The organism is Shewanella sp. MR-4, from assembly GCF_000014685.1.
Taxonomy (GTDB): Bacteria; Pseudomonadota; Gammaproteobacteria; order Enterobacterales; family Shewanellaceae; genus Shewanella.
Map to the genome: position 1 here is coordinate 114,943 of NC_008321.1, position 230,686 is coordinate 345,628.

General features: G+C 48.5%; 213 protein-coding genes, 8 tRNA genes, 6 rRNA genes, 4 pseudogenes and 2 riboswitches (1 of these 233 cut by a window edge). Of the genes and pseudogenes, 151 read left to right on the forward strand and 80 right to left on the reverse strand.

Translation table 11 applies throughout. The features are described from left to right. From fdnG to selB, 6 genes and pseudogenes are all read left to right on the forward strand, one after another. Positions 1-1,181: the final stretch of a formate dehydrogenase-N subunit alpha gene (gene fdnG / locus SHEWMR4_RS00545; RefSeq protein WP_157037019.1), read on the forward strand. 1,834 nt of this gene lie to the left of the window's left edge; only the last 1,181 of its 3,015 coding nucleotides appear in the window; the start codon falls outside the window, past its left edge; it ends in the stop codon at positions 1,179-1,181. Between the two features lie 2 nt (positions 1,182-1,183). Further along, positions 1,184-2,098, forward strand: a complete 915-nt coding sequence (fdxH, locus tag SHEWMR4_RS00550) for a formate dehydrogenase subunit beta (protein WP_011620937.1) — start codon at positions 1,184-1,186, stop codon at positions 2,096-2,098. Further along, positions 2,095-2,736: a formate dehydrogenase subunit gamma gene (locus tag SHEWMR4_RS00555; protein WP_011620938.1), complete on the forward strand. Its 642-nt coding sequence runs from the start codon at positions 2,095-2,097 to the stop codon at positions 2,734-2,736. Before fdxH ends, SHEWMR4_RS00555 begins: the two co-directional genes overlap by 4 nt. Continuing rightward, a complete protein-coding gene (gene fdhE, locus SHEWMR4_RS00560) occupies positions 2,736-3,644 on the forward strand; it encodes a formate dehydrogenase accessory protein FdhE (RefSeq protein WP_011620939.1) in 909 nt (302 codons plus the stop codon). Before SHEWMR4_RS00555 ends, fdhE begins: the two co-directional genes overlap by 1 nt. A 57-nt stretch (positions 3,645-3,701) precedes the next feature. Continuing rightward, positions 3,702-5,123 carry an L-seryl-tRNA(Sec) selenium transferase gene (selA, locus tag SHEWMR4_RS00565; RefSeq protein WP_041408658.1) on the forward strand — a complete coding sequence of 474 codons (1,422 nt, stop codon included), beginning with the start codon at positions 3,702-3,704 and terminating at the stop codon, positions 5,121-5,123. 2 nt (positions 5,124-5,125) lie between these two features. Then, positions 5,126-6,919, forward strand: a pseudogene (gene selB / locus SHEWMR4_RS21220) (selenocysteine-specific translation elongation factor); the annotation flags it as partial. A gap of 93 nt (positions 6,920-7,012) precedes the next feature. Here the strand turns inward: selB and SHEWMR4_RS20875 are convergent. Then, a tRNA-Sec gene (locus SHEWMR4_RS20875) sits at positions 7,013-7,107 on the reverse strand. Positions 7,108-7,248: 141 nt separating this feature from the next. Here SHEWMR4_RS20875 and fdhD point away from each other — a divergent pair. The 3 genes from fdhD to yedF all read left to right on the forward strand — a co-directional run bounded on the left by fdhD (position 7,249) and on the right by yedF (position 9,658). Next, complete coding sequence (gene fdhD, locus SHEWMR4_RS00575; RefSeq protein WP_011620942.1) at positions 7,249-8,085, forward strand: formate dehydrogenase accessory sulfurtransferase FdhD; 837 nt, start codon at positions 7,249-7,251, stop codon at positions 8,083-8,085. Positions 8,086-8,210: 125 nt separating this feature from the next. After that, positions 8,211-9,425, forward strand: coding sequence for a selenium metabolism membrane protein YedE/FdhT (gene yedE / locus SHEWMR4_RS00580; protein ID WP_011620943.1), 1,215 nt, complete (start codon positions 8,211-8,213; stop codon positions 9,423-9,425). Continuing rightward, positions 9,425-9,658 carry a sulfurtransferase-like selenium metabolism protein YedF gene (yedF, locus tag SHEWMR4_RS00585; protein WP_011070517.1) on the forward strand — a complete coding sequence of 78 codons (234 nt, stop codon included), beginning with the start codon at positions 9,425-9,427 and terminating at the stop codon, positions 9,656-9,658. Before yedE ends, yedF begins: the two co-directional genes overlap by 1 nt. 61 nt (positions 9,659-9,719) lie before the next feature. Here the strand turns inward: yedF and SHEWMR4_RS00590 are convergent, their stop codons facing one another. Beyond that, positions 9,720-11,063, reverse strand: a complete 1,344-nt coding sequence (locus SHEWMR4_RS00590) for a M48 family metallopeptidase (RefSeq protein WP_011620944.1) — start codon at positions 11,061-11,063, stop codon at positions 9,720-9,722. 116 nt (positions 11,064-11,179) lie between these two features. Beyond that, positions 11,180-11,794, reverse strand: a complete 615-nt coding sequence (locus SHEWMR4_RS00595; RefSeq protein WP_011620945.1) for a hypothetical protein — start codon at positions 11,792-11,794, stop codon at positions 11,180-11,182. A gap of 355 nt (positions 11,795-12,149) precedes the next feature. Between SHEWMR4_RS00595 and SHEWMR4_RS00600 the strand changes: the two are divergent. After that, positions 12,150-12,497: pseudogene (locus SHEWMR4_RS00600) on the forward strand (lysozyme inhibitor LprI family protein); the annotation flags it as partial. 523 nt (positions 12,498-13,020) lie between these two features. Here SHEWMR4_RS00600 and SHEWMR4_RS00610 read toward each other — a convergent pair. Next, on the reverse strand, positions 13,021-13,641 hold the full coding sequence (locus tag SHEWMR4_RS00610) for a DUF3157 family protein (protein WP_011620948.1): 621 nt from the start codon (positions 13,639-13,641) through the stop codon (positions 13,021-13,023). 192 nt (positions 13,642-13,833) lie between these two features. On the opposite strand from SHEWMR4_RS00610, the gene SHEWMR4_RS00615 reads away from it, so the two are divergent. Both SHEWMR4_RS00615 and SHEWMR4_RS00620 read left to right on the forward strand, forming a co-directional pair. Continuing rightward, a complete protein-coding gene (locus SHEWMR4_RS00615) occupies positions 13,834-14,217 on the forward strand; it encodes a DUF1090 domain-containing protein (RefSeq protein ID WP_011620949.1) in 384 nt (127 codons plus the stop codon). A 232-nt stretch (positions 14,218-14,449) separates the two neighbouring features. Next, positions 14,450-15,718 carry a mechanosensitive ion channel family protein gene (locus SHEWMR4_RS00620; RefSeq protein WP_011620950.1) on the forward strand — a complete coding sequence of 423 codons (1,269 nt, stop codon included), beginning with the start codon at positions 14,450-14,452 and terminating at the stop codon, positions 15,716-15,718. Here SHEWMR4_RS00620 and SHEWMR4_RS00625 read toward each other — a convergent pair. Both SHEWMR4_RS00625 and SHEWMR4_RS00630 read right to left on the reverse strand, forming a co-directional pair. Then, positions 15,715-16,338, reverse strand: a complete 624-nt coding sequence (locus tag SHEWMR4_RS00625) for a LysE family translocator (protein ID WP_011620951.1) — start codon at positions 16,336-16,338, stop codon at positions 15,715-15,717. The genes SHEWMR4_RS00620 and SHEWMR4_RS00625 overlap by 4 nt on opposite strands. Before the next feature lie 25 nt (positions 16,339-16,363). Beyond that, on the reverse strand, positions 16,364-16,924 hold the full coding sequence (locus tag SHEWMR4_RS00630; protein ID WP_011620952.1) for a lysophospholipid acyltransferase family protein: 561 nt from the start codon (positions 16,922-16,924) through the stop codon (positions 16,364-16,366). A gap of 129 nt (positions 16,925-17,053) precedes the next feature. Here SHEWMR4_RS00630 and SHEWMR4_RS00635 point away from each other — a divergent pair, with 129 nt between their 5' ends. Then, positions 17,054-17,503, forward strand: a complete 450-nt coding sequence (locus SHEWMR4_RS00635; RefSeq protein ID WP_011620953.1) for a YybH family protein — start codon at positions 17,054-17,056, stop codon at positions 17,501-17,503. A gap of 23 nt (positions 17,504-17,526) precedes the next feature. Here SHEWMR4_RS00635 and SHEWMR4_RS00640 read toward each other — a convergent pair whose 3' ends face one another. The 3 genes from SHEWMR4_RS00640 to SHEWMR4_RS00650 form a co-directional block, all read right to left on the reverse strand. Continuing rightward, positions 17,527-18,327 (reverse strand): NRDE family protein, encoded by an 801-nt coding sequence (locus SHEWMR4_RS00640; protein WP_011620954.1) that lies wholly within the window; start codon positions 18,325-18,327, stop codon positions 17,527-17,529. A 62-nt stretch (positions 18,328-18,389) separates the two neighbouring features. Then, the gene (locus tag SHEWMR4_RS00645; RefSeq protein ID WP_011620955.1) at positions 18,390-20,048 is read right to left on the reverse strand and encodes a hypothetical protein; all 1,659 of its coding nucleotides are present in this window, start codon (positions 20,046-20,048) and stop codon (positions 18,390-18,392) included. 178 nt (positions 20,049-20,226) lie between these two features. Further along, on the reverse strand, positions 20,227-20,826 hold the full coding sequence (locus SHEWMR4_RS00650) for a YhgN family NAAT transporter (RefSeq protein WP_011620956.1): 600 nt from the start codon (positions 20,824-20,826) through the stop codon (positions 20,227-20,229). A gap of 331 nt (positions 20,827-21,157) precedes the next feature. Here SHEWMR4_RS00650 and SHEWMR4_RS00655 point away from each other — a divergent pair, with 331 nt between their 5' ends. Together SHEWMR4_RS00655 and SHEWMR4_RS00660 are read left to right on the forward strand one after the other, a co-directional pair. Beyond that, entirely contained in the window at positions 21,158-24,013 is a 2,856-nt protein-coding gene (locus SHEWMR4_RS00655; protein ID WP_011620957.1) for a TonB-dependent receptor domain-containing protein, read from the forward strand. Positions 24,014-24,413: 400 nt separating this feature from the next. Further along, the gene (locus SHEWMR4_RS00660; protein WP_011620958.1) at positions 24,414-27,224 is read left to right on the forward strand and encodes an immune inhibitor A domain-containing protein; all 2,811 of its coding nucleotides are present in this window, start codon (positions 24,414-24,416) and stop codon (positions 27,222-27,224) included. Between the two features lie 60 nt (positions 27,225-27,284). On the opposite strand, the gene SHEWMR4_RS00665 is transcribed toward SHEWMR4_RS00660, so the two are convergent. After that, positions 27,285-27,857: a chorismate--pyruvate lyase family protein gene (locus SHEWMR4_RS00665; RefSeq protein ID WP_011620959.1), complete on the reverse strand. Its 573-nt coding sequence runs from the start codon at positions 27,855-27,857 to the stop codon at positions 27,285-27,287. A 101-nt stretch (positions 27,858-27,958) separates the two neighbouring features. Here SHEWMR4_RS00665 and SHEWMR4_RS00670 point away from each other — a divergent pair, with 101 nt between their 5' ends. Continuing rightward, on the forward strand, positions 27,959-28,369 hold the full coding sequence (locus SHEWMR4_RS00670; RefSeq protein WP_011620960.1) for a flagellar basal body-associated protein FliL: 411 nt from the start codon (positions 27,959-27,961) through the stop codon (positions 28,367-28,369). A 59-nt stretch (positions 28,370-28,428) separates the two neighbouring features. Next, positions 28,429-29,523: a 23S rRNA (adenine(1618)-N(6))-methyltransferase RlmF gene (rlmF, locus tag SHEWMR4_RS00675; protein ID WP_011620961.1), complete on the forward strand. Its 1,095-nt coding sequence runs from the start codon at positions 28,429-28,431 to the stop codon at positions 29,521-29,523. A 42-nt stretch (positions 29,524-29,565) separates the two neighbouring features. Here the strand turns inward: rlmF and SHEWMR4_RS00680 are convergent, their stop codons facing one another. Genes SHEWMR4_RS00680 through moeA form a run of 4 tightly spaced genes read right to left on the reverse strand, consistent with a single transcriptional unit; the run spans position 29,566 to position 32,614 of the window. Further along, complete coding sequence (locus SHEWMR4_RS00680; RefSeq protein WP_011620962.1) at positions 29,566-29,862, reverse strand: DUF333 domain-containing protein; 297 nt, start codon at positions 29,860-29,862, stop codon at positions 29,566-29,568. A gap of 25 nt (positions 29,863-29,887) precedes the next feature. After that, complete coding sequence (locus tag SHEWMR4_RS00685) at positions 29,888-30,550, reverse strand: Bax inhibitor-1 family protein (RefSeq protein WP_011620963.1); 663 nt, start codon at positions 30,548-30,550, stop codon at positions 29,888-29,890. Positions 30,551-30,587: 37 nt separating this feature from the next. After that, complete coding sequence (gene moeB, locus SHEWMR4_RS00690; protein ID WP_011620964.1) at positions 30,588-31,349, reverse strand: molybdopterin-synthase adenylyltransferase MoeB; 762 nt, start codon at positions 31,347-31,349, stop codon at positions 30,588-30,590. 11 nt (positions 31,350-31,360) lie between these two features. Next, positions 31,361-32,614: a molybdopterin molybdotransferase MoeA gene (moeA, locus tag SHEWMR4_RS00695; protein WP_041408659.1), complete on the reverse strand. Its 1,254-nt coding sequence runs from the start codon at positions 32,612-32,614 to the stop codon at positions 31,361-31,363. Between the two features lie 328 nt (positions 32,615-32,942). On the opposite strand from moeA, the gene ftnA reads away from it, so the two are divergent. Further along, the gene (gene ftnA / locus SHEWMR4_RS00700; protein ID WP_011620966.1) at positions 32,943-33,479 is read left to right on the forward strand and encodes a non-heme ferritin; all 537 of its coding nucleotides are present in this window, start codon (positions 32,943-32,945) and stop codon (positions 33,477-33,479) included. 77 nt (positions 33,480-33,556) lie between these two features. Here the strand turns inward: ftnA and SHEWMR4_RS00705 are convergent, their stop codons facing one another. Beyond that, positions 33,557-36,790: an EAL domain-containing protein gene (locus SHEWMR4_RS00705; RefSeq protein ID WP_011620967.1), complete on the reverse strand. Its 3,234-nt coding sequence runs from the start codon at positions 36,788-36,790 to the stop codon at positions 33,557-33,559. Between the two features lie 361 nt (positions 36,791-37,151). Further along, complete coding sequence (gene ribB, locus SHEWMR4_RS00710) at positions 37,152-37,805, reverse strand: 3,4-dihydroxy-2-butanone-4-phosphate synthase (RefSeq protein ID WP_011620968.1); 654 nt, start codon at positions 37,803-37,805, stop codon at positions 37,152-37,154. A gap of 212 nt (positions 37,806-38,017) precedes the next feature. Next, positions 38,018-38,252, reverse strand: a riboswitch (FMN riboswitch). 240 nt (positions 38,253-38,492) lie between these two features. Here ribB and SHEWMR4_RS00715 point away from each other — a divergent pair. Both SHEWMR4_RS00715 and SHEWMR4_RS00720 read left to right on the forward strand, forming a co-directional pair. Continuing rightward, complete coding sequence (locus SHEWMR4_RS00715) at positions 38,493-40,628, forward strand: S9 family peptidase (protein WP_011620969.1); 2,136 nt, start codon at positions 38,493-38,495, stop codon at positions 40,626-40,628. Between the two features lie 10 nt (positions 40,629-40,638). Continuing rightward, entirely contained in the window at positions 40,639-41,070 is a 432-nt protein-coding gene (locus SHEWMR4_RS00720; protein ID WP_041408660.1) for a GIY-YIG nuclease family protein, read from the forward strand. A 379-nt stretch (positions 41,071-41,449) separates the two neighbouring features. On the opposite strand, the gene SHEWMR4_RS20980 is transcribed toward SHEWMR4_RS00720, so the two are convergent. Together SHEWMR4_RS20980 and SHEWMR4_RS00730 are read right to left on the reverse strand one after the other, a co-directional pair. Next, entirely contained in the window at positions 41,450-42,031 is a 582-nt protein-coding gene (locus SHEWMR4_RS20980) for a hypothetical protein (protein WP_011620971.1), read from the reverse strand. 558 nt (positions 42,032-42,589) lie between these two features. Further along, the gene (locus tag SHEWMR4_RS00730) at positions 42,590-43,441 is read right to left on the reverse strand and encodes a LysR family transcriptional regulator (RefSeq protein WP_041408661.1); all 852 of its coding nucleotides are present in this window, start codon (positions 43,439-43,441) and stop codon (positions 42,590-42,592) included. A 134-nt stretch (positions 43,442-43,575) separates the two neighbouring features. Between SHEWMR4_RS00730 and SHEWMR4_RS00735 the strand changes: the two genes are divergently transcribed. Together SHEWMR4_RS00735 and SHEWMR4_RS00740 are read left to right on the forward strand one after the other, a co-directional pair. Next, positions 43,576-44,265, forward strand: a complete 690-nt coding sequence (locus tag SHEWMR4_RS00735; protein ID WP_011620973.1) for an FMN-dependent NADH-azoreductase — start codon at positions 43,576-43,578, stop codon at positions 44,263-44,265. Continuing rightward, a complete protein-coding gene (locus SHEWMR4_RS00740; RefSeq protein WP_011620974.1) occupies positions 44,258-44,731 on the forward strand; it encodes a nucleoside deaminase in 474 nt (157 codons plus the stop codon). The genes SHEWMR4_RS00735 and SHEWMR4_RS00740 overlap by 8 nt, the downstream gene beginning before the upstream one ends. Here SHEWMR4_RS00740 and SHEWMR4_RS00745 read toward each other — a convergent pair. Continuing rightward, positions 44,717-45,220, reverse strand: coding sequence for a hypothetical protein (locus tag SHEWMR4_RS00745; protein ID WP_011620975.1), 504 nt, complete (start codon positions 45,218-45,220; stop codon positions 44,717-44,719). The genes SHEWMR4_RS00740 and SHEWMR4_RS00745 overlap by 15 nt on opposite strands. A 289-nt stretch (positions 45,221-45,509) precedes the next feature. Then, positions 45,510-46,286, reverse strand: coding sequence for a hypothetical protein (locus SHEWMR4_RS00750; protein WP_011620976.1), 777 nt, complete (start codon positions 46,284-46,286; stop codon positions 45,510-45,512). Positions 46,287-46,556: 270 nt separating this feature from the next. Here SHEWMR4_RS00750 and SHEWMR4_RS00755 point away from each other — a divergent pair, with 270 nt between their 5' ends. Next, the gene (locus tag SHEWMR4_RS00755; protein ID WP_011620977.1) at positions 46,557-47,324 is read left to right on the forward strand and encodes a class I SAM-dependent methyltransferase; all 768 of its coding nucleotides are present in this window, start codon (positions 46,557-46,559) and stop codon (positions 47,322-47,324) included. A gap of 24 nt (positions 47,325-47,348) precedes the next feature. Here SHEWMR4_RS00755 and SHEWMR4_RS00760 read toward each other — a convergent pair whose 3' ends face one another. From SHEWMR4_RS00760 to SHEWMR4_RS00770, 3 genes are all read right to left on the reverse strand, one after another. Next, the gene (locus tag SHEWMR4_RS00760; RefSeq protein ID WP_011620978.1) at positions 47,349-49,325 is read right to left on the reverse strand and encodes a M14 family metallopeptidase; all 1,977 of its coding nucleotides are present in this window, start codon (positions 49,323-49,325) and stop codon (positions 47,349-47,351) included. 131 nt (positions 49,326-49,456) lie between these two features. Continuing rightward, positions 49,457-50,575, reverse strand: coding sequence for an FUSC family protein (locus tag SHEWMR4_RS00765; RefSeq protein WP_011620979.1), 1,119 nt, complete (start codon positions 50,573-50,575; stop codon positions 49,457-49,459). Between the two features lie 263 nt (positions 50,576-50,838). Further along, positions 50,839-52,068: a dicarboxylate/amino acid:cation symporter gene (locus SHEWMR4_RS00770; protein WP_011620980.1), complete on the reverse strand. Its 1,230-nt coding sequence runs from the start codon at positions 52,066-52,068 to the stop codon at positions 50,839-50,841. A gap of 460 nt (positions 52,069-52,528) precedes the next feature. Here SHEWMR4_RS00770 and SHEWMR4_RS00775 point away from each other — a divergent pair, with 460 nt between their 5' ends. Then, positions 52,529-52,882: a hypothetical protein gene (locus SHEWMR4_RS00775; protein ID WP_041408943.1), complete on the forward strand. Its 354-nt coding sequence runs from the start codon at positions 52,529-52,531 to the stop codon at positions 52,880-52,882. Positions 52,883-52,971: 89 nt separating this feature from the next. Here SHEWMR4_RS00775 and SHEWMR4_RS00780 read toward each other — a convergent pair whose 3' ends face one another. Beyond that, positions 52,972-54,711 carry a hypothetical protein gene (locus tag SHEWMR4_RS00780; protein WP_011620982.1) on the reverse strand — a complete coding sequence of 580 codons (1,740 nt, stop codon included), beginning with the start codon at positions 54,709-54,711 and terminating at the stop codon, positions 52,972-52,974. 406 nt (positions 54,712-55,117) lie between these two features. Between SHEWMR4_RS00780 and SHEWMR4_RS00785 the strand changes: the two genes are divergently transcribed. Continuing rightward, the gene (locus SHEWMR4_RS00785; protein WP_011620983.1) at positions 55,118-56,581 is read left to right on the forward strand and encodes an OmpA family protein; all 1,464 of its coding nucleotides are present in this window, start codon (positions 55,118-55,120) and stop codon (positions 56,579-56,581) included. 119 nt (positions 56,582-56,700) lie between these two features. Here the strand turns inward: SHEWMR4_RS00785 and SHEWMR4_RS00790 are convergent, their stop codons facing one another. The 4 genes from SHEWMR4_RS00790 to hslR all read right to left on the reverse strand — a co-directional run bounded on the left by SHEWMR4_RS00790 (position 56,701) and on the right by hslR (position 61,546). Beyond that, positions 56,701-58,260, reverse strand: a complete 1,560-nt coding sequence (locus SHEWMR4_RS00790; RefSeq protein WP_011620984.1) for an AbgT family transporter — start codon at positions 58,258-58,260, stop codon at positions 56,701-56,703. Between the two features lie 247 nt (positions 58,261-58,507). After that, complete coding sequence (locus SHEWMR4_RS00795; RefSeq protein WP_011620985.1) at positions 58,508-60,049, reverse strand: phosphoenolpyruvate carboxykinase; 1,542 nt, start codon at positions 60,047-60,049, stop codon at positions 58,508-58,510. A 201-nt stretch (positions 60,050-60,250) separates the two neighbouring features. Continuing rightward, positions 60,251-61,111 (reverse strand): Hsp33 family molecular chaperone HslO, encoded by an 861-nt coding sequence (gene hslO, locus SHEWMR4_RS00800; protein WP_011620986.1) that lies wholly within the window; start codon positions 61,109-61,111, stop codon positions 60,251-60,253. A 36-nt stretch (positions 61,112-61,147) separates the two neighbouring features. Then, positions 61,148-61,546, reverse strand: a complete 399-nt coding sequence (gene hslR / locus SHEWMR4_RS00805) for a ribosome-associated heat shock protein Hsp15 (RefSeq protein ID WP_011620987.1) — start codon at positions 61,544-61,546, stop codon at positions 61,148-61,150. 251 nt (positions 61,547-61,797) lie between these two features. On the opposite strand from hslR, the gene gspC reads away from it, so the two are divergent. From gspC to SHEWMR4_RS00865, 12 genes are all read left to right on the forward strand, one after another. Then, positions 61,798-62,724 (forward strand): type II secretion system protein GspC, encoded by a 927-nt coding sequence (gene gspC, locus SHEWMR4_RS00810; protein WP_011620988.1) that lies wholly within the window; start codon positions 61,798-61,800, stop codon positions 62,722-62,724. A gap of 24 nt (positions 62,725-62,748) precedes the next feature. Continuing rightward, positions 62,749-64,851 (forward strand): type II secretion system secretin GspD, encoded by a 2,103-nt coding sequence (gspD, locus tag SHEWMR4_RS00815; protein ID WP_011620989.1) that lies wholly within the window; start codon positions 62,749-62,751, stop codon positions 64,849-64,851. Then, complete coding sequence (gene gspE / locus SHEWMR4_RS00820) at positions 64,848-66,413, forward strand: type II secretion system ATPase GspE (RefSeq protein ID WP_011620990.1); 1,566 nt, start codon at positions 64,848-64,850, stop codon at positions 66,411-66,413. Before gspD ends, gspE begins: the two co-directional genes overlap by 4 nt. A 3-nt stretch (positions 66,414-66,416) precedes the next feature. Then, a complete protein-coding gene (gene gspF / locus SHEWMR4_RS00825) occupies positions 66,417-67,640 on the forward strand; it encodes a type II secretion system inner membrane protein GspF (RefSeq protein WP_011620991.1) in 1,224 nt (407 codons plus the stop codon). A gap of 75 nt (positions 67,641-67,715) precedes the next feature. After that, positions 67,716-68,150, forward strand: coding sequence for a type II secretion system major pseudopilin GspG (gspG, locus tag SHEWMR4_RS00830; RefSeq protein WP_011620992.1), 435 nt, complete (start codon positions 67,716-67,718; stop codon positions 68,148-68,150). 1 nt (position 68,151) lies between these two features. Further along, entirely contained in the window at positions 68,152-68,724 is a 573-nt protein-coding gene (gene gspH / locus SHEWMR4_RS00835; protein ID WP_049764449.1) for a type II secretion system minor pseudopilin GspH, read from the forward strand. Next, positions 68,711-69,079, forward strand: coding sequence for a type II secretion system minor pseudopilin GspI (gspI, locus tag SHEWMR4_RS00840; RefSeq protein WP_011620994.1), 369 nt, complete (start codon positions 68,711-68,713; stop codon positions 69,077-69,079). The genes gspH and gspI overlap by 14 nt, the downstream gene beginning before the upstream one ends. Continuing rightward, positions 69,060-69,821 carry a type II secretion system minor pseudopilin GspJ gene (gene gspJ / locus SHEWMR4_RS00845; RefSeq protein WP_011620995.1) on the forward strand — a complete coding sequence of 254 codons (762 nt, stop codon included), beginning with the start codon at positions 69,060-69,062 and terminating at the stop codon, positions 69,819-69,821. The genes gspI and gspJ overlap by 20 nt, the downstream gene beginning before the upstream one ends. Then, complete coding sequence (gene gspK / locus SHEWMR4_RS00850) at positions 69,818-70,816, forward strand: type II secretion system minor pseudopilin GspK (RefSeq protein ID WP_011620996.1); 999 nt, start codon at positions 69,818-69,820, stop codon at positions 70,814-70,816. Before gspJ ends, gspK begins: the two co-directional genes overlap by 4 nt. Positions 70,817-70,864: 48 nt before the next feature. Continuing rightward, on the forward strand, positions 70,865-72,052 hold the full coding sequence (gspL, locus tag SHEWMR4_RS00855; RefSeq protein WP_011620997.1) for a type II secretion system protein GspL: 1,188 nt from the start codon (positions 70,865-70,867) through the stop codon (positions 72,050-72,052). 1 nt (position 72,053) lies between these two features. After that, complete coding sequence (locus tag SHEWMR4_RS00860; protein ID WP_011620998.1) at positions 72,054-72,530, forward strand: type II secretion system protein M; 477 nt, start codon at positions 72,054-72,056, stop codon at positions 72,528-72,530. A gap of 14 nt (positions 72,531-72,544) precedes the next feature. Continuing rightward, positions 72,545-73,306, forward strand: coding sequence for a type II secretion system protein N (locus tag SHEWMR4_RS00865; protein ID WP_011620999.1), 762 nt, complete (start codon positions 72,545-72,547; stop codon positions 73,304-73,306). Positions 73,307-73,370: 64 nt separating this feature from the next. Here SHEWMR4_RS00865 and yrfG read toward each other — a convergent pair whose 3' ends face one another. Beyond that, positions 73,371-74,033, reverse strand: coding sequence for a GMP/IMP nucleotidase (gene yrfG / locus SHEWMR4_RS00870; RefSeq protein ID WP_011621000.1), 663 nt, complete (start codon positions 74,031-74,033; stop codon positions 73,371-73,373). Positions 74,034-74,479: 446 nt separating this feature from the next. On the opposite strand from yrfG, the pseudogene SHEWMR4_RS21015 reads away from it, so the two are divergent. From SHEWMR4_RS21015 to SHEWMR4_RS00900, 6 genes and pseudogenes are all read left to right on the forward strand, one after another. Beyond that, positions 74,480-74,722 (forward strand): annotated as a pseudogene (locus SHEWMR4_RS21015) (hypothetical protein); the annotation flags it as partial. 237 nt (positions 74,723-74,959) lie between these two features. After that, the gene (nudE, locus tag SHEWMR4_RS00880; protein ID WP_011621002.1) at positions 74,960-75,511 is read left to right on the forward strand and encodes an ADP compounds hydrolase NudE; all 552 of its coding nucleotides are present in this window, start codon (positions 74,960-74,962) and stop codon (positions 75,509-75,511) included. A 70-nt stretch (positions 75,512-75,581) separates the two neighbouring features. Beyond that, positions 75,582-76,394: a 3'(2'),5'-bisphosphate nucleotidase CysQ gene (cysQ, locus tag SHEWMR4_RS00885; protein WP_011621003.1), complete on the forward strand. Its 813-nt coding sequence runs from the start codon at positions 75,582-75,584 to the stop codon at positions 76,392-76,394. A 6-nt stretch (positions 76,395-76,400) separates the two neighbouring features. Continuing rightward, entirely contained in the window at positions 76,401-76,844 is a 444-nt protein-coding gene (locus tag SHEWMR4_RS00890; protein WP_011621004.1) for a GNAT family N-acetyltransferase, read from the forward strand. A 230-nt stretch (positions 76,845-77,074) separates the two neighbouring features. Then, on the forward strand, positions 77,075-77,686 hold the full coding sequence (locus tag SHEWMR4_RS00895) for a TetR/AcrR family transcriptional regulator (RefSeq protein WP_011621005.1): 612 nt from the start codon (positions 77,075-77,077) through the stop codon (positions 77,684-77,686). Beyond that, a complete protein-coding gene (locus SHEWMR4_RS00900) occupies positions 77,677-79,539 on the forward strand; it encodes an MFS transporter (RefSeq protein ID WP_011621006.1) in 1,863 nt (620 codons plus the stop codon). Before SHEWMR4_RS00895 ends, SHEWMR4_RS00900 begins: the two co-directional genes overlap by 10 nt. A gap of 54 nt (positions 79,540-79,593) precedes the next feature. Here the strand turns inward: SHEWMR4_RS00900 and mnmH are convergent, their stop codons facing one another. The 3 genes from mnmH to SHEWMR4_RS00915 all read right to left on the reverse strand — a co-directional run bounded on the left by mnmH (position 79,594) and on the right by SHEWMR4_RS00915 (position 83,009). Then, the gene (gene mnmH, locus SHEWMR4_RS00905; protein ID WP_011621007.1) at positions 79,594-80,748 is read right to left on the reverse strand and encodes a tRNA 2-selenouridine(34) synthase MnmH; all 1,155 of its coding nucleotides are present in this window, start codon (positions 80,746-80,748) and stop codon (positions 79,594-79,596) included. Continuing rightward, entirely contained in the window at positions 80,748-81,806 is a 1,059-nt protein-coding gene (gene selD / locus SHEWMR4_RS00910) for a selenide, water dikinase SelD (RefSeq protein ID WP_011621008.1), read from the reverse strand. Before selD ends, mnmH begins: the two co-directional genes overlap by 1 nt. Before the next feature lie 96 nt (positions 81,807-81,902). Next, a complete protein-coding gene (locus SHEWMR4_RS00915) occupies positions 81,903-83,009 on the reverse strand; it encodes an acyl-CoA desaturase (RefSeq protein WP_041408663.1) in 1,107 nt (368 codons plus the stop codon). A gap of 143 nt (positions 83,010-83,152) precedes the next feature. On the opposite strand from SHEWMR4_RS00915, the gene fabR reads away from it, so the two are divergent. Then, positions 83,153-83,767 carry an HTH-type transcriptional repressor FabR gene (fabR, locus tag SHEWMR4_RS00920; RefSeq protein WP_011070594.1) on the forward strand — a complete coding sequence of 205 codons (615 nt, stop codon included), beginning with the start codon at positions 83,153-83,155 and terminating at the stop codon, positions 83,765-83,767. A gap of 69 nt (positions 83,768-83,836) precedes the next feature. Here the strand turns inward: fabR and trmA are convergent, their stop codons facing one another. Next, positions 83,837-84,934: a tRNA (uridine(54)-C5)-methyltransferase TrmA gene (gene trmA / locus SHEWMR4_RS00925; RefSeq protein ID WP_011621010.1), complete on the reverse strand. Its 1,098-nt coding sequence runs from the start codon at positions 84,932-84,934 to the stop codon at positions 83,837-83,839. 141 nt (positions 84,935-85,075) lie between these two features. Here trmA and murI point away from each other — a divergent pair, with 141 nt between their 5' ends. Continuing rightward, entirely contained in the window at positions 85,076-85,894 is an 819-nt protein-coding gene (gene murI, locus SHEWMR4_RS00930) for a glutamate racemase (RefSeq protein ID WP_011621011.1), read from the forward strand. 11 nt (positions 85,895-85,905) lie between these two features. Here the strand turns inward: murI and SHEWMR4_RS00935 are convergent, their stop codons facing one another. Next, positions 85,906-86,370 carry an RNA-binding protein gene (locus SHEWMR4_RS00935; protein ID WP_011621012.1) on the reverse strand — a complete coding sequence of 155 codons (465 nt, stop codon included), beginning with the start codon at positions 86,368-86,370 and terminating at the stop codon, positions 85,906-85,908. Positions 86,371-87,036: 666 nt separating this feature from the next. Between SHEWMR4_RS00935 and SHEWMR4_RS00940 the strand changes: the two genes are divergently transcribed. From SHEWMR4_RS00940 to birA, 7 genes are all read left to right on the forward strand, one after another. After that, positions 87,037-88,579: ribosomal RNA gene (locus SHEWMR4_RS00940) — 16S ribosomal RNA — on the forward strand. A gap of 119 nt (positions 88,580-88,698) precedes the next feature. Then, positions 88,699-88,775: transfer RNA gene (locus SHEWMR4_RS00945), tRNA-Ile, on the forward strand. 45 nt (positions 88,776-88,820) lie between these two features. Continuing rightward, positions 88,821-88,896 (forward strand) — tRNA-Ala (locus SHEWMR4_RS00950). 273 nt (positions 88,897-89,169) lie between these two features. Then, positions 89,170-92,062 (forward strand): 23S ribosomal RNA (locus tag SHEWMR4_RS00955). 131 nt (positions 92,063-92,193) lie between these two features. Further along, positions 92,194-92,309: ribosomal RNA gene (rrf, locus tag SHEWMR4_RS00960) — 5S ribosomal RNA — on the forward strand. Together the 16S, 23S and 5S rRNA genes with 2 tRNA genes alongside form the textbook arrangement of a ribosomal RNA operon. Before the next feature lie 199 nt (positions 92,310-92,508). Beyond that, a complete protein-coding gene (gene murB / locus SHEWMR4_RS00965) occupies positions 92,509-93,534 on the forward strand; it encodes a UDP-N-acetylmuramate dehydrogenase (RefSeq protein ID WP_041408944.1) in 1,026 nt (341 codons plus the stop codon). After that, positions 93,527-94,486, forward strand: coding sequence for a bifunctional biotin--[acetyl-CoA-carboxylase] ligase/biotin operon repressor BirA (birA, locus tag SHEWMR4_RS00970; protein WP_011621014.1), 960 nt, complete (start codon positions 93,527-93,529; stop codon positions 94,484-94,486). Before murB ends, birA begins: the two co-directional genes overlap by 8 nt. Before the next feature lies 1 nt (position 94,487). Here the strand turns inward: birA and coaA are convergent, their stop codons facing one another. Then, positions 94,488-95,438, reverse strand: a complete 951-nt coding sequence (gene coaA / locus SHEWMR4_RS00975; protein WP_011621015.1) for a type I pantothenate kinase — start codon at positions 95,436-95,438, stop codon at positions 94,488-94,490. A gap of 234 nt (positions 95,439-95,672) precedes the next feature. Between coaA and SHEWMR4_RS00980 the strand changes: the two genes are divergently transcribed. The 45 genes from SHEWMR4_RS00980 to rplQ all read left to right on the forward strand — a co-directional run bounded on the left by SHEWMR4_RS00980 (position 95,673) and on the right by rplQ (position 128,072). Continuing rightward, positions 95,673-95,748: transfer RNA gene (locus SHEWMR4_RS00980), tRNA-Thr, on the forward strand. Between the two features lie 7 nt (positions 95,749-95,755). Next, a tRNA-Tyr gene (locus SHEWMR4_RS00985) sits at positions 95,756-95,840 on the forward strand. A gap of 35 nt (positions 95,841-95,875) precedes the next feature. Then, a tRNA-Gly gene (locus SHEWMR4_RS00990) sits at positions 95,876-95,949 on the forward strand. A gap of 9 nt (positions 95,950-95,958) precedes the next feature. Beyond that, a tRNA-Thr gene (locus SHEWMR4_RS00995) sits at positions 95,959-96,034 on the forward strand. A 115-nt stretch (positions 96,035-96,149) separates the two neighbouring features. Further along, positions 96,150-97,334, forward strand: coding sequence for an elongation factor Tu (gene tuf / locus SHEWMR4_RS01000; RefSeq protein ID WP_011621017.1), 1,185 nt, complete (start codon positions 96,150-96,152; stop codon positions 97,332-97,334). A gap of 277 nt (positions 97,335-97,611) precedes the next feature. After that, a complete protein-coding gene (secE, locus tag SHEWMR4_RS01005) occupies positions 97,612-97,983 on the forward strand; it encodes a preprotein translocase subunit SecE (protein ID WP_011621018.1) in 372 nt (123 codons plus the stop codon). Between the two features lie 9 nt (positions 97,984-97,992). Beyond that, the gene (nusG, locus tag SHEWMR4_RS01010; RefSeq protein WP_011070606.1) at positions 97,993-98,544 is read left to right on the forward strand and encodes a transcription termination/antitermination protein NusG; all 552 of its coding nucleotides are present in this window, start codon (positions 97,993-97,995) and stop codon (positions 98,542-98,544) included. A gap of 128 nt (positions 98,545-98,672) precedes the next feature. Beyond that, a complete protein-coding gene (gene rplK / locus SHEWMR4_RS01015) occupies positions 98,673-99,101 on the forward strand; it encodes a 50S ribosomal protein L11 (RefSeq protein ID WP_011621019.1) in 429 nt (142 codons plus the stop codon). Positions 99,102-99,105: 4 nt separating this feature from the next. Continuing rightward, positions 99,106-99,807 (forward strand): 50S ribosomal protein L1, encoded by a 702-nt coding sequence (rplA, locus tag SHEWMR4_RS01020; protein ID WP_011621020.1) that lies wholly within the window; start codon positions 99,106-99,108, stop codon positions 99,805-99,807. Positions 99,808-100,072: 265 nt separating this feature from the next. Continuing rightward, positions 100,073-100,573, forward strand: a complete 501-nt coding sequence (gene rplJ, locus SHEWMR4_RS01025; protein ID WP_011070609.1) for a 50S ribosomal protein L10 — start codon at positions 100,073-100,075, stop codon at positions 100,571-100,573. A 54-nt stretch (positions 100,574-100,627) separates the two neighbouring features. Next, positions 100,628-100,999: a 50S ribosomal protein L7/L12 gene (rplL, locus tag SHEWMR4_RS01030; protein ID WP_011621021.1), complete on the forward strand. Its 372-nt coding sequence runs from the start codon at positions 100,628-100,630 to the stop codon at positions 100,997-100,999. Positions 101,000-101,241: 242 nt separating this feature from the next. Continuing rightward, a complete protein-coding gene (rpoB, locus tag SHEWMR4_RS01035; protein WP_011624801.1) occupies positions 101,242-105,279 on the forward strand; it encodes a DNA-directed RNA polymerase subunit beta in 4,038 nt (1,345 codons plus the stop codon). 83 nt (positions 105,280-105,362) lie between these two features. Beyond that, on the forward strand, positions 105,363-109,580 hold the full coding sequence (rpoC, locus tag SHEWMR4_RS01040; RefSeq protein ID WP_011621023.1) for a DNA-directed RNA polymerase subunit beta': 4,218 nt from the start codon (positions 105,363-105,365) through the stop codon (positions 109,578-109,580). A 179-nt stretch (positions 109,581-109,759) separates the two neighbouring features. Further along, the gene (gene rpsL, locus SHEWMR4_RS01045) at positions 109,760-110,134 is read left to right on the forward strand and encodes a 30S ribosomal protein S12 (RefSeq protein WP_011070612.1); all 375 of its coding nucleotides are present in this window, start codon (positions 109,760-109,762) and stop codon (positions 110,132-110,134) included. A gap of 80 nt (positions 110,135-110,214) precedes the next feature. Then, on the forward strand, positions 110,215-110,685 hold the full coding sequence (rpsG, locus tag SHEWMR4_RS01050; protein ID WP_011070613.1) for a 30S ribosomal protein S7: 471 nt from the start codon (positions 110,215-110,217) through the stop codon (positions 110,683-110,685). A gap of 78 nt (positions 110,686-110,763) precedes the next feature. Continuing rightward, complete coding sequence (gene fusA / locus SHEWMR4_RS01055; protein ID WP_011621024.1) at positions 110,764-112,860, forward strand: elongation factor G; 2,097 nt, start codon at positions 110,764-110,766, stop codon at positions 112,858-112,860. A 71-nt stretch (positions 112,861-112,931) separates the two neighbouring features. Next, complete coding sequence (tuf, locus tag SHEWMR4_RS01060; protein WP_011621025.1) at positions 112,932-114,116, forward strand: elongation factor Tu; 1,185 nt, start codon at positions 112,932-112,934, stop codon at positions 114,114-114,116. 338 nt (positions 114,117-114,454) lie between these two features. Continuing rightward, positions 114,455-114,766: a 30S ribosomal protein S10 gene (gene rpsJ, locus SHEWMR4_RS01065; RefSeq protein ID WP_011070616.1), complete on the forward strand. Its 312-nt coding sequence runs from the start codon at positions 114,455-114,457 to the stop codon at positions 114,764-114,766. A 27-nt stretch (positions 114,767-114,793) separates the two neighbouring features. Beyond that, a complete protein-coding gene (gene rplC, locus SHEWMR4_RS01070) occupies positions 114,794-115,432 on the forward strand; it encodes a 50S ribosomal protein L3 (protein WP_011070617.1) in 639 nt (212 codons plus the stop codon). 17 nt (positions 115,433-115,449) lie between these two features. Then, a complete protein-coding gene (rplD, locus tag SHEWMR4_RS01075; protein WP_011621026.1) occupies positions 115,450-116,055 on the forward strand; it encodes a 50S ribosomal protein L4 in 606 nt (201 codons plus the stop codon). Further along, positions 116,055-116,357, forward strand: a complete 303-nt coding sequence (rplW, locus tag SHEWMR4_RS01080; RefSeq protein WP_041408946.1) for a 50S ribosomal protein L23 — start codon at positions 116,055-116,057, stop codon at positions 116,355-116,357. Before rplD ends, rplW begins: the two co-directional genes overlap by 1 nt. Before the next feature lie 16 nt (positions 116,358-116,373). Beyond that, entirely contained in the window at positions 116,374-117,198 is an 825-nt protein-coding gene (gene rplB, locus SHEWMR4_RS01085; protein ID WP_011621028.1) for a 50S ribosomal protein L2, read from the forward strand. Positions 117,199-117,212: 14 nt separating this feature from the next. Next, positions 117,213-117,491, forward strand: a complete 279-nt coding sequence (gene rpsS, locus SHEWMR4_RS01090; RefSeq protein ID WP_006083596.1) for a 30S ribosomal protein S19 — start codon at positions 117,213-117,215, stop codon at positions 117,489-117,491. 15 nt (positions 117,492-117,506) lie between these two features. Further along, a complete protein-coding gene (rplV, locus tag SHEWMR4_RS01095) occupies positions 117,507-117,839 on the forward strand; it encodes a 50S ribosomal protein L22 (RefSeq protein WP_006083595.1) in 333 nt (110 codons plus the stop codon). Positions 117,840-117,848: 9 nt separating this feature from the next. Further along, positions 117,849-118,541, forward strand: a complete 693-nt coding sequence (gene rpsC / locus SHEWMR4_RS01100) for a 30S ribosomal protein S3 (RefSeq protein ID WP_011070621.1) — start codon at positions 117,849-117,851, stop codon at positions 118,539-118,541. Between the two features lie 11 nt (positions 118,542-118,552). Beyond that, positions 118,553-118,963 (forward strand): 50S ribosomal protein L16, encoded by a 411-nt coding sequence (gene rplP, locus SHEWMR4_RS01105; protein ID WP_006083593.1) that lies wholly within the window; start codon positions 118,553-118,555, stop codon positions 118,961-118,963. After that, positions 118,963-119,154: a 50S ribosomal protein L29 gene (gene rpmC, locus SHEWMR4_RS01110; protein WP_007644429.1), complete on the forward strand. Its 192-nt coding sequence runs from the start codon at positions 118,963-118,965 to the stop codon at positions 119,152-119,154. The genes rplP and rpmC overlap by 1 nt, the downstream gene beginning before the upstream one ends. Next, positions 119,154-119,402, forward strand: coding sequence for a 30S ribosomal protein S17 (gene rpsQ, locus SHEWMR4_RS01115; RefSeq protein WP_011070622.1), 249 nt, complete (start codon positions 119,154-119,156; stop codon positions 119,400-119,402). Before rpmC ends, rpsQ begins: the two co-directional genes overlap by 1 nt. Positions 119,403-119,580: 178 nt before the next feature. Further along, positions 119,581-119,949 (forward strand): 50S ribosomal protein L14, encoded by a 369-nt coding sequence (gene rplN / locus SHEWMR4_RS01120; protein WP_006083590.1) that lies wholly within the window; start codon positions 119,581-119,583, stop codon positions 119,947-119,949. Between the two features lie 11 nt (positions 119,950-119,960). Continuing rightward, entirely contained in the window at positions 119,961-120,275 is a 315-nt protein-coding gene (rplX, locus tag SHEWMR4_RS01125; RefSeq protein ID WP_011070623.1) for a 50S ribosomal protein L24, read from the forward strand. A 12-nt stretch (positions 120,276-120,287) separates the two neighbouring features. Further along, entirely contained in the window at positions 120,288-120,827 is a 540-nt protein-coding gene (gene rplE, locus SHEWMR4_RS01130) for a 50S ribosomal protein L5 (RefSeq protein WP_011621029.1), read from the forward strand. A 10-nt stretch (positions 120,828-120,837) separates the two neighbouring features. After that, entirely contained in the window at positions 120,838-121,143 is a 306-nt protein-coding gene (gene rpsN / locus SHEWMR4_RS01135) for a 30S ribosomal protein S14 (RefSeq protein WP_011621030.1), read from the forward strand. 24 nt (positions 121,144-121,167) lie between these two features. Next, positions 121,168-121,560: a 30S ribosomal protein S8 gene (gene rpsH / locus SHEWMR4_RS01140; RefSeq protein ID WP_007644434.1), complete on the forward strand. Its 393-nt coding sequence runs from the start codon at positions 121,168-121,170 to the stop codon at positions 121,558-121,560. 10 nt (positions 121,561-121,570) lie between these two features. Continuing rightward, positions 121,571-122,104, forward strand: a complete 534-nt coding sequence (gene rplF / locus SHEWMR4_RS01145) for a 50S ribosomal protein L6 (protein WP_011621031.1) — start codon at positions 121,571-121,573, stop codon at positions 122,102-122,104. A gap of 10 nt (positions 122,105-122,114) precedes the next feature. Next, on the forward strand, positions 122,115-122,465 hold the full coding sequence (gene rplR, locus SHEWMR4_RS01150) for a 50S ribosomal protein L18 (RefSeq protein WP_007644436.1): 351 nt from the start codon (positions 122,115-122,117) through the stop codon (positions 122,463-122,465). A 12-nt stretch (positions 122,466-122,477) separates the two neighbouring features. Beyond that, on the forward strand, positions 122,478-122,981 hold the full coding sequence (gene rpsE / locus SHEWMR4_RS01155; RefSeq protein WP_007644438.1) for a 30S ribosomal protein S5: 504 nt from the start codon (positions 122,478-122,480) through the stop codon (positions 122,979-122,981). Positions 122,982-122,987: 6 nt separating this feature from the next. After that, a complete protein-coding gene (gene rpmD, locus SHEWMR4_RS01160) occupies positions 122,988-123,170 on the forward strand; it encodes a 50S ribosomal protein L30 (protein WP_007644440.1) in 183 nt (60 codons plus the stop codon). Positions 123,171-123,173: 3 nt separating this feature from the next. After that, positions 123,174-123,608, forward strand: a complete 435-nt coding sequence (rplO, locus tag SHEWMR4_RS01165) for a 50S ribosomal protein L15 (protein WP_011070628.1) — start codon at positions 123,174-123,176, stop codon at positions 123,606-123,608. Between the two features lie 7 nt (positions 123,609-123,615). Further along, entirely contained in the window at positions 123,616-124,956 is a 1,341-nt protein-coding gene (gene secY, locus SHEWMR4_RS01170) for a preprotein translocase subunit SecY (protein ID WP_011621032.1), read from the forward strand. Positions 124,957-124,977: 21 nt separating this feature from the next. Continuing rightward, positions 124,978-125,091: a 50S ribosomal protein L36 gene (gene rpmJ, locus SHEWMR4_RS01175; protein WP_006083579.1), complete on the forward strand. Its 114-nt coding sequence runs from the start codon at positions 124,978-124,980 to the stop codon at positions 125,089-125,091. A gap of 115 nt (positions 125,092-125,206) precedes the next feature. Continuing rightward, positions 125,207-125,563 carry a 30S ribosomal protein S13 gene (gene rpsM / locus SHEWMR4_RS01180; protein ID WP_011070630.1) on the forward strand — a complete coding sequence of 119 codons (357 nt, stop codon included), beginning with the start codon at positions 125,207-125,209 and terminating at the stop codon, positions 125,561-125,563. A 14-nt stretch (positions 125,564-125,577) separates the two neighbouring features. After that, the gene (gene rpsK, locus SHEWMR4_RS01185) at positions 125,578-125,970 is read left to right on the forward strand and encodes a 30S ribosomal protein S11 (RefSeq protein ID WP_006083577.1); all 393 of its coding nucleotides are present in this window, start codon (positions 125,578-125,580) and stop codon (positions 125,968-125,970) included. Positions 125,971-126,001: 31 nt separating this feature from the next. Next, on the forward strand, positions 126,002-126,622 hold the full coding sequence (gene rpsD, locus SHEWMR4_RS01190; protein ID WP_011070631.1) for a 30S ribosomal protein S4: 621 nt from the start codon (positions 126,002-126,004) through the stop codon (positions 126,620-126,622). Between the two features lie 24 nt (positions 126,623-126,646). Continuing rightward, positions 126,647-127,636 (forward strand): DNA-directed RNA polymerase subunit alpha, encoded by a 990-nt coding sequence (locus SHEWMR4_RS01195; protein WP_011070632.1) that lies wholly within the window; start codon positions 126,647-126,649, stop codon positions 127,634-127,636. A 40-nt stretch (positions 127,637-127,676) separates the two neighbouring features. Continuing rightward, positions 127,677-128,072, forward strand: coding sequence for a 50S ribosomal protein L17 (gene rplQ, locus SHEWMR4_RS01200; protein ID WP_011621033.1), 396 nt, complete (start codon positions 127,677-127,679; stop codon positions 128,070-128,072). A gap of 64 nt (positions 128,073-128,136) precedes the next feature. On the opposite strand, the gene SHEWMR4_RS01205 is transcribed toward rplQ, so the two are convergent. From SHEWMR4_RS01205 to ccmA, 6 genes are all read right to left on the reverse strand, one after another. Next, positions 128,137-129,141 carry an ABC transporter substrate-binding protein gene (locus SHEWMR4_RS01205; protein ID WP_011621034.1) on the reverse strand — a complete coding sequence of 335 codons (1,005 nt, stop codon included), beginning with the start codon at positions 129,139-129,141 and terminating at the stop codon, positions 128,137-128,139. Between the two features lie 112 nt (positions 129,142-129,253). Further along, positions 129,254-129,739, reverse strand: coding sequence for a cytochrome c maturation protein CcmE (ccmE, locus tag SHEWMR4_RS01210; protein ID WP_011621035.1), 486 nt, complete (start codon positions 129,737-129,739; stop codon positions 129,254-129,256). After that, on the reverse strand, positions 129,736-129,936 hold the full coding sequence (gene ccmD, locus SHEWMR4_RS01215; protein ID WP_011621036.1) for a heme exporter protein CcmD: 201 nt from the start codon (positions 129,934-129,936) through the stop codon (positions 129,736-129,738). The genes ccmE and ccmD overlap by 4 nt, the downstream gene beginning before the upstream one ends. Beyond that, a complete protein-coding gene (locus tag SHEWMR4_RS01220) occupies positions 129,936-130,682 on the reverse strand; it encodes a heme ABC transporter permease (protein ID WP_011621037.1) in 747 nt (248 codons plus the stop codon). The genes ccmD and SHEWMR4_RS01220 overlap by 1 nt, the downstream gene beginning before the upstream one ends. 1 nt (position 130,683) lies before the next feature. Next, positions 130,684-131,370, reverse strand: a complete 687-nt coding sequence (ccmB, locus tag SHEWMR4_RS01225) for a heme exporter protein CcmB (protein ID WP_011621038.1) — start codon at positions 131,368-131,370, stop codon at positions 130,684-130,686. A gap of 11 nt (positions 131,371-131,381) precedes the next feature. Further along, complete coding sequence (gene ccmA, locus SHEWMR4_RS01230) at positions 131,382-132,032, reverse strand: cytochrome c biogenesis heme-transporting ATPase CcmA (protein WP_011621039.1); 651 nt, start codon at positions 132,030-132,032, stop codon at positions 131,382-131,384. 325 nt (positions 132,033-132,357) lie between these two features. Between ccmA and SHEWMR4_RS01235 the strand changes: the two genes are divergently transcribed. Further along, positions 132,358-132,657, forward strand: coding sequence for a c-type cytochrome (locus SHEWMR4_RS01235; RefSeq protein ID WP_011621040.1), 300 nt, complete (start codon positions 132,358-132,360; stop codon positions 132,655-132,657). Positions 132,658-132,746: 89 nt separating this feature from the next. Here the strand turns inward: SHEWMR4_RS01235 and ccmI are convergent, their stop codons facing one another. Beyond that, on the reverse strand, positions 132,747-133,994 hold the full coding sequence (gene ccmI, locus SHEWMR4_RS01240; protein ID WP_011621041.1) for a c-type cytochrome biogenesis protein CcmI: 1,248 nt from the start codon (positions 133,992-133,994) through the stop codon (positions 132,747-132,749). Between the two features lie 399 nt (positions 133,995-134,393). Between ccmI and SHEWMR4_RS01245 the strand changes: the two genes are divergently transcribed. The 9 genes from SHEWMR4_RS01245 to SHEWMR4_RS01285 all read left to right on the forward strand — a co-directional run bounded on the left by SHEWMR4_RS01245 (position 134,394) and on the right by SHEWMR4_RS01285 (position 144,425). Further along, positions 134,394-136,373: a heme lyase CcmF/NrfE family subunit gene (locus SHEWMR4_RS01245; protein ID WP_011621042.1), complete on the forward strand. Its 1,980-nt coding sequence runs from the start codon at positions 134,394-134,396 to the stop codon at positions 136,371-136,373. A gap of 11 nt (positions 136,374-136,384) precedes the next feature. Beyond that, on the forward strand, positions 136,385-136,939 hold the full coding sequence (locus SHEWMR4_RS01250) for a DsbE family thiol:disulfide interchange protein (protein ID WP_011621043.1): 555 nt from the start codon (positions 136,385-136,387) through the stop codon (positions 136,937-136,939). Beyond that, positions 136,936-137,415 carry a heme lyase NrfEFG subunit NrfF gene (gene nrfF, locus SHEWMR4_RS01255; RefSeq protein ID WP_011621044.1) on the forward strand — a complete coding sequence of 160 codons (480 nt, stop codon included), beginning with the start codon at positions 136,936-136,938 and terminating at the stop codon, positions 137,413-137,415. The genes SHEWMR4_RS01250 and nrfF overlap by 4 nt, the downstream gene beginning before the upstream one ends. Next, positions 137,412-137,993, forward strand: coding sequence for a TlpA disulfide reductase family protein (locus tag SHEWMR4_RS01260; protein WP_011621045.1), 582 nt, complete (start codon positions 137,412-137,414; stop codon positions 137,991-137,993). Before nrfF ends, SHEWMR4_RS01260 begins: the two co-directional genes overlap by 4 nt. 516 nt (positions 137,994-138,509) lie before the next feature. Next, positions 138,510-140,052, forward strand: a 16S ribosomal RNA gene (locus SHEWMR4_RS01265). A gap of 310 nt (positions 140,053-140,362) precedes the next feature. Further along, positions 140,363-143,255, forward strand: a 23S ribosomal RNA gene (locus tag SHEWMR4_RS01270). 221 nt (positions 143,256-143,476) lie between these two features. Continuing rightward, positions 143,477-143,592: ribosomal RNA gene (rrf, locus tag SHEWMR4_RS01275) — 5S ribosomal RNA — on the forward strand. A gap of 36 nt (positions 143,593-143,628) precedes the next feature. Continuing rightward, positions 143,629-143,705: transfer RNA gene (locus SHEWMR4_RS01280), tRNA-Asp, on the forward strand. Positions 143,706-143,912: 207 nt separating this feature from the next. Continuing rightward, complete coding sequence (locus SHEWMR4_RS01285) at positions 143,913-144,425, forward strand: DUF1993 family protein (RefSeq protein ID WP_011621046.1); 513 nt, start codon at positions 143,913-143,915, stop codon at positions 144,423-144,425. 38 nt (positions 144,426-144,463) lie between these two features. Here the strand turns inward: SHEWMR4_RS01285 and SHEWMR4_RS01290 are convergent, their stop codons facing one another. Genes SHEWMR4_RS01290 through SHEWMR4_RS01315 form a run of 6 tightly spaced genes read right to left on the reverse strand, consistent with a single transcriptional unit; the run spans position 144,464 to position 148,385 of the window. Continuing rightward, positions 144,464-145,780: a sensor histidine kinase gene (locus tag SHEWMR4_RS01290; protein WP_011621047.1), complete on the reverse strand. Its 1,317-nt coding sequence runs from the start codon at positions 145,778-145,780 to the stop codon at positions 144,464-144,466. 2 nt (positions 145,781-145,782) lie between these two features. Continuing rightward, positions 145,783-146,445, reverse strand: a complete 663-nt coding sequence (locus tag SHEWMR4_RS01295; protein ID WP_011621048.1) for a response regulator transcription factor — start codon at positions 146,443-146,445, stop codon at positions 145,783-145,785. Next, a complete protein-coding gene (locus SHEWMR4_RS01300) occupies positions 146,445-146,711 on the reverse strand; it encodes a PepSY domain-containing protein (protein WP_011621049.1) in 267 nt (88 codons plus the stop codon). The genes SHEWMR4_RS01295 and SHEWMR4_RS01300 overlap by 1 nt, the downstream gene beginning before the upstream one ends. Then, on the reverse strand, positions 146,704-147,267 hold the full coding sequence (locus tag SHEWMR4_RS01305; protein ID WP_011621050.1) for a diheme cytochrome c: 564 nt from the start codon (positions 147,265-147,267) through the stop codon (positions 146,704-146,706). The genes SHEWMR4_RS01300 and SHEWMR4_RS01305 overlap by 8 nt, the downstream gene beginning before the upstream one ends. A 47-nt stretch (positions 147,268-147,314) precedes the next feature. After that, positions 147,315-147,755, reverse strand: coding sequence for a DUF1924 domain-containing protein (locus SHEWMR4_RS01310; protein ID WP_011621051.1), 441 nt, complete (start codon positions 147,753-147,755; stop codon positions 147,315-147,317). A gap of 33 nt (positions 147,756-147,788) precedes the next feature. After that, positions 147,789-148,385 (reverse strand): cytochrome b/b6 domain-containing protein, encoded by a 597-nt coding sequence (locus SHEWMR4_RS01315; protein ID WP_011621052.1) that lies wholly within the window; start codon positions 148,383-148,385, stop codon positions 147,789-147,791. 207 nt (positions 148,386-148,592) lie between these two features. Here SHEWMR4_RS01315 and SHEWMR4_RS01320 point away from each other — a divergent pair, with 207 nt between their 5' ends. After that, entirely contained in the window at positions 148,593-149,015 is a 423-nt protein-coding gene (locus SHEWMR4_RS01320; RefSeq protein ID WP_011621053.1) for a DUF2809 domain-containing protein, read from the forward strand. Positions 149,016-149,043: 28 nt separating this feature from the next. After that, positions 149,044-149,532: a hypothetical protein gene (locus SHEWMR4_RS01325; RefSeq protein WP_011621054.1), complete on the forward strand. Its 489-nt coding sequence runs from the start codon at positions 149,044-149,046 to the stop codon at positions 149,530-149,532. On the opposite strand, the gene SHEWMR4_RS01330 is transcribed toward SHEWMR4_RS01325, so the two are convergent. Further along, positions 149,529-150,446, reverse strand: a complete 918-nt coding sequence (locus SHEWMR4_RS01330; RefSeq protein ID WP_011621055.1) for a LysR family transcriptional regulator — start codon at positions 150,444-150,446, stop codon at positions 149,529-149,531. The two genes, SHEWMR4_RS01325 and SHEWMR4_RS01330, sit on opposite strands and share 4 nt — an antisense overlap. 137 nt (positions 150,447-150,583) lie before the next feature. On the opposite strand from SHEWMR4_RS01330, the gene SHEWMR4_RS01335 reads away from it, so the two are divergent. Next, positions 150,584-151,345 (forward strand): SDR family NAD(P)-dependent oxidoreductase, encoded by a 762-nt coding sequence (locus SHEWMR4_RS01335; protein ID WP_011621056.1) that lies wholly within the window; start codon positions 150,584-150,586, stop codon positions 151,343-151,345. A 68-nt stretch (positions 151,346-151,413) separates the two neighbouring features. On the opposite strand, the gene SHEWMR4_RS01340 is transcribed toward SHEWMR4_RS01335, so the two are convergent. Continuing rightward, positions 151,414-152,934 (reverse strand): aldehyde dehydrogenase family protein, encoded by a 1,521-nt coding sequence (locus SHEWMR4_RS01340; RefSeq protein WP_011621057.1) that lies wholly within the window; start codon positions 152,932-152,934, stop codon positions 151,414-151,416. A gap of 369 nt (positions 152,935-153,303) precedes the next feature. Here SHEWMR4_RS01340 and SHEWMR4_RS01345 point away from each other — a divergent pair, with 369 nt between their 5' ends. Beyond that, on the forward strand, positions 153,304-155,163 hold the full coding sequence (locus tag SHEWMR4_RS01345) for a sigma-54-dependent Fis family transcriptional regulator (RefSeq protein WP_011621058.1): 1,860 nt from the start codon (positions 153,304-153,306) through the stop codon (positions 155,161-155,163). 58 nt (positions 155,164-155,221) lie between these two features. Here SHEWMR4_RS01345 and SHEWMR4_RS01350 read toward each other — a convergent pair whose 3' ends face one another. Together SHEWMR4_RS01350 and SHEWMR4_RS01355 are read right to left on the reverse strand one after the other, a co-directional pair. Beyond that, positions 155,222-156,571: an ATP-binding protein gene (locus tag SHEWMR4_RS01350; protein ID WP_011621059.1), complete on the reverse strand. Its 1,350-nt coding sequence runs from the start codon at positions 156,569-156,571 to the stop codon at positions 155,222-155,224. A 14-nt stretch (positions 156,572-156,585) separates the two neighbouring features. Beyond that, positions 156,586-157,272: a response regulator gene (locus SHEWMR4_RS01355; protein ID WP_011621060.1), complete on the reverse strand. Its 687-nt coding sequence runs from the start codon at positions 157,270-157,272 to the stop codon at positions 156,586-156,588. Positions 157,273-157,621: 349 nt separating this feature from the next. Between SHEWMR4_RS01355 and SHEWMR4_RS01360 the strand changes: the two genes are divergently transcribed. The 4 genes from SHEWMR4_RS01360 (at position 157,622) to SHEWMR4_RS01375 (ending at position 160,255) form a co-directional block, all read left to right on the forward strand. Further along, positions 157,622-158,110, forward strand: a complete 489-nt coding sequence (locus SHEWMR4_RS01360; protein WP_198134661.1) for a Spy/CpxP family protein refolding chaperone — start codon at positions 157,622-157,624, stop codon at positions 158,108-158,110. Positions 158,111-158,160: 50 nt separating this feature from the next. Further along, entirely contained in the window at positions 158,161-159,054 is an 894-nt protein-coding gene (locus tag SHEWMR4_RS01365) for a cation diffusion facilitator family transporter (RefSeq protein ID WP_011621062.1), read from the forward strand. A 45-nt stretch (positions 159,055-159,099) separates the two neighbouring features. Continuing rightward, positions 159,100-159,510: a hypothetical protein gene (locus SHEWMR4_RS01370; protein ID WP_011621063.1), complete on the forward strand. Its 411-nt coding sequence runs from the start codon at positions 159,100-159,102 to the stop codon at positions 159,508-159,510. Positions 159,511-159,697: 187 nt separating this feature from the next. Then, positions 159,698-160,255, forward strand: a complete 558-nt coding sequence (locus SHEWMR4_RS01375) for a porin family protein (protein WP_011621064.1) — start codon at positions 159,698-159,700, stop codon at positions 160,253-160,255. A 68-nt stretch (positions 160,256-160,323) separates the two neighbouring features. Here the strand turns inward: SHEWMR4_RS01375 and glnG are convergent, their stop codons facing one another. The 6 genes from glnG to SHEWMR4_RS01405 form a co-directional block, all read right to left on the reverse strand. Beyond that, positions 160,324-161,739 (reverse strand): nitrogen regulation protein NR(I), encoded by a 1,416-nt coding sequence (glnG, locus tag SHEWMR4_RS01380; protein WP_011621065.1) that lies wholly within the window; start codon positions 161,737-161,739, stop codon positions 160,324-160,326. Positions 161,740-161,776: 37 nt separating this feature from the next. Next, positions 161,777-162,823 carry a nitrogen regulation protein NR(II) gene (gene glnL / locus SHEWMR4_RS01385; RefSeq protein WP_011621066.1) on the reverse strand — a complete coding sequence of 349 codons (1,047 nt, stop codon included), beginning with the start codon at positions 162,821-162,823 and terminating at the stop codon, positions 161,777-161,779. Between the two features lie 121 nt (positions 162,824-162,944). Then, complete coding sequence (locus SHEWMR4_RS01390; protein WP_011621067.1) at positions 162,945-163,478, reverse strand: DUF4124 domain-containing protein; 534 nt, start codon at positions 163,476-163,478, stop codon at positions 162,945-162,947. Between the two features lie 273 nt (positions 163,479-163,751). Beyond that, on the reverse strand, positions 163,752-164,909 hold the full coding sequence (locus tag SHEWMR4_RS01395) for an iron-containing alcohol dehydrogenase (protein WP_011621068.1): 1,158 nt from the start codon (positions 164,907-164,909) through the stop codon (positions 163,752-163,754). 144 nt (positions 164,910-165,053) lie between these two features. Then, positions 165,054-165,650 carry a TetR/AcrR family transcriptional regulator gene (locus tag SHEWMR4_RS01400; RefSeq protein WP_011621069.1) on the reverse strand — a complete coding sequence of 199 codons (597 nt, stop codon included), beginning with the start codon at positions 165,648-165,650 and terminating at the stop codon, positions 165,054-165,056. Positions 165,651-165,765: 115 nt separating this feature from the next. Then, the gene (locus tag SHEWMR4_RS01405) at positions 165,766-166,077 is read right to left on the reverse strand and encodes a pyrimidine/purine nucleoside phosphorylase (RefSeq protein ID WP_011621070.1); all 312 of its coding nucleotides are present in this window, start codon (positions 166,075-166,077) and stop codon (positions 165,766-165,768) included. Positions 166,078-166,376: 299 nt separating this feature from the next. Here SHEWMR4_RS01405 and SHEWMR4_RS01410 point away from each other — a divergent pair. Beyond that, positions 166,377-168,331, forward strand: a pseudogene (locus SHEWMR4_RS01410) (methyl-accepting chemotaxis protein). A gap of 148 nt (positions 168,332-168,479) precedes the next feature. On the opposite strand, the gene ovoA reads toward SHEWMR4_RS01410, so the two are convergent. After that, positions 168,480-170,579, reverse strand: a complete 2,100-nt coding sequence (gene ovoA / locus SHEWMR4_RS01415) for a 5-histidylcysteine sulfoxide synthase (RefSeq protein WP_011621071.1) — start codon at positions 170,577-170,579, stop codon at positions 168,480-168,482. A gap of 340 nt (positions 170,580-170,919) precedes the next feature. On the opposite strand from ovoA, the gene SHEWMR4_RS01420 reads away from it, so the two are divergent. Then, the gene (locus SHEWMR4_RS01420; RefSeq protein ID WP_041408665.1) at positions 170,920-171,315 is read left to right on the forward strand and encodes a hypothetical protein; all 396 of its coding nucleotides are present in this window, start codon (positions 170,920-170,922) and stop codon (positions 171,313-171,315) included. An 8-nt stretch (positions 171,316-171,323) separates the two neighbouring features. On the opposite strand, the gene SHEWMR4_RS01425 is transcribed toward SHEWMR4_RS01420, so the two are convergent. After that, positions 171,324-171,515 (reverse strand): hypothetical protein, encoded by a 192-nt coding sequence (locus SHEWMR4_RS01425; protein WP_227499221.1) that lies wholly within the window; start codon positions 171,513-171,515, stop codon positions 171,324-171,326. Between the two features lie 373 nt (positions 171,516-171,888). On the opposite strand from SHEWMR4_RS01425, the gene SHEWMR4_RS01430 reads away from it, so the two are divergent. The 4 genes from SHEWMR4_RS01430 (at position 171,889) to SHEWMR4_RS01445 (ending at position 175,686) form a co-directional block, all read left to right on the forward strand. After that, complete coding sequence (locus tag SHEWMR4_RS01430) at positions 171,889-172,728, forward strand: PfkB family carbohydrate kinase (protein ID WP_011621074.1); 840 nt, start codon at positions 171,889-171,891, stop codon at positions 172,726-172,728. Between the two features lie 308 nt (positions 172,729-173,036). After that, a complete protein-coding gene (locus tag SHEWMR4_RS01435) occupies positions 173,037-174,494 on the forward strand; it encodes a sensor domain-containing diguanylate cyclase (RefSeq protein WP_011621075.1) in 1,458 nt (485 codons plus the stop codon). Between the two features lie 103 nt (positions 174,495-174,597). Continuing rightward, on the forward strand, positions 174,598-175,293 hold the full coding sequence (locus SHEWMR4_RS01440; protein WP_011621076.1) for an MOSC domain-containing protein: 696 nt from the start codon (positions 174,598-174,600) through the stop codon (positions 175,291-175,293). Between the two features lie 36 nt (positions 175,294-175,329). Then, positions 175,330-175,686 (forward strand): DUF4870 domain-containing protein, encoded by a 357-nt coding sequence (locus SHEWMR4_RS01445; protein ID WP_011621077.1) that lies wholly within the window; start codon positions 175,330-175,332, stop codon positions 175,684-175,686. An 82-nt stretch (positions 175,687-175,768) separates the two neighbouring features. Here SHEWMR4_RS01445 and SHEWMR4_RS01450 read toward each other — a convergent pair whose 3' ends face one another. After that, complete coding sequence (locus SHEWMR4_RS01450; protein WP_011621078.1) at positions 175,769-177,685, reverse strand: methyl-accepting chemotaxis protein; 1,917 nt, start codon at positions 177,683-177,685, stop codon at positions 175,769-175,771. 302 nt (positions 177,686-177,987) lie between these two features. Next, positions 177,988-179,637, reverse strand: coding sequence for an electron transfer flavoprotein-ubiquinone oxidoreductase (locus SHEWMR4_RS01455; RefSeq protein WP_011621079.1), 1,650 nt, complete (start codon positions 179,635-179,637; stop codon positions 177,988-177,990). A 252-nt stretch (positions 179,638-179,889) separates the two neighbouring features. Then, a riboswitch (molybdenum cofactor riboswitch) is annotated at positions 179,890-180,023 on the forward strand. Between SHEWMR4_RS01455 and moaA the strand changes: the two genes are divergently transcribed. From moaA to SHEWMR4_RS01490, 7 genes are all read left to right on the forward strand, one after another. Continuing rightward, positions 180,011-180,991 carry a GTP 3',8-cyclase MoaA gene (moaA, locus tag SHEWMR4_RS01460; RefSeq protein ID WP_041408666.1) on the forward strand — a complete coding sequence of 327 codons (981 nt, stop codon included), beginning with the start codon at positions 180,011-180,013 and terminating at the stop codon, positions 180,989-180,991. Its footprint overlaps the riboswitch before it by 13 nt. 112 nt (positions 180,992-181,103) lie before the next feature. Beyond that, positions 181,104-181,583 carry a cyclic pyranopterin monophosphate synthase MoaC gene (moaC, locus tag SHEWMR4_RS01465; RefSeq protein ID WP_011074083.1) on the forward strand — a complete coding sequence of 160 codons (480 nt, stop codon included), beginning with the start codon at positions 181,104-181,106 and terminating at the stop codon, positions 181,581-181,583. Between the two features lie 19 nt (positions 181,584-181,602). After that, complete coding sequence (gene moaD, locus SHEWMR4_RS01470; RefSeq protein ID WP_011621081.1) at positions 181,603-181,854, forward strand: molybdopterin synthase sulfur carrier subunit; 252 nt, start codon at positions 181,603-181,605, stop codon at positions 181,852-181,854. Between the two features lies 1 nt (position 181,855). Continuing rightward, the gene (moaE, locus tag SHEWMR4_RS01475; RefSeq protein WP_011621082.1) at positions 181,856-182,323 is read left to right on the forward strand and encodes a molybdopterin synthase catalytic subunit MoaE; all 468 of its coding nucleotides are present in this window, start codon (positions 181,856-181,858) and stop codon (positions 182,321-182,323) included. A gap of 42 nt (positions 182,324-182,365) precedes the next feature. Next, positions 182,366-183,169, forward strand: a complete 804-nt coding sequence (gene modA / locus SHEWMR4_RS01480) for a molybdate ABC transporter substrate-binding protein (RefSeq protein WP_011621083.1) — start codon at positions 182,366-182,368, stop codon at positions 183,167-183,169. Between the two features lie 8 nt (positions 183,170-183,177). Beyond that, positions 183,178-183,858 (forward strand): molybdate ABC transporter permease subunit, encoded by a 681-nt coding sequence (modB, locus tag SHEWMR4_RS01485; protein WP_011621084.1) that lies wholly within the window; start codon positions 183,178-183,180, stop codon positions 183,856-183,858. Next, positions 183,839-184,942 (forward strand): ABC transporter ATP-binding protein, encoded by a 1,104-nt coding sequence (locus SHEWMR4_RS01490; RefSeq protein WP_011621085.1) that lies wholly within the window; start codon positions 183,839-183,841, stop codon positions 184,940-184,942. Before modB ends, SHEWMR4_RS01490 begins: the two co-directional genes overlap by 20 nt. On the opposite strand, the gene SHEWMR4_RS01495 is transcribed toward SHEWMR4_RS01490, so the two are convergent. Further along, the gene (locus tag SHEWMR4_RS01495) at positions 184,927-185,106 is read right to left on the reverse strand and encodes a hypothetical protein (RefSeq protein WP_041408667.1); all 180 of its coding nucleotides are present in this window, start codon (positions 185,104-185,106) and stop codon (positions 184,927-184,929) included. The two genes, SHEWMR4_RS01490 and SHEWMR4_RS01495, sit on opposite strands and share 16 nt — an antisense overlap. A 409-nt stretch (positions 185,107-185,515) precedes the next feature. On the opposite strand from SHEWMR4_RS01495, the gene SHEWMR4_RS01500 reads away from it, so the two are divergent. Genes SHEWMR4_RS01500 through SHEWMR4_RS01515 form a run of 4 tightly spaced genes read left to right on the forward strand, consistent with a single transcriptional unit; the run spans position 185,516 to position 188,788 of the window. Continuing rightward, the gene (locus SHEWMR4_RS01500; RefSeq protein WP_011621086.1) at positions 185,516-186,037 is read left to right on the forward strand and encodes a hypothetical protein; all 522 of its coding nucleotides are present in this window, start codon (positions 185,516-185,518) and stop codon (positions 186,035-186,037) included. Positions 186,038-186,085: 48 nt separating this feature from the next. Further along, positions 186,086-186,763, forward strand: coding sequence for a response regulator transcription factor (locus tag SHEWMR4_RS01505; protein ID WP_011621087.1), 678 nt, complete (start codon positions 186,086-186,088; stop codon positions 186,761-186,763). 49 nt (positions 186,764-186,812) lie between these two features. After that, positions 186,813-188,069: a sensor histidine kinase gene (locus SHEWMR4_RS01510; RefSeq protein ID WP_041408668.1), complete on the forward strand. Its 1,257-nt coding sequence runs from the start codon at positions 186,813-186,815 to the stop codon at positions 188,067-188,069. A gap of 32 nt (positions 188,070-188,101) precedes the next feature. After that, positions 188,102-188,788 (forward strand): TIGR01621 family pseudouridine synthase, encoded by a 687-nt coding sequence (locus SHEWMR4_RS01515; RefSeq protein WP_011621089.1) that lies wholly within the window; start codon positions 188,102-188,104, stop codon positions 188,786-188,788. On the opposite strand, the gene SHEWMR4_RS01520 is transcribed toward SHEWMR4_RS01515, so the two are convergent. Beyond that, a complete protein-coding gene (locus SHEWMR4_RS01520; protein WP_227499222.1) occupies positions 188,785-189,726 on the reverse strand; it encodes a GGDEF domain-containing protein in 942 nt (313 codons plus the stop codon). The genes SHEWMR4_RS01515 and SHEWMR4_RS01520 overlap by 4 nt on opposite strands. Before the next feature lie 423 nt (positions 189,727-190,149). On the opposite strand from SHEWMR4_RS01520, the gene SHEWMR4_RS20650 reads away from it, so the two are divergent. Next, a complete protein-coding gene (locus tag SHEWMR4_RS20650; RefSeq protein WP_011621091.1) occupies positions 190,150-190,317 on the forward strand; it encodes a YqaE/Pmp3 family membrane protein in 168 nt (55 codons plus the stop codon). Between the two features lie 65 nt (positions 190,318-190,382). Here SHEWMR4_RS20650 and SHEWMR4_RS01530 read toward each other — a convergent pair whose 3' ends face one another. Next, entirely contained in the window at positions 190,383-192,554 is a 2,172-nt protein-coding gene (locus SHEWMR4_RS01530) for a TonB-dependent receptor (protein WP_011621092.1), read from the reverse strand. Between the two features lie 306 nt (positions 192,555-192,860). On the opposite strand from SHEWMR4_RS01530, the gene SHEWMR4_RS01535 reads away from it, so the two are divergent. Continuing rightward, the gene (locus SHEWMR4_RS01535) at positions 192,861-193,052 is read left to right on the forward strand and encodes a DUF2986 domain-containing protein (protein WP_011621093.1); all 192 of its coding nucleotides are present in this window, start codon (positions 192,861-192,863) and stop codon (positions 193,050-193,052) included. A 12-nt stretch (positions 193,053-193,064) separates the two neighbouring features. On the opposite strand, the gene SHEWMR4_RS01540 is transcribed toward SHEWMR4_RS01535, so the two are convergent. The 4 genes from SHEWMR4_RS01540 to SHEWMR4_RS01555 form a co-directional block, all read right to left on the reverse strand. Then, positions 193,065-193,577: a M23 family metallopeptidase gene (locus SHEWMR4_RS01540; RefSeq protein ID WP_011621094.1), complete on the reverse strand. Its 513-nt coding sequence runs from the start codon at positions 193,575-193,577 to the stop codon at positions 193,065-193,067. A gap of 21 nt (positions 193,578-193,598) precedes the next feature. Continuing rightward, positions 193,599-194,177, reverse strand: coding sequence for a hypothetical protein (locus SHEWMR4_RS01545; protein ID WP_011621095.1), 579 nt, complete (start codon positions 194,175-194,177; stop codon positions 193,599-193,601). Between the two features lie 74 nt (positions 194,178-194,251). Next, positions 194,252-194,884: a CHAP domain-containing protein gene (locus SHEWMR4_RS01550; protein WP_227499223.1), complete on the reverse strand. Its 633-nt coding sequence runs from the start codon at positions 194,882-194,884 to the stop codon at positions 194,252-194,254. Between the two features lie 210 nt (positions 194,885-195,094). Next, the gene (locus SHEWMR4_RS01555) at positions 195,095-196,165 is read right to left on the reverse strand and encodes an MBL fold metallo-hydrolase (RefSeq protein ID WP_011621097.1); all 1,071 of its coding nucleotides are present in this window, start codon (positions 196,163-196,165) and stop codon (positions 195,095-195,097) included. Between the two features lie 153 nt (positions 196,166-196,318). Between SHEWMR4_RS01555 and SHEWMR4_RS01560 the strand changes: the two genes are divergently transcribed. Further along, the gene (locus SHEWMR4_RS01560) at positions 196,319-196,930 is read left to right on the forward strand and encodes a TetR/AcrR family transcriptional regulator (protein WP_011621098.1); all 612 of its coding nucleotides are present in this window, start codon (positions 196,319-196,321) and stop codon (positions 196,928-196,930) included. Between the two features lie 78 nt (positions 196,931-197,008). Here the strand turns inward: SHEWMR4_RS01560 and SHEWMR4_RS01565 are convergent, their stop codons facing one another. After that, complete coding sequence (locus SHEWMR4_RS01565; RefSeq protein WP_011621099.1) at positions 197,009-198,352, reverse strand: anaerobic C4-dicarboxylate transporter; 1,344 nt, start codon at positions 198,350-198,352, stop codon at positions 197,009-197,011. A gap of 283 nt (positions 198,353-198,635) precedes the next feature. On the opposite strand from SHEWMR4_RS01565, the gene SHEWMR4_RS01570 reads away from it, so the two are divergent. Both SHEWMR4_RS01570 and SHEWMR4_RS01575 read left to right on the forward strand, forming a co-directional pair. Next, positions 198,636-199,814 carry a PrnB family protein gene (locus tag SHEWMR4_RS01570; RefSeq protein ID WP_011621100.1) on the forward strand — a complete coding sequence of 393 codons (1,179 nt, stop codon included), beginning with the start codon at positions 198,636-198,638 and terminating at the stop codon, positions 199,812-199,814. A 4-nt stretch (positions 199,815-199,818) separates the two neighbouring features. Further along, positions 199,819-200,943 (forward strand): aminotransferase class V-fold PLP-dependent enzyme, encoded by a 1,125-nt coding sequence (locus tag SHEWMR4_RS01575; RefSeq protein ID WP_011621101.1) that lies wholly within the window; start codon positions 199,819-199,821, stop codon positions 200,941-200,943. Positions 200,944-201,015: 72 nt separating this feature from the next. Here the strand turns inward: SHEWMR4_RS01575 and SHEWMR4_RS01580 are convergent, their stop codons facing one another. Next, a complete protein-coding gene (locus SHEWMR4_RS01580; RefSeq protein WP_011621102.1) occupies positions 201,016-201,339 on the reverse strand; it encodes a YceK/YidQ family lipoprotein in 324 nt (107 codons plus the stop codon). A 184-nt stretch (positions 201,340-201,523) separates the two neighbouring features. Further along, positions 201,524-202,726: a dicarboxylate/amino acid:cation symporter gene (locus SHEWMR4_RS01585; RefSeq protein ID WP_041408669.1), complete on the reverse strand. Its 1,203-nt coding sequence runs from the start codon at positions 202,724-202,726 to the stop codon at positions 201,524-201,526. A gap of 405 nt (positions 202,727-203,131) precedes the next feature. On the opposite strand from SHEWMR4_RS01585, the gene SHEWMR4_RS20885 reads away from it, so the two are divergent. Further along, on the forward strand, positions 203,132-203,311 hold the full coding sequence (locus SHEWMR4_RS20885) for a hypothetical protein (RefSeq protein WP_041408670.1): 180 nt from the start codon (positions 203,132-203,134) through the stop codon (positions 203,309-203,311). Positions 203,312-203,726: 415 nt separating this feature from the next. Here SHEWMR4_RS20885 and SHEWMR4_RS01595 read toward each other — a convergent pair whose 3' ends face one another. After that, positions 203,727-204,530, reverse strand: a complete 804-nt coding sequence (locus SHEWMR4_RS01595; protein WP_011621104.1) for a TetR/AcrR family transcriptional regulator — start codon at positions 204,528-204,530, stop codon at positions 203,727-203,729. 335 nt (positions 204,531-204,865) lie between these two features. On the opposite strand from SHEWMR4_RS01595, the gene SHEWMR4_RS01600 reads away from it, so the two are divergent. From SHEWMR4_RS01600 to SHEWMR4_RS01620, 5 genes are all read left to right on the forward strand, one after another. Next, positions 204,866-206,386, forward strand: coding sequence for a flavocytochrome c (locus tag SHEWMR4_RS01600; RefSeq protein ID WP_011621105.1), 1,521 nt, complete (start codon positions 204,866-204,868; stop codon positions 206,384-206,386). A gap of 3 nt (positions 206,387-206,389) precedes the next feature. Then, positions 206,390-206,761, forward strand: coding sequence for a cytochrome c3 family protein (locus SHEWMR4_RS01605; protein WP_011621106.1), 372 nt, complete (start codon positions 206,390-206,392; stop codon positions 206,759-206,761). Between the two features lie 38 nt (positions 206,762-206,799). Further along, a complete protein-coding gene (locus SHEWMR4_RS01610) occupies positions 206,800-207,933 on the forward strand; it encodes a hypothetical protein (protein WP_011621107.1) in 1,134 nt (377 codons plus the stop codon). A 108-nt stretch (positions 207,934-208,041) separates the two neighbouring features. Then, complete coding sequence (locus SHEWMR4_RS01615) at positions 208,042-209,124, forward strand: hypothetical protein (RefSeq protein WP_011621108.1); 1,083 nt, start codon at positions 208,042-208,044, stop codon at positions 209,122-209,124. A gap of 170 nt (positions 209,125-209,294) precedes the next feature. Next, positions 209,295-210,038, forward strand: coding sequence for a cupin (locus tag SHEWMR4_RS01620; RefSeq protein WP_011621109.1), 744 nt, complete (start codon positions 209,295-209,297; stop codon positions 210,036-210,038). Between the two features lie 230 nt (positions 210,039-210,268). Here SHEWMR4_RS01620 and SHEWMR4_RS01625 read toward each other — a convergent pair whose 3' ends face one another. After that, the gene (locus tag SHEWMR4_RS01625) at positions 210,269-212,506 is read right to left on the reverse strand and encodes a TonB-dependent receptor (RefSeq protein ID WP_011621110.1); all 2,238 of its coding nucleotides are present in this window, start codon (positions 212,504-212,506) and stop codon (positions 210,269-210,271) included. Between the two features lie 404 nt (positions 212,507-212,910). Next, the gene (gene glnA / locus SHEWMR4_RS01630; protein ID WP_011621111.1) at positions 212,911-214,320 is read right to left on the reverse strand and encodes a glutamate--ammonia ligase; all 1,410 of its coding nucleotides are present in this window, start codon (positions 214,318-214,320) and stop codon (positions 212,911-212,913) included. 999 nt (positions 214,321-215,319) lie between these two features. Here glnA and typA point away from each other — a divergent pair. Continuing rightward, positions 215,320-217,131 (forward strand): translational GTPase TypA, encoded by a 1,812-nt coding sequence (typA, locus tag SHEWMR4_RS01635; protein WP_011621112.1) that lies wholly within the window; start codon positions 215,320-215,322, stop codon positions 217,129-217,131. Positions 217,132-217,505: 374 nt separating this feature from the next. On the opposite strand, the gene SHEWMR4_RS01640 is transcribed toward typA, so the two are convergent. Then, a complete protein-coding gene (locus tag SHEWMR4_RS01640; protein WP_011621113.1) occupies positions 217,506-218,513 on the reverse strand; it encodes an AraC family transcriptional regulator in 1,008 nt (335 codons plus the stop codon). A 137-nt stretch (positions 218,514-218,650) separates the two neighbouring features. On the opposite strand from SHEWMR4_RS01640, the gene SHEWMR4_RS01645 reads away from it, so the two are divergent. From SHEWMR4_RS01645 to katG, 4 genes are all read left to right on the forward strand, one after another. Continuing rightward, entirely contained in the window at positions 218,651-219,412 is a 762-nt protein-coding gene (locus tag SHEWMR4_RS01645) for an SDR family NAD(P)-dependent oxidoreductase (protein ID WP_011621114.1), read from the forward strand. Between the two features lie 47 nt (positions 219,413-219,459). Further along, complete coding sequence (locus SHEWMR4_RS01650; protein WP_011621115.1) at positions 219,460-219,966, forward strand: 2,4'-dihydroxyacetophenone dioxygenase family protein; 507 nt, start codon at positions 219,460-219,462, stop codon at positions 219,964-219,966. A 10-nt stretch (positions 219,967-219,976) separates the two neighbouring features. After that, positions 219,977-221,053, forward strand: coding sequence for a zinc-binding dehydrogenase (locus tag SHEWMR4_RS01655; protein ID WP_011621116.1), 1,077 nt, complete (start codon positions 219,977-219,979; stop codon positions 221,051-221,053). A 353-nt stretch (positions 221,054-221,406) separates the two neighbouring features. Beyond that, entirely contained in the window at positions 221,407-223,593 is a 2,187-nt protein-coding gene (katG, locus tag SHEWMR4_RS01660; RefSeq protein WP_011621117.1) for a catalase/peroxidase HPI, read from the forward strand. Positions 223,594-223,677: 84 nt separating this feature from the next. Here the strand turns inward: katG and SHEWMR4_RS01665 are convergent, their stop codons facing one another. The 4 genes from SHEWMR4_RS01665 to SHEWMR4_RS01680 form a co-directional block, all read right to left on the reverse strand. Further along, positions 223,678-224,892: a 4Fe-4S binding protein gene (locus tag SHEWMR4_RS01665; RefSeq protein WP_041408671.1), complete on the reverse strand. Its 1,215-nt coding sequence runs from the start codon at positions 224,890-224,892 to the stop codon at positions 223,678-223,680. Between the two features lie 208 nt (positions 224,893-225,100). Continuing rightward, entirely contained in the window at positions 225,101-226,834 is a 1,734-nt protein-coding gene (locus SHEWMR4_RS01670; RefSeq protein WP_011621119.1) for a diguanylate cyclase, read from the reverse strand. Between the two features lie 243 nt (positions 226,835-227,077). Further along, a complete protein-coding gene (locus SHEWMR4_RS01675; RefSeq protein WP_011621120.1) occupies positions 227,078-227,731 on the reverse strand; it encodes a DUF2959 domain-containing protein in 654 nt (217 codons plus the stop codon). Positions 227,732-227,760: 29 nt separating this feature from the next. Next, a complete protein-coding gene (locus tag SHEWMR4_RS01680; protein ID WP_011621121.1) occupies positions 227,761-227,982 on the reverse strand; it encodes a hypothetical protein in 222 nt (73 codons plus the stop codon). An 81-nt stretch (positions 227,983-228,063) separates the two neighbouring features. Between SHEWMR4_RS01680 and SHEWMR4_RS01685 the strand changes: the two genes are divergently transcribed. From SHEWMR4_RS01685 to SHEWMR4_RS01695, 3 genes are read left to right on the forward strand one after another with little or no spacing between them, the layout of a single operon-like run. Further along, the gene (locus tag SHEWMR4_RS01685) at positions 228,064-229,077 is read left to right on the forward strand and encodes a virulence factor BrkB family protein (protein ID WP_011621122.1); all 1,014 of its coding nucleotides are present in this window, start codon (positions 228,064-228,066) and stop codon (positions 229,075-229,077) included. 45 nt (positions 229,078-229,122) lie between these two features. After that, positions 229,123-230,079 carry an alpha/beta fold hydrolase gene (locus SHEWMR4_RS01690; protein WP_011621123.1) on the forward strand — a complete coding sequence of 319 codons (957 nt, stop codon included), beginning with the start codon at positions 229,123-229,125 and terminating at the stop codon, positions 230,077-230,079. Then, entirely contained in the window at positions 230,076-230,678 is a 603-nt protein-coding gene (locus SHEWMR4_RS01695; protein ID WP_011621124.1) for a hypothetical protein, read from the forward strand. Before SHEWMR4_RS01690 ends, SHEWMR4_RS01695 begins: the two co-directional genes overlap by 4 nt. The last annotated feature ends 8 nt before the right edge of the window (positions 230,679-230,686 follow it).

The following is a 230,686-nucleotide window of genomic DNA, read 5'->3' on the forward strand; positions in this document are numbered from 1 at the left end:
TACCTGCGACCGTGTTCGCAGAGGAAGAAGGTTCGATCGTTAACTCTGGCCGCTGGATGCAATGGCACTATAAAGGCGCTAATCCTCCAGGCGAAGCAATGTCGGACTCAGAGATTGTCTCTGGTCTGCTGCAGGAGCTAAAACACCTCTATCGCGAAGAGGGTGGCAAACTGCCTGAACCCATTGAAGCGATTAACTGGAACTATATCGATCCGCACAACCCAAGCTCTATCGAACTGACGAAAGAGTTAAATGGTTACGATGTCGCGACTAAGCGTCAGATCAGCAGCTTTGCTGAACTGAAGGCCGATGGTAGTACCGCGAGTGCCTGTTGGATTTACGCGGGGTCTTGGACCGAAGCCGGTAACCAAATGGCTCGCCGCGATAACCATGACCCATCGGGTAAAGGTATTACGCCGGGCTGGGCCTTCGCATGGCCGCTCAACCGCCGCGTCCTCTACAACCGTGCCTCTTGTGATGTGAACGGTAAACCTTGGGATGAGCACCGTAAGATTGTTGAGTGGAAAGACGGCAAGTGGGAAGGGATAGACGTGCCCGACTTCAATGCCAAGTTGAATCCACAGGAAAGTGCGCATCCTTTCATTATGCAGGCTGAAGGCGTAGGTCGTTTCTTCGCGCTCAAACTGCTTAAAGAGGGACCCTTCCCAGAGCATTACGAGCCTGTCGAATCGCCCATCGGCACCAACCCACTGCATCCCAATGTGGTGCACAGCCCTGTGCTGCGTTGGTTCGAAGGGGTGAAAGACACCATAGGTACTAAAGAGGAATATCCCTACGCCTGTACCACTTACTCACTTACAGAACACTTTAACTTCTGGACGACACACTGCCGTTTAGCGGCGATTGCCATGCCAGAGACCTTTGTGGAAATGAATGAGCAATTGGCGGCAGAAAAAGGCATTAAGAATGGCGATTGGGTGAAAGTGAGCTCGAAACGTGGCCACATTCTCACCAAAGCCTTAGTGACTAAGCGTATGCGCCCATTGCAGGTCAATGGTCAAACGGTACACACACTCGGTATCCCACGTCACGGCAGCCATAACGCGCTAACACGTAAGGCCTATAGCTGTAACGTCCTTACCACTGAGATGGGGGATGCCAACACGGGTGTGCCTGAGTACAAAGCGTTCCTCGTGAATGTTGAAAAGGCGGAGGTCTGATAATGGCGACTCAAGATATCATTCAACGTTCCGGCACTTCGCAAGCGACTCCGCCTGCACAGGCGAGAGTCGGTGGCGTGAAGCAAATTGCGAAGCTGTTTGACGCGACTAAGTGTAATGGTTGTAAAGCCTGTCAGGTCGCTTGTTCTGAATGGAATGACCTGCGTGAAGAAGTGGGTTCGTTCCAAGGGACTTATCAAAACCCAGCATCTCTGTCGCCAGAGTGCTGGACCCTGATGAAGTACAACGAGATCGAAGACCAAGGCAAATTACGTTGGCAGTTTACCCACAGTGCCTGTATGCACTGTGCGGATCCCGCCTGCTTGAAAGCCTGTTCTACCTCTGGCGCGATTGTTCAACATGCCAATGGCACTGTGGATTTCGATTCGGACAAATGTATTGGCTGTGGTTATTGTGCCTGTGCCTGTCCATTCGATATCCCGAAGATCAGCGCCGTCGACAACAAAGCCTACAAGTGCACTATGTGCTCTGACCGCTTGGCTGTTGGGCTGGAGCCTTCCTGCGTGAAGTCTTGTACCACGGGTGCACTGCGTTTTGGCACGCGCGAAGACATGCTGTTCTATTCAGAAAAGCGTGTTAACGAGCTGAAAGAACGTGGTTTTGCTAAGGCGGGACTCTACAACCCTGAGGGCGTAGGTGGCACAGGCATGCTGATGATATTGCACGATGTCACTCAGCCTGAAACCTACGAAATGCCAAAGGATCCGCAAATCCCATTGTCTGTCACCCTGTGGCAGGACTGGGTGAAACCACTAGGTACTGTCGGACTTCTCGCAACGGCGGCTGTGGCCTGCCTGCATAAGATCACCGTCGGTCGCAACATAGTGGAAGAGGACCAACCCGGCTATCAGCCGCCAGAGGACAAGGCGCAAGCGGAAGAGGAGGCCAAGAAATGAGCAAGCATAACAAGCAAGAAATGGTAGTGCGTCACAAACTGTTCGACCGCATCTGTCATTGGTTCATTGTGGCTGTGGGGCTAGTCACCTTTCTGACGGGCTTTTCCTTCTTCTATCCCTCCTTCCAATGGTTGGGCGCGATAGCGGGCACACCGCAATTGGCGAAGTTTATTCACCCAATTGCTGGCCTGATGATGTGTTTACCGCTGATGTTGATGTTGGTGCGTTATTACCACCACAACAAATGGGAAAAACACGATCTGGCTTGGATGCTCGCCATCAAGGACGTGATGTTCGAGAACGAGGACAAAATCCCGCCTATCGGCCATTACAACCCAGGCCAAAAAGTGCTGTTCCGTGCCTTTGTGCTGACTTCCATCACCTTAACCGTGACGGGATTCATCATGTGGCAACCCTACTTTGCACCTTACTTCTCGGCCACTGTGGTGGGCTGGGCGATCGTGCTGCACGCCATTTGTGCCTTGATCATGCTGATGTTTGTGATGGTGCACTTTTGGATGGCGACCTGGGTGGAAGGTTCTATCACAGGCATGCTTTACGGCAAGGTCTCTAAGGCTTGGTGCCGTAAACATCATCCGCTGATGTTGGATGAACATTCGGACGTGGAGAAACATTAATGAGTCATACAGCCGAGATACCTATGGTCCCCGGCAGCGAATCGCCGCTGGAGCTTAAACCCTTAAAGGCGGTGGACCCTAAAACTGTGTATCACAGACGGGCGCAGCGTTTGTTGTCGTTGGCTAAGGACTCGCCGCTGGCCGACTACTTTGAGCTATGCCGCCGTGTGGTTGCGATTCAGGCCAGATTGGCGGCGGAGGCTGACTTCGGTCAGCTTCTCGCTTGGGGGAAAGATGAAGCGATTCCGCTTTCCCACTTGGGTTCAGAGGCAGATAGCTACTGGCAAGGACTGCTACAACAATTGTTAAGCGATCTGCTGCCGCAGGTGGATGAGGATATGGCGCGAGTGCTGCGTTTATTGATGCAGCAATCTCCTGAACAACTCACCTCCTGGGGCAGTGCATTGCGTCAGGGACATATGAGCGAAGTGCCCGCGCGCTTCAGTTTGTTTATCTGGGCGGCGATGGGGGTCTACTGGTCCCATTGGGCACCTATGGTGATTAAACGGATCGATCAACGCAAAGTCGTGCAGCAGAACCTATGCCCGATTTGCGGGTGTCATCCCGTGGCGAGCGTGATCGTCGACCAGCCGCGAGCGGGTCTGCGTTATCTGCATTGCAGTTTGTGTGAGAGCGAATGGCATTACATTCGCGCCCACTGCACTAGCTGTGGTCAGGATAAAGGGACGACGCTCTGGTCATTCGATGATGCTAAGGCGCAGGTGCGCATCGAGAGCTGCGACGAATGCCATGGTTACACCAAGATGCTGTTCGTCGAAAAGTCACCGCTGATGGATGTAGCGGCCGACGACTTAGCGACCCTGATGCTCGACAGTGAGCTAAATGCCAAGGGCTTTGGAGCGACCACGGTCAATCCATTGCTACTGGCCCACGAAACTGAGCAATAACCAAAGTCGGGAAGGGCTCACCGAGTCCTTCCCCTTATATTTATCAAGATGATACAAATGATGACCCAAGTACCCGATACACCCCAAGCCCTGTACCGAGCGCTGCCGTCGATGGACAGTCTGCTCGCCGATGCGATATTGGCGCCTCTGCTGCAAAGCTATGGTAAAGCGGCGGTAAAAGCGGCGCTGGATAGCCAGTTACGCACGGCGCGTGAGCTGATTGCCCAGGAGCGACGTTTACCCGCTTGGTGTGCTAACCCGTCATTATTGAACGGATATTTGGTTGATCAATTGTCTAAGGACTATAGCCATAGTCTAAAACCCGTGTGGAACCTCACGGGAACTATCCTGCATACCAATCTTGGTCGCGCCCAGCAGTCTGAGGCGGCCATTCGGGCGGTGACCTCTGTGATGCGTTATCCGACGCCGCTGGAATTTGAGTTGGCAGCGGGTGAGCGCGGCCATCGGGATAATGCTATTAGTGGGTTAATCCAACGCTTAACAGGGGCAGAGGCCTGCTGCGTGGTGAATAACAACGCCGCCGCTGTGTTGCTGATGTTGTCGGCGGTGGCCGCGGGTAAAGAAGTGATCGTCTCCCGCGGCGAGCTGGTGGAAATCGGCGGTGCCTTTCGCATTCCTGACATTATGCGCCAAGCGGGTTGTACCTTAGTGGAAGTCGGCAGCACTAATCGTACTCACCTCAAGGACTATGAGCAGGCGATCACCGAAAATACCGCCGCCATTATGAAGGTGCACACCAGCAACTACCATATCAGTGGCTTTACCGCTTCGGTGGATGAGGCCAGATTAGGCCAACTCTGCCGCGAGCGTGGGGTCGCGCTGATCTCGGATCTTGGCAGTGGTTCACTCACCGACTTACGCCGTTTTGGCCTTAAACAAGAGCCGACGCCCCAAGCCATGTTGGCGGATGGGGTCGATCTGGTCAGCTTCTCCGGCGATAAACTCCTCGGCGGCCCGCAATCGGGTTTGATTGTCGGCAAACAGGCGCTAATTAATAAGCTTCAAAGCCATCCGCTCAAGCGTGCATTGCGTTGCGACAAGCTGATTCTCGCGGCGCTTGAGGCGACGCTGATCCACTATCTCAACCCAGAATCCTTGGATCGGGAACTGCCGATTATGGCCAAATTTGCCCGCAGTCAAGCAGAGTTACGCCAAATTGGTGAGCGCCTGCAGCGCGCCTTAGCGCCACTGTTTGCCCCGAGTTATGGCATCGAGCTAGTGGAGTGCCAAACTCAAGTCGGTAGCGGCTCGCAGCCCGATACCTTTTTGCCCTCAATCGCCCTGTGCTTTAACGCGCAAGAGGGTGGCAGTCTAACGCTGCTCGAGCAGCATTTTAAGCAGGCGCAGCGGCCTGTGATTGGCCGTATGACCCAAGATCAACTTCGTCTCGATTTGCGCGGTATCGATGATGAGGCCGAATTGTTAGCCGAACTCAGCACCTTAGGTGTGCAGCTATGATTATGGTCACCGCGGGCCACGTCGACCACGGCAAGAGCACGCTGATCCGAGCCTTGACGGGGATGAACACCGACAGGCTCCCCGAAGAAAAACGCCGTGGCATGACTATCGATCTCGGCTACGCCTTTATGCCTCTGCGAGATGGCACTCGCTTAGCCTTTATCGATGTGCCCGGCCATGAAAAATTCATCAATAACATGCTGGTGGGCGTGAGCCATGTGCGCCACGCGCTGCTGGTGTTGGCCTGTGACGACGGCGTGATGCCGCAAACCCGCGAGCATCTGCAAATCCTTGCGCTTTTACCGCTCAATAGTTTGACCTTAGTGCTGACCAAGCGGGATTTGGTCGATGACCAAACCGCCGCCAAGTTGACCATAGAGGGAATCGCGCTGCTTGCCGAATACGGGATTGAGGCCAGTGGCGTATTTGAGGTTTGCGCGAATGATACAGGTGATGCGGGGGTAGAAACCCTTAAACAACATATTTTAGAGATCGCCGAGCAGCAATCGACCCAAGCGGAAGATGCCAGCAGCTTTAGGATGACGCTCGATCGCGCCTTTAGCGTTAAAGGTGCGGGCTGTGTGGTCACGGGCACTGTGATTAGCGGCAGTGTGTGTATCGGCGATAGCCTCTACAGTTCAGGCCAAAAGGCCAAACTAAGGGTGCGCGGCATTCACTGCCAAGGGATGGAAGTCCATCGAGCCTTAAGTGGCACTCGGGTCGCGTTGAATCTTACCGGTGTTGATAACCATAGGGCGCCCGCCCGCGGTGACTGGTTAAGCAGCCTGCCTCAGGCTGAGCTGTGCGCCAGACCCGTAGTGCAAATTCGCAGTTTTGAACCCTTAACCCATTGGCAAAATGTGCATTGTCACCACGGCGCCGACCATACCCTGGGTCGAGTGTCACTACTCGATGAAGCCGATGAGCAGGGGCGTTATCTGGCCGAAATAGTGCTCGATAAGCCGCTGCTGCTATGTCAGGACGACCCGATAGTGCTCAGGCATATTGGCGGTAAGCAAACGCTGGGTGCAGGGCGAGTGCTGGCATTAAAAGTCCCCAATCGTAAGAAGCGTACGCCGGAGCGTGTCAGTAAGCTACAACAGCTGGCCAAGCTCTCCAATCCGGTGAATGTGCTGGCGCTACTCGGCCAGAGTGAGGCGCTCAGTATTGATGAAATCCGTTGGCGCTGGCAGCTAACCGATGAAGGGCTCGCAGCCATGCTGGCGCAGGCGGGGCTGACTCGCCTCGGTGCCTATGGGCTATCGACCCAGCTACTCGAGCAAGAAAAACAGCAGTTTATCGAGCTGTTACGTGAGTATCACCAACAGCATCCCGACCAACTAGGGCTAGGGCGTAATCGTCTACAACGCATGAGCCACAGCATATTACCCAACGAGCTGGCCAATAAAGTGCTCGATAGCCTCTGCCAAGATGGACTGATGGTGCTGCGCGGCGCCTTGCTACAGTTGGCGGACCACAGGATTGTCCTCGATAGCGAGGCGCAGCAGTGCTGGCAACGCTTGGCTCCTTGGTTGGCGCTGCAAACCTCGCCCGTGTGGGTGACTGAGATGGGGGAATATCTCGAACTCGAGCCCGCCAAACTCAGATTGCTGTGTTTTCAACTGGTGCAACAGGGTTTTATTACCGCTGTGGTGAAGGATAGGTATCTGCTGAGTGAGCAGTTGTGCCACTACGCCAATCTGGTGCGTGAACATGTGGAAACCCATGGCAAGCTCGAAACCGCAGAGTTTAAGGATCTGATTGGCCTAGGCCGTAAGGTCAGTATTCAGCTGTTGGAGTTTTTTGACCGCAGTGGTTTTACCCGTAGGAAGTATCGCAGTAACAGTCGGGAGATCCGGGATGGGGAATTGTTTTATTCCCATGAGAATTGGCGGAAGAACATAGGAGTCGAACCTACCCAGGACTGCTGGCAGCCCTACCCGGATTTGAAATCCGGACGCCTCACCGGAGACGACGTTCTTCCATTCGAAGACAGACCGATAGTAGAAAATGCTTAAACCTGAATCAAGCGCATTCGTATTTCGTTAGTCGCTTTGTGACTTGAGTCGAACTTTACTGGCAAACCAATTGTTTTTATTTGAATTAATGAGTTTAGAGGGTCGCTATGGAATATCATTCACACGCCGTGGTTACTGAAAGAAAGGTGACCCTTTTAGAACAGGGACAGGCCTCAGAGTTAACCGATTATGTGGCTAACGAGGTGCGAGTGGCGCTGGTGTATAACGGCATCGCCCACACTGTGATGCTCGCCAGCCCTGAAAATCTCGAGGAGTTTGCCATTGGCTTTACCTTGTCGGAGCGGATTGTTTCCCATGTGAATGAAATCAAAGGGGTGGATCTGGAGTTCACCCCCGAAGGCGTGCTCATTCAGGTGGAAATCACCCAAAGATGCTTTATGGAACTCAAGCAGCAGCGGCGCAATATGGCGGGGCGCACGGGCTGTGGACTCTGTGGTGTGGCGCAGCTAGAAGAGGCGGTTAAACCCGTTATTCGCGTCGACTCGGACGCCAGATTTAATATCGATCATCTGCAGCTCGCCCTTGAGCAGATCAAAGAGAATCAACATCACTTTAAGCTCACGGGTGCAACCCACGCCGCCATGGGTTTAGACGAGGAAGGACAAATCATCGCCGCCTTTGAGGACATAGGGCGGCACATTGCACTGGATAAATTAATCGGTGGATTTTCAATGCGTCAGGCACAGCGACCTGTCGCCGTGTTGCTCACCAGCCGCGCCAGTTTTGAAATGGTGCAAAAGGCCGCCAGTGCCAATATCCAAATTCTGTTTGCTATGTCCGCCGTGACTTCACTGGCGTTGGAATTAGCAGAGAAAAGCAACATCACGCTTATCGGTTTTTGTCGTAATGGCAGAGCCACGCTCTACACCCATAGTTATCGACTGTTGGGGATAAATCGTGGCTGTTTAGCGAAAGCCATCTAAAGCGTGTCGCCACACAATTAAGATTCTTTAGCACCTTATTTTTAAGGGATTCTGCCTTGCTTGTGTGGCAACAGGTATAAGCCTTGTGCTTATTTTTTTATAGTCTCGTTCATTAGGGTAATGACATGACATGGCAACAATTTAAACAACAATATTTAGTCCGTTTTTGGGCTCCTATGCCTGCGGTTATCGCCGCCGGTATCCTTTCTACTTACTATTTTGGGTTAACTGGCACTTTTTGGGCTGTCACGGGGGAATTTACGCGCTGGGGCGGGCACTTACTGCAACTGGTGGGTGCTAATCCTGAGACTTGGGGTTATTTCAAGGTGATAGGTTTACAGGGCTCTCCCTTAGACCGCATCGACGGCATGATGATCATCGGCATGTTTGGTGGTTGTATTGCGGCGGCGCTGTGGGCGAATAACGTTAAGCTGCGTATGCCACAGAGCCGTATCCGCATCGCTCAGGCACTTATCGGCGGCATTATTGCGGGCTTTGGTGCGCGTTTGGCGATGGGCTGTAACTTAGCGGCCTTCTTCACCGGTATTCCGCAGTTTTCCTTACACGCATGGTTTTTTGCCCTCGCGACGGCGGCGGGCTCTTACTTTGGCGCGCGTTTTACGCTACTGCCCATGTTCCGCATTCCAGTGAAATTGAAGAAAGTCGATAAGGCGACGTCGGTTAAACAGGATGAAAACCAAGCCAGACGGCGTTTTCGCATCGGCATGTTAGTGTTCGCGGCCATTATTGGTTGGGGATTACTGACCATGTTCAACGCGCCTAAATTGGGTATCGCCATGCTCTGTGGCGTGGGTTTCGGCCTGTTGATTGAGCGGGCGCAAATCTGCTTTACCTCGGCATTTCGCGATATGTGGATCACCGGACGCACCCATATGGCCAAGGCGATTATTCTCGGTATGGCGGTGAGTGCCATCGGGATTTATAGCTATGTGCAATTAGGTGTGCCGCCCAAAATCATGTGGGCTGGCCCGAATGCGGTGATTGGTGGCCTGCTGTTTGGCTTTGGCATTGTGCTGGCAGGTGGTTGTGAGACGGGTTGGATGTATCGCGCCGTCGAAGGCCAAGTGCATTTCTGGTGGGTTGGTTTAGGCAACGTGCTGGGTTCAACCCTGCTGGCCTATTACTGGGATGATTTAGCCCAGCCATTAGCCACAAGTTGGGACAAGGTTAACCTGCTCTCTAGCTTTGGCGATAAGGGCGGTTTATTGCTGACCTATCTGCTGCTGGCGCTGTCGTTTGCGGCCATGTTGCTGTGGGAAAAACGTTTCTTTGCCCGTAAGGCGAAGCGGGATGAACAACTGATCGCGGAGGCGGCGTAATGAGTCAATATATTCCAGATTATCAACTCGATATGGTGGGCGAGCCTTGCCCTTATCCTGCCGTGGCAACCCTTGAGGCCATGCCAACGCTGAAACCGGGGGAGATATTAGAAGTGATCAGTGACTGCCCACAATCAATCAATAACATTCCACTCGATGCCAAGAATCATGGCTATAAAGTGCTAGAAATTGAGCAAAACGGACCAACGATTCGTTATCTGATCCAGCGCTAATTGAACCATTCGAGGCCATCACGGCAAATAAAAAGCGCTGCATTGGCAGCGCTTTTTGATCTTAGCCTTGGCAATCGGCTGGTAGATATTCGTCGGGAATATCGTTACTACTACATACCCAAGTGACGTTATTTTGCTCGTCGACTTGAGGTGATAAATACACATCAAAGCCTTGATAATCCCCTAAGGCTTCGCCGGCAACAAAACCAACAATCCCCTCGGAATAAAGGTTAAAGGTGGTTAGCTGTTCATCAGTAAAGCCAAGCGGCTCTATCTCGGTCGGCCAGGCTTTATGGGTTTGGTAGTATTGAGTCAGCACCTCGGTAATAGGGGCTAATGACTGGTGCAACTGATCAATATGCTCGATAGCCAGTGCAGCATCGGGCACTTTAGCGGACTCAGTGTCCATTTGCGAAGTACTGGTAGCGTAGTTGGCATCATCATAGTTAATGCTGGCTGCGCCCGCTTTCTCTTGGTATTCCTTATATGCGGGAATCGCGACCGCAGCGGCCACACCGATAATCGCCGCAAGGACGATAATCCCGCCGCCCGCCGTACCCATGCGTGGCATAAACAGGCTAAAGATGTAGGCAAATACACTGCGAGAAGGCGCTGAATACACTTTACCTTGCGCGGTCGCTTGTACTCTTGCCATACGTTTTGTCAGCCATGGATAGCTGCTATTGAGCTCATGGAAGGACATCCAAAATCCGCTCGACTCTTGGGTTTGGCGAATATATTGATCCACATTCATCCGTTTCCACTGCTCAACCCCAGCGGCTAATACGGCAACCGCATTGGTGGCCGAGCGTAAGCTATTGCAGCAACGCAGACCGTGTAGATCGCAGGTGTACTCGCAGGCGCGGGCGTAGGCGGCGCCCACTAACGGCAGCCAAGTGGCGAACACTAACAGTGGCTCTTTACCAATATGGTTACGGCGAATATGGCCAAGCTCATGGCCGATATAGAAGTTAAGGGCGTCTTTATCGGACTCGAGTGCATCCACAATCGATGAGAACAGCACTATGTAGTTACGGCGCAGGAAGCGGGTGGCGAGGGCATTTAGCATACCATCGGCCGCTAACAGGTAGGCGCGGGGCGGTTCTTTCACCTCTAAACGCTCACAGCAGGCGAGGTATTGCTTGTGTAAGTCGGGGAACTGCTCAGGGCTGATCTCAACTGCAGTGCCCTTTAAATAGCTGATAAACGCCGAGTGGGTGAATAGATAAATGATGAAAAACATCAGCACATAAATCAGGGCGAGACCTTTGGTGGCTAAGATCAGCACGGCCCAAATCAGTCCCGAAATAATCGCTAAAATTGTAAACAGTGACTTTTCTTTCGAATAGACGGTATCGGCCATTTGAATGGGGTTGTCGTTCCCTGTACTAATCGCTTGTTCCATGTTGATCCTTTTCCTAGTGAAATAACAAAGCGGCGTGAAAATAGTCAATTTCACTAGGAAATTCAATCTCTATAACTGGAATAACCGATAATTTACCTTTAAGTGCTAAAAATGGCTTAAGGTGCCAATACGGCGGTGCCATTTTTAATCGCGTTTTGCGCTAGTTCGTAAACCTGCTTCTCGGCCACATCGACTAACGCTTGGTGTTCTTCGCCGAGTTGTTCCATCTCTTTGCCCATCACATCCATCGATGCGCTTAGGCTTTCAATTTGCGCGTTAACCTCAGCATCTTTTTCCCCGGAGGCGATATTGGCGACGAGTTTGCTGGTTTCGGCGCTGATGGCATCGCCCTTAACCTGCATTTGTTCACCCAGACGCTGCATCTTCTCGCCTTGGATTTGCATTGGGCGCACAGCCTCTTTCACCTGATTAACGAGAGCCGGATCGGTAATCACATAGCGGTTTCCACCAGTCTTAACCCACAGATAGTCCGTTTGATAAGCATTGCCTTGGCGTTTGAGTTTGTTCCAATCTTGGCTCTCACCCGCGCCTATAGTGAGTTCGCCATCTTGACGCACATAAATCCACGAAAAATCGTGATAATTGCGACTATTGATCGAGATTTGGGTGTCGCTAGATGATTGGGTGCTTGCCTGCTGTGCTGCCCAAATCCCACAGGGGATAAGTGCGAGGATTAATAAACCGCCGAATATTTTGGTGTGAGTGTTCATAATGCTTCCTTGTATAGGGATAAGTGTGATGACCCACTGACTAGGCAGAATATGTGCCAACTAAATATTCAATATTTATCAATCAAATAAAAACACTGTCCGCTTGATAAGCCTAAAGTGTCCGCACTTTGGCTGTTAATGTGTCCGCGCGATTGTCCGTTGAGTGGACACTCTTGGGATAACGTCTGTGACTGCACTACACTTATTCGGGTTTATGAAATGTAGAGCTGCTATTGAGGGGTATTTTGCTTAAGTCAGCTTAGGTTAAGCCGAGATAAGGTTAGCTATGGACAAGAGATCGCTCGGGGTCCTAGATAAAGGGAATGAAACAATGAAATTTACTAAGATAATCAATATGAAAACCGCCGCAGTGGCGGGACTTTTCGCCATGACGCTAGGCACGCCTGCGATGGCTGCAGAAAAACCGTCCTTTGATTGCAGCAAAGTGCGCGCCGGCAGTATCGAGGAGCTGGTGTGTCAGGATGAGGGCTTAATTAAGCTCGATCAACAACTCGCCGAGGTGTATACCAAGGCCACGGAAAAAGCCAAAAACGAACAACCGCCCACCCTCAAAGCCATGCAGCGAGGATGGGTGAAGGGGCGTGATGAGTGTTGGAAGAGCGAAGATAAACGCGCCTGTGTTGAATCGACTTACCAGACGCGGATTGCCGAGTTACAGGCGCAGTATCGTTTGGTGGAAATTTGCTGTTATCGGTGACATCTATCGCCGCCTCGGCACTGCCGCTGTAGCGCCATTCTGACTGGTTTAAGGTCTCGGAATAGATTAATTCACTGATGGGGATTTGCCTTTGATTGATTATCACAAAGCTCTCTAAGTCAGAGGCTTGAATCGTGACCTCCTCTATCGAGCGGTTGATGCTCCAGTGCTGTGACTCACGGGTTTCAAAGCTGCGAACCGCGCTGCGTTCGATAGTGATTTTAGGGGCGTAGCTGGGCTTAATCACCAGATTCTGTTCATCTAGGGCTTTAATTTCACCTGTGATTTTATCGCCATTGGTGAGAAACACTGTATCGGCAATCGCCGGATGGCTCAGGGCACAGAGCAAGAGGGCAAGGCTGAAATTGAGGTTGCGTTTGGGCATCTTGCATCTGGCTCACATGGGAAATTAAGGCCTGGTGCAGAGTCTAGCTTATCCTGCCTACCACAGCCGAGTGAGATGGCAAGGAATGGAAACTCATGCTCAATTCCTTACCCGTATCGTTCATTAGCGTGAATTAATCTCGGTGATTTTGAGGTTGAGCAGTTGTTTTTGCCAACGGCTTTTATCGACACCTTCAACCCAAATGACCGGACTCTTACGCTGCTCACCTTTGCGTAGGTAAGTTTCTGGCATGCGGAAAATCGCTTCCCAGATGTCGAGCTTCTCGGTTTTGAGCAGGGTGCCATCGTCGGCAAAGAAACTGGTTTCCACTTCAACTAAGGTCACATGTTCACCGCTGGTGCTGGCAAGCTCGAAGGTCAGGCCGAGTTTATCGCCCTTCCATTGACTCTCTCTGAAGGTGACTTTAATGCCATCTTTAGCAGTAGAGCCTAAGAGCTCTGGGCGCGCAATGGCGTTCGCCGTTAGCGTGGTGACAGGTTTGGCGGCTTCAACGGCCACTGGAGTTGAAGCTACGGCCGCAACGCTGGGCGCGGCTGCAACTGTGGCTACCGCTGGCGCTTCGGCGACTTTAGTCTCTGTGATGATATATTCCCAAGTGAAGTCATCTTTTAATCTGACTTGAGCGCCATTCTCTAGGGTGATGGTCGCCACATCGGCCGCCATCACAGATGAAGAGAGCAACAATAATGAGCTGAGCGCGCTGAGGCGAAATGAACTGGGCATGGTTTCTGGCTCCGATATCCGTCTGAGTCAATATTTTGCCCTAACATAAACAATTTACTGCCATTAAGTCACTGTCTAAGTCGCATTTGTACCAATAAAATCGATTTTAAATCCCGACAATACAGCTTGTGCTTGTTGGCTGTGGCACTATCAATCCAAGAGCAGTATTTAAGTCCGCTAAAGGAGATTGCCATGTTTTGTCGATATGGATGCTTAATCGCATTATTGTGCAGCGGGATTGCCACCGCGCAGGAGGATGCGCCCAAGGGCTGCGGAGCAAAATTGGCGGCAATTGAGGCACAGCTTGCTGAGGCTAAAGCGGCGGGAAATCAAAATAAGGTCAATGGATTAACAACAGCACTGGAGGCGGTTGTCGCCGATTGTGAGGATGACTCCCTATACGCCGAGCGTTTAGCTAAGGTCGAGGCCAAACAGGCTAAATTAGTCGAGCGCCAAAATGAACTCAGCGAAGCCATCGCTAGTGGACAGTCGATGGAGAAGATCAGCAAAAAACGCCAAAAGGTCGCAGAGGCGCAGGCTGAGCTGCATCAAGCCGAGACCGAATTGGAACAATAACGGCAGTAAAACCGAGCCGAAAGGGAACCATTGTCGACTCATGCGGCATTTTACATAGATACGCCCTTTGAGCACTGGGTCTCGGATGCTAAAATCGTTTTAAAAATATATGGTTGTGAAATATTTGTTGCACAGATGCCGCAGTCGCACGTCATGTGCTCGCAACCTTAAGCCCTTATCTTGGCATGGCTGACCTGGGCAGATAACCCAGCCGTTTTTCTAGGAGTAGATTGTGGATCAAGAAATTCGCCTTCAAATCTCGAACTGGCTATCGAGTATCGGGATCGACAGCCAACCATCCGACGGCATATCGACCAGCATTATGCTGCTTGCCTGTGTGCTGGTGGCGGCCATTGCCTATTTTATTATGCGCCGCGGGGTGATCCGTGCGGTCAACATGGTGATCCTGCGCTCCAAGGCGACGTGGGACGACGTATTTATGCGTTACCGGGTGCTGGAAAAGTTGGCAATGTTAGTGCCTGCTATCGTGCTAAACCTTCTGGTGCCTATAACCTTAACCGAGCATCCCGTACTCAGCAGTTTAGTCGACCGTCTATTGAGTATTTGGTTGGTGATCCTGATGATCCGCGCCATTTACGCAGGGCTCGATGCGGTTAATGAGATTTCCGATGTCAATTTGGTCAGCCGCCGCTTGCCGGTAAAAAGCTTTGTGCAGCTGATTAAACTGTTTCTGTTCTTTGTCGGTCTGATCGTGTCGATTTCTGTACTGGCGGATCAATCACCCGTGTACTTCCTCAGCGGTTTAGGTGTGGCAACGGGTTTTGTGATGTTAGTGTTCCGCGACACCATTTTAGGCTTCGTGGCGGGGATCCAGCTGGCGGCTAACCGTATGGTCAGCAAGGGCGACTGGATCCAGATGGACAAATACGGCGCCGACGGTGCGGTGGAGGAAGTGTCCTTAACTACGGTCAAAGTGCGTAACTGGGACAAGACCATCACTATGATCCCCGCCTATGCCTTAGTGTCGGATGCGTTTCGTAACTGGCGAGGTATGTCGGAGTCGGGCGGTCGCCGTATCAAGCGTGCGGTCAATATCGATATCAACAGCATTAAGTTTTTAACCGAGGAAGAGCGTAGTCGACTCAGTAAAATCAATTGCTTGAAAGAATATTTCCCTGCCAAGATCAGTGAGATCCAAGAGTCGAATGCCAAAGTGTCGGATCTGGATATGAAGGTCAATGGCCGCCATCTGACCAACGTTGGTACCTTCCGCGCTTATTTGCAGGAGTACCTGCAACGCCATGATAAAGTGCACAAAGATATGACACTGATGGTGCGCCAACTGGCTCCAACGACCGAAGGTTTGCCGATTGAGATTTATATCTTTACCAATGATACACGTTGGGCCTTTTATGAGGCGATACAAGCGGATATCTTCGATCATATCTTTGCCGTGTTGCCCGAATTTGGTTTACAGGCCTTCCAAGCGCCGACGGGCAACGATATCCGCAGTCTAAAATCGGTGAAAGTCGAGGGCTAATCCCGACTGACTAAGATGGCGGCGAGGGTGAGAAACACGCCGCCGCTGGTACGGTCAAACCAATGCAGTTTGTTGCTGGCCTTTAGGCTCGGGGCCAGCACATTGGCCATAGAGGCGTACAGCATCACAAAGCTAAAATCGACCAGCGCCCAAGTGAGGGCAAGAATCGTCAGTTGCGGCATTTGTGGGGCGGTTAAATCGATAAATTGTGGAAATAACGCCGCAAAAAACAGTAAGTCTTTAGGATTGCTGATCCCCACTAAAAATGCCTGTTTATAGAGTTGTTTAGCAGTTCCTTTTCCTTCTGTTTTCGTCACTTCCAGCTTTTGCCCCTGCGACTTGGTGAGCACGAGTTTAATGCCCAAAAACACCAGATAGGCGGCGCCGCACCATTTGAGCAAGCTAAAGCCGTATTCCGAGGCGCTGATAATGGCGCCTAATCCTGCCGCCGAAGCGGCCATCAGCACCAGCACGGCGCTGACACTGCCAAGCCCTGTGGCTATGCTACGTTTTTTGCCGAAATGAATGCCGTGGGACATAGACAACATGGCGATAGGCCCTGGGGAAATCCCAATTAAAACAATCGCAAAAAGATAGAGTAACCAAGTCTCGGTCTGCATGTTTTGCTCCGTAATTCCTTAGGCATTAACGTCGGTTGTCTGGCGTATAGTCGGGGATCGTTTTGGGATGACGCCCTTTAATGCTGCGGTAAAAACGGAGGATTTCCGCCATATCTTGTTCTATTTCTTTTGGTTGCAGTGGCGGCTGGATCACCACGGCCTTACGGGCAAAGTCTAAGCCCACAGGCACTATGGGTACCTGCGCCTTGGAGGCGATATGGTAGAAGCCGCATTTCCAGCGGGTCACAGGGCTACGAGTACCTTCGGGAGCGAGCGCGAGTTTATAGTCGGGTTGAGTGGCAAACAACTGCACGGCAGCATCGACTAAATTATTGTTTTTACGCCTATCCACTGGGCTGCCTCCGATAGCGCGGAACAACCAACCCCAAGGCGGAATAAACAACTGATGCTTACCGAGGAAGTGTATACGGGTGTTTAAGGCGCCGCGGGCGAGCACGCCGATGATAAAGTCCCAGTTACTGGTGTGTGGGGCAACAATCACAATGTATTTGGCTTGATTGGGGAGTTCCCCCTGGATTTGCCAGCCTGAAATTTTAAGTAGCCAGCGGCATAAATGTGTAAACATAGTTTGGTGCTCAGAGTCGAAAAATGAATAATATCATCAGCTTTTTTTAATTATAAATCGGCTTAGACAAGATAGTCTGTGCCAAATTCGTTATAGTACATTTTTACCTGATTGTTGGGGAGGGATACTATGTTGCGACAGGGATTGATGAAAAAACACATTTTACAGTGCTTCGCGGTACTGATGTTGCTGTTTGCTGGCCAAGCGAGTGCGGTGCCGACGGATGACATTGCCCAAATGCTAAAAGGTCAGGAAGATGCGTGGAACCGCGGCGATCTTGACGCTTACATGCAGGGTTATTGGAAGAACGAGCAACTCAGATTTGTCTCTAACGGTAAGTTTCGTTATGGCTGGGAGGAAACCCTTGCCGTCTATAAGAAAAATTATCCGAATAAAGAGGCGTTGGGTGAGCTGAAGTTCACTATCAAAGAAATCAAAATGCTCAGCAACTATGCCGCTATGGTGGTTGGGCGCTGGGATTTAAAGCGGCAAAAGGATGCACCCTCGGGCGTTTTTACTCTGCTGGTGGAAAAAATTGATGACCGCTGGGTGATCACTATGGACCACAGTTCGGACTGATAAATTGATCTCGGACTAGCAAGCTAAAAGTGAGCTAGGCAGTCCGGTTCTTTAGGTAATTGTGGCGGCAGGGTGAAGTGGAAGTCCTGCTGTCCCAGCCGTCGACCCTTACCATCGTATCTCACCTCGGTAAACTGGATTTCCCCTTGGGCATCTTGCAGCAAAATGCTGGTGGAACGGGTGCCATAGTCGGGGTGACGAATATAAATCGCTGCGAGTCGGCGTTCCCACTCTAGCCCGACGCCAGTGTCGGGTAGCTCGTTATCCTGTGGCCGCGAATCATCCTGCATCAACTGGATGAGCGACTCTAACTCGAGTGGTCCCGCTTGTTGGATAAGGGCCTCGAGCGAGCGTTGGCCTTTAGCCATTTTCGGCCAGATATCATCGAGTGCGCCATTGCTAATGGCATGGAATCCTGCGGTGAGTTTTACCGTGTTCCGCTTAAGACTGTTAAAGCAGTAGAGATCCGTCCCTTGGCCAAAAACGAGATTAAATGGCTGATAATCTTCGGCGTGTTCCTCAAGCCAGTTAGGGCAGATAAGCGAACCCGAGCTTAAGGCTTTAATGATCAGCTCCCCGCGGCTGCGCATTGGCTCTTGGGATTTTTGAGCCACTCTCAAGTTAGTGATTCCTGCAATTTGCCCCTGTTTATTTACGCCAAACCAAGTGCCCCCCGCCTGCAAATCTTTGCCCGCGAGCATATTCTGTTCCGGTGGCCAAAATTGTGCTGGAGCTGTGGGCCTATGGTGAAACTCATCCCGATTGGCGCAAATGATCAGCGGATACTGAGGATGGGTATTAAGGGCGACAAAGAGTATGCACATAACAGGCTAAGTTTATCCAAGGATAAGGTTAACTTAGCCTGTCTATCGGCAAATGAACAGTGTTAGTGGTGGTGCTTATTGCCATCACCATGGGAATGATCATGGTCGTGACTATGGTTCTGACTGTGTGTATGAGACTGTGTATGGCTATGTCCGTGCCCATGTGACGCTTCTGCTGCCTGGGTATGCGCGTGAGCATGAGCGTGTCCGTGATGATGACCATGGGGTGCAGGTTTTAGCAACATTAAACGACGCAAGAACTTACGAGGTCCTAGGCGCAGTAAGCTCGCGGCAAATAAGGCAGATAGGATAAATAGTGCAGCTAAGTTAATCGCCTCGGGTAAAGTGATCATCGAGAACCACATGGGCAACTTAAGCGCTGCGACAAGTGATACGGCGATTATTGCCAGCAAAATACCGCGCTGTGGCCAGCTCATGAGTTTAAGTTGGGCGATGTTCAGTACGGGTGCTGCAATCAGGGGCAGTATGATGGCAATTGGGCTCCAGCCGCTGTAGGCGAGGGCAATCGACAGTACTGCTGCACCTAAATTACAGAAGCGCATAGGTAAAAAGACCAACAAGAGTACGGCAATCTGCAACATAGGATTGCTTAACGGTACCGAAGGATGGCCGATCAGATTGACTAGCACTAGGCTGAGGAGCACCCAAGGGGCACTGCGATCAACCAGATGGGCAAAGCCAAAGCGTAGCGCATTGTTGGGCAACTTGTTGTGGGGATCGGTTATCTCGACCCGAGCATGGGCCAGATAAGCACTCATAATAAACACCACGAGTAGTTGGAATAGTGCCAGCCAAGGGCCAAGCAGTAGCGCGGTGAGCACAAGCGCCTCTGGGCCCGCTAAGCGTTGGAACCAACGGCGAGCAAGGCTGTTATCCTGCGGAGTTAAACCAAACTGGAATCGCAGCGCGGCCGCGGCATAGCTGAGTAAAAGTACCGGCGCTATGGTCATTAACCAAGTGGTTAGCTGTTCGGTGCTGTGATCGTGGTGGGCATGTTCATGGCCGCCAGAATCCATCAGTAACAGCACCATCAACAATCCAATCCCCAGTAAACTGCCGATACCGGCCTGATATTCATACTGGCCTTGCTTATCGGTGTCGTGTTGACCATGGGGTTGATGCAGCACGACGTGCAGGATTGAACCTGTCACAAAGGCTTGTAAATAAACGGTATTATCTAGACTGAGTTGGGATAATAATTGCTCGCCCGCGAAATAACCCACGCCTGTGAGCAGCATCATGGCGACTAATACTAAACTCGCCCAACGGGTGCCGACTTGAGGTTTGAGTAACCACCAAATGGCGAGACCCACGGGTAGTCGGTGTAATATCACCCCGAGCGCTAATAGGCTGGAATTGCCATCCTGCTGCGCCAGCACCATAGCGCCGCCATCTGTGATGGTATGCAGTAAAAGACCGCCAATCCCGAGGGATAGGGTGAGATTATGGGTGATCTCTGAGTAGCGATGGAATAAGCGTTCGCTGGCGGTCGGTCCCCAGAGGCCGAGGACAACAAAAACGATGGCCAATAGGCCGCCGTGCTCGAGCAATTCAGGCAAAATATGGATCAGCACTAGCCCGCCTAAAGAGACGAAGATAAAGCCATCGAGTCCCTTCTGTAAGCCGCTGCCCGATGAGAAGTAGCGATAAAACAGTGGTCCGATTAATAGTGCGATACAGCTAGCGAGAAGATAGAGCATGGATTCCACGAATTTTGCTGAAAAAACGCCATAGTATACCAGTTGTAATCAAAATGAGCAGCGACTTACTGGCAATTTACGTTTCCATAGTGATAGCAGCGCTGTAGATTAAATAATCAATGCGTGGGGCGGTGATTATTTACAGTATGCCGGAGTAGAAATACAACCTTTGTTAGCCTTAGATCGGGCTCGCAGTCTTCAGATAATTCGACACCCCATCGAGAAACATTTGCACCGAGATCATAACCAGTACCATTCCCATCAAGCGCTCAACTGCCGTTAAGCCTTTTTCACCCAACATACGGGTAAAAAGCTTATAGAACATTAGGATAACTGCACTCGCTCCCCACGCAGACACTAGCGCTATCGTCCAGTCACCCATGCGAGTGCTGTCGGTGTGCGCGAGTAAAATAAGCGCAGCCAGAATCGATGGCCCCGCCATCAAAGGAATGGCCATAGGGACGATAAAGGGTTCCTCTCCCGCCGCAAGACCAACCACGCCGCCCGGCTGAGGGAAAATCATTCGAATGGCGATCAGGAACAGGATAATCCCGCCAGCAATACTGACTGACTCGGAACGCAGATTTAAGAAACTGAGGATGGCTTCGCCGGCATACAGGAAGGCCAACATGATCAATAATGCGAAAATCAGTTCACGGATCAAAACCCTACGACGTTTTTTCGGATCGATATGCCTTAAAATCGACGCGAAAATCGGTAAATTACCGAGGGGATCCATGATCAAAAACAACATTACCGCAGCAGAAAATATATCCATTTAACGTTATCAACACCCAAGCCAACATGAGCCGATATTGTATAACTTTTTCGCGTTACAGATGTAAAAAATTACCAATGAAAACTAATTCTCAATAATTCTTTTGTTGTACTTGATTACAAGCAATAAACACACCTTATTTTTTTACTCGATAAATAAAGTTGAAATATTTTGAAACATTTACAAACAAAATTGTAACAACAGTTTATTTCACATCCTTTGAGCCTAATAAATAACCCAATTTGTTGACTAGTTGTTTTTCAGGTGATAAAAGTTTGTCTCCAAAGTTGTTTGTTTGTTTAATATAAAAATAAATATAGGGAGAGATAGAATGGCTATTGAGTCATACTTAACCAAGGCGGTGCGAGTAGCTCTCGTTGCGAGTACTGCAAGTATTATGTTTGGGGCTTCTGCATATGCGGCAGAAGATGCTCCGGGTGCAAACAAGAAAGAAGAAGTTGAAAGAATTGCAGTTACAGGTTCGCGTATCATTCGTGAAGGGGCCATTGCTCCAACTCCAGTTACGGTTATCACAGGCGAGGAGTTACTCTCTACTGGTGTTACAAACATTGGTGAGGCGTTAAACCAATTACCCGCTTTAGGTAGTACATATTCGCTTGCTAACTCTGGTCGTTTTATTGGTACTTCAGGTCTTAACTTGCTTGACCTTCGTAACATGGGGACTGATAGAACTTTAGTGCTTGTTGATGGCCGCCGCCATGTCGCGAGCTCTTCTGGCACATCTTCCGTTGACATTAACACTATTCCTAGTACATGGGTTGAAAAAGTAGAAGTTATTACTGGTGGTGCATCTGCTATTTATGGTGCCGATGCAGTAACTGGTGTTGTTAACTTTATTTTAAAGAAACATGTAACTGGATTAGATGTCTCTACTACGTTAGGAACTGCTGAAGATAGCAATTTTACTAAAAAGCGTTTTTCAGTTTCTTACGGTACCGACTTTGACAATGGTAGAGGTAATATCGCTGGTGCTTTTGAGTATAGCGGTCAAAACCAGCTAAAGGCATTCGATCGAGATCAAACCGCGACTTCATTTGCGTCCATCACAAACTCCAATCGTCCTAATGGTGATGAAAACGACCCAGCTTATCCTGATAAAATCTTAACTCCAAATGCTGGACATTATCGAATCAGCAACGCTGGAACATTTAATCTAAATGGCTGGAAAACCTTTAATCCAGATGGCTCAATTAAAGATGTTTATATTGGACCTAATTCAGATGGTGGTTACTGTGCAGACTGTGATTACACTAACTTGAACCAGTTCGTTGAGTTGCAGCCGGAGTTTGATCGTTATAATTTCAACGTCAAAGGTAACTATGCTATCTCTGACGATATGAATTTCTACGCAGAAGGGAAATATGTGAGAAGCAAGTCTCATGATATGTTCCAACCAGCGTTTTTCTTCTTTAATCCTGTGAACACAATCAGTATTGATAACGCATTCATTCAAGATGACCTGCGTGACTTAATGACTGCCAATGGTAAAACAAGCTTAACTATCAACCGATTCACGACGGATTTAGGTTTGCGTCTTGAAGATGATACCCGTGAAACACAAAGATATGTTGTTGGGTTGGAAGGCAATCTCCTTGAAGATTGGTCATACGACGTCTTTGCTACGTACGGGCAAACCGATCTTGAGCGTGTAAACCGTAATAACCTAGTTTATGCGAATTATGAAAATGCTTTAGATTCTATTCTTGTTGATGGCGTTGCAGTTTGCCGTGATGAGGCTGCAAGAGCTGCTGGTTGCGTGCCTGTAAACATTTTTGGTGATGGTCAAGCAAGCCAGGGTGCGCGTGATTACATCAACACCACGTCTACAGGTTCTTCTGTTATTAAGCAAACTGTGTTGGGTGGTTCTGTAACTAATTCTGCATTGTTTGATTTACCAGCAGGCGCAGTTGGTTTCTCTGCTGGTGTTGAATACCGTAAAGAAGAAAGCGAAGTCTTTGAACCTGATAATGCTGAAGGTACCTTCTTCAACGTGTTAGGTGAAGATAAAGGCGACTTTGATGTTAAAGAAGTATTTGCAGAGATCAGTGTACCGCTGTTGAGTGATCTTCCATTAGTTCGCCAGTTAGACGCTGAATTGGCTGCACGTTATGCGAATTACAGTACAATTGGAAGCGCTACAACATGGAAAGCGGGTTTGAGTTGGGAGGTCTATGATGATCTTCGTATTCGATCTACTTACTCTGAGGCTATTCGTGCGCCTAACATTAGCGAGTTGTTTGGTGCGCAAAGTCAAAACTTTTTCAACGTAGATGACTCTTGTAAATCTTCTGAGCTTGATAATTTAGCTAATTCAGAGCTTCGTCGTCAGAACTGTGCGGCGTTGGGGATCCCAACAAGTTTCGATTCAGACTACGATTCTGCAAGTGTTGATGGTTTCTCAGGTGGTAACAGAGAGCTTAAAGCAGAAGAATCTACAAGTTATACTGTTGGTGGTGTTTTCCAACCAAGCTTTGTTGATGGCTTAGTGCTAACTGTTGATTATTGGAATATCAAAATTGACGATGCTATCAGCGCGGTTTCTGCCCAAGATATTATTGACAAATGTGTTGATTCTCCAAGTGGCGTTAACAACGAATATTGTGCGTTGATTACACGTGATCCAAACAGTCACGAAATTACATCAATTCGTCAATATGCGTTGAATATCTCTTCATTAGAAGCTGCTGGTATCGATTTCGATATCGGTTACAACTTTGAACTCTTTGGTGGTGATTTACGTTCAAACTTGATTGCGACCAAGTTACTCAAGAGAAGAGATTACTCATTCCAAGATGAACCAGATGTCTATGAAAACTATGTAGGTGTAGTTGGTACTCCTGAATGGCAGGCTAACTTAACCTTTAACTATTCATGGAATAGCTGGCAGGCTACTTGGAGAACTCGCTTCATTGAGGGGGTAAGCTTATACACAGATCAAGAGCTTGCAGTAAATGCTAACCCAAATAGCCTATTATCTTATGGTGACTATTACATTAGCGATATGGGTATTGGGTACAACTTCGATAATGGTATAGAGCTGAAGGTTGGTGTCGATAACCTGTTCAATAAAGACTTACCTTACGGGTCTACTGGTACAACAGCTGGTTCTGCGGCTTATGACAACATAGGACGTTTCTTCTATACAACCATTAGCTTTAGTCTGTAATGGTCTATAATTGACTTTTAGATTAATTACATAATTTTTTGAACTAAATTCAACATCAAAAAAGGGCTCAAATTAATTTGAGCCCTTTTTCTTTTATGTCAAATCTGGGTTTCGCATAAACGGATGTAAGGTTTTAATGTTGCATGAGTGGCTATTACTAATCCTTAGCTGTGCGATGTGTTTGCTGAATAACAGCTGACAAAACATAAAAAAGAATCTCCTTCCTGAATGTATCAAGTTGTTACATTAAAGTGGTCCTGATATGTTTTTGCATCCCACGAAAATCGGGGAATATATTCAACACCGCGAGCCGCTAAAAACAAACTTGCCATAGAGCAAATTGGCACTAGCCTTTAAAAATAGCTTGGTTACAGCGCACATTGTGACGGAAGGAAGAGTAATGCGAAGTTCAAAAAGTATCACAGCGTTAGGATTGATGTTGGCCTTGCTGAGTGGCGCAAGTATTGCGGCGCCCAATCATACGCCAGCGGATGCGGGTGTCATTAATAAAGAAAGGATCCTTTATTGGTTGATCAAGCGGGGTGAAGTCTCCGCCGATGCTAGCGACAGCGTTAAGCAAGCGGCCGTTGAAGCCTATATTGCCCGTGCCAGTCTAGCTCAGCCCAAAGAGCCGAGAATGGTGATTGAGGCCGAACATGACAGACTGCAGAAAGTAAAATCGACAGCGATGATGCGCGCACCCGCACAGCGGGTGTTAGGGGATGCAGACGTGACCAAAACGGTGAAAGTATTAACCGTACTGATTGATTTTCCTGATTTAAAGTATAACAACAATGGTTTGACGGCGAGTGATACCGACATGTATTACTCAAGTTACCCCGCGTCTCACTACAAGAATTTACTCTTCTCCACCACTGGCTTTACGGGCCCGCAAGGTCAGACCTTAGACTCCGCCTATCAATATTACCAAGCCGTTTCAGGCAAGACTTTCTTCTTTACTGGCGACGTGAAAGGTTGGTACACAGCAAGCCAAAATGCCGATTACTATGGCGCCAATAATGCTGGTAGGGGGAGTGATGCTAATGTGACTGAGCTGGTTAAAGAGGCCGTTAGCCAAGCGGTTGCCAATATGTCGGCGGCGGAACTCGCAACCTATGATATTGAAGATCCATACGATTTAAATAATAACGGCAATTTAGATGAACCCGATGGCATTATTGACCATGTGATGATTTTCCACTCCAGTATTGGTGAAGAAACTGGCGGCGGTAAATTAGGGGACAACGCGATTTGGTCGCACCGTTATTATGTTGACCAGAGCACGCAAGGTTATAGCCTACCTGGGTCGACCAAAAAACTCTTCGGTTACACCATTCAACCAATCGATGCGGCGACAGGGGTCTGTACCCATGAGTTTGGCCACGATCTGGGCTTGCCCGATGAATATGACACGACGGAGAACACCAATAAAGATGGTTCTCCCGTGGGTGCTTGGTCTTTAATGTCTTCGGGTAGTTGGACTGGCGCCATCCCTGGTACTAAACCTAGCGGTTTTAGCCCCTACGCGCGCTCCTATTTACAGGAAAAATATAAAGGTAAATGGCTGAATGAGCGTGAAATCAGCTTAGACAGTATTCCTAAATCTGGTATGGAAGTGACACTGAATCAGGCGTCAAATCAAGAAGTAGTGAACCAGGTATCGATTCAGCTTCCTGCGACACAAATTGCCTTTAAAACACCTTATGAAGGGAGCTATCAGTATTACTCCGGCCAAGGAAACATGCTGAGCAATAGCATGAGCTTTACGGCAAACTTACCGGCGACGAGTGAAAAACTCACGCTTGCGATGCAGGCGAGTTGGGAGGTTGAAGCCGACTACGACTATATGCAGGTCAAAGTGAACGGTGTGGCGATTGCGGGCAATTACACTAAGTCCGTCAACGCGATTAACAGCGCTCGACATATTATTACGGGTAAATCATCGAGCATTTCGGCAGCGGTCGGCAGCGACGCTTGGGTGGGGTTGGAATATGATCTGTCAGCCTACGCTGGCAAAGCTGTGACGATTGAATTTACCTATGTGACCGATGAGGGGGTGAGCGAATCAGGTATCACTATCGACAATATCAGTATCAAACAAGGTGCAGCTGAGCTGTATGCCGATAATGCTGAGGTTGCGGGTCAAGCGACTCTGGCTGGTTACAGTCGGATCACCAATACGCGCCCAGGTGCAGCATCCCGCTACTTAATCCAATTACGTAGTCACAATGGTGTCGATGCCGGATTAAAGAATGAAGGTTTTGATCCCGGCGTACTCCTGTGGTTAGAGGATTTTAGTTATTACGATAACAATGTGTCTGATCATCCCGGCCGAAGCTTAATAGGCGTGATTGATGCGGATCAGAACATGATTGGCAACAACTCGACCGATGTACAAATCCGCGATGCGGCCTTCAGCCTAGTCAGACAAACGGCTTATACTGGCGACACTAACCTCGAACCTACGAGTCTGTTTGACGATAGTTTCGATTACAGTGCACCGCTCCAACCACAGTCGGGGATGGTGCTGCAAAAGCTGGGCTTGACGATGCAAGTGGTCTCTCAAGCCAGTGACAACAGCACCGCGGTGATCCGTTTAGCCAATGCGAATGCCGATCCCGCATTAACGCCCTTAACGGCAGCGATCAATCTAAGCCAAAATGGCTTAACAGCCTCTGTTACTGCAGTGGTTGATGGTGGCGAAGGCGCATACACTTATGCTTGGGATTTTGGTGTTGCGGGAGCGACCAGCACTTCAGCGTCGGCGACTTATACCTACGCGAACGCAGGAACCTATACGCTGACCTTAACGGTAACCGATGCCAAAGGCACAATTGCTACTGCCACTAAAACGCTTGTGATGAGCTTGCCCTTAACCGCTGGTTTTAGTGCCAGTGCCAACCAGCTTACGGTGAACTTTAGCAATACCTCGGCAGGTGGTGTTGGTAGCCGCAGCTATACATGGAACTTTGGCGATGGCACCTCAAGCACCTCGGTATCGCCATCCCATACTTATACTCGCGCGGGCACTTACCTTGTCACACTGACAGTGAAAGATACCCAAAACGCTACAGCAAGCAGCAGCTCAAGCGTTACCGTGTCTGAGCCAACGACACCGGGTGAAACCCCAAGTAGTGGCGGTGGTGGCAGTCTAAGCTGGCTGAGCCTGATGTTGCTCGGTGGTTTTGCGTGGCGCCGCCAGCGTCAATAAGCGGATGTGCTAACGAAAAATGCCTCTGATATAGAGGCATTTTTGTTTTTAGCACTTGAGTTAGTCTAGTTTTAACTTAGCCATCGCTTGTACTGCGGCCGGGAGGAACATTTCGCTGACAAACATTTCCTCCTGGTCATGGTGAAAATATCGACGTCGGCCCCAGAGCTCGTGTTCGACATTTTGCGCTAAACTCTGAGCGAGCTGGGCGAGGCGACTCTCGGTGGTAAAGCGGGCGATTTCGATGCGACCAGGCACAAAACTATCTTGGCTAAACAATAATTCACCGAGTGGACGTGTACCTAGGCCTAAAAAATCAGCTTGGCGGGTCGATAATAAAGACTGAGGGATCAAGGTTCTAGCAAATACCCAAGGCACAGAGTCGAGGCAGAGTAAGACTTCGCGTACCCAAACGGCGTTTTGCTTGGGATATTCTCCTTCGAGCGGGACGCATTGGCCTTCACCGAGGATTTTGACTTCGAACTTATCGCAACAGCCCTTGAGCTTTTGAGTCAGGCTTCCCGGCGCCAGTAACCATTCTTTGAGGGGAGAAGAGGGAAGATTTTTGGCGTTATCGGCACAAAACCATTGAATAGATTCGCCATAGGGAAAGCTTAAGCTGGTCACACTCATTAAATACTCGTTACAATATAAGCAAACGTCGGCAGTCTACCAGATAGATTGGGAAGTTTCTTCCATTGACCATTATTGTTTTTAGGGAGCTGTAAACCGCGATGAAAAAATTATTATCAGCCTGCCTGATCTTATTCAGTGTTGTATTGAGTGCATATGCGGCCGACGAGAAAGAAGCTGCTCCCGCTGGAGATTACGCTTACTACGGTTTTGAACCCGAAATCGTGACTAACTATATTTCAAACCGCAAGAAGCTGGGGTTTGTGAAGATCAGTGTCGAGCTGATGGTGAAAAATCCCGATGATCTCGTCATCCTCGAGCGCCATGACCCGCTGCTGCGCGCCGCGATTATCGAAGTGCTGGGTAATCAGGCCGAAGAAAAGATTAAGTCCCTCACTGGCCGCGAAGAAATCCGCCGTGAGTGTTTCGATATGGTGAATAATCTGCTGACCAAAGAAGCGGGCAAACCTCTCGTGGTCAACCTGCTGTTTACCTCCTATCTTTACGATTAATCTCGCTACTATGCTAAGGGCTGAACTTTGGTTCAGCCCGCCCTTGCTGATAAGTCATTATGCCTAAACCCGCCATTAAAACTGCCGCTAAACCCGCGACGTCATCCGCAGGAAAACGAGGTAAGCCAATCACGCCAAAATCGGTAGCCAAACCCCAAGCTGCGAAACCGAAAACGGTCAGCAAGCCCAAAGTAAAGCCCGGCGAGAAGAAGCGCTTACATCCACGTAATTTGCATATTAATGGCTATGACTTTCCGGTACTGATGGTGAGTTATCCCAAGCTAAAAGCCTTTGTTCGGCCCACGCCCTATGGCGACTTGTCTATCGATTTTGCCGATCCCTCGGCGGTAAAAACTCTTAATGCGGCTCTCTTGCAACATCATTATGGGCTGGCATTTTGGGATATTCCCAAGGGCGCGCTGTGCCCACCAATCCCTGGACGGGTCGATTATCTGCACTACTTGGCCGATCTGTTATTTGAGGGCGGCAAAGTTAAGCGCGCTGCGGCAATCCGTGCCTTAGATATAGGCACTGGGGCGAATGGTGTTTACGCCATCTTAGGGCATCAAGTGTATGACTGGCAGTTTGTCGCCTCGGATATTAATCCTCAGTCGCTTACCAATGTGCAGCGGATTATCGACAATAACCCGAGTTTGCAGGGGCACTTATCCTTAAGGCGGCAGCAGGATGACAAGGCGGTCTTTAAGGGGATTATTCAAGCTTCTGATCGCTTCGAGCTAACCCTGTGCAATCCTCCCTTTCATGGCTCGTTAAAAGAAGCGAGTCAAGGCTCGCTGCGTAAGGTGCGTAATCTGCAACTTAATCGGGGTGAGCAGCCTAAAGCGACCAGCGCGACCTTAAACTTTGGCGGTCAGGCGGCGGAGTTATGGTGCCAAGGGGGGGAAAAGCAATTTTTAGCAACTATGATCCGCGAGAGCCAAGCGTTTGCCGAGCAGTGTTTGTGGTTTACCAGCTTAGTGTCGAAGCAGGAGAATCTAAAGCCCTGTTATCAGGCTTTGGAAAAGTTAGGTGTCGATACCGTTAAAACCATCGAGATGCAGCAGGGCAATAAGATCACTCGGTTACTCGCATGGAGTTTCCATTCGCAGGCTAAACGTTTGCAGTGGCGAAATCAGATAGTTAGCGGGACATAAAACACAGGCGCCGAGAGCGCCTGTGTTTTTAGTCAGCCTCAATTACTGGGCTTTTTCCTGTGGATGGTCACGGCGAAATAGTGCCCACTCATCAATTTTTTCACCGCTTGGCAAAGTACAGACACCTTGTTCACCTTCAGCAGTCTTTTGGATTTCCGAGGTGCCGCCCAGTGAGACGCAATATTCGGCGGCTGGATTGGCGATTTTCACTTTAGTTGCTGCTTTAGTTTCAGTTTTTACTTCGGCTGGCGCCTGGGTTGCAGGCTCGGTTTTGTCGCCGCAGCCGGCTAAGCTGCCGCACATAATCAGGCCGATTAACAGTGGTGATGTTAACTTCATGCTGTTTTCCTTGTCGTTGAGTGACTTATTTACGTCCTAAAATCCGCAAGATACGCAGAAATAGGTTGATGATATCCATATACAACGCGGCGGCGCTGTCGACGGCATTATCGACCGTCTTAGGGATCTGATTCGCGCGCCCCCAATCGTAGCCAATGTAGCCGCAGAATATGAGCACAACTATCCAGTCTAAAATACCGTGATGGGTATTAAAGATAAATATTTCAATCAGTTCTATAACTATCACCAGCAAGAGTGCCATAGTCAGCACCCCAACAATTTTTTGGAAGAAAGCCGGAAACAATGTTCCCAAACACATCATGGCGATAGTCACTAGGCCCGTTATCCGAATCGCTTCAGTTACCAGCTCAGGGTCGTATTGGCTGACGACCATGTTAATGATCAAGCCGAAGGGCACGACCACAAAGTTGTAGCCGATAAAGCTGACGAGGGGATTGCTGGAGCGTTGGAACAGATAAATACCGAAGAAACAGGAGGCGAAATAACCGATAAAGAAAATCCACGGATTAACGCTGGCAATCGCTTCGGGGTCGATATGGCTGACCATCATATAGTTCACGGCAAAACCCCAAAGCAGGGTTAAGCCAATCACTAAATTATAAAGACCCGCGCCTATGAGAGTGTCATTGGTCGTGCGGCGGTCGAATACGCTGTCTCCAGAATCCATTTGATTTTTATATCCTTAGTTGTTGAAAGTAAGCTAGTTACTGACTGCAAATCTTGCAGTGGGGTTGTTTAGGGAGTTTCATTTCGCGAAATTCCATGGTCATGGCATCGATCATCAATATTCGTCCGGCGAGTGTTTTGCCCATTCCCGCAATAACTTTAATGGCTTCGACGGCCTGTAAGCAGCCGACCATGCCCACCACGGGGGCGAGAATGCCTGACTCGACACAGCTGAGTTGTTGCTCGCCGAAAAGTGAACTAAAGCAATGATAACAAGGTGTTTGTGCTTGATAGTCGAAGACGGTAACCATGCCTTCCATACGAATCGCGGCGGCCGAGACCAGTGGGATCTTGTGCTTAAAACAGCTCTGATTTAACTGTTCACGCACACTCACATTGTCGGTGCAATCGACCACGATACTGTGGCTGGCGACTAAGGCATCGATTTCATGGTCATCCAATACCGCATTGATGGTATTGATTTTAACGTGGGGATTGAGCCGATTAAGGTTCTGCTTGGCCGATTCGACCTTAGGTTGGCCGATAGTGGCATCCTGGTGCAGCACTTGGCGCTGCAGGTTAGAGAGTTCGACCGTATCGAAATCCACTAACGTTAACTCGCCAATGCCCGCAACGGTTAGATATTGCCCCGCCGCGCAGCCTAAACCGCCGGCGCCAATCATCAAGACTTTGGCGAGTTTTAAACGTTCTTGGCCATCGATATCCATTGCTTTGATGGAGATTTGGCGGCTGTAGCGGATGAGTTCACCGTCGCTGAGGATCTCTAGTTGTTCATTCATCGAGGCGCACCTTAGCAGAGCACTGAATTAAAAGGTTCAACCGTCACTTGCGTACCCACAGCCGTGTCACCTTGGAATTGCTCCAGCAGCACGAAACAATTCGCCAGACTCATAGAGGTCAACATGCCCGAACCTTGGCTGCCCGTGATGGCCACTTCCAATTCGCCCTGTGCATTGCGGGATAAAATGCCGCGCTGATACTCGACGCGGCCGGGCTGTTTACGCACGGGTGTTGTCAGGGTGGCGGATAGCATCAGTGGCGCTTTCGGGGTTAAGCCCTGCATCTTATTTAAGATTGGCCACACCAACTTGTAGAAGGTCACCATGGATGAGACTGGATTGCCCGGTAAGCCGCAGAATACCGCCTTGCCTATGCGTCCCATGGCGAAGGGTTTACCCGGTTTAATGGCGAGTTTCCAGAAGGTGATTTTGCCTTCTTCATCGAGTATTTGTTTGGTGAAGTCAGCTTCACCGACCGAGACGCCGCCCGAGGTTAACACCATATCCGCTTGGCTTGCGGCATGGCGAAATGCGTGGCGAATAGCCTCTGGGTCGTCGGCTATCACGCCTAAATCCAGCCATTCCACATTGGCGCGGCTGAGTAAACCTTGGATGGAATAACGGTTCGAATCGTAAATTTGTCCCGGCGCTAAGTCACTGCCGACGGGGCGAAGTTCATCACCTGTGGAGAAAAACGCCACCTTAAGTTGGCGGTAAACCCGCACCTGACTCACGCCAATGGTGGCTAATACGCCCAGTTCTGCGGCTTTAATTTCGATGCCCGCTTTCAGCACTTTAGTGCCTTGCAGCAATTCCTCACCACGGCAGCGAACATTGGCGCCCTTCGCCTTAGGGTGATTGATTTGGATTTGGTTGCCCTGTGCTTGAGTCTCTTCCTGCATTTGCACTGTGTCATAACCCGCGGGCACGGGCGCGCCCGTCATAATGCGTACACAGGAATTTGGGGTGATTTCACCTTCAAAACCATGGCCCGCGAAGGAGCTGCCAATCAGTGTCAGTGTGGTTTGATGGGTTTCAGTCGCTAAATCGGCAAAGCGAAAGGCGTAGCCGTCCATCGAAGAGTTATCGAAGGGCGGCAAATCGATACAAGAGGCCAAATCCTCGGCTAAAACGCGGCCAAGCGCGTGGGGAAGGGTAACGACTTCGGTGTCTGACACTGGGCTAACCTGCTCAAGCAGAAGGGGAATGGCTTGATCTGGATGCATTAAGCTAGGTTGCGAACAAGGATCGGCTTTCACGGACATCGGGTCTTCCTTATGGGCAAAAGATTGGGCAAATATGGGGGCTATTATGCCACGCTGTGCTTGCTTGGCTATGATCTGCATAGGAGTTTATGTGATTTGTCAGACAGTTTCCCCCTTAAGTGCTGCCTAAGGTGAATCCTTCTACTCTGTGATTTTTCAGTACAGTTCAGGCGGCGCTAAACGCGAGTCTATGAACAAATGCAAATCATTTTTATCAACTAATCATTAACTTAGCTAAATAAACAAAGGTAAATTTTGTTGCTTTTGGCGACGCCCTTCATGACAATGAGTGCCAAGATTTCAGTTCGAATGCCCAAGAGGATTAACTATGCTGTCTGCAACCATGATCGAAAAGTTGAATGAACAAATTAATATGGAGTTCTTCTCCTCTAATTTATACCTGCAAATGAGTGCATGGTGTGAAGATCAAGGCTTTGAAGGCGCAGCAAAATTTATGCGCGAACATGCGGATGAAGAGATGGGCCATATGCGTCGTTTGTTCACTTATGTGAGCGAAACCGGCGGCTTACCGCTACTGGGTGCAATTGAAGCGCCGCAGTCGCAGTTTGACTCTCTGCTGGCGTTATTCGAGCTGACCTATGAGCACGAGCAGCTGATCACCAGTAAGATCAATGCCTTGGCCCATGCGGCCTTTTCAAACCAAGATTATTCGACCTTCAACTTCCTGCAATGGTATGTGGCCGAGCAGCACGAAGAAGAAAAACTGTTTAAGTCGATTGTCGATAAGATCCGTTTAGTGGGCGAAGATGGTAAAGCACTGTTCTTTATCGATAAAGATTTAGCTAAGTTGGCATCAAAGGGCGGTGAGAGCATTATGAACCCCCAAAGCCAGCCACAGGCTTAAGCCTAATCGCTAGGGTAAAAAGCAGCTTAGGCTGCTTTTTTATTGAAGATAATCAGGGGATTACTAGGTCTACATCATCAAGTATTTATGCTCTTCTCTTGTGGCGCTAAGCACAAGATTTTCGGCAAGGTTTGGTTGAGCAGTGGCGTAATCTCATCAAATGGCAGAGGCTTAGAGATCAAATAGCCTTGTGCATAGTGGCAACCTAAGTCGCGGAGGAATTTCCATTGGGCCTCGGTTTCTATCCCCTCGGCGACAAGCTCCATTTCAAGGCTCTGGCCCATCATCACAATGGCTTTGACTAGATTGGCGTTAGAACTGTTATCGAGGGCGTTTTCCACAAAACTGCGGTCGATCTTGATTACCGAAATAGGGAATTTCTTCAAATAACTCAAAGATGAATAGCCTGTACCAAAGTCATCGATATAAATCTGCGAGCCTAGGTGGCGAATAGATTCTAGGGTGCTTAGGCAGTGGCTCGCATCGCCCATCAGCATGCTCTCGGTGATCTCGATATGCACGTTTCTGGGATTGATATGGTGACGGTTAAAGCATTCCTGCAATACTTGGTCGAAGCCGAGGCCACGGGTGTTAATGCACTGACGGCTGGAGACATTGATGGCGACATTCAGGTTGAGTCCCATATGTTGCCATTGTCTTAAATCATGCATGGCTTGGTTGAGCACCCATTCGCCCATAGGCTCGATGAGTCCAGTTTCTTCGGCGATACCGATAAACTGGTCTGGCGGGATCAGTCCTAAGTCGGGATCTTGCCAGCGGATCAGCGCCTCGACACTACAGATTTGTCCCGTTTTCATATCCACAATCGGTTGATAATGTAAGGTAAATTCATTTTGTGCCACGGCACGGCGCAGCCGTTGTTCAAGCTCCATGCGGGCAAACATGGCTTGGTTCATGCCAGAGGTGAAGTACTTGAAGTTATTGCGTCCGGCGTCCTTTGCTTGATACATGGCCATTTCGGTATTGCGGGTCAGGGAGCTCACATCTAGCCCGTCTTCGGGGTAGACGCCAATGCCGAAGCTGGCAGAAATTTGGATTTCCCGCTCATTCAAGTTAAAGGGCGCGGCTAAGGTTTCAATGATCCGGCTCGCCATATGTTCAATCGCGAACTCATTGGTGACGCGGGGGAGGATAAGCACAAATTCGTCGCCACCGATGCGGGCGAGAAAGTCGTTCTTACCAGCAATATTTTCCAGTCGCTTAGCCACGTCTTGTAACAAGAGATCGCCCATGGCATGGCCTTGGACGTCATTGATATATTTGAATTGGTCTAAATCGATCAGCAGAATCGCCAGCTTGCGGGAGTCGTGTTGGGCGAGTTGGATTTCATGCTGCAGGCGCTCGTTAAACAGCTTACGATTGGGTAGCCCAGTGAGTGTGTCGAAGTTTGCTTGATACCAGAGATCCTGCTCATATTGCTTACGCTTACTGATATCCATAAATAAACCAATATGTTGGATTATTTCACCCCGTTCATTACGTACCACAGTAATAGCAAGATACTCGGGATACACTTGGCCATCTTTACGTTTATTCCAGATCTCGCCTTCCCATTTACCTTCTTTTTGTAATGCTTCCCACATAGCCGTATAGAAATGGCTGGGATGGCGATTGGAGCTTAACAGTGATGGGCTGCGGCCCTTAACCTCTTCGAGGCTGTAACCTGTGATCTGGCTAAAGGCGGGGTTAACCAACTCGATATGATTGTCGGCATCCGTGACCATAATGCCTTCGGCAGAATAGTTAAATACGGCGGCGGCGCGGCTTAAGGCGTGGTTGGCCTTTTGGCGTTCGCTGATCATTCGATTCATGGCCTGAGCCATGCGTGCCAGCTCGTCGGAGCCAGAAGCATCGATATTGATATTGAGCTGCGGATCGGCGGCCATTCGCTGCATATCATTGGCAATTCTAGTGATTTTAACCATAAAGCTGCGAATAATTTTGCGGCCGAGCCAGAGGGTAATCGCGGCGGTAAAAAGTGCGGAGAATAGATATAACCCGAGCAATGTGAGCGACTTAGTCTGTTCTACTTCACTCTGATGTGCCATGTTTGCGGTGATTTCATCACTGATAGTGTGCAGCTTATTGATCCTATCGCTGGTGAGCGACCACCAGTGCTTACTGCTGACCGGATGCGGTGGCATCAATAGTTTATTGATGGCGGCACTCAGGTCGTTGTCATTCACATGGATAAGGGCGCTGATCTCTTCGAGTGATAGCTGTTGACGCTTCAACTGCTGCAACTGGTTCATGCAGAACTGATATTGGTCTATACCGTCTTCAATGGTTTTCACCGCAGGCTTAAGATCAGGAATATTGCGGATCTCATGATTTAACTCATCGAGATTGAGCTGAATAATCGACAGTGCCTTAGTAAATTTATCCAGCGCGGCATTGTCTCCCTTAATCAAATAGTCTTGAAAACTATCGATTAAACCACCGTAGCCCAAGTGGGCATTGATATTCTGTACTAAGGTGCTGACGCGGATTTGTTGCTCTATTTGCTGGCTAATCTTGAGGATACGCAGATTTTCCGGAGAGGTTTGCATCTTGCGGATTAAGGACTGACGGTTGGAAATCGAGGCATTACTGGCATGTTCTATGGCTTGGCCGTATTCGTACATTATGGTGCTAATCGCACGGTAATCATTAATGTTCAGCACCTGCGACAACAACATATGATTAATGGCACTGCGCTCTTTTACCGCCAGCTGTTGCACCATAAGCAAATTAAGCAAATCTGTGTAGGCTCTAGATTGGCTAATATCGTTGGTTTGTAGCTGTAGTTGCTGGATGAGTTTAACCAGCTCGGTATTGAACTGATTATACAAATCGATAAAGGCCTTGGGATGCTGATCTAGAGCCTCTTGGCGCCCCGACGCTAACCTATGACTTAGCAGCGTTAGAGTATTGAGTTGCTCCTGCAACTGCACGGCGGCGAGTTGATTGCGGCCTAAAGCGGGCATCAAGTTGCTCAATGCCGAGCCATTGAGTAGCGCATCTAAGGCATCGGAGGTGATCTGTTGCTGCTGTAGGAGGCGTGTTTCTTCTTGAGGAGACGCGGGGCCAGAAAGCTGGGCACTGAGGCCGTATTCATTGTGCAGTTGGAAGAGTAATTCAGTGGTTTGTGCTGTCGCTTGGATTGCCAGATGGTTCTGATTGGCGGAGCGATATTCCTTCACAAGTACATACATCCGCGACAGTACAAAAATACTCATCATCAGCAAAGGTAGCAGTGAAAACAGAATGAGTTTCTGCTTCAGGCTGAGATGCTGTAGCATGGATGGCATGTAAAATTACTCCTACTTTTGCCTGGTTGGAGACATAAAAAATCAAGGCATAACCTTGATGAGTTGAAAACGAAATGACCAGACACTGGGTGTGGATATTTAACATAGAAGCGAGAGGGTCGCGACCCCTAGTTTATGGATATCTAATCTAGCTCACGAAATTCAGTTATTTATTATATATGAGTAACGTATTATTTTTATTAGTGTATTTACTCTCCTAGCAAACAAACAATTTCTTTGTCTGTGATATCTAATTGGATTTGATACAAAAGCTGAGTTTTTGTATCTAGGACTGCAGGCAAATAAAAAGGACGCGGGCAGAGCCGACGTCCTTTAAATCGAATTCCGCCTGTGGGGTTAATTAGCCAACATTGGCTAATAGCGACTTACGGTAAACAACGATATCTTCAATCGTCAGCACAGGCATATTGTGCGCTGCACCAAAGGCGATGATTTCTGGCAGACGCGCCATAGTGCCATCGGGATTGGTGACTTCACATAACACGCCCGCAGGCTTGAGGCCGGCCAGTTGCATTAAATCAATAGTGCCTTCGGTATGGCCACGGCGAGTTAATACACCACCGGGCTGGGCGCGCAGTGGGTACACATGGCCTGGGCGAGCTAAATCACTTGGCTTAGCATTGTCGGCGATAGCGGCTTTAATGGTGGTGACGCGGTCCGCAGCCGAAACGCCAGTGGTGACTCCCACTTTGGCTTCGATACTCACGGTAAACGCGGTGCCATATTGGCTCGAGTTGTTTTCGACCATAGGTGGCAGCTCAAGGGCTTTGACCTTTTCATCTGGTAAACACAAACACACGATACCGCTGCATTCGCGGATCAGCATGGCCATTTGCGCATTGGTCAGTGACTCGGCGGCAAAAATTAAGTCGCCTTCGTTTTCTCTATCTTCGTCATCGACGACCAACACACCTTGGCCTTGGCGCAGGGCTTCAAGACCCGCTTCAACGCGTTCGATAGCAGTACCAAAAGGAGCAAGTAAAGACTGATTCATGGTTAATATCCTTCAAAAATACGACATGGGAATTTCCAGAATCAGGGCGTGCAGAAATACAGCCTTTACCCCAATAGGGGTTGAGCTGTAGCAATAGACCCATTTAAGCTCAATGGCTTACGTCGGTTAATTGCAAAATATGAGGCTAACATTCAGATGACGATGGCTTTCGCTCATTGGCTGAAACGAAGCGCCTGCATCCTAATGTTGTCTTACATTCTCTTCCATCCGGACTCAGTACCGTTGCAATGTTTGCAAACAGTCCATTACCGTCGGCTCTGGAATAGTAGCGCTCGATAGGCGTTAACCATAACGAGACAAGCTAAGTCACCAGATCTGCTGACCCCGAAATTGCGTTCGGGCGCTCGCGGGCTTTAGTGGGGGTGAGAACGGCTCACGGCACTATTTACCGCCGGTGGGGAGTTTCACCCCGCCCTGAGAATTGTTGTCAGGCCTTGGCCTAAAAACGCGGTTATGTTGCGCCTATTTAGTTGGAATGGCAATAAAATCGCGCCATAAATTGGGCAATGTTTGCGCAAGCGCACAACTGGCCGCCAAGCTTAAACCAGCATCATCTTTAGGAAACTCGCAACAAGCGCTAGCTTGGGTATATCATATCCGGCACATTAACTTATTGGCTTGCCGTCGTGCCCCACGATGGTGTTTGAACGTCACAAGGACGTATAAATGCGCACTCTGCTGCTTACTTTAGGTCTCGCTATGCTATTACCCGGTTGCTCCACTCCAAAAGGGCAAGTCTCTGCGCCCGTTGCGGAAAAAATTCCCCATGTGATGACCTTGCACGGGGTCACGCGCACCGACGATTACTACTGGATGCGCGACGATAAACGCCAAGATCCTAAGGTCTTGGCGCATCTGAATGCCGAAAATCGTTACACCCAAGCCTACTTTAAGCCGCTTAAGTCATTACAGGATGGGTTGTTTAACGAACTGACTGGGCGCTTAGTGGCCGACGAGTCGAGCGTGCCTTACCAATGGCACCAGCACAGCTATTACCGCCGCTACCAAGAGGGCGGCGAATATCCGCTGATCGCCCGCAAAGGCAGTGACGGGATTGAGCAAATGATGCTGGACGTGAATGAGCGCGCTAAGGGCCATGAGTTTTATGGTTTAGGTGGCGTCAGCGTCAGCCCGGATGAAACCATGTTGGCCTTCGGTGAGGATGTCTTAAGCCGCCGCGTGTATAACATCTACTTTAAAGATATTGAGTCCGGCGCCATGATCACCGATGTGCTTGAAAACACAGAGGGACGCATCGTTTGGGGCAATGACAATCGCCATGTGTTTTATATCGCCAAAGATCTGCAAACCCTGCTGGGTTACCGCGTGTATCGCCACGAACTCGGCACGCCACAATCGCGCGATGTGTTGGTGTATGAGGAGCAAGACGATGCTTACTACATCTCCCTCGGCAAGAGTTTAGACGAGTCGCAAATTGTGCTGTTCCACGAGAGCACCACAACCAGCGAAGTGTCTGTGCTGGATGCTAACGATCCCCTAAGCCTGTTCAAACCTGTGCTGGCGCGGGAAGAAGGCCATGAATACAGCGTCTCGAAACTGGGCGACAGCTATTACATTCTCACCAACTGGCAGGCGACTAACTTCCGTTTGATGAAAGTGGCGATTAAGGATGCCGCCGATAAGTCCAAATGGCAGGAAGTGGTTGCCCATAATCCCAATGCGCGCATCGAAGACGAGCTGGTGCTAAAGGATTACCTGATTATTCAAACCCGTGAAAATGGTCTGACACGCATTAAAGTGATGCCATTCAATGGTCAAAAGCCCTTTGAGCTGAGTTTTGACGAGCCCGCCTATGTGCTCGGTTTAGATGTTAACGCCCAGCAAGATAGCGATAAGTTACGGATTTTCTACTCGAGCCTGACTACGCCCGAGGCGATTTATGAGTACCACTTAAGCAATCCCGATAGACGCGATCTGCTTAAGCAGGAGCAAGTGCTCGGCGGCTTCGATGCCAGCCAATACCGCGCCGAACGTTTATTTGTCACCGCCCGCGATGGCGCTAAGGTGCCAGTGTCCTTGGTGTATCGTAAGGATAAGTTCAACAAAGACGGCACCAACCCTCTGTACCAATATGGTTATGGTTCATATGGTTACACAGTAGAGCCTGACTTTTCGTCGTCGGTTATCAGTTTGCTCGACCGCGGCTTTGTATATGCCATCGCCCATGTGCGCGGCAGCGAAATGTTAGGTCGCCCTTGGTACGATGCGGGTAAGTTGCTGAATAAAAAGAATACCTTTAATGACTTTATCGATGTCACCACCGCCTTAACCGAGCAAGGTTATGGCGATAAAAATAAAGTGGTGGCCTCGGGCGGCAGTGCTGGCGGGCTGTTAATGGGCGCGATTGCCAATATGGCGCCTGAAAAGTACTTTGCCATTGCAGCACATGTGCCCTTTGTGGATGTGGTCACGACCATGCTCGATGAGTCAATTCCGCTCACCACCAACGAGTACGATGAATGGGGTAATCCAAACGAGAAAACCTATTTCGACTATATGCTCAGCTACTCGCCCTACGACAATGTTGCCGACCATGAGTACCCACACCTGTTGGTCACCACAGGTTTGCATGATTCGCAGGTGCAGTATTTCGAGCCAGCTAAATGGGTAGCAAAACTGCGTGAAGTGCAAAATAAATGGTACAAACTGGACGATAAGGTGTTGTTATTCGACGTTAATATGGATGCTGGACACGGTGGTAAGAGTGGCCGTTACCGCCAGTATCAAGACACAGCGCAGGAATATGCCTTCTTCTTAAGCCTGCTCGGCATGACTAAGTAGGCGCCAACGGGTGACCGATTTAGTGATTGAAGCCGCTAATTCAACTCCCTCGGCTAGCCCCCAAAAAGGGGCTAGCCAAGCGCCAGCTGTTAACCAAACTCAGCTTTCGAGCAAGCCTGAAGCGCAAGTAACTGAGCAAGCTGTGACTTCGGAGCAAGACGCGACATCAGAGATAGAACAAGTCTCGACGTGGTATTTGTACCTTATCCGTTGCGCCAATGGCCACTTATACACAGGCATCACCACAGATGTCGCCCGCCGCTTTAACGAACATCAATCAAGCAGCCCCAAGGCAGCAAAGTACCTGCGCGGCAAAGGGCCATTAACCCTGATGTATCAAGAGCAAGTCGGCACCCGCAGTGATGCACTCAAGCGTGAGATTGCGGTTAAAAAGTTAAGCCGCAGTCAAAAGCTGGCGTTGATTGAATCTGTACTCAGATGACACTGAACACTGACATCATTCAGATCTTATTGTTTTAGGTAAAAGCTAAATCAACGTCGTGGGGCTTCACCCCACACCCGACCAAGGAGGACTGCTCGTCCTATCCTCTTGGCCTATTGTTTTCACATCAGCCAAGACGTCCCTGGCGCCCTTGGCTCATTGCCAAATTTGCTATCGCTTCCGAAGGATGCGTATTCTGTTGCTTAGAGTTCGCCGTTAGTCGCTAGTATTGCAAGATCCATGGGAGTCACGATTAAATCACGCATTACAAACGAGAACAAAGCGTATGTACTCCAACTCATTCCATACACATCGACGTTGAAATCAGACATGAGTTTCCAAGCTCTAGACTTCCCTGTTCGGCAACCCGTACGGCAAATCAGCGCGACCACAGGTTAAGCGTTGGCATACCATATATACCAAAACGGTGTTTACTCTGTGGAATACCAAATTTCCCCATGCTATCTTGCACTGGGTTAGCTTTCAAATATGCTTTTATTTTCTCTCGATCACCAATATTCGGAACCTGCTCAATATCAAGGAACGTTATTACACTACTGTCGGCTTCATATTGAGCATCAAGTTCAGCCATTTTTATTTCAACAGCTTTGTATGCGCGCTCTAAATCTTCGGTAGAGTTTATGCTAAAAAATTTTGTGTATTTTACAAGTGTATTTTTACCAACAATTAGTTCACTTGATAAGCCGGTTGCAATGCTCCACCTGCCATTGCCTCGTGCTACAAATTTCTTCTTTTTCGGATTAAAGCGAATAGGAGTATGAGCATGAAACCAATCAATGACGGTTTCAGCATCTTCGATTAGTCTGATGAGATTGTTTAAAGGTTCCAGATCCTTAGTTTGCATAGTGTATTCTGCAAGCATAACCGTCAGCAGGTGCAGCTGAAAAGAATACAGGTCAATACGATCAATTAGTAAATTGATTTTCTTTTTTAGTTTCATACTTTTCCTTTTCCCCAAAGCGACTTAATCGGCATGATGCTACTTTTATTTTTGTAATAATACCTTCTACTTCAAAGTTTAATCGGTGCCTAAGTAAACGACTGCAAGAACTAGATTGATAAATGCACTTTAGTTATACCGCTATTATGAGCATAAGTTCTGTCGCATTAGTTTATCGAGACACCCACTGTTAAATTTTCTTACTGGAATGATAGGGCTGGAAAGCTCTTTTGGGGTTAACAGGTTACACCGAGAGAGCAGAAGTTCATCTCCCCAGCGAAGTTACTGAAGGGCGTTGAAGGCTCTTTATTAAAAAGATGTCTGCGTAGCTTTCGGGGGAAGGGATGCTCCATCGGAAGCGTTAGCAATTTACGAAGTAAGCATGAAGTTAGTAACTATGCATGTAGCTTCGCTAGGGGTCTTGGCTGCTTGTGAAAACATTAGCAAGGAAGATAGGATGAGCTTAAAGCCCGCCTCACACTATTAGAGTACGATTTAGTACTCTAAGTTAATCTCTTCCATGGAACTGCCAATAGGCAGTATCGACACCGCTGCTCCTTATGTATTTAAGGTTGCTTGTAGCCAGTCAATAAAGTGTGCGTTATGCCGATTGCTTAGTAGGGCTTTATTGGGGATGTAATAGCAAAGCGCTGATTTTACAGCGTTAGGGTTAACGGCTTGCAATATCCCAGCCTGTACATATTGTTGGGTGAGCGTGGTAGAGCTAAATACCCAAGCTTGCCCTGCGAGCGCCTGCTGAATACCAAACAACTCCTGATCATAATATTTGATATCCAATCTAGAGTCTTGCAAGCCTTGCTGTGCCAACCAGTCCGTTAGCGGCGGTGGTGGTAAGTTATTATTTTTCCACCTTGTTGTGTATATGGTCAGAGGTTTAGGACCTGCTGGCAATGATGCAGCCGCTGGTGTAGCAAACATATTAAAGAACTCTGTTTTTAATACATCATCAGGATGTTGATGGCGCAGATCCCCAAAGCGCAGCGGCAGTGTAAAGGCATCATGCTGCATATCTTCGCCTGTCGCGACTTCAACTTGGGTTTGTGGGTAAGTCGCGTAAAACTGTTGTAGTGCGGGTATCAGTACCAATGCTGCAAGTGACGATGTGGTGGCGACCTTAATATGGCGTCCAGTACTCGCGATATCGTCCAAGGTTTGATTTATGGCCTGAAATCCTTGAGTGGTCACGGTGGATAAACGCTCACCAGCCGGCGTTAAACTAATGCGTCTGGCTTGGCGTTGAAAGAGCGCGACATCCAAGCGCTGTTCTAGATTGTTGATATGGTGCGATATTGCGGTCGGTGATAGTGATAACTCTAGCGCTGCCAATTTAAAGCTGCCGAGTCTGGCTGCTGCTTCAAATGCTTTTAACGCTTGTAATGAAACCTGCATAGTCATCCGCCTTCGATAAGTATTAGGTGAAAATAGATGAGTTTGGCTCATCTGTAAATGCGTTTTAGTCGTTTGTCTGTCACTCGCTGAAAAACCACAATAGCTGGGTATTTTCAGCTAAAGAGAGATTCAAGATGACACATATTCTTCATATAGATTCAAGCGTTAGAGCTGTGTTAAACGATAATCCAGCTCATAACTCTATTTCTAAACAATTGGCAGAACGGTTTATTGCTAGTTTTAAAACTCACTGTGCTACAGCTGAGTATACTTACCGTGATGTCGGGATGAATCCACCAGATTTTATCAACCAACAGTGGATTGGTGCGGTGTTCACGCCGGAGGCTAAACGCTCTGCGGCGCAGCGGCAGCAATTGGCATTATCGGATCAATTGATTGCGGAGGTGTCAGCGGCCGATCTGATTGTGATTTCTGCACCTATGTACAACTACGGTATGCCTGCTCAGCTAAAAGCTTGGTTTGATCAGATTGTAAGGATTAACAAGACCTTCGATTTTGACTTGAACCGTGGCGATACCCCTCTAGCGCCATTACTGTCAGGCAAAACCTTAGTGATTCTGACGTCCTGCGGTGAGTTCGGCTTTGAGGAGGGTGGCGTAAACGAACGGCATGGGCATTTGGTGCCGCATCTACGTACCCTAAGTAAGTATTTGGGTGTTGAGCAGATTTTTGAAGTCGCCTCTGAATATCAAGAGTTTGCCGATAATCGACATCAGCAATCGTTACAACAGGCTCTGGCAAAGTCCGCTGCCATGGGGTTACAACTAGCACAACACTACGCAGGGAAAACGACTGATGTGTAATCACTTTTTACCTGCGGTGAACCACACCTTGGCGTTGGCGCAAAAGGAAGTCGAAGGTACAGGCCTGCCGTTTTCGGCTGTGATTGTGGATGAGTCTGGGCGGATTGTGGCTGAAGGGGTGAATCGGGTACAGGCGCTGCATGATTGTACCGCCCATGCTGAAATCCAAGCGATACGAAAGGCGACTCTGCTACTTAAACAAGTCAGCTTGGAGGGCATGACATTAATTGCTTCTGGTGAGCCCTGTGGATTTTGTTATATGGCGATACAACTGGCCAAAATCAGTCGGGTCATCGTCTTAGTCGATCGCCACGAAGCTTGCCAATATGGCTTTGATTATCGTTGGACCTATCAGCTATTGCAGGAGTCGAAATTGCAAATTGAGATCAGTAAATGGCCGCAGTTGAATCATCGGCTTCAGCCATTTCGCCAAAGTTCTATTGGGTTAGCCTCAATCGGCATGTAGGTCAGTGGTATGGTTTGCGGCAGCATGACTTGCCGCATTCACTAAGGCTTTAAAACGAAGGTCGCTTTTGCACAAAGGTGTGAGTGCTTCGGCTTTATTGAGATACTCCAGCGTGGTGCGAATAGCGTCTTGATGATGGCTACATTCCCTAAAAATACGCTTTGCAATCAACAGATTTAGCTGCTGCTGGCTCAATGCGGCATTCTCATGCTGCATTTGTATAATAGCCTCCTCTAGGGAAATGGGAGGTATTTCTCCTAGGTTAACGAGGAAGGTTTTGGCGACTGATCTGGCGTGTGAGAAATAGTCCGAGTGCGCATCTAAGGCGTAAATATGCTCGAAAATGTGTTTAGCTAGGGCTGTATTACCATTCTGATAAAAGGTTTCGCCATCAAAACAAATATCCCCTAGTCCTTCCATTATTTCTCTTGGGTTATCCGATTGAGAAAGCGATTCAATTTCTTGTTGGTATTCCGAAAACTGATCCATATTTTCGACCTTACAGGCAATACTGCGTGACTTTGTGACTATCGAGCGGGAAGGTGAATTATCTTAACAAATTCGCGGACTGAAAGTCTGGTTATCGCAAATTTAAGTTTTATGGTCGCACAAAAAAAGATGCCACTACAAGGGGTTAGTGGCATAAAGTGCATAAGAATGTCCATGGAACGGTAACGCAAAAAGGGGTGGGTAGAAGACTGACATTTGGTTGGGTACTGCAACATCAGTCTCTACGCCGGGAAGTTGGTGGAGCGGTAACGCTATTGGTCTAACGGGTTTAGTGTTTACTAACGGGGCCATCGATTTTATCGAAGCTCACATCCCCTGAACCTGCCGAGAGAATGGTTAAGCCCTTAGTGTTCACCACATTGATATCGCCTGAGCCATCGTTGATGGTGACAGTGTTTTGCACATTGGCGACGTTGATTTCACCTGAACCATCATCGATGGTGATGCTGCCTTTAATATCATTAACTTGGATGCCACCAGAGCCATCGACAATCGCCAGATTACCGTTGACTTGGCTGACTTCAATCGCGCCAGAACCATCGTCGATACTGACATTATTGCCACCATGGATAGCCAGTTCGCCTGAGCCATCCTTGACCTTAATATCCGCTGTCATCTTGTTGATCAAAATCGCACCTGAACCATCGTCAATGTCCAGCGCTAATCCGGCGGGCACTTGTAACTTAAGGTCGATATAGGGTGAGTAATTGCTAAAGCTGCTATGGGATTCAAAGTCGGCCTTAAGCTGGGCTTTGTTGGCCTTTTTCTCAAGGGTGAGAATGACTTTGCTATCGTCATTGATATAGATATCAGCGACTAACTTAATTTGGATTAGGCCTTCGACACCGATAATTTCAAGGCTGCCTGCACCGGTTTCGGCGACGAGTTCCTGTAGGTCTTGAGCATCGAGGCTGAGTTCACGTTGTTGGTGATCTAAATCAGGCATGCCAGCGGCGTTCACATTGATAATGCAGCCAGTGAGTGACACGCCAACCGTAAAGAGGGCGACAAATCCGAGGGTGAATATAAAAGGGCGTAGTGACATTTTCTTCTTCCTTGTTATCGACACTCGACGACCGACTGAGTGCTGAGCTATGAGCGATAAGCTTGATATCAGTCGAGATTGCACATCCTATGCCAATTTTAAAAAGTATTAATAATCATGCGGATAAGTTAAATGTGTCCGCTTGGGCGAGTGCGGACATGTCCGCTGAATGAGTGATTTTTCCCAAAGAGTGGTGAAATTAATCACTTATTCAGTTAGCGTGTGTCCAAAATTCCAGCTTGATAAAAAGCGTAACCAGAAAGGACTCATATGGATTACTTAACGACCAATAAAATCGCTTGGGATGCCCGCACTCGAGTGCACTTAACCTCTGATTTCTATGATGTTGAAGGCTTTTTGAGTGGCAACACATCCTTAACGGAAATCGAGCTGAGTGAGCTTGCGGTGGCGGGCAAAAGTCTACTGCATCTGCAATGTCATTTTGGTTTAGATACCTTGTCGTGGGCGCGAATGGGCGCAAAAGTGACTGGGGTCGATTTATCCGAGGTGGCGATTGCTGAGGCGCGCAAGCTGGCGCAGCAGACGGAGTTGTCCGCCGAGTTTATCTGTAGCGATGTTTACAGTGTAGCGGGCAAGGTTGAGCCGCAAGATGTTGTATTTACCTCCTATGGCGCGATTGTTTGGTTGCCGGATTTAACTCTCTGGGCGCAGACCATTGCGGCGTGTTTAAAGCCTGGCGGACAGTTTTATATGGCCGAGTTTCATCCGGCGCAGCAGCTATTTGATGGGTATAGTTATTTTAATCGGGGTGAGCCAGATATTGAGCAGGAAGGGACCTATACCGAGAATGCCGGCGATGAGCTGCAGACCTTAATGTGCTGGTCCCATAGCTTGTCTGAGGTGATCAATGCCTTATTGCAGGCGGGTTTAGTGTTGGAGTTCTTCCACGAGTTTGCGTTTAGCCCCTATAACTGTTTAGAAGGGCTAGAGGCGCAAGCCGATGGTCGTTATGTACTAAAACACCAAGGGCAACAGGTGCCCTTGGTGTATAGCATTAGCGCGCGTAAGCCTGCTTAATCCTTGCCGTTTTTAACTGCGGGATTAACGGCTACGGTAGACTGGATACTTAAGATATTGGTTATCGTAGTAAGGGCTGCGCTCATAGAACCAGCGTAAGCGTGCCTCGGGATCGGCGGCAAACTCTGGGTTTTCCAGCGCTTTGTTAAATTCCGCCTGCAGCTTGGGATCTTCCTTAAGCATCTTGGCGGCCAGCGGCTCTACCGCGTAGTCCTCAATGTATTCGGTACGGGTAAAGATAGGGTTGAAGAAGCCCCATTGCAGTAACGAGTCCGGTGATTGTGGCTCGAGCAGTAAAATCGCCAGATCGCCTAAGGGTTGATCTGTGCTGATTTTCACTGTGCCCGCGGGCAAGGTGGTGGTCAGTTTGGCTAGTGTCGAGTCGGCCTTCACTGTGAGTCGCCCCTCGAACGCCTTGGTATTAAACACCGGATTGCTCAAGCTATATTGCTGCAATTTAAGCTCGGTTGGCTTGCTTAAACGTGTCATCCGAACGCCGTGTAGATTTAAGCGGTCGATCACCTGTGTCCACTGGGCGGGAATATAGTAAGCACTCGGGCGAGTGACTTTGATATCGGGCACAGTTTCGGCAATCACAGGTAAATTGGGGTACAGCTTAGGCTCGCCTGTCCAACGCACTACCTCGGTGCCGCTAATCGGGCTCTGCTCAAGTTTGTAATCTATGCCTTTAAAATCCCAGCCTTTAGCCAGTGGCGCCGATTTCCACGTTAATGTGATCAGTGGCGAGGCGCGGTATTTATCCTCTTGAATCGCACTCTTTAACTTGGTCGCTTGGTCACCCACGGTTTTCAGGGTTTGCTCTAGCATTACATAAGTGCCAAGTACGCGCTGCTTAAAGGGTTTTAAGCTGTGGTTCTCAATCAAAATGGTGGGCAGATGGCGGGCATCACCATAACCATTAGAGAAGCGTGGGCTAGGGTTCCACAGTGACATGCCTTTAGTGATATCGGTATTGTCGACGGCGAAAATCAGCGGACCAGGGATATGGCCTTGGGCGGTTAATGCCGCTTCGACCGCTGGGCGGTAGCTATTTTCGAGCCAGCGGAAACTGGCGGGACTCAAGCCTTGGGCGAGGTTGTAGCCGAAGGTGATGTCGTACTGGTAGTCGATACCGTCGGTGACATGCACATCGATATACAGATCCGGTTGCCACACATTGATTGCCCGCAGCATATGCTGCATTTCTAAGGTGTCGGCCTTGGCGTAGTCGCGGTTTAGGTTGAGGTTATTGGCATTGGTGCGCCAACCCATATTGACTGGGCCGCGTTGATTAACGCGGTTAAATTCGCCGCTGCGCTCATGGGCATCGACGCTAAACATAGGCACAAACAGCAAGTTAGCCTTTTCGAGTAGGTCGCTCTTGTCGCCTTTGACTATATCCCGCAGCAACATCATGCCGGCGTCTTTACCGTCGATTTCGCCCGCGTGGATCCCGGCCTGCACCAGAATCGTCGGCTTAGTGTTTTGCTTTAAGCGTGCAGATTCGTTAATGCCTTCGCTGCTGGCGACATACATCCAAATGTCGCGCCCTTGAGGGCTCTTACCTAGGCTGACTTTCTGCAATTTGGTGGTTTCGGCCGCCAATCGGTCGAGCCAAGTAATGGTGTCGTCATAGCTTGGGCTTTCGATGCCGTTGCTTTGCTCGAAGGGCGTCGCCCATTCGTTATCGGCGCTGAGTAACAGGGCTTCGCTGCTTCCGTGCCAAGTGATGCTTGGTGGGAGAATGGCATCATTCACAAAGGTGTTGGCGCGAGTCGGTGTCGCTGCGGCTGCGGGAGTGGCTACTGCCGCGGGTGAAGCGCTGCTGTCGGCGCTGGCGTCAACCGCGTCGGTTTTAACGGCCTCAGTGTTGGCAGCTCCAGTCGTTGTCACTTCGGGTTGCGCGACTTCGGTATTCGCGGCAACGGCAAATTGGGCGGTGAATAGTGAACCCGCCGATAAGCAGGCAATGGCGATAACGGAAGGGGAAAACAAGCGCATGAAAACAGTCCACACATCGAATTTTTATTAGGGCGGTATCTTTTCATTAAGCCCTTGCGAGTGCAAGGGCTGCCAAGGGTTTATCTTGGTTCGAGTGAGTGATTTTCGCTGCCATGCCCCGTGGTAACAGTCTATGAAGGTTTGGCGGTTTTATGTAACACGGTTTGTCCGCTATAGGCGATTTCGATAATTTCGATATCGGCGTAGAGCGCTTCGACGGCAATGGCGAGTTGATAGATAAGCCAGCCGTATCCCGTGAGGGCAAATCCCTGCGCAACTTCATTGGCTAAAGGGGCCGAATTTGGCGTTTGGGCGGCCAAGCTGAGTTGTAATCTGTGCTGCAACTCTTGCTCTAGGGCGCTGGGCAGCGTCGGTAACGTGGCTGTTTTGCCCGCAACAAATTCACTCAGCCTGTGAAGATAAGCTGTAAGCTCGGCGGCGACACGGTTGATTTGGTGGTATGCCTCTTTGTCGGCCTCCTGCCAGCGACTCAAAGGTAATAGCTCGAGTAGGGTGATCAGCCGCACCTGTTTATTCACTAATTCCGCCAGCAGCACTTTATGTTTTTTTAGAGTTTGGCTTTCCCACTCGAGGGAGAAAAACAGTTTCTTCTGGGTTAATACCGCCTTCATGGCCGCCTCGAGTTCGGCGCGAAAATCTAAATCATGGTTGGCGGGGGCCTGTAGATGTTGGGTAAGCACTTTGGCCATACTGTCGATGGCATTGGCGAGCTGGCTGCGCCAGTCCTGCTTGGCCTTAATCGGGAAGATAAACAGCGATACCAGAATGGCGATAACACAACCGAGCAGAATATTCGCCGTGCGCCAGAGCGCCTCTGAGGTGTCGTGGTTCGCATCGCCCACCACGATAATAATGGTGAATCCCGCCACCAAATAGGCATAGCTGTAGCGTCCCGCCGAGATAAAACAGATCAGCGTGACCCCTAAGATCAGCAGCCCCATAATCAGCCAATAACTGTCGATAGTGGCCACTAACATCACGCCATAAGCCGACCCTAAACAGGTGCCTACCGCCCGTTGCAGGGACTTTTCAATCGCGCCGCCCACCTGTGGCAGACTCATCATAATGATCACTATGGTCACCATGCTCCAAATAAAATGCGGCGGCGACCAAATGGCGTTAATGGTGACTGCAATCAGCAGGGCGAGGCCGAGTTTAAGGGCGTGAATGGCGCGGAAATGACGATAGATAAAGTCGGCAAAAGGGCTTGCAGGGGCAAATACGGACATAATGCAACACTCCTTTGGACTGATGGTAGCCAAGCCATTATCGCAGAAAGGCACTGTGTCCGTGTGGCTTGGCGGATAAAGAAATACGAATTGCGATGCGGCGCCGTTTGAGCTTAGACCAAGGCGTCGCCAAGATCACATAAATCTGCATTAAGTGATACAAAATCAGTGGGATAAGATGCGGTATCTCGAGGACTCAGCTATAAAAAAGGCTTGAATAAGTAAGCCTATTCAAGCCTTAGTATATCAATGTATTTATGCTGTTAGTTCGAGTTTGGCTCTGCGGTGTACTTATCCATAATGATGGCGCAGGCGGCATCACCCGTGATGTTGAGCGCGGTGCGGATCATGTCAAACACTCGGTCGAGGGCGAATAACAGCGGTAAACCATCAATCGGAATACCAGCGGCCAGTAGCACAGCGACCACTAAAAATGACGGACCGGGGACACCCGCTTGGCCAATGGCGCCTAAGGTTGAGGTAAAGATAATCGCGGCATAGGCGGTCATCGACAGATCGACGTTGTACATTTGCGCGAAGAACATGGCGACTAAACCATAGTAAATCGCGTTGCCGCTCATATTGATGGTGGCGCCTAAAGGCAGCACAAAGGCGGTGGTTGCCTTAGAGACCTTAAGCTCTTCTTCGCAGGTTTCCATATTCACTGGTAGCGTGGCCATGGATGACGCCGTCGACAGTGCCATCACCTGGGGTTTTTTCATCGCCGAAATAAATTGGCGCGCCGATACCTTAGAAAACAGCTGTACCACTAAGGGGAAGAACACAAAACCGTAGATCAGAATCGCGGCCACAAACACGGCAAACAGCTTAAATACGACTTCTAAGGCATCGAAACCGAAGGTACCGACGGAATCGGCCATCAAGCCAAATACCCCAATGGGGGCAATCACCATCACACAGTTGATCATCCACACAAAGGCGTCGACGACGGTATTTAACGCCGCCATGATTGGCTTAGCGCCATCGCCTTTTACCTTGGTCAGTGCGATACCGAAAAATATGCTAAACACCAAAATTTGAAGTATATTCCCGCCAGTCAGTGATTCGAACACATTGGTTGGGATCATGCCAATAAAGGTGTCCATTACCCCTGGTAGTGCGCCATGTTCGGCGGTCACTTCCATCAGGCCGCTACTGCTATGGGCGGTAAAGTCGACACCTGCGCCGGGTTTAAACAGATTGCCCATGACCAAAGCTAAGGTCACGGCAATCCCCGAGGTGACAATAAAGAAACCGAAGGTGCCGACACCAATCTTACCCGCCGAGGGGCTATCGCCTAAGCTAGCGGCGCCGCTGATGATAGACACCAGTACCAGTGGGATCACTAGCATTTTGATTAAATGGATAAAGATGGTACCCAGCGGGGCGAAGATGCTCGCGCTTTCACCCATGATAAAACCGACCAGTGCGCCAATAATCATGGCAATAACCACTTGCACACCTATGTTGCCTAATAAACTCTTGCTCTTCATTCTTGCGAAACTCCCCAGTTACAGCAGTATTTTGTGTCTTAAGACTAGTTATCTATTTACAGGCCTGCCCTCGCTTTTGGCGTAAAAGCTCAGCCCTGACACGTTTTTTTGGGCGCTTAAGGTACCACAGTTGGCGTAAAGGGTTTTGTGAAACATCACCAACCTTGGTTTGAAAATAACCAAAACCTAAATAACAAACAATTTAAATGGATAATATTTAAAAATATATACCTAAAAATGATGTTTATTTAAATTTGAATGGTTTTTTGTCCATCGAATTGATGAATTGTGATTTTGGCTTTGATGGACGCAGATGTCCTCTCGTATTCTTGGGGCGGGTTGAGTCGCGAGAACTCCCATCTGTTACTTGTATGCATCTTGGGAGTGGTGAATAGCCTCTATGACCATGCAACTTAGTGGCTCACTCGGTTTTACTATGACAACGCCATTCGAGGACATTATGAATATCACCTCATTTTTCGGTCAGCCCGAGTCGTTACAGCGCTGGATAAGAAAGTGCATCGAACAACCGGGATTAAGTTATTGGCTGGTTTATCAAGATCTGGAACAAGGTGAATCCCTACAGCTGGCCACATTATTATTCCCGATAGTGGCTGATAGGGATCTCTCGGATGCCGAAATCGATGCCTTTGAGGATGGCTTAGGCCGTAGTGACTATGGTTATCTGCTAAACACGGATCAAATAGAGGATGTGATTGATAATCTTAAGCAGCAAAAAGCTCAGCCCAGTGAACAGGAACTGCTTGAAGCTATTCTCTTTTACTATGAGCGAGATGCGTTTATCTGCCTCTGATGGGCTCTTTGCGGGACGTTGCGACTTAAGTTGAGATAAGCGCCCCCTGAGGTATCACTTCAGGGGCGCACTTCAGGGGCGCTAGTTTATTAAGGTTGGGTTGTTAGGGATTTAAAATGGTTGTATAGCGTGTTGCTGAAGCTGCTGTCGTAGGTAAATCGATAAAACTGTTTATTTACTGATGTATCAAAAGCCTTGTTTAGCTCAACTTCGGTTAGCAAGTTTGAGGTCACAAGGTAGTAGCTCGGTTGCACCATCTGGCTAGCAATCGGATCCTCCACAATTTCAGTGATAGTTAGCAGCTTGCCGCCGTTCGGACTGGTGCTAATGCTCCATTCATGTTGGCTTTCAGGCTGACCGAAGCTATCGAGAATGGTGAATTTATTCGTTGAGTCCTCAACGTAACTCTCGGGGTAAGCGAAGGGCCACAATAGCTCCACGATTAAGCTAGAGGAAAGCTGGCTCGCGGTTTCAACGCCCGTTTCATAGGTGATGGGATCTTCTTCGCGGCATAACACGTCGGCCGTTTGTTTAATATCCATGCGATATATTTGCGAAGGCCAACTGAGTGACGCTAGTTTAAGGTCGCTCGGGAGATTTGCCAGCAAATCCTGCCAGTCAGCGGCCGTGTTCTGATACTTATGGAAATTCATTTCGACAGGGACTTCAGTGCCGGCATAAACGGTTTTTAATTGATTGCCTTCAATCACAGGTTCTTTAAGCACATACCCTTGGTCGTTACGCGAGGCATTGATCCATTTTTTCATCGGCTCATTCCAACATTCGGTAGGGACTTCCTCTCCAGACGTGTTGTCGAAGATCATCACTGCGTCACCTGAAAATATGCCAGTAAGAGTTTGGTCAGCAGTACCATAATCTAAGCTGACAAAGTGGCTGTTGCGAACGGTGGCGATATTGAGCACATGAGATGCGTCGGTATGATTGAGCATGCTGCTAAACACTGTATCCCAGTCAGTGCTGTTCATCGCCTTACCATCAACCGGCGCTTCCATATAACCGAAGGACACTAAGGTGCTCTCCACCTTATCAGTGACGGCTACTGGATTGGTTTGCAGATAAGCCTCAGTGCCAAAACCATACCCTAGGATTAAATTCTCGAAGGCTTCAAATGCGGCGATTAACACTTCGATAGCCGCCAAAATTTCCACTGTGCGCTCGTTGGTGAGGTTTAACAGGTAATCGTGTAACAGCAGGGTGTCGAGAAATGTGGGTTGCAGGGTGATTTCGGGCGAAAGACTAAATAAATCGGCTTCGACTTGTTTAAATCCAGTGGCGTATAAGGATTTGAGTCTGGCACGGAACTCAATCACTTGCTGTGGCGTTAAGTCGGCCTCAATCATCTTGCGATAGCGTGAAAACTCAATATTGGTCAGCGCGTTGATATGACCCGCATGATCGGGCAGGGCAACGATATTCATGCCGCCAGTGGTGGCGTTAGTGTTATCTGCGGCGGAGCTCATCGCCAATGCTGAGCGTGCAGATGACGGTGCGGTATCAATCCAATTGGCCAACAGGTAATAGTTAGGTTTTTCGGTCTCGCTTTTCCAATCGATTTGATACTTACCGTCAGTGCCCGTAGTGGTGCTCGGTTCACCCTCTGAGCAGCTTAAGTCTTGGTTGAGATCGACGCACACGTTTGCCCCGGCGATAGCGCCGATATAAGTGACCTGACCTGTGACCTTATGTGCGTATTCAGTTGGAGGCGTCGGCTCTGGCGTCGTGGTGGTGTCATCTTTATCGTCTGAGCCAGAACATGCCGTCAGCAAACTGGTGGCGATCAGCAAAGAGAGTAGTTTAGGTTTAAACATCTTGTATCCTTACATCAATTCGGCAATTTCCATTGCACTGAGTTAGCGTGGAGTCATCTGATAACGTCGAGTATTCAACGTGTTGCAGTGTTATTCGTGGCCAAGCCAAATAGCATGAGCCTAGGTGACTAAGAAGGGCGCGAGTATCGGTCTGAGTGGATAAAAATCGACGCCGCTTGTGATAAAACATGCGGCTTGATGTGAGATCCCTTTCACGACAACGTTTGGCATCCTTCCGGTCAAAATGCGGCTGTTTTTAAATCAGTCTGCATTTTCGACAGCTATTTTTGCCTGTACAACCCATCGCCTCAATCACGCTAAAGTATTAACTTGTTTCATATTTGTTATTGCGCAATCCGTTTAGTGTTACTTTTCGCAGCAGTATTTCTATGGAGAGTAAATATTGATGCGTGTTTCTAAGCGGAGTTGTTTTGCGGGGTTATTGGCTATGTCGACGAGCCTGTTGCCATTGTCGTTGATGGCGGCGGATGAGGGATTATTTACGCCTTTTCCTACGGCGAAATTAAAGGATGAATTGACGCGCCATTATGCCGAATATCCCTTTATTATCAGCGCGGGTGAACAAAGATCTGACTATCGTTTTAAGCCTATCTTCGGTCAGGTCCATCAGCAAAAATATAAATTAGCGCCTGAATATAGCCCCGCGCATATTCTCGACAATTACCGTGAGCAGATTAAAAAGCTTGGTGGCGAAGTCCTATTCGAGTGTCTGCTTGAGGCCTGTGGTGATTCTCGCTTATTGCGAGAGAAAATTGCCCTGTTAGATGGTGTTATTGGTGTTGAAAGTGGTTACTTGTTTGCTCGAGTTAAAAATGAGCAAAAAGAGTTTTATACCGCCATACAAGCAGCAGTTATGGATGATTCTGCGGGTCTTCATATTACGACGCTCGAGGTGATCCCCGAGCCGTTAGATTTAGTCACAGTTAATGCTGCATTTTTACAGCAGGCGCCTAAGCAAATCGAGTTTAAAGATAATCAAAAGAAGGATACCAACGGCGCCGAGGATCATCCGCTTATCAGCCGACTAAAGGGAAGTTATATCCAGGACTTTAAACGCCAAGGCTTTGCCAGCACTGCCTTTGTGTCGTCAATGGATGCAAGCAATAAGCCTGTGCTGGTGGAGCGTGCGGGTAAGTTGACTCAAAATGGCTATTCAATACCAAAGGAATATTCGGGTTACGAGGTGTTCACTAACTACAAGGTGGCATTGGCTAAACTCGGATTCGAGACGCAATTTGAGTGTCTGGGAAAAGCCTGTGGTAGGGAGGATAGGTTTATCAAAGCCATTGATTCTCTGGTGAACATTGGTAACGAAGACAGCCAGTTTTATGCTTGGTATACCTTAACGCGCCCCGAGGGGAATGTGCATGTGAGCACTTATACCCTTGGTTATATTGATGGCTTATGGACCGACTTGCGGGTGTTAGAGGAGACTGAGCTTAAGGATGATCGCGTGGGGATCAATCTTGAGGCGCTGACCGACCAAATCGAAGCCAAGGGGCATGTTGCCTTAGAAGGGCTGTTATTCGAGTACGATAGCGACAAGTTGTTGCCCGAGGCGCAGCCCGTTGTCGAGGTGCTTGCCAGTTATTTAAAGGCAAATCCTAAGCGTGCATTTTATGTGGTGGGTCATACCGATGACAAAGGTAATCAAGCCTATAACCAAGGTCTATCCCAGCGCCGCGCGGTGGCGATTGTGAAGTTATTGACCACGAGTCATGGTATTCCAACTCAACAATTGGAAGCCGTAGGCATAGGTGAACATGCTCCCGTTGCTAGCAACAGTGATGAGGCGGGGCAGCAGCAGAATCGCCGTGTCGAGTTAGTATTGAGATCGGATACGAAGTAAACCCAATCGTTTGATTCAATAGATATAAAAATGGCGTCAACTCTTGTCGAGTTGGCGCCATTTTTGTTTATCTGTGATAGTTCAGCCGACGTCTCTGCCAAGCGATATTCAGGCTAAGGCTAAGATAGTGCCGGGAAGGAGAGTGAACTGCCAATTCCTAATGGCAGACCTAATGCCCAATATGCCAATAAGAAACCGCTCCAAAGCAGCAGAAAACTGATTGAAAACGGCAGCATCAGCGCCACTAAGGTGCCTATGCCGGATTCCTTAACGTATTTTTGGCAAAACACCACAATTAACGGAAAGTAAGGCATCAGCGGGGTAATGATATTGGTCGACGAGTCGCCCACGCGGTAAGCGGCTTGAGTTAAATCGGGCGATACGCCCAGTTCCATTAACATGGGCACCATGATGGCTCCAATCAAGGCCCATTTGGCCGACGCCGAGCCGACTAATAGATTGACGAACGCGGTGAGAAACACAATCCCCACTAATGTTACGCCCATTGGAAGCGCCAATTCTTTCAACGCCAACGCGCCTTTAATCGCCATTAATGCGCCTAAATTGGATTGACCAAAGGCATAAATAAACTGGGCGCAGAAGAAGGCCATGACGATGTAATAACCCATGCCGCTCATGGACTTACTCATGCCTTGAATAATGGCTCTGTGGTTGTTTGCCGTGCCCGCAACATAGCCATAGACTATGCCTGGCACGAGGAAGAACACAAAAATAATCGCCACAATGGAGCGCATTAAGGGAGCCGAGGCACTGGTTAGCGCGCCATCGGTACCACGCCAGGCAGAGTTGTCACCATAGGCGGTAAACACTAGCCCTAAGGCACATAACAACATGGCGCCCATGGCGAATTTGAGACCACGGCGCTCATGGGGCGCCAGCTCATCAAGCGTTGGCAACGTGCTGGGATCGCCATTCACCGCGGTACTTTTTAGGCGCGGCTCAATCACTTTATCCGTTAAGAACCAGCCAACTAAGATAATTAACACGGCTGAAGCAGACGTAAAAAAGATATTATTCAGTGGGTTAATCGTTAATGTGGCGGCCGCGGGGTCGGCCGATAATCTTGCCGCGGCCTGAGTTAAGCCCGCTAACATAGGGTCAAGGCTCGATGGCACACCCACTGTTGCAGAAAAACCGCCGGATACGCCAGCAAAAGCGGCGGCAATACCGGCTAGGGGATGACGACCCGCGGCATAGAAGATCACCGCGCCGAGCGGGATAACCAGTACATAACCCGCATCAACCGCGACATGGCTCAGGATACCCACGGCGATCAATACCGGGGTGAGTAACATCTTGGGGGTAACAGATAAAATCGAGCGCAGGCCAGCATTAATAAAGCCAGTATGCTCAGCCACGCCAAGCCCCAGCATAGCAACTAGTACAACACCGAGCGGTGGAAAAGTCACAAAAGTGGAGACTATGTTCGAGGTAAATGCCGTCAGTGCGCCGCCTTCGAGCATATTCACGACTTGAATGGGGTTGCCAGTACGAGGGTCGATTTCATCAAAACTGACACCCGATAATCCCCAAGAGATCAGCCAGACTAGGCCCAGAAACATCGCAAATAACACCGCCGGATCGGGCAGTTTATTGCCGACGATTTCGACGCCATTGAGAAATCGCTGGAATCCAGTGACAGGTTTATGGTTTTCCATTTGGGTGCCGCTTCCTAAAAAATGATGATTGTTATCTGTGATTATAAAAACGCAGCATTAATTTAAGCTTGGTTTAACTAATCGATAAGAAATAAAACACATAAAAATCTATCGCAGTGACTTTAGTGCGGCTGGCTCTGAGTCATGAAATCAACAGGCAAATAAAAAGCGCGGGTTCATCGCTGACCCCGCGCTTTTTACTCAACAATGTGTTTGATTACATTATCTAAATGAATCCACTACCCGCTTATGCCTTTGGGCCAGCGTTACGGATGGCATCTGACACTTGGTACTTAGCGAAGTTCTTAGTGAAGGCTTCGGCCAGTTTTTGGGCGTATTCGGCGTACAGTGCCTTATCGCTCCAAGTGTTCACTGGGTTGAGTAGGTTAGTGTCTACACCGGGTACCGCGACAGGCACGGCCAGATTCAGCGTGTCTAAGTGTACGGTTTCTGCGTTTTTCAGCTCACCGCTGACAATCGCATCGACGATGGCGCGCGTCGTTGGGATGTCGAAACGTTTACCAATACCGTGTGGGCCGCCAGTCCAGCCAGTGTTAACTAGGTATACTTGGCTACCGAATGACTCGATACGCTTCATCAGCAGCTCAGCATACACGCCCGCAGGACGTGGGAAGAAAGGCGCGCCGAAGCAGGTAGAGAAGGTCGACTGAATCGCCGAGGTTGAACCGATTTCAGTCGAACCGACTTTAGCGGTGTAACCAGAGAGGAAGTGGTAAGCCGCTTGCTCTTTGCTCAGGATAGAAACTGGTGGTAATACGCCAGACACGTCGCAGGTTAAGAACACCACTGCGTGCGGCTCGGCGCCACGGTTGTCTTCTTTACGCTGAGCGATATGCTCGAGTGGGTAAGCCGCACGGGTGTTTTCCGTCAGGCTGCTGTCTTTGTAGTTAGGCACGCGGTGTTCGTCCATTACCACGTTTTCTAGCACAGTACCGAAGCGAATCGCATCCCAAATCACTGGCTCGTTCTTTTGGCTCAGGTCGATACACTTGGCGTAGCAGCCGCCTTCGATGTTGAATACACCGCCTGGTGCCCAGCCGTGCTCATCGTCACCGATCAGGAAGCGTTTTGGATCCGCAGACAGCGTAGTTTTACCCGTGCCTGACAGACCGAAGAATAGGGTAGTGTCGCCGTCTTTACCTACGTTAGCCGAGCAGTGCATTGGCAATACGCCTTGGGCTGGCAGCAGGAAGTTTTGTACAGAGAACATCGACTTCTTCATTTCGCCAGCGTATTTCAGGCCCGCTAGCAACACTTTGCGCTCGGCAAAGTTTAAGATCACCGCCGCATCTGAATTGGTACCATCACGCTCAGGAACGCAGACGAAGTCTGGTGCGTTGATGATTTGCCATACAGGCTTGTCTTGACGGTTAAATTCTTCTGGGATGATAAAAAGGTTGCGGGCGAACAGTTGGTGCCAAGCGTATTGAGTCGTCACGCGCACTGGCTGGTAATGTTCTGGGTCTGCACCGACTTCGAGGTCAGATACAAACAACTCTTTATCGGCGAGGAATGCTTCTACACGCGCCCATAATCCTTCAAAAGCACCGGGTTCAAATGCTTGGTTGACTGGGCCCCATTCGATGTCAGCCGCTGAACTGGGTTCTTTAACAATAAAACGATCGCCAGGAGAGCGACCAGTGCGGGTACCGGTTTTGGCAACCAGCGCACCATTGGCGGTTAATTCACCTTCGCCGCGTAGCAGGGCAAATTCGACCAGTTGTGCTGTTGAGGGGTTGTAATGAACGCGGTTTAATCCATCCGCCATAGTGAGGTCTCCATTGACTTGTATTTGTAAGGTTATTTTTTATCGATCGTCTGCCGATTTTGTTTTTATTTATCGCCCGAGAGGTGCTAGGGGATAAAGTGTGCCGATTGTATCCTATCCGTGACTAAAGTGTGAGCTGGATCATTGAGGGGGGGACAAAAAAGGGCACCCTGAGGTGCCCTGCTAACAGTAAATGTTTTCTTACTGCTGGGTATTTGAAGCTGTGCCATTGGCATAGATTGCTGCGATATCAATACCATCAAACACATATTTGGCATTGCAGTATTCACAGCCCATTTCGACCTTTCCATCTTCCGCCAGAATAGCTTCCACTTCGGCTTGATCGATAGTCTTAATGGCTGCCGCGCTGCGCTCACGTGAACAAGTACATTTAAAGCAGACTTCGATTGGGTCGAACAGACGCACATCTTCTTGGTGATATAAGCGGTGCAATACTTCCTGCGCCTCTAAGGTGAATAACTCTTCCGCCTTGATGGTGGCAGTCAGCTGACACAAATGTTCGAAGTCGGCATTGTGGTCTTCTTGGCTTGGTAATACTTGCAGGAACATACCCGCAGCTTGCTTACCGTCGGCAAATAACCAGAGCGCGGTAGGTAATTGTTCTGACTGGTTAAAGTAGTCTTCCACACAGGCTGCTAAGGTTGGCTTGTCGAGGGCAACCACGCCTTGGTAACGCTCGCCTTCATCCGGTGTCAGGGTGATAACCATATAACCTTGGCCAAACAGATCGGCTAGGCTGGCATCGTCGGCTAACTCGCCATCCCAGCGGGCAATGCCGCGCAATTGCTGCTGGTTGCTACCATTGATCACCGCCAGTGATACAGGGCCGTTACCTTGCAGTTGCACGCTGATATCGCCACTGAATTTTAAGGTGGCGGTTAATAAAGAGGTTGCCGCCAGTAATTCACCCAGCAGGATTTGTAACACGGGTGGGTAAGCATGTGAGCCAATCACCTGTTGATAGCTGTCTTGTAACTGTACGAGTTCACCACGCACATCGGCATTGTCGAACAGGTAGCGGTGTAAAATATCTTGTATCATCTTGTATCTCGCTGTTAGGTAACTGTTGCGTAATTTTTAGCATTCTTTAAAACGGATAAGCGCTCGTCGTTGCTTTTTATCCGGTTTATGGTCGGGCGCAGGATTATTGAGAATATTCAATCGTCTTGCTTCGGCATTTACCGCACGCTTGGCTATACTCACGGCCGTTTCTTCGTACAATTCCTGTGCAATCGCTGCGCTTTGGCGTATTTCAGATAATTTTTTTATGACGATCTCTTTATCGTCATATCCCTGTCGTATCTTAAGGACGGCACCTATCTCGGCATTCTTACTAGATTTGGTGCGAGCACCGTTGTAATGTACTTTGCCGCCGTTGATCATTTCTTTGGCAATGGCACGGGTTTTATAAAAACGTGCGGCCCATAACCACTTATCGAGTCGAACGCTGTCACTGTCGCCTGAACTTTGCGCCATAGTGTCTCCAAGATAAAAGCTCGATGAGCTCACATGCTGAGCAATAAAATGCCTAAGTCGCATTACTATGATGTTAAAGGGTGGTGCGCTTCACACCCTTTTGAGGCGGGCAAAGTTAGCATAAATAGCCAATTTTCGCCAATTGCAATACTGTTATGGGGTTGTTGCCAAATGCGGCCTAGGTTAGCATGTGGCGAACATTATAATTTTTATAATCAGAACAGAGACCTGTATTGAGGGTCCACATAAATATGGATTTATTAGATAAAGTTATCGCTAAAGCTGCAGGTATTCCGCATAAGCCATTGAGCCAGATTGTTTTCTGGTTTGGTTTTATTCTGAGTTTACTCTTAGCTGCGCAAATTACATGGAAACTCGTGCCTACCACATCCTCTCCTACTGCCTGGTCGCCAACGGCTGTGACAACGACCGGAAAAGGTGCTGGCCAAATTGATATGGCAGGATTGCAACAGCTTGCACTTTTCGGCAAGGCCGATGCCAAATCGGATAAACCTAAGGTGGAAGTGGTTGAGACAGTGACCGATGCGCCTAAGACTTCCCTCTCTATTCAATTAACCGGTGTGGTGGCCTCGACCGCCGATCAAAAAGGTCTCGCCGTTATCGAGTCTAGCGGCAGCCAAGAAACCTACAGCCTAGGCGATAAGATCAAAGGCACTTCTGCTTCGTTAAAAGAAGTCTATGCCGACCGGATTATCATCACCAACGCGGGCCGTTACGAGACACTGATGCTCGATGGTCTGGTTTACACCAGCCAAAGCCCCGCGAATCAGCAATTACAGAAGGCTAAGAGTGAAAAGGCCGAAGTGGTTAGCCGCGTTGATCAACGCAAAAATACTGAAATCTCCCAAGAGCTGGCCGAATCCCGCAGCGAACTCTTAGCCGACCCCAGCAAAATTACCGATTACATCGCGATTTCTCCTGTTAGACAGGGCGAAAACGTCGTGGGCTACCGTTTAAACCCGGGTAAAGATGTGAACCTTTTTAAGCAAGCGGGCTTTAAACCCAATGACCTTGCTAAATCGATTAATGGATACGACCTGACTGTGATGAGTCAGGCGTTAGAAATGATGAGCCAATTACCTGAATTAACTGAAGTTTCCATCATGGTTGAGCGGGAAGGTCAATTGGTTGAAATCATGTTTAGTTTGCCGCAATAACACGCGTTAGAGGAAAGTAAAATAATGAATAACAAACGGATTCGACGCAAACTGATTGCTGGAGTTGTGGCTGGCGCCACTATGCTGACCTCGCAATTTGTTTGGTCTGAACAATATGCGGCCAACTTTAAAGGCACTGATATCCAAGAGTTTATCAACATTGTTGGTAAAAACCTGAATAAAACCATCATTGTTGACCCGACCATTCGCGGCAAGATCAACGTGCGCAGTTATGATCTGCTCAACGATGAGCAGTATTACCAATTCTTCCTCAACGTGCTGCAAGTGTACGGTTATGCCATCGTCGAGATGGAAAACAACGTCATTAAAGTCATTAAAGACAAAGATGCTAAAACCGCGGCGATTCGTGTTGCTAACGACAACGACCCAGGTTTAGGTGATGAAATGGTCACCCGCATCGTGGCGCTGTACAACACCGAAGCCAAGCAATTAGCACCGTTATTACGTCAGTTAAACGATAACGCCGGTGGCGGTAACGTAGTGAACTACGACCCATCGAACGTACTGATGTTGTCAGGCCGCGCCGCTGTGGTGAACAAGTTAGTTGAAATCGTTCGCCGTGTAGATAAGCAGGGCGATACCTCGGTACAAGTGGTGCCGCTCGAATACGCCTCAGCCGGTGAAATGGTGCGAATTATCGATACTCTTTACCGCGCGACAGCTAACCAAGCGCAGCTCCCAGGACAAGCGCCCAAGGTCGTTGCCGACGAGCGCATTAACGCCGTAGTGGTCAGTGGTGACGAAAAGAGCCGCCAACGCGTGGTTGAGCTTATCCATCGCCTCGATGCCGAGCAGGCCAGCACGGGCAATACTAAGGTACGTTATTTACGTTATGCCAAGGCTGAAGATTTAGTCGAGGTGCTGACCGGATTTGCGCAAAAGCTTGAGGGTGAAAAAGATCCAAGCGCCCAGGCTGGCGGTAAACGTCGTAATGAAATCAATATTATGGCCCACACGGATACTAACGCCTTAGTGATCAGCGCCGAGCCAGATCAAATGCGCACTATCGAGAGTGTGATTAACCAACTCGATATTCGCCGCGCCCAAGTATTAGTCGAAGCCATTATCGTGGAAGTCGCCGAAGGCGATAACGTCGGTTTTGGTGTGCAATGGGCCGCTAAAGCGGGCGGTGGTACTCAGTTCAATAACTTAGGCCCAACCATTGGTGAAATTGGCGCCGGTATTTGGCAGGCACAGGGAGAAGATGGGACAACTGTTTGTACCGAGAATGGCACTTGTACTGAAAACCCAGATTCTAGAGGTGATGTGACTTTACTTGCCCAAGCCTTAGGTAAAGTGAATGGTATGGCTTGGGGCGTGGCCATGGGCGACTTTGGCGCCTTAATACAAGCAGTATCGGCCGATACCAACTCAAACGTACTGGCGACACCTTCGATTACAACTCTAGATAACCAAGAAGCCTCGTTTATCGTCGGTGACGAAGTGCCGATTCTGACCGGTTCTACCGCCAGCTCAAACAACAGTAACCCATTCCAAACCGTTGAACGTAAAGAGGTTGGGGTGAAGTTAAAAGTTGTGCCTCAGATCAACGAAGGCAACGCGGTTAAGCTCGCCATTGAGCAAGAAGTCTCGGGTGTAAACGGTAATACGGGTGTAGATATCTCCTTCGCGACTCGCCGTTTAACCACCACTGTGATGGCTGACTCAGGGCAAATCGTGGTACTCGGTGGTTTGATTAACGAAGAAGTCCAAGAAAGTGTCCAGAAAGTACCATTCCTCGGTGATATTCCGGTACTCGGACACTTATTCAAATCTTCTTCCAGTAAGAAGACCAAAAAGAACCTGATGATCTTCATCAAGCCCACCATTATCCGTGATGGTGTGACTATGGAAGGCATCGCAGGCCGTAAATACAACTATTTCAGAGCATTACAACTTGAGCAGCAAGAGCGCGGCGTGAACCTAATGCCAAATACTCAAGTGCCAATTCTGGAAGAATGGAATCAATCTGAATATTTGCCGCCCGAAGTGAACGACATTTTAGATCGTTACAAAGAAGGCAAAGGGTTAGACACCCAGATGCGTGAAACGGACTCGACCCTCAAGTCGCTGGATGAAAACAAGAACAAAGATAAAACACAATGAGTGAAATACAAGTAACCCAAGTCGAGGATTTAAGCCTAGTTTCTAACGAACTAGGGCTTGAAGCCGAAGGTGATGAGGTATTTCGCTCCAGCAGCAAAGAGCGTTTACCCTTTGCCTTTGCCCACCGCCATGAGGTGATTTTAGCCTTTGGCGAGGATGGTGCCTTGAGCCTGTTTTATACCGCCAAAACCCCGTTAACGGCCATGCTCGAAGCGCGCCGTTACTCGGGTGTGGATTTGCCGCTGGTATTGCTCGAACCGGGCAAGTTTGAGGCGAAATTAACTCAGGCCTATCAAGCCAACTCCTCCGAAGCGCAGCAGCTGATGGAAGATATTGGCAACGAGATGGATTTATTCACCCTCGCCGAAGAGCTGCCGCAGACCGAAGATCTGCTCGAAGGCGATGATGATGCGCCTATTATCAAGCTGATTAACGCCTTGTTATCTGAAGCGATTAAAGAAGAAGCCTCGGATATCCATATCGAAACCTACGAGAAGCAGTTGGTCGTGCGTTTCCGTATCGACGGTGTGCTGAAGGAAGTGCTTAAGCCGAATCGTAAGTTGTCATCCTTGTTGGTGTCGCGGATCAAGGTGATGGCGCGTCTCGATATCGCCGAGAAACGTGTGCCACAAGACGGCCGTATTTCGCTGCGGATTGCGGGTCGTGCGGTGGATGTGCGGGTATCGACCATGCCATCGAGCCATGGCGAGCGTGTGGTGCTGCGTCTGTTAGATAAAAACGCCGGTAATCTGGATTTAAAACAATTGGGTATGACCGACAGTATCCGTGCCAAGTTCGACGAGCTTATTCGTCGTCCCCACGGCATTATTCTGGTCACAGGCCCTACGGGTTCCGGTAAGAGTACTACGCTGTACGCCGGGCTTACCGAAATTAACTCCAAAGATACCAACATCTTAACCGTTGAAGATCCGATCGAATACGAGTTAGAAGGCATAGGTCAAACCCAAGTGAACACTAAGGCTGACATGACCTTCGCCCGTGGTCTGCGTGCGATTCTGCGTCAGGACCCGGATGTGGTGATGATCGGCGAAATCCGTGACCTAGAAACCGCCCAAATTGCGGTGCAGGCATCCTTGACCGGTCACTTAGTGATTTCAACCCTGCATACCAACACGGCTTCTGGTGCAATTACCCGTTTGCAAGACATGGGCGTAGAGCCATTCCTAGTCTCATCGAGTTTGCTTGGGGTATTAGCCCAGCGTTTAATTCGTACTCTCTGTCCAAAATGTAAGACAGAGCATGTGCCCGATGCCCGTGAGCGTGAGCTGCTGGGAATGGCGGCAGACGATCATCGTCATATTTATCGCGCCAATGGCTGTAAGGCCTGTGGTAGCAGTGGCTACCGTGGTCGTACGGGTATCCATGAGCTATTGCTGGTCGATGATAATGTGCGCGAGCTGATCCACGGTGGACGTGGCGAACTGGCGATTGAGAAATATATCCGCCAGTCGGTGCCAAGCATTCGCCACGATGGCATGAGCAAGGTGCTCTCAGGTATCACCACTCTGGAAGAAGTCCTGAGGGTGACCCGCGAGGAGTAAGCTATGCCAGCATTTGAATATAAGGCGCTGGACGCCAAGGGAAAACAGCTAAAAGGGGTGATTGAGGCGGATACCGCCAGACATGCTCGTAGTCAGCTGCGTGACCAACGCATGATGCCGCTGGAGATTTTGCCGGTCACCGAAAAGGAAGCCAAGGCAAAAGGCACCGGATTCTCGCCCTTTAAACGCGGGATTTCGGTGGCGGAATTAGCGTTGATCACCCGTCAAATCGCCACACTGGTCGCGGCGGGCTTACCGATTGAGGAATGTCTCAAGGCGGTGGGTCAGCAATGTGAGAAGGCGCGCCTAGCCAGTATGATCATGGCGGTGCGCTCCCGCGTGGTGGAAGGCTATAGTCTGGCCGACTCTCTTGCCGAGTTTCCGCATATTTTCGATGACTTATACCGAGCTATGGTGGCCTCGGGTGAAAAATCCGGTCACTTGGAAGTGGTGCTTAACCGCTTAGCCGATTACACCGAGCGCCGCCAGCAGCTGAAGTCCAAACTGCAACAGGCGATGATTTACCCCATTATGCTGACCATTGTTGCCATTGGTGTAGTGTCAGTGTTGCTGGCGGCTGTGGTACCAAAGGTGGTGGGGCAATTTGAACATATGGGCGCCGAGTTACCCGCAACGACCCGTTTCTTAATTGCCGCCTCTGACTTTGTGCAAAGCTATGGCCTACTCGTGGTATTGATTATTGGTATTTTGCTGGTGGTGTTTCAGCGTTTACTTAAGTCACCGATTTTCAAGATGAAATACCATACGTTTTTGCTGAAAATGCCAGTGGTTGGCCGTGTGAGTAAAGGGCTTAATACCGCGCGATTTGCGCGAACTCTGAGTATTTTATCTGCCAGTTCGGTGCCTTTGTTAGATGGGATGCGCATTGCCAGCGAAGTATTGCAAAATGTGCGGGTGCGGGCGGCGGTAGATGATGCTACGGCGCGCGTACGGGAAGGAACTAGCCTAAGCACTGCGTTGACTAACACTAAGCTGTTCCCGGCGATGATGTTATATATGATCGCCTCGGGGGAGAAGAGTGGTCAGCTCGAAGACATGCTTGAGCGCGCAGCTGATAACCAGGATAGGGAATTCGAGAGTAATGTTACACTTGCCCTCGGGGTTTTCGAGCCGGCATTGGTGGTGAGCATGGCGGGGGTTGTACTCTTTATCGTGATGGCCATTCTGCAACCTATCTTGGCACTGAACAATTTGATTAGTGGCTAGTTTTTTAATTTATGGATTATTGCCTTGCAGTGTTCAAACTGAGAATGGCACAGGTTTTTTTAGGAGAAGTAGTCGATGCAAATGAACAAAAAGCACAAGGGTTTTACCCTACTCGAAGTGATGGTGGTAATTGTTATCCTCGGTATTTTGGCGTCTATGGTGGTGCCAAATCTGATGGGCAACAAAGATAAAGCCGACCAACAAAAAGCGGTATCTGACATAGTGGCGCTTGAAAATGCCTTAGATATGTACAAGTTAGATAACGGCATCTATCCAACCACTGAACAAGGTTTAGAAGCCTTAGTTCAAAAGCCGACAATTTCACCCGAGCCACGTAACTACCGCGACGAAGGTTACGTAAAGCGTTTACCACAGGACCCATGGCGCAATAACTACTTACTGTTGAGCCCAGGCGAAAACAGCAAGTTAGATATCTTTAGTGCAGGCCCAGATGGTCAACCAGGTACCGAAGACGATATCGGTAACTGGAACTTACAGAACTTCCAATAAGATGTTAAAGCTGCGCCACGCCGGCTTCACCTTAATGGAGGTGATGCTGGTGATTTTGTTAATGGGACTCACCGCGGCGGCGGTGACCATGTCTATTGGCAATTCTGGCCCACAACAGGCGCTTGAGAAAACCGCGCAGCAATTTATCGCCGCCACTGAGTTAGTGCTGGATGAAACCGTATTGAGCGGCCAATTTATCGGTATCGTGGTGGAAAAAACCAGCTATCAGTTTGTTTATTATAAAGATGGTAAATGGAATCCATTGGAGAAGGACAGGATCCTGTCTGAAAAACAAATGGAACCCGGAGTGGTGATAAATTTAGTGCTCGACGGCTTGCCACTCGTACAAGAGGATGAGCAGGATGAATCCTGGTTCGACGAGCCTTTAATCGAGCCTTCTGCGGAAGATAAGAAAAAGCACCCAGAGCCGCAGATTTTGCTGTTTCCGAGTGGTGAAATGAGCGCCTTTGAGCTGAGCTTTATGACCAAGTCAGACAAGGGGCCACTCGATGTGTTAGTGGTGGGCGATGCCCTTGGCCGTTTAACCCTAGGGCGACCCGATGAAATACGCTAAGGGTATGACCCTACTCGAAGTGATAGTGGCCTTGGCGGTATTTGCCATCGCCGCCGTTTCTATCACCAAAAGCTTGGGTGAGCAGATGGCGAATATGCCGATTCTGGAGTCTCGCACCCTTGCCCAATGGGTGGCAGACAACCAGATGGTCGATGCCAGGCTCGATCCGCAATTTCCGGAAATCGGTAAAAAAGAAGGGCAGGTAGAACTCGCGGGCAAGGATTGGTACTGGCGTAAAGAAGTGGTGAAAACCACGGACGATAACTTTCGCATGATCCGTATTAGTGTCAGCGAAGATGAACGTTATCAGCGTATTGCAGCACAAGTGAGCAGTTATGTCCTTAAAACAAACTAATGCTCAAAAGGGTTTTACCCTGCTGGAAATGCTGATCGCGATTGCGATTTTTGCCATGTTAGGTTTAGCCGCCAATGCGGTACTCAGCACAGTGCTGACCAATGACGAAGTGACAAAAAACTTCTCGGTGCGTTTAAAGGCACTGCAACAGGGCTTTGGCGCCATTGAGCGCGACTTGGGGCAGATGGTTGCACGCACACCCAGATTACTCGAAGGCGGCCGAGGCACCACAGTCTTCCAAACGGGTAACGATATTTTAGATTCGGAATCAGAGGCTTTAGTTTTTTACCGTTTAGGCTGGCTCAACCCAGACGGTTTATTGCCCCGTGGCAGCATACAGTCAGTCGCCTATGTTGTGCGTGAAGGAAGATTAGAGCGTTGGTACTTTCCGTACCCTGAACCCGAATTTGGCGCAGAGCCAATGAAGACTGTGATTATCGATAAGGTGCTCTCGGTCGAGTATTCCTTCTTTATGGAGGACAAATGGGAGCGCAAGATTGAGGCATCTAAGTTACCCAAAGCCATCGCAATGGAAATTGAGCTCGAAGGTTTAGGTAAAATCCAACGTAAGTTTATGTTGCCCTTGGGTGCGGCGGCGCCAGAGAAGTCCAATGAAGAGGACAACAAGAACGACAACGCCGATGATAATAAAGAAAATAACGGCGACCAAGAGAATAACGGTGATGGCACAGGTAATGGTGATCCCGATAAGGGCGACCCAGGCAATGAGGATGGCGCATGATAAAGCGAAGTCCGACTAAACAACGTGGCGTCGCGCTGATTGTGGTGTTGCTGATCGTGGCCATGGTGGTGATTATCGCCACCAATATTACCAGCCGTAATCAGTTGTCGATGCGCCGCACCTTAAACTTAGCCCAGTACGATCAGGCCTATTGGTACGCGATTTCCGCCGAAGAGCTGGCTAAGAAAATCCTTAAGCAGGACTTAGACGATTCGGAAGGCCGGGTACACAAGCAACAATATTGGGCCATGAGCGACGTGGTATTTCCGGCGGAATATGGTGAGATTGCAGGCAAGATCACCGATATGCGTTCGTGTTTTAACTTAAATGCTTTGTCCGTCACCACAAAAGATGTGGAAAACGGTCAACCTAAATTGCCGTTAGCGGCAAAGCAATACAAAGCGTTATTAGTGAGTTTAGGGATGGATGATTTTACCGCGGATCATCTGACCCAAACCTTAAAGGATTATATCGACGAGGACACGGTCGCTAGCCCATATGGCGCCGAAGATGCCGAGTACGAGGCGCGAAATGTGCCTTATCGCGCCGCAAATACCCTGATGAATCACAGGAGTGAGTTGCGGGCGGTGATAGGTTACACCCAAGATATTTATCTGAAATTATTGCCTTATATTTGCGTCATTCCAGGGAATGACAGGCAACTGTTAAACGTGAACACCATAGAGGTTGAGCAAGCGGCGCTGCTGGCGGCCATGCTGGATAATCAGATTTCGGTTGGCGAGGCCGAAAGCATTATCAACCAACGTCCCGGTGATGGTTTTGCCAAGATCGATGATTTTTATGAATCCTCCTCAATGGGGTCGATTAAGTGGGAAGATGCGATGAAGTCCAGTTTTGTGGTGGACAGTCAGTACTTCCTCCTCGCCTCGGGCGCTAAGGTCGACAACGCCATTTTTAGAATGGAGAGCGTGCTCAAAAAGAGCAGCGGTAACAAAATGGATGTGCTCACCCGTCAGTTTGGTGGACAAAAATAATAGCAAACAAGCTCAATCTTTTAAGATGGAAGCTGGTGGAGAAAAACTGTGAGTGAACGGCTATTTATTCGCTTAGGCAGAACCGCAGAGCAGGCATGCTCTTGGCTGGTTTGGTCCGAACAAGAACAAGAAATTATCGCCTCTGGTGAACTTGCCAACGCCCAAGGTTTATCAACCTTAACCGAGCGCGCGGGAAATCGGCCTATCGATGTATTGGTGCCAGCCTCCGCCATGACGCTCACCAGCGTGAATCTGCCCGAAAAGGGCCAACGCCAGGCCTTAAAAGCCCTGCCTTTTATGCTGGAAGAAACCATCGCCGATGATGTGGATGCGATGCACTTTACCGTTGGCCCACGCAATGGCGATGCCCTCAGCGTGGTAGCCGTTGCCCATGAGCAAATGCAAACTTGGCTTAGCTGCTTGGCTGAAGCGGGTTTAAAAGTGAAGCGTATCGTGCCCGATTGCCTCGCCTTGCCATTGCAGGAATGCCAATGGGCGGCAATGCGTTTCGGTAACGAGTTATTACTGCGTACAGGATTAGGAACCGGCCATAGCCTGCCTTTACCTTGGCTGCCAGTTGCGATGAAGCAACTGACGGCACAGGCCGACGAAGTGTCGGTCGCCAGTTACACTGAGATGGAGCTGGACGGCGTTGAGCTTAAGCCACAGCCGCTCGATTTACCTATGTTAGTACTGGCGCGTGGCATCTTACATGCGCCCATCAACTTACTCACGGGTGTGTATACGCCGAAGCGCGAATACAGTAAGCATCTGTTGCAATGGAAAAATGCCGCAATCGTGTTAGGTGTTGCCATTGTCTTGTCCCTAGTGAATAAGGGCTTAACTATTCATCAAGTGAATGGCCAGATTGCCGATCTGAAGGCGCAGAGTGAAGCCATTTATCAACAAGTGGTGCCGGGGAATTCACGCATTGTGAATCTACGTTCGCAGATGGAAAGCCAACTGCGCGCACTCCAAGGCCAAGGCAGTGGTGCTGAGTTTTTTGCGATGCTCGATGGTTTACAGGACGCCTTTAAACAAGTGCCCGAGCTGAAACCAAACACCCTAAGATTTGAGAGCGCCCGTAATGAAATCCGTATGCAAGTCACGGCCAAGAATTACGCGCAAATTGAGAAGTTTAAAGAGATTGTCGGCCGTCGCTTCCAAATGGATGGCGGTACGATGAACAGCGGTGAAGATCAGGTCACCAGTACCTTAACCTTGAGGAGCAAATAAGATGGATAATTTGCGGACTTGGTGGCAAGGGCTTGCATCGCGCGAGCAGCAAATCGTCGGCTTCGGCGCCGTTTTCTTAGTGATCGGCGTGTTTTACTGGGGCATCTGGACACCCATTGCCAATGCCGAAGCCAATGCTCTGCGCAACCTAACGGCGCAGCAGCAGACACTGACCTATGTAAAGCAAACGGCGAATAAAATCGCTGGCTTAAAACAAAGCGGCGCTAAACCGACAATGTCAGGCAGCTTAAGCTCGGTCGTTAACCAAACAGCGGGTACTTACGGATTAGTGATCACTCGTATGCAGCCTCAGGGCGATAAAATCCAAGTGTGGATGGATGATGTGCCATTCGATGCCTTACTCAATTATTTGAGTGACTTAGTGCAGAAAAAAGGCCTATCACTTGAGAGTGTTGATTTGGCAGAGGCCGACGCGGCTGGCTATGTCAAAGTAAGACGTATCCAACTAGCGCAATAGGTTAAGGTGTAGCTGTGAGTTTGATAAAAAAAATCATTATAGGTGTACTGGTTTATTTAGTGTTTTTACTGGCGTTATTTCCCGCCAGTGTTGCTGTGCGCCTCGCACCACTGCCTGCAAATGTGGGGATTTCTGGCGTGAGTGGCAGTATTTGGTCTGGCAGCATAGAAACCTTAAATCTGCAGCAACGCCAATTGGAACAAGTACGCTGGGAGCTGAGCCCTTGGGCGTTGTTTTTAGGTAAAGTGAAGCTGGATTTTCAAGTGGGTAGCCGTGCAACTCCAGTGAGTGCCAAAGGGTTAATCACTTGGTCTATGGGCGGTATCAGCGCTCAAGGATTGCGTTTTGAAGCGCCCGATAGTTTCTTGATTGGCAATGCTAAACTGCCCTTTAGAACCGAAATTAACGGTGAAGTCAGCCTGCTGGTGGAAATCCTAGAGCAAGGTAAACCTTGGTGCGAGCAGTTATCGGGCAAGCTGTTTTTAAATCAAACCGATGTGAAGAACCAATTCGGTAATTATCCACTGGGTAATATCGAACTGGGGCTGAGTTGTGTTGAGGGTAAAGCCCAGCTTGCTACCGATGAGAGCAAAAACCAGTTGGGGATTATCGGCACGCTGCAGCTAGATGAAGGCAATATGGTCAAGGTTGCCGCTAAGATTAAAGAAACCAACGAACAGCCAGAAGATATGCGTAAATCCCTCGGTATGCTCGGCAAGCGTGGTAGCGATGGTTACTTCCCTGTGGTTTATCAAGGCCGTATTCCAGGGCTTTAATCTTAGATAAGCTTGTGCATGATTCGATAAAGGCACCTTAGGGTGCCTTTTGTATCTTAAGGGATTAACCCGCCAGATCGGCAAACAGCAGACGATAGTCGCTAATAGCAGGAAAATCATTGAAGGTTTTAGCCGGTTTTTGGCTATCGGGATTGCTGATCCCCAGCTGATGCCCCACGCCCGCTAAGCGCGCCGCATTTAAAATAGGCTCGCTATCATCGATAAACAGGCAGCGCTCTGGCACTAGGGCGAATTTTTCAAATAGCGTTTGCCAAAATTGTGGGTGTTCCTTGGGATAACCCGTTTCATGGCTTGAAATCATCGCATCTAAGCCGCTAGCCAGTTCAGTGTGCTCCAGCTTAAGCGCAAGACTCTTAGGGTGGGCATTGGTGACTAAGATACGTTTTTTCCCTGCGGCGGCGAGGGCATCGAGAAAAGGCATACTGTCTTGGCGCAGCTGAATACGGTCAACTAAGTTACGGTGAAGCCCCATAATGTCGAGCTGCAGCTCGGATTGCCAATAATCGAGGCAATACCAATCTAACGTGCCCGCGACTCTGCCGTAGGCTTGTTCTACCAGTTGTTGTGCCTGGCACTGGCTTAATCCCCGTTGCTTGCTCAGCTCCTGCGGCACCAGACTCAACCAAAAATGGTTATCAAAGTGCAGGTCGAGCAGGGTGCCATCCATATCGAGCAGTACTGTATCAATCTTCTTCCAGTCAAACATGGGATGTCCTGTGTGGTTAACATATGCTTGGAAAGCGGTGGTTAGCAATTCCGAACAAATAAATATGTTTTCAGATGTATTGGCTTTGCGTCATTTTTATTTGGTAGTTATTTTGTTTCTTGTTTAATAGGTCAGTCGAAAAGATGAAACCGTAAACTCTACTCTATCTTGGGTAACCTCCCTAGATTGTGTGAGTAAGAGCTCAATTTATTCACATAGGTTAATTTTACCCAGATTTTAGTTATGTATCTTAATAGGTCTGTTCGACATTTCTATAAATAATGATTTCAAAGTACAAGGGGCTGAATGACGACTCACTTGCATTTTATTTCGGGTTTACCTCGTTCAGGGCCAACATTACTTGTGGGAGTTTTGAGTCAAAACCCATATTTCCTTACTTCACAACTGCAATAAGTTGTCCTGATGCTAATGGAGGCGGCGGAGGCTTGCAGCATCAAGGCTGGCGTTTTGAGGTGCCCGTTGGCTTGTTCCATTGGCAAGCGGATATTAGTAGTAGCATGGGCAATACCACGATCAAGACCGACTTAGATGGCACCGATTGGTATGCGGGAGTGCGTTTCAGTTACCAATTTAGTGATGCTTGGTCTGTAGGTTTAGGATATCAATACATTGATATTGAACCGAATGACCTATTGAGCTATCAACTCAATCTGCGTTATCAGTTTTAGTTTATGTCGACATTAAAAGGGGCTTAGCCCCTTTTTTGTTGGTGAGTTTTCGCGATAAAAAGCGGAAAGTTTTAACCGCTTCTCCTTTGTCGTGGCTGAGTATGTGATTTAAATCCCATGGCTTGGATGGTGGTCTTTGGAATAGCCGCACTAAATTCAGGTTGTAGATTAAAGACAGGATAGTAAGATTGTCACTTATCCTAGTTAGTTTGTTGCTATTTTTATCCAGGGGCAGTTATGTCGCAGCGGCACCATAAGCCGGAAATCTTACATACCGAAGTTGTCGCTAAGAGCCGCTTGTTTCAAATCGAACAGGTCCATCTTAAATTCTCCAACGGTGTCGAGCGCCAGTATGAGCGGATGAAAGGTGGTAGTCGTGGCGCTGTGATGGTGGTGCCCATTCATCAAGGCAACATGCTGTTAGCCCGTGAATATGCCGCTGGCACCGACAATTACGAGCTAGGTTTTCCTAAGGGATTAATCGACCCAGGTGAGCAAGCTATCGAAGCGGCCAATCGAGAATTGCAGGAAGAAATCGGTTTTGGGGCGCGTAAGCTGACACTGTTGAAAGAACTTAGTCTTGCACCGGGTTATTTCTCTAGCAAGATGCAAATTTTCATAGCAGAAGATTTATATGAAAGCCGCCTCGAAGGCGATGAGCCAGAACCCATAGATGTGGTGCCTTGGGCATTGGCCGAGTGGGAAGCGTTACTCGATAATAGCGATTTTTCCGAATCTCGTAGTGTGAGCGCATTGTTTTTAGCGCAGAAACACTTACAACTTAAATAATCTTTTTCGTTAAAGCGTTCAGCAACTGAGTGCTTGTAAATCATTCGCGAAGTTTGCGATTGGAGTGGTTATGAAGCCAGAAGAGTTAATCGACGAGGTGATTGCGATAGCAACGGATGCGGGTCGCACTATTCGTGAGATTTACCTCAAGGGTAATTTTGAGCGAGAAACCAAGTCTGATAATACCCCCGTCACCTCGGCGGACTTAGCGGCGAATAAGCTCATCTGTGAGCGCTTAGCCGCATTGACGCCCGATATTCCTATCCTGTCTGAAGAGGCTGCCGATATTCCCCTAAGCGTGCGCGAAGGCTGGAAACGTTATTGGTTAGTCGACCCTCTCGATGGTACGGGGGAGTTTATTGCAGGTAGTGGTGACTTTTCGGTGATCATCGCGCTGGTGGAACACAATCGTCCAGTAATGGGTGTGGTGTATGTGCCGATGACGCAGGTGTGTTACTACGCTATCGCTGGATTAGGTGCCTATAAACGGACCGATAAGCAAGAAGTGCGTATTAGCAGTCGGCAAATTCAGCACCGTGAACAAGTTTCTCTTAGGTTAGCTGTGAGTCGTCGTCAGGACCCTCAATCTGTGTTGACCCTGTTCAATCAGCCTAAGCACTGTGAGCTGGTGGTCATGGGCGGTGCGGCCTTGAAGAGTTGTCTTGTTGCCGAAGGACGCGCCGATTGTTATGTGCGAGTCGGGCCTACGGGAGAGTGGGACACCGGCGCCGCGCAGATCATTATTGAGGAAGCGGGTGGCCAGCTCATGGATACCGAACTGCAACCTTTGACTTATAACGAGCGTGAGACGCTTGAAAATCCCAACTTTATTGTTGTTGGTGCGCCCAATTTAGAGTGGGATAAAATTTTAATTGGTGAATAGTTTTACATGCAGTCGATTCGTCCAGTATTAAAGTCAGAGTTAGCCGACGTTTTTCAACTCGAACAGGCTATCTTTGGCGACCATTGTTATCCCGATTTTTTCTTTCGCCAAGGATTTGATTGTTGGCCAGAGCATTTTCTGGTTGCCGTAGATGATGGCGGTAAGTTGTTAGGCTATTTGCTCTGCGCTCAAAGTGGTGACCCTGCTTGTATGTGGATTCTCTCCGTGGCGGTGAGTGAGCAATCCCGCGGGCGAGGCATTGGCAAACAATTAATCCAACAATGTTTAACTCAGCTACCGCCTCAGGTTAAGCGGGTGGATTTAACCGTCGATCCCCACAACCCAGCCCATGGTTTGTATCAGCGTTTAGGGTTTGTCGATACTGCCTTCGAAGCGGACTATTTTGGCGCAGGGGCAGATAGAGTCGTGATGAGTTATCACTGCCGCTAGGTAAAAGTTCAACCTCGAAATGGCGCCCTCGATTGAGGGCGTCATTTTTTTATGCGTTAAAAGTTAAGTTCCTTCCAAGGTTTCCATCGAGCGATTGCCTCGAAGTTAGCCCTTCTTCCCTCATTTTTATGCCTTTTATTTCATGCTGTACGCAAAATAAACTTATTTTGAACGTTGTTTTTTATTTTTGAGACTGTTAATCTCACTGCATTCAACAGGGAGTGAGACCTATGGCGAGACGCAAAGAACATAGTCATGATGAGATTCGTGCTATGGCAGTAGAGGCGGCAATGGCATTGCTGCAACAGCAAGGGACACAAGAACTGAGTTTACGCAAGATTGCTAGCCAGATTGGCTATGTGCCGAGTACCTTAATCAATATCTTTGGTAGTTATAACTACCTACTGTTAGCCGTTTCTGAGGCAACGTTGCAGGCGCTGATGCACCAGCTCTCCGAGGTAAATGCTGAGAATAGTCGCAATCAAATCATTAGCATGGCGCAAAAATACGCTGAGTTTGCCCATGCACAGCGCCAATGTTTTAAGTTGGTATTTGAACTGCAGTTACTCGACAGTGAACCTTTGCCCGAATCCCAAGGCCAACTTATCGCAGGCTTATTCAGTTTAATTGAACGTGAGTTAGCCTTGTTGTTCCCCAATAAGACGGCTGCACAGCAACTCCAAATGAGCCGAGTACTCTGGGGCGGCATCCACGGCCTCACCGCCTTATCACTGGATAATAAATTGTTTGCCGATACGGCATCTTTACCCGCTTTGTTAGAAAGTCATGTGACAGGATATTTACAGGGAATGGGTTATCAGAGGGAAGCATCATGCTGCTAACAAAACGTTTTTTACCGTATTTTGCAACCCAATGCCTTGGGGCGCTTAACGACAATATCTATAAAAATGTGTTGTTGCTGCTGGTTACCTTCAGCCAAGTCAACGATTTACCTATTAGTGTCGACATGTTTGTCAATTTGGCGGCGGGGGTCTTTATCCTGCCGTTTTTCCTATTTTCGGCCCATGCAGGCGTGGTGGCCGACAATATGGATAAGGCCAAACTTATCCGCCGATTAAAACTGCTCGAAGTCATCATTATGTTCAGTGCCGCTGCGGCCATCGTGAGCGAAAATTATATGATGATGTTATTACTGTTGTTTTTAACCGGTAGTCAGTCAGCTTATTTTGGCCCGGTCAAATATTCCCTATTACCTCAAGCCTTAAAAGAGGATGAGTTAGTGACGGGCAATGCCTGGGTTGAGATGGGGACGTTTCTGTCTATCTTGATTGGTACCTTGAGTGCCGGGATTTTAGTATCTGAAAACAATGCCACCCTATGGTCGGCCATCACGGTCGCGAGCCTTGCCTTGGCGGGGTATTTATCTAGCCGCGCGATCCCTGCTTTACCGCCGCAGGGCACAGTAGAAAAAATCCAATTTCTTCCATTATCAGGCACTTGGCGCACCATAAAGAAGGCTCGCCAAACGCCTTCGATTTGGATGGCCATCCTCGCCATTAGCTGGTTCTGGTTCTTGGGGGCCACATATCTGACCCAATTCCCTAACTTTGCCAAGCTGCATTTGCATTCTGGCGCGACTGTAGTGTCGCTGCTGCTGGGGATGTTCTCTATCGGTATTGCGGTGGGCTCCTTTGTCTGTGAGCGTTTTTCTTTTGGCCATGTGGAGTTAGGCTTGCTGCCCTTTGGGGTGCTAGGGTTAACTGTATTTGGTGTGGACTTGCTGTGGGCGATTCCTTCTGCACCTGCGGATGCGCAGTTTGTCTATGGCTTACACTCCTTTATTGCCGAGCAGAAGCATTATCGAGTGATGTTGGACTTCTTTATGATTGGTGTCAGCGGTGGTCTGTTTATCGTGCCTCTGTACGCCTTTATTCAAGCGCGCTCCGCTAAGGGAGAATGTGCGCAAGCGATTGCCGCGAATAACATTATGAACTCGCTGTTTATGGTGGCGTCGGCGTTGTTGTCTATGCTGTTACTCGGGGTGGCTGGCTTGAGTATTCCACAGTTATTCTTACTGCTGGCGGTGATGAACTTTGTGGTTGCGCTTTACGTGTATTCGCAGGTGCCTGAGTTCACACAACGATTTATCAGTTACTTACTCAGCCATGTGATGTATCGGGTGACTGTGACTGGGCGAGAAAAGATCCCAAAAGAAGGCGCTGGCATCATAGTCTGTAACCATGTGAGCTATGTGGATGCGTTGATTATTATGGGAGCCTCGACCCGGCCGATTCGTTTCGTGATGGATAAATCCATCAGTGAAATCCCAGTGCTGAAATACCTGTTCCGCCATGCCGGGGTGATCCCGATTTGTTCGCCGCGTCAGAGTGAGGCAACTTACAATCAAGCTTTTGAATCGATTCATGAGGCGTTAGCGAATGGCGAATTGGTATGTATCTTCCCCGAAGGCCGCTTAACCCCCGATGGTGAACTTGGTGAGTTCCGTCCCGGTATCGATAAAATCTTGGCCCGCGATCCCGTGCCCGTGATCCCTATGGCGCTCAATGGCCTGTGGGGCTCTTACTTTAGTCATAAGGATGGCCATGCATTGACCACAATGCCGAAACGCTTTTGGTCCAAGGTATCGGTGAGCTTAACGGATGTGGTGGATGGACAAAATGCTGATCGGCACTCGCTCAGGGATAGTGTCGCGAATCTACTCAATAAGTCCTAACTTAACTAGATAGATAAAGAAAACCGTGGCAGTTAGCACACGGTTTTCTTGTTTTTAGCCTTTTGAGTGCTGGCTATTCAACGGATCGTTATTCCGATGATAGTTATCTCGCTGATAGTTATCCAGCCACTCATGCGTGGCTTGGTGACTCCCTCTAAACAGAATATTGCCGGCTTTTTTCTGCAACTGGTATTCGTACATGGGGTCGTAATACTTGTGCAGTAGCAGGCTTATCCAAGCCAAATGTTGTGAGGTTTGGTTTTGATTAAGTTGCTGAGACAGTGCTTGCTGCATGATGTCTTGCAGCTCTTGATATTGCTTACCGCCAAGACGTTTACGAATGCTGCCAAGACTCTGTAATAGGTAGTGGCTAAAGGCTTCGAAACCTGCCTCTAAGCCGAGGCGTTCGATAAATCCTCGGTGCATTTTATGAACGTATTCATCGAGTAAGCGAGTGAGCCTGATGTCATCATCTTCTTCGAGTACCACAATATCGGCCGTCTGCATGGCGCTATAAAAGCTTTGCGGTAGCGCCGAGCGGCCAATCAAAAAGCTTTCATCCTCGAGCAACAAACAGGCGTGATTGCCTAATTGATGGTGCAACAGGGCAATGGCGAGCCGATTTTCAAAGTTAATTTGCGTCGGTTGTGGGTCGATGTTTTTTCCAAAGCTCGAGCCTCTGTGATTTGCTATGCCTTCGAGATCGATTGCTTCTTTACGTCGTTTTAAAAAATCGGTTTTACCGCTTCCCGTCATACCGCTCAGGCTTAGCAAGGGTTGCAGACTTGGCGCCGCCTCAATTACACCAATTAAATATTGGCGCATGCCTTTGTAGCCGCCTTGCACATAAGGCACAGTAACGCCTGCTTCTTGCAGCCATTGCTGAGTTAACTGTGAGCGTAGCCCGCCGCGAAAGCAGTAAAGATAAGCTTGGGGGTGGGCCGATAAAAAGTTTAACCAAGCATCAATACGCTGCTGTTTTACCACGCCATGTACGAGGGAATGGCCCAAGGCTATCGCGGCTTGCTGTCCTTGCTCTTTGTAGCAAGTGCCGACCTTTTCCCTTTCCTTATCAACCATTAACGGCAGATTTACCGAGGAAGGAAAAGCGCCGCGGTCAAACTCGATTGGTGCTCTTAAGTCGATTAATGGCTTCCCAGCGACAAAGATATCGTGGTATTGCTGGGCGGGGATGAGCTTAGTTGTCATTAACACAGCACCACATTGGCGGTGGAGGTGGGCGTTTCTAGCGAACCAATACAGATAGGCTCAATTTGATGGGCATTCAGCAGTGCTACCAGTTCTGCTTCGGCCTCACTCGACACCGCCACTAGCAAGCCGCCACTGGTTTGTGGGTCGCACAAAATGGCTTTTTGATGATCGGTAAGTGCGGGCAAGTGTTCGCCATAACTGTCGTAGTTACGATGGGTGCCACCGGGAATACAGCCTTGCGCTAGATAGTCGAGGGCGCGGGGCAAGAGTGGCACCGAATCGAGGTCAAGTTTAGCGGTGAGTTTAGCGCCTTGGCATACTTCCAGTAGGTGGCCCGCAAGGCCAAAACCTGTGACATCGGTGAGGGCATTCACGCCTTTAATCTTTGCAATTTTGGCGCCTATGCTATTAAGCTGGCACATGGCATTGACTGCAATTTGGCTATCTTCATCTTTGAGCTTCTTCTGCTTTTGTGCCGTGGTGAGAATGCCAATACCGATAGGTTTAGTGAGATACAAGCGATCGCCCGCTTTTGCGGTATCGTTTTGTTTTAAATCCGTCAGGGCGATTTGCCCAGTGACCGCAAGGCCAAAGATTGGCTCAGGCGCATCGATACTGTGACCACCGGCCAGCATTATCCCAGCTTCCATACAGGCTTGACGGCCGCCATCGACTACTTGCTGCGCGATCTCGGCGGGGAGTTTGTTCACTGGCCAGCCTAATATCGCAATCGCCATCATGGGCGTGCCACCCATGGCATAGATATCGCTAATGGCATTGGTGGCAGCGATACGGCCGAAGGTAAAGGGGTCATCTACGATAGGCATAAAAAAGTCGGTGGTGCTGATAATGCCGATTTCATCATTGAGCTTATAAACGGCTGCATCATCACGGCTTTGATTGCCGACCAACAGGTTAGGATCGGTGAATACAGGCAGCTGCGAGGCAAGAATCGTGGTCAGTACTTTAGGGGAAATTTTACAGCCGCAGCCGGCACCATGACTATATTCTGTGAGTTTAATGCTATTGGCGGAAGATACAGCGGAATTCGACATGAGCCCTACATCCTGTAAAAAGTGATTGAGGCATCATCATAATAGGATACGGCCACCATGCAAGGCGGCCGTATGATTTTTACCGAGAATTGTGGTCTAGCTATAACTTGCCGTGAGGCTCTTCCAGCTTTTTTGCTGAGTCAGGAATCGTGTCTTCAATTCTTCGACTTGCAGTAACAACTGTTGATCGACCAGTTGCTTACGCTTGGCTTCTAACAGCGCCTTTTTCGCCTGATAGTATTCGAGTAAATGTTCCTTCATTAACTCGTATTCCTGTTGGATTTTCTCAATGATTTCATCGGCATTAGGTAAATGAATCACTTTGTTTTTGGCATGAAGCAGTTGCATCTGTAAACGCGCACTCTCAATCCGTTCCTGCGGACTAGTGCGTAAGTCTGTGGCTAAACCAACCCAAGATAACGCTTTAATCAACCACTTAGTTGGATCGTAATGCCACCACTTAATGCCGTTACGGTAATCGTTTTCGAAGATATGGTGGAAATTATGATAACCCTCACCGTAGGTCAACATCGCCAGAAAACCGTTGTCACGGGCGGTGTTTTTATCGGTATAAGGTTGGCTACCCCACACGTGGGCGAGGGAGTTAATGAAGAAGGTACAGTGATGCACAACGACTAAGCGCAGTAATCCTGCCATCAGCAACATGCCTGCGATATTACCAGTGAACCAGCCGAGTAGCGCAGGCAAACCAATGTTCATCAGAATGACGAGGGCGAGATAGTGCTTGTGTTGCCACATCACGATACGGTCGTTCTGCAAATCACGCACGTTTTGGTAGTCATGGTAGCGCTGGGCTTGGTATTCGCGCAGCATCCAACCTATATGGCTGTACCAGAAACCCATGTTGGCAGAGTAGGGATCTTTATCATTGTCATCGACATGCTTATGGTGCACACGATGATCGGATGCCCAATGTAATGCACTGTTTTGTAATGCTAATGCACCGCCAAGCGCGTAGAGGAAACGTACCGCAGGGTGAGCTTTATAGGCCTTGTGCGACCAGAGTCTATGGTAACCCGCTGTGATCGACAGACCACTTGCAAAGGCTAACACGACAAAAGCAATCCATTCGCTGGCGCCATAACCGTGAGCTAGGCCATACCAAGGAACGAGGATAATCGCACTGAGAAAGGTGAGGCTAAATAGGGTGACATTAAGCCAGATGATAGGGGGTTTATTCATTATAGTTTCCAATATCCGCATTTGAGCGTACAACTGTAAGCTAATTTAGCCTAGCAATCTTGTTTGGTCAAGGTGGATGGGGCTGTGTTTCAGACGCAAAAGCGGTATTATCGCGTCATTACATTCAGTTAGCGGATTGAAGAATGGGTATTCGTGCACAGCAAAAAGAGAAAACTCGGCGGGCATTAGTCGATGCGGCGTTTAACCAGCTCAGTGCTGAACGAAGTTTCTCTAGCTTAAGCTTGCGTGAGGTGGCGAGGGAAGCCAACATTGCGCCCACATCCTTTTATCGTCATTTTAAGGATATGAATGAGCTTGGGTTGACCATGGTCGACGAAGGCGGGCTCACCCTAAGACAGATGATGCGAAAGGGGCGGCAACGTGCCGAAGCCGGGGGCAGCGTGATCCGTATTTCTGTGGATACCTTTATGGAAGTGCTTGATTCTAATCCAAACGTTTTCAGAATCTTATTACATGAGCGCTCTGGTACCTCGGCAGCCTTCCGCGCGGCGGTAGCCCGCGAGATTGAACATTTTATCTCGGAACTTGCCCATTACACCGAAGCGACGGCGGGTCGTACGCCTATGCTGGCCAGAGCACAGGCTGAAGCGTTAGTGACCTTAGTGTTTAACGCCGGAGCGTCGGCACTGGATATGAAGCGCGCCGATCGTAAAGTGCTCGCCGATCAACTGGTGATGCAATTACGTATGGTGGCTAAGGGCGCCGAAGCCTTACAACATAAGGTTGAGCATCGTTAAGTGAGATTGTGATTTAGCCCCAAAACAAAGGAGCCAATGGCTCCTTTGTTTTTAGGTACATAGAGTCGCTTAACGACGCTCAAGCAGTACACCTGTTTCCATATGATCGGTATAAGGGAACTGATCGAACAGGGCAAAACGGGTGACTTTATGGGTCTGATTTAATTGCTGCAAATTGTCTTTCAAGGTGTCGGGATTACAAGAGATATACAGGATCCGCTCATAACCTTGCACTAACTCCAACGTCGCAGGGTCGATACCTGCTCGTGGTGGGTCGACAAAAATGGTGTTGCAGACATAGCTATCCAGATCTATGCCTTCTAAGCGTCTAAAGCTGCGCTTTTTAGCCATCGCATCGCTAAATTCTTCCGCCGACATACGGATAATCTGCAGATTATCGATATTGTTGACTTCGATATTGTACTGAGCAGCATCCACTGAGGGTTTAGCCAACTCGGTTGCGAGCACGCGATTAAAGTTTTGTGCCAGCGCGATGGAGAAGTTGCCATTACCACAGTAAAGCTCCAGTAAATCGCCTTGGCTGTGTTGAGTCACGTCGATAGCCCATTCCAGCATCTTGATTGCTACCTTGGCATTTGGCTGGGTAAAGCTGTTTTCGATTTGTTTGTAATGGAAAACTTTGTCATTCACTTGCAGTGACTCAACCACAAAGTCTTTATCTAAATCGATTTTCTGTTTGCGCGCACGACCAATGATATTGACCTTAAATTGGCTGCTCAATCTGGCTTTAAGTGCGGCGGCTTCGCTGCGCCATTGATCATCAAGCTGTCTGTGATACAACAGTGACACTAAAATCTCACCACTGAGCGTTGATAAAAAATCAACCTGGAAGAGTTTATGGCGTAGGCTGTGGTTCGGTTTTAACTCGGCGATCAGAGCCGCCATCATCTGATTGATTAAGGCACTCGCGGGTAAGTATTGATCGCAACGAACTTTGTCGTTCAATACTTTATCGAACATGTAATAGTATAAATCGTCGCCCTCGTGCCATATGCGAAACTCGGCGCGCATCCGATAGTGGGCAGGTTCTGAGGCAAACACTTCAACACTCGGTGTCTCAAATTGGGCAAAGGCCTGCTCTAGCTTGATACGCTTTGCAGTTAATTGCGCATCATAGGTCGTGGGATCCATTGCTGCTAAGTTCATTGTCGATTCACCGTGGCTGTAAATTGGGGCGCAAATTTTATACTAGGTGACACGAATGTCCAGCATCTTGGTTTTGCGGTTTGAGCAAAGCTGTGGGAAAATCCGCCCGCGCATGGGGCAACGAATTAACTGGAGACGGGCTTGTCGCAACCAATATTAGTATTCGATTCTGGCATCGGCGGTCTATCCGTATTGGCCGAAATTCGCAAACTGCTCCCACATCACGATTACTGCTATTTATTCGATAATGCCAGATTGCCCTATGGCGAATTGGAAGAGCAGGAACTTGTCTCGGGTTGTGTTGCGCTCATCGACCAAGTTGTCGAGCGTACCCACGCTGCCATTGTTGTCGTAGCTTGCAATACCGCGAGTACTGTTGTGCTGCCCGCGCTGCGTGCCACTCTATCTATTCCTGTGGTGGGCGTTGTCCCCGCCATTAAACCCGCGGCGCAGTTATCTAAAAGTAAGCGTATTGGTTTGCTGGCCACTCCTGGTACGGTCAAGCGCCACTACACCTACGAACTCATCAGCCAATTTGCCGATGATTGCCACGTTGAGCTGTTCGGATCTTCCGAATTAGTGCTAATGGCCGAACAGAAGATTGCCACAGGCCAATTAGATATGGCGCGGTTAACACAGGTGCTATCACCCATCGTCACAGCGGACTTAGATGTATTGGTGCTTGGATGTACTCACTTCCCCATGCTGCGTGATGAACTGCAACAGGTATTAGGTAAAGGTGTCACCTTGCTCGATTCTGGAGAGGCTATAGCCAAGCGAGTCAAAACCTTGTTGGCTGAGACTAAGAGTGAGCAGCAAGTTCAAGAAGACGCAAATCGAGATTCGGTAATGCAGGCGTTTTATACTAAAGCGAAAATCAGTGAGGGATTGGTGAGTATGTTAGTCGATTGTGGCTTTTCGACCCTAGAGCGAATCACCACAATCAACTCGAACAGATAAACTAACGCAGATTATTCATCGGTACCTGTACGGTCGGCAGCTTCCGAATCTTGAGTCTTCGCTTCTCTAACCTTTAATGTTCTTTCTTGGAAGTTAAAGTCGTTCAACTTAACCATTGCTTTTTGAGCACCCGCCTCAGACATTTCCACAAAGCCGAAACCTTTACGACGACCGGTCTTGCGATCACGTACTAAACGTACCGAGTTGACGGGACCAAACTCACCAAACAGAACCTTTACTTCACCCTCATGGACACGATAAGGCAAGTTGCCTACATAGAGTGTCATGGTCGGGCCAACATATTGCTCATCGGAACCTTGAGCTTGGTTTGTCTCTGGGACAAATTTAAAAACGAGAGTAGTAATGATAACGCCAGCAACAAAAGCGATGTACGCAGGTAATGTAGTTGCAAATTGAGATAGCGCGATTGCGCCGAGAATGGCAATAACCAAAACAATAAGAAATGACTTTTGCATATAAATGCTCTCTGAATGAAATAGAAAATGATAAATAACTGTTAACAGCAAGTCATATGGTAATGAATTATTTACTTTTACACTAGACCGCTGCCGAAAAATTGAGCGTGATTTATCATTTCTCAGATAAAAATCCGCTTTTAAATCGAATAACAAAGCAGAAATAGATAAAAAATAAGCATGATGTTTAAAATATCGGCGTACGATTTGAAGAAGCGAAAAAAGCCCTTGCGTAAAAAGTTCTGCTGCCTATAATGCGCATCCACTGACACGGCAGACAGCGATACGCAGTTTCAAGTGCCAGTTTATCGAGTGATTTACCTCCTCGATGTGCGAAAAGAAAGTTGCAAAAACTACTTGACGCAAAAACGGGAATGCGTAAAATACGCAGCCCTGACCCGCTGAAATCACTTGCGATAAGGCGATGGTCAACGCTCTTTAACAATTTATCAAGCAAATCTGTGTGGACACTCACAGGTGTTGAGTTAATCGAAATTGCTCTGCCGTTTGGCGAGTAATCAAAATTTACATCAATGAATGAGTGTTCATAGCAATATGTACATACAGTAATGTATGAATTGAAACGCGATGCTTCTTAGTGAGCAAAGCGAATCAAAACAGTAGAATTCATTGAGTCGTTTAACGCGAGTTAAACAAAAAAACTTTTAATTGAAGAGTTTGATCATGGCTCAGATTGAACGCTGGCGGCAGGCCTAACACATGCAAGTCGAGCGGCAGCACAAGGGAGTTTACTCCTGAGGTGGCGAGCGGCGGACGGGTGAGTAATGCCTAGGGATCTGCCCAGTCGAGGGGGATAACAGTTGGAAACGACTGCTAATACCGCATACGCCCTACGGGGGAAAGGAGGGGACCTTCGGGCCTTTCGCGATTGGATGAACCTAGGTGGGATTAGCTAGTTGGTGAGGTAATGGCTCACCAAGGCGACGATCCCTAGCTGTTCTGAGAGGATGATCAGCCACACTGGGACTGAGACACGGCCCAGACTCCTACGGGAGGCAGCAGTGGGGAATATTGCACAATGGGGGAAACCCTGATGCAGCCATGCCGCGTGTGTGAAGAAGGCCTTCGGGTTGTAAAGCACTTTCAGTAGGGAGGAAAGGGTAAGTCTTAATACGGCTTATCTGTGACGTTACCTACAGAAGAAGGACCGGCTAACTCCGTGCCAGCAGCCGCGGTAATACGGAGGGTCCAAGCGTTAATCGGAATTACTGGGCGTAAAGCGTGCGCAGGCGGTTTGTTAAGCGAGATGTGAAAGCCCCGGGCTCAACCTGGGAATTGCATTTCGAACTGGCAAACTAGAGTCTTGTAGAGGGGGGTAGAATTCCAGGTGTAGCGGTGAAATGCGTAGAGATCTGGAGGAATACCGGTGGCGAAGGCGGCCCCCTGGACAAAGACTGACGCTCAGGCACGAAAGCGTGGGGAGCAAACAGGATTAGATACCCTGGTAGTCCACGCCGTAAACGATGTCTACTCGGAGTTTGGTGTCTTGAACACTGGGCTCTCAAGCTAACGCATTAAGTAGACCGCCTGGGGAGTACGGCCGCAAGGTTAAAACTCAAATGAATTGACGGGGGCCCGCACAAGCGGTGGAGCATGTGGTTTAATTCGATGCAACGCGAAGAACCTTACCTACTCTTGACATCCAGAGAATTCGCTAGAGATAGCTTAGTGCCTTCGGGAACTCTGAGACAGGTGCTGCATGGCTGTCGTCAGCTCGTGTTGTGAAATGTTGGGTTAAGTCCCGCAACGAGCGCAACCCCTATCCTTATTTGCCAGCGCGTAATGGCGGGAACTCTAGGGAGACTGCCGGTGATAAACCGGAGGAAGGTGGGGACGACGTCAAGTCATCATGGCCCTTACGAGTAGGGCTACACACGTGCTACAATGGCGAGTACAGAGGGTTGCAAAGCCGCGAGGTGGAGCTAATCTCACAAAGCTCGTCGTAGTCCGGATTGGAGTCTGCAACTCGACTCCATGAAGTCGGAATCGCTAGTAATCGTGGATCAGAATGCCACGGTGAATACGTTCCCGGGCCTTGTACACACCGCCCGTCACACCATGGGAGTGGGCTGCAAAAGAAGTGGGTAGCTTAACCTTCGGGAGGGCGCTCACCACTTTGTGGTTCATGACTGGGGTGAAGTCGTAACAAGGTAGCCCTAGGGGAACCTGGGGCTGGATCACCTCCTTACCTATACGACTAACTCGATGTTTGGTCGAAAAATGCTCCTGCATTTTCGACATTCGGTACATCAGTGTACCTTTTGAGTGTTCACACAGATTTGCTTGATAGAAGATAGAGTAAAAGATGGGTCTGTAGCTCAGCTGGTTAGAGCGCACCCCTGATAAGGGTGAGGTCGGTGGTTCAAGTCCACTCTGACCCACCAATCCTTTGAGGGTTGGGACATCTGATACTCGCACTGCATGTAAATGGGGCTATAGCTCAGCTGGGAGAGCGCCTGCCTTGCACGCAGGAGGTCTGCGGTTCGATCCCGCATAGCTCCACCATTTACTGCAATCTGGTTAGAGATGCCAAAGATAAACTGAAAAATTATCTTTGGCTTTTTTAAGCCCGCTCTTTAACAATTTGGAAAGCTGATAGTAATTAATACAATGATGTCTGTCGTTGTGTTAATACGAAAAAATTGAGTTCTTAAAACACTTTTTAAGTGTCTTGAATATTCAAGTCTAAGGCGAGTCCATCTTCTTGGTCGAAGATGAGACAAGTAAAACCAGCTGGTCGCAACGACGCAAGTGATGTGAAACTCATTTGGGTTGTATGGTTAAGCGACTAAGCGTATACGGTGGATGCCTTGGCAGTCAGAGGCGATGAAGGACGTAGTAACTTGCGAAAAGCGTTGGCGAGCTAGTAACAAGCATTTGAGCTAACGATGTCCGAATGGGGGAACCCAGCAGCATAAGCTGTTATCACTGCATGAATACATAGTGTAGTGAGGCAAACGAGGGGAACTGAAACATCTAAGTACCCTTAGGAAAAGAAATCAACCGAGATTCCCCTAGTAGCGGCGAGCGAACGGGGATTAGCCCTTAAGTCAGAGGGGTGTTAGTGGAATGGTCTGGAAAGTCCAGCGGCACAGGGTGATAGCCCCGTACACGAAAACTAACCTTTGATGAAAACGAGTAAGGCGGGACACGTGATATCCTGTTTGAATATGGGGGGACCATCCTCCAAGGCTAAATACTCCTGACTGACCGATAGTGAACCAGTACCGTGAGGGAAAGGCGAAAAGAACCCCTGTGAGGGGAGTGAAATAGAACCTGAAACCGTATACGTACAAGCAGTGGGAGCGGTACTTGAGACCGTGACTGCGTACCTTTTGTATAATGGGTCAGCGACTTACGTTTTGTAGCGAGGTTAAGCGAATAGCGGAGCCGTAGGGAAACCGAGTGTTAACTGCGCGTTTAGTTGCAAGGCGTAGACCCGAAACCCGGTGATCTAGCCATGGGCAGGTTGAAGGTTGAGTAACATCAACTGGAGGACCGAACCGACTAATGTTGAAAAATTAGCGGATGACTTGTGGCTGGGGGTGAAAGGCCAATCAAACCGGGAGATATCTGGTTCTCCTCGAAAGCTATTTAGGTAGCGCCTCGGACGAACACCTTTGGGGGTAGAGCACTGTTAAGGCTAGGGGGTCATCCCGACTTACCAACCCTTTGCAAACTCCGAATACCAAAGAGTGCTATCCGGGAGACAGACGGCGGGTGCTAACGTCCGTCGTCAAAAGGGAAACAACCCAGACCGTCAGCTAAGGTCCCAAAGTGTATGTTAAGTGGGAAACGATGTGGGAAGGCTTAGACAGCTAGGATGTTGGCTTAGAAGCAGCCATCATTTAAAGAAAGCGTAATAGCTCACTAGTCGAGTCGGCCTGCGCGGAAGATGTAACGGGGCTAAACATACCACCGAAGCTACGGGTGCAATCCATTAGGGTTGCGCGGTAGAGGAGCGTTCTGTAAGCCGTTGAAGGTGAAGGGGTAACCCACGCTGGAGGTATCAGAAGTGCGAATGCTGACATGAGTAACGATAAAGGGGGTGAAAAACCCCCTCGCCGAAAGACCAAGGGTTCCTGTCCAACGTTAATCGGGGCAGGGTGAGTCGACCCCTAAGGCGAGGCCGAAAGGCGTAGTCGATGGGAAACAGATTAATATTTCTGTACTTCCGCTAACTGCGATGGAGAGACGGAGAAGGCTAGGCTAGCGCGGCGTTGGTAGTCCGCGTTTAAGGTGGTAGGTGGGTGACTTAGGCAAATCCGGGTCACTATACACTGAGAGCTGATGACGAGTCCCCAAGGGGATGAAGTAGTTGATGCCATGCTTCCAGGAAAATCTTCTAAGCTTCAGGTTAGCGGGAATCGTACCCCAAACCGACACAGGTGGTCGGGTAGAGAATACCAAGGCGCTTGAGAGAACTCGGCTGAAGGAACTAGGCAAAATGGTACCGTAACTTCGGGAGAAGGTACGCTGCTGTTGGTGATGGGACTTGCTCCCTAAGCTGACGGCAGTCGCAGATACCAGGTGGCTGCAACTGTTTATCAAAAACACAGCACTGTGCAAAATCGCAAGATGACGTATACGGTGTGACGCCTGCCCGGTGCCGGAAGGTTAATTGATTGGGTTATCGCAAGAGAAGCTCATGATCGAAGCCCCGGTAAACGGCGGCCGTAACTATAACGGTCCTAAGGTAGCGAAATTCCTTGTCGGGTAAGTTCCGACCTGCACGAATGGCGTAATGATGGCCACGCTGTCTCCAGCCGAGACTCAGTGAAGTTGAAATTGCGGTGAAGATGCCGTATACCCGCGGCTAGACGGAAAGACCCCGTGAACCTTTACTATAGCTTGGCACTGAACATTGACCCTACATGTGTAGGATAGGTGGGAGACTTTGAAGCGGGAACGCTAGTTCTCGTGGAGTCGTCCTTGAAATACCACCCTTGTAGTGTTGATGTTCTAACTTGGGCCCCTAATCGGGGTTAAGGACAGTGCCTGGTGGGTAGTTTGACTGGGGCGGTCTCCTCCCAAAGAGTAACGGAGGAGCACGAAGGTTGGCTAAGTACGGTCGGACATCGTACGGTTAGTGCAATGGCATAAGCCAGCTTAACTGCGAGACAGACACGTCGAGCAGGTACGAAAGTAGGTCATAGTGATCCGGTGGTTCTGAATGGAAGGGCCATCGCTCAACGGATAAAAGGTACTCCGGGGATAACAGGCTGATACCGCCCAAGAGTTCATATCGACGGCGGTGTTTGGCACCTCGATGTCGGCTCATCACATCCTGGGGCTGAAGTCGGTCCCAAGGGTATGGCTGTTCGCCATTTAAAGTGGTACGCGAGCTGGGTTCAGAACGTCGTGAGACAGTTCGGTCCCTATCTGCCGTGGGCGTTGGATGATTGAGGGGAGTTGCTCCTAGTACGAGAGGACCGGAGTGAACGAACCGCTGGTGTTCGGGTTGTCATGCCAATGGCATTGCCCGGTAGCTATGTTCGGAATCGATAACCGCTGAAAGCATCTAAGCGGGAAGCGAGCCCCAAGATGAGTCATCCCTTGGACTTTAAGTCCACTAAAGAGCCGTTCGAGACTAGGACGTTGATAGGTCAGGTGTGTAAGCGTTGTGAGGCGTTGAGCTAACTGATACTAATGACTCGAGAGGCTTAACCATACAACCCAGATGGGTTTTGCTAAGTAGCACTTAGACGAATACAAACACTTAAGAAGTGGTACTCAATCCAGCTTTCCGAATTACATTTACTGCCTGCATGAGATAAGACGGGTAAGTAAATAGCAAATTTGCTTGGTGACAATAGCATTGTGGTCCCACCTGATCCCATCCCGAACTCAGAAGTGAAACGCAATCGCGCCGATGGTAGTGTGGGGTCTCCCCATGTGAGAGTAGGTCATCGCCAAGCGCCTAATTAAACGATAAAGCCAGCTGAATAAGCTGGCTTTTTTGTTTTCGCGTTCTTAACTGCCACTTCCTCTGTTGTTTTTACTCTTGTTCAAGACCTTACTGCATTAATTTACCTGCTTTTACCGATCTACCTCAGTTTGCTGCAATTCTAGGGTGAAGCGTTTACAATGTCGCTTTTGTCGCGGCAGAACATCACCATGTCTTTTCCATATTCGCTAAAGCCGTTTAATACTTTTGGCGTGGAGCAATCTTGCTTATCCATGATTGAAGTCCATTCCAAGGCAGAGCTGCAATCGACCTGCTTATCCTTATATCAGTCTAAGCGACCTATGCTTGTCCTCGGTGGCGGCAGCAATATCGTATTCACCGATGATTTTAATGGCACTGTAGTGCGTGTGTTGACTAAGGGTATTTCCTGCTCTGAAGATGGCACTCACTTTTACCTTGCCGTTGAGGCGGGTGAGAACTGGCATGAATTAGTTCACTTCAGCTTAAATCAGGACATGCCAGGTCTTGAGAACTTAGCGCTTATCCCTGGCACTGTTGGTGCTGCTCCGATCCAAAACATCGGCGCCTATGGCGTAGAGCTGTGCGATATTTGTGATTGGGTCGAATATCTGGATCTCGAGTCTGGTAACTTGCTAAGGCTTACTGCAGATGAGTGTGAGTTTGCCTATCGGGAGTCAATATTTAAGGGCTGTTTACGCGACAAAGCTGTGATTACTGCCGTTGGTTTGCGCCTCCCTAAAGCTTGGCAACCAAAATTGGCCTATGGTCCGTTACAATCATTTAACGCCGAGACGGTGACCCCAAGGGAGATTTTTGAACGAGTCTGCGAAGTGAGGAGCGAAAAGCTACCTAACCCAGAAGAACTCGGAAATGCAGGTAGTTTCTTTAAGAATCCTATCGTAAGCGCGGCGACTTATATGCAGCTTGCTGCGCATTTCCCGAGTATCGTCGGTTATGCGCAACCCAATGGAGAGGTTAAACTGGCTGCAGGTTGGCTAATCGAACATGCGGGTCTTAAGGGTTTTGCTCTTGGTAACGCGGGAGTGCATGCGAAGCAAGCCTTAGTATTAGTCAATTTAGGTCATGCGACCGGCCAAGATATTTGTCGATTAGCATTACATGTTATTGCGCGAGTGAATGAGGTTTTTGGCGTTAAGCTAGAAGCCGAGCCAAGAATTATGGGATTAACAGGGGAGACGAGTCTCGATGTCTGATAACTGGGTGAGAAAACGCGAAATACTGGGATTACTGTCGAGCGAATATTTTGTCTCGGGTGAAGAGTTGGCGACACAACTGGGTATTTCTCGTGCGGCGGTGAGTAAGCATGTGGATGCTTTGGAAGACTATGGCGTGGCAATTTACAGTGTCAAAGGCCGCGGTTACAAGTTAGCGAACCCTATCTCCCTTATCGACTCTGCTCGGTTAATTCAGTCGATTGATAATCGCTGCTTTTATTTTGATGAGATCCCAAGCACCAACGGCTTTATGTTAAGCCATACGGGTGAGCTTAAGAGTGGCGACCTGTGTGTCGCGGAATACCAGTCGGCAGGGCGAGGTCGCCGTGGCCGTACTTGGGTTTCTCCCTATGGGCATCATTTATATTTCTCGCAGTTTTGGTCATTTCCTCAAGGGATGGCGCAGGCTATGGGCTTAAGCCTAGTGGTAGCTTGTAGCTTAGTCGAGGTATTGAAATCCTTTGGCGTTGATAATATCGGCGTAAAATGGCCAAACGATATTTACCTTAATTATAAAAAGCTTGCTGGCATTTTAATTGAGATGTCAGGTCAGGCGGACAGTGAGTGCCAATTGATCATTGGTATTGGCGTCAACATGGCCATGTCGGAAGACCAAGGTAAGGGCATAGACCAGCCTTGGAGCGATTTATCCGCTCTCGCGACTATGCCGAATAAAACGGATCTCGTGATTGCGCTGCAAAAACAGCTGAAGAAAGATATTCAACTGTTTGAACGCGAAGGATTAGCTGCATTCAAATTGCGTTGGCAAGCGGCTGATTTATTCTATGGCAAAGAGATCCGTTTGCTCATGGGTGAAAATCATGTTGAGGGAATTTGCCGCGGCGTCGACGAACAGGGCGCAGTGCTACTTGAAACCGCCGATGGCACACAGGCATACATCGGCGGCGAAATTAGTTTAAGGCCGAGATAGCCTATTTGCGCAACAATACGTGGGACATCAAGTGATCCTGGCCTTTTTGCAGGATCAGATGTGCTCGCTCTCTTGTCGGCTGGATATTGAGTTGCAGATTGGGGCCGTTGATAGTGTCCCAAATCTTCGCAGCAATCACATTGGCCTCATCATCCGTTAGGCTGGCGTAGTGATGGAAATAAGACTTTTCATCACTGAAAGCGCCTTTGCGGAATTGCAGAAAGCGCTCTTGATACCATTGCTTTAATAAGTGCTCTTCGGCATCGACATAAATAGAGAAGTCGACAAAGTCGGAAACAAAGGGACGACGTATATCTACTGGTGAATCTAAGCCGGTTTGCAGTACATTGAGTCCTTCTAGGATCAAAATATCGGGCTGAGAAACTGTCTGATGCTGGCCGCGAATACGATCGTAAGTCACGTGGGAATAGATAGGCGCATTCACATGGGCTTGCCCCGATTTTACTGCCGCAATAAATTCGACCAACATCTTCATATCGTAGCTTTCGGGGAAGCCTTTACGTTGCAGTAATCCCTTGCGTTTTAAGTCGGCCAAAGGATACAAAAAACCATCGGTAGTGACTAAATCGACTTTTGGATGCTCAGGCCAGTGGCGCAGCAATGCTTGCAAAATACGCGCTGTGGTACTTTTCCCCACGGCAACGCTGCCAGCAATGCTAATGATATAAGGACTACTCGAAGGTTTTTGGCCGAGAAACTCATCCAAAACTAAGCCGCGTTGTTGTTTCGCTTTAACAATGAGATTAAGTAACCTACTGAGAGGCAGGTAAATATCGGTCACTTCAGTAAGTGAAACCTTCTCATTGATACCGCGTAAATTTTCCAAGTCTTGTTCACTCAGTGTCATCGGCACTGCGTCCCGTAAAACAGACCATTGTGCGCGCTCAAAGGCAAGGTAGAGTGCTTTTTGAATTGGATTTTTTGACGTCATTGGCTTTCCTCGGCTTAGGGATCGCACAGTACACCATGACTTAAGTATCGACAATATAAAATCTATTCTCTGTGCCTTGTTTGTATATCTAGGTTGAGTATTCGCTGGAGAATTGCTCGATGGAGCGGGTTTAAGTGTAAAAAAGCATCATTTGATTGCTTTTTTTAAACAATTCGTCGATTTTAGCTTGCACTTAGGCACACATTTACCTAATATCCCGTTCCGAAATGATTTGCCGGCATAGCTCAGTTGGTAGAGCAACTGACTTGTAATCAGTAGGTCCCGAGTTCGACTCTTGGTGCCGGCACCATTTTACTGGAGGGGTTCCCGAGTGGCCAAAGGGATCAGACTGTAAATCTGACGGCTCCGCCTTCGAAGGTTCGAATCCTTCTCCCTCCACCATTTTCTAGGTAGTTAGGTAGCCTTAGTTAGGTTGCGCGGGCATCGTATAATGGTATTACTCCAGCCTTCCAAGCTGATAACGCGGGTTCGATTCCCGCTGCCCGCTCCAAATTTAGTTGCTGATATGGCTCAGTTGGTAGAGCACACCCTTGGTAAGGGTGAGGTCGGCAGTTCGAATCTGCCTATCAGCACCAGCCTTTCTAAATTAAGCTCCTATACCTAAATAATCGGTTCGATGTCATTTATATGCATCGGATTTTTTCTATATGTATGTTTTCATCACCAAGACTCTTGGATTGAGGCAATACCATGGCAAAAGCTAAATTTGAACGTAATAAGCCCCATGTTAACGTGGGCACCATCGGTCACGTTGACCATGGTAAAACCACTCTGACTGCAGCTATCTCTCACGTACTGGCTAAGACCTACGGTGGTGAAGCTAAAGACTTCTCTCAAATCGATAACGCTCCAGAAGAGCGTGAGCGCGGTATTACCATCAATACCTCTCACATCGAATACGATACTCCAACTCGCCACTACGCACACGTAGACTGCCCAGGCCACGCTGACTATGTTAAAAACATGATCACTGGTGCTGCACAGATGGACGGCGCGATCCTGGTAGTAGCTTCTACTGACGGTCCAATGCCACAAACTCGTGAGCACATCCTGCTGTCTCGCCAAGTAGGCGTACCATTCATCATCGTATTCATGAACAAGTGTGACATGGTTGACGATGCTGAACTGTTAGAATTAGTAGAAATGGAAGTACGTGAACTGTTATCAGAATACGACTTCCCAGGTGATGACTTACCAGTTATCCAAGGTTCTGCTCTGAAAGCGCTAGAAGGCGAGCCAGAGTGGGAAGCTAAGATCATCGAATTAGCAGAAGCACTGGATTCTTACATTCCAGAACCAGAGCGTGATATCGATAAGCCATTCCTGATGCCAATCGAAGACGTATTCTCAATCTCTGGCCGTGGTACAGTAGTAACTGGTCGTGTTGAGCGTGGTATCGTACGTGTTGGTGACGAAGTAGAAATCGTTGGTATCCGTGCAACCACTAAGACAACCTGTACTGGTGTTGAAATGTTCCGTAAGCTGCTTGACGAAGGTCGTGCAGGTGAGAACTGTGGTATCCTGTTACGTGGTACTAAGCGTGATGACGTAGAACGTGGTCAAGTATTATCTAAGCCAGGCTCAATCAACCCACACACTACTTTTGAATCAGAAGTATACGTTCTGTCAAAAGAAGAAGGTGGTCGTCACACTCCATTCTTCAAAGGCTACCGTCCACAGTTCTACTTCCGTACAACTGACGTGACTGGAACTATCGAACTGCCAGAAGGCGTAGAGATGGTAATGCCAGGCGACAACATCAAGATGAAAGTCACCCTGATCTGCCCAATCGCGATGGACGAAGGTTTACGCTTCGCAATCCGTGAAGGTGGCCGTACAGTCGGTGCAGGTGTTGTAGCTAAGATTTTCGCTTAATCGCGAACTTAGATATAGTGCTGAAAAAGGAAGCTTAGGCTTCCTTTTTTGTTTAAGTCGATTATTTACTGGGTTTTGTGGGCTGCAACTGTTGTGCATCCTTGCTAACAAAGTCGAATAAGAATACAATCTATGGCCGATTTTTGACCCTGAGCTTATGCTACATGCGTTTCTAAGGGTATTCGGAATGCAGAGTATCTAAAGCGTATTGTAACTGGGTCGTATGTCCCTAATTATTGTGCTCAAGCTCAGGCCGTATTGAGTAACGGAATAACCGATGACAACAAATACTGAAAACCAGACTAACTCTCTGGATATCGTGAAGTGGGGTTTAGCGATCCTATTGCTGGCCGCTGCTGTTATTGGCAATCAAATGTATAGCGAGACAAGTGCCGTGATCCGTGCACTGGCTGTTATCGTTGCATTCGCTATTGCTGGTTTTATTGCCCTGCAAACAGAAAAGGGTAAGAAAGCCTTAGCGTTTGCTCGTGAGTCGCAAATTGAAGTGCGCAAGGTCGTATGGCCGACGCGTCAAGAAGCGCTTAACACCACTTTTATTGTCCTTGCTGCAACAGGTATTTTAGCCCTTGTTTTATGGGGTTTAGATGCTGTGTTAATGCACATTGTCAATTTCATCACTGGCGTATAGGCACCTCGAATGACTGAAGCTAAAGAAGCTAAAAAAAGATGGTATGTAGTGCAGGCATTCTCTGGCTATGAAGGCCGAGTTTGTAAGTCACTGATTGAATACATTAAAATGCATGGCATGGAGCAATACTTCGGTGAAGTATTAGTTCCGACTGAAGAAGTCATTGAAATGCGTGCAGGCCAGCGTCGTAAGAGCGAGCGTAAGTTTTTCCCTGGCTATGTGTTAGTCCAGATGGAAATGAACGATGACAGCTGGCATTTAGTCAAAAGCATCCCGCGTGTTTTAGGCTTTATTGGCGGAACTTCTGATCGTCCTGCTCCAATTTCAGATAGAGAAGCGGATGCAATTCTGCGTCGCTTACAAGAAACCACAGCTTCACCGACTCACCGTGTTATTTTCGAGCCGGGCGAAGTGGTGCGTGTTTGTGATGGTCCATTTGCTGACTTTAACGGTACCGTTGAAGAAGTGGATTATGACAAGAGCCGCGTAAAAGTGTCGGTAATGATCTTTGGTCGTTCTACACCGGTTGAGCTCGATTTTAGTCAAGTCGAAAAAGGCTGATTAAATTAAATACAAAAATCCGTTTGGCAACGGGGGCGGATTTCTATATAATCCGCACCCGTTGTTTTCGGGGGAGCACGTCGGCATGTCGCTGATGCGCGTTTGAACCCAAACTGAGGAAATGTCAGATGGCAAAAAAGATTGATGCTTATATTAAGCTACAAGTGAAATCAGGTTCTGCGAACCCTTCACCACCAGTTGGTCCAGCTCTGGGTCAGAAAGGTGTGAACATCATGGAATTCTGTAAAGCGTTTAACGCCCGTACAGAAAAAATGGAAAAAGGCATGCCTATTCCAGTCGTGATCACTGTATACAGTGACCGTTCATTCACTTTCGAAACTAAGACACCGCCAGCTTCTTACTTACTGAAGACTGCTGCAGGCCTGAAATCAGGTTCTCCACGTCCAAACACTCAGAAAGTAGGTACTATCGCTCGTGCTAAGATTCAAGAAATTGCTGAATTGAAAGCGGCCGATATGACTGGTGCTGATGTTGAAGCGATGACTCGCTCAATCGAAGGTACTGCGCGTTCAATGGGTTTGGTTGTAGAGGGTTAATATAATGGCAAAACTAACTAAACGCATGCGCGTAATCCGCGAGAAAGTTGACGGTACTAAGTTATACGAAATCAACGACGCTGTTGCTCTGTTAAAAGAATTAGCAACTGCTAAGTTCGTTGAAAGTGTTGACGTTGCTGTTAACCTGGGCATCGACCCACGTAAATCAGACCAAAACGTTCGTGGTGCTACTGTATTACCACACGGTACTGGTCGTGACGTTCGCGTTGCAGTATTTACACAAGGTGCAAATGCTGAAGCTGCAAAAGCTGCTGGTGCTGAACTCGTTGGTATGGATGATCTGGCTGAGCAAATCAAAGCCGGTGAAATGAACTTCGACGTAGTTATCGCATCTCCAGATGCAATGCGCGTTGTTGGTATGTTAGGTCAAATCTTAGGCCCACGTGGTTTAATGCCTAACCCAAAAACTGGCACAGTAACGCCAAACGTTGCTGAAGCAGTTAAGAACGCCAAAGCTGGTCAAGTTCGTTACCGCAACGACAAGAACGGTATTATCCACACTACTATCGGTAAAGTGGATTTCACACCAGTTCAATTGAAAGAAAACTTGGAAGCGTTAATCTCTGCACTGAAAAAGGCTAAGCCTGCAGTTGCTAAAGGTGTATACGTGAAGAAAGTTAGCATCTCTACCACTATGGGTGCAGGTGTAGCTATCGACCAAGCGACTCTCGAAACAGCTAACTAATTTTACAAGGTACGTGCATTAGTCTATAATGCGCGCACTTTGTGGGTTGAAGCCTGTTTTTGATGCTTAATGCATCATTAATTAGGCTTCCGTCCAAGACCGCAGGTGTTTACTTTAACGGTTTACTTAATTTCCTGCGTAGACGGTGTCAGGCCCCAGCTAAATTTTTTTACTGGATAATCTGCACCGTAAGTCACTAAATACATAAGTATTTAGTATGGTAAGTACTAGGGAATACCCTAGGTGGAATCCAGGAGTAAAGCCAATGGCATTAAGACTCGAAGACAAAAAAGCGATTGTTGCTGAAGTCAACGAAGCTGCCAAAGGTGCGCTATCTGCAGTAGCCGCTGATTCACGCGGTGTAACTGTAGGTGCTATGACCGGTCTGCGTAAAAAAGCTCGCGAAGCTGGTGTTTATGTACGTGTAGTACGTAACACTCTGGCTCGTCGTGCTGTTGAAGGTACTGCATTTGAGTGCCTAGCAGAAACGTTCACTGGCCCAACTTTGATTGCTTTCTCTAACGAGCACCCAGGTGCTGCAGCTCGTCTGTTAAAAGACTTTGCTAAAGAGCAAGCTAACTTCGAAGTTAAAGGCGCAGCCTTTGAAGGGAATTTCATCCCTGCAGCTGACATTGATCGTTTGGCGAAACTGCCAACATACGAAGAAGCACTAGCACAGTTAATGATGACTATGAAAGAAGCATCTGCTGGCAAGTTCGTTCGTACTCTGGCCGCCCTGCGCGATCAAAAACAAGAAGCCGCTTAATTTTAAGCTGGCTGCTTAATAAAATTGAATTCAGAACAATAGGAAACATTTGTTATGTCTATCACTAAAGACCAAATCTTAGAAGCCTTTGCAGCTATGTCTGTAATGGAAGTTGTTGAACTGATCGAAGCTATGGAAGAGAAGTTCGGCGTTTCTGCTGCTGCTGCAGTAGTTGCTGGCGGTGCTGCTGATGCAGGTGCTGCTGCTGAAGAACAAACAGAATTCAACGTAATTCTGACTGCTCACGGCGACAACAAAGTTGCTGTTATTAAAGCAATCCGTGGCGCAACTGGTTTAGGCCTGAAAGAAGCTAAAGCAATGTCTGAAGCTGCTCCAGTAGCAGTTAAAGAAGGCGTTTCTAAAGAAGAAGCTGAAGCTCTGAAGAAAGAACTGGTTGAAGCTGGTGCTACAGTAGAGATCAAGTAAGCTATTATGTAGCTTACTCACCCAAGCCAATTGGGTGGAGGCTGGCGGTTTTTTAACCGTCGGCCTTTTTTGCGCTATATGCGTCGGCGATTTTTTTTCACCGTTTATCGCCAAATTTTGCAGTCCCTAGCAGAGATTACTGGTTAGGTTCTTGCCATCAACGGTGATGGGCAAACGTGCTGAATTTAATGACTATTGTTATGAGTTCAGTCTTGGTCACATCTCGCAAGCAGAGGAAACCCATGGTTTACTCCTATTCTGAAAAGAAGCGTATTCGCAAAGACTTTGGTAAGCGTCCACAGGTGTTGGATATTCCTTACCTTTTGTCTATTCAGTTAGACTCTTTTAAGAAGTTCACCGATCAAGATCCTACCGGTGAGCGCGGTTTAGAAGCCGCCTTCCGTAGCGTTTTTCCCATCAAGAGCTTTTCTGGTAATTCAGAACTGCAATACGTCAGCTATAAGCTTGGCGAGCCTGTTTTTGATGTGAAAGAGTGTCAGATCCGTGGTGTTACATATTCAGCGCCACTACGCGTTAAATTACGCATGGTGTTGTATGATCGTGAAGCAGCGGCCGGCACTGTAAAAGATATTAAAGAACAAGAAGTCTACATGGGTGATATCCCATTAATGACTGACAACGGTACCTTTGTGATCAACGGTACTGAGCGTGTAATCGTATCTCAATTACACCGCAGCCCAGGCGTGTTCTTTGATCATGACCGTGGTAAAACCCACTCATCAGGTAAGGTGCTGTATAACGCACGTATCATTCCTTACCGTGGTTCATGGTTAGACTTTGAATTCGACCCTAAAGATGCACTGTTCGTACGTATTGACCGTCGCCGTAAATTACCTGCGACCATCATTCTGCGCGCATTAGAGTATTCTACTCAAGAGATCCTCGATCTGTTCTTCGAACGCGTTGAGTTCAAGATCAAGAAAGATACTCTGGTTATGACCTTAGTACCTGAGCGTCTGCGTGGCGAAACCGCCAGCTACGACATCAAGGATGCTGAAGGCTCTGTATTGGTTGAAGCTGGCCGTCGTATCACTGCACGCCACATTCGCCAATTAGAAAAAACCAATACCACTGAACTCGAAGTGCCAGTTGAGTACATCGTGGGCAAATATGCTGCCCAAGATTACATCGATCCGGACACGGGTGAAGTCTTAGTTTCTGCTAACAGTGAAATCAGCTTAGAAGACTTAGCGAAGTTATCACTGGCAGGCATCAAAGAGCTAAGCACGTTATACATCAACGAGCTAGACCACGGTGCTTACATCTCTGACACTCTGCGTATCGATCCAACCACTAACCGCTTAGAAGCGTTAGTTGAGATCTACCGCATGATGCGTCCTGGTGAGCCACCAACCAAAGATGCAGCAGAAGCGCTGTTCCAAAACTTATTCTTCAGCGAAGAACGTTATGACCTGTCTAAAGTAGGTCGTATGAAGTTCAACCGTCGTCTCAGCATTCCTGATGACGAAGGTAGCGGCGTACTGTCTAAAGAAGACATCGTTGCAGTAATGAAGAACATCATTCACATCCGTAACGGCTTCGACGAAGTGGACGATATCGACCACTTAGGTAACCGTCGAATTCGTTCTGTGGGTGAAATGGCTGAAAACCAATTCCGTGTTGGTCTGGTCCGTGTTGAGCGCGCCGTGCGTGAACGTCTGTCATTAGGCGATCTAAACGAGCTGATGCCACAAGACTTAATCAACGCTAAGCCAATTTCTGCCGCAGTGAAAGAGTTCTTCGGTTCTTCTCAGCTGTCACAATTCATGGACCAAAACAACCCGCTGTCAGAAGTAACGCATAAGCGTCGTATTTCTGCTCTTGGCCCAGGTGGTTTGACCCGTGAACGTGCAGGCTTCGAAGTCCGCGACGTACACCCAACGCACTATGGTCGTTTATGTCCAATTGAGACCCCTGAAGGTCCAAACATTGGTCTAATCAACTCATTAGCGAGCTTTGCCCGTACTAACTCTTACGGCTTCTTAGAAACCCCATACCGCAAAGTGGTAGACGGTGTGATCACTGACGATGTGGAATACTTGTCGGCGATTGAAGAAGGTCGTTATGTGATTGCACAGGCGAACATCGAAGTTGACTCACAAGGTCGCATGGTTGAAGAACAGATCGCATGTCGTCACAAAGGTGAATCTACCTTTATGCGTGCGTCTGACATTCAATACATGGACGTATCGCCACAACAGATCATCTCTGTTGCTGCGTCTCTGATCCCGTTCTTAGAACACGACGACGCGAACCGTGCATTGATGGGTGCGAACATGCAACGTCAAGCGGTACCAACACTGAAATCAGAGAAGCCTCTGGTCGGTACGGGTATTGAGCGCACGTTAGCTGTGGACTCCGGTGTAGTTGTTGCTGCCAAACGTGGCGGTGTGATCGATTACGTTGATGCGAGCCGTATCGTTGTTAAAGTTAATGAAGACGAGCTGCGCCCAGGCGAAGCAGGTATCGACATTTACAACCTGACTAAGTACACCCGTTCTAACCAAAACACTTGTATCAACCAACGTCCATGTTGTTCAGTTGGTGAGCCAGTGGTTCGTGGTGACGTGTTAGCAGACGGTCCGTCTACTGACTTAGGTGACTTAGCCCTTGGTCAGAACATGCGTATCGCATTCATGCCTTGGAACGGTTACAACTTCGAAGACTCGATCTTAATTTCTGAGCGTGTTGCACAGGAAGACCGTTTCACCACTATCCACATTCAAGAGCTGTCTTGTATCGCTCGTGATACCAAGCTGGGTAGTGAAGAAATCACTGCTGACATTCCAAACGTAGGTGAATCTGCTCTGTCGAAACTCGACGAGTCAGGTATCGTTTACATCGGTGCAGAAGTGAAGGGTGGTGACATTCTGGTTGGTAAAGTTACGCCAAAAGGCGAGACGCAACTGACTCCAGAAGAGAAGTTACTACGCGCTATCTTCGGTGAGAAAGCGTCTGATGTGAAAGACAGCTCACTGCGTGTACCTAACTCTGTTAAAGGTACCATCATCGACGTTCAGGTATTTACCCGTGACGGCGTTGAGAAAGACAAACGCGCCATTGAAATCGAAGAAATGCACATTGCCCAAGCTCGTAAAGACTTAGGCGAAGAGTTCAAGATCCTTGAAGAAGGCGTATTGAGCCGTGCGCGCAACTTATTATTAAGTGCCGGTTTCACTGAAGCACAAATCGCAGCATTGCCACGTAAAGATGTATTGGTTCAAGTTATTGACGATGAAACCAAACAAACTGAGCTTGAGCAATTAGCTGAACAGCATGAAGAGCTGAAAGCAGACTTCGATAAGAAGTTTGAAATCAAACGTCGCAAGATCACCCAAGGTGATGACTTGGCACCAGGCGTACTGAAGATCGTTAAGGTTTACTTAGCGGTTAAACGTACTATCCAACCAGGTGACAAGATGGCGGGTCGTCACGGTAACAAGGGTGTTATCTCTAAGATTAACCCAATTGAAGACATGCCGTACGACGAGCAAGGCAACCCTGTGGACATCGTATTGAACCCGCTAGGCGTTCCATCACGTATGAACATCGGTCAGGTTCTTGAAGTTCACTTAGGTGCTGCTGCTAAAGGTATTGGTAACAAGATTGCTGCCATGCTGGAAGATCAGCGCGAGAAGGGACTTGCAGAAGTTCGTAGCTACATCAAGCAAGTGTACGAATTAGGTGACGAAGTGCAGCAGCGCGTTGACATCGATTCATTCACTGACGATGAGTTACTGCGCTTAGCGAACAACCTGAAAGGCGGTATCCCAGTTGCTACGCCAGCCTTCGACGGTGCTAAAGAGAAAGAGATCAAGCAGATGCTTGAGCTTGCAGGCTTGCCAACCTCTGGTCAGCTGAAATTATTTGATGGTCGTACCGGTAACGAATTTGAGCGTCCAGTAACTGTAGGTTACATGTACATGCTCAAACTGAACCACTTAGTTGACGATAAGATGCACGCCCGTTCTACCGGTTCGTACAGCTTAGTGACTCAACAACCTCTGGGCGGTAAAGCTCAGTTCGGTGGTCAGCGTTTCGGGGAGATGGAAGTGTGGGCACTCGAAGCATACGGTGCCGCTTATACGCTTCAAGAAATGCTCACCGTGAAATCGGATGACGTTAACGGTCGTACTCAGATGTATAAGAACATCGTCGACGGTAACCATCAGATGCAGCCTGGCATGCCAGAGTCCTTCAACGTATTACTGAAGGAGATCCGTTCACTCGGTATCAACATCGAGTTGGATCAGGAATAAGCGCAGGTATTTAGCCGCGTTTGGCAACAGAATGGTGCTCCGTGAGAGCGGAGCACCCGGTTTAACTCCTTCAGGAGAGAAACGTGAAAGACTTATTAAAGTTTCTGAAACAGCAAAGCAAGACTGAAGAATTTAACGGCATCAAAATTGGTCTGGCATCGCCTGATCTGATCCGTTCTTGGTCTTTTGGTGAAGTTAAGAAGCCAGAAACCATTAACTACCGTACCTTCAAGCCTGAGCGTGAAGGTCTGTTCTGTGCGCGTATCTTTGGCCCGGTCAAAGATTACGAATGTTTGTGCGGTAAGTACAAGCGTTTGAAGCACCGTGGTGTGATCTGTGAAAAGTGTGGCGTAGAAGTTACCCAGACTAAAGTACGTCGTGAGCGTATGGGTCACATTGAACTGGCTAGCCCAGTTGCCCACATTTGGTTCTTGAAATCACTGCCGTCCCGTATCGGTTTAATGCTGGACATGACGCTGCGTGATATCGAACGCGTACTGTATTTTGAATCTTTCGTCGTGATCGAGCCTGGCATGACCAGCCTTGAACGTGGCCAAATGCTGACAGAAGAAAACTATCTGGACGCATTAGAAGAATACGGTGACGAATTCGAAGCTAAGATGGGTGCTGAAGCGGTATTAGAACTGCTGCGCGCGATCGATCTCGAAAAAGAAATCGAACAAATGCGTGAAGAGCTGCCATCAATCAACTCTGAGACTCGTCGCAAGAAAGTGACCAAGCGTCTTAAGTTGATGGAAGCGTTCCACACTTCTGGCAACAAGCCAGAGTGGATGATCTTAAAAGTACTGCCTGTGTTACCACCTGACTTACGTCCGCTGGTACCGCTCGATGGCGGCCGCTTCGCGACTTCAGATCTGAACGATTTGTACCGCCGCGTGATCAACCGTAACAACCGTTTGAAGCGTCTGTTAGATTTAGCTGCGCCGGACATCATCGTACGCAACGAAAAGCGTATGTTACAAGAGTCTGTTGATGCGCTATTAGATAACGGTCGTCGTGGTCGTGCTATTACCGGTTCTAACAAACGTCCTCTGAAATCTTTGGCCGATATGATCAAAGGTAAACAAGGTCGTTTCCGTCAGAACTTATTAGGTAAGCGTGTTGACTACTCTGGTCGTTCGGTAATTACCGTAGGTCCTACTTTACGTCTGCACCAATGTGGTCTTCCTAAGAAGATGGCACTGGAACTGTTCAAGCCATTCATCTATGGCAAGCTGGAAGGTCGTGGCTTAGCGACAACCATCAAAGCTGCTAAGAAGATGGTCGAGCGTGAAGTGGCGGAAGTTTGGGACGTTCTGGATGAAGTGATCCGCGAACATCCAGTGATGCTTAACCGTGCACCAACACTGCACAGACTGGGTATCCAAGCGTTCGAACCTGTACTGATTGAAGGTAAAGCAATCCAGTTACACCCACTCGTTTGTGCGGCATACAACGCCGACTTCGACGGTGACCAAATGGCGGTACACGTACCGTTAACACTGGAAGCGCAGCTTGAAGCTCGTGCCCTGATGATGTCAACCAACAACATCCTGTCACCTGCGAACGGCGAGCCTGTAATCACTCCGTCTCAAGACGTGGTATTAGGTCTGTACTACACCAGCCGTGAGCGTATCAACGGCCGTGGTGAAGGTATGTACTTTATGTCTGTTGCTGAAGTTGAAAAAGCTTACGCAACTGGCGCTGCTGAACTGCATGCCCGCGTGAAAGTGCGTATCACTGAAACCGTTATCGGTGACAATGGTGAGCGTACTGAACAACGTCGTATCGTAGATACAACAGTGGGTCGTGCTCTGCTGTCACAAATTCTGCCAGCAGGTTTGTCATTTGATCTGGTTAACCAGAACATGGGCAAAAAGCAAATTTCTAAGCTATTGAACACTTGTTACCGTCAATTAGGTCTGAAAGATACCGTTATCTTCGCTGACCAACTGATGTACACAGGTTTCCGTTACGCCACTATCTCTGGTGCATCTGTCGGTATCGACGACATGGTGATCCCAGCTGAGAAGTACACCTTAGTTGCTGACGCTGAAGCAGAAGTGCTCGAAATTCAAGAGCAGTTCCAATCAGGTCTGGTGACCGCGGGTGAGCGTTACAACAAAGTAATCGACATCTGGGCAAGTGCGAACGAAAAAGTTTCTAAAGCGATGATGGAAAACCTGTCAACTGAGACAGTGATTAACCGTGATGGCGTTGAAGAGAAACAAGCTTCGTTCAACAGCATTTACATGATGGCCGACTCGGGCGCTCGTGGTAGTGCCGCACAGATCCGTCAGTTAGCGGGTATGCGTGGTCTGATGGCGAAACCAGACGGTTCGATCATCGAAACCCCAATCGTGGCGAACTTCCGTGAAGGTCTGAACGTTCTTCAGTACTTCATCTCAACCCACGGTGCGCGTAAAGGTCTAGCCGATACCGCATTGAAGACAGCGAACTCGGGTTACCTGACTCGTCGTCTGGTTGACGTTGCTCAAGACTTAGTGGTCATCGAAGACGATTGTGGTACTCACGAAGGTCTGACAATGAAGCCGCTGATCGAAGGTGGTGACGTTGTTGAGCCATTACGTGAACGCGTACTGGGTCGTGTGGTTGCTGTTGATGTTATGTACCCAGGTACAGAAGATGTGCTTGCGCCACGTAACACTCTGCTCGATGAAGCATGGTGTGACAAGTTAGAAGAACACTCAATCGACGAAGTGATTGTACGTTCAGTAATTACCTGTGATACCGACTTCGGTGTGTGTGCGGCATGTTATGGCCGTGACTTAGCCCGTGGTCACCTGATTAACCACGGCGAAGCTATCGGTGTTGTCGCGGCGCAATCAATCGGTGAACCTGGTACACAGTTAACGATGCGTACGTTCCACATCGGTGGTGCGGCATCGAGAGCGTCTGCAGAAAACAACGTTCAAGTGAAGAACTCTGGTTCGTTGAAACTGCACAACGCTAAGTACGTGACTAACACTGACGGCAAGCTGGTTATCGTTTCTCGTTCTTCTGAACTGGCGATCATCGACGAATTAGGTCGTGAGAAAGAGCGTTATAAAGTGCCTTACGGTACTGTGCTCGAGAAGTTAGAAGAAGCATCAGTAGAAGCGGGCGATATCATCGCTAACTGGGATCCACATACTCACCCAATCATCACTGAAGTGGCGGGTAGTATTAAGTTCGTTGACATGATCGACGGCGTGACCATGACTCGTCAAACAGACGAACTGACAGGTCTGTCATCAATCGTGATCCTCGACGTGGGTCAACGTGGTTCAGCGGGTAAAGAAATGCGCCCAATGATCCGTCTTGTTGGTGCCGACGGTAGCGACCTGATGATCCCAGGTACTGAAGTGCCGGCACAATACTTCTTACCAGGCAGTGCGATCGTTAACCTTGACGACAATGCGCAAATCGCCGTGGGTGACGCGTTAGCACGTATTCCACAAGAATCGTCTAAAACACGCGACATCACGGGTGGTCTACCACGCGTTGCTGACCTGTTCGAAGCCCGTAAGCCAAAAGAGCCAGCTATTCTGGCGGAAATCTCTGGTACCATCTCGTTTGGTAAAGAGACCAAAGGCAAGCGTCGTCTGGTGATCACACCAGCGGATGGCGGAGAACATTACGAAGAGATGATCCCGAAATGGCGTAACTTAAACGTGTTCGAAGGTGAAAAAGTCGAACGTGGTGAAGTTATTGCTGACGGTCCAGAGGCGGCGCACGACATTCTGCGTCTACGTGGCATCCACAACGTAGCAAACTACATTGTGAATGAAGTACAAGACGTATACCGTCTACAAGGCGTGAAGATCAACGATAAACATATCGAAGTGATCATCCGTCAAATGCTGCGTAAGTGCGTGATCACCTCTGCGGGTGACAGTGAGTTCTTAGAAGGCGAACAAGTCGAAGTGTCTCGCGTCAAGATTGCTAACCGCGAACTTGTCGAACAAGGCAAAGTGCCTGCGACCTTCGAACGTGAACTGCTGGGTATTACCAAAGCGTCTCTGGCAACAGAATCGTTTATCTCTGCAGCATCATTCCAAGAAACGACTCGCGTACTGACAGAAGCTGCCGTAGGTGGTAAGTCTGATAACTTACGTGGTCTGAAAGAAAACGTAATCGTTGGCCGCCTGATCCCAGCCGGTACTGGTTATGCTTATCACAAGACTCGTAACGATGCCCGTGCTAAGAAAGACGAGCCAGTTGTAGTGAATAAGATCACTGCAAGTGAAGCAGAACAAAATCTCGCAGACCTGTTAAACTTGGCTGGCAGCCAAGATTAAGTGAACAGTTTGTAACAAAAAGGCGCCAATGGCGCCTTTTTTATTGGAAAATGCCGCAAAAGTTGGCTATTTCTTGACAGTCAGGCTTTACCTTTCTAAAATTCCGCGTCCCACCATTGTGGGATATAGATTTTTCACACCTTATCGTTGAGTTTGATTCAACTGACTCGGAGCTATACATGGCAACTGTAAACCAGTTGGTACGTAAGCCACGCGCGCCAAAAGTCGACAAGACTAATGTGCCTGCGTTGAATGCGTGCCCACAAAAGCGTGGTGTTTGTACACGTGTGTACACTACTACCCCTAAAAAACCTAACTCTGCACTACGTAAAGTAGCTCGTGTGCGTCTGACTAACGGTTTCGAAGTAACTTCGTACATCGGCGGTGAAGGCCACAACCTGCAGGAACACAGCGTGATTTTGATCCGTGGTGGTCGTGTTAAAGACTTACCTGGTGTTCGCTATCACACTGTTCGTGGCGCATTAGACTGTGCAGGCGTGACTTCACGTCGCCAAAGCCGTTCTAAGTACGGTGCTAAGCGTCCTAAGTCTTAACGTATCCGTTAAGTAAGGCCAAGCTAGTTTATTTTGAGAATTCCAGTTTTGGAAATCCCTGAAGCATACGGAGAATTGTTATGCCAAGACGTCGCGTTGTAGGACAACGTAAAATCCTACCAGATCCAAAGTTTCACAGTGAGTTGCTGGCTAAGTTCATCAACGTCATTATGCAGGACGGCAAAAAGTCGACTGCTGAAAAAATCATTTACAAGGCTCTTGATGTTATCGCTGAAAAGAAAGGCGCTAATCATTTAGACATCCTTGAAGCAGCCCTGGACAACGTTCGCCCATCAGTCGAAGTTAAATCTCGTCGCGTTGGTGGTTCTACTTACCAGGTACCATGTGAAGTTCGTCCAGTGCGTCGTAACGCACTGGCGATGCGCTGGTTAGTTGAAGCTGCTCGTAAGCGTGGTGAAAAATCTATGGCTTTACGTCTAGCAGGTGAAATGCTAGATGCGTCTGAAAACAAAGGTACTGCTGTTAAGAAGCGTGAAGACGTGCATCGCATGGCTGAAGCTAACAAAGCCTTTGCTCATTACCGTTGGTAATCTGATGGTGTGGGCTTAAGCCCACACCATTGTTGTTGATATTGCCAAGGCAACAGCCTTGGTCGAGAGGGTATAATCGTGGCTCGTACAACCCCAATTGAGCGTTATCGTAATATCGGTATTTGTGCTCATGTGGATGCAGGTAAAACCACCACAACAGAACGTGTTCTGTTCTATACCGGTTTGTCTCATAAAATCGGTGAGGTGCATGACGGCGCCGCGACCACTGACTGGATGGTACAAGAGCAAGAGCGTGGTATTACTATCACCTCGGCTGCTGTAACTACATTCTGGCGTGGTATGGATGCTCAATTCACTGAACACCGCATCAATATCATCGATACCCCTGGTCACGTTGACTTCACTATTGAAGTTGAACGTTCTTTGCGCGTTCTTGACGGCGCTGTAGTGGTTTTCTGTGGTTCTTCAGGTGTTGAGCCTCAATCAGAAACCGTATGGCGTCAAGCTGACAAATACCGCGTTCCACGCTTAGTGTTTGTCAACAAAATGGACCGCGCAGGTGCGGACTTTGAACGTGTAGTGAAGCAAATCAGAACTCGCTTGGGAGCGACTTGTGTTCCGATCCAATTAAACATCGGTGCAGAAGAAAACTTTACAGGCGTGATCGACTTAATCAAGATGAAAGCCATTAACTGGAACGAAGCGGACCAGGGTATGACTTTCACTTATGAAGAGATCCCTGCAAGTTTGGCGGCAAAAGCGGCTGAAATGCATGAGTATCTGGTTGAGGCAGCTGCCGAGGCCTCTGATGAACTGATGGACAAGTACCTTGAAGAAGGCACACTGTCAGAAGACGAGATCAAAAAGGCACTGCGTCAGCGTACTATTAATAATGAAATCGTTTTAGCGACCTGTGGTTCTGCGTTTAAGAACAAAGGCGTTCAAGCGGTTCTTGATGCGGTAGTAGAATTCTTGCCTGCCCCCGTCGATGTGCCTCCTATTAAGGGCATTGATGACGATGAGCAAGAAGTTGAACGCCCATCAGATGACAATGCCCCCTTTGCGGCGTTGGCATTTAAGATTGCTACAGACCCGTTCGTGGGCACTTTGACCTTTATTCGCGTGTACTCTGGCGTACTCGAATCAGGTTCTGGCGTTTATAACTCTGTTAAACAGAAACGTGAACGTATCGGCCGTATCGTGCAAATGCACGCTAATGACCGTACAGAACTGAAAGAAGTTCGTGCAGGTGATATCGCTGCGGCTATCGGTCTGAAAGAAGTCACCACGGGTGATACACTTTGTGATCCTGATCATAAGGTGATCTTGGAACGCATGGAGTTCCCTGAGCCAGTAATTACCATTGCCGTTGAGCCTAAGTCTAAAGCAGACCAAGATAAAATGGGTATCGCGCTGCAAAAACTCGCAGCGGAAGATCCATCCTTCCGGGTTGAGACTGACGAAGAATCATCACAAACACTGATTTCTGGAATGGGTGAGTTACACTTAGACATTATCGTTGACCGTATGCGTCGCGAATTTGGTGTTGAGTGTAACGTTGGTAAGCCACAAGTGGCCTACCGCGAAACCATTCGCGCATCAGTCGAGGCTGAAGGTAAATTTGTACGCCAATCAGGTGGCCGTGGACAATTCGGTCATGTTTGGTTAAAACTAGAGCCTAATGAAGAAGGCGCTGGTTACGAATTTATCAACGCGATCGTTGGGGGTGTAGTTCCACGTGAATTCATTCCAGCGGTTGATAAAGGTATCCAAGAGCAGATGAAGAACGGTGTTCTCGCCGGCTTCCCTGTGTTGGACGTGAAGGTCACTCTGTTCGACGGTTCATATCACGATGTGGACTCGAATGAAATGGCGTTCAAAATTGCGGGTTCTATGGGCTTCAAAAAGGGTGCGCTCGAAGCGAATCCTGTGTTGCTCGAGCCTTGCATGAAAGTAGAAGTAACTACTCCTGAGAACTACATGGGCGATGTGGTTGGTGACTTAAACCGTCGTCGTGGTTTGATTGAAGGTATGGATGATGGCTTCGGTGGCATCAAAATAGTCCATGCGGTAGTGCCTCTTTCTGAAATGTTTGGTTATGCAACTGATTTGCGTTCTGCGACTCAGGGTCGTGCTTCTTACTCCATGGAGTTTTTGAAGTACTCTGATGCACCGCAAAACATTGCGAAAGCGATTATTGAATCTCGTAGCTAATTTCAAGTTACGACATAAATGTAATATGGTCCTGTTGATACAGGATTATTCTGAAAAGAAAGGAATATATCGTGGCAAAAGCTAAATTTGAACGTAATAAGCCTCACGTAAACGTGGGCACCATCGGTCACGTTGACCATGGTAAAACCACTCTGACTGCAGCTATCTCTCACGTACTGGCTAAGACCTACGGTGGTGAAGCTAAAGACTTCTCTCAAATCGATAACGCTCCAGAAGAGCGTGAGCGCGGTATTACCATCAATACCTCTCACATCGAATACGATACACCAACTCGTCACTACGCACACGTAGACTGCCCAGGCCACGCTGACTATGTTAAAAACATGATCACTGGTGCTGCACAGATGGACGGCGCGATCCTGGTAGTAGCTTCTACTGACGGTCCAATGCCACAAACTCGTGAGCACATCCTGCTGTCTCGCCAAGTAGGCGTACCTTTCATCATCGTATTCATGAACAAGTGTGACATGGTTGACGATGCTGAACTGTTAGAATTAGTAGAAATGGAAGTACGTGAACTGTTATCAGAATACGACTTCCCAGGTGATGACTTACCAGTTATCCAAGGTTCTGCTCTGAAAGCGCTAGAAGGCGAGCCAGAGTGGGAAGCTAAGATCATCGAATTAGCAGCGGCACTGGATTCTTACATTCCAGAACCAGAGCGTGATATCGATAAGCCATTCCTGATGCCAATCGAAGACGTATTCTCAATCTCTGGCCGTGGTACAGTAGTAACTGGCCGTGTTGAGCGTGGTATCGTACGTGTTGGTGACGAAGTAGAAATCGTTGGTATCCGTACAACGACTAAGACAACCTGTACTGGTGTTGAAATGTTCCGTAAGCTGCTTGACGAAGGTCGTGCAGGTGAGAACTGTGGTATCCTGTTACGTGGTACTAAGCGTGATGACGTAGAACGTGGTCAAGTATTATCTAAGCCAGGTTCAATCAACCCACACACTACTTTTGAATCAGAAGTATACGTTCTGTCAAAAGAAGAAGGTGGTCGTCACACTCCATTCTTCAAAGGCTACCGTCCACAGTTCTACTTCCGTACAACTGACGTGACTGGTACCATCGAACTGCCAGAAGGCGTAGAGATGGTAATGCCAGGCGACAACATCAAGATGGTTGTTACGCTGATCTGCCCAATCGCGATGGACGAAGGTTTACGCTTCGCAATCCGTGAAGGTGGCCGTACAGTAGGTGCAGGTGTTGTAGCTAAGATCATCGCTTAATTGCGAACTTAGATATAGTACTGAAAAAGGAAGCTTAGGCTTCCTTTTTTATTTTGGGCTGGCGTTATTCTGAAATTTGTGTAAAATGCTCGCCACTCTGAAGTTGAATAGTCTTTTTGATGACTATTTACACAGCGGGCTTGAAATCTAATTTTAGATAAGTATAATGGCCCCCTCGTTAACCTAGGTTAGCGAATAAAATGATGAGCCAATACGCTCGTCATTATCATAGCGGCTCCGATTGGGAGTCGAACGGTTAAATCATCTCGCTCTGCTTTTCCAGTAAGGAAGAAGCTAGAGGGTGATTTTTTATGTGTCCATTTTAGGAGCTCTGGTCAATGCAGAACCAAAGAATCCGTATCCGCTTAAAAGGATTTGATCATCGCTTAATTGATCAGTCTACAGCGGAAATCGTTGAAACTGCTAAGCGTACAGGCGCCCAGGTACGTGGTCCTATCCCACTGCCAACGCGCAAAGAGCGTTATACCGTTTTGATCTCTCCGCACGTTAATAAAGATGCTCGTGACCAGTACGAATTACGTACTCACAAGCGCCTGGTTGACATCGTAGAGCCAACTGAAAAGACTGTAGACGCTCTAATGCGTTTAGATCTTGCGGCTGGTGTCGACGTACAGATTAGCTTGGGTTAATTGAGATCCTTAGAAGAGGTTTGAGAGATGGCTATCGGTCTTATTGGTCGTAAAGTTGGTATGACTCGCATCTTCACTGAAGATGGTGTTTCTATACCTGTTACAGTAATTGAAGTTGCTGGCAACCGTGTTACTCAAGTGAAAACTTTAGAAACTGACGGCTACCGCGCACTTCAAGTTACTACTGGTACCAAAAAAGCCAATCGCATCACTAAACCAGAAGCAGGTCACTTTGCCAAGAGCGGTGTTGAAGCCGGTCGTGGACTGTGGGAATTGCGTCTGGCAGACGGTGAAGGCGAAGGCATTGAAGTTGGTGCTGAGCTAAACGTAGGTATCTTCGCTGATGTAGCGAAAGTTGACGTTACTGGTCAATCTAAAGGTAAAGGCTTCCAAGGCGGCGTTAAGCGTTGGAACTTCCGTACTCAAGATATGACTCACGGTAACTCTTTGTCGCACCGTTCGAACGGTTCTATCGGTCAGAACCAAACGCCTGGTCGCGTATTTAAAGGCAAGAAAATGTCAGGCCACATGGGTGCCGAGCGTGTTACTACTCAAAATCTAGACGTTGTACGTGTAGATGTTGAACGTAACCTGCTACTGGTTAAAGGTGCTGTTCCGGGCGCAACTAACGGCGACCTGATCATCAAGCCTGCAGTTAAAGCTTAAGGTCTGAGGAGATAGTAATGGAATTGGTATTGAAAGACGCGCAAAGCGCTCTTGAAGTTTCCGAAACTACCTTCGGCCGTGACTTTAACGAGGCACTGGTTCATCAGGTAGTAGTAGCATACGCTGCAAACGCACGTCAGGGCACTCGTGCTCAAAAGACTCGTGCGGAAGTAACTGGCTCTGGCAAAAAGCCATGGCGCCAAAAAGGCACTGGCCGCGCTCGTGCGGGTGGTGTTAAGGGCCCAATCTGGCGTGGCGGTGGCGTAACATTCGCTGCTAAAACTCAGGATCACAGCCAAAAAGTTAACAAGAAGATGTACCGCGGCGCGCTGAAAAGCATTCTGTCTGAGCTGGTACGTCAAGACCGTCTGGTTGTTGTTGAATCATTCAGCGTTGAAGCTCCTAAAACTAAAGAGCTGAAAGCTAAACTGAAAGCAATGAACTTAGAAGACGTGTTAATTGTGACTGCAGAAGTTGACGAGAATTTATTCTTAGCAGCTCGCAACCTGTACAAGGTTGACGTTCGTGACGTTGCAGGTCTAGACCCAGTAAGTCTGATCGCGTTCAACACAGTGCTTGTGACTGCTGATGCAGTTAAGCAAATCGAGGAGATGCTAGCATGATGATCCGCGAAGAACGTTTGCTAAAAGTAATTCTAGCACCTCACATCTCTGAAAAGAGCACTGTGAATGCTGAGAAGCACAACACTGTTGTTTTCCGCGTAGCTATCGATGCAACTAAAGCTGAAATTAAAGCTGCTGTTGCCAAGCTATTTGAAGTTGAAGTCGAATCAGTTCGCACTTTAGTGAGCAAAGGCAAAACTAAACGCACTGGTGGCCGTGTTGGTCGTCGTAGCGATTGGAAAAAAGCCTACGTGACTTTAGCTGCTGGTGCTGACATCGATTTCGTCGGCGGCGCTGAGTAAGCAAAGGAGAATTATCATGGCAGTTATTAAGTGTAAGCCAACCTCTCCAGGTCGTCGCCACGTTGTTAAAGTGGTGAACTCTGACCTGCACAAGGGTAAACCTTTTGCTGGCCTGTTGGCGAAAAAATCTAAAAGTGGTGGCCGTAACAATACTGGCCGTATCACTGTTCGTCACGTTGGTGGCGGTCACAAGCAGCACTACCGTTTAATCGACTTCAAACGCGATAAAGACGGTATCCCTGCAAAAATTGAGCGTCTGGAATACGATCCAAACCGTACTGCGCACATCGCTCTAGTACTGTATGCGGATGGTGAGCGTCGTTACATTCTTGCTGCTAAAGGCATGCAAGCTGGCGATAAGATCCAGTCTGGTGTTGAAGCCGAAATCAAAACCGGTAACGCAATGCCACTGCGCAACATTCCAGTAGGTTCTGTTGTGCACGCTGTAGAAATGAAGCCTGGTAAAGGTGCTCAGATCGCGCGTTCAGCGGGTGCTTATGTACAAGTTGTTGCTCGTGATGGCGCATATGCCACTTTACGTCTTCGCTCTGGCGAAATGCGCAAAGTGCCAGTTGATTGCCGCGCAACATTTGGTGAAGTTGGTAATGCCGAACACATGCTACGCCAGTTAGGTAAAGCAGGTGCTAAGCGCTGGAGAGGCGTTCGCCCAACAGTTCGCGGTGTTGCAATGAACCCAGTAGACCACCCACACGGTGGTGGTGAAGGCCGTACTTCTGGTGGTCGTCACCCAGTGACTCCATGGGGTGTGCCAACTAAGGGTTATAAGACTCGTAGTAACAAGCGCACTGACAAGTACATCGTACGTCGTCGTAATAAATAGTAAGAGGATTCGCCATGCCACGTTCTCTCAAGAAAGGTCCCTTCATTGACCTGCACTTGCTGAAGAAGGTAGAGAAAGCGATGGAAGCCGGTGACAAAAAGCCTATTAAGACTTGGTCACGTCGCTCAATGATCATTCCAAACATGATTGGTTTGACCATCGCTGTCCATAATGGTCGTCAGCACGTTCCTGTGTTCGTAACTGACGAAATGATCGGCCACAAACTTGGTGAATTCTCACCAACTCGCACTTATCGCGGCCATGCTGCTGATAAGAAAGCGAAGAAGCGTTAATACGGGAGGAATAAGATGGAAGTTTTAGCTAAACATCGTTTTGCCCGTACGTCTGCGCAGAAGGCTCGTCTGGTTGCCGATCAAATTCGTGGTTTGCCTGTAGCTAAGGCCCTCGAAATTTTGACTTTCAGCCCAAAGAAAGCCGCCGTACTGGTTAAAAAAGTACTTGACTCAGCTATCGCAAACGCCGAACACAACGAAGGCGCTGACATTGATGAGCTAAAAGTAGGCGCCGTCTTCGTTGACGAGGGTCCAACTATGAAGCGTATCATGCCACGTGCTAAAGGCCGCGCTGATCGTATCATGAAGCGTACCAGCCACATCACTGTGGTTGTATCAGATCGCTAGGAGAGAGCAATGGGACAGAAAGTACATCCTAATGGTATCCGTCTGGGTATCACCAAGCCTTGGATCTCTACCTGGTACGCAGATAAGTCAGATTATGCAAATAACCTGAACAGCGACTGGGAAGTGCGTAAGTATCTTGCAGACAAACTGCAAGCTGCGTCAGTATCTAAGATTGTTATTGAACGCCCAGCGAAAAGCATCCGCGTTACTATTCACACTGCCCGTCCAGGCGTTGTGATCGGTAAGAAAGGTGAAGACGTTGAAGTATTGCGTGCTGCAGTTTCAAAACTGGCTGGCACTCCTGCTCAAATTAACATCGCTGAGATCCGTAAACCTGAGCTAGATGCCAAGTTAGTTGCTGACTCAATTGCACAGCAATTAGAGCGTCGTGTTATGTTCCGTCGCGCTATGAAGCGTGCGGTTCAAAACGCAATGCGTATTGGTGCTCAAGGTATCAAAGTTGAAGTTAGTGGCCGTTTAGGCGGTGCTGAGATTGCGCGCTCTGAGTGGTACCGTGAAGGTCGTGTACCTTTGCATACACTGCGTGCTGATATCGACTATTCAACCTCTGAAAGTCACACTCAATACGGTGTGATTGGTATTAAAGTTTGGATCTTCAAAGGTGAAGTTCTGGACGGAATGCTGCCACAGATTGAAGAGCCGAAACAGCAGCAACCTAAGCGCAAGCCTCGTGGTAAATAGGAGAGCCGGCAATGCTGCAACCTAAACGTATGAAGTTTCGCAAGATGTTCAAAGGCCGCAACCGCGGTCTAGCGAACGGTACCGAAGTTAGCTTTGGTACTTTTGGTCTGAAAGCAGTCGGCCGTGGTCGTTTAACTGCTCGTCAGATCGAATCTGCACGTCGTGCCATGACACGTCACATTAAGCGTCAGGGACAAATTTGGATTCGAGTTTTCCCGGACAAGCCAATTACCTCTAAGCCTCTTGAAGTGCGTATGGGTAAAGGTAAAGGTAACGTTGAATACTGGGTATGTCAGATTCAACCTGGTAAGGTTCTTTATGAGATGAATGGTGTTTCTGAAGTGATCGCTCGTGAAGCGTTTGCTTTAGCTGCTGCCAAGCTTCCAATTAAGACTACCTTCGTAACTAAGACGGTGATGTAATGAAAGCGAGCGAACTAAGAGAAAAGAGCGTTGAAGAACTGAACGCTGAACTACTTGGTCTGCTGCGTGAGCAGTTCAACCTGCGTATGCAACACGCCACTGGTCAGTTGACTCAGACTCATCAACTGAAATTAGTGCGCCGTAACATTGCGCGCGTTAAGACCATTATTACTTCTAAGGCGGGTGCATAATGTCTGATAAAATCCGTACTTTGCAAGGTCGTGTGACAAGCAACAAAATGGATAAAACCATTACTGTAGCTATCGAACGCCAAGTGAAACACCCAATCTATGGGAAGTACATTAAGCGTACGACTAAGATCCATGCACACGATGAAGCTAATCAGTGCAACGAAGGCGATGTAGTAGCGATCCGCGAATGTCGTCCTCTGTCTAAGACTAAATCTTGGACTCTGGTTGAAGTAGTATCAAAGGCCTAATTGTATTAGGTATTTAGGTAAACGGCTCCAGTATTTGGGGCCGTTTGTTTTTTAATACTATACATTCCATATTTATGGTGTTATATTTGCGCGCCATTTTTGACTAAATTCAAAGCAAAAATGGTGTTTATAGTCCCAATTGTGGGAATTGTGTAGTAACGATAGCGGAGCACTTAAAATGATCCAAATGCAATCGACTCTTGACGTCGCATGTAACAGCGGCGCACGCAGAGTTCAGTGTATTAAGGTCTTGGGTGGCTCTCATCGTCGTTATGCCGGTATCGGCGACATCATCAAGGTTTCTGTTAAAGAAGCAATTCCTCGCGCTAAAGCGAAGAAAGGTGATGTGTATAACGCGGTGGTAGTCCGTACTAAGAAAGGCGTACGTCGTCCAGACGGTTCTGTCATTCGCTTCGATCGGAATGCAGCAGTTCTTCTGAACAACAACCTGCAGCCGATTGGCACTCGTATCTTTGGACCAGTGACACGTGAATTGCGTAATGAGCAATTCATGAAGATTGTCTCGCTGGCACCAGAAGTACTGTAAGGAGCTTCAAAATGGCAGCTAAAATCCGTCGTCAAGACGAAGTAATCGTATTAGCAGGTAAAGACAAGGGCAAACGCGCTAAAGTTGCTCAAGTATTACCTACTGGTAAGTTAATTGTTGAAGGCATCAATCTTGTCAAGAAACACCAAAAGCCAAACCCACAACTGGGTGTAGCCGGTGGTATTGTTGAGAAAGAAGCACCGATTCAAGCATCAAATGTTGCGATCTTTAACCCTGTCACTGGCAAGGCGGATCGTGTTGGTTTCCGATTTGAAGACGGCAAAAAAGTTCGTTTCTTCAAATCGAACAGTGAACTCGTTAAGTAACTGGAGTAAACGATGGCGAAACTGCATGATAAATATCAAGAGACTGTTGTCGCTGAACTGACTAAAAAGTTCGGTTATACCAGTGTCATGCAAGTCCCTCGGATTGAGAAAATCACCCTGAACATGGGTGTTGGCGAAGCCGTTGCAGACAAAAAAGTTATGGAACATGCTGTTCGTGACATGACTGCAATTGCTGGTCAAAAACCAGTAGTAACTGTTGCTCGTAAATCAGTTGCTGGTTTTAAAATCCGTGAAGGCTACCCTATTGGCTGTAAAGTGACCCTGCGCGGTGAGCGTATGTGGGAATTCTTAGAGCGTTTAGTTGACATCGCAATCCCACGTATTCGTGACTTCCGTGGTCTGAGCGCTAAAGCGTTTGACGGCCGTGGCAACTACGCGATGGGCGTGCGTGAGCAGATCATTTTCCCAGAAATCGATTACGATAAAATCGATAAGATTCGCGGTATGGATATTGTTATCACTACCTCTGCGAATACTGACGAAGAAGGTCGTGCTTTGTTAGACGCTTTTAACTTCCCATTCAAGAAATAAGGGTAGCGTAATGGCAAAAACATCAATGAAAGCACGTGAAGCAAAGCGTGCACAGCTCGTAGCTAAGTTCGCTGAAAAGCGCGCTGCTCTGAAGGCAATTATTGCTAATCCAGCTTCTTCTGACGAAGATCGTTGGGACGCAGTACTAAAGCTGCAAGCTCTACCACGTGATTCCAGCGCATCGCGTCAACGCAATCGTTGTAATCAAACTGGTCGCCCACATGGTTTCCTGCGTAAGTTCGGTTTAAGCCGTATCAAGTTACGTGAAGCAACCATGCGTGGTGAAGTTCCTGGCCTGCGTAAGGCTAGCTGGTAAGCACTTGTCACGGAGTAAGCTAATATGAGCATGCAAGATCCTATTGCGGATATGTTAACCCGTATTCGTAACGGCCAAGCTGCTAACAAAGTATCTGTGAAGATGCCTTCTGCTAAGCTGAAAGTCGCTATCGCGAAACTGCTTAAAGAAGAAGGTTACATCGCTGATTACGCCGTAGCAGATGAAGCCAAGCCTGAACTGGAAATTACTTTAAAGTATTTCCAAGGCCAACCAGTCGTTGAGACTATCCAGCGCGTAAGCCGTCCTGGTCTTCGTATTTACAAAGGTAAAAACGAATTGCCAAAAGTGATGGGCGGACTGGGTGTCGCAATTGTGTCCACTTCTAAAGGCCTGATGACTGATCGTGCCGCCCGCCTTGCAGGCATGGGTGGCGAGGTTATCTGCTACGTAGCATAAGGAGCTAGGAATGTCTCGTGTAGCAAAAGCACCAGTATCTATTCCAGCTGGCGTAGAGGTGACCTTAAACGAACAGACCCTGACCGTCAAAGGCGCGAAAGGAAGTCTGACTCGAGTGATCAACAATGCGGTCAATGTTGTTATTGAAGATGGCGTGATCAAATTCCTTCCTGTTGAGGGCGCTGTTGGCGCTTGGGCACAGGCTGGTACCACACGTGCATTAGTAAACAACATGGTTGTTGGTGTATCTCAAGGTTTTGAGCGTAAGTTAAAGTTAGTTGGCGTTGGTTACCGTGCGAAGCTCGTCGGTGCTGACATTGACCTGACTTTAGGTTTCTCTCATCCGTTAGTACACAAACTGCCCGCAGGCGTTACTGCAGAGTGTCCAAGCCAAACTGACATCGTCCTACGTGGCGTTGATAAGCAGTTAATTGGCCAAGTCGCTGCTGAGATTCGCGGATACCGTCCACCAGAGCCATACAAAGGCAAGGGTGTTCGCTATGACGACGAAGAAGTACGCCGTAAAGAGGCTAAGAAGAAGTAGGTAACGCGATATGGATAAGAAAACATCTCGCTTACGTCGCGCTATTCGCGCTCGTAAGAAGATCCAAGAGCTGGGCGTGAACCGTCTGGTTGTACATCGTACACCGCGTCACATTTATGCTCAGGTGATCAATCCTGAAGCTCAGGTGGTGGCAGCTGCTTCAACCGTGGAAAAAGCGGTTAAAGAGCAACTGAAGAGTACCGGTAACGTAGACGCGGCTAAAGCAGTAGGTAAATTTGTTGCTGAGCGCGCGATCGAGAAAGGCGTAACTTCTGTTGCGTTCGATCGTTCTGGTTTCAAGTATCACGGTCGTGTAGCTGCTCTGGCAGATGCTGCTCGTGAAGCTGGCCTCCAGTTCTAAGGGGTTATAAAAATGGCTAAATTAGAAGCTCAGCAAAAAGACGATCTGCAAGAGAAATTGATTGCAGTTAATCGTGTTTCTAAAGTAGTTAAGGGCGGTCGTATCTTTAGCTTCACAGCACTAACAGTAGTGGGTGATGGTAATGGTAAGGTCGGCTATGGCTATGGTAAAGCGCGCGAAGTTCCAGCAGCGATTCAAAAAGCTATGGAAAAAGCCCGTCGTAACATGGTGACCGTTGAGTTGAATGCAGGTACTCTGCATCACCCAGTTAAAGGTCGTCATACTGGTTCACGTGTATACATGCAACCAGCATCACAGGGTACCGGTATTATCGCCGGTGGCGCAATGCGTGCCGTATTGGAAGTAGCAGGCGTTCATAACGTTCTGTCAAAAGCATACGGTTCAACTAACCCGATCAACATCGTTCGCGCGACTGTAGATGCTCTGGTGCACATGAAGTCACCTTCGCAAATCGCAGCTAAGCGTGGCCTGAATGTTGACGAAATTCGGGGGTAATGCACCATGGCTACTAAAACTGTAAAAGTTACTCAGACTAAAAGTGCTATCGGTCGTTTACCAAAGCACCGCGCGACCTTAACAGGTCTTGGTCTGCGTCGCATTGGTCACACTGTTGAATTAGAAGATACTCCTTCTGTTCGCGGTATGATCAACAAGGTCTACTACATGGTTAAGGTGGAGGATTAATAGATGCGTTTAAATACTCTATCTCCAGCTGCAGGCGCTAAGCATGCACCAAAGCGTGTAGGCCGTGGTATGGGCTCAGGCTTAGGTAAAACTGCGGGTCGTGGTCATAAAGGCCAAAAATCTCGTAGCGGTGGCGGTGTACGCCCAGGCTTCGAGGGTGGTCAAATGCCACTTAAGATCCGTTTACCTAAATTTGGTTTTACCTCGCGTCGCGCTATGGTAACAGCTGAAGTTCGTGTACTCGAACTAGCTAAAGTTAACGGTGATGTTATCGACTTAAACGCTCTGAAAGATGCGAACGTTATTACTCGCAACATCCAGTTTGCGAAAATCGTTCTTTCAGGTACCATTGAGCGCCCAGTGACCGTAAAAGGTCTGAAGGTAACCAAAGGTGCACGTGCAGCAATTGAAGCTGCTGGCGGTAAGATCGAGGAATAATACGTCGATGGCAAAACCAGGACTTGATTTAAAAAGCGCGAAAGGTGGACTTTCTGAATTGAAAGCTCGCCTCCTGTTCGTGATTGGTGCGATTATCGTCTTTAGAGCCGGTTCGTTTGTGCCAATTCCTGGTATTGACGCAGCTGTATTAGCAGAGCTGTTTGCTCAGCAAAAAGGTACCATCCTTGGCATGTTTAACATGTTCTCGGGTGGTGCTCTTTCCCGTGCTTCTATCTTCGCATTAGGTATCATGCCGTACATTTCGGCATCGATTATCATGCAGTTATTGACTGTTGTGCATCCTGCACTCGCTGAATTGAAAAAAGAAGGCGAGTCTGGACGTAAAAAAATCAGTCAGTACACACGATGGGGTACGTTGGTGCTGGGTACATTCCAGTCGATCGGTATTGCAACAGGGTTACCAAACTTAGTCCCAGGCCTTGTGGTCAACATTGGATTCGGTTTCTACTTTGTAGCGGTTGTGAGCTTAGTAACAGGAACTATGTTCCTGATGTGGCTAGGTGAACAAATTACCGAACGAGGTATAGGTAACGGTATCTCGATTTTAATTTTCGCAGGTATTGTTGCTGGATTACCTTCCGCTATCGGCCAAACGGCTGAGCAGGCGCGTCAAGGTGACCTGAATGTGTTAGTATTGTTGTTGCTCGCGGTAATTATTTTTGCTGTGACTTATTTCGTGGTGTTTGTAGAACGTGGTCAACGTCGTATCGTTGTTAACTACGCTAAGCGCCAGCAAGGCCGTAAGGTGTTCGCTGCGCAATCTACTCACTTGCCGCTGAAAATAAACATGGCGGGTGTAATTCCCCCAATTTTTGCGTCAAGCATCATTTTGTTCCCAGGTACACTGGCTCAGTGGTTTGGTCAAAATGAGTCTATGTCATGGTTAAGTGATTTTTCACTGGCTGTGTCACCAGGACAACCGCTTTACTCATTATTGTATGCAGCAGCGATTATCTTCTTCTGTTTCTTCTATACTGCGTTGGTATTTAACCCACGTGAAACAGCAGATAACCTGAAGAAGAGTGGTGCATTCATCCCTGGGATCCGTCCTGGAGAACAGACTTCGCGTTACATTGATAAAGTAATGACTCGCCTAACATTAGCTGGCGCGTTATACATTACCTTTATCTGTTTAATTCCGGAGTTCATGTTAATTGCGTGGAAAGTACAGTTCTATTTTGGCGGTACTTCACTACTAATTATGGTAGTCGTAATCATGGACTTCATGGCTCAGGTTCAGACCCATATGATGTCACATCAATATGAGTCTGTGATGAAGAAAGCTAACCTAGTAAACAAAGCGAATTTAGATCGCTTTGGTCGCTAAGTAGCTTTACGGAGTGATGAAATGAAAGTTCGAGCTTCCGTGAAGAAGATCTGCCGTAACTGCAAGATCGTCAAGCGTAGTGGCGTTGTACGCGTTATCTGTGTTGAACCAAAACACAAACAGCGTCAAGGCTAATAGAAAGATTGTTCAGCCCAATGTTGGGCTGAACAAAATATTGTTTGCAAATCTGTCAACTGTCGAGTATCCTTTCGGGCTTTTCGCAGTTGGCCTTTAACTTAAGGAGTGCATAGTGGCCCGTATCGCTGGCATTAACATTCCTGATCAAAAGCATACAGTCATCGCATTGACTGCAATTTTCGGCATCGGCCGTACTCGCGCTAGAGCAATCTGCGCGGCTACGTCAATTGCTGAAACTGCTAAGATCAAGGAATTGAGCGAAGCTCAAATCGACACCCTACGCGAAGAAGTTGCCAAATACTTAGTAGAAGGTGACTTACGTCGTGAGATTTCTATGAACATCAAGCGTCTTATGGATCTTGGTTGTTATCGTGGTCTCCGCCATCGTCGTAGCCTGCCTCTTCGTGGGCAACGTACTAAGACCAATGCGCGTACGCGTAAAGGTCCACGTAAACCAATCAAGAAGTAACGGGAAGGTAGACAATGGCTAAAGTTCCGTCACGTTCTCCGCGTAAGCGCGTACGTAAACAGGTTGCAGATGGCATGGCTCATATCCATGCTTCTTTCAACAACACAATTGTCACCATTACAGATCGTCAAGGTAATGCGTTGTCATGGGCTACTTCAGGTGGTTCAGGTTTCCGTGGTTCACGTAAATCTACTCCATTTGCTGCACAGGTAGCTGCTGAGCGTGCAGGTGCTGCTGCTCAAGACTACGGTTTAAAAAACCTTGAAGTGTTTGTGAAGGGTCCAGGTCCAGGTCGTGAATCAGCCATTCGTGCGCTGAACGCTGTTGGTTACAAAATTACCAACATTACCGATGTGACGCCGATCCCTCATAATGGTTGTCGTCCTCCTAAAAAGCGTCGTGTATAACGCGTTTCATTAGGATAGTTGGAGAAAGATCATGGCAAGATACTTGGGTCCCAAGCTCAAGCTCAGCCGCCGAGAAGGTACTGACCTTTTCTTAAAAAGCGGTGTGAGAGCAATCGATTCAAAGTGTAAACTGGAATCAGCACCTGGACAGCATGGCGCTCGTAAGCCACGTCTGTCAGAGTACGGTTTACAGTTACGCGAAAAACAAAAAGTTCGTCGTATTTACGGTGTGTTAGAAAAACAATTCCGTAACTACTACAAAGAGGCTGCACGTCTGAAAGGCAACACTGGTGAGAACCTGTTGCAACTTTTAGAAACTCGTTTAGATAACGTTGTTTATCGTATGGGTTTCGGTGCGACTCGTGCAGAATCACGTCAGCTAGTGAGCCATAAATCTGTTATGGTTAACGGTCGTGTTGTTAACATTCCGTCATTCAAAGTGTCTGCGAATGATGTTGTAAGCATCCGTGAAAAGTCACGCACTCAAGCTCGTATCAAAGCGGCTTTAGAAGTGGCTGCTCAACGCGAGAAGCCTACATGGGTTGAAGTCGACAGCGCGAAAATGGAAGGTGCTTTCAAGCGTATTCCAGAACGTAGCGATTTGTCTGCGGAAATTAACGAACAGCTGATCGTCGAGCTTTACTCTAAGTAAGGCTAACAAACAAGAGAGGACACAATGCAGGGTTCTGTTACAGAATTTCTTAAACCGCGTCTCGTTGATATCGAGCAGGTTAACTCAACACGTGCCAAGGTTACTTTGGAACCGCTTGAGCGTGGTTTCGGCCACACTTTAGGTAACGCGTTGCGTCGCATCCTATTGTCGTCTATGCCCGGCTGCGCGGTTACCGAAGTCGAGATTGACGGCGTGCTGCACGAATACAGCAGTAAGGAAGGCGTACAAGAAGATATCCTTGAAATCTTGCTGAACCTGAAAGGGTTAGCAGTGACTATCGAGGGTAAAGACGAGGCTATGCTTACATTAAGCAAGTCCGGCGCAGGCCCTGTCATCGCAGCAGATATCACGCATGATGGTGATGTCACTATCGTGAATCCTGATCATGTTATCTGTCATTTAACAGGTAACAATGATATCAGCATGCGTATTCGCGTTGAGCGTGGTCGTGGTTATGTGCCAGCATCTGCTCGTGCACAGACTGAAGACGATGACCGCCCAATCGGCCGCTTGCTGGTTGATGCTTCTTTCTCGCCAGTTGCACGTATTGCCTACAATGTAGAAGCAGCACGTGTGGAACAGCGTACTGACTTGGATAAACTCGTTATCGATATGACCACTAACGGTACTATCGATCCTGAGGAAGCTATCCGTCGTTCTGCAACCATCTTAGCTGAACAGCTGGATGCGTTCGTTGAGCTGCGCGACGTGACTGAGCCAGAAATGAAAGAAGAGAAGCCGGAGTTCGATCCGATTCTGTTGCGTCCTGTCGACGATTTAGAGCTAACTGTACGTTCGGCTAACTGCTTGAAAGCCGAAGCGATTCATTACATCGGAGATCTGGTACAGCGTACTGAAGTTGAGCTGCTGAAGACCCCTAACTTAGGTAAGAAATCTCTTACTGAAATTAAGGACGTTTTAGCTTCTCGCGGACTGTCGTTAGGTATGCGTCTGGAAAACTGGCCTCCAGCTAGTTTAGCAGACGACCTATAAGTCTCAGGTTTGTACAGATTTAGGTTATAAGGATTAGGTCATGCGCCATCGTAAGAGTGGTCGTCAACTTAACCGCAACAGCAGCCACCGCCAAGCTATGTTCCGTAACATGGCAAGCTCACTGGTTCGTCATGAGATCATCAAGACAACCGTAGCTAAAGCGAAAGAACTGCGTCGCGTAGTTGAGCCTCTGATAACACTTGCTAAGAGTGACAGCGTTGCAAACCGTCGTTTAGCGTTTGCACGTACTCGCGACGCTGAAGTCGTAGGTAAGTTATTCACTGAATTGGGTCCACGTTACCAGGAACGTCCTGGTGGCTACACCCGTATCCTTAAGTGCGGTTTACGTGCTGGTGATAAAGCCCCAATGGCTTACATCGAGCTAGTAGGTCGTCCAGAAGCTGCTCAAGCTGTTGAAGTTGAAGCTGCTGAGTAATTAAGGCTACAAAGTTTGAAAAACCGGGCTCTAAGCCCGGTTTTTTGTTTTTAGCACTTTTTAGTTAATCCACCCAAGTCGTTTGTTTTTCAATTTCCTTCGGCAGTGTAAGTTGCCATTTCTTCATACCTGAATAGCTAAATCGATATTGCCCTAGGTCGTCCGTGACGGGGAAGATATTCTCTGGGGTCACGCCGTCGAGAATGCGCTGTGCCATATCCGCTGCGATCGTGCCATGATGATAGCCATCAAGTACATAGCCTCCTATATTGCCCTTGGCATAGATGCTAAACCCCCAGAAGCCAAAATTAGGTATAGGCGTATTACTTGCTATCCACTCTAATAATTGGTCTGCATTAACCGACTGCTCCTGCTCATTTCTAACGGCATGATATAAGGCAACAACAATAGCGCTATAACCATTGTCTTTCGCTGAGTTGACTTGTTGCTGCCATTCCTTAAGGGTTGCCAACTTAAGCACATGAATTTCGATATCACTGATGAGGCTAGTCGATTGGTTGCTGATATAGTTGGCTGTAAGCTTTGAGGTATTACTGTCATCGAACAGCACTAAAATTTTTCTGTGTTTTTGCGGCGGGAGAATTCTCTGTAACAATAGCAATGAACGTTTCAGCAAGGGCCTCTCCAGCACGCCTGTAAAGCGCTTGTAGTCGTTTAAATGGTATTCCCTTGGATTGATATTCACACCAAGGTAAACCACCGGAATTTGGCTGTCATTAAGACGTTGATGGAGATAGTTCACCGCATTGTCGTCTGCAAGGATAACGAGCTGAGGTGTTTGTTGTTTTATAAATTGCCAAGCCAGTTCGGCTCGCTCCACATAGCGCTCCTTAGGTAGGCGTTTGGTGTCCATCTCGAAGTGGAGTACTTGATGTTCAGGGGTAATTTTATCGAGTATGGCTTGATAATATTGTCTATCCCAAAGGTAGCTCTGATGATAACTCTCAATCACTACTACTTTAGCGGCAAATAGCGCGGCAGGGTAACAGATGGGTATCAGGAGAAGGAACAGTCGCCATCTTCTTAGCAGTGGCTTTATTGTTTTCATATGCAGTTTCCTGTCGGAATACTGATTTGATTATAGTTCACTCTCCAGCAGTTCTCGGCCAATAAAAAAGCCTCCGAAGAGGCCTTTTAGGTATTTAGCGACACGATAATGCTTATTGCGCTGCCGATTTCTGCTGGCTGTAATCAAGCTTCTCATGTTTTTGGCCCATGGCCTCTGCTACTTCTGGCGGCATGTAGTTTTCATCATGCTTAGCCAGAACTTCGGTCGCGGCCAACTTGCCGTCTTCACCTAGTACGCCTTGCGCCACGATGCCTTGTCCTTCACGGAACAGATCGGGCAGCAGATCGTCGTAGGTCACCATGATTTCGCCGCCTAATGAATCGTGAACGGCAAACTGTACATGCAGGCTGTTTGGGTCGCGCACCATAGAGCCGACCGTTACCATGCCGCCCACACGAATACGCTGACCCGCTTCGGGTTTAACGCCGGTGTCGGCCTTACCGTTAACGATTTCAGACGGTGTATAGAATAAGTTCAAGTTGGAGTTCAGCGCATACAGCAGTAGCGAAGCAATCGCGGCTACGCCACCGATCAATGCTATGGCTAACGTCAGTCTCTTTTTGCGTCTTGGGTTCACGATTTGGTACTCCTAGTTTCTTTGAGGCGCTCTTCGCGGTTCATCTTCTTCGCTATTTCAATTAGCACTTTGCGCTTTTGGCGCGCGCTGGTGATGATCAGCGTCGATAAACAGAAGAAGGTCACGCCATAGGCAAGCCACACATAAAATGCATAGCCACCCATGTTAAAAAAATCACTGATAGAATCGAATTGCATTATTTGACCTCCTCAGCTTTGGCAAGTTCACGCACCCAGGGGCGCATGCCGTTTCTTGCTAAGATTTCTGCTCTAAATCTCACAATAGTGATAGCCCCTATCATAAGGCCGAAACCTAAAATATTGATTAAAAGTGGGTACAACATTTCACTCGACATAGTCGATTTAGAGGTAATTTTAATGGTGGAGGGTTGGTGCAGTGAGCTCCACCATTCCACTGAGTATTTGATGATCGGAATGTTGATCACGCCAACGATCGCTAAGATCCCTGCTGCACGCGCGGCGAGAACTTTATCCTCAAAAGAAGCGTAGAGTGAAATCACACCTAAGTAGAGGAATAGTAGTACTAATTCAGAGGTCAGACGCGCATCCCATACCCACCAAGTGCCCCACATGGGTTTACCCCAAGCGGCACCAGTAAAGAGGGCAATAAAGGTGATTACTGCACCGATAGGCGCAATAGAAGCGGCTGCCCAGTCTGCCAGTTTAACTTGCCAGACTAAACCGATAAATGCCGCTGTCGCCATCCCCATATAAGCTGCCATCGACATAGAAGCGGCTGGAACGTGGATAAAGATGATACGGTAGCTATCACCCTGTTGGTAATCTGTTGGGGCAAACATCAATCCCCAAACGGTGCCTACGGTAATAAAAAGACAGGCTAGGGTAGCAAACCATGGAAATAACGTTCCTGATAATTTGTAAGCGCGTTCAGGATCCGCGTAAGGGTGTAACCATTTCCACATTTTAGTTAGTACTCACTCGCAGAGATGCACCAATAGCAAAGGGTGCTAAGGTTAACGAACCGATCAACATGGCGCCAATTATAGCGAGCTGACCATCATAGGGTAAATTCATTCCTGCCGCATCTATGGCGCTGGTCGCGAAAATCAGCACAGGAATATAAAGCGGTAGGATCAGTAAACTCAGTAACACGCCGCCTTTACGTAAACCAACGGTTAAAGCCACACCAATGGCGCCGAGGAGCGACAATACCGGTGTTCCTAACGCCAGAGTCGCGATCAGTGCGCCATAGCTGTTGGCTTCTAGGTTGAGTAACACCGCGAGCAGGGGCGCGATAATAATTAATGGCACGCCAGTCAGTAGCCAATGGGCTAGCACTTTGGCCAATACTAATACCGAGAGTGGCTGTGGGCTGAGCAGCATTTGCTCTAAACTACCGTCACTGAAGTCGGCTTTAAATAGGCGCTCGAGTGACAACATCGATGCCAGTAGGGCAGCAACCCAAATAATCCCTGGGGCAATGCGAGCCAACATTTGTGGTTCAGGGCCAATACCGAGTGGAAATAAGGTCACGACCATGATGAAGAATAACAAGGGATTAAAGATATCTCCGCGATGACGAATGGCGATTTTTAGATCCCGCTGCAGTAGCGTGAAAAACGCTGTAGTAAAGCTGATGCCTCTTTTCATTATGCCAAACCTTATACGAAGCGATAATCTAGACGAATTTTACGAAGCCTATCATCTTTGATAATGCCCATATCTTGGTGGGTGGTGAGGATCACACAGCCACCATTATCCGCATGTTGAATAAATAATTGCTCAAGCTCTTCGACACCTTTTTTATCAATGGCTGTAAAAGGTTCATCGAGGATCCACACTTTACAATCGTTATGCCAAAGTCTTGCTAATGCGGTGCGGCGATGTTGACCTGCGGATAAATGTCCAGCCAGCGCTTCTTCGAATCCAGCTAAATTCACTTTAGCTAAAATAGCTGCAGTATCAAAATCATCATAGCCACTGATTCTTAAATTGAAGTTAAGGTTTTCTTCAGCGGTTAATTCGGATTTCACCCCTGCGAGATGGCCTAAATACAACAAATCTTCGTTATATTCATCGCGGCAACGATTGATATCTTCGTTGAGATAAAAGGTTTGCCCAGCGTAAGGGCGAGATAAGCCTGCCAATATACGTAATAAGCTGGTTTTGCCGGCGCCATTTGGGCCCTCAATCTGGATGATATCGCCAGCATTTATATCAAAACTTAGTTCATCAAATAGGATGCGTTCTTCGCGGATACATGTCAGCTTGCTCGCCGATACCAGTGTGTTTACTGAAGTTATATTTGTCACTGAACCCTCTATCTCAAGCCGGAAGGAAACACAAGTGATTCTAACACAAACGATATTGCGGGGTTTACACTTGCTTAATACTAGATGTCAGCAATTTGATGTGGTTCCAATAACCGCAATATTTCTCGTACAAATCGAACTTTTTTAATACTTGCTAATATATTAACGAATTTGTCACGCTTGTCGCCTTATATCATTTGTGCTGAGATTCTAATCACAAAAAGATGAGATTTATTGAAGTTTGTAGTAATCTTAGTCCGCTATAATGAGTCTGCCTCAAAGGGCAGCGAGAGCTTTGTACGTATTTGCATTAGGAACATTGAACATGAAAAAACTGTTAGCAATGACTGCAGTCGCTGCTTTGACTATGTCAGTCAACGTTTCAGCTCAAGATGCTGAAGCTATTTTCAACAAGGCATGTACCGTATGCCACAGTATGGGTGTTGCTGGTGCTCCAAAGGCGCACAATGCTGCTGAGTGGGAACCACGCTTAGCAAAAGGTATGGACACTCTGTTACACAGTGTGAAAACAGGTTTAAACGCAATGCCACCAGGTGGTATGTGTACTGATTGTACTGACGAAGATTACAAAGCAGCTATCGAGTTTATGTCTAAAGCTCAGTAATTTTTCAGTGTTAACAAAAAACCGGCATTAGCCGGTTTTTTTTATGTCTGCGCTAAGCCGAAACTTAGCGCTAGGTGAGGATGGATAACTTATTGCACCTGAGTATCTAGTACTAAGTTTGCGGTTTCACCCACATTCACTTTGCTAACCTTGCCTTGAATGTCACCCGCTTGAGGCTTGATATTGCCATGCTTAGACAACACCGCGATCACTTCAACGCTCGCAGTTTGGCTTAGTTTCACGTCGCCACCCATGCCAGTGCTGTCATCTAAGGTGACTGTTATTGGTAAGGATTTTGCGCTGACCTTAGTCGCAGCTAATGGCACTTTAGGGCCTTCAGTTGCGCGGGCGAATACAAAGATAGTGTCTTCTGGGCTTGCTTGTGCTGCTAGCTCAGGTGAAATTGAAATTTCGATGCTTACGGATTTCGTCGCAACTTTTGCCTGTTTGTGTACGTCATCGTTAGGCATGCCAGCAGTTTCGCCTTGCATACGCAGGTTGGCTGTTTCAATCGCATTCATCAGTGCGGCGCGGTCAACATCGGTGCGGTCGCTGCTTAGAATGGCTTGCCATGAATCAATGGCCTTTTGATAGTTAGCCGTGAAGAAAGCATCCATACCCACGAGCAGTAATGTCGATGGATCCAGTGGATCTAATGCTAAGGATTCATCAATTAAGGCTTGGATTTGCGGTGTCATTTGCTGACCGTTTTTGTAGTACAGTGCAGTTGCTTTAGGGCCAAGTAGCTCTGCATGCTTACCGACTAAATCCATGACTTTATCGAACGCGGCAACGGCTTTATCGAATTGGTTTGCCGAAATATAAGCATGTCCAAGGCTGAACCAAGCTTGGCTGTTTTCAGGCTCGGCTTGTACTTGGGCTTCCATCATTTGTACGCGTTGCGCCATGATTTGCGCTGCGTCCATACCCGCATGTGGGTTAGCAGGTTGAGTATTACCAATATTCTCAAAAGCGCCTAAATGCTGATAGAGGTAACCTGAGATCGCAATCAAGCAAACTGACATGATTGATGGCCACAGAATGCTCTTAGGTTTGATTTGATTGACGAGTGAATCATCGCTCGCTTGTTTGATATCTTGGAGCAGGCTGATTTCTAACTCTTTCTTTAGAGCATCAAACTCTGCTTGGTCGAGTAGTTCTTCATTAAGCTCTTTCTCGAGAGTGGCAAGACGTTCATTGAACAACTCAAGGTTAGTTTGTTTGCGAACGCCGGCTTCTTCAGTGCGTAACAACTTTTGCTGTCTGAAATGCGGGATCCAGATCAGCATTAAGCTGACCAACACAACAAGCGCAATAAAAATCCAAAATGTCGTCATTGTTTCTATATTCACTTTAGTTTGCATAAAAGCGGTTGTTACCGCCGGCTTGGAAGCAAGATTATACGTAAAGATTATTCATTGAACAGTAATATAAGACCATCATTGCTGTGAAAACTGAGAGTTGGGCACTGGTTCACAAATTGATCCATCTGGTAAATATTGTATGAAACTTAAGGCTCATTTATCTGTCACATGCAAAACTGTAGGCCTGTGGTGGCTCCATTGAGACAAAAATCGAGAATGAGACAAGTCACCCAGTTTTGTATGAAATAGGCAGACAGGAACAATAGCAAATACTAAAATGAACCAAATTTCGTGCATTTGTGTGAACAGCATGTTGTGCGTTGGTCTAGAGTCTTTCTAAATCAACATATTATTAGAGACTGAGGAAAACCCATGATCCCAGAACTTGGACACTTTTCGCTGATTATAGGAGTGGCATTCGCCTTCTTATTAATCAGCGTTCCCCTTATAGGTGTTGCCCGTAAAGACCAATATCTAGTGAGGTATGCTTGGCCGTTAACCTACGGAATGTTCTTCTTTATCGCTTTATCCGTAGTATCTCTTGGTTACAGCTTTGCCGTTGATGACTTCTCCGTTGCCTATGTGGCACATCACTCGAATTCCCAGTTACCTATCTTCTTTAAGATTGCGGCCGTATGGGGCGGTCATGAAGGGTCGCTGCTGTTCTGGGTGTTTGCACTATCGACGTGGGCGGCTTCAGTTGCCTTATTCAGTAAAGGCTTAGAAGAAGTGTTCACTGCTAGGGTACTGGCGGTACTGGCATTGATCGTGATTGGCTTCAGCTTATTTATGCTCCTCACATCTAGCCCATTTGAACGCTTATTTCCAATGCCTGCCGAAGGTCGCGACTTAAACCCAATGCTGCAGGACGTGGGCTTAATCTTCCATCCTCCAATGCTGTACTTAGGTTATGTTGGTTTCTCGGTGAGCTTTGCCTTCGCGATTGCAGCTCTTATGAGTGGTCACCTTGATTCTGCGTGGGCGCGTTGGTCACGTCCTTGGACCTTAGCTGCTTGGATTTTCCTCACGGGCGGTATTGCATTAGGTTCTTGGTGGGCATACTACGAATTAGGCTGGGGTGGCTGGTGGTTCTGGGATCCCGTTGAAAACGCCTCCTTTATGCCTTGGTTAGTGGGTACTGCATTAGTGCATTCACTGATCGTGACCGAAAAACGCGGTGCTTTCCGCAACTGGACCGTCTTACTGTCTATCTTCGCTTTCTCATTAAGCTTACTCGGTACCTTTATCGTACGTTCGGGTGTACTGACTTCAGTGCACTCCTTCGCAGCCGATCCAAGCCGCGGTATGTTTATTCTGTTGCTGCTTGGTTTAGCCATCGGCGGGTCGCTCACGCTGTTTGCCTTCCGCGCCAGCGAAATGAGCAGCCCGGCTCGTTTCGAGCTGAAATCAAAAGAAACCATGCTGTTAGTCTGTAACGTGTTACTCACGGTTGCAGCGGGTACTGTTCTGTTAGGTACTTTATACCCACTGCTGATCGATGCATTAGGCATGGGTAAGATTTCTGTTGGACCTCCATACTTCAACGCTGTGTTTGTGCCTATCGTTCTCGTACTGTTTGGCTTCATGGGCGTTGGTCCAATCATTCGTTGGAAGAAATCCAAAGCTGGTGAGCTCAAGCGCCAATTGCTGGTGCCTGCATTAGTGTCAGCCGCAATTGGTATCGTGACACCATTTATTGTCGATGGTGCCTTTAACACTTGGGTTGCCTGTGGTATCGCCGCGGCCGCTTGGATTGTGTTGGCAACCGCAAGAGCTGCTTACAATATCGTTAAGCCAAAAGACGGTGAATTAAGCATGGCGCGTATGGGGCGTAGCCAATTGGGTATGATTTTGGCCCACTTAGGTATTGCCGTGTCAGTGATCGGTGCCACTATGGTGTCGAACTACTCGATTGAGAAGAGTGTGCGTATGGGGCCTGGTGTGAGCCAAGAGCTTGCGGGTTACACCTTTAAGTATCTCGAAACTAAGAACGTTGTCGGTCCTAACTACACCGCACAACAAGGTCAAATTGAGATTTATAAAGGCGATAAACTGCTGACCTTACTCAAGCCCGATCGTCGCCAATACAATGTGCGTACCATGGATATGACCGAAGCCGGTATCGATTGGGGTCTGTTCCGTGACTTATATGTCACCATGGGCGATCCAATCAGCAGCACTGAATTTGCTGTGCGCTTGAACTACAAACCTTTTGTTCGTTGGTTATGGTTTGGAGCAATATTCATGATGGTCGGTGGTTTCTTTGCCGCATCGGATAAACGCTATCGCTCAAAAGTGGCCGCTACGGTTAAGCCACAAGCTGAAAAAGCGAAATTAGCTACCGCGCAATAATTGGGGAATGTATGAAGAAGTTGGTTCTGTTTATCCCATTAGTCATCTTTCTTGGCATGGGGGTATTTTTATACAAAGGATTGTTTTTAAATCCACAGAAACTGGATTCAGCTCTGGAAGGAAAGCCGATCCCGGCTTTCCAACTGGAACGTCTCGAAACACCAAACGAGATGATTACCAATGAGCAACTGAAAGGTAAAGTGTCACTACTTAACGTATGGGCCACTTGGTGCCCATCTTGTAAGTATGAGCATCCTTTCTTAGTCATGCTGAAACGCCAAAATATTCTGCCTATCTACGGGATTAACTACCGCGATGAGCGTATTCCCGCACTGGAAGAATTGAAACGTCAAGGCGATCCATACCATATCAACATCTTTGATAAGGATGGACGCTTAGGGTTAGATTTGGGTGTGTATGGCGCGCCAGAAAGCTTTATTGTCGATCATAAAGGTATTATTCGCTTCCGTTACGCGGGTCCAATCGACCAACGCGTGTGGAGCGAAACTCTGTATCCTATGATCCAACAATTACAAGCTGAAGCGGCGAAGGATGGTGCAGCGTGAAAACTCTGACAAAAATCATCGGTGGTTTAGTGTTGTTGCTGAGTATGGCAACAACGGCGATGGCGACACCTGTCGATACCTACGAGTTTAAATCGCCAGAAAACCAAAAACGCGGTCTATCACTGGCCCATGAATTGCGTTGCCCGCAATGTCAAAACCAAAACCTGATCGACTCTAACTCACCCGTTGCCCGAGATCTGCGTCTTGAAGTCTACAAGATGGTCGATGAAGGCAAGGGCGATGATGAGATCATCGAGTTTATGACCAGCCGTTATGGTGAGTTTGTCCTCTACAAACCGAAAATGGAAACCAAAACCTATATTCTTTGGTTAGGTCCAGTCGGTTTGTTGCTGCTCGGTCTTATCATTGGTTTCATCTTTATCCGCAAGCAACGCATCGGTGGCACGACCGAGCCTGAGATCAGCGCCGAAGATCAAAAAGCGCTGGATGCTCTATTAAAGCGTGATAATAAATGAAGTCATTTGCCTTAGCTGCAATCCTAGCGAGTCTGTCTGTTGCCTTTGCTGGTGGTGCCCAAGCGTACCCCGGCATGCAGCAGGCAAATAAGCCGATAGAGTCGACAGTCGATCTGATTAACGTTTTGCCAAAAACTTATCCTATCGAACCCGTTGCTTTTAGTGACGTCGATGGCAAGCCGCTCGATTTCAGTCAATATAAAGGCAAAATCGTGATGGTGAACATGTGGGCGACTTGGTGTCCTCCCTGTGTCAGAGAGTTACCTGCGATTGAACGATTGGCGACAAAGTTTAAAGCGGAAGAGTTTGCACTATTACCTATCTCTATCGATGCGGATGGCAAACAGCAGGTTCAGCCGTTTTTAACTTCATTAGGAATGGCGAACTTTAACTCCTACTACGATCCTGAACAAAACCTCGGACAAGTGTTTCCATTAGATACTATCCCCGCGACCTTTATTCTCGATCAAAACGGCCAATTGATCGCATTTGTGCGATCATTTGTCGACTGGGATGACGCAAAAGCCGTATCACTGATCCAAGGTTTTATCGATAAAGGCGCGAAAAAGCTGAATTAAGCAGCAGATTGCGCGTAAATAGAACGCCGTTGTAGAAAAGATCGCCATGCGATCTTTTTTCTTTTAAAAAGCCCTTGCACAAAAAGTTCTGCCGCCTATAATGCGCATCCACTGACACGGCAGACAGCGAAAGCAAGCGCGGTGACAGTTCGAATAGAATGCAAAATGTGCAGTTGATTCGAAAGCCTCAAGAAGTTTGCAAAAACGCCTTGACGCGACACGGGAAATGCGTAGAATACGCAGCCCTGACCCGCTGAGCGGTAGCGCGAAGTGAATGGTCAAATGCTCTTTAACAATCTAAACAAGAAATCTGTGTGGACACTCACAGGTGTTGAGTTAATCGAAATTACTCTGCCGTTTGGCGAGTAATCAAAATTTAAATCAATGAATGAGTGTTCATAGCAATATGTACATACAGTAATGTATGGATTGAAACGCGATGCTTCTTAGTGAGCAAAGCGAATCAAAACAGTAGAATTCATTGAGTCGTTTAACGCGAGTTAAACAAAAAACTTTTAATTGAAGAGTTTGATCATGGCTCAGATTGAACGCTGGCGGCAGGCCTAACACATGCAAGTCGAGCGGCAGCACAAGGGAGTTTACTCCTGAGGTGGCGAGCGGCGGACGGGTGAGTAATGCCTAGGGATCTGCCCAGTCGAGGGGGATAACAGTTGGAAACGACTGCTAATACCGCATACGCCCTACGGGGGAAAGAGGGGGACTTTCGGGCCTCTCGCGATTGGATGAACCTAGGTGGGATTAGCTAGTTGGTGAGGTAATGGCTCACCAAGGCGACGATCCCTAGCTGTTCTGAGAGGATGATCAGCCACACTGGGACTGAGACACGGCCCAGACTCCTACGGGAGGCAGCAGTGGGGAATATTGCACAATGGGGGAAACCCTGATGCAGCCATGCCGCGTGTGTGAAGAAGGCCTTCGGGTTGTAAAGCACTTTCAGTAGGGAGGAAAGGGTAAGTCTTAATACGGCTTATCTGTGACGTTACCTACAGAAGAAGGACCGGCTAACTCCGTGCCAGCAGCCGCGGTAATACGGAGGGTCCAAGCGTTAATCGGAATTACTGGGCGTAAAGCGTGCGCAGGCGGTTTGTTAAGCGAGATGTGAAAGCCCCGGGCTCAACCTGGGAATTGCATTTCGAACTGGCAAACTAGAGTCTTGTAGAGGGGGGTAGAATTCCAGGTGTAGCGGTGAAATGCGTAGAGATCTGGAGGAATACCGGTGGCGAAGGCGGCCCCCTGGACAAAGACTGACGCTCAGGCACGAAAGCGTGGGGAGCAAACAGGATTAGATACCCTGGTAGTCCACGCCGTAAACGATGTCTACTCGGAGTTTGGTGTCTTGAACACTGGGCTCTCAAGCTAACGCATTAAGTAGACCGCCTGGGGAGTACGGCCGCAAGGTTAAAACTCAAATGAATTGACGGGGGCCCGCACAAGCGGTGGAGCATGTGGTTTAATTCGATGCAACGCGAAGAACCTTACCTACTCTTGACATCCAGAGAATTCGCTAGAGATAGCTTAGTGCCTTCGGGAACTCTGAGACAGGTGCTGCATGGCTGTCGTCAGCTCGTGTTGTGAAATGTTGGGTTAAGTCCCGCAACGAGCGCAACCCCTATCCTTATTTGCCAGCGCGTAATGGCGGGAACTCTAGGGAGACTGCCGGTGATAAACCGGAGGAAGGTGGGGACGACGTCAAGTCATCATGGCCCTTACGAGTAGGGCTACACACGTGCTACAATGGCGAGTACAGAGGGTTGCAAAGCCGCGAGGTGGAGCTAATCTCACAAAGCTCGTCGTAGTCCGGATTGGAGTCTGCAACTCGACTCCATGAAGTCGGAATCGCTAGTAATCGTGGATCAGAATGCCACGGTGAATACGTTCCCGGGCCTTGTACACACCGCCCGTCACACCATGGGAGTGGGCTGCAAAAGAAGTGGGTAGCTTAACCTTCGGGAGGGCGCTCACCACTTTGTGGTTCATGACTGGGGTGAAGTCGTAACAAGGTAGCCCTAGGGGAACCTGGGGCTGGATCACCTCCTTACCTATACGACTAACTCGATGTTTGTTGAGTGTTCACACAGATGGCTTGTTGAACTTCTCGAAAGAGGAGGGAGAGCGAAATGCGCCGCGTGCCGGTAAGCATTGTTCTTTAACAATTTGGAAAGCTGATAGTAATTAATGCAATGATGTCTGTCGTTGTGTTAATACGAAAAAATTGAGTTCTTAAAACACTTTTTAAGTGTCTTGAATATTCAAGTCTAAGGCGAGTCCATCTTCTTGGTCGAAGATGAGACAAGTAAAACCAGCTGGTCGCAACGACGCAAGTGATGTGAAACTCATTTGGGTTGTATGGTTAAGCGACTAAGCGTATACGGTGGATGCCTTGGCAGTCAGAGGCGATGAAGGACGTAGTAACTTGCGAAAAGCGTTGGCGAGCTAGTAACAAGCATTTGAGCTAACGATGTCCGAATGGGGGAACCCAGCAGCATAAGCTGTTATCACTGCATGAATACATAGTGTAGTGAGGCAAACGAGGGGAACTGAAACATCTAAGTACCCTTAGGAAAAGAAATCAACCGAGATTCCCCTAGTAGCGGCGAGCGAACGGGGATTAGCCCTTAAGTCAGAGGGGTGTTAGTGGAATGGTCTGGAAAGTCCAGCGGCACAGGGTGATAGCCCCGTACACGAAAACTAACCTTTGATGAAAACGAGTAAGGCGGGACACGTGATATCCTGTTTGAATATGGGGGGACCATCCTCCAAGGCTAAATACTCCTGACTGACCGATAGTGAACCAGTACCGTGAGGGAAAGGCGAAAAGAACCCCTGTGAGGGGAGTGAAATAGAACCTGAAACCGTATACGTACAAGCAGTGGGAGCGGTACTTGAGACCGTGACTGCGTACCTTTTGTATAATGGGTCAGCGACTTACGTTTTGTAGCGAGGTTAAGCGAATAGCGGAGCCGTAGGGAAACCGAGTGTTAACTGCGCGTTTAGTTGCAAGGCGTAGACCCGAAACCCGGTGATCTAGCCATGGGCAGGTTGAAGGTTGAGTAACATCAACTGGAGGACCGAACCGACTAATGTTGAAAAATTAGCGGATGACTTGTGGCTGGGGGTGAAAGGCCAATCAAACCGGGAGATATCTGGTTCTCCTCGAAAGCTATTTAGGTAGCGCCTCGGACGAACACCTTTGGGGGTAGAGCACTGTTAAGGCTAGGGGGTCATCCCGACTTACCAACCCTTTGCAAACTCCGAATACCAAAGAGTGCTATCCGGGAGACAGACGGCGGGTGCTAACGTCCGTCGTCAAAAGGGAAACAACCCAGACCGTCAGCTAAGGTCCCAAAGTGTATGTTAAGTGGGAAACGATGTGGGAAGGCTTAGACAGCTAGGATGTTGGCTTAGAAGCAGCCATCATTTAAAGAAAGCGTAATAGCTCACTAGTCGAGTCGGCCTGCGCGGAAGATGTAACGGGGCTAAACATACCACCGAAGCTACGGGTGCAATCCATTAGGGTTGCGCGGTAGAGGAGCGTTCTGTAAGCCGTTGAAGGTGAAGGGGTAACCCACGCTGGAGGTATCAGAAGTGCGAATGCTGACATGAGTAACGATAAAGGGGGTGAAAAACCCCCTCGCCGAAAGACCAAGGGTTCCTGTCCAACGTTAATCGGGGCAGGGTGAGTCGACCCCTAAGGCGAGGCCGAAAGGCGTAGTCGATGGGAAACAGATTAATATTTCTGTACTTCCGCTAACTGCGATGGAGAGACGGAGAAGGCTAGGCTAGCGCGGCGTTGGTAGTCCGCGTTTAAGGTGGTAGGTGGGTGACTTAGGCAAATCCGGGTCACTATACACTGAGAGCTGATGACGAGTCCCCAAGGGGATGAAGTAGTTGATGCCATGCTTCCAGGAAAATCTTCTAAGCTTCAGGTTAGCGGGAATCGTACCCCAAACCGACACAGGTGGTCGGGTAGAGAATACCAAGGCGCTTGAGAGAACTCGGCTGAAGGAACTAGGCAAAATGGTACCGTAACTTCGGGAGAAGGTACGCTGCTGTTGGTGATGGGACTTGCTCCCTAAGCTGACGGCAGTCGCAGATACCAGGTGGCTGCAACTGTTTATCAAAAACACAGCACTGTGCAAAATCGCAAGATGACGTATACGGTGTGACGCCTGCCCGGTGCCGGAAGGTTAATTGATTGGGTTATCGCAAGAGAAGCTCATGATCGAAGCCCCGGTAAACGGCGGCCGTAACTATAACGGTCCTAAGGTAGCGAAATTCCTTGTCGGGTAAGTTCCGACCTGCACGAATGGCGTAATGATGGCCACGCTGTCTCCAGCCGAGACTCAGTGAAGTTGAAATTGCGGTGAAGATGCCGTATACCCGCGGCTAGACGGAAAGACCCCGTGAACCTTTACTATAGCTTGGCACTGAACATTGACCCTACATGTGTAGGATAGGTGGGAGACTTTGAAGTTGGAACGCTAGTTCTGATGGAGTCGTCCTTGAAATACCACCCTTGTAGTGTTGATGTTCTAACTTGGGCCCCTAATCGGGGTTAAGGACAGTGCCTGGTGGGTAGTTTGACTGGGGCGGTCTCCTCCCAAAGAGTAACGGAGGAGCACGAAGGTTGGCTAAGTACGGTCGGACATCGTACGGTTAGTGCAATGGCATAAGCCAGCTTAACTGCGAGACAGACACGTCGAGCAGGTACGAAAGTAGGTCATAGTGATCCGGTGGTTCTGAATGGAAGGGCCATCGCTCAACGGATAAAAGGTACTCCGGGGATAACAGGCTGATACCGCCCAAGAGTTCATATCGACGGCGGTGTTTGGCACCTCGATGTCGGCTCATCACATCCTGGGGCTGAAGTCGGTCCCAAGGGTATGGCTGTTCGCCATTTAAAGTGGTACGCGAGCTGGGTTCAGAACGTCGTGAGACAGTTCGGTCCCTATCTGCCGTGGGCGTTGGATGATTGAGGGGAGTTGCTCCTAGTACGAGAGGACCGGAGTGAACGAACCGCTGGTGTTCGGGTTGTCATGCCAATGGCATTGCCCGGTAGCTATGTTCGGAATCGATAACCGCTGAAAGCATCTAAGCGGGAAGCGAGCCCCAAGATGAGTCATCCCTTGGACTTTAAGTCCACTAAAGAGCCGTTCGAGACTAGGACGTTGATAGGTCAGGTGTGTAAGCGTTGTGAGGCGTTGAGCTAACTGATACTAATGACTCGAGAGGCTTAACCATACAACCCAGATGGGTTTTGCTAAGTAGTACTTAGACGAATACAAACACTTAAGAAGTGGCACTCAATACAGCTTTCTAAATTAACAAATAAAGGTTAATTACGCAGGTAATGGTACGGCAGACAAAGCCGTGACGAGCGAAGGGCGGAGTGTACGGTAGTACATGAGCACTGGAGTGAGGAAACAATGCCGTCAGACGTAGAATTAACCAGTAAGAATTTGCTTGGTGACAATAGCATTGTGGTCCCACCTGATCCCATCCCGAACTCAGAAGTGAAACGCAATCGCGCCGATGGTAGTGTGGGGTCTCCCCATGTGAGAGTAGGTCATCGCCAAGCGCCTAATTTAGCTTAATGTGCAAACGTTAAGTTAAAGGAGCGGTAGTTCAGTTGGTTAGAATACCGGCCTGTCACGCCGGGGGTCGCGGGTTCGAGTCCCGTCCGCTCCGCCAACATTAAGAGATAAGCCTCTGCAGCAATGCAGAGGCTTTTTTCGTTTCACCTGTACCATTTTTTAGCCGCTCTTATTTCTCTTTGTTTAACAGTCCTCTGGCTAGCGCAAAATAAATCTTTATTTTCTGCTGTTGAAATCATGCTATTTGCCCCAAGATAATCCGAAGTGCTGCAATCTGGTGGCGTTTATCACAGGAGTTTATGTCATGCTTTATGATTTAACGGCTGTTCAATTTAGCAAGATGCTGAAAAACTTGAGTCTTATTCTGGAAAAGGGTGAGATTTTTGCCAACTTGAAGAAGGTGGATATGGCGGTATTATTAAATTCCCGCTTAGCACCCGATCAATTTAATCTGATCCGTCAGATCCAGATTGCCTGTGATACCGCCAAGATTGGAGTCGCGCGTCTGACGGGTAATTTAGATACAGTGCCTAAGCATGATGATACTGAAACGACTCTGCCTGAGCTGCAGGCGCGTATTGCTTCTGTTATCGAGTACTTGGCTCAATTTACCGAAGCAGATTTTACCGATGCGGCGACAATTCACGTTTCTCAACCGCGTTGGGAAGGTAAGTATTTAACGGGATACGAGTTTGCGATTGAGCATGCAATCCCGAACTTATATTTCCATGTGACGACGGCCTATGCGATTCTGCGCCATAACGGTGTGGATGTGGGTAAGAAAGATTATCTTGGCCCTATGCCTTACAAGTCGTAATGCCCATAGCACAGCGGAGCATTAGCTTTGCTGTGCGTTTAATGCGGCTGAGGTAAGAGCACGCTAACCTTTAGCCCGCCAAGTTCCGAGTGTGTAAAGCTAAGTTCTCCCTGATAACTCTCGACAATATCTTTGCAAATCGACAGGCCTAAGCCATGGCCTTGAATGCTCTCATCGAGCCGAATTCCTCGCTCCGTAATCACAGCTAAATCGCTATCGGATACGCCTTCGCCATCGTCGCTGACCTCAATCAGATACGCCCGCTTGCTGGCATGAGTCTGCTCAATACAAAGCTTTATCTGTTGACGCCCATGTTTGCAGGCGTTGTCGAGTAGATTGCCTAGCAGTTCCAGTAAGTCGTCCCGGTCGAAGGGCATGACCAGTGTTTTATCAAACTGATAATCAATTTTACGCTCTGGATAGATGCGCTGCATCACTTGGATGAGTGGCGGCAGATCGTCATTGAGCACGGTAAAACGCCCAGGCGTTGAAAGCCCGACGATTTTAGTGCGCTTAAGCTCTCGCTCAATAATATGGTGCAGATCCGCGAGCACCTTACTGCCTTCGCGTCTTTGCTCTGGCGCTAGGCTATCGAGGTAGGATTGTAACCCTTGCAGTGGGCGTTTCATTTCGTGGGCAAGATTACCCAAGGCATTGCGTGAACGTTGCACCCTCTGCCCGAGTTGATTCATGAGGCGTTCGATTTCCTCAATCAAAGGGCTAATCTCTGTTGGTGTGTGCTGGGTATCGATTTCTTGCCCTTGGAGCCGCAGTTGCCTGATTGCATCTGGCATTTGCTCTAGCGATTTAAAGCCCCGCTTGAGCAATAGGTGCTGGGCAAATAACAGGATCATAATGGTCAGTAGTACCACTACCGCGGCAAAGCCTAAAAAGCGTAATTGGGTTTGCTCGAGTGAGCTAATGTCTTCCGTCACCCAGAGGATAATGGTTTGCTCATTCTTAACGATTGCCTGACTGAGCATCAGCCAATGATGGTGGCCAACATATTGAGTGGCGAGTTGTTGTTCACCAACCTTTAGTGTTGGCAGGGTGACGTTATGATCGAAAAGCGATCGAGAGCGGAGTTGCTGCTCACCGATTTTAATCGCAAAGTAGTGGCCCGAATTGACCCTGTGATACACATTGGGGAGCCTATCGGCACTCAGTGCCCAAGTGCCATCGGCTTGCGGTTCGAGGGCGGAGATCAGACTATCGGTATCGTGCTGCAGGCGCGAGGCGACAAAGTCTTGGGTCAAGATTTGAATGCCTTGAAATAGCAAATACAACAATAGCGCCATGGCGCAGGTGAGGGTGATAAGCAGATTGCGGGTGAGGTAGGCTTTGAGTGAATACACGCTTATGCATCCTTGAGTCGATAACCTTGGCCGCGCCGCGTCTCGATATAGTCTTTACCTAGGCGTTGGCGGAGTCGGTTGACATACACTTCAATCACATTGCTGTCTTTGATTTGTTCCTCTTCGTAAATGCGCTCACTCAACTCGGATTTGGAGACAATCTTAGTCGGGTTGGCCATTAAATAATGCAGCAGGCGATACTCAATCTTAGTCAGCTCGATAACGTCCCCTTCTGCATTGGTCACCGCTTGTTTATCCACATCGAGGGAGACGCCCGCATGTTGCAGCAGATTATCGGCGCGGCCAAAGTGGCGGCGGATCAGCGCTTCTAATCTGGCGAGCAGCTCCTCAACATGGAAAGGTTTACCGAGATAATCATCGGCGCCGGCCTTTAGGCCATCGACGCGTTCGTGCCAAGCATCGCGAGCCGTAAGAATTAACACTGGCATCAACAGGCCCTTTTGGCGCCATTGGCTCAGTACGCTTAAGCCTGGCTTTCCGGGCAAGCCTAAATCGAGGATCACCGCCTCGAAGGCTTCTTCCTCACCCAGAAAAGCGCCATCGATACCATTATTGGCATGTTCAACCGTGTAGCCCGCCTTGTTAAGGGCGGGGATGAGGCGAGCCACTAAGTCAGTATCATCTTCAATTAGGAGTAAGCGCATCAGTCGACCTTTTCCTTAAGCCATTCACCCGTTTTGGCATCGATCTTAATCTCATAGACCACGCCATCGTCACGCAGGATTTCGAGTTCATAGATGATGCGCCCGTGTTTTTGCTCGACCTCGAGGTCTAGCAAGCGCCCCTTAAGGCGCGACTCATAGCGTTGCATGATGGTGTCGAAGGGTAATACTTTACCCTCCTTCACCCATTCGACCACTTTGTTGGAGAGGTCTTCATCATGGGCTAGACAGCTTGGGCTGTTAATCATCCCAGCGGCCAAAGCCAGGAATATTAACGGTATCTTCATCGAATATGCCCTTCTCTGCGAGGTTATGGCAATTGCTGCATTGGCTGAATGAGCCGACTTTGGGGTTATCTTGCACCATGCGTCTTGGGATCTCATCGTGCTTACGGATAAAAAATGCCTGCTCGGTAATTTTCTGCGGCCCGATGCCGTCAATCAAAGGTTTGCTATTTTTCATCACCTTACCATTTTGTGCAGCATGTTGAACGAGATATTGCTCAATTCTAGCCGTTGCTTCAGGCGACAGACTGGCATCATCACCAAAGTGGTTGCTTAGGTTGCTGGTAATTGCCTGCCACTTTTCGGCGGGCAGTAGATTTGCGGGATACGCCATATGGCAGCTACCGCATTCTGCTGAATATTCTGCATTTTGTGGGATGGCTTGATTATGTTCGAAGCCATCGTGGGCATAACCTGTGCCAGTAAAGGTTAAGCTGAGCCCTACGGCACCTATCGCAAGGGCGAGGACGGTGAGTGTGGTTCCGGCAATCCAGCTTAGGGGATGGGCTTGTTTAGTCATGGTATTTCCTTAGGTTTTACTGATTAAAATGGATGTGAATAACGCCGTTATTGCAAACTCAGCCACAGCAGTACGTCACCTTTTTCTTGAGGCGTGCACTCGCGTTTAAAGGTCCAGTTACAGTTGCGGGTAAACCATTTCTCAATCTTGGCCGCATCGGTTAAACGGTGACTGGTGAGCGACGGCGCCATGGCCTCGATCGGCTTTCGGGTGTTTTGATGCATACCTGGGTCTGTCACTTTGGCGGTGTGGCAGCTGGCACAGCTGCGATCCTCACTCTGCTGTAGCCACAGTGCTTGTCCTGCCGCGGCGCTAAAGGGGCCTGCACCTTGTGCCTGATATTGTTGTAGTTGTAAGCCAATTCGCTCGGCGCTGAGTGGCAAGCTGGCGACCTTGGAATTGGCGGCATTGGCATTGGCATTAACACTGCTGAGTAGTACCACAGTGAGCGCCAGTCCCATCAGGCTTTTATTCAGGTTGTTGTTCATCTCTAACTCCTTTGAACGGTCGGATAGTGACGGTTATTGATGTTCATCTTGTTGGATCAGCGGGCGCTGCTTTTTACCTGTCAGCATGGCTTTGACGAGGTTTTCCTTATGCAGCAGGCTGCTGACGATCACGCCGCCGACATGGGTGACGATAAGAAACAGGCTGAAGTTGGCGAAAAACTCATGCACTTCTTTCAGTGCGCCCTCGGGCCAAGAGGCGAAAAAGCTTGTGGCTAGTGGACCTTGGCCATCGGTGGCATAAAGCGCCATGCCGGAGAAGCCCGTGAACCCTATGCAGAGGATCAGGGCGACTATCATCAGCGCGCCTGCCGGATTGTGGCCGATGTAATCCTTAGCCTTGCCCGTGAAGAGTTCCTTCAGGTAAGTCCATGCGATGCTCGGACGGGTAACAAAGTTGATAAAACGCGCATGGTGAGTGCCAATCACGCCCCATAACAGGCGAAATACCAGCAGGGTTAAGATGCTGTAGCCAGCGTAACTGTGGATGTTCATCCATTCGTCTTCACCTTCGGTGAGGTAGGCTAAGGTAAAAAAGCCCACCAATGACCAGTGAAAGATACGGATCAAGGGATCCCAGACTTTGATGTTTTGCTGCATATTTGAGGACATGATCTGTTGCTCCTAAGGTGGTGTGCTTGCAGGCTACTAAAGCCAAACTTAAACGGCGCTTAAATTTTGCGGAGTGAACTTGCCCGCTGTTCTGGTGAGCGAAATGGGTAAATAAGAGATAAATCCATCGAACTAAGCTTGTTAAGGTATTGGTTTTAAGCTAGATTTTGCCGCTTCATCTTCGAGAGGTAAGGGAGCAACCTGTTTATGCCAGTCCATCTTTTTAGCCGTCAGCCCGATCGAAAATCTTTTTTAATTTATGCGGTGCTGCTGTTTATCATTGAAGTGTTGATCGCGCGTTTTGTGCCTTCGGGGTTTATTCGTGGTTTTGTCGGTGACGTGTTAGTGGTGATCCTGTTGTTTTGCATGGCGCGCACGCTAGTGCCCGTGGTGAATGCAAAAGGGGAATCAATCAATCGGTTTTGGCACACGCCATGGTTGGCGCTGGCTGTGCTGCTGTTTGCCTTCGGTATCGAATTTGGCCAGTATTGGGGCTTAGTGGACAAGCTGGGGTTAGGCGGCAATCGTTTGGCGCGAATCGTGATTGGTAGCCATTTCGACCCACTCGACTTGCTGGCGTATTTTGTGGGATACCTGATATTGATGGGCTTGTATTGGAAGCGAAATTAGCTATTTCAAGGCAAAGGAAGGATACCGCATGCAGCCGATAACAGCCTTCACACTGCGAGTGTCCGATAGCGAGGCGCTCACTCAGCCTTTGTATTTCAATGAGCAAGCTACAGGGGCCAAGATTGCGGGAAGGCAGCTTGAGGCCCAGTACCGCTGCACTTTACCCAATGGCTCCCAAGGCTATTTACTGTTGACCTCCTACGATTGTCCCTTTGAAGAATCGACCGAGTGCAGCCTGCTCGATACATCCTTTAAATTAGTGGCGAGTCGCTCCCTCTCGCAGAGTTATCATTCGTTTTTACTCTATGCCCATTGGCCTGTTGCGGATAATGGCCTGCGGCTGCATTACTACGATCAGTTAGTTTGGGATTTGCATGTTCTGCCAAGCCGTTTAGGTCGGTTCGGGGGGCCGCGTCTCGAATTTAGCCCAGTAGCCAATCCTGAGTGCGATCCCCGCACCACAAGCTCGATGGCACAACTGTCGCAGCGGTTAGCGAATATCGAGACTGACCGTTAACGCGATACTAAAAAAGGCGTCAGCAATTCGGTCAACCAAGCCATAAATACCTGAAGGCGCTTTGAAAGATGGCGTCTATGGGGATAGAGCAAGCTCACAGGCATTGAGGGCGCTGGGTAATCTGGCAAGATCTCTATCAGTTCGCCAGTTTGAAGATATTTTGCCACCCCAATATTCGGCGCTTGAATAATCCCTAAACCCGCCAGACAGGCCGCGCTGTAGGCATCGGCATTATTGACTGTGATTAGCTTAGGTAAGGCTAGGGCGCAGAGTTCGTGATTATCTTGGCTTAGATACTCAAATCCTGAATCGCTGCCGCCCAATTGGCCAACGTAATGAATAAGCTTATGCCATTGGCTAAGCTCTTCTAAACTCGATGGTTTACCGTATTTTTCGATATAGCTTGGGCTAACGCAGTTCAGCATCTTAAAGTGGCCAATCTTCTTAGCGATAACGCCTTCTTGCTGCACGCTACCAACGCGGATCACGCAGTCAAAACCTTCGGCGACGATATCGACCTTGCGGTCGGTACTGCTTAGCTCCAACTCAATTTGGGGATATTGTTCAATAAACTCAGGAAGATGGGGAAGCACTAAGTTTCGCGCAATCCCTGTGGACATATCGACTCTTAAGCGACCGGAAACTTGCGCCGCCTGCAGCTGGAAAAGGCTTTCTAATTCTTGATAGTCGGTGAGCAAGTTTTTGCAGCGCTCATAACAACTTATGCCGTCTTGAGTGAGGCGCACCGTGCGAGTGGTACGTTGTAGTAAACGTGCGCCTAGAGCGGTTTCGAACTGGGCTACCACATTCGACACATGGGTTTTCGACAGACCTAGGCTGATACTGGCTTGAGTAAAACTCTCTAATTCAGCCACCCGCATAAAAATTTGCATGGCTTGCAGTCTATCTTGCATTGCAATTGTTCTCTAATAGCTAACAGTCTTGCCATTTATAGTGTGTTTATCCCTCATTGTGCAAGTAATAAGCTGTGTGCAGTGGAATCGCCATGCTGTGCGGCGGCATTAACATAGATGAATGAAGAGGATACACAATGAACACAACTCCCATCGCGCTGATCACCGGTGCAAGCCGTGGCTTAGGTAAAAATGCGGTCCTGACCTTAGCCGCACAAGGTGTTGATATTATTCTAACTTACCAAAGTAATGCTGCAGCGGCCGCCGAGGTGGTTGCGGAAATTGAATGGCACGGACGCAAGGCTGTCGCGTTACCGTTAGATGTGGGTAATAGCCAGTCCTTTAGTGATTTTTCTCAACGCGTTAAAACCGCACTCGAACAGACTTGGCAGCGAGATAGTTTTAACTATCTAGTTAATAATGCTGGGATTGGTATCCATGTGCCCATGGCTGAAACCAGTATGGAGCAGTTCGATACTTTGATGAATATTCATGTCAAAGGACCTTTCTTCTTAACTCAGGCTTTGCTGCCTCTGCTTGCCGATAATGGCAGTATCATCAATGTCTCTACGGGGTTAACGCGCTTTGCTGTTCCGGGATTTGGTGCCTACGCCACTATGAAAGGCGCGGTCGAAACCATGACCAAATACTGGGCGAAGGAGCTTGGTCCACGCGGCATTCGCGTTAATGTGCTGGCTCCCGGTGCAATCGAAACGGACTTTGGTGGTGGTGCCGTCCGGGATAACCGACAGATGAATGAGTTTTTAGCGCAGCAAACGGCGTTGGGGCGGGTGGGATTACCCGAAGATATTGGCGGAGCAATCAGTGTCTTGTTGTCACCCGCCGCGGCGTGGATAAACGCACAACGTATCGAGGCATCTGGCGGTATGTTCTTATAGTTCAACGCGATAAAAATAAAGAAAGGGCCAGTGGCCCTTTCTTGTTATCAAGGTAAGTTTCAGCTGGGTTAGAAGAACCCGAGCGGATTGATATCGTAACTCACCAATAGGTTTTTGGTGTTTTGATAGTGATTGAGCATCATCTTGTGGGTTTCACGGCCGATACCCGACTTCTTATAACCGCCAAAGGCAGCGTGGGCAGGATAGGCGTGGTAGCAGTTAATCCAAACGCGACCCGCTTGAATGCCTCGTCCTAGACGCTGGGCACGGTTCATATCCCGCGTCCATACACCCGCACCAAGGCCGTATTCGGTATCGTTGGCAATTGCCAAGGCTTCGGCCTCATCCTTGAAGGTGGTGACCGAAATAACCGGACCGAAGATTTCCTCTTGGAAAATCCGCATCTTATTATGGCCTTTCATGATCGTTGGGCTGATGTAATAGCCTTTGCTTTGCTCGCCTTCAAGTTGGCAAAGCGAGCCGCCTAAAAGCACCTGCGCGCCTTCATCTTTACCAATCGCGAGATAGCTTAAGATCTTATCGAACTGTTCTTGGGAGGCTTGTGCGCCCACTTGGGTGGCGGTATCCAGCGGGTTGCCTTGCTTGATGGTTTGCGCACGGGCGAGCACTTTTTCGATGAAGCGATCGTAAATCGATTCTTGGATTAACACCCTTGATGGGCAAGTACAGACTTCACCTTGGTTGAAGAAGGCCAGCAACATGCCTTCGACGGCCTTATCTAAATACTCGTCTTCGTGGTCCATCACATCGGCGAAATACAGGTTAGGCGATTTACCGCCGAGTTCGACTGTCGATGGGATCAGTGATTCGGCGGCACATTTTAAGATGTGATAACCGACTTCGGTGGAGCCAGTAAAGGCCAGTTTAGCGATACGTTTGCTGGTGGCGAGGGCTTGGCCCGCTTCGGCGCCAAAACCGTTGACGACGTTGAGGATGCCGGGCGGCAGCAGATCTTCAATCAGTTCGAGTAGTACAAGGATAGATACTGGCGTTTGCTCGGCGGGTTTGAGTACCACGCAGTTGCCTGCGGCGAGTGCAGGGGCGATTTTCCATGCAGCCATCAACAGCGGGAAGTTCCACGGAATGATTTGTCCGACGACACCCAATGGCTCTGGGAAGTGATAGCTGACGGTATTGCCATCGATGTCCGCGGCGCTGCCTTCCTGTGCTCGAATGCAGCCGGCAAAGTAACGGAAGTGGTCGACAAACAGAGGCAAGTCGGCGTTGAGGGTTTCGCGCACCGCTTTACCGTTTTCCCAGGTTTCGGCAACGGCTAAGTATTCGAGATTTTGCTCAACGCGATCGGCGATACGCAGCAGTAAATTCGCACGCTCGGTGACCGAGGTTTTTCCCCAAGCGTCCTTAGCGGCGTGGGCAGCATCGAGCGCCAGTTCAATATCGCGGTAGTCGGAGCGGGGAATTTTACAGAAGTTTTGACCATTGACGGGGGAGCGATTATCGAAGTATTCGCCGTTGACTGGGGCGACCCATTTTCCACCGATAAAGTTGGCGTATTTTTCTTTAAAGTTAACGATGGCACCAGCGGTTCCGGGTTGAGCATAGATCATAGTGTTTTCCTTCTGTGACTGCCGAATACGCTAAATGAGCAGCGTCTCAGCAAAGGGTCTTGTTGAAATAGGTTTTAGCACTGTTGTTATTTTTATCCTTTGCCAATCGAGTTGACTGACAAAGCTATTGATTAAGTTGGTGTTCTCTTACGCAACACTTGAGTACTGCGTACAAATGGATATCGCAAGGACAGTGCCAAACTGGCAAGAGTTGTACACTTGTTGAGCTAACAGTATGATGAAAAGCTAATTTTGCAGATCCCAAACAATAGGGGCACTCACGGAAGGAAAGGTGCCCTGTGGTCATTTTGTCATCCAACGACACACCATGGGTGTGCCGAAATGGAACAGCGCTCGGGGAGCATGGCTATGACAGTAAAACCGCATTTTCCAACCACACAGGCATGGTTAGCCGATTCATGGCAACGCAGCTTAGGTGCTGGCTTATCAGAGTTTCGTGCTGGTGAGGATCTCAGACTCACGCGCGCGGAGCTCAAACATAAACATGAGAAATATCAGCAGCTCATCGAATTAGTACAATCCCATGCCTTGCCGCTGTTTAATCAACTGATGGCGCACTCCAATAGTCGATTATTGCTCTCCGATGCCGACGGTTATGTGCTGAAACATTGGGGGGTGAGCCGCTATTCCAGCAAGCTGGCGGATGTGGCGCTCGATATTGGGGTCAACTGGCTCGAAAAGTATAAGGGCACTAATGCAATAGGCACGGCGCTCACGGCCAAACAGGCGGTATCAGTGGTTGGCGAGCAGCATTTTATCCGCCAAAACCGTTTTATGAGTTGCACCGCTTGCCCGATTTTTTCGCCCCAAGGCGAGATGCTCGGAGTGCTCGATATTACCAGTGAGCAGCAGCGGCATTCGCAGCAAACCTTGATGCTAGTGTCGAGTTTGGCGCAGCAGGTCGAAACGGCGCTGCTGTGTCATCTGCCCGGTAGTCATTATCGAATCGATTTCGCGGCGCAGCCGAGTCTATTAAATTCAGGTTGGCAAGGTATAGTCATCGCCAGCAGTGACGGGCGAATTGTGGGCTGTAATCCCATGGCTAAACAACTGCTGAGCCAAGCAAAGTTGGGGGACAGTTTAGAGCAACACCTCGGCGACAATTGGGCGCGAGCGGGGGGCTTTCACCGCGATTCGGCGCTGCATGTGCAGACGCAAGCACTCGCACTGACACAGACGAAAAGTACTAGAACCCTTCAAGACAAACCCTCGAACCAATTGGGGGTCAGGTTTCGCGACCCGCTATTGGAGCGGGCCTGGCAGCAAGCGAATAAGGTGATTACTAAGCAGATCCCCCTACTGGTGCTTGGCGAAACGGGTGTCGGCAAGGAGCAATTTGTGAAAAAGCTCCACGCCCAGAGTGCCCGCCGCGCGCAGCCCTTGGTGGCGGTAAACTGCGCCGCCTTGCCTGCTGAGTTAGTTGAGTCTGAGTTATTTGGTTATCAGGCGGGGGCTTTTACTGGCGCTAATAGAACCGGTTTTATCGGTAAGATCCGCCAAGCCCACGGTGGCTTTTTGTTCCTCGATGAAATTGGTGAGATGCCGCTGGCGGCGCAGAGTCGTTTACTCCGCGTGTTGCAGGAGCGTGAGGTCGTTCCCGTCGGCAGTAATCAAAGTTTTAAGGTCGATATTCAGATCATCGCCGCGACCCATATGGATTTAGAGTCGCTGGTGGCACAGGGATTGTTCCGTCAGGACTTGTTTTATCGCCTAAATGGATTGCAAGTGCGGCTTCCTGCACTGCGTGAACGGCAGGATATTGAGCGCATCATCCATAAATTGCACCGCCGTCACCGCAGTAGCGCGCAAACCTTGTGTACTGAGTTGTTGGCGCAGCTAATGCGTTACGATTGGCCCGGCAACCTAAGGGAGCTGGATAACCTAATGCAGGTGGCGTGTTTGATGGCTGAAGGTGAGGCCGTACTCGAGATAAATCATCTCCCCGATTACCTTGCTCAAAAGCTCATGAATCTGGCGTTTGAGCCCCAAACTTTAACTGAAGTTGTCGACGCCGAAACCACGGCGCATCCGCACGAACTGTCCGAGTCTAGCTCTACGACTATAGACTCGCTCCACGGAACCATAAATCTGAACGTGTTACAGGCTTATCGTGCCTGCGAGGGCAATGTGAGTCAGTGCGCTAAGCGTTTAGGGATCAGCCGTAATGCCTTGTATCGCAAGTTAAAACAGCTAGGGGTTAAGGACTAACGGCAGTTGACTGTTGATGATATAAGCCCCGCTAACGGAGTTAGCGGGGCTTATGTTTTTAGGTCGGTAAACTGATATTGACTTCGAGGCCGTGGGGCTGGCGATTCTCGGCTCTGATTTTTCCTTTATGGGCGCTAATGGCCGCTTCGGTAATGGCGAGTCCTAGGCCCCAGCCACCGCTTTCCCGCTGCCTTGCCGAATCGGGGCGATAGAAGGGTTTGAAAATCGCCTCAAGCTCAGCAGGATCAATCCCCGGACCATCGTCTTTAATTGTGATCTGTACTTGGCCGTTGGTTTGGCTCGCGCGCAGGTGGATATCGCTCTGGGCATAACGAATGGCGTTGCGCAGCAGGTTTTCTATCGCACGGGACAGGGATTTCGGATAATGGCCGAGCTCGATGGCTTCATCGATGTCGATTGTGATCTTTTTGCCCTGTTGATCGGCCTCAAACTCGGCGTCATCTAGCACTTGGCTGAGGGACTCGGCTAATCCGAGGCGAACTTTAGTTTCATTGGTGCTGAGTTTGACCCGCGATAACTCCAGCAGCTCTGCGATCAATTTCTCTAGTTGCTCGGCCTCGTAGGCGATACGGTCGGTTTCAGTGGTCTGTTGGCCTTTCTTGCGGGCCAGTGCCAGTGACAATTGTAGGCGGGTCAGTGGGGTGCGTAGTTCGTGGGAAATGTCCCCCATCAAACGTTGCTGATTCTTCACCATGGCCTCAATCGAGTCCGCCATGCTATTAAACGCGGTGGCGAGTTGGCCGATTTCATCGTTACGTTGAGTGGTCGCCTTATCGACGCGGTTACTGAGGTCGCCTTCGGCGAGGGCATCGGCACTTTTCTTTAGTGAGCTTAATGGCTTACCTAAATGCCATGCGAGAATGGCGCACAGTAATCCCGAGAGCACTATGGCTAGACTTAGGGTGAGCAGCTTATTTTCGATAAAGAAGAAGAACCATGGGCGAGGGTGAATATCCGGCAAGCGACCATAGAGATAATAGGTTTCACCTTCGAGGCTAAATTGGTAGGGGCCAAACACTAGCTCATCTTTAAATTGATGACTAATGGGTTGTTTTTCTTCATCTGTCATCAACATAAAACTGCGAACACCGCGGCTCACTCTGTTGGTGTTAATCACTTGTCCTTGACTGTTGGCCAGATAGAGTCGCAGGGGCTTGCCCTCCATATCCCTGTGCCTTTCCCAGCGGCGCAGGAAATCGGATTTAATGAGGGTCGGATTGTCTTGAATGCGTTGTGCTATAGTCGCGAGCACTTTTTGCATGTGCGGCGGGATAGGTGCGCGGTCGTGATTTTGTTGCAGCAAGGGTAGCAAGCCGACTAAGGCGATAATCAGTGAGCTACAGAGCCAAAATCCGAGCAGTAATTTGATAAATAAGCGATTAGGCACAGTTGTTCCCGCCGTTATGGTAACCAGATATAGCCTTTGCCACGGATAGTTTTCACCCTAGGTCTGCCATCGCTGCGTTCTGGGAGTTTTTTGCGTAGATTCGAGAGGTGCATATCTAGGCTGCGATCGAAGGGCATGAGTTTTTTGCCGAGCACAATTTCATTGAGCTCTTCTTTATTCATCAGCTCACCCGCATGCAGTGCTAGTGTGTGCAGCAAGGTAAACTCAGTCCCTGTGAGGATAATAAGCTGCTCATTACAGTAGGCCTCTTGGCGTGAGGGATCTAAGCGTAAATCGCCAAATTCCTGCGCCGGAGTGGCATGGATTTCTTGGGCGGTTAAGTGTGAGCGGCGAATAATGGCGCGAATGCGGGCGATAAGCTCCCTGTCGTTAAAGGGTTTAGGCAAATAGTCATCGGCACCGATTTCAAGGCCAACCACACGGTCAATTTCATCCCCTCTGGCGGTCAGCATCAGCACAGGGGTTTGTTTGTGTTGACGCAGTGCGCGTAGCACTTCAAAGCCGTTTAACTTAGGCAGCATCACGTCGAGCAAGATCAGATCGTAATCCCCCGCAAGGGCCAGCTCAAGGCCTTGCTTACCATCGTAGGCCAGCGTGAGTTTAAACCCTTCGAGTTCGAGTAATTGTCCGAGAAGTTCTGATAAACCAAGATCATCATCGATTAATAATATCCGACTCATAGTGTTCCTTAATCCGGGTGAACTGGTGCGAAAGTCTCAAAGCTGCGTGCTAAACCGCAGACGCTTTTAGCATTTTGCCTGAGTATACCTCTTTTGATGTCAATTGCTGTGTAGCAATGTAAGCCAAAGTAAAGAATAGAGAATCTGTATGCTCAAGCTATCCTCAATACACGAGTTTCAACATCTTAAAGTTGTTTGGGGATAGTTCTTATCGCAACTTTACACTGATTTACTCAGGTCACGCCCTCACTTACATAGGGTGCTTTAGACTGTGATCGTCGAAAGTGATTCGGCTTTTAAAAGGGTCGTCACTGTATACAACATAAGTTGAACTATTGAGGTTAACATGATGAAAACACTATCTCCTTTAAAAGCAGGTCTATTTGCCATCTTAGCAAGCTCCGCTGTATTTGCGACAACAGTCAGTGCAGAGCCCGGCCAAGGCTGCGATCATCCACGCGGTGAGTTCCATAAACATGGTGACCGTATGGGCCATGACGGTATGCACAGAATGTTCGAAGGTTTAGATTTAACCGATGCACAAAAGGCCGACATTAAGAAACTGTTTGCAGAGCACCGCGCCGCACGCAGCGATGACAGACCGACTAAGGAAGAGCGTTTAGCACACCGTACCGAAATGCATGCGCTGATCACTGCGGCCAACTTCGATGAGGCGCAAGCTAAGGCATTAATGAGTGCCCAGCAGGAAAAACGCCAAGCTCAAGCGATTGAACGGATGAAGATGCAGAATCAGATCTACAACCTGCTCACGCCTGAGCAACAAGCAAAATTTAAAGCGCGATTTGAAGCACAAGCTGGTAAAGAACCTCGCGGTTAAGCTTGTAAGCTGATATACAATAGAGTCATAGCTTCCCGATATAGACCCCTATGACTCAAACTTCCCAATACGATTTTTGGGTCAAACTGGCTAGTCGCGCTTCCGTGGCTACCGCTTTGACCCTTATTATTATCAAGCTATTAGCTTGGTTATATTCAGGCTCGGCCAGTATGCTGGCGTCCTTAACGGACTCCTTTGCCGATGCGCTCGCCTCGATCATCAACTTTATCGCCATTCGTTATGCTATCGTTCCTGCCGACCATGACCACAGATACGGCCACGGTAAGGCCGAGCCGTTAGCGTCGCTGGCACAATCGGCCTTTATCATGGGCTCGGCATTCCTGCTGCTGTTTTATGGCGGAGAACGCTTACTCAATCCTGCTCCCGTTGAATATGCCACCTTAGGTGTGGTGGTGTCTGTCGTTGCGATCGTGCTGACATTGGCGTTAGTGGCGTTACAAAAGCGGGCGCTGGCGGCAACCAAGAGCACTGTGGTTGAAGCCGATTCGTTGCACTACAAGTCGGATTTATTCCTCAATGGCGCCGTGTTACTCGCACTCCTTTTGTCCCAGTATGGCTGGTGGTGGGCCGATGGGGTCTTTGCCGTGCTTATCGCCTGCTACATTGGTCAACAGGCCTTTGATTTAGGTTACCGCTCTATTCAAGCGCTGCTCGACCGTGAGTTAGATGAAGAGACGCGTCAGCAAATTAAGCAAATCGCCAAGCAAGATCCTAGAGTGCAAGGGCTACATGATTTACGCACGCGCCAAGCGGGTAAAACCATCTTTATTCAATTCCATTTAGAGTTAGATGGTAACCTGAGCCTGAACGAAGCCCACAGTATCGCCGATACTACAGGGCTCAGAGTAAAAGCCGCCTTTGAAGATGCCGAGGTGATTATTCACCAAGATCCTGTGCAGGTGGAGCCTAGCCCCGCGAGTTAATCATCGCGGTCAATTGAGTTTGTTATAAAAACCAAAGGAATGGTTATGTCATGGATGCAGCAACAGGTTCATCCCTTAGTCGACAATACTCGGCTTATCTGCCGTTATCATCGATTATCAACCCGCTTAGAGTTGATTGCCGAACATGCCCCCGACGCGAGTGAGGGGCTTGATTCGAAACTTCCTGATCCGCATTTAGTCAATCATCCTACGGGCGTTTGGAGCGAGCTTATCCTGCGCCAATCTTTATATTATTGGCCGAGAACCATTCCATTCAATATTGCACAGCGGGACTATCGACTGCATGTTTGGCCCTTGTTGATGTGGCGCAGTCGGGTGACTTGTGCACAATCTGGAAAAGTCGTAATTGTTGAATGCCTCGATGAACGAAAACGTCGTTCTCTTATTCGTTGGTGTTATTTCCTCCTTATGAATTTATTACGAGTAGTCAGTTAACACTTAGTATTGAATTTGGCTTATTAAACTTAATGCTTAAGTATCTATTCATACATATTTGCTTTATTTAAAGCTGAATACTTCCTGTATAAAACGCATTTAGTCTTTGCAAACTGTAACCCTTATTATTGGTTTGTTGTAATATCCGCAGCGTTTACTACTCAAGTTAACTCATTAGGAAAATATAATGAAAAAACTATCTTTAGTTGCGGTAACTTTATTATCTGCATTAGTAGCCGGCCAAGCTTCAGCGGCAACCGATAATACTGGGTTTTATGTGGGTGGCGCACTAAACCGTGTAACTGTGGACGCTTTTGATGACTCAGAAACTGGCACAGGTTTTGGTGTTTACGGTGGTTACAACTTCAACGAGTGGTTTGGTTTAGAAGCCAATTTTTTTGCAACGGCTGATTTGGGTGACAGTGATGTCGACATCTCCGCTGGTGCATTAACCTTCACTCCTAAGTTTACGCTGCAAATCAATGATATGTTTTCTGCCTATGCCAAAGTAGGTGTTGCATCTATGGCTGTGAATGTTGACGGTTTGGGTTTCGATGAAGACTTTACTGGCTTTGGCTGGACGTACGGCGTTGGTGTTAATGCTGCCGTGACCGAACATTTAAATGTTCGCTTAAGTTACGATATCACCACGGGTGATTTAGACGCCGATCACAGTTATTTAAATATGAAAGATATCGACACAGATATGAAACAATTAGCAATTGGTGTGCATTACCAGTTCTAATGATTTATACCAAGTCTAAATAATAAAAAAGGGATATGAATATCCCTTTTTTATTATTTACTGGATGATTAATCCATAGACAATTCTTTCAATTTTCGCGTTAAGGTATTTCTTCCCCAACCTAAACGTTTTGCCGCTTCTTGTTTATGTCCTTGGGTATGGCGTAATGCGGTTTCGAGCAAAATACGTTCAAAGGCCGGCTGAACTTCAGTTAATAAATCGCTATTTCCCTCAGACAGTTTTTGGTCAATCCACTCTGTGAGTGCCGATTGCCAATCTTGGCTGCCTTTTGCCATAGGATTAATACTGGCGGGCTCTTTAAGTAGCTCTGGGGGTAAATCCTGGGGCAGGATTTCTTGCCCTGAGGCCATTACCGTGAGCCAGCGACAGGTATTCTCGAGTTGTCTCACGTTTCCTGGCCAAGGCAGTTGCGATAGCTTGGCGGCGGTCTCTTTGGTGAGGATTTTTGCCTCGACACCAATCTCCTTAGCGGCGGAGGCTAAAAAGTGGGTCGCGAGTTGGGGAATATCCTCTCGGCGTTGTGACAGCGGCGGCAAGTGGACGCGGATAACATTGAGCCGATGGAATAGGTCTTCCCTAAATCCCCCTTTGAGCACGAGTTGCTCCAGATCTTGGTGAGTAGCGGCAATAATGCGCACATCCACTTGGACGGCGCTATGGCCGCCGACGCGATAAAATTGCCCATCGGCGAGCACCCGCAGTAGGCGGGTTTGCACGTCCAGCGGCATATCGCCTATTTCATCTAAAAACAGGGTGCCGCCATTGGCTTGCTCGAAGCGTCCTTGGCGCACGTTTGCTGCGCCGGTGAAGGCGCCTTTCTCATGGCCAAAGAGTTCAGATTCGATTAAGTCTTTGGGAATTGCCGCCATATTCAAGGCGATAAAGGGCTTATCCTTACGCGGGCTGTGTTTGTGCAATGCGCCTGCAACCAGCTCTTTACCCGTACCCGATTGGCCGTTGATCAGCACGCTGATTGAGGATCGTGATAACCGGCCGATGGCACGAAATACCTCCTGCATGGCGGGCGCTTCACCTATGATTTCGGGCGTTTTGACTTGCGTCTCCTGCGGGGCAGGAGACGGGCTTTGCTCGGTTGCATGGGTTAGGGCGCGCTCGACGAGGGAAATCGCCTCATCAATATCGAAGGGCTTGGGCAAATACTCAAATGCCCCCGCCTGATAGGCGCTGACGGCACTGTCTAAATCCGAATGCGCTGTCATGATGATGACGGGAATATGCGGATAGTGGATTTGCAGCCTTTCTAACAGGGTTAAGCCATCGGTGCCCGGCATACGAATATCTGAGACTATGACTCGTGGCTGGGAAATCTCTAATGCTTGCCAGAGTGATTCGGCCGCGGCAAAGCTGGCGGTGCTGAGTTTCGCGCCTTGGAGCGCCTTTTCGAGCACCCAACGTATCGAACTGTCATCGTCGAGGATCCACACTTGTTCACTCATTCGCATTTTGCTTCCTCATACGGTATGTGTTGGTTTGTCTTGATTATTTGGCACTTAAAATCGGTAACGAAATGATAAATTCGGTATGCCCAGGGCTGGATACACAATCGATTCTGCCCGAGTGTAATCTGGCAATGTTATGGGCAATCGACAGGCCAAGCCCAGACCCCTGCTCACGACTGGTGACCATGGGATAAAACAGCGTGTCCATCAGCTCTGGTGGTATGCCTGGGCCGTTGTCGATAATGGACAGTGTCAGCACGAGCTTATGTCGCTGCGAACCGATAGTGACCTGATGTTGCGTGCGGGTGCGGATCAGGATTTCACCACCTGTGTGTTCAAGAGCTTGTACCGCATTCTGCAAAATATTCAGCACGGCTTGCTGCATTTGGTCGGGATCCATTTCGATATCGGGGATCGATGGGTCGTAGTCACGCTTTAATTGAATATTGGTGGGAAGCGCCATTTCCACCAATTTATAGACCTTTTGCACCACTTGATGAATGTTGTGCAGGCTATGTTGGGTTGGCCGCTGCGGGCCGAGCAGTCTGTCCACTAAGCTGCGCAGGCGGTCGGCCTGTTCGATGATGAGATTGGTAAATTCCTTTTGTGCCGGATCGTCTAACTCCCGCGAGAGCAATTGCGCCGCGCCGCGTAGACCGCCTAAGGGGTTTTTGATCTCATGGGCCAAGTTGCGAACAAGGAATTGTGCCGCCTGTTGCTGAGCATCCTGGCTGAGTTGCTGGTGGATCCGGCGTTGTTGATCGACTTGCCTAAGCTCAAGCAGACTCAGTTGCGCCTCATCCTCGAGCGGGATTAGTGTCAAATCAACGGTATGATGCTGGGCATCTAAGGTCACTAAAGTGGCTGTGTTGACCGTCAGGCCTTGTCCGGCTTTTACAGCATCGCTGAGGATTTGCGCCTCGACACCGAGGGCTTGATAATGCTCCGGTAGGGCTTGTTCCACGAGCCTGTGGCTGCCAACGCCCAATAGCTGCTCTGCTGCGGCGTTGGCATAACAAGGCTTAAGATCCTTATCAATGACAAGTACCGCGGTGACTAAATGATTAAGCAGCGTTTCTTTATCCATCTACCGTTCCTGAAAATAGGGTTGCACCATTATGTTGCACCGATTTGGTGCAGGCTGCAACTCGACTTCATCAAACGGCTAAATTGAGCAAAAACAACCTAATCAATTGTTATTTAATAGTTTAATTGGATTTAGGTTGCTTTTTCGGGACTGGATTCATCGCCGCTTGATGAAGAAATATCTTTCGTGGAGAGCTAGATGCAAAGACTTTGCCGTTTTGAGTCATAGTGTCGACAACAATGGTATGTTCACCTCGGTCGATGTTAGTCAGTTGAAAGATGCCGCCTACTTGAGGCTGACCAACCATTTGGCCGTCGAGTTTTAAGGCCATCAGATACTGACTTTTGATCTCAGGGGTAACAGTCGCAGTAACTTGAAAGTCACCGTTATTGTCCCTGACGGTTTCCTCTTCCATGGGGGAGGTGATGACGACTTGGTACTGAATTTGTTGAATGACTTGCGAGTCATTAGCGTCATTTTTGACCGGGGGAAGGGCAATCTGATTGAGTGTTTTTTCTTTTAACTCAACTACCTCGGCGTTGGGGTGGGGTTCATCTGAGTAATGGACTTTTCCATCCTTATCGACCCATTTGTACACTGTTGCCTGAGCGAGCAGGCTGAGCAGCAATAAGCTGATGAGGGTTAATACACGCATGCGAAAGTCCTTTTACCTTGAAGATGAAGTCCTTCAAGATTAGTCGTTTTTTCATCAAAAATCATGGTGTTTTATTCATTTCACTTGAGGTTTTGTGCCGTATGAATCGCGGGTTTGCTTTATGCCGCTAATGCAATGGCTAGTTCGAGTATGGCTGCAAATCTGTCGTGGGATGAACCAGAGATAAGCGGTAATGTTAAAACATGGAGGAGCTTGCCTCTTTTGGGGGAAAATCAACGCACCGTTATGGTGCGTTGACGACTTGTACTACGATTATAGCGCCAGCGTTAAAATATTACGGCTCATGGCGGGGTCGATATTGCCACGCTCACCTAAGGCAACCATGTCATGTTTCTCAAGTTGGGAGACGACAGCATCGACGGCTTCTTTACCTAAATCATAGGCAGACAAGTGGGTTGCAATGCCCATCGCTTCGAAAAAGGCTTGGGTTTTAGCAATTGCGGCCTCAATCCGTTCATCTTCTGAGCCAGTGTTGATATGCCACACTCTGTCTGCAAATTGCAGTAATTTTTCGCGCTTAGCAGCCTTGGTACAGCGTAATAATGCTGGCAATACAATGGATAAGGTACGGGCGTGGTCAATATCATATAGAGCTGTGAGTTCATGGCCTATCATGTGTGTTGCCCAGTCGTGCGGTACACCCGTCGCGATAGTGCCATTGAGTGCCATGGTCGCGACCCACATCAAGTTAGCGCGGATATCGTAATCTTCTGGCTGTGTGAGTGCCTGTGGCCCTAGTTCAATCAAAATTTGCAGCAAGCCTTCGGCAAATCTGTCCTGTACTGCTGCGTTGACCGGATAGGTGAGGTATTGCTCTGTGATATGTACAAAGGCATCGACTACGCCGTTTGCCACTTGTCTTTCAGGCAGTGTGAAGGTTTTGGTTGGATCGAGAATTGAGAATTGCGGATAAACCAAATCGTTACGGAACGGCAGCTTAGCTTTCAGGGATTTGCGGGTCACGACGCTGGCGTTGTTCATCTCAGAGCCCGTCGCGGGCAAGGTTAATACCGAGCCAAATGGCATGGCTTTGGTCACCTTGGTGCCCCAACTTGTCAGAATATCCCAAGGCTCGCCTTCAAATACCGCAGCCGCAGCAACAAATTTAGTGCCATCAATCACCGAACCACCACCGACGGCGAGCAAAAAGTCGATGTTCAGTTCACGTACTTGCGCAACAGCAAGCATAAGGGTTTCATAGGTTGGGTTAGGCTCGATCCCTTCGAACTCGACCACGAAACGATCTCCAAGCGCATGCTTGACTTCGGCTAATGTGCCAGTGCGTCTGGCACTGCTTCCGCCAAATAACACCATGACTCTGGCATTGCTTGGTACTAAAGCATCGATTTCAGCAATGGTGTTTTTACCAAAATGGATTCGTGTTGGGTTGTAGTAGGCGAAATTGAACATAGTGAGGTTTGTCCTATGGTTAAAAATGAATTTAGTAGACCAGTCGTCTAGTTTGCTTGGCTACTAAAATGATAAATCGAGTAGATTAAGTAAAATTTTATTAATCAATTGGTTGTTAGTCGGTTGCGCATGGAGTCGATAACATTAACGCACAGTTTTGGTCTTTAAAATGGCTTCGGTCGTGACTAGGGCGCGCTCTAAGGCTGCTCGACTGTGGCCAAGTTTATTCATCAGGCTGGCGCCGATCCACATGTGATACAACAATTCTGCCGTTGCTTGAGCATCCTGTTCGCAGATGGAGTTATCCGCAATCCCTGTTTGAATGCAATGAGTTAAGCGTTCAATGATGCCTGCAGAACCTTTTAAAAGTACAAGGCGCATTGCTTCTGAGAGGTCGGCAACCTCGGCACTTAATTTAACGACTAAGCATTTTTGATCGACACAACCATCTTGCTGTACATGCAGCCATCTTTGCCAGTATTGCATTTGGCGCTCAAAGCCGGAGAGTTGTGGGTTGGCAAATAAGCTATCAAGCTCTGCTTGGTATTGCTCAAAATAACCCGTTAACAGCGCCTCGCCGAATTGTTCTTTAGATTTAAAGTAATGGTAAAACGAGCCTTTCGGTACTTGGGCGGCCTTGAGTAGTTGGGCTAACCCTAGGCACGAAAAGCCTTGCTTAACGATCAGTGAGTAACCGACGTCGAGAATATGCTGACGAGTAGATTGGGTTTCTGTTTTCATGGGGAAAGAGCATAAAGCAAATTAGACCAGTCGTCTAGTGGTCTGGTTTGCATCAATCACAGCTAACAATCCATAAAGGGATGCCTAAGTTAGTTAAGCATCCCCTACAAGCGTGTTACAGGTAGCTACAGCAATACTCTGCAATTGCACTGTTACGGATTTTGAAGCTGGCATTGGCCACGAGTTCGAATTGACTGCCTTCACTAAAGGTTTGCCAAGTTGTGCTATCTGGCAGTAATACCTCGAAACTGCCACTGGTGACTTGCATTATTTCACCCTGCGAGGTCGAAAACTCGTATTCTCCAGGGAGGACGACACCTAGGGTTTGCTTGCTGCCATCATTGAAGAATACGCTGCGGCTGGCAACTTTGCCCTCAAAATAAATATTGGCTTTTTTCGCGACCGAGACTTGCTCAATTAACTCCATTATGTGCTCCCAAATAGTAAATGATTTATGAATTTATATTCATTTTGCGTGATTTTCAATTCAATTATTGTAAGGGGAACAAACTTCTGCTGTGGGGATTACTATCGCGTGATGTGAGGGACATTTAAGTGCAAATGATATGTGCTTTTTCATCGTATCACAGCTGTTGATGCGGAACTCTGCTGCGCTTAATTAAATCTATCAGAGTATTTTGTTGGGTAAGGATTCTTCTCCTATAGTTTTAGTGGCAGAGGTTAGCTGTTAACAATGGAATGTATTGTGTGACAAGGAGTGTCTCCATGGGATTTACGCGTAAAATTCAACTCATCAGTTTGCTGATCGTCCTCTTACCGCTGGTGCTTGCGACTGCGATAGTGACCTATCTTGCTAAAAATGAACTCTTTGCAGAGGCTCAGTCACGTTTGGTGGCCGTGCGGGAGATTAAGCAGCGACAGATCAACGGTATGTTTCAAGACTTTTCCGATAACTTACAGTCCGTCAGTGCGGTGATTGCCAGCCGCCGAATCTAGAAATCTTGAGCGATTTAGACTCAACGCTCAAATCCCTCAACAAGCTGCTGGGCTTCTATGACCTGTTTATCATTTCCGACGACGGAACGGTTTTTTACACTGTGGCAAAAGAGCCAGACTATGGCACTAACCTGCGTACTGGCCCCTATCAAACCTCTGGGCTTGCACAACTTTTCGATAAGGCGCTCGCGACATCGGACACTGTGTTTTTACAGGATTTCTCCTCCTACGCGCCATCGAATGGGCAGGCGGCTGCCTTTATTGGGCAAGGGATCCAAGTCAATGGACGGCATATTGTCGTGGCGGCACAAGTGTTGATAGAACGGATTAATAGGGTGATGCAGATCCGCGAAGGGATGGGGGATTCGGGGGAAACCTATCTCATCGGCCCCGATAATCGAATGCGTTCTGACTCTTTCCTCGATCCTAAAAACCGAACTGTGTCAGCCTCTTTTGCGGGCACTATCGCACAAAATGGGGTGGATACTCTGGCAGTAAAAGCGGCATTGGCAGGGCAAGAGGGGGTTATACAGATATATGATTATAATCATAATTTGGTGCTGTCGGCTTACTCTCCTGTTGTCGAGATGGGACTCAAATGGGGCTTAATGGCCGAGATTGATGTGAGTGAAATTGCCGCGCCTGCCTACCATATGATGTATATCGGGCTGATGGTGTGTGCCTTGTCTGTGGTGCTGGCTATCGTGGCTGCAAAACTTGTGACCAGCTTTGTACTTAAGCCTTTGGGCGGTGAGCCTGAGGATATGTGTCATTTGACTAGCCTTATCGCTTCCGGGGACTTAACCCATAGTCTCTCCCACGGCCATGCCGATAATCATTTAATGAGCTGGCTCGCGAGGATGCAGACTAAATTAAAGGAAATTATTAGCCAATTGGTGGGCATGGGTCATGAATTGGAATCTGCAGCAGAACAAAATTCTGCGGCTATGTGTCAGGCCGATTGCAGCATTCAATTGCAAGCGAAAGAGACAGACATGTTAGCCACGGCCGTAGAGGAAATGAGTTATGCCGCCGCCGAAATCAGTACCAATACTCTGAAATCCTCCGACGAGGTGGCCTCTTGTACTCAATCGAGTGGCATTCTTTCACAAAATCTTGCGAGTACCCGCCAAAGCTTACAGGTGACACTAGCAAGTTTTGCCGCCATTCATCAGCAGGTCGGAAATCTTGAGGCTGATAGCCAGAAAATCGGCAGTGTGTTGGATGTGATTAATGCGATTGCCGAGCAAACCAATCTGTTAGCCCTCAATGCGGCGATTGAAGCTGCCCGAGCAGGCGAGCATGGGCGTGGATTTGCGGTGGTGGCCGATGAAGTGCGGCAACTTGCGGTGAAGGTACAAGAGGCGACGCAGGATATTGGAAAGGTATTGCAGGGGATCCAGCAGCAATCGGGTGTGCTGGCGCAGCATAGCGTGACTTGTTCGTCTGAGGCATCTAAAACGGCTGAGGATGCCGAAGGCATGCAAGCGGCGGTGGATGATATTGCTATGCGGCTCGAAACACTCAAAGCCTTAATGATCCAAACGGCAACGGCCGCAGAGGAACAAACCACTGTGTCGGCGACGATTGCCCAAGGCATTGCAGGGCTCAGCGCGGCGGCGGAGGAAAATAGCGCGGCCATTAGCCAAGTGGCCGCGAGCACCCGCAGCCTGTTAGGGCTAGCAAACCAACTTGGTTTAACAACGGCTCAGTTTAAGGTCTAGGACGCAGTGCCAAGCATAAGTAAGCAATGCCGAGCATTCGCCGTTCTTGCAACTGGGTGACTATTATTGCTGCGCCGTTTGTTATGCATCCGCCAGAAGGGATTATCTGGCGGATTTTTTCTTTAGGGCGACGATTAATCTTGAAAAACTAACGCTTACGCCAGATCGTCATCTCTGAAATCGAATGCTGGAATTTACGCTTGGTTTCGCGGATAACGAAGGGGATTTCTTTCACCGCGACCAGTTCAAATTGGCCTATCAAGGTTTCGGTTAACCCATCTAAAGTAGTGAAGTTCTCCCCTTTGACTTTAATCCCCCCAAGCCATTTATCCTTTGGCGTGTAGTCTTCGAGCCAAGTATAGGGCGAGGCGATAACCAGATATCCTCCTTGATTGATGCGTTGTCCAATACTGGTGAGGAAATGTTGAGGGTCGTTCAATCTGTCGATGAGATTTGAGGCATAGACCAAATCGTATCCTGTGTAGATTGGCTTGAGATTACAGGCATCCCCTTGGATAAAATTGACTTTTTTGGCTTCGCCAAGGTATCCCAGTTTAGCAAGGCTGACACTCTTGAATTCCTGTAAGTCTCCCTCGGTGCGAATGGTGTAGCGTTTTTCGCCTTGTTCGGTCAGGGCGTAAGCCTGCTGGATAAAGCGCGCCGAAAAGTCGATGCCATCCACGCGGTCGAACACTTTGGCTAACTCAAAACTAGCGCGTCCGACTGAGCAACCTATATCTAAGGCTTTGGTGGTGTGCTCAAGTTGGATCTCGTTGAGTGCTTGTTGCACCCCATTAACACAAAAATTAGGCACACCAAAGTACTCGGCGCCATAGTGAAATTCTAAATACTGGGAAATCAGTTCATCGGTTTCGTACACATTCACCTCGGCCATTTGTTCTGGATTTTGCAACGACTCGACGTAACGAAATCCTGCATGCTGGTAAAAGTGGCGCCTAAAGGCATAACGTGAAGCCGCAATGGCTTCATTGCCGGTTGAGATCCACGAGCCGCCCTTAATCAGATTGTGCTTGCCATCGAAGGTCGGCGTCGAAAAATCATCGTAGAGCGGATGTACGGCAAAACCATTAAAACCGTCGATAGCGGTTTCAGTCCATTGCCAGACATTGCCGACAATGTCATAAAAATCATTGTGTTTAAAGCGGTTCACCGGGCAGGAAGAGGCGTAATAAGCTAGCGAGATATTGCCTGGAACTTCATGCCAATCGGGGGCGTCGCTCGGTACATTTTCCCGCAAGATATACCACTCGGCTTCGGTGAGCAGGCGAATATTGCTCTGGCTTTGGCGCGCCTTCCAATTACAAAAGGCCTTAGCTTCGAGTTGATTGACTTCGACGGGCCAATTGAGCGGCAAGGGGATTTCGCTGGCGAGGTTACGTTGCCACCATTTATCATCGCGGCGGCGCCAAAAACGTGGCATTTGGGCTTGGGTATATGCCAGCCAAGCTTGTCCTTCCTCATTCCAATAGTCTTGAGTTTGATAGCCTCCCCCTTCGACAAAGGCTAGGTATTCTTGATTGCTCACTAAGTACTTTGAGGCTTTAAAGTCGGCGACTTTAAAACTCTTGTTACCGTATTCGTTATCCCAGCCATAGGTGTTGTCTTGCTCTTTTTTACCTAAGGTGATTTTTTTTCCCGCCACGGCAAGTAGTTGATTGGGTTCGGCGTTGCCAACATCCTGACATTCTGGCCACTGTGCATTGGTACACACATCCTCTAATGGAAGCTGGCGAATAATGGCGGAAGAGGTCTCTAAGTGAATGCGCTCGTGTTCTATGCCCATCAAGATGACCCAAGCGGGACTGTCTTGGCTGATCGGCAGAGTGATTGGCATGGTATCAATCAGTTGATTGACGACCTGTTTGACTTGCTCCCGATAAGTCTTTACCTCTGCGACACTTGGCCATTGATAGTGGGTTTCGTCGAGGTCATCCCAAGACATTTCGTCCACACCGATGGCAAACATAGATTCAAAGTGATCATTCACTCGTTCATCGAGATACTTACCCAGCTTGAGTTTATTGATATAGAAAGTGGCGGTATGGCCAAAGTAAAAAATCAGCGGATGGCGCAGTGGTTCGGCTTTGACGTAATAAGCCTCGTCAAGCTTTATCAGCTCGAATAAGGATTCGTAGAGTGCCCATGTTTGGTTGAAGTATTGCTTAAGCTCTTGACGTTTCAGCGCCTCATTCTCACCCGTAAGTTTGGGTGTTTGCAAAACTGGCATATTCGATTTCTCCATAGGGCAAGCAGATGCCATCAAGGTGGCTATGGGTTATCAGGCTCAATACGTGGCATGGGTTTATTGGATCACTCTATCAACAAAATGTGGCAGTTATTGAGCTGTTTTTTTCAAGCTAACAGAAAGTAAGCATGGCTCCAATCACTAACTCGAAGTAGAGCATATGACCGTAAAGATTTCATTTTTATTGCAGCTATGTGGGTTAGCGCTTGGGAGAAATTGTCTGCTGAAGGTTAAAATTATTTTATCCCTGACCAGTATTTTATCTGCCAAGGTTAAGGCAGAATGTTCTCGTCCGTAAAATTATTATGCAGGATATAACGGGATGGCAATGAACGCATTATGGATACCCGCTTGGTATGAGCTTGATCCGTCGATCGTTGTGGGCGTGACTGAAGAGTTTGTATTTCATAAACCCGCTACCAATGAGGCACTGAGATTTTACAGCGGAGCAAAAAAAACTGACGCAGTGAAAGCGACAGGCGCAATTTCAAGCATTCATCACAAAGTCTTGGGGGATATTGAGAGTGTGGATGCGCAGGGGCTTGATTATACAATTGTTCTAAAAGATGGTCGTCGTTTGTTGGTCAATGCGGAGGAGGATCCTGGGCTGATTTACGAGTGGGTTGATGACAGTTGGCAACCATCTGAGATGGTGATCCAAGATTGGCAACTGGATGTAAAGTTTACCTCGCTTTCTCCCTTTAAGGCGGTCGACTAACCGCACTCTTATTTTTCTGAGCAGTCAGGCTCATAAGACTGAACCGACTGCTCCTCAAATAACGCTTTTAGTAACTGATATTCATGCTGAATCTTCGCGACATAGGCGTCATGAAACTCTAACTCGTTAAACTCTTCTACACATTGTCGATAACGGCGTAATTGCTCTTGTCCATCAATATCCTGATGCAACCAATCCATTAGCATAGGCATTCCTTGCGTCTTTCATCCTTGAACAACCAGTTTAACCTTTTTCTAATCTAGTGTGGGATGGCATTTGATGACACTTTTATTAATAAATGTCTAAAAATCACGCATTTAAGAGTATTTTTATTATTTATCAGTATATTGCGTGGTTTTATTTAACGTTTAAGGTGCTGGGTGGGTTGTCTCGCTGAATTCAAATATGGATAAAGTCTTACAGCAAAAACTGCTATTGGCTGCCGTGATGGGGTTCAACACCTTGAATAGCTGCGATTGTGTCACCTGAGGTTTTGGTCTAGATTGATGGCTCTTTTAACCGAGTCATCGCCGAGAGTTAGCGCGGTCTGTTCTTTTATTATGGAGTCCTGTCATGGCAAATATTTTGCTGGTGGCCAATCTTAACTGTGACCGAGTGTTGATCCTTGATAAACCATTGAAAACGGGCGGTCGCTTTCATTATCAAGATGGCGGACAAAGGCTCGGCGGTGGCGGCGCTAATACCGGGCTTGGGCTGGTGTGGGCGGGCCATAGGGTTGCACTCGTGAGCCAAGTCGGGCGGGATGAAATGGGCGATTGGGTTATTGCTGAGGCGAGTACTCAGGGACTCGATTGTCGTTTAGTGCAGCGCCGCGCGGGAAATACCTGTGAAATGTTACTGGTGATGACACCCGACGGTGAGCGCACCATCATTCGTCCGCAGCGTCCGGTTTTTGAATTAGCAGTGCCGCCCAAATGGCAACATTGGGATGCGCTGTATTTTAATACCTCGGCTGAGGGCACGGTTAGTTGGGCGAAAACCGCGCTGGATCATTGTCTTGTCGTGGCGCAACTGGCGAAGGATGACAGACCTCGTCCTTGCCACGTGTTGCTTGCGTCAGTGAGTGATATGCAAGGCCGCTGTGATGTCGCCTCATGGGATTATGGCGTGAGTATCGGTGGTGAATCGCTACGCTATTTTGTGGTGACTGATGGTGTACGCGGCGCTAAGGTTTATACCCAAAATGATGTTCAGCATGTGCCCGCAGTGCCAGCTGAAGTGGTTGATACCACAGGTGCTGGAGATGCCTATGCCGCAGGGCTTATCCATGGACTCTGCGCGGGTAAAACCATTACCGAAGCCATGGCCGAAGGCGCGATTTGGGCAGCATTTGCCGTGGCCACCGACAGCTCTATCCCCGGTGAAGCATTGAAACACTATTTAGAAGGTTAGAATGGCTGATGAGCCTCAATGTGACGTGCAAGGTAAGTCATCTTTCTGTCATTTAGGCTTGCTAGAGTGTGTTCAGTGACGAATAGCTCTTGTCCCTTAACGTTTTCTTGTGCTTTTCTCCCATTTTGTTGGTTCGCATGTTTGCCCCGTTTCCCCAACGGGGCATTTTTTTAGCTCGAATAATGTTATTCCGTTACCGAACGTTCATTTTGTGGAAATATTGTGCGGTCGGCGAGGGATTGCGTTAACATTCAGGCAACGCATCTCGTTGAAATAAAATAATAAGCCTATCGTTGCTGGAGTTGGAAATGGGCAATCACGTTTGGAATGATAAAAAGAAGTTTATTTGGTTGTTGTCAGTGCTGTTGCTGGTGGCCTTTTTAGTCACCAGTGGGATCAGTTACAAAGTCGCCCATGACTCCTTGAGCCAGCAGATTGAGAGCAATACGTTACCCTTAACCAGCGACAATATTTATTCTGAAATTCAGCAGGATCTGCTTCGCCCTATCTTTATCTCCTCGCTTATGGCACAGGATACCTTTGTGCGTGATTGGATGCTAAACCATGAAGAGGAGCCTGAAAAACTGATCCGTTATCTCAAAGAAATCCAAGATAAATACGATACAGTCACCAGCTTTTTTGTCTCGGAGCAGAGCCGTAATTATTACCACTCATCGGGAGTGCTCAAGCAGATCCAAGATGTCGACCCAAACGATGCCTGGTATTTCCGCGTTCGCTCTTTGCCCGAATCAGAACATTACGAAATAAATATCGATGCCGATACCGCGGATCGGACCAAAACAACCGTATTTGTTAACTACAAAGTTTTCGATTTTGACGGTAAGTTTATTGGCGTCACTGGTGTTGGCCTTGCGGTTGAAAAGGTTAAGGCACTGATCGAACTCTATCAGAAACGTTACAATCGCCGGGTATTTTTCACCGATAGGCAGGGTAATGTCACCCTCCATGGCGATGAGTATGACGGTGCTGATTCATTACAGACTAGCGCCGGACTCGAGCAGCTTGCCACGCGGATTCTGACTAGCCCGAGCGCGGCCTTTAGCTATCAGCGAAACGGTAAAACTGCCTATCTAAACAGCCGCTTAGTACCCGAGTTCAAGTGGTATCTTATCGTTGAGCAGGAAGATGCGCCGCAGGAGCAAGAACTGCTGAATACCTTTTGGAGTAACTTAGGTTTAAGTTTGCTGGTAACGATTGGGATTTTGCTGATTTCAAACATGACCTTAGGCCGTTATCAGCGCAAGCTTGAGATCATGGCCTCAACCGACAAACTGACCGGCGCCGCGAATCGCCAAGTATTTGAAGAATATTTCCATCAGGCATTAGACAAAGCAAAACTATCGCGGACACCCATTTCAATTCTGCTTATTGATATAGACCACTTTAAAAAAGTGAATGATAGCTATGGCCATAGCGTCGGTGACTTAGTGCTCAAAACCGTCACCAACCTACTGCGTAGTCAATTAAAAGAGCAGGACATACTTTGCCGTTGGGGCGGTGAGGAATTTATCGTGTTATTGCCAGAGATGGATCTTAGCCATGCTGCTGAATTAGCGAAGCATTTCCGAGATTTAATTTTCCAGCGCGAGTTAAAAGTGAATGGCGTGCACATAGCAATAACAGTGAGTATTGGGGTAGCCGAATACCAAAAACTCGAGCCTGCTGAAGATTTGATCAAGCGAGCGGATCTCGCCCTGTATCAGGCGAAAGAATCGGGGCGTAATCAGGTGGTTCTCAATCAGTAATCTGCTGTTAGTCTGGCCGAGTCTGCAAAGGCAAAGTCTTGAATCAAGAGCAAAATCTTGAGTTATAGATAGGCTACGGATAGCGATGAAGTAGGAGTAATAAATGTCGACCTTGTTGGTAAATAGATTATCGGGTTTGTATTTAGGGGCGGTTCTACGAGAGATTGACGGTGTTTCTACTGGTATCGACGGTAAAAAATCGGCGCAGCAGTTGCGAGTGTATGTCGATCATGTCGAAGGCGATGCGCAAGCCGATCCTAAGCACCATGGCGGACTCGACCGAGTGCTGCATCATTTCCCTCGCGAGCATTATGGTCAGTACCGCCGCTGGGATTTAATCACCCAACTCGAAGATGCGCCGAGCATGGGTGAAAACATCAGCACTGTTGGTTTGAATGAAACCGAGGTCAATATCGGCGATATCCTGCAAATCGGCGCTGTGACAGTGCAGGTGACTCAGCCGCGCTCACCTTGCTTTAAATTGAACCTGCAATTTGGCCATAGAGACTTTGCCCTTGCCATGCAGCAGAGTCAGCTATGCGGTTGGTTTTACAGAGTATTAACCCCAGGTGTGATTCAGCTAAACGACAGGATAGAATTAGTCGAGCGTAAAACCGATATCAGTGTCGCCGAGGCCATGGCGTTGTACTTCTCACCCGAATACGATGCCAAAGCCTATGATAGACTCGCCTCCTGTGAAGGGTTGGCACAAAGCTGGGTGAATAGCCTGCAGCGGCGCTTAGCGACACAGCAAGTCGAAGATTGGCAGATGCGCTTGTATGGGCCAAAAGGTAAATAAACTTTATTTTTCAAACGATAATACAGGGAAAGTGTAATGATTGAGTCAGTGACTAAGAGTGAAAGAGATTTTGGCTTACTTGTGTATGCCTCCAGTTTAATCGGTTATTTAGTGCCATTAGGCTCAATTCTCGGACCACTGATTATGTGGTTGATGAAACGTGAAGAGTCGGCTTTTGTCGACCAATGCGGCCGTAGTTGCTTGAACTTTAAATTAAGCCTGTTGATCTATGTGATTATCAGCGGGCTGTTAGCCTTTGTGGGCATTGGGTTTATCTTCTTGATCATCCTCGGTATTCTCGACTTAGTTTGCACTATCCTTGGGATCATTAAGGCGAGCGAAGGGCAAGTGTATCGTTATCCGCTGACGATTAAGTTCCTTTCCGATAACTAATTGCTTTTAAAGCGATTCAATAAAAACGCCTTAGGGAGAGACTCGCTAAGGCGTTGTTGTTTGGATTCAACCCATCTTTGGCTTACACCTTAAATTTCGCCACTAAGGTGTCTAAGCGGTGGGCGAGTTGGTTTAGCGCTAAGCTCGCCTGTGCCGCAGCCTGTGCCGTGCTGGCGGTGCGCTGGGTGATCTCGTTAATTTCGGTCACGTTGCGGTTGATATCTTCTACCACGGTCGATTGCTCTTCCGTCGCTGCAGCCACCTGAATGTTCATATCGCTGATCAGGCCAATACGGTCACTAATGCCTACCAGAGATTGGCTGGCCTCATCGACGGCGGCCACCCCTTCGTGGGAGCGCGCACGGCTTTGGGCCATGGCATTCACCGCTCGGCTGGCCTCGGATTGCAACTTGTCGATCATACCTTGGACTTCGTTGGTCGATGCGGCGGTGCGCGATGCTAGATTACGGACTTCATCGGCTACCACGGCAAAGCCTCGTCCCGCCTCACCAGCACGTGCAGCTTCAATCGCGGCGTTTAGGGCTAACAGGTTGGTTTGCTCCGAAATCGCGCGGATCACATCGAGAATGCCGCCGATAGACTTGGTATGAGTCGCGAGGGATTCAATTACTTCGCCGACTTGTTCCACATCGTGGGAGAGTTGATTGATGGTATCCCGAGCACGGGTCACCACCACTTGGCCGCTATTGGATTCGGTATCGGCATCTTTTGCCGCAACAGCAGCTTGGGCGGCGTTGCTGGCGATTTCATTTACCGTGGCACCCATCTCATTAATGGCAGTCACGACCATCATAGTGCGATCTTTTTGCTCATGGCTGTCTTCAAGGGTTTGCTGCGCCTGATTAGACACATCCTTCGCCGAGAAGCCGAGCTGTTCACTGGTCTGTGCAACCTCAATCACTGAGTCTTGGATTTTGCTGATAAAGCTATTAAACCCTTGTGCCAGCTGGGCAATTTCATCTTCACCTTTAACGGGGAGGCGCTGGCGTAAATCGCCTTCACCTTCGCCAATATCACGGAACATTGCCGCGACTTGTGCGATAGGGCGGCTTACAGAACCTGCCACCACAATCGCCAGCATGATAAAGCCCGCGGCAATGATTAAGGTCCAAATTAAGATCTGGTAGGCGGCATCCGTTAGCAGGGCGAACACTTCGGCTTCAGGCACTTGTGCCACGAGATACCAATCCATGGAGGGAATATAGCTGCTGGCTACGAAGGTGTTTTCACCTTGGATTTGGGTATCGATCAAGTTGAAGTCATTACGATTGAGTAATGAACTGATATTGGCGCCTGAGTACAAGCTCTTGAGGCTGCTCTTGCCAATTTGGCTGGCGTCGGGATGCAGTTTTATCTCGCCTTTGGCATCGACTAAGTAAACAAAGCCGGTTTCTTCAATCTTAAAGGAGCCCAATAGGCGCACCATATCATCGAGGGATTTGGCGAGGCCAACGAGTCCGCGGCCATTAGGTTGCTGATAGTTGATAAAGAGTTTTACCTCGCCATTGGCTTCGGTAAAGACGTTAAGCATCCGCTCTTGGCCGCTGTCGCGATAACCAAAAAACCAACTATCCTGCGCTGGGGTGAGTACGCGTAAAAAACCATCCTGAGTGTAGTAGGCTGCGGTTTGTCTATCGGCGTAGGAGGCTTGGGCCAAATGATATTGGCGGGTGATGTCCTTCAGCTGGGCAACGACTTGCGGTTCTTGCTCCTGTGGACGACCGTTTTCAAGCCATTGCAGTAACATACGGCTGCTGGCGAGTTGTTCGGCGGCATTCATTAAGCTCGAAATATCCAGCTCAATCTTGTTGCGGATCTGCATCATTAGGCTGGGCATTTCCGACCCGAGCATACGCTGCTGTACCACGCTTTTTGCACTACGCTGACTGAGGACGCCCACGAGTACGGTCGACAGCAGCACAGCAAATGTCACTGTCAGCAGAATTTTCTGCTTAATAGTTAGGTTATTCAATATCATAAATATCAATATGCCTGTGTTAGACGTTTAGAAATATCGGTCGACGTTTTCTAGCCAATAACAAGTATCGGACAGAAATGTTAAAAGTTAACCTTTGTTTAGGTCGAATGCCGAATAAAACAGCGTACAAGACATTTATTGGGCCTAACCTGTTGCTCTTGCGGTAGATCTTGTTATGTAGAGTATAGATGGAAATGAGTTGCTGATTTGAAGCATGTGATTTTTATGGCGCAATTGTGACCAAAGTGTGGCGTGAAGGCAAGCAAAGATAAGGCGCTCAGTGAGCGCCTTATCTATTTAGATTACATATTGGGGTAGTTTGGACCACCGCCACCCTCAGGCGTCACCCAAGTAATGTTTTGGCTAGGGTCTTTAATGTCGCAGGTTTTGCAGTGGATGCAGTTTTGCGCATTGATAACAAACTTAGGCTGGCCGGCTTCTTCAACGATTTCGTACACGCCAGCAGGGCAGTAACGCTGGGCTGGCTCGTTAAATTGCGTCAGGTTTATTCCGAGCGGGATGCTGTTGTCTTTTAAGCGCAGATGGCAAGGTTGGTCTTCCTCATGATAAGTGCTCGACAGATAGACTGAAGAGAGCTTATCGAAGCTGAGTTTGCCATCGGGCTTGGGATAATCAATCTTGCTGTAGGCGCTTACTGGGGCCATTTGTGCATAGTCTGGGTGCTCATCACGCAGGGTGATAGGGAACTTACCGCCGAACCAGTTTTGATCTATGTAGTTAAATGCACCGCCGAGGAAAGTGCCAAACTTGTGCATTGCTGGGCCAAAGTTGCGCGACTTATATAACTCTTCGTGTAACCAGCTTTCTTCCAGATGGGTTTGGAAACAATCCAGATCTTTACCGCCTTCAACCTCGGCCAGCATCGCCTTGGCTAAGGTTTCAGCCGCGACAATACCGCTCTTCATGGCGGTGTGGGTGCCTTTGATCTTGGCAAAGTTTAAGGTACCCGCATCGCAACCAATCAGCAGACCGCCGGGGAAACTCATCTTCGGCAGTGAGTTCAGGCCGCCCTTAGTGATTGCGCGAGCACCATAGCTCAAACGTTCACCGCCGGTTAAGTATTTGGCGATAACTGGGTGAGTCTTATAACGCTGGAACTCATCGAACGGGCTTAAATGGGGATTCTTGTAGTTGAGGTCGATAATCAGCCCCACGGCAATTTGGTTGTCTTCCATATGGTAGAGGAAGCCGCCACCCGATGCGCCATCGGTTAATGGCCAACCACCTGTGTGCACCACTTTACCTTGCTCGTGTTGTTCGGCGGGGACTTTCCAGATTTCTTTAAAGCCCAGGCCGTAATGCTGTGGAGTCTTGCCATTATCTAAGTGGTATTTCGCGATCAGCTGTTTGCCTAAGTGACCACGACAACCTTCTGAGAACACAGTATATTTGGCATGTAGCTCCATGCCGGGCATAAAGCTGTCCTTCGGTTGGCCGTCGGCACCTATACCCATGTCGCCAATCAGGATGCCCTTCACGCTGTTATCTTCATTGAAGAGTAATTCGCTGGCGGCAAAGCCTGGGAAGATTTCTACGCCGAGCGCTTCGGCGCGGGTCGCGAGCCAACGGCAGAGGTTACCTACGCTGACAATATAGTTGCCTTCGTTGTGCATGGTTTTAGGCACAAACGCATTGGGCATCAGTTTGCTGTCGGTGGCGGAGTTGAGTAGATAGATTTCATCGTGGGTCACGGCTGTGGTGACGGGAGCGCCTGAATCGCGCCAGTCGCTGAATAGCTCATCTAACACTCGTGGTTCGAATACGGCGCCAGATAGAATGTGCGCGCCCACTTCGGAGCCTTTTTCTACCACGCAGACGGTCATTTCTTTGCCTGAACTCTGTGATATCTGCATCAACCGACACGCAGTGGCCAAGCCAGCTGGGCCTGCGCCGACGATAACAACATCGAATTCCATTGATTCGCGTTCCATCAGTTCACCTCTTCCTTCGCATATCCCCGATTTTTACCGGGTGTTGTAGTTTGTTTGTAAACGGGCGTTTTATTGCTGATGTCCACCTTACCTCAAAATCACCGCAGGGCACAGGGGCTAAACAGGCTGTTTAGCCTAATTAATGACAAATCTTTGGGTGAGCGCTGTCACAGTTTGTTCACGCTCACTTGAAGCGGATCAAGAAATACCTGTTTGGGGGTATAGCTAGGCAATACTTTCGGCTTATAATCACGAATGACGGTTCTCCGAGCTTGCCTACCTAAGTCGACAGATATGGGGGTGTAGCCGTGGCAATAAGGCCACTGGGGTGAGTAAAGAAATGCACTCGCCTCCCACACTTGGAAAGGTGATCATGTCTCAATTACAAGACAATTTTGGTCGTAAATTTCATTACTTACGAATGTCAGTCACTGACGTTTGTAACTTCAAATGCAGTTATTGTCTCCCCGATGGTTATCATCCGAATGGTAGACAACAGTTCTTATCTCTCAGTGAGATAGAAAATCTTGTGTCCGCATTTAGCCAGGTTGGCACTCAAAAAATCCGTATCACTGGCGGCGAACCCACGCTGCGTAAAGATTTTACCGATATCATTCGAGTGGTCGCCGACAATCCTCGAATTCATACCGTAGCCACTACTACTAATGGGTATAGGCTCGAGAAGCATGCCCAAGAGTGGTTCGACGCAGGGCTACGCCGTATCAATGTGTCGGTGGACAGCTTAGATCCTAAGATGTTTTACCAGATCACTGGCGAGAATAAGTTCGATGAGGTGATGCGTGGCATAGATGCCGCCTTATCCGCGGGCTTTGAACGGGTGAAGGTCAACGCGGTATTGCTCAAAGGCATGAACGATAAAGATTTACCGCGCTTTTTAAATTGGATTAAGCACACGCCTATCGATCTGCGTTTTATTGAGTTGATGGAAACAGGCCTTGGTCGCGAGTATTTTCAGGCTCACCATTTGGCTGGTGCCGATATTAAAGCGCTGTTGCAAGCTGAGGGCTGGCAATTAGATACGCCTCGCGCCGACGATGGCCCTGCGCAAAACTTCAGCCACAGTGACTTTAAGGGCCGTATCGGCTTGATCATGCCCTACGCCACTAACTTCTGCGCGAGCTGTAATCGCTTGCGGGTCTCGGCCAAGGGTAAGCTGCACTTGTGCCTCTTTACCGAGTCTGGCATCGATTTGCGTGATCTACTGCAACACCCGAGTCAGCAAGCGGAATTAATCGAGCGGTTACACGGTCAACTGGCGCAGAAGAAGGAAACCCATTATCTGCATCAGGGCATTACTGGCGTGACGCAACATCTAGCCTCGATTGGCGGTTAATCTAACTTAGGTCTTAGTCTGCTTATCGCGTTATCTTTCATTAGGTTAAATTTCGCGATGGCGCTTAACTTCCCTATGCTTGAATTTGGCATCAGTTTAAAGGATCGCTTCAATGAGCAATGTATTTACCCATATTAACGCCGACGGCAATGCCCATATGGTCGATGTGACCGAGAAAGCCGTGACCGAGCGCGAGGCCCGTGCCGAAGCCTTTATCGAGATGGCGAGTACGACCCTCGAGATGATCATGAGCGGCAGCCACCATAAGGGCGATGTGTTTGCCACCGCGCGTATCGCGGGGATCCAAGCGGCGAAAAAGACTTCAGATTTAATTCCGTTATGCCATCCATTAATGCTAACCAAGGTCGAAGTCGAGCTTGAGGCACAGCCTGAGCACAATCGCGTGCGCATCACTAGCCTGTGTAAATTGTCCGGTAAAACCGGTGTCGAAATGGAGGCGCTCACGGCGGCCTCTGTCGCAGCGCTGACGATTTACGACATGTGTAAAGCCGTGCAGAAAGACATGGTGATTTCACAGGTGCGCCTGCTCGAAAAACGCGGTGGCAAGTCGGGACACTTTAAAGCTGAATAACGTAAAGCGAGATAAAAATATGATTAATGTGTTGTTTTTTGCCCAAGTTCGTGAGCTTTTAGGAACTGCCCAACTGAGTGTTGAAGCGAGCGAGCAGACACAAACCGCAGAAGGATTACGCGCAACACTCGCGGCCACCGACGATAAATGGGCCAAAGTGTTAGCCTCGGACAAATTGCTGGTGGCGGTGAATCAAACCATCAGCCAATGGGATACCCGAGTGAGCGATGGTGATGAAGTCGCCTTCTTCCCGCCTGTGACTGGAGGTTGATATGCGCTTACTGCCAAATGTGCGGGTTCAAACCGTCGATTTTAATGTGGCCGACGAGTACCACCAATTAGCCCAAGACAATAGCGATGGCGCCGTTGTGACTTTTGTTGGCAAAGTGCGCGACTTTAACGACGGTTCAGTGGTGACGGACCTGACCTTAGAACACTATCCCGGTATGACGGAGCGTGTGCTCGAGCAAATCGTGGCCGAGGCGCGTGAGCGTTGGCCACTCAATAAAGTTACGGTTATCCACCGTGTGGGCACTATGGCGCTGGGTGAGCAAATTGTGTTTATCGGCGTCACCAGTGCCCATCGCAAGGCGGCCTTTGCTGCCTGCGAATTCTTAATCGACTTTTTGAAAACCAAAGCCCCTTTCTGGAAATTAGAAGCCGGGGACAAGGGCAAGAATTGGGTCGAAGCCAAGGACGCCGATGAGCAAGCGGCGAAATTGTGGCAACACAAAGACTAACGTAAGACTGAGTCAGTCGTAGGCGAGAGTGAGGGTGAGTTTATGCACAGTGTGACAGGGTTAGGCAAAATCTGGAGTTTAGTATTTGCTCTCGGCTTGTCGTGCTGTGTCGCTGTGATGCCTGCCGTTAGCCGCGCCGAGACTGTGCCAGCGATTGCGGCCGCCGCCAATATCAAGTTTGCCCTAGATGATATTGTTAAAAACTTCAGCGCCGAAACCGGGCTTAAGGTGCGAGTCTCCTACGGCTCGTCGGGGAATTTTGTCGCGCAAATTCAACATGGTGCGCCGTTTGAACTCTTGCTCAGCGCCGATGAGCGTTATATCCATGAGCTGCAGAAAGCAGGCTTTACTCGCGATGCTGGCGTGCAATACGCGGTCGGTCGCCTAGCCTTAGTGGCCCCAAATAAGTCACCCTTAACCTTAGATGCCGAGCTGAACGGAGTAAAAAGCTTGCTCGCCGCGGATAAGTTGGAGCGCTTTGCGATTGCTAACCCTGAACATGCGCCCTATGGGGAGCGCGCCCGCGAACTCCTACAAAAATTAGGCTTGTGGGATGGCCTACAAACTAAGTTAATCTTGGGCGAAAATGCCTCCCAAGCGGCGCAATTTGCCGTGAGTGGCTCCACTCAAGGCGGGATTATTCCGTTATCCCTTGCCTTAGCGCCACAGTTTAAGGCCTTAGGTCAGGCGATTGCCTTGCCCGAAGAATTGCATGGGCCACTCAATCAACGCATGGCCTTGATGCCAAAAGCGGGAGCAACCGCAGAGCGTTTTTATCAATATCTTCAATCTGATGCCGCCAGAGCCGTATTCCTGCAATACGGATTTGGTCTACCCGCTCAGTAAGGCCTTAAATGGATTGGCAGGCACTCTGGTTATCGGTCAAGCTCAGTAGCATCACGGTATTGGTGCTGATCCCGCTGGCGATTCTGGCGGGCCGAGCCTTAGCCTACCGTCAGTTTGTGGGTAAGTCCTGGGTTGAAGCCTTAATCATGGTGCCCTTAGTCTTACCGCCGACTGTGATCGGGTATTACTTGCTGGTGGGGCTAGGGAGTCAAAGCTGGTTAGGGCAATGGTTAGAGCGTCTAACTGGGCAGCAGTTAGTGTTTCATTTCTCGGGGTTAGTGCTGGCGTCCGTGCTGGTGAATATTCCCTTTGCGCTGCAACCGATACAACGCGCCTTTGAAGCTGTTCCTCATGATGTGCGCGATGCTGCAGCCTGTTGCGGCATGAGCAAACTTAAGATTCTGCTGAAAATTGAATTGCCTATGGTGTGGCCTGGGGTGCTGACCGCCTTAGTGCTGTGCTTCTCCCATGTACTCGGTGAGTTTGGGGTCGTGTTGATGATGGGCGGGAATATTGCCGGCGAGACCAAGACTATCTCGATTTCCATCTACGACAGTGTTCAGGCCTTTGATTTTGGTGCTGCAGGAACTATGTCTCTGGTATTGCTGTTATTCGCGATTACCGCATTGGCGCTCACCACCAGTTTATCGCGGCGTTTAGGAGGTCAGCGTGGCGCAAATCATCGCTGATCTGCACTGCCAGATCCAAAACCATAAACACATAAAACTGAGCGCCGAATTTAGCTGCAAGGCGGGTGAGGTGCTGGCTGTCGTCGGGCCTTCTGGCGGCGGTAAGACAACGCTACTGCGGATGATCGCAGGACTAAATCATCCCGATGCGGGCAGAATTGTGTTTGGTGAGACGCCATGGTTCGACAACAAGAGTCGCACCGCGCTAACGCCGCAGCAGCGTCATATCGGCTATATGCCACAGCATTTTGGGCTATTTCCTAATCTTACCACGCTCGAAAACGTCGTAGCCGGACTCGACCATATTCCCAAATCGGAGCGAATAGCCAGAGCGAAGGACTGGTTAGAGCGGGTCAATCTCCATGGGCTGCCCGATAGGCTGCCTATGCATCTCTCTGGTGGTCAGCGTCAACGGGTTGCGCTTGCCCGAGCCCTTGCCCGTGAACCGTCGGTGTTGTTGCTCGATGAGCCATTCTCGGCGGTGGACAGAGAAACCCGCGAACGTTTATACCTCGAGCTTGCCCGCCTAAAAGAGCAGCTGCTTTGCCCCGTGATTATGGTGACCCACGATTTAAATGAAGCGCTGTTGCTGGCCGATTCGATGATCTTGATTAGCCAAGGTCAGATGTTGCAGCAGGGCGCGCCGTTTGAGGTGTTATCGCGGCCACGTAACGAGGCCGTTGCGCGGCAGATGGGGATAAGGAATATTTTCGATGGCGAAGTGGTGTTTCAAGACCGCACTAAGGACATCACTTGGCTGAAGTTTGGCGAGCAACTGATTGCCAGTGATTTTGGTAAAGACCGCAGCGTGGGCAGTAAAGTGCGTTGGGTGATCGCCAATCAAGGTATTCGATTTAACGCTATCACGAATGGGCGTTTATGCCGTAGTTTTAATAAGTTAGATATCACCATCGACTCCTTACTGGTGATGGGCGAGTCGGTGCGCGTCGTCTGTTATGTCACGGGGACTAAGCTACAGCTTAATACGGAAGTGTCGCTCCACCTCGTGCAAAAGCTTGGCTTAATCAAGGGCATGCAAACCACGGTTGCGCTCAAGTCTGAGCAAATTCATATTTTAGAATAGGTTAAAGACGCTTTTTTACCTAGTAATCCTATCCAAAAAGTTCCTTCCAGCAGCATGCCAAATAATATGAATGTAATTGCACTGGTAGCATTGCCATAGGCGTAAGCGCTTAATGCTGCTATCAGTAGCAAGCTTAAGCTAATCCAGCGTGTAATTGGTTTCATATGCACTCCGATTCAAATGACCTTTTAGTTGACTCTAGAACAACTGGATTGCATTGCCAATCGTACTTTTTGACGACACAGATGCGCTAAAATACCTGCTGAAATTCAATTAGTGTGATTTTAAATGGCTAAATGATGGTTTATTACGGTAAATGTCATGCTGCAAAATCCCTAGATGATCAAAGCTTAATCTTGTTTCCATCGGTGTTTCAGTCGCTATTAGGTAAACTCAATACATTCGTCAGTGTTTGCCGAGCCTGAACAAAGTGGATTGAGCAATCCACAGGGGTGATGAATTAGGCGCTATCATGGGCAAACAGGGATAAAAACGATGGGGTCTTGGCACGCCATCGACATCTAACTGATTGTCTCATAAGATACAAACTTAGCCGATTTTTATGGAGGAGCCATGAGACTATGGTTGCTAGGATTCATGTTGGTATCTGGGATTGCCACCGCAGCCCAGAGCATGTATTCGATGCTTTCGAGTGGTGAGTATCAGCCGCCGTTAAGCGTGATGCAGCAAATTGAGAAGGATTTTCCTGGTGTTATCGCCGAGTTTGACATGGAAATGCAGGAAGGCGAATTGGTCTACCAGTTTGAGTTGATTAATCCGCTGGCGAATGCGATTACCCGTTTCGAATATCGGGCCAGAGATGGTAAGTTATTGAAACAAAAAGCGGGTAAAGTCACTGCCGACGATGTTGGCGAAGTGGAAGCCGCGCGCCTTATCAGCACTAAGCATCAAACTTTCTCCGGCATCATTGCGATGGCGACTAAGGACCATAAGGCCTTTTTGACCGACGCAAAGTTAGATCATGACTTAGGTATCAGTTACTTAGAGTTAAAGTTGCTGGACGATACTGGCAAGTATAAATTGGCATTCGATATTGAAAATTTACGGCAACTACCTTTACTTAAGTGGGATTAGCACACTAAGTATTACCGCTAAGTGAAGACAGGGGAGCGCAGCATACAGATGAAAATACTTTTAGTTGAAGATGATGCGACAACGATCGATTACATCGTTAAAGGATTTCTTGAGCAGGGGCATAATATTGAGACCGCCAGCGATGGTCATCAAGGCCTGCTGCAAGCCACGAGTGGTCAGTACGACCTCTTGATTCTCGACCGCATGTTGCCCCAACTCGATGGTTTGAAACTGCTAGCCGCCCTCAGAGCCACGGGCAATCAAACCCCAGTGCTTATCCTGTCGGCGCTGGCCCATGTGGATGAAAGGGTGAAAGGCCTGCGTGCGGGCGGCGATGATTATATGACTAAGCCCTTTGCCTTTTCGGAGCTGCTCGTACGTGCCGAAAAGTTGATGCAACGGGGTCAATCCGTCCCTATTACCACAGATTTAGTGGTCGGCGGCTTAAAAATGGAGCTGCTCACCCGCAATGTGACCTTAGATGGTCACGATTTAATGCTGCAACCCAAAGAATTCCAACTGCTTAAGTATCTGATGGAACACGCCAATCAGGTTATTAGCCGCACGCTACTATTCGAAGCTGTGTGGGATTATCACTTCGATCCCCGTACTAATGTGATCGACGTGCATATCGCCAAGTTACGCCGCAAGTTTGAAGAGTTAGGCCACGGTGAATTGATTGAAACCGTAAGGGGAGCGGGTTATCGCTTACGCCAAAGGCATTAAGCCTTACCAAAGCAGCGCCTGGCGCATCACTATTATCTTCTCGACCTTAGTGACTGTGATCATAGGCGCTTTGCTGTTTGCCCTTTATCGGCAACTGATTATCGAACAGCAGTACCAAGTGACTCAGTATCTCGAGTCAGAAACCCAACGTTATCAGCAGCTTGCTCTTACTGTCGACCGTCGTAGTTTTGCGGCGCAAATCCGTGCCGCCGATCCGCAGACGGCGCTCATCGCTTGGCGTAACAGTTATGACATGGTTGGTGCCTTAAGCTTTATGCCCGAAGGCATGCCCATGCTGCCGCAAACTCGGGATTTCCCGATTTTAACTGGCGGCCCTGATAAGCTGCATATCCTTACCGGCGGCCTAGTGATGACCCGCTATGGCCCTGTGCTCATTGCCACCCGTACCGATAACTTAGCCACCTTGATCGATAAGTTTATCAGTGCGGCGGCCACGGCCGTGATGCTGACTATTGTACTCACTTTGGCACTGGGCTATTTGTTTTCTAAGGCGATTTTGCGCCGCTTAGTGCAGTACAACCGCTTGAGTGAGCAAATTGAGCGGGGGCATTACGATACGCGTCTGCCGCTCAGTTGGCGTCAGGACGAGTTCGATATGCTGGCGCTGCAGTTTAATAACGTGCTGGATATTCTTGAGAATAACCTGATGGCGGTGCGCGGGGTGACTGACAATATTGCCCACGATTTGCGTACGCCCCTATCCCATATTCGCATCGGTCTTGAGGAGTTAGCGGCCAAATCCCCCGATGAAATCAGCGAAGGTTGCGCTATTTTGACCGAAGAGCTCGACCACTGCCTTGCGACCTTCGATGCCATGCTCTCGCTGACACGCATCGAGGAAGGGCAGCAAACCTTAGATCTGCAGGAGCTGAGCTTGGCGCAGCTATGTACCGATCTGCTGGATATGGCCGACGCGGTCGCCGAATCGAATGAGCAAACTTTGAGCCTGTCGCTTCTATCTGATCATAAAGTTTATGGCGATAAATATTTGTTGTTCCAGGCTTTATATAATCTGGTCGACAATGCGATGAAGTACTCAGGTCAAGGCGCTCGCATCGATATTATTCAATCCGGCGCCCAAATTAAGATTTGCGATAACGGCCCAGGGATCCCCGATGACAGCAAAGAAAGGGTGTTTGAGCGTCTAGTGCGTCTCGACCCAAGCCGACATTTGCAGGGCACGGGTTTAGGATTATCTATGGTCAAAGCGATCATGTCGCGGCACAATGCGCAAATTACTCTTTCGGATAATCATCCAGGCCTAGTGGTGACCATTCAGTTTTAGGCCTATATCCGCGTGACAGTGTTGAGAACCCCATGTACCGAATCATAGCCGATGAGGCTGATTTTCTTGTTATTTCTAAATCGCCGAATGTGCATTTTCACAGTCAAGATGGCACTGCGGGTGTTGTTGCGCAGCTGGAGCAGGATTTAGGGATAAAACTCTTTGCCGTGCATCGGCTCGATACGCCGACCTCAGGGCTATTACTGTTAGCCAAACATCCAGCGGCTGCGCGGCAGTTGACTGAGCTTTTTCGCGCCCATCGAGTGCAGAAATATTATCTTGCGCTCGCCAAAGGCAAGCCGAAGAAGAAGCAAGGCTGGGTGATTGGCGATATGGCTAAATCCCGCCGTAGCATGTTTAAGTTGCTGCGAACCAAAGAAAATCCCGCGATAACCCAATTCTTCTCCACCAGTGTTGGTGATGGACTCAGGCTTTATTTACTCAAACCCCACTCGGGTAAAACGCATCAGTTGCGTGTCGCCCTCGCTAGCCTTGGCGTGCCGATTTTGGGCGATGCCCTCTATGGCTCTGATATGGCCGATCGTTGTTATCTGCATGCCTATTGCCTGCATTTTCGTTATCAGCATGAGGATGGCCGCTGGCAGGATTATGCGTATCGCGATATGCCAGAGCAGGGCGAGGTCTTTTCAACACCAGCCGTAGTTGAGACACTCAAGCTTTGGCAAGCCCCCGAGTCATTAGACTGGCCCGAGCGTTAGGCTTGTGGTGTTAGGGCTTGGCAGATCCTGTCTCGCCCCTCTGATTTAGCTTGATACATGGCATGGTCGGCTTCGATTAAGAGCTTGTCTGGCTCACAGCCTCGGTAAATGGTGGCGTAACCAATACTGGCATAGAGCTGGATCTCCTGCCCTTGGCATTGCAGTGGATTTTCCCTCAACACCCTATGTAACTTATCTGCGACGGTTCTGGCGGCGCGTGCGTTGGTGGCTGGCAGTAAGACTAAAAACTCTTCCCCTCCATGGCGGCATAATACGTCATGTTCCCGCAGCACAGTGCTAAACAGTCTCGCCGCGGTGAGTAAGGCAAGATCGCCTATGGCGTGGCCGTATTGATCGTTGATTTGTTTGAAGTGATCGATATCGAGCAGTATCACACTATAGGGTTCATTATTTTTTTGCCAAAGTTGATGGATAGTCGCAAGCCGCTTCTGCATTGCGTGCCGATTCCACAGGCCAGTGAGTTGGTCTCGCTCCGCTAATATTTTGATTTTGCTAACAAGGCGAGTCATGGCATTACCTATCATCACAATATTGATAACAAGGGTGAAGACGACATAAAACCAAAGCATTGGTGTCGCCTCCTCTCGATAGATGGCGATAAAGGTATGGTCTTCGTTTGACGAAAACAGTGCGATGAAGAAACGGAAAGTGAAGATGATGACCATGGCGACTAATGGCAAGACCATAGCCGTCGCGACTTTGTTACTAACATCTCGACTGATTGCAGAGTAGTTATCCCGTGTGAGCATCACAAAGGAGAGGGCGGCATTGGCAGAAAACAGCATGGCAAGCATTGGCTCTGAGTGGGATATCGGGGGAACCGTCAGCATTAATGCGGCGGTGATGCAGAGGATGGTCAGATCGAACTTGGTGCTGCGCTCTAAACGAAAAAGGTACTGGGTACCCCAACGTAACATAATAAATCCCAGCAAGATTAATATATCCGAGCAAAACCAATAGAGGTAACTATTTGATTCTGTTCGCTGAGTGTTGAGTATTATGCCAAGGAATACAAAGAGGTTTGCGAGGGAAAACCGCATACTGGCTAAGGTGGCGATTTTTAATGGTTGAGCGATCAAGCCCCATGCAATAGCCGCAGTACCTGTTAGCAGGCAGATAAACTTGATCAGTAAAAGGGCTTGAGGATCCATGGTTAAGGTTCATTTTTTCCTTTAACTATAGATGGCTTTTTTGGTTTAGGTTGAAAAAGTCTGAAGATTAACCAAGGGTTGCCGGTATTTCTACTACTCAAATAAAGCAGTGGATTATGAAAAAGTTGCAAACAAGCACACTAACTGCGAAGTTAGCAGTTGATATAGGTCAATTAAGGACAGCCTGCTATGGATACAAATAAATTACTCTTAGTCATCATTGCAATTCTATTACCTCCAGTCGCGGTATTTTTAAAGGCGGGTGCGGGCAAAGACTTATTAATCAACATAGTGTTGTGTTTATTTTTCTGGTTACCCGGCTTATTGCATGCACTCTGGGTGGTGACGAAGGATTAGCGAATCCTCAATAAAAAAGCGCAACCTAGGTTGCGCTTTTTTATGCAGAAAATCGGGCAGGTTAATTAAAATGCGACTGTATAGCCGATAGTAGCGGTACGACCCATGCCTTTGAAATAACGATCATTGGTACCCATAGTTTGTGAGTAGTAGTTGAAATAATCCTTATTAAACAGGTTTTGCACGCCTAAGGTTAAGGTGCCAGTGTAGAGCGGCATTGAGAATGACGCATCGACAGTGGTGTAGCCATTAAACTCGGCATATTTCTCGCCTGTGGCATCTTCGAAATCACGGTCCATAAAGTAGTTTGCCTGTACGCGCGTCGACATCTCGTTATCGAAATTATGGGTCCAGAACAGGTTGATACGATTCGGTGAAATGTTGGCACCATCGAGATCGGTATCTGTGTTGTTGTCATCATTCGAATCATATTCACCGCGCTGAATCGCTAAATTCATGCCCAGATCGTCGTTGCTGGTCAGGTAGGCGGTGATATTGGCTTCGATACCATCGATCACGCTCTTCTCACGTTTGACATCGTAGAAGCCGTCGCTGTTTAAGGCTAAACGCGCACCGTAATCCGTTGCCGAACGATAGTAGGCAATCTTAGCGCTTAAGTATTCTCCTTGATAATCGGCGCCAAACTCCACGTTATCCGTCACAATCGGTGCAAGGGATAGAGAGTCGCTAATGCTAGGATTGGCGCCAGGGAAGCTGTTACCGTCGCGCAGAATGCGGCCGATATCTGGCATACCAAAACCTTGGTTATAACTAGTGTAAACGCGGATATCTGGAGTGATTTTGTAGGAGATACCTATGTTGAATAGGGTCTCGTCGAAACTCGCTTCGCCCCCTTCAATTTGTTTATTTCCCGCGCCGTAGAGTGTCTTGTAGTCATCGACATTGAGCTTAGCGTGCTCGTAGCGTACGCCGGTCGATAGGGTTAGATCGGTAATTAAATCATAATCTAACTGCAAATAGGGCGCGAAGTTGTCATAGGTGCTTTCAGGCACCCACGACAGACCCGTCTGTACTAAATCCTGCTCTGTGGTATCGCGGAACAGGTCGATACCATAGGCGGCGTCGATACCCGTATCGGCAATATTTTTGGCAATTAACGAGGTCTTTAATCCCCATTTGACCGAAGAGTTACGCGATTGCTCATAGTACCAACTCTCGCCTTTAGGGCCTTCGCATTGTACTAGGTTGTCGTTATTGGCAAATGCAGGATCGTAGAAAGTCTTGTTACAGCCACCGCCATACACGGCCTCAAAATCTTGATTAAACAACTGAATACTCAGCTGTTGACCTGCAATATTCTCGTGGGTGTAAGTGAGGCTAGTCGTCGTGACTTGGTTGTTAGCCGCTTCCCAAGGTTGTTTTTCTTCGATTGCGCCCGTTGGTTTGCCAGTGGTTATATCGCCTTTCACTGGCATCCAATCGCCGTTGTTCTCCATGTTGTAATGGTTAACCATCAGCTCTAAGCGCGACTCGGCAAAATTGTGGCCGAGTTTGATAAAGAAGTCTTTGCTCTGGCTGTCCATGGACTCGCCTTGCGTCGTGTCCACCCCAATCACATCGTGGTTTGCATCGTAGTACACGCCGTTATTACGGTAGCTCACCGAGCCCAACATATCGATCAGCTCGGATTCGCCCGAAAACGCATAGCTTGCACCAAAACTTACACCGTTCGATTTGAGCGAGTCGGGCACAGTAACATCGAAACTGACGACGTGTTGGTTATCGCCCGTTGGTTTTTTGGTGATGTAGTTGATGATACCGCCCTGTGCGCCTAAGCCGTGCATCGCATTGGCACCGTGGATAATTTCGATACGCTCGATCATCGCAGGGTCGATAGTTTGTCCCGAACGACCACCACTACGCAGCGGGTTGGATTGGGGCACTCCATCGATCATGATTAATGGCGGGCGGCCACGCAGGGTTTCGCCCGTGTTGCTCATCTTCTGACGGCTGGGTGAAAAGCTAGGTGCTAAGTTACCGATAATAGTCGACAAATCTTTAGTGGTGCGGAACTGCTCTTCGAGTTGCACGCGGTCGATAATGGTCACTGTATTGGGAATGGAGCTTGGCGATTTATCCATGCGGCTCGCGGTGACAGTGATCTTTTCGATGTCTTTATTCTTATTCGTTCCCGTATCTGGGGCTTCTTGAGCCACTGCGGATTGGGTGAGGGCGGCAAATACGGCGAGGGCAACAAACGAGGTTTTGAACGTCATATAACTTCCTGCTAAGGGCGAGTGAATTTGCTACACCGATATCCTTGGCATTAGACTATTCCGTTAAACAACATTGCAAATGATAACGATTTTTATTGCGGCTGATTTTAAGGAAGTGAATTGGGCTTGTCTAGTCGAGTTGTAAATAAAATGCGTGGAAAAAGTGGCACTTTCTTGAACTTGTGACTCGGTTATCAATATAGGTGCATTTAGATTGAGGGTTTGTATAGCGATTTAACCGTCTGCATTTGTTGCCGAGTCGAAGGAAGAATATAATGGCGACCTTTTTCTCGCCTTGGTGCCCATATGAACCGTAAAAAGAAAATTAATCAAACGCTTAAGCAAAAGGCGAAAAAAGCCAATGCCAAGTTACATAGCAGCAATAAGCCTAAATATATTTCTAAAGCCGAGCGGGCGGCGCAGGCCAACGCGACAGAAACCGAGATTGTGCTGCCTATTGCACAATCGGCAGAGGTCGTCGCTAACGAGAATGCTTAACCGACTAACCCTTTACTTAGGGTCTAAATAGTCGATTGGATTTAAGTAAAACGCCTTTTTATATCCTTGGGTTGAAGTGTCGATTAACCAAGGTCTGGGTAACAGGCTTAAAATGGAATAGTGCAAATGGGGCGGTTTACCCTGGGCGTTCCCTGTGGTGCCGACGGTGCCGAGCATATCCCCGCGTCCCGCAAATAAACCTGTCGATGTGTTAAGGCTGTCGAGGTGGGCAAAATAGTGGATTTGCCATTTCGGGCCGAGTCCAATCACCACCTTGCCACCCTTAAAAAACTCCCCTTTATACAGAAGTAACAGCGGCGTTGGCGCGATTACGGGCGTATTGGCCGCGGCAAATATATCAATGCCTTTATGGGTGCCAGAGTTGCCCCAGGGTTCATACCAAAAGGTTTGGCTATTCCAATCCTTATTGCTGGCGCCTTTGACTGGGATGACGGGCTGTTCTGGCACTAGGCATCCTGCAAGAGTAAAAAGCAGCATGGCGAGCGTGATAAATTTGAGCTTCATTTTGACCTCCGTATAACGCTGCTAGTGGAACTCGCTGAATTCATGCCAATTAGTGGGGTATTGACTGCGCTCGGCCTCACTGAGTGATAACCAGTAAGGCCGCCAAAACGTATCGCACCAAAACTCAATATTGCCCTGCAGACTGCCGAGTGTATCAGGATCGACATCGGGAAAGCTTTCCCACGGTGCTGGTGGCGCGGCCTTAAAGCCGATTAGCCGTTGCAGCAGTGCGATATCATTACTGATGAGTAGCACGCAAACTCCTGCAAAATCAGCATATTGATGTAGAAATACATGGCTTTGCCCTTGGGCATGGTGCAACAGCTTACTCGATGCTGCATCCTTTTCAACAACAGGCGCGAATGCCATCTCGGCGAGCAGGGCATCGAGTCGTTGTTTATCTTGGTTACTCAACAAGCAATGTATTTGATAGGCGGCGAGATCGGGCTGCATCGCGGGGGTGACGATGGGATAAACTTGATGGCTGGGCAAAAGCAGGCGAGGTAAGGGCCCATTAAAAATCGCTTGGAGATCCGCAGTCTGTGAGTCCGGATTCGCCTTAGGGCCGAGGTGTCGTTTTAGCCAGTCGAGTAGTCCCATTTTTGTTCTCCTAACCTTAGCGTTTAAGTGGAGTTGCTTGTTGGTTTGTTTGGGGATTTCCCTCAGTACTTCCTTCAATGTTCTCCTACGCTTTCCTCAACCTCTCCCTCTACAATCATGACAGTGGGAGCTTCCCAGCGTAGCCAACCCTTGGTGCGCGGGGCATCGATATACCACAGGCCTTCACGTTGCACTAAGGGGAAAACCTCCCGTGAGGGCGCAAAAGGGCCGGGGTTCTGCTGGGCAATTTCGATACTGGTTTCTGTGACGCTGGCGACAATCGCGACATGGCCGTAGGGATTAAACATCCATGGCGCGAATACCAATAAATCATCGGCCATAGGTTTGCTTTGGCTGCCATTGGTATATTGCCGTAGGGCGCGTTTTTCATTCCAGCTCGCATCGGGCAGCAGGTCGTTGAAGAAGTCTTTGGCGTGACCAAAACTGTCGGGCATTTTGTGTTGAAAACGCAGATAAAAGTAACGTTTAACGAACTCTACGCATTGGTATTTGATACCCAGGTTATAGCCATTGAGGGAGAGGTTGCGTCCCTCGTTAGTGTTGACGCCGCCGTTATAATAAATCTCGACGCCATTGAGTGAGTCGAGCACATCACCCACTTGGTAGTCCGTATTTAAGTTATAACGAGTCAGCCCGTGGTAGCCAAGAAAACCAAGGCCGCAGACTAGGCTCGCTGCGAGTATCAATAAACGAAAACCTTTGACCATCTTTAGTACGACATTCTCAAAAGATAAATTGATTCAGCAGGATACAAGGTCAGATTGTATGCTGATGTCGCTAAAAACGTCTAGGCGTACTGGCTGTTTGCCGGGAGCTTAATACTTTCGTTGTGCTTAAGGTGGGGAGGAACCCTAGCGGCGCACTGATAAAGCGCCGCTAAGGAAATACCTCTATGACTATTTGTTGGAGGCGAGTTTGACTGGAACTACTTCAAACTCGGGTCTGTCTTTGGGTAAGTATGACTTCCACCACCCTTGATTGAGCGCTGGGCTGTGGGCTAGCTCATTGAGGTTAATCCCCTGACCAAATTCAGGAGTCAGCAGGGGGACTGCATAGGCTTTCGCCGCCGCGGCAATTCGCTCTAAGGGTTCGTACCAACTGTGCAGCGCTAAGTCGAAACTGCTGTTATGGATTGGGATAAGGTATTGACCTTGAAGATCTAAATGCGCCCGCAGCGATTGCTCAGGTTGCATGTGGATATCGGCCCACATCTCATCGTAGGCACCGGTTTCGACTAAGGTGAGGTCGAAGGGGCCCAGTTTATCGCCAATCTTTTTAAAGCCATCAAAATAGCCTGAGTCGCCACTGAAAAAGATATTTAATTCAGGGGATTGAATGGCCCAAGAGGCCCACAGGGTTTGATTTCTGTCTTTTAGTCCTCGGCCCGAAAAATGTTGTGCTGGCGTGGCGGTAAAGCGCACACCTTGATGCTCGGTTGCCTGCCACCAGTTGAGGGCGACAATTTTTTCCTTTGGAATACCCCAAGCAATCAAATGTTTATCGAGACCTAGTGGCACAATAAACTTCTGAGTGCGTGCAGCGAGCGCCACTACGCTTTGCTTGTCTAAGTGATCATAATGATCGTGGGACAAGATAATCCCAGCGAGCGGCGGAATATTTTTGAGCTCAATGGGCAGAGCGTGAAAACGTTTTGGACCAAACCATTGGCTTGGTGAGGCGCGCTTTGAAAACACAGGATCGGTTAACCAATACTGGCCGTTTAGCTGTAACAGCACAGTCGAGTGGCTGATTTTATACAGCATAGGCGTAGCCCCCGCCGTGGCGGACAGTTGCATAGGCTGAATAGGTAGCGCTTGGCTTGGACTCTTATCGGGAATACGTTCAGTGACGTAACGCCATAAAATAGCAGGTAAATTACCTTCACCACTGTGAGCGTTTGGCGCTTCATTACGAAAGCGTTGATCCTGAGTTGGGGCAGTTTGAATGGTGTTGGGATCTAAGGTCATAATAACACTCCCGAGTAACAGTATGGCCAAGGTGATTTTGAGTCGCATCGTAAACTTGATAAAAGTAAACTACACAGTGTAGTTTACTCAAGGCTGTGCAAAAGTAAACTCAATAGTGTAAAATCTCGGCAAATATTTTGATGGCATACCACAATGGCAGAAAAAGCAGTAAAACTGACACATTCCCAACTGAAGCGTTTGGCGATCCTCGACGCGTCACAGGAAGAGTTTATGGTCAATGGTTTTGCCGGCGCCAGCATGGATAGAATTGCCCAGCGTGCCAATGTCTCCAAGCGCACTGTTTACAATCATTTCCCCAGCAAAGAAGTGTTATTCGAGGCGACAACCGGTGACCTGTGGGCGCGCACTAAGGAAGCGGCCACCTTGGCATTTAATCCTGAGCAGAGCCTCGAATCACAATTGCAAAAGATTGCGCGTCGCTGCTGGGAGCTGTATCAGCAACCGGATTTCCTGCGAGTGGCAAGGGTAGTGATGGCCGAGTTTATTCGGTCACCGGTTCAAGCGACCGAGGCCATGGAACGATTAGCTAAGCAAGAAGGTGGATTAGAGGCGTGGCTCGCCGGGGCCGTGGCCCATAAGGCATTAAAAATCGATAATATCCCACTGGCGGCCACTCAATTTTGGGGGATGTTTAAGGCCTTCGCCTTTTGGCCGAAATTGTTCCATTTGAAAAATCACGATGAGCAGCGGCAAGAGATCATTGATGCCAATATCCGTATGTTCCTCGCCATGTATCGCGCTTAACTTTCACTTGTTTCAAGCATAAGGCCGATAACGTTTTCACGTTATCGGCCTTATGTATTTTATCGCCTCAAACCGCGCTTACAGTAAGGTGGTCGCCAGCAGATAGCCGACGGTCGATGCTGTGCCCACGCCTATCAATCCCGGGATGATAAAGCTGTGGTTAATGATGAACTTACCAATTTTGGTGGTCCCTGTTCGGTCGAAGCCGATACAGGCCAAATCGCTTGGATAAGTAGGTAGCACAAAGTAACCATAGCTCGCGGGTAAAAAGGCAATCAACAACTTAGGATCGACGCCTAAGGCCAAGCCCATGGGCGCGATAGCCGTGAGCGCCGCAGCTTGGCTGTTGACCAGTTTTGAGATTAAAAACAGCACTAAGGCATAGGTCCAAGGTTGGTTTTGCACCACATGGGAGAGGTTTTCCTTCAGCACATCCATATGGCTGATAAAGTAAGTATCACTCATCCAAGCCACGCCAAATACTGAGAAAATCGCTACCATGCCGGCCTTAAACACTGGGCCGTTGGCAATTTCTGTGGGTTTGACCTTGCAGCTCATTAAGATAAAAGCGCCAGCGATCAACATCATCATCTGGATCACTAAGTTCATCGATAGCGGCGCCAGTTTGCCCTTCACCTCAAACACTGGGCGCAGTTCGCTAAAGGAGCCAAGTAACACCACGGCGGCGATAGCGGTGAAGAAAATCCCCGTCGCCCAATAGGCTTCCTTAGGAAAGGTTTGATCCAGCAGAGTCTCGCTCTTGTCGTAGATAAACGCCCTTTGTTCGGGATCTTTAATTCGCGCCTGAAACTCTTCGTCCTTATCTAAATCTTTACCACGACGCAGGCTCCAGAGTGCCGCCACTAATACGCCGCAAAGAGAAGCTGGTACAGACACCATTAAAATTTCCAGCATGCTGTAGGCATGGCCGACACCATGCTGCGCCGCCAAAATCGATACCATAGAAACCACGGCGACCGATACCGGAGAAGCGCAAATCGCCATTTGCGAGGCGACTGATGCCACCGCCATCGGGCGTTCTGGGCGAATGTTTTTCTTCAGGGCGATATCGGAGATGATCGGGAACATGGTGTAAACCACATGGCCGGTTCCGCATAAAAAGGTTAAAGTCCAGGTGGTGAGCGGCGCCAAAATGGTGATGTACTGTGGATGGCGGCGCAGTAAACGCTCGGCAAACTGCATCATCACATTTAAACCACCTGCGGTTTGTAACACCGAGGCACAGCCTATCACCGCAAGAATGGTGAGCATCACCTGTACGGGCGGTTGTCCGGGCGCGAGACCAAACACAAATGTCAGTAAAAATAAGCCAATACCACTTATCAGTCCTAGCCCCATACCGCCATAACGGGTACCGAGCAGTAAACAGCCGAGTACGACAATAAACTCCATTAAAATCATTTGATTCACCCCTGCGGAACCTGCCGCGCGATTTGTATTAGGACTAGCTATATTTGGCGCTATTGTGCGAGGGGAATGGATTTGAGAACTTGCGCTGGCGCAAGGTGTAAATAAAAAGTGGCATTGGATTTTTCATAAATTTGAGCTAGCGCTAGAAACGCGCGTGCAGAAGTTGCATTCTTGTTAACTCGGATACGCTAAAGACGCCAGTAGCCAAGTAAAAACGCGTCTATCAGTACTTGCTCCGGTAAAAATAACCATAACAATTTCCAAGGATGTCCAAGTGAAACCTGCCACCTATAACACCGAAGCTTTCGATGAGTGGATCCGCAGTCGCTTTGTGGAACTCAACTCCCAGCTCGAAAAGCTTTATTACCAGCAGACCGACCGCGCCAATGTGCAAGATATCGGCACCGAGCTTAAGCAAACGTTAGAAAGTGAAGGGCGTGAGCTGATTAAGGCGCTGCTCGATGAAGGTAATACCGATGAAGGCTTCGACAGTGCCTTCGATCTACTAGGGAATGTCGGCCTGTATATGGCCGCCTGTCGTCGCCATGAGATTACCGAGCCGACACGGGAAACCACTTCGCCACTGGTCGAAGCTTCGGCGCTCGCTATGCATATCGGCGCCTCCATCGGTGTGACGCCACGTTTTGCTACTGCTCATTTAACCACCCATAACCGTGCCCACAATGGTATCTACAAACGCTTTACCGATCTGCCCGACGAGAAGCTGTTTGTGGATTACAACACTAAGGGCATCTTGGCCTATAAGCGTGCCAGCGATGCCTTATTAAAAATTCAACCCTTGGGGATCTCTCATCCTATTAGCCACGATTTACTGCGGGTGGCCAAGCAGGCATTGCAGGATGTGATAGAGTCAAATCAGCAATTATTCAAACGTTTAGATACCGACCGCTTCTTCTATTGCGTACGCCCCTATTACAAGCCCTATCGGGTTGGCTCAGTGGTGTATCGCGGCGCCAATGCTGGCGACTTTGCCGGAATTAACGTTATCGATTTAACCCTAGGCCTCTGTTTTGCCAACGAATCGGCCTATTCGCAAATGCTGGTGGATAAGTTTTTATACATGATGCCAGAGGATCAACAAATCCTGAGGGAATGCATGCGCCGTCCGAATTTGATGGATGACTTTTTACAATCCAAGGCCAGCGTGCAGCAGGATTGGTATCAGGAAAACCTTAAGCTGTTTATTGAAGTCTGTGAATTACATGGCGAAACCGCCATTCAACACCACAATGAGTTGGTGACTAAATATATTGCCGAGCCTTCGGTGAATATGGAGCAGCAACATTTAGCCAAGGTCACCGCCAGCGGTCCACCATTGCACGTACTGCTCGGCTCCCTCGAGCGCTTAAGGGATAGACGCGCCGCGGTGTTGCGACACGATATTCGCACCCGTTATCACGATCTGAAAAAACTCAAAGACAGTTTAAGGTAAGGCCATGCTGCTAAATGTAAAACAAGACTTTTGCCTCGCAGGCCCAGGCTATCTGCTCAACCATTCCGTGGGGCGGCCACTTAAATCGACCGAGCAGGCGTTTAAGCAGGCATTTTTTGCGCCTTGGCAGGAGTCTGGCCGCGAGCCTTGGGGCCAATGGTTGGGCGTCATCGATAACTTTACCGCGGCGCTGGCGAGCCTTTTTAATGGTCAGCCGCAGGACTTTTGCCCGCAGGTGAATCTATCGAGCGCCTTGACCAAAATTGTGATATCCCTCGATAGATTAACGCGAGATGGCGGCGCCGTGGTGCTGATGAGCGAGATTGATTTTCCCAGCATGGGGTTTGCCCTGAAAAAGGCATTGCCCGCAAGCTGTGAACTGCGCTTTATTCCCAAGGGTTTAGATGTCACCGACCCCAATGTGTGGGACGCGCATATTTGTGCCGATGTCGATTTAGTCTTTGTCAGCCATGCCTATTCTAATACTGGTCAGCAGGCGCCATTGGCGCAGATCATTCCCCTTGCCCGTGAGCGTGGCTGCTTGAGTCTCGTGGATGTGGCGCAATCGGCTGGGATTTTACCGCTGGATTTAGCCAAGCTACAGCCGGACTTTATGATTGGTTCGAGTGTGAAATGGTTATGCTCAGGCCCAGGGGCTGCGTATCTGTGGGTCAATCCGGCTATTTTGCCCCAGTGTCAGCCGCAGGATGTGGGTTGGTTTAGCCATGAAAATCCCTTCGAGTTTGATATCCATGATTTCCGCTATCACCCAACTGCGCTGCGGTTTTGGGGCGGTACACCTTCTATCGCGCCCTATGCGATTGCCGCTCACAGCATTGAATATTTTGCCAATATTGGTTCACAGGTGATGCGTGAACATAACTTGCAGTTGATGGATACGGTCGTCCAAACATTGGAATGTGATTTGGTCTCGCCACGGGAAGTCGATAAGCGCAGTGGCACCTTGATCCTGCAATTTGGCGAGCGACAAGCACCCATCATGGCGGCGTTGGCGGAGGCGAATATCAGTGTCGATGCCCGCAGTTTAGGAATGCGCGTATCGCCGCATATCTATAACGATGAGGCCGATATCGCGAAATTGCTGGAGGTGATAAAAGCCCATCGTTAACGGATTGAACAGGGCTTGCTCGGAACGGCTATGAATGGGGTGCGCTAAGGCGACCTAGTTGCACCCCTATGCTTAAATACTGTAGTTATAGCGGCAGAACATAGACCGTGGGGTGCGAAGTTCAGGATTGCTTGGGGTGATAGCCAAATCGACGGGTAGCATCACTGCATCGACTACCAGTGACCCGCCCATATCCACCAGTGTCAGTGGGACTGTAAACAGCAGTAGAGGCGGAGCGGATATCGCGGATATCACCACACACTCCTCGCCATTATCGACAGCCGTTTGCACACTCGAAAAAGAGTGACCCCAGGTTGAATCTGCTCCCATTCTCGATGTTACCGCTGCGCATCCGCTGAGATACCCGCATACAACTAACCAAGCCAACCAACGCATAACCACTCCATTGTTTATGTTTGAAAAAACGCATCGCTTCCATATGGCTGACTCGTTTGCTCGACTCAGCGTTTTGGTACTGCGGTAGCATAGCGGATTTTACTCGGCACAAATGTGCTCTGTTTCAATGGTTTGGCATTCTAATCAGATGAGTTTCGTTGTCAATTATTCGGCAATTGCAGCCCTATGGCTCAAGCCTTTTGCGATTGAGGCGTTCAACAATTTGGCTGGCATTTAGATCGTGGACGACGTTTATCACGGTGGAAGGTGCGTCGGTAATGGCGCCTATCACCACTAGAATGGGGATGGTTTCCATCGGTAATCCTAAGGTGGTGACGATAAAAATCTCCCCGAGGAAGGCGCCGCCAGGCACGCCACCAATGATGAAGGCGGACAGGACGGAGATGAGTATGGTCACCATAAACACATCGACCGTAAAATCTAAACCGAGCAGAGAGTAGATAAACACAATCTTCAGTGCGGTGATAATGGATGCGCCACCCTTATTCAAATTCACCAGCAGCGGTAGGCTGATATCGGCGATTTCGGGTTTTATCCCCATCTTCAGCGCCGCCCTTAAGGTGACGGGCAGAGTCGCGAGCGAGGAAGTCGTGCCTAATGCAGTCACTGCGGGTTCGAGGGCGTGGCGCCAAAATTGTCTAATCCCGTGCATGCCGCCGCCAAGCCAAGCATAAAAGGTGGAGCCGACGGTGAGGTAGATAAAACAGGCCACTAAAAATAATCCCACGGCGCGGGCAAAGGTCACCACAAGCTGCGGATCTTGACTCGCCATGGTGGAGGCAAAGTAAGCGCCAAGGCCGACGGGAGCGGCCAGCATAATAATGGCAACTATCTTCATGATGACGGTATTAAAACTGTCGAGTAGTGCCGAGACTTTACGGCCATCTTCACCCGATTGACCTATAGCGATTCCGGCAATCACCGACATGATGATAAGCGCCAAGATATTGGATTTGGAGAGTAATCCAGAAAAGTCATTGGTGGTTAACAGCGCCACAAAATCCATCTTCCCCGAGGTGTCGCTAACGGTTTGATTAAGATCGAGGGTAACACCTTGGGCTGGATCAAACATCAGTGCCAGTAAGGTGATGCCGACGGCGGGAATAATCGCCATCAGAATCGAGACGCCCATAATTGACACTAAAATCGCCCCAAGCTTTTTTAAGTCCGTCATGCGGGCAATCGATGAGGTTACGCTGATTGCCACTAAGGGCACGATAATCATAAACAACAGATTTAAAAAGATTTGCCCTAGGGGCTTGAGCTTGAGCGCCAAGGATGGCCAATAGATGCCGATCATGCCGCCAAGTAATAATGCACTGAGCAGCACAATAGAGTCTTGATAGAGTTTAAGTTTTTGCCACATAGCTAAGCGCCTATTGTTATTTTTATCATTGTGTTGGTGAGTCATTAGGAGCGCCCAAATGAGAGGAGTCAATCATGCAGCATGGACATGCTCAAGCTAGCGAGTCATTCGCATAAGCGCAAGAAGGGATTGGAAATAAACTCTTTTTGGGTTTTGGGTAACGGTTAACAAGAGTGCTTGAGTCTATTCTGCATCTGATTTCGGACGATGTGACTCTTGTTAACATGATCGCTTCTGTTTAGGTGTATTAGCCGCACGGCGAGAGCACGTCAGTAGAAAGGTGTATTTACCTAGTTAGGCTCGTTTGTAACGTTGTGCCTCGTTCGTTTATTGATTAGCTTAATCACACTGGGCTGTATGCAAACACCCAAGGCCAAAATTACTAGTTAATCAGGGATGAATGAAATGCTAAAAAAATGGATTGCGATACTGTTACCCGTTGCCGTATTAGGTTTGAGTGGCTGTGCATCGGTCAGTGATACTGATACCGATTCGACGGTGGCAAACAGCGCCGAGAAGAAAGTCAGCAAAAAAGATTGCAACAAAGTCACAACCACGGGTTCGCGCCTTGGTCGTTGCAGATAATTACTGTTTATCCATTCACTATGGGATTGTATTCATCATTCATTTTTTATGCTTAGAAAGCATGATATACAGAAATATAGAGAGTGCTAAATAATGTGCTTTCTATATTTTTTAACTTTTTATCTTCATTTTTCGCAAGTCAAAGCCTGAAAATAACCATAGTTAACTCTAGGATTCATAGATGTTTAAGCGTAATTGTGATTGGTTAAGAAATATTGCTGATTAAATTTTGTGAATTAAATCTAATTGCGAAAATCTTGAAATGTTAAATATTTATTTGCAATTTTGTTGGTTTTTAAATAAATATAATATTTCAAAATTAAAATAAATAGTTGTGTTATCTATTTTTAATACGAGATAAGCTTGCTTGTTTTTTATGGAATACGTTATTTTAAAAAATCTGTTAATATTCGTTTTAGTTGTTTAATATGTCGTAAATTAAGCTGTTGCGTGTACAGTTTGATAATTCATGACGGTTATTATTCGATAGTGCACTACAAGCAGCACAGGTCATATGATCACGATAGTGCTGGTCAAAAAACTTAACGGTTCTCGACTCTAACGAATCAAAAAGTGCAAGGGTTAAAGGCTTTTTCCATTTATATCTTTCCATTAGGTTTGCTAAATGTCGATAACAGGTATCACGGCGATTAGATAAATACTTTGAGGCTATAAGCTGACTTTCAAACTGTGTCAAAGATCCTGTTAGATAAAAGGTGATGCCTTGAACTAGCTCTTTTATTTCTAGTGGGGTAGCTACTAATTCACCATTTTCAACCGCTAAATTTAATGCGTCTGTAAACCAACCCCAAAAGGCATTAATGCGTTTTTTAAACCGCTCCACTTTTTCATCACTCGCGAGTTTCCAGACCATTGTATTGACTGACACCGAACGCAGTGTAAAAAAGCTACTACTACGCTTAATGGTTTCAAAGGTAAAAAAAATGGGTAAGAGCACTTTCTCTTGTGCTGTTAAATCTGGATTCTTATTGATAAAAATGGGTAAGTGATTTGATGTCGCACTTCTTAAGAATAAACAAACCAACACATCTTCTTTACGTTCAAAAAACTTATATAAGGTTCCTGTAGAGCATCCAACCTCATGAGCAAGTTGAGAAAATTTAAAAGACACAACACCTTGTGACTCAATCAGTTTTTCTGCTGCATCTAATATCTGATTACAACGCAAAATAGATAGTGAGTCAGTGGGACATTTCATTTATTTATTCCAGCATACCGAAAAGTACATTATGGATTGCGCACAAATATGAGGCATAGCCAATAAACAAATAATCGGGATTAAGCTCACATCACAGAGTTTTAAATTTTAATCTTTGTGATTTACTTCAAACGCACATTTAATCAACAGGAATTTGTCATAAGTTAAATTTTGTTCATTTAACCTGTATTACCTCCGGTCAATTCCCAAAGAAAAAATATTCACGAGATAACTCACGAATAAAATTGTCACTGAAAAAAAGTCGTGACTCACTTCTCCTTAGACGCCGTTCATAACCTCTATCTTGCTTGCAACAGACATAGAGGGTTAACAAAATGCATGATAGAAGAAGTTTTTTAAAGCTAGGTGCTGGTGCTGCGGTAGGCGGTATCGCAGCGGCATTGCCAAGTGCAGCATTAGCCACTGAATGCGCCTCAAACATTAAATGGGATGAAACTCGTGATGTTATTGTCGTGGGGTCAGGTTTTGCGGGGCTGTCATCCGCACTAAATGCTAAGCGACAAGGTCTAGGCTCGATACTGGTATTAGAAAAAATGCAGGTGATCGGTGGCAACTCAGCGATCAACGGGGGCTGGTTAGCTATCCCTAAAAACCCAATCCAATTAGCTCAAGGCATCAACGATGACTCACCCGAAGAGCTAGTGAAGGATCAAATTATCTCTGGCCGCGGTATGCAAAATACCGACATGCTACGACAAATCGCTAATCGTGCCCTGGATGCTTATCAGCTGTGTATTGATACTGGGGTTAAATTCCGTGAGGGCTTTAACCAACAAGTGGGCGGCCACAATAAAGCGCGAGCTATCCGTACTCTGCATGGCGTCGGTGGCGATATCACCACAAAACTCTATGAAGCGGGTAAAAAAGAAGGCGTTGAGTACCGTCTACAACATTATGTTGAAGACTTCATCATGGATGGCCAAGAGATTGTTGGCTTGAAAGTACGTCAAAATTATCGTTTCCCGGATCTCAAAACCGGTAAAACAATCTACATCAAAGCCAATAGGGCCGTTATCCTTGCCCACGGTGGTTTCTCACGTAACTTAGCACTACGTGAACTGGTCGACCCTGCATTAGATAAAACCTTAGATTGTACCAATGCCCTAGGCGCAACGGGCGAAGTCACACTAACGGCTATGGCCCACGGTGCTTTTCCGGTTCATATGAGCTTTATTCAAACAGGTCACTGGGGCTCGCCAGATGAAGGCGGCTTTGGCTGGTCAAATGCTCTGCTCTCGATTGGTTTCCATAAAGGGATTTCAGTCAATGTGTTAGATGGTAAGCGTTTTATGAATGAACGCGCCGATAGAAAAACCTGCTCCGACGCCATTATGAAAAATCGTAACCCTGATGGCTCACCCGCCTATCCTGTGGTGTTTTTTAACCATGACGATCATGTTGGTGCAGAAGAAGTGACCCGCGCAGTACGTGACCAAATCGCTTGGAAAGTCGATAGCCTTGAGCAATTAGCTAAGCAATTCAATATCCCACTTGCGCAGCTCAAACAAACTGTAGACGAGTACAACAAGCAAGTGCCACTGCGCATAGATCCCTTGTTTGGACGCATGATGGATACGGCAGTTGAGCTTAAAGCGCCGTTTATTGTGTCACGTATTTGGCCAAAAGTGCACTACTGCATGGGCGGTTTAAAAACCGATTTAGGCGCGAGAGTGCTGCATAGTCAAACCCTAGCTCCGATGAAAAATCTCTATGCCGTTGGCGAAGCAACTGGCGGCACTCACGGTGGAACCCGTTTAAGTTCAACAGCTTGTCTGGAGTGTTTAACGATGGGAATTATCGTTGCTGAAACCATCAAATCTGACATGCAGGCCTAAATCATGATGAAAACATTACTACTCACACTGGTTGTTGCAACCCTGTTCACTGGCGCAGCCAATGCCGGAGACCTTGTCAAGATGAAAGGCAGTACCCAAGGTCGCAGCAATCATGAATTTATTTACCAAGATGGTTGTAAAGGATGCCACCAAGGCTCGGGTAAACAAAATGCCACCGATGCGGCCTGCGTTGAATGTCATGGCGAAATCACCAGTATTCCAGTGGATGAGTCCAAACTTGCCATCCCTGAAGCCCATCCACACAAATCACTGCACTACAACCAAGGTGCCAGCTGCTTAGCCTGTCACAGCGAGCATGAGAAAAAGGCTCCAGTGTGCGCTGAATGCCACCGCACTTGGTTCAAAGAAATGTAATTTAATTTTTATAATACAAAAACTTAAGAAAGGTAATGATGATGAAAAAATCCACCCGGTTTATGTTGTCCATGGTGGCAACCGCTATCGCACTATCTCAAACTAACGCCTTTGCCGCAGAGCAAGAAGATGGCATCAATGTTGGCGGCGCCGTGCGCGTTAACTATGGCTATCGCGATTATGATGAAAAATCGAAGGATAAAGGCGGCGACTTTAACTTCGACATGGCCGCCATCAAATTTGATGGTAAAAAAGGCGATTTCGGTTTAGCGGCGGAATACCGTTTTACCTCAGGCACTAACTACATCAAGTATGGTTATGGCTACTACAACATTGATCCAGACTGGCAACTGCAATTTGGTATCAACAAAGTGCCCTTTGGTAACCGCGAGTTTATCTCTAACAGTTGGTGGTTTGGTCTGCCTTACTATTTAGGCTTTGAAGATGACCATGACATCGGCTTAAAAGCGACCTATGAGAAAAACGGCTGGCACACGGATTTAGCGTTTTATAAAAATGCCGAATACGGCCCAACCGAAAACAAGCGTTATTCAACTGACTTGTATACCGGCACCATCAATGGCACTGAATACAACAACGAAGAAACCAACCAACTCAACGTGCGCCAAACCTACACCGCCGAATACGAAGGTGGCGCAACCACTTTTGGTGGCTCAGTACAGGTCGGCCAAATCTACAACAGCAAAACCGGTAATAATGGCGACCGCTATGCTGTCGCACTGCATTTAGACAGCAGCTACAACGGCTGGAGCCTACAAATGCAAGCCATGCAGTATGAATACAATGCTGCAGATGCTATCGACGACAACAAAATTGGCGTATCGGTGGTGAGCTGGCAGTACGAAATCGCCTCAAAAGGCCAAGCCTATAACATCAACATTGCCAAAACGGTTAACACAGATTGGGGCAGCATTAAGTTCTATAACGACTTTGGTTTAATGACACCTGATGTTGATGACGATAGCTACGACAACAGCATGCAAAACGTCACCGGTATGGCGATTTCTGCTGGCCCAACGTACACCATGATTGACTTTGTGATGGGTAAAAACATGACTTTCTCAACCGCCAATAACGACCACGTTGGCTTACCTGAAGTCGGTAACGATTGGGATAAACGAATCAACATTAACTTTGGTTACTACTTCTAGTATTTGCGCAGTTTAGGACGTCCCTCCTCCCTGCCGTTTTAAACTGCTCAACCTTTTGGCCCTATTCGTTAGGGCTTTTTTTTTTACGTTTTCCCCATAGAGTGAACGATGAAACTACAATCTTTACCGACACTTGCCGTTTATTTTATCTGTTCATCCTCCCTGTATGCCGCCGATGTGCAGTTGGGGGGATTTATTAAGGCCAACACCCGCTTTGTTGAAGGCAATGTGGCCTTTCAAGACAGTTGGACAGGCGGAGGCAAGGTTGTCGAGCACACCAAACGCACCCAATTTGGTGCCCAAGAAAGCCGCTTTAACCTGTCGCTCAACACCGATGAAGCCGAAGCCTTTGCCGAAATCGATTTTGTCGGCTCAAGCCAAGGAAACCCGATTATCTCCAACTCCTACAGTCCAAGGCTTAGGCATGCCTTTATCAGTTATCAAGGCATCACCGCCGGACAAACTTGGTCAACCTTAGTCAATGCCAGTACCTTTGCCGAAACAGCCGATTTAGGCGGGCCATTAGTTGGACAAGCCATGGTAAGACAAGCACTTATCCGCTATAGCACCGAACAATGGCAATTCGCCCTCGAAAATCCCTACACCTACGGCACCCAAGTCCAAACGGATGGACTAACCAAGGCTACAGCAGCCAAGCTTGACTGGATTGATACCAGTCATGATTACATCCCAGACATGATTGCCCGCTACAACCAATCCGGCGAATGGGGCAATGTGTCTCTCTCTGGCTTAGTGCGTTATTTAGATCCAGCGGGCACATCGCAGTGGGCTGGCGGGCTCTCCCTTGCCGCCAAACTCTTTACTTTTGGCCAAGATGATCTACGCCTACAATTGCACTACGGCCACCTAGGTCGTTATGTCGGCACCGACGCTGCGCGCGATATCATCCAAGGAGAATTAGAAACCTCGACATCAGCCATGTTTGCCTACCGACACTTTTGGACTGACTACGCCCGCTCGACACTCTTTTTTGGTCACACTCGCACTGAGCGAGAACAAACGGACCGCAGCCACGTTGGTGTGAATCTGTTTACCAATTTAACCCAAGCACTCACCCTAGGTATTGAAGTGGGCCGCTATCAAATAGAGGATAACAACAGCTCAGCCCATCCCAATGCGCAGCAGGGAAAGTCCAACTACGCGCAGTTAAGCATACAATTGCAGCTCTAAAACTGCTCGGACGGTAAGATTATTCGCGAGTAAAGTCACGAATAAGTTTGCCACTCAAAACATGCCGTGATCCAATTCACCTTTACCATTAACCAATCACTTTATTGTTAGTCACGTAACAATATAACCAACAGAATATCGCCATTAAGCGATGTAAAAATAGGATTGGAATGATGAAATTAAAAATGCTTTTCGGATTAGCCGCACTGACTTCAACAGCTGTTATGGCTCAAGGCCCACAATGTAATCACGCGCAACTACCCTATCAACAAATGACGCCAGTGCCGTACGACAGCACGCCCTATGTGCCGCAAAACACTATGCCAGAGCAATGCCGTAACCCCGAAATCGAGGCCTACATTGCCGATTGGGAAGCTGGCAAAATCGACTTTAACACCATCAAACCCAATGACAGCATTGCCGCAGACCAACGTTTTTGTAAAACTTTGGATGACCACGGTAACGTGCTCGAAGCCAAAAACTGCGATCCTAAAAACTCACCTGTGGGTTATATCTGGAAAGAGCTATCAGATAGCCCTGTCGTAATTGGTATCACCAATGGGTTGAAATCAGACCATGAGCCACATTTCCACGGTCAACCAGAGTGTTACTACGTGGTCAACGGCACCAGTAAAACACTGGCAAACAATAAATTTGAAACTCTGGCCAAAGGTCAATACTTCTATATTCCTGGTGCCCATATCCACAATACCCCAATCCTCAATAAAGAAGGTTTAGGTGTATTTTACTGGTACCCAAACAACGCCCACTTTGATGGATTTAAATACTACTGGCGTAAAGATGTTAAAAATCTACGGGTGGCCGAAGAAGCCTTTGACCGCGTAGATGCCATCCGTAAACGCGATTTAAACCTAGGCCCATACGGTACCAACGAACAATTTTTCAAAAACTAGTTAGCGTAATTCAACCTAAGCACAGATAAAAATGAATTTGTATTAACTCACGATTTGGTAGGTGTTGTTGAGTCGCGCTTAGCTGGCTATCGTGATATTCACATCTGAAGCTTGATTGATTTTCTGAATAAAAACGGTCCACTTGGGGACCGTTTTTTTGTTTGTAACGCTTGCTCAACCCGCTTTAAGGGAAGGCTTAACACAAGTGATTAATGCCTTTTAGCCTGTTATCACCAACTCAGTTGATAATTGAGGGCAAAGGTGCGACCGCGGCCATGGTAGTCGAACATTGACTCAGGACCGTAGGTCGGGCTGTAGAAGTACACCGCTCTTTGGCCCCACAGGGTGCTGTAGTCTTTATCGAGCAGGTTTTCGATGCCGTAGCTCAAGGTGCCGACCGGTAAATCGATAGAGCCCAGTAAATCCAGCGTCGTGTAGCTATCAAGCTCACTCGCTAGGCCATCGTTGGTTTTGAAGCGATAGTCAGATTCGGCGCTAAAACTGTGCTCAGCTTGTAAACGGATCTTCTGTGTCTCGCCTCGCCAGCCAATAAAGGCGGTCGCCTTAGAGGGCGAAGCATAAGTGACGGTTTCATCAATCCAATTATTCTCATCTTTCACTTCACTGCGCACCAGATGCAGGTTGGTGCCGACTTGCCAGTCGGAGCTGATATCAAAGTTCAGTTGTGCCTCTAGGCCATAGCTGCGCTTATCTTGGTCTTTGACATCGATGGTCAGATCTTTGCTGTTCACCTCAATCACCTTGTCAGACACGGCATAGTAGATGCTGGCTTGCGCCTGCCAACGGTCTGCAAGGTAACGCCATCCCAGTTCCATGGAGTCGGTCTTGATCCCGTCAAGGCGGGTATCATTGATATTGATGCTGTTTTGCAGCTGTAAGTAACCGTCGGCATCGGCCTTGTAGGTGCCGCGGCCGTAGTATTTCGACAGGTCTGGCAGCTCAAAGCCTTGGGAATAGGCAAGCCAGAGTTGTTGGTCTTGGCTTAACTTAGCCACCAAGCCGAGGTTGACTAAACCTATGTTATAGTCGGTGCTGCCGCCTTTAATGGCATCGGCTCCCTTGGCTTTGCCAGAGGCGATCGTCACCTGTTGGTTATAACCGATAAAATCATCAACGCTGTTTTCCATGTGTTGATAACGATAGCCTGCGTTTAGCACCAAAAAGCTATTCATCTCCCAACTGCTTTGGACAAATGCAGCAATGGATTCGACCGAAAAGTCGACATAACGGCCGGTAGTGAACAGCTCGCGCATCACTAAGCCGCCGTGTTGGTTGGCGGCATCGAGGTCGAAGCTCATTTGGCTCGAATCAAAACTTTCTTTATCCCAATCCAGTCCCCAGGTAAGAGTGAGGCTATCGACGGGCTTGGATTCCACGACCGCCTTCAAACCATAGATACTGGTGTTTTGGGCCGATGCTGAGAAGTTGTAGACGCCGCTGGTTTCATTGACATAGGGGAACGGGTGGAAATCCAGATTCTCTTTGCGATAAAAGCCTTGTAAATACAGGGTTTGACCAAGAAACTCATTCTGGGAGTAGGACAGATTCAGCAAAGTGCGCTCGGTGGCGGGGCTGCGGTCAGCGTCTAATCCCTTACGGGTTTCTAGCACTGAGGCATCGCCAGTGACGCCTGAGAAGTTCTCACCCATATACAGACCATGTTCATCGTCTGAACCGTTGCGATAGTATTGCGCCATGGCGCTGAGGTTGGCGTCATTGGCAAGCTGCCAATCCATATTCGCCATTAAATCATAACCTTGGGTGTACTGCATTCCGGTTTGGGTAATGTCCAGCATCACAGGGTTGCTACTGCCATCAAACCATTGGCCGTTTTCCTGCCAAGCGGCACTAAAGCGCCCTTTAAGCGAATCGCTGCCCCCGGTCACCGCCAGCGCGGTGCGGTAATCTAAATCATCACTGCTATTAAAGCCGGACTTGAATCCCGCTTCGGCTTCGAAGGTATCACTGCTGTCAGCCGCTTTTTTAGTGACAATATTAATGGCACCGCCCAGTGCGCCACCGCCATAGATAGCCGACGCGCCAGCGAGCACTTCGATGCGGGCAATATTGAATGGATCGATACTGTCGAGCTGGCGGCTGATACTGCGGGAGGTGTTCATCGACACGCCATCGATTAAGACCACCATGGCGCGACCGCGAATATTTTGGCCAAAGTTGGTGCGCCCTTGGCTGGACACATCCATCGACGGCACTAAGGCGGCGAGCATTTCCTTAATACCTTTGCCGCTATCGGTTTGCTCGCGAATGCTGGCTTCATCAATGATCCACACAGTGCTGGAGAGATCGCTGATTTGGGTCGGTGAGCGGGTGGCGGAGACCACCATGCGCTCCATATCGTTTTCAGCGGCTGTTGCCACATTAACAAGCCCCAGTTGGCAGATAACTGCGGCGGCGACTAGGCTTATCGGCCCCATAGACTTAGGCATAGTATTCTCCATCAAAAACAACAGGTACATGAGAAGCCAAAAGGACAGCACTGTGGTGCCTTTCCTCGCGACCCAGAAAGCGTTTTTAATGGTTTGAATTCAATGCGCTAACTGAATATGAATGGAGAGTATTCCGTGTTTGGCTCCAAAAAAGACGCATTATTATAGTTGTAATCGAGAATCGTTCTTAATTGAATTTACAAAGCCTTTACTTTTTTACGCACCCAAAATCACGAGGCGACAACAAATGGACAGATACAACGAGAGGTCGGAGTGTATGCGTGTAGAGGTGTTGAATAGGCAGGGGAATACTTGGGAGTCACAGAGCGATAGAAACAAAAAAGCCCCGACAGAAGACCGTCGGGGCTGTTAGAGGTTGTGCAGCTAATCGATGCCGTTAGCCATTACAGGCTGTAGTACATCTCGAACTCTAATGGGTGAGTTGTACGGCTTACACGCTCAGCTTCTGCAGATTTCAGTGCAATGTAAGACTGGATGAAATCTTCGCTGAATACACCGCCGCGAGTTAAGAACTCGTGGTCAGCTTGCAGGTTTTCAAGCGCGTTTTCTAATGAAGTCGCTACTTGTGGGATTTCAGCCGCTTCTTCAGCTGGCAGATCGTACAAGTCTTTATCCATAGCTTCGCCAGGATGGATCTTGTTTTGGATACCGTCGAGACCCGCCATCAGCAGTGCTGCGAAACCTAAGTATGGGTTTGCATGTGGATCAGGGAAGCGAGTTTCGATACGACGGCCTTTAGGGCTTGGTACCACTGGAATACGGATTGAAGCGCTGCGGTTACGTGCTGAGTAAGCTAACATCACTGGCGCTTCGAAGTGTGGTACTAAACGCTTGTAAGAGTTAGTGCTTGGGTTAGTGAAAGCGTTCAGCGCGCGAGCGTGCTTGATGATACCACCGATGTAGTACAGTGCAGTTTCACTTAAACCAGCGTATTTGTCGCCTGCGAACAGGTTCACACCGTCTTTAGACAGAGATTGGTGAACGTGCATACCGCTACCGTTGTCGCCAACGATTGGCTTAGGCATGAAAGTCGCAGTCTTACCGTAGGCGTGAGCCATGTTGTGTACTACGTACTTCAGAATTTGGATTTCGTCCGCTTTCTTAGTCAGAGTGTTGAAGCGAGTTGCGATTTCGTTTTGACCCGCAGTCGCTACTTCGTGGTGGTGAGCTTCAACGACTTGACCCATTTCTTCGAGCACTAAACACATAGCGCTACGTAAGTCTTGTGATGAGTCAACTGGAGCTACTGGGAAGTAACCGCCTTTCACGAATGGACGGTGACCAGTGTTACCACCTTCGTAGCTAGTGCCAGAGTTCCATGCCGCTTCTTTAGCGTCGATTTTCACGAAACAACCAGACATGTCAGTACCGAAACGTACGTCGTCGAACAGGAAGAATTCTGGTTCTGGTCCAACTAATACAGTGTCAGCGATACCGGTAGAGCGTAAGTATTCTTCCGCTTTTTTCGCGATAGAACGTGGGTCGCGGTCATAACCAGTCATAGTGCCTGGCTCGAGAATGTCACAGCGGATCAGGGCAGTGGTTTCTTCGGTGAATGGGTCTAATACAAACGTGGTTGGGTCTGGCATCAGCACCATGTCTGATTCGTTAATGCCTTTCCAGCCAGCGATTGACGAACCGTCAAACATTTTGCCGTCTTCGAAGAAGTCAGCGTCTACCTGATGAGCAGGGATAGATACGTGCTGCTCTTTACCTTTGGTGTCGGTAAAACGTAAATCAACAAACTTAACTTCTAATTCTTCAAGTTGCTTTAAAACTGATTCAACTGACATTCTCAAGTCTCCGGTAGGGTAAAGGGATGTCCCTTCTATAATCTTTTAACTCAAGTCGCGCTTGAGCCAAACTTACAAGCTATATAGCGATATCTATGCCAACAATTTAAAGTGTTGATACTTAAAGGCTATATATTTTATTGCACAACAAACAATCTTGAGTTGCACCATATTGGTGCTTTTGCGTGTGGCATTTTGGTGCATTAATCCATTTTGGTGCGCACCGTTACAACACCATTTTAGTGCACGGTATCCGAGAGCAACCTTGCTACGCCCATTTATCCCGAACTCGTCGGCCCATTAAGCTCATGGACAAGCCGGATTGATATCTCAATTCTGGCTTTTGACAGCATTCGAAACCAAACAAAGCACAATGAATCTAGCACATTAGTGCGGCTTGATAATCGCCTTGGTTCACTATTTCAATCGCTCGCAATAATGTCACAAAACTGTGGCAATCTAAGCTGTTTTTCGTGGAGAGTGAATAGAGTGGATTCTTGGATAATGTTTAGTTATCAATCTATTGCAGTCGTTGTTCGCAAGCGGGAATAGAGTTTGTTGAAACTGAGCCTAAAGGCATCTACTTGAGTCACTACGGAAAGGCCTGTTTTGGTGATTTGACTCTCTAAATATGCTTGGGCGAAAAAGTCTGGCGGCTTAACTTGAGTTATTCGCTATACTTATGGCGCTCTTAAGCGCATAGTCTGCTACGCCATTCCGGTGGTAAATAGTGATTTCAGCTGCTTAGTCGCACTGATGTCGAGATAAAGTGGCAAATTGCCTGCGCTTTAACGGTGCGTTTGGGTTATTTGCCTTATAGCCATAAGCGAGTCCTTAGCATAGGTCTCAAAAAATTGTTTTATAAGTGTTCAAAAATAATCCTGTGCGATATGGCCGCTCTGGAGTAGAATGTCACGCTTTTTTATGGCGACTCAACGTAGATTGCTATAACGAATATTGAAATATCCCTATTTTTGTTTGATGGTAAGAGGTTTATCCGTGCTAGAGAATTTACGTAACATCGCCATTATTGCGCACGTTGACCATGGCAAAACGACCCTGGTTGACAAGCTGCTGTCGCAATCAGGAACCCTTGCAACCCGGGGAGAAGCTACTGAGCGGGTGATGGACTCCAACGATCTTGAAAAGGAGCGTGGGATCACGATTCTGGCAAAGAATACTGCCATCAAGTGGAATGACTACCGCATTAACATCGTAGACACCCCAGGCCACGCCGACTTCGGTGGTGAGGTTGAGCGCGTGTTGTCTATGGTGGACTCAGTATTACTGCTGGTTGACGCCGTTGACGGTCCAATGCCACAGACTCGCTTCGTAACCAAGAAAGCGTTCGCTCAAGGTTTAAAGCCAATCGTTGTGATCAACAAGATTGACCGTCCTGGTGCTCGCCCTGATTGGGTTATCGACCAAGTATTCGACCTGTTCGACAACTTAGGCGCGACCGATGAGCAATTAGATTTCCCAATCGTTTATGCCTCGGCATTAAACGGTTTTGCAACTTTAGATCCGGATGAAGTGAGCGCAGATATGACGCCACTGTTCCAAACTATCGTTGAAAAAGTTTCTCCACCTGCAGCTGACGCTGAAGGTCCATTCCAGATGCAAATTTCTCAGCTCGATTACAACTCTTATGTGGGTGTTATCGGCGTGGGTCGCATCAAGCGTGGTAGTATCAAAGCAAACCAACAGGTGAGCGTGATCGGCGCCGACGGTAAAGTGCGTAACGGCAAAATGGGCCAAGTATTAGGTTACATGGGCTTAGATCGTACCGAAGTTGACGTAGCTAACGCTGGCGACATCGTTGCTATTACCGGTTTAGGCGAGCTGAAAATCTCTGATACTGTGTGTGCTGCCGGTAGCGTTGAAGCACTGCCTGCACTGTCAGTTGATGAGCCAACGCTGACCATGACTTTCCAAGTCAACACTTCACCTTTCGCAGGTAAAGAAGGTAAGTACGTGACTTCACGTAACATTCTTGAGCGTCTGCAACAGGAATTAGTGCACAACGTGGCACTGCGTGTTGAAGAAACCGACAGCCCAGACCGTTTCGCGGTATCTGGCCGTGGTGAATTACACTTATCTATCCTGATCGAAAACATGCGTCGTGAAGGTTACGAATTAGCGGTTTCTCGCCCAGAAGTTATCTTAAAAACCATCGATGGCGAACTGTGTGAGCCATATGAAACTCTGACTGTTGACGTTGAAGAAGAACATCAAGGTACAGTGATTGAGAAACTGGGTATCCGTAAAGCCGAAATGAAAGACATGCAGCTTGACGGTAAAGGTCGCGTTCGCGTTGACTTTATCATCCCAAGCCGTGGCTTAATCGGTTTCCAAACTGAGTTCTTAACTGCAACTTCTGGTACTGGTCTGATTTACCACTCATTCGATCACTACGGTCCACACAAAGGTGGCGATATCGGTCAACGCGCTAACGGCGTACTGATCTCTAACGCGACCGGTAAGGCGCTGACATTCGCACTGTTCGGTCTGCAGGATCGCGGTCGTCTGTTTATCGGCCACGCTGCCGAAGTTTACGAAGGTCAAGTTGTGGGTATCCACTCACGTTCAAACGACCTGACAGTTAACTGTCTGAAAGGTAAGCAGCTGACCAACATGCGTGCTTCTGGTACTGACGAAGCTCAAGTACTGACTACGCCAATCACCTTAACTCTTGAGCAAGCACTTGAGTTTATCGATGATGACGAATTAGTAGAAGTAACGCCTAAGAGCATCCGTGTTCGTAAGAAACATTTAACTGAAAATGACCGTAAACGCGCTAGCCGTGGTTAATGGTGGTTGTGGCCGTCCATGACAGCCACACAGTGAATAAAAAGCCCCGCTAAGGTAACTTGGCGGGGCTTTTGTTTACTTATGTATTTGAATTCAGTGATTCTGATGACCTTTTTAGCGCGTGGCGCAAAATGGCAATGCCGCAGATGGCGCTCGAGATCAGTAAAATAAACTCTCGATAATGATTCGCTATGGATATGGTTGAAGAATAGGCAGCGCCAGCGAGTAAATAACTCAAATTAAATAACGCTAGCACGATCAACATGGGGCCAAGAATAAGTCCGAACCAGAACCAACAATCCTTTCGTTTGTGCATAGGTTTTCCTAACCATTTGGCTGTGATTTAAGTAACTTAACAGTCTACGCTACGCGCTTCAATCTTCAATTTTTCCCTTACGATACTGCTGTTGCCATTGCTTAGGGGAAAATCCTGTCCAGGTTTTAAAGTGGCGACTAAACACGGCGACTTCGGCATAACCGAGCTGCAATGCGAGTTCGGTGATGGTTTGTGTGCCATAACTGAGTTGCTGTTGGGCGATATTTTGCCTGACATCCTGCAGCAATTGTCGATAGCTTTGCCCCGTCTCTTTTAACCGTGTCTGTAGCGTTCTTTCGTGCATACCCAGCGCCGTCGATACCCGTTCTATACAGCATTCACCCGTGGGGAGCAGCCTGTGGATTAAGTCCCGAGCTTGATCGGCAAGGTTGTCTGGGTAGTGGCTCTGTAAAAAATGCAGATGCGATTGGAGATGTCGGTTTAGCGCTTCTTCATCGTGATAGTTACGGCCCATTAATTGCGATGTTTTGAGCACCACACCATCAAAGGGTTCGCGAAAACGCGCCAGATGAGCGAAACGTTGGGAGCCGATATCGCTTGGTTTGTTTTGACAGAAATGCAAGGGAAGAGTGCTGATATTGATATTGAGCAGGCTCGAAACAAACATCGCCAGCTGTGCCACACTCATTTGCATCAGTTGATCAATGCCCCTAGGGCTATGGACATTGATCGATAGCACGAGACGCACTATGTCTCCCTGCGGTTGCAGTTGCAGTGAGACACCAGAGGCATGCAGATACAAATAGTCATTTACCCTAGCAAGCGCATCGGCCACTGTGGCCGCACGCGAGACTAACATGGGCAGATCCCCGAGTACGAGCAAGGTTTGCCGTTGAGCCAACATTAAGCCAAATAAGGGTTGCTGACAGCGTTGGGCGGCAATTTCTAATAACTCGGCTAAGCGTGGATAGGCGATATAGGTGTTGGGATCGCGAAACTGTGCCTGACGCAGGCCCGCTTGCTGGATCATTTCGATGGGGTTTTCCCCCAATTCTAGGACTAATTGCTCAAATTGAGCGACGGCTCCGCTTCGGACTAGGTACATGGGACGCTTAGCTCACTTTGTTATAAGACTCGTAAAATATCAAATTTGGCTCGTATAAAGTCAAGATGATGCGCAATTTATCATCTAAATTAACATTGCCTTAATAATTAAATTGATAAATACAAAAGAGGACAGCTATGCGTTTATTGAATAAAACTGCCGTGGTGACTGGGGCTGCCGGGGGCATAGGGCAGGCCATCATTCGTAAACTGCTCGACGAAGGGGCTAGCGTCGTTGCCGCCGATCTGTCTGCCGATGCGCTGAAAGTATTTGATGATTTTCCTGCCGACAAGCTGTCAATCTTTAGCGTAGATGTCACCGATTACAGCCAAGTTGAGGCTATGGTCAAGCATGCGGCCAAGCAGTTTGGCCAGCTCGATATTCTGATCAATAACGCGGGTATTGGTTTGGCTAAACCGCTGTTACAGCATGATCCTATTAATGATTTTGAACCTGTCACCAATGTTAACCAAAGAGGTGTATATCACGGCATCCTCGCTGGTGGGCGCCAATTCCAAGCCCAAGGCACTCGGGGTGTGATCCTCAATACCTCTTCTGTTTATGCGCAAATCGCCTCAGAAATGACCTTCACCTACAACGTCAGTAAAGCGGCCGTCGATATGATGACCAAATGCGCCGCGCTTGAGTTTGCACCGCTTGGCGTGCGGGTCTGTGCCGTGGCGCCGGGCCGTGTCGATACACCTATGTTGCGTCAGTATGAGGCGCTGGGACTGTGGGAACACATTCGCAAAGAACAAATGCGCCAAGAATTTACCCAACCGAATGAGATTGCCGATGTGGTGGCGTTTCTCGTCAGTGATGAGGCCAATTGCATCAATGGTTGCACAGTGAACGCCTCCGACGGTTTTGAAAACTTTAAATATCCACTGCTGGGGTAGTGGTAGCTCGACCCATAAACACTATAACAACAATGAGGAATGCAAACATGGCTCTACCAGAAGTGATTAATCATCAAGACCTTTTATTAACCCTCAATACCAACGAAGAACAGATCATCAAAGATGCCCTACCAGGCGTCGACGTGTACCCGTTATTTTTAGACCCTGAAAATGGAATTTGGGTGATCCGTGCCAAGTTTAAGCCGGGCATCACCTTGCCAAAGCATTTTCACACGGGTGTAGTGCATTTCTATACTCTAGCTGGGCGCTGGAACTATGTTGAATACCCAGACCAACCGCAAACTGCGGGCAGCTATTTATACGAACCAGGCGGTTCAATCCACACTTTCCACTGCCCCGCCGATTCAGAGGGTGCCGATGGGGTGATGGTCATCTCTGGGGCGAATATTAACTTTGATGATGATGGTAACTTAATGTTTATTATGGATTCAGGTTGGATTGAGCAGGCACTCTTAGCGGCTGCAAAAGCACAGGGGATTAAGCCTCGTTATATCAAGCCTGGTGCGTTAGCACGTATGAGTGATGCGGAATAGGAACCTTGCTATGAGCTTGATGACTATGCCAACGATGAATGCCATCGTTATGCAGGATGGTGAAGTCAGCCTGCAACAGGTCGATTTACCCAAGCCACAGGCGGGCCAAGTGTTGGTGCGTAGCCTTGCTTGTGGTATTTGTGGCTCGGATATTCATATCACGCGACACTACAACGAAGTATTTGATTTTTATCGTCAGCTTGGGGTGATGCCCGAAGGCGTCGATAAGCATGCCGCTGTGATGCTCGGCCATGAGTTTTGTGCCGAAATCGTCGAGTTTGGCCCACAAACTCAGCAAGCCTTGGCGCTAGGAACACGGGTGACCTCAGTTCCGATTCTGATGAGCCAAAATGGTGCTGGGGTGGGCGTTACCCCTGGCGTGAATGGTGCTTATTCTGAGTACTTTATTCTCGATGAGGCCTTATTAATGCCTGTACCTGAGCATTTGCCATCGGAGGCCGTGGCGCTCACCGAACCATTAGCCGTAGGATTACATGCGGTGAATCGGGGTGATGTGCAGGCCGAAGATGTTGCGCTGGTGGTTGGTTGCGGTCCCATTGGTCTTGCGGTGATCTCCGCTCTGCACTTGCGCGGCGTAGCTAAGATTGTGGCTGCGGATTTACAGAGTGATAAGTTGCAATTAGCCCGAGAATTTGGTGCCACCCATACGGTGAATCCTAGCGAGCAGGATGAAGTCGCCTTCGCCGCCAAGCTTGCTGCGGGTCAGCGCTTGGTGATTTTCGAATGTGTGGGTATCCATAAGCTTATCGAAGGCTTTGTGCAGCGAGCTCCCGCCAAAGCGACCATAGTGGTCACGGGCATCCACACCGCAAACTCCAATATTAATTATGCCTATGCCACGGTCAAAGAATTGGATATGTGCTTCTCCTACTACTATCAGCCGGCGGAATTTGCGGCCTGTTTAGAGGAGCTGGCGCAGGGGACGATTCCTTGGCGTAAGCTGCTCACGGGTAAGGTGGGGATGGATGGTGTATCGGGTGCGTTCAAGCAATTGATGAAACCGAACCCACATATCAAAGTCGTTATCGAACCTTGGCGTAATGGTGAGCTAGAGATGCTCGACTAATCGCCTCAAAATGTCCGTCCAGTTAAGCCGCCTGTTAGCAGTGCGGCTTTTTTATTACAGCTTGCCGTTTTGGCTATTCTCATCTGGCAAATTTTTAATCCGACATTGGCTCACAAAATAGCGACTTTTAGCCGATTTCGATTGTGTTTTAGCGAATGTAGCCTAGGGTTAATTGTTAGGCCAATCCCTAGTGATGGCATTGTCTTTGTTACCAAATTTGTCTTTTCTGCTGTCACAAGATTGCCAATAAGCCTTGGCAAACTGTGAAGGCTCTCGTTTCGACCGTAGTGTGTCTAGCAAGAGTTTTAGGGCGCGCTACTCCCGTTAGTGCAAGCTAAATAAAGGAATATTCAATGGACAAGACTCAAAGCTCCCAAGGTAAATGCCCCGTGATGCATGGGGCAAATTCAGCGGTCGCCAGCAACAATATGGATTGGTGGCCTAAGGCACTTAACCTCGATATATTGCACCAGCACGATAAGAAGACGGATCCTATGGATCCTAAGTTTAACTATCGCGAAGCCTTCAACAGCTTAGATCTCGCCGCTGTGAAGCGCGACCTCAATGCCTTAATGACCGACAGCCAAGATTGGTGGCCCGCCGACTGGGGACACTATGGCGGTCTGATGATCCGTATGGCATGGCACTCGGCCGGGACCTATAGAGTCGCCGATGGCCGTGGCGGCGCGGGAACGGGCAATCAACGCTTTGCCCCACTCAATAGCTGGCCCGATAACGCCAACTTAGACAAGGCGCGCCGTTTACTCTGGCCGATTAAGAAAAAATACGGCAACAAACTCTCATGGGCGGATTTGATGATCCTCGCGGGCAATGTGGCCTACGAGTCTATGGGCTTAAAAACCTATGGCTTTGCTGGTGGTCGAGAGGATATTTGGCACCCAGAGAAGGACATTTATTGGGGCTCTGAAAAACAATGGTTAGCGCCGACGGAAAATCCCAACAGCCGTTACTCGGGCGAGCGTGACCTTGAAAACCCCTTGGCCGCGGTGATGATGGGGCTGATCTATGTGAATCCAGAAGGGGTTGATGGCAAACCCGATCCCCTGCGAACCGCCCAAGATGTGCGTGTCACCTTTGCGCGAATGGCGATGAATGATGAAGAGACAGTGGCTCTAACCGCAGGAGGCCACACCGTGGGTAAGTGCCACGGTAATGGCAAGGCGCAGGATCTTGGCCCCGAGCCTGAGGGCGAAGATCTTGAGGCCCAAGGTTTGGGCTGGCTCAACAAAAAAGGCCCAGGCATTGGCGCAAATGCCGTGACCAGTGGCCTCGAAGGTGCTTGGACGACTTATCCCACTCAATGGGATAACGGTTATTTTCACCTACTGTTAAATTACGATTGGGAATTGAAAAAAAGCCCAGCGGGCGCCTCGCAGTGGGAACCTATTAATATCAAAGAGGAAGATAAAGTCGTCTCAGTGGGCGATCCCAATCGCAAGTTTAATCCCATCATGACGGATGCGGATATGGCGATGAAGATGGACCCCGAGTATCGCAAAATCTCCGAGAAGTTTTATCAAGACCCCGCCTATTTCTCCGAGGTTTTTGCCCGCGCTTGGTTTAAGTTAACCCATCGCGATCTGGGTCCGAAGAGCCGCTACTTGGGGCCAGAAGTGCCGAATGAGGATTTGCTTTGGCAAGACCCGATCCCAAGCGTCGATTATCGCTTAGATGCCAGTGAGATTGTCGACCTGAAGGCGAAATTATTAGCCTCGGGACTCAGCGTATCCGAGTTAGTGGCAACGGCGTGGGACAGTGCCCGCACCTTCCGTGGCTCGGATTTCCGTGGTGGCGCCAATGGCGCGCGGATCCGCTTAGCACCGCAAAAGGATTGGCAGGCTAACGAACCCGAGCGGCTGCAAAAGGTGCTTAAAGTATTGACCGAGTTGCAGGCAAGCCTAAGCAAAAAAGTCAGCATCGCCGACTTAATCGTGTTGGGCGGCGCTGCTGCGATTGAAAAGGCCGCCCACGAGGCGGGAGTGAAGGTGACAGTGCCCTTTATCCCCGGCCGTGGCGATGCGACGCAGGAAATGACCGATGTGGAATCTTTTGCCGTGCTTGAGCCCTTGCACGATGCGTATCGTAACTGGCAGAAAAAGGATTATGTGGTTCAGCCCGAGGAGATGATGCTCGATCGTACTCAATTGATGGGGTTAACCGCCCATGAGATGACAGTGCTGGTTGGGGGAATGCGGGTGTTAGGCACTAACTATGGCGGCACGCGTCATGGTGTGTTTACCGACAAAGTAGGTGTGTTAACTAATGATTTCTTTGTGAATCTGACCGACATGGCCTACAACTGGAAGCCTGCGGGCAGCAATCTTTATCAGATAGTCGAGCGCAAAACTGGCGCAGTGAAGTGGACCGCTAGCCGTGTCGATCTGGTGTTTGGTTCTAACTCTATTTTGCGTGCCTATGCCGAGATGTATGCGCAGGATGATGCCAAAGAGAAGTTTGTGCATGATTTTGTGGCCGCTTGGACTAAGGTGATGAATGCCGATAGGTTCGATTTGGCTTAGTCACTAGCGCGTAAGCTTATCGTGAATAAAAAGGTGCAGCTTGGGCTGCACCTTTTTATGTCTACTTATCAATAAATCAGAGAATTAATGGCCCACTCGGTCAATCACTTGGATAAGCTCCATGCGGATACTGTCCGGTGTTTGGCTGTGCCAGAACCCGGCTAAATAGGCGCCGAGTGGCAGGGCAAAGAGTGCCAATAATAACAAGACTAACAAGCCCTTATGGCTAACGCTGTGGCCAGATTTTAGGCTAAAACCGAGCGCCGCCGATTTAGGACAGGCGGCGACGCAGCGCATACAGGCTTGGCACTCGTCGCTGCGTACCGTGGTTTTGGTGTGCACTATGATGTTGGCTGGGCAGGCGCGGGTACATTTGTCGCACTTCATGCCCTTGGCTTCGATCAGGCAATGTTGAGTATTGCGGCGGATCTTGAGTGGGCTGGCAAAACTTAAGATCCCAAGCATGGCACCATAGGGACACAAGTAGCGGCAAAATCCTTGGCGACGCCATGCCGCTAAGGCGAGGATAAGCGCAAAGCAGGCTAAGGTGATGAGGCCGGGCGTGACAAAAAACAGCGCCATCTTAAGGTCGGCAATCTTGTGGTAGTTGCCCTGCAGATAATAGGGAATCGATTCACTAGGCATACCGATAACGATGTAAAACAGCCCCAGCAGCAATAAGTATTTCAGCATCCGCAGTGGCCAGTCTAACCATGCGGGCGGCGCCAGTTCGGCTTTGATAAAGCGCTTGCGTAAGGCGTAGAGATATTCGCCAGCAAGCCCTAATGGACAGGCCCAGCCACAAAAGGCGCGTTTGCAGAGTAGGCCCGTGAGTAGCACGGCGGCGAGCATGACGGCTGCGGCGGGATGGGTTTGGTCCCGTAGGTTGAGCGTCACTATGGCTTTTAGCTCAATGCCACCCGCGATAGGTAAGAAGGCATCGACGACATCGGGGCGCATCAACCAAGGCACTATACCTTGTTTAAGCTGGATAGCATTGATGCAGTATTGTATAGCGACGATAAACAATGAGAGCGCGAGCAGATGTTGGCAGCCTTCACGCAGGATGTTGATTTTTATCTCGCCCTTTAATTCCTCAGGGGCAAACTTGTTGGCAATCAGGCACAACGGCAAGGCAATGGCTAGAGCGAGTGCCAAAGGCCAGTAGAGACTAATCGCCACGGCGCCAACACTCAGGAGTAAGGTGGCCACTGCTCCCCATTTTTTACCGCTCCAATAGCTTAGGGATGCGATATACATCAGGGCCAGCATCAGGGTAAGAGATTCAATAAAAGTCATGTTAATACTGCAAATAGAATACACGTATCCCATCTGAACCCAGCTTTAGGGATAAGTTTTTGAGTCTTAAACGAAATTGTGCGACAGATCCGATATTTACAGTATGCCGTGATAAAAGCGGGTGATAGCTCACAAAGCCGCAAGTTTACCCTATAGACCGAGTGAGAGTTGTGGAGTAGGTGATGCCATTGGTTTTAAGTCTGCCGAATTAGTTTATGCCTGCTTGCATTTCCAATTTATTGATTTTGCTGGATTGAACATTGTTTCGTCCCTGATGTTTAGCACAGTACAGGGCATCGTCCGCCAGTTTGATGGCGTGCTCTAAGGGGTGATCAAAATCAACTGTGGCCACTCCAAGACTTAGGGTGACAGTAAAGACTTCTTGCGTCTCTGCCGTAAAGTTTAACGCGGCGACGGCGGAGCGGATCCGCTCGGCACAGAGATGTGCCTCGGTGAGGGACACGTTATGCAGCAACATAATAAATTCTTCACCACCATAACGCGCCACAAGATCGCACTTACGCGCATGCTGTTTAAGAGTGGTGGCAATATCGATAATCACCCGGTCACCCATCAAGTGGCCATACTTGTCGTTGACCCGTTTGAACAAGTCGATATCACAGATGATCACCGCCATCGGCTGTTGTGCGATGCTGGCCTGAGTGTAGACCCGCTGTGCTTCTTTATGGAAATGGCCCCGATTAAATAGCTGGGTGAGCGAATCTGTCGCCGCTTGATATTTAAGTTCCTCCTGCGAGGCTTTGATTTCTTCGAGCAGACGAATGCGATAGGCGATGATGAGGGCAAGCACTAGCGCCTCGAGCATAATGCCCACGCCAACACCGTGACTGGATAAATAATTAAACTCGGCACGCCCTTTGTAAAACATCACCGCAAGGCCGCTAAAGGCGACGAAAAGACTGTGGCCGAGGAGAAAATATTTAGCGATGGGATGCCGTTTTATCACCAGCGAAATGGTGACCGAGAGGGTAGTTAACATCATCAAGGCGGCTAAGCTGCTGGAGTAACGCAGCGCGCCAGTGATATTGACCACGCCATAACAAAACTCGGCCACTAACAGGGCGAGCACAAACACGAGAGCGTAATGCTCAAACCGATAATGTTGACGAGTCTCGAAAATATCCATCATAAATAAAATCAAAAAGATGGGCATGGTCATCAGGGTGAGGTGCCAATAGAGGCTGGCCGAGCCGTAAAACTCGAATATCTCGGCGACCAGCCCGTAGGAGAGGGCAATCCAGATCCCGCCCGAGATTAAGTAACAGGCGTAAAACAGATTGTCCCGTTGGCGGGAATACATAAATAACAAAAGGTTATAGATAATCAGCGCTAACAGCATGCCTACCATAACGGCAATATCGGTAAAACTCCCGAGCAGCGCCCGCTGTGATTGCTCTTTGTTGTATAAATCGATTGAAAACCACTGGTGAGAAAAGGATACGCTTTCAATGTATAAGGTTTTACGTTGCTGCGGCGCGAGCGTGACCTCAAATACCGCTGCACCGCCATAGATCCAGCCATAGGTGCTAGGGTCATCGAGGTCGAGTATTCGCCGCTGCGTCTCTTGGCCATCGACTATTTCGTAGAGGCCGACTTGACGGTTGTGATAGGCGTAAGGATGGTGCAAATACAGGGTTTGTAACTTATCACTGGTATTTACTAGGGGGATTTTAGCCCAAGTTTTGATGGCTGCAGTGCCGAGCGATACGCTATTGGGCGAGTCGATAAAGGGCTGTTGAATCACTTCGGTAAAGGGCATGTTCTCCGAGGTATCGATAAAATAGCCCATACGAAACTGAGTTAGGCTGGCCGTATTATCCAGCCATGCAATTTCGGTCGTTGCCGCTTTGGCCGTGAATGTCACCCAAGTGAGCAGCAAGGCTCCCAATGTGATTAAACTCATCCATGTGGCACGGCTCATACAGATTCTCTTTATTAACGTCTGAGTAACAAGTATGCCATAAAGTATCAGCGCTGTGCTGATTATGAAAAAAATCCACGAGGTTTGGGGATTTTATCGGGTTGAATAAAGCGGGCTCAGATGGCGATGGATAAGAGTGGAAGTCGTGGTAAAGCAAGCGGTAAACAGCTGGTGTAATGGAGGGTTTAAGAGGGTATCGACCTTGCCAGCCTTTGGGCTGACAAGGCAAGATGACGGCGAGCGTTAGCCTTTCGAGTTTTCGAGGGCCTCGATAAACTTGGTCGATTCGTTGATCGACTTGTTCATCTCTTTGATAAGCCCAGAGATATCCGTCTGTAGGCTCGCAAATTCCCCTTTAATCGCGCCAATCGCTTGAGCATTCAAGTTATGCTTTAAATACAGCATGTTGTCTTTCATGGCGGTGAGAATGGGCGGCATTTTAGATTCGGCGCGGCGCATGGTTTTCATCAGTTGCTGGTAGGAACGGCGGGTTTCCTTGAGCTTGGTTTCACTGTTGCGGCGCAGGCTGGCTTTACTGATCTCGCTGATTTCCGCTTGCCACTCATCGAATAGCGCTTCGGCGACATCTTCGACTTTGTTGATGCGATTACTCACATCATCGGCGGCACTTTGGGCTGACTCGTATTCATCTTTGGCCTTGTTATAGGCCTTTTCGAGGTTGCCACCATCGTGGTTGAGCAGGGCTTGCATCTCCTCGAGTGCTGAACTGAACTCTTTTTGGGCATCCTCTTGGGATTCTTTTGCGGCCTTCACTCTGTCGACCATAATGTCGCGCTTGTGGTAGCCCACTTTTTCCATGGCGCCGTAATAGGCGCTCTGGCAGCCCGTCAACAATAGCGTTGCCGCCATCAGGCTTGAGGTGATCAATCTTTTCATTGGGTATTCCGTCACTGAGTCAAATGAAGTTAGTCGGCCTTAAAACGCGCCGCATCGATAATGCTCCAGAGGTGAAAGATAGCACCTATTACAGCTGGGACCACTAACCACCAGAGAGCATAGCCAACTACTGTGATCACGAAAAACAGCAATGCCGCCATAATTCGTCCCTGTACCAGTTGACCTAGGCCGGGAAAAAACAGGCTGGCGATAGCGGCGATAACATTGCCCGCAGATCCTTGTTGTGACATCAATTCACTCCTTAGACTTGTAAATTAAGTGTTTATTGTACGAAGATAACGAGTCAATACCAACAGAATCAAGAGAAACCCGTGACTAAGAAGATAGAACTGGCACAAATTCAAGTCTTATTCCTCGGGATCTGGCGCTTCCTGCTGCATTTACGCCAGCGTTTAGTGGAAGATCAAATCAATATCCGCGCGGGCCACCTAGCCTATGTCACCCTGTTATCCCTTGTGCCTATGGTGGCTGTGACTATGTCTATGCTGTCGGCTTTCCCTGTGTTTAAGGGGATCCGTGGCCAAATCGAAGCCTTCGTGTACGAGAATTTTCTGCCCGCGGCGGGCGATACGGTACAAGTCTATATTAATGAATTTGTTGGTAATGCTTCTAAGGGCACGGCTGTAGGGATCGCGGCTCTTGTCGTGGTGGCGATTATGCTGATCTCCGCCATCGATAAATCGCTGAATAATATTTGGCGCACTAAGGAAAAGCGTTCCGTGGTGGTGGCATTTTCCATGTATTGGATGGTGATTACCTTAGGCCCTGTGCTGGTGGGCGCGAGCTTAGTGGCGACTTCCTACGTGGTGTCATTAAAACTGTTTGAGGGCGACGCATTATCTGGGGTGATGCCACTGTTTATCGAACGTTTACCACTGTTTTTTTCTGTCGCCGCATTCTTACTTTTATATATGGTGGTGCCGAATCAAAAGGTGAAGTTTTGGCATGCGCTATTAGGCGCGGTAGTGGCGGCGTTACTGTTCGAGTTGGGGAAAAAAGGTTTTGCCCTGTATGTGACTAAATTCCCAAGTTATGAAGCCATTTACGGCGCTCTGGCGACCATTCCTATTCTGTTCGTTTGGGTATATTTATCTTGGATGATAGTGCTGCTGGGCGCCGAAATTACCGCGGCCATGCCCGAGTATTTGGACTATGAGTCCAGCAGCGATATCAACGAAACTAACCTCGATGGTCAACCTTTAGCGGCGCAGGATACACCCGCCGCGCAGCCAGAAACCACATCCGGCCAATCAACCCAAGTGCTTGAGACGACAGGCGAACTCGCTGCAACCGCGCCGCAATCGACTACACTGGATAAGCCGTAGCTAAGTTGTTATCCACCAAGACATTCAGCGAGCCTTATCCCATCTATGATCACTGACGCCCATCAGCTTGCCCCTTTTATCCGCCGTGATTGGCTGATGATGGGCAATGGGCAGCAGTTGCATCTCGCTCAATATGGTAATCCGCGGGGGATTCCGCTGCTGTATTTGCATGGTGGTCCAGGAGCGGGGGCTTCGGTCAGTGAACTGAGTTTATTTAACCCCGAGCACTATTGGATTTTACTTTTAGATCAACGTGGTGCGGGACAATCACTGCCAGCTGGCGAGTTGGAACATAACCATTTAAATGGGCTTATCTGTGATATTGAGGCGATTCGTATTCACTTAGGCATAGAGCGTTGGTGCCTAGCGGGTGGCTCATTTGGCGCCACCTTAGCCTTAATTTACAGTGGCTTATTTCCCCATCGAGTGATTGCCCAAGTGCTGTGGGCAATGTTTATTCCCTCCAAGGCCGGCATTGAATGGCTCTATGCACCCTCGGGCGCGGCGCAGTTATATTCGCAGGCTTACCGTGAATTTGCTGCACCTTCTATTGGATTGGCGGATTTATTTACGCACTATCAGCTAGGATTGAACGCCCAAGATGAAGTAATTCGTCATGAATTTGCCCGCCGTTGGATCCAATGGGAATTAATCTTAGCGGGCGTACCAACTGGCCTACCTAAGCGGCTTACAACGCCGTTATTGGCCTTAGCTCAAATCGAGCTGCACTATGCAAAAAATGATTACTTCAATATGTTCAGCGTATTACAACGGGTGACATCTCAAGTCACAGCGCGTACCCTGCTATTACAAGGCACGCAGGATGCTGTCTGTCCGGCACGCTTATTAGCCGCATTTTTGGCAAAAATCGACAACCCTAGGATACAAATTCATACCATTGTCGATGGTGGGCATTCGCTGAATAGTGACATACTCTCACTTGCCGTCACACTCGAGATCCAAGCCATGTGGACTTGGATAAAGCGACAGGAGCTAGCATGAAATTAGCCGTTATCATTGCCGCCATTTTGGGATTAACAGCCTGCGCGGCCACCTCATCCTCTACCCCAGAATCTCAATCCTCATCTTCTGCGGTCGAATCTACCGAGGCGCGCGCTCCCGTGGCGCCGAAGGTGGTGCAATTAGCCGGAATGACCAACGAGGCCGCCGCCGATACCTTGTATCAGGCTTTAATCGATGCCAACTATTTAGCCACCAAAGTTGGGGCGGATAAGGTTGCGGTGCAATTTGGTAATAATGATTTTATGCTCGAACCCAGTATGAATGCTGCGGGGATTGACCGTATTCTGATGAACCGTTTTTATGCGGTGCATCCGCAGTTGCAGGCCAATCCTGAACTGCCCGCTGTGATTGGCGAGCTGAATGCCAAGCTCAATTTTGCTAAGTTCGTGCTGCGTGAGCAGGGCGCTGTGATCCAAATCCAAGGCACTGTGACCTTTGCAGATAAGGTCGAAATTGAGGAACTTCGCCGCTTTATGTTGTGGACCGATGGCGGCTTAGCTGAAATTGCCCAGTCATTACCCGAAGGTGTGGAGCAGTATCTGCGTCCTATCCCCTTGATGCCCCTCGTTAAGTCTTAATTTAAAGG

Excerpts from the sequence above, each read along its gene's own strand:
- fdxH (WP_011620937.1), top strand. The coding sequence starts at position 1,184 with ATGGCGACTCAAGATATCATTCAACGTTCCGGCACTTCGCAAGCGACT.
- SHEWMR4_RS00555 (WP_011620938.1), top strand. The coding sequence starts at position 2,095 with ATGAGCAAGCATAACAAGCAAGAAATGGTAGTGCGTCACAAACTGTTC.
- fdhE (WP_011620939.1), top strand. The coding sequence starts at position 2,736 with ATGAGTCATACAGCCGAGATACCTATGGTCCCCGGCAGCGAATCGCCG.
- selA (WP_041408658.1), top strand. The coding sequence starts at position 3,702 with ATGATGACCCAAGTACCCGATACACCCCAAGCCCTGTACCGAGCGCTG.
- fdhD (WP_011620942.1), top strand. The coding sequence starts at position 7,249 with ATGGAATATCATTCACACGCCGTGGTTACTGAAAGAAAGGTGACCCTT.
- yedE (WP_011620943.1), top strand. The coding sequence starts at position 8,211 with ATGACATGGCAACAATTTAAACAACAATATTTAGTCCGTTTTTGGGCT.
- yedF (WP_011070517.1), top strand. The coding sequence starts at position 9,425 with ATGAGTCAATATATTCCAGATTATCAACTCGATATGGTGGGCGAGCCT.
- SHEWMR4_RS00590 (WP_011620944.1), bottom strand. The coding sequence starts at position 11,063 with ATGGAACAAGCGATTAGTACAGGGAACGACAACCCCATTCAAATGGCC.
- SHEWMR4_RS00595 (WP_011620945.1), bottom strand. The coding sequence starts at position 11,794 with ATGAACACTCACACCAAAATATTCGGCGGTTTATTAATCCTCGCACTT.
- SHEWMR4_RS00610 (WP_011620948.1), bottom strand. The coding sequence starts at position 13,641 with ATGCCCAGTTCATTTCGCCTCAGCGCGCTCAGCTCATTATTGTTGCTC.
- SHEWMR4_RS00615 (WP_011620949.1), top strand. The coding sequence starts at position 13,834 with ATGTTTTGTCGATATGGATGCTTAATCGCATTATTGTGCAGCGGGATT.
- SHEWMR4_RS00625 (WP_011620951.1), bottom strand. The coding sequence starts at position 16,338 with ATGCAGACCGAGACTTGGTTACTCTATCTTTTTGCGATTGTTTTAATT.
- SHEWMR4_RS00630 (WP_011620952.1), bottom strand. The coding sequence starts at position 16,924 with ATGTTTACACATTTATGCCGCTGGCTACTTAAAATTTCAGGCTGGCAA.
- SHEWMR4_RS00635 (WP_011620953.1), top strand. The coding sequence starts at position 17,054 with ATGTTGCGACAGGGATTGATGAAAAAACACATTTTACAGTGCTTCGCG.
- SHEWMR4_RS00640 (WP_011620954.1), bottom strand. The coding sequence starts at position 18,327 with ATGTGCATACTCTTTGTCGCCCTTAATACCCATCCTCAGTATCCGCTG.
- SHEWMR4_RS00645 (WP_011620955.1), bottom strand. The coding sequence starts at position 20,048 with ATGCTCTATCTTCTCGCTAGCTGTATCGCACTATTAATCGGACCACTG.
- SHEWMR4_RS00650 (WP_011620956.1), bottom strand. The coding sequence starts at position 20,826 with ATGGATATATTTTCTGCTGCGGTAATGTTGTTTTTGATCATGGATCCC.
- SHEWMR4_RS00655 (WP_011620957.1), top strand. The coding sequence starts at position 21,158 with ATGGCTATTGAGTCATACTTAACCAAGGCGGTGCGAGTAGCTCTCGTT.
- SHEWMR4_RS00660 (WP_011620958.1), top strand. The coding sequence starts at position 24,414 with ATGCGAAGTTCAAAAAGTATCACAGCGTTAGGATTGATGTTGGCCTTG.
- SHEWMR4_RS00665 (WP_011620959.1), bottom strand. The coding sequence starts at position 27,857 with ATGAGTGTGACCAGCTTAAGCTTTCCCTATGGCGAATCTATTCAATGG.
- SHEWMR4_RS00670 (WP_011620960.1), top strand. The coding sequence starts at position 27,959 with ATGAAAAAATTATTATCAGCCTGCCTGATCTTATTCAGTGTTGTATTG.
- rlmF (WP_011620961.1), top strand. The coding sequence starts at position 28,429 with ATGCCTAAACCCGCCATTAAAACTGCCGCTAAACCCGCGACGTCATCC.
- SHEWMR4_RS00680 (WP_011620962.1), bottom strand. The coding sequence starts at position 29,862 with ATGAAGTTAACATCACCACTGTTAATCGGCCTGATTATGTGCGGCAGC.
- SHEWMR4_RS00685 (WP_011620963.1), bottom strand. The coding sequence starts at position 30,550 with ATGGATTCTGGAGACAGCGTATTCGACCGCCGCACGACCAATGACACT.
- moeB (WP_011620964.1), bottom strand. The coding sequence starts at position 31,349 with ATGAATGAACAACTAGAGATCCTCAGCGACGGTGAACTCATCCGCTAC.
- moeA (WP_041408659.1), bottom strand. The coding sequence starts at position 32,614 with ATGTCCGTGAAAGCCGATCCTTGTTCGCAACCTAGCTTAATGCATCCA.
- ftnA (WP_011620966.1), top strand. The coding sequence starts at position 32,943 with ATGCTGTCTGCAACCATGATCGAAAAGTTGAATGAACAAATTAATATG.
- SHEWMR4_RS00705 (WP_011620967.1), bottom strand. The coding sequence starts at position 36,790 with ATGCCATCCATGCTACAGCATCTCAGCCTGAAGCAGAAACTCATTCTG.
- ribB (WP_011620968.1), bottom strand. The coding sequence starts at position 37,805 with ATGAATCAGTCTTTACTTGCTCCTTTTGGTACTGCTATCGAACGCGTT.
- SHEWMR4_RS00715 (WP_011620969.1), top strand. The coding sequence starts at position 38,493 with ATGCGCACTCTGCTGCTTACTTTAGGTCTCGCTATGCTATTACCCGGT.
- SHEWMR4_RS20980 (WP_011620971.1), bottom strand. The coding sequence starts at position 42,031 with ATGAAACTAAAAAAGAAAATCAATTTACTAATTGATCGTATTGACCTG.
- SHEWMR4_RS00730 (WP_041408661.1), bottom strand. The coding sequence starts at position 43,441 with ATGCAGGTTTCATTACAAGCGTTAAAAGCATTTGAAGCAGCAGCCAGA.
- SHEWMR4_RS00735 (WP_011620973.1), top strand. The coding sequence starts at position 43,576 with ATGACACATATTCTTCATATAGATTCAAGCGTTAGAGCTGTGTTAAAC.
- SHEWMR4_RS00740 (WP_011620974.1), top strand. The coding sequence starts at position 44,258 with ATGTGTAATCACTTTTTACCTGCGGTGAACCACACCTTGGCGTTGGCG.
- SHEWMR4_RS00745 (WP_011620975.1), bottom strand. The coding sequence starts at position 45,220 with ATGGATCAGTTTTCGGAATACCAACAAGAAATTGAATCGCTTTCTCAA.
- SHEWMR4_RS00750 (WP_011620976.1), bottom strand. The coding sequence starts at position 46,286 with ATGTCACTACGCCCTTTTATATTCACCCTCGGATTTGTCGCCCTCTTT.
- SHEWMR4_RS00755 (WP_011620977.1), top strand. The coding sequence starts at position 46,557 with ATGGATTACTTAACGACCAATAAAATCGCTTGGGATGCCCGCACTCGA.
- SHEWMR4_RS00760 (WP_011620978.1), bottom strand. The coding sequence starts at position 49,325 with ATGCGCTTGTTTTCCCCTTCCGTTATCGCCATTGCCTGCTTATCGGCG.
- SHEWMR4_RS00765 (WP_011620979.1), bottom strand. The coding sequence starts at position 50,575 with ATGTCCGTATTTGCCCCTGCAAGCCCTTTTGCCGACTTTATCTATCGT.
- SHEWMR4_RS00770 (WP_011620980.1), bottom strand. The coding sequence starts at position 52,068 with ATGAAGAGCAAGAGTTTATTAGGCAACATAGGTGTGCAAGTGGTTATT.
- SHEWMR4_RS00775 (WP_041408943.1), top strand. The coding sequence starts at position 52,529 with ATGAATATCACCTCATTTTTCGGTCAGCCCGAGTCGTTACAGCGCTGG.
- SHEWMR4_RS00780 (WP_011620982.1), bottom strand. The coding sequence starts at position 54,711 with ATGTTTAAACCTAAACTACTCTCTTTGCTGATCGCCACCAGTTTGCTG.
- SHEWMR4_RS00785 (WP_011620983.1), top strand. The coding sequence starts at position 55,118 with ATGCGTGTTTCTAAGCGGAGTTGTTTTGCGGGGTTATTGGCTATGTCG.
- SHEWMR4_RS00790 (WP_011620984.1), bottom strand. The coding sequence starts at position 58,260 with ATGGAAAACCATAAACCTGTCACTGGATTCCAGCGATTTCTCAATGGC.
- SHEWMR4_RS00795 (WP_011620985.1), bottom strand. The coding sequence starts at position 60,049 with ATGGCGGATGGATTAAACCGCGTTCATTACAACCCCTCAACAGCACAA.
- hslO (WP_011620986.1), bottom strand. The coding sequence starts at position 61,111 with ATGATACAAGATATTTTACACCGCTACCTGTTCGACAATGCCGATGTG.
- hslR (WP_011620987.1), bottom strand. The coding sequence starts at position 61,546 with ATGGCGCAAAGTTCAGGCGACAGTGACAGCGTTCGACTCGATAAGTGG.
- gspC (WP_011620988.1), top strand. The coding sequence starts at position 61,798 with ATGGATTTATTAGATAAAGTTATCGCTAAAGCTGCAGGTATTCCGCAT.
- gspD (WP_011620989.1), top strand. The coding sequence starts at position 62,749 with ATGAATAACAAACGGATTCGACGCAAACTGATTGCTGGAGTTGTGGCT.
- gspE (WP_011620990.1), top strand. The coding sequence starts at position 64,848 with ATGAGTGAAATACAAGTAACCCAAGTCGAGGATTTAAGCCTAGTTTCT.
- gspF (WP_011620991.1), top strand. The coding sequence starts at position 66,417 with ATGCCAGCATTTGAATATAAGGCGCTGGACGCCAAGGGAAAACAGCTA.
- gspG (WP_011620992.1), top strand. The coding sequence starts at position 67,716 with ATGCAAATGAACAAAAAGCACAAGGGTTTTACCCTACTCGAAGTGATG.
- gspH (WP_049764449.1), top strand. The coding sequence starts at position 68,152 with ATGTTAAAGCTGCGCCACGCCGGCTTCACCTTAATGGAGGTGATGCTG.
- gspI (WP_011620994.1), top strand. The coding sequence starts at position 68,711 with ATGAAATACGCTAAGGGTATGACCCTACTCGAAGTGATAGTGGCCTTG.
- gspJ (WP_011620995.1), top strand. The coding sequence starts at position 69,060 with ATGTCCTTAAAACAAACTAATGCTCAAAAGGGTTTTACCCTGCTGGAA.
- gspK (WP_011620996.1), top strand. The coding sequence starts at position 69,818 with ATGATAAAGCGAAGTCCGACTAAACAACGTGGCGTCGCGCTGATTGTG.
- SHEWMR4_RS00860 (WP_011620998.1), top strand. The coding sequence starts at position 72,054 with ATGGATAATTTGCGGACTTGGTGGCAAGGGCTTGCATCGCGCGAGCAG.
- yrfG (WP_011621000.1), bottom strand. The coding sequence starts at position 74,033 with ATGTTTGACTGGAAGAAGATTGATACAGTACTGCTCGATATGGATGGC.
- nudE (WP_011621002.1), top strand. The coding sequence starts at position 74,960 with ATGTCGCAGCGGCACCATAAGCCGGAAATCTTACATACCGAAGTTGTC.
- cysQ (WP_011621003.1), top strand. The coding sequence starts at position 75,582 with ATGAAGCCAGAAGAGTTAATCGACGAGGTGATTGCGATAGCAACGGAT.
- SHEWMR4_RS00890 (WP_011621004.1), top strand. The coding sequence starts at position 76,401 with ATGCAGTCGATTCGTCCAGTATTAAAGTCAGAGTTAGCCGACGTTTTT.
- SHEWMR4_RS00895 (WP_011621005.1), top strand. The coding sequence starts at position 77,075 with ATGGCGAGACGCAAAGAACATAGTCATGATGAGATTCGTGCTATGGCA.
- SHEWMR4_RS00900 (WP_011621006.1), top strand. The coding sequence starts at position 77,677 with ATGCTGCTAACAAAACGTTTTTTACCGTATTTTGCAACCCAATGCCTT.
- mnmH (WP_011621007.1), bottom strand. The coding sequence starts at position 80,748 with ATGACAACTAAGCTCATCCCCGCCCAGCAATACCACGATATCTTTGTC.
- selD (WP_011621008.1), bottom strand. The coding sequence starts at position 81,806 with ATGTCGAATTCCGCTGTATCTTCCGCCAATAGCATTAAACTCACAGAA.
- SHEWMR4_RS00915 (WP_041408663.1), bottom strand. The coding sequence starts at position 83,009 with ATGAATAAACCCCCTATCATCTGGCTTAATGTCACCCTATTTAGCCTC.
- fabR (WP_011070594.1), top strand. The coding sequence starts at position 83,153 with ATGGGTATTCGTGCACAGCAAAAAGAGAAAACTCGGCGGGCATTAGTC.
- trmA (WP_011621010.1), bottom strand. The coding sequence starts at position 84,934 with ATGAACTTAGCAGCAATGGATCCCACGACCTATGATGCGCAATTAACT.
- SHEWMR4_RS00935 (WP_011621012.1), bottom strand. The coding sequence starts at position 86,370 with ATGCAAAAGTCATTTCTTATTGTTTTGGTTATTGCCATTCTCGGCGCA.
- murB (WP_041408944.1), top strand. The coding sequence starts at position 92,509 with ATGTCTTTTCCATATTCGCTAAAGCCGTTTAATACTTTTGGCGTGGAG.
- birA (WP_011621014.1), top strand. The coding sequence starts at position 93,527 with ATGTCTGATAACTGGGTGAGAAAACGCGAAATACTGGGATTACTGTCG.
- coaA (WP_011621015.1), bottom strand. The coding sequence starts at position 95,438 with ATGACGTCAAAAAATCCAATTCAAAAAGCACTCTACCTTGCCTTTGAG.
- tuf (WP_011621017.1), top strand. The coding sequence starts at position 96,150 with ATGGCAAAAGCTAAATTTGAACGTAATAAGCCCCATGTTAACGTGGGC.
- secE (WP_011621018.1), top strand. The coding sequence starts at position 97,612 with ATGACAACAAATACTGAAAACCAGACTAACTCTCTGGATATCGTGAAG.
- nusG (WP_011070606.1), top strand. The coding sequence starts at position 97,993 with ATGACTGAAGCTAAAGAAGCTAAAAAAAGATGGTATGTAGTGCAGGCA.
- rplK (WP_011621019.1), top strand. The coding sequence starts at position 98,673 with ATGGCAAAAAAGATTGATGCTTATATTAAGCTACAAGTGAAATCAGGT.
- rplA (WP_011621020.1), top strand. The coding sequence starts at position 99,106 with ATGGCAAAACTAACTAAACGCATGCGCGTAATCCGCGAGAAAGTTGAC.
- rplJ (WP_011070609.1), top strand. The coding sequence starts at position 100,073 with ATGGCATTAAGACTCGAAGACAAAAAAGCGATTGTTGCTGAAGTCAAC.
- rplL (WP_011621021.1), top strand. The coding sequence starts at position 100,628 with ATGTCTATCACTAAAGACCAAATCTTAGAAGCCTTTGCAGCTATGTCT.
- rpoB (WP_011624801.1), top strand. The coding sequence starts at position 101,242 with ATGGTTTACTCCTATTCTGAAAAGAAGCGTATTCGCAAAGACTTTGGT.
- rpsL (WP_011070612.1), top strand. The coding sequence starts at position 109,760 with ATGGCAACTGTAAACCAGTTGGTACGTAAGCCACGCGCGCCAAAAGTC.
- rpsG (WP_011070613.1), top strand. The coding sequence starts at position 110,215 with ATGCCAAGACGTCGCGTTGTAGGACAACGTAAAATCCTACCAGATCCA.
- rpsJ (WP_011070616.1), top strand. The coding sequence starts at position 114,455 with ATGCAGAACCAAAGAATCCGTATCCGCTTAAAAGGATTTGATCATCGC.
- rplC (WP_011070617.1), top strand. The coding sequence starts at position 114,794 with ATGGCTATCGGTCTTATTGGTCGTAAAGTTGGTATGACTCGCATCTTC.
- rplD (WP_011621026.1), top strand. The coding sequence starts at position 115,450 with ATGGAATTGGTATTGAAAGACGCGCAAAGCGCTCTTGAAGTTTCCGAA.
- rplW (WP_041408946.1), top strand. The coding sequence starts at position 116,055 with ATGATCCGCGAAGAACGTTTGCTAAAAGTAATTCTAGCACCTCACATC.
- rplB (WP_011621028.1), top strand. The coding sequence starts at position 116,374 with ATGGCAGTTATTAAGTGTAAGCCAACCTCTCCAGGTCGTCGCCACGTT.
- rpsS (WP_006083596.1), top strand. The coding sequence starts at position 117,213 with ATGCCACGTTCTCTCAAGAAAGGTCCCTTCATTGACCTGCACTTGCTG.
- rplV (WP_006083595.1), top strand. The coding sequence starts at position 117,507 with ATGGAAGTTTTAGCTAAACATCGTTTTGCCCGTACGTCTGCGCAGAAG.
- rpsC (WP_011070621.1), top strand. The coding sequence starts at position 117,849 with ATGGGACAGAAAGTACATCCTAATGGTATCCGTCTGGGTATCACCAAG.
- rplP (WP_006083593.1), top strand. The coding sequence starts at position 118,553 with ATGCTGCAACCTAAACGTATGAAGTTTCGCAAGATGTTCAAAGGCCGC.
- rpmC (WP_007644429.1), top strand. The coding sequence starts at position 118,963 with ATGAAAGCGAGCGAACTAAGAGAAAAGAGCGTTGAAGAACTGAACGCT.
- rpsQ (WP_011070622.1), top strand. The coding sequence starts at position 119,154 with ATGTCTGATAAAATCCGTACTTTGCAAGGTCGTGTGACAAGCAACAAA.
- rplN (WP_006083590.1), top strand. The coding sequence starts at position 119,581 with ATGATCCAAATGCAATCGACTCTTGACGTCGCATGTAACAGCGGCGCA.
- rplX (WP_011070623.1), top strand. The coding sequence starts at position 119,961 with ATGGCAGCTAAAATCCGTCGTCAAGACGAAGTAATCGTATTAGCAGGT.
- rplE (WP_011621029.1), top strand. The coding sequence starts at position 120,288 with ATGGCGAAACTGCATGATAAATATCAAGAGACTGTTGTCGCTGAACTG.
- rpsN (WP_011621030.1), top strand. The coding sequence starts at position 120,838 with ATGGCAAAAACATCAATGAAAGCACGTGAAGCAAAGCGTGCACAGCTC.
- rpsH (WP_007644434.1), top strand. The coding sequence starts at position 121,168 with ATGAGCATGCAAGATCCTATTGCGGATATGTTAACCCGTATTCGTAAC.
- rplF (WP_011621031.1), top strand. The coding sequence starts at position 121,571 with ATGTCTCGTGTAGCAAAAGCACCAGTATCTATTCCAGCTGGCGTAGAG.
- rplR (WP_007644436.1), top strand. The coding sequence starts at position 122,115 with ATGGATAAGAAAACATCTCGCTTACGTCGCGCTATTCGCGCTCGTAAG.
- rpsE (WP_007644438.1), top strand. The coding sequence starts at position 122,478 with ATGGCTAAATTAGAAGCTCAGCAAAAAGACGATCTGCAAGAGAAATTG.
- rpmD (WP_007644440.1), top strand. The coding sequence starts at position 122,988 with ATGGCTACTAAAACTGTAAAAGTTACTCAGACTAAAAGTGCTATCGGT.
- rplO (WP_011070628.1), top strand. The coding sequence starts at position 123,174 with ATGCGTTTAAATACTCTATCTCCAGCTGCAGGCGCTAAGCATGCACCA.
- secY (WP_011621032.1), top strand. The coding sequence starts at position 123,616 with ATGGCAAAACCAGGACTTGATTTAAAAAGCGCGAAAGGTGGACTTTCT.
- rpmJ (WP_006083579.1), top strand. The coding sequence starts at position 124,978 with ATGAAAGTTCGAGCTTCCGTGAAGAAGATCTGCCGTAACTGCAAGATC.
- rpsK (WP_006083577.1), top strand. The coding sequence starts at position 125,578 with ATGGCTAAAGTTCCGTCACGTTCTCCGCGTAAGCGCGTACGTAAACAG.
- rpsD (WP_011070631.1), top strand. The coding sequence starts at position 126,002 with ATGGCAAGATACTTGGGTCCCAAGCTCAAGCTCAGCCGCCGAGAAGGT.
- SHEWMR4_RS01195 (WP_011070632.1), top strand. The coding sequence starts at position 126,647 with ATGCAGGGTTCTGTTACAGAATTTCTTAAACCGCGTCTCGTTGATATC.
- rplQ (WP_011621033.1), top strand. The coding sequence starts at position 127,677 with ATGCGCCATCGTAAGAGTGGTCGTCAACTTAACCGCAACAGCAGCCAC.
- SHEWMR4_RS01205 (WP_011621034.1), bottom strand. The coding sequence starts at position 129,141 with ATGAAAACAATAAAGCCACTGCTAAGAAGATGGCGACTGTTCCTTCTC.
- ccmD (WP_011621036.1), bottom strand. The coding sequence starts at position 129,936 with ATGCAATTCGATTCTATCAGTGATTTTTTTAACATGGGTGGCTATGCA.
- SHEWMR4_RS01220 (WP_011621037.1), bottom strand. The coding sequence starts at position 130,682 with ATGTGGAAATGGTTACACCCTTACGCGGATCCTGAACGCGCTTACAAA.
- ccmB (WP_011621038.1), bottom strand. The coding sequence starts at position 131,370 with ATGAAAAGAGGCATCAGCTTTACTACAGCGTTTTTCACGCTACTGCAG.
- SHEWMR4_RS01235 (WP_011621040.1), top strand. The coding sequence starts at position 132,358 with ATGAAAAAACTGTTAGCAATGACTGCAGTCGCTGCTTTGACTATGTCA.
- ccmI (WP_011621041.1), bottom strand. The coding sequence starts at position 133,994 with ATGACGACATTTTGGATTTTTATTGCGCTTGTTGTGTTGGTCAGCTTA.
- SHEWMR4_RS01245 (WP_011621042.1), top strand. The coding sequence starts at position 134,394 with ATGATCCCAGAACTTGGACACTTTTCGCTGATTATAGGAGTGGCATTC.
- SHEWMR4_RS01250 (WP_011621043.1), top strand. The coding sequence starts at position 136,385 with ATGAAGAAGTTGGTTCTGTTTATCCCATTAGTCATCTTTCTTGGCATG.
- SHEWMR4_RS01260 (WP_011621045.1), top strand. The coding sequence starts at position 137,412 with ATGAAGTCATTTGCCTTAGCTGCAATCCTAGCGAGTCTGTCTGTTGCC.
- SHEWMR4_RS01285 (WP_011621046.1), top strand. The coding sequence starts at position 143,913 with ATGCTTTATGATTTAACGGCTGTTCAATTTAGCAAGATGCTGAAAAAC.
- SHEWMR4_RS01295 (WP_011621048.1), bottom strand. The coding sequence starts at position 146,445 with ATGCGCTTACTCCTAATTGAAGATGATACTGACTTAGTGGCTCGCCTC.
- SHEWMR4_RS01300 (WP_011621049.1), bottom strand. The coding sequence starts at position 146,711 with ATGATTAACAGCCCAAGCTGTCTAGCCCATGATGAAGACCTCTCCAAC.
- SHEWMR4_RS01305 (WP_011621050.1), bottom strand. The coding sequence starts at position 147,267 with ATGACTAAACAAGCCCATCCCCTAAGCTGGATTGCCGGAACCACACTC.
- SHEWMR4_RS01310 (WP_011621051.1), bottom strand. The coding sequence starts at position 147,755 with ATGAACAACAACCTGAATAAAAGCCTGATGGGACTGGCGCTCACTGTG.
- SHEWMR4_RS01315 (WP_011621052.1), bottom strand. The coding sequence starts at position 148,385 with ATGTCCTCAAATATGCAGCAAAACATCAAAGTCTGGGATCCCTTGATC.
- SHEWMR4_RS01320 (WP_011621053.1), top strand. The coding sequence starts at position 148,593 with ATGCCAGTCCATCTTTTTAGCCGTCAGCCCGATCGAAAATCTTTTTTA.
- SHEWMR4_RS01325 (WP_011621054.1), top strand. The coding sequence starts at position 149,044 with ATGCAGCCGATAACAGCCTTCACACTGCGAGTGTCCGATAGCGAGGCG.
- SHEWMR4_RS01330 (WP_011621055.1), bottom strand. The coding sequence starts at position 150,446 with ATGCAAGATAGACTGCAAGCCATGCAAATTTTTATGCGGGTGGCTGAA.
- SHEWMR4_RS01335 (WP_011621056.1), top strand. The coding sequence starts at position 150,584 with ATGAACACAACTCCCATCGCGCTGATCACCGGTGCAAGCCGTGGCTTA.
- SHEWMR4_RS01340 (WP_011621057.1), bottom strand. The coding sequence starts at position 152,934 with ATGATCTATGCTCAACCCGGAACCGCTGGTGCCATCGTTAACTTTAAA.
- SHEWMR4_RS01345 (WP_011621058.1), top strand. The coding sequence starts at position 153,304 with ATGACAGTAAAACCGCATTTTCCAACCACACAGGCATGGTTAGCCGAT.
- SHEWMR4_RS01355 (WP_011621060.1), bottom strand. The coding sequence starts at position 157,272 with ATGAGTCGGATATTATTAATCGATGATGATCTTGGTTTATCAGAACTT.
- SHEWMR4_RS01360 (WP_198134661.1), top strand. The coding sequence starts at position 157,622 with ATGAAAACACTATCTCCTTTAAAAGCAGGTCTATTTGCCATCTTAGCA.
- SHEWMR4_RS01365 (WP_011621062.1), top strand. The coding sequence starts at position 158,161 with ATGACTCAAACTTCCCAATACGATTTTTGGGTCAAACTGGCTAGTCGC.
- SHEWMR4_RS01370 (WP_011621063.1), top strand. The coding sequence starts at position 159,100 with ATGTCATGGATGCAGCAACAGGTTCATCCCTTAGTCGACAATACTCGG.
- SHEWMR4_RS01375 (WP_011621064.1), top strand. The coding sequence starts at position 159,698 with ATGAAAAAACTATCTTTAGTTGCGGTAACTTTATTATCTGCATTAGTA.
- glnG (WP_011621065.1), bottom strand. The coding sequence starts at position 161,739 with ATGCGAATGAGTGAACAAGTGTGGATCCTCGACGATGACAGTTCGATA.
- glnL (WP_011621066.1), bottom strand. The coding sequence starts at position 162,823 with ATGGATAAAGAAACGCTGCTTAATCATTTAGTCACCGCGGTACTTGTC.
- SHEWMR4_RS01390 (WP_011621067.1), bottom strand. The coding sequence starts at position 163,478 with ATGCGTGTATTAACCCTCATCAGCTTATTGCTGCTCAGCCTGCTCGCT.
- SHEWMR4_RS01395 (WP_011621068.1), bottom strand. The coding sequence starts at position 164,909 with ATGTTCAATTTCGCCTACTACAACCCAACACGAATCCATTTTGGTAAA.
- SHEWMR4_RS01400 (WP_011621069.1), bottom strand. The coding sequence starts at position 165,650 with ATGAAAACAGAAACCCAATCTACTCGTCAGCATATTCTCGACGTCGGT.
- SHEWMR4_RS01405 (WP_011621070.1), bottom strand. The coding sequence starts at position 166,077 with ATGGAGTTAATTGAGCAAGTCTCGGTCGCGAAAAAAGCCAATATTTAT.
- ovoA (WP_011621071.1), bottom strand. The coding sequence starts at position 170,579 with ATGCCAGTTTTGCAAACACCCAAACTTACGGGTGAGAATGAGGCGCTG.
- SHEWMR4_RS01420 (WP_041408665.1), top strand. The coding sequence starts at position 170,920 with ATGGCAATGAACGCATTATGGATACCCGCTTGGTATGAGCTTGATCCG.
- SHEWMR4_RS01425 (WP_227499221.1), bottom strand. The coding sequence starts at position 171,515 with ATGGATTGGTTGCATCAGGATATTGATGGACAAGAGCAATTACGCCGT.
- SHEWMR4_RS01430 (WP_011621074.1), top strand. The coding sequence starts at position 171,889 with ATGGCAAATATTTTGCTGGTGGCCAATCTTAACTGTGACCGAGTGTTG.
- SHEWMR4_RS01435 (WP_011621075.1), top strand. The coding sequence starts at position 173,037 with ATGGGCAATCACGTTTGGAATGATAAAAAGAAGTTTATTTGGTTGTTG.
- SHEWMR4_RS01440 (WP_011621076.1), top strand. The coding sequence starts at position 174,598 with ATGTCGACCTTGTTGGTAAATAGATTATCGGGTTTGTATTTAGGGGCG.
- SHEWMR4_RS01445 (WP_011621077.1), top strand. The coding sequence starts at position 175,330 with ATGATTGAGTCAGTGACTAAGAGTGAAAGAGATTTTGGCTTACTTGTG.
- SHEWMR4_RS01450 (WP_011621078.1), bottom strand. The coding sequence starts at position 177,685 with ATGATATTGAATAACCTAACTATTAAGCAGAAAATTCTGCTGACAGTG.
- SHEWMR4_RS01455 (WP_011621079.1), bottom strand. The coding sequence starts at position 179,637 with ATGGAACGCGAATCAATGGAATTCGATGTTGTTATCGTCGGCGCAGGC.
- moaA (WP_041408666.1), top strand. The coding sequence starts at position 180,011 with ATGTCTCAATTACAAGACAATTTTGGTCGTAAATTTCATTACTTACGA.
- moaC (WP_011074083.1), top strand. The coding sequence starts at position 181,104 with ATGAGCAATGTATTTACCCATATTAACGCCGACGGCAATGCCCATATG.
- moaD (WP_011621081.1), top strand. The coding sequence starts at position 181,603 with ATGATTAATGTGTTGTTTTTTGCCCAAGTTCGTGAGCTTTTAGGAACT.
- moaE (WP_011621082.1), top strand. The coding sequence starts at position 181,856 with ATGCGCTTACTGCCAAATGTGCGGGTTCAAACCGTCGATTTTAATGTG.
- modA (WP_011621083.1), top strand. The coding sequence starts at position 182,366 with ATGCACAGTGTGACAGGGTTAGGCAAAATCTGGAGTTTAGTATTTGCT.
- modB (WP_011621084.1), top strand. The coding sequence starts at position 183,178 with ATGGATTGGCAGGCACTCTGGTTATCGGTCAAGCTCAGTAGCATCACG.
- SHEWMR4_RS01495 (WP_041408667.1), bottom strand. The coding sequence starts at position 185,106 with ATGAAACCAATTACACGCTGGATTAGCTTAAGCTTGCTACTGATAGCA.
- SHEWMR4_RS01500 (WP_011621086.1), top strand. The coding sequence starts at position 185,516 with ATGAGACTATGGTTGCTAGGATTCATGTTGGTATCTGGGATTGCCACC.
- SHEWMR4_RS01505 (WP_011621087.1), top strand. The coding sequence starts at position 186,086 with ATGAAAATACTTTTAGTTGAAGATGATGCGACAACGATCGATTACATC.
- SHEWMR4_RS01515 (WP_011621089.1), top strand. The coding sequence starts at position 188,102 with ATGTACCGAATCATAGCCGATGAGGCTGATTTTCTTGTTATTTCTAAA.
- SHEWMR4_RS01520 (WP_227499222.1), bottom strand. The coding sequence starts at position 189,726 with ATGTTACGTTGGGGTACCCAGTACCTTTTTCGTTTAGAGCGCAGCACC.
- SHEWMR4_RS20650 (WP_011621091.1), top strand. The coding sequence starts at position 190,150 with ATGGATACAAATAAATTACTCTTAGTCATCATTGCAATTCTATTACCT.
- SHEWMR4_RS01530 (WP_011621092.1), bottom strand. The coding sequence starts at position 192,554 with ATGACGTTCAAAACCTCGTTTGTTGCCCTCGCCGTATTTGCCGCCCTC.
- SHEWMR4_RS01535 (WP_011621093.1), top strand. The coding sequence starts at position 192,861 with ATGAACCGTAAAAAGAAAATTAATCAAACGCTTAAGCAAAAGGCGAAA.
- SHEWMR4_RS01540 (WP_011621094.1), bottom strand. The coding sequence starts at position 193,577 with ATGAAGCTCAAATTTATCACGCTCGCCATGCTGCTTTTTACTCTTGCA.
- SHEWMR4_RS01545 (WP_011621095.1), bottom strand. The coding sequence starts at position 194,177 with ATGGGACTACTCGACTGGCTAAAACGACACCTCGGCCCTAAGGCGAAT.
- SHEWMR4_RS01555 (WP_011621097.1), bottom strand. The coding sequence starts at position 196,165 with ATGACCTTAGATCCCAACACCATTCAAACTGCCCCAACTCAGGATCAA.
- SHEWMR4_RS01560 (WP_011621098.1), top strand. The coding sequence starts at position 196,319 with ATGGCAGAAAAAGCAGTAAAACTGACACATTCCCAACTGAAGCGTTTG.
- SHEWMR4_RS01565 (WP_011621099.1), bottom strand. The coding sequence starts at position 198,352 with ATGATTTTAATGGAGTTTATTGTCGTACTCGGCTGTTTACTGCTCGGT.
- SHEWMR4_RS01575 (WP_011621101.1), top strand. The coding sequence starts at position 199,819 with ATGCTGCTAAATGTAAAACAAGACTTTTGCCTCGCAGGCCCAGGCTAT.
- SHEWMR4_RS01580 (WP_011621102.1), bottom strand. The coding sequence starts at position 201,339 with ATGCGTTGGTTGGCTTGGTTAGTTGTATGCGGGTATCTCAGCGGATGC.
- SHEWMR4_RS01585 (WP_041408669.1), bottom strand. The coding sequence starts at position 202,726 with ATGTGGCAAAAACTTAAACTCTATCAAGACTCTATTGTGCTGCTCAGT.
- SHEWMR4_RS20885 (WP_041408670.1), top strand. The coding sequence starts at position 203,132 with ATGCTAAAAAAATGGATTGCGATACTGTTACCCGTTGCCGTATTAGGT.
- SHEWMR4_RS01595 (WP_011621104.1), bottom strand. The coding sequence starts at position 204,530 with ATGAAATGTCCCACTGACTCACTATCTATTTTGCGTTGTAATCAGATA.
- SHEWMR4_RS01600 (WP_011621105.1), top strand. The coding sequence starts at position 204,866 with ATGCATGATAGAAGAAGTTTTTTAAAGCTAGGTGCTGGTGCTGCGGTA.
- SHEWMR4_RS01605 (WP_011621106.1), top strand. The coding sequence starts at position 206,390 with ATGATGAAAACATTACTACTCACACTGGTTGTTGCAACCCTGTTCACT.
- SHEWMR4_RS01610 (WP_011621107.1), top strand. The coding sequence starts at position 206,800 with ATGATGAAAAAATCCACCCGGTTTATGTTGTCCATGGTGGCAACCGCT.
- SHEWMR4_RS01615 (WP_011621108.1), top strand. The coding sequence starts at position 208,042 with ATGAAACTACAATCTTTACCGACACTTGCCGTTTATTTTATCTGTTCA.
- SHEWMR4_RS01620 (WP_011621109.1), top strand. The coding sequence starts at position 209,295 with ATGATGAAATTAAAAATGCTTTTCGGATTAGCCGCACTGACTTCAACA.
- SHEWMR4_RS01625 (WP_011621110.1), bottom strand. The coding sequence starts at position 212,506 with ATGCCTAAGTCTATGGGGCCGATAAGCCTAGTCGCCGCCGCAGTTATC.
- glnA (WP_011621111.1), bottom strand. The coding sequence starts at position 214,320 with ATGTCAGTTGAATCAGTTTTAAAGCAACTTGAAGAATTAGAAGTTAAG.
- SHEWMR4_RS01640 (WP_011621113.1), bottom strand. The coding sequence starts at position 218,513 with ATGTACCTAGTCCGAAGCGGAGCCGTCGCTCAATTTGAGCAATTAGTC.
- SHEWMR4_RS01645 (WP_011621114.1), top strand. The coding sequence starts at position 218,651 with ATGCGTTTATTGAATAAAACTGCCGTGGTGACTGGGGCTGCCGGGGGC.
- SHEWMR4_RS01650 (WP_011621115.1), top strand. The coding sequence starts at position 219,460 with ATGGCTCTACCAGAAGTGATTAATCATCAAGACCTTTTATTAACCCTC.
- SHEWMR4_RS01655 (WP_011621116.1), top strand. The coding sequence starts at position 219,977 with ATGAGCTTGATGACTATGCCAACGATGAATGCCATCGTTATGCAGGAT.
- katG (WP_011621117.1), top strand. The coding sequence starts at position 221,407 with ATGGACAAGACTCAAAGCTCCCAAGGTAAATGCCCCGTGATGCATGGG.
- SHEWMR4_RS01665 (WP_041408671.1), bottom strand. The coding sequence starts at position 224,892 with ATGACTTTTATTGAATCTCTTACCCTGATGCTGGCCCTGATGTATATC.
- SHEWMR4_RS01670 (WP_011621119.1), bottom strand. The coding sequence starts at position 226,834 with ATGAGCCGTGCCACATGGATGAGTTTAATCACATTGGGAGCCTTGCTG.
- SHEWMR4_RS01675 (WP_011621120.1), bottom strand. The coding sequence starts at position 227,731 with ATGAAAAGATTGATCACCTCAAGCCTGATGGCGGCAACGCTATTGTTG.
- SHEWMR4_RS01680 (WP_011621121.1), bottom strand. The coding sequence starts at position 227,982 with ATGTCACAACAAGGATCTGCGGGCAATGTTATCGCCGCTATCGCCAGC.
- SHEWMR4_RS01690 (WP_011621123.1), top strand. The coding sequence starts at position 229,123 with ATGATCACTGACGCCCATCAGCTTGCCCCTTTTATCCGCCGTGATTGG.
- SHEWMR4_RS01695 (WP_011621124.1), top strand. The coding sequence starts at position 230,076 with ATGAAATTAGCCGTTATCATTGCCGCCATTTTGGGATTAACAGCCTGC.